General features: G+C 27.3%; 157 protein-coding genes, 1 tRNA gene, 7 riboswitches and 1 other annotated feature. Of the genes, 112 read left to right on the top strand and 46 right to left on the bottom strand.

The genetic code is table 11. The features are described 5' to 3' along the window. Positions 1-200 precede the first annotated feature (200 nt). The gene (locus IC214_RS09230; protein WP_227831096.1) at positions 201-1,745 is read left to right on the top strand and encodes a putative bifunctional diguanylate cyclase/phosphodiesterase; all 1,545 of its coding nucleotides are present in this window, start codon (positions 201-203) and stop codon (positions 1,743-1,745) included. A gap of 192 nt (positions 1,746-1,937) precedes the next feature. Here the strand turns inward: IC214_RS09230 and IC214_RS09225 are convergent, their stop codons facing one another. After that, complete coding sequence (locus IC214_RS09225; RefSeq protein ID WP_227482401.1) at positions 1,938-2,897, bottom strand: helix-turn-helix transcriptional regulator; 960 nt, start codon at positions 2,895-2,897, stop codon at positions 1,938-1,940. Positions 2,898-3,005: 108 nt separating this feature from the next. Between IC214_RS09225 and IC214_RS09220 the strand changes: the two genes are divergently transcribed. From IC214_RS09220 to IC214_RS09180, 9 genes are all read left to right on the top strand, one after another. Continuing rightward, positions 3,006-3,458: a DUF6194 family protein gene (locus IC214_RS09220; protein ID WP_227866517.1), complete on the top strand. Its 453-nt coding sequence runs from the start codon at positions 3,006-3,008 to the stop codon at positions 3,456-3,458. A gap of 392 nt (positions 3,459-3,850) precedes the next feature. Then, a complete protein-coding gene (locus IC214_RS09215) occupies positions 3,851-4,219 on the top strand; it encodes a GntR family transcriptional regulator (protein WP_227433073.1) in 369 nt (122 codons plus the stop codon). A gap of 1 nt (position 4,220) precedes the next feature. Beyond that, positions 4,221-4,946 (top strand): ABC transporter ATP-binding protein, encoded by a 726-nt coding sequence (locus IC214_RS09210; protein WP_227433074.1) that lies wholly within the window; start codon positions 4,221-4,223, stop codon positions 4,944-4,946. Next, on the top strand, positions 4,940-5,704 hold the full coding sequence (locus tag IC214_RS09205) for an ABC transporter permease (protein ID WP_227433076.1): 765 nt from the start codon (positions 4,940-4,942) through the stop codon (positions 5,702-5,704). The genes IC214_RS09210 and IC214_RS09205 overlap by 7 nt, the downstream gene beginning before the upstream one ends. A gap of 254 nt (positions 5,705-5,958) precedes the next feature. Continuing rightward, complete coding sequence (locus IC214_RS09200) at positions 5,959-7,209, top strand: MFS transporter (protein ID WP_227482403.1); 1,251 nt, start codon at positions 5,959-5,961, stop codon at positions 7,207-7,209. 184 nt (positions 7,210-7,393) lie between these two features. Beyond that, positions 7,394-8,278: a mechanosensitive ion channel family protein gene (locus tag IC214_RS09195; RefSeq protein ID WP_227433080.1), complete on the top strand. Its 885-nt coding sequence runs from the start codon at positions 7,394-7,396 to the stop codon at positions 8,276-8,278. Between the two features lie 563 nt (positions 8,279-8,841). Further along, the gene (locus IC214_RS09190; RefSeq protein ID WP_227433082.1) at positions 8,842-9,459 is read left to right on the top strand and encodes a PepSY domain-containing protein; all 618 of its coding nucleotides are present in this window, start codon (positions 8,842-8,844) and stop codon (positions 9,457-9,459) included. Positions 9,460-9,566: 107 nt separating this feature from the next. Then, positions 9,567-12,098: an FAD-dependent oxidoreductase gene (locus IC214_RS09185; RefSeq protein ID WP_227433083.1), complete on the top strand. Its 2,532-nt coding sequence runs from the start codon at positions 9,567-9,569 to the stop codon at positions 12,096-12,098. A gap of 216 nt (positions 12,099-12,314) precedes the next feature. Further along, a complete protein-coding gene (locus tag IC214_RS09180; RefSeq protein WP_227433084.1) occupies positions 12,315-12,935 on the top strand; it encodes a TVP38/TMEM64 family protein in 621 nt (206 codons plus the stop codon). A 129-nt stretch (positions 12,936-13,064) separates the two neighbouring features. Here IC214_RS09180 and IC214_RS09175 read toward each other — a convergent pair whose 3' ends face one another. Both IC214_RS09175 and IC214_RS09170 read right to left on the bottom strand, forming a co-directional pair. Further along, positions 13,065-13,601, bottom strand: a complete 537-nt coding sequence (locus tag IC214_RS09175; protein WP_227433086.1) for a metal-dependent hydrolase — start codon at positions 13,599-13,601, stop codon at positions 13,065-13,067. 112 nt (positions 13,602-13,713) lie between these two features. After that, complete coding sequence (locus IC214_RS09170; protein WP_285891625.1) at positions 13,714-14,418, bottom strand: superoxide dismutase; 705 nt, start codon at positions 14,416-14,418, stop codon at positions 13,714-13,716. Positions 14,419-14,588: 170 nt separating this feature from the next. Between IC214_RS09170 and asnB the strand changes: the two genes are divergently transcribed. Next, on the top strand, positions 14,589-16,472 hold the full coding sequence (asnB, locus tag IC214_RS09165) for an asparagine synthase (glutamine-hydrolyzing) (protein WP_227866516.1): 1,884 nt from the start codon (positions 14,589-14,591) through the stop codon (positions 16,470-16,472). 73 nt (positions 16,473-16,545) lie between these two features. Here the strand turns inward: asnB and IC214_RS09160 are convergent, their stop codons facing one another. Further along, complete coding sequence (locus IC214_RS09160; RefSeq protein ID WP_227482406.1) at positions 16,546-17,982, bottom strand: trypsin-like peptidase domain-containing protein; 1,437 nt, start codon at positions 17,980-17,982, stop codon at positions 16,546-16,548. 329 nt (positions 17,983-18,311) lie between these two features. On the opposite strand from IC214_RS09160, the gene IC214_RS09155 reads away from it, so the two are divergent. The 10 genes from IC214_RS09155 to IC214_RS09110 all read left to right on the top strand — a co-directional run bounded on the left by IC214_RS09155 (position 18,312) and on the right by IC214_RS09110 (position 30,065). Then, positions 18,312-18,890: a TerD family protein gene (locus IC214_RS09155; RefSeq protein ID WP_227433090.1), complete on the top strand. Its 579-nt coding sequence runs from the start codon at positions 18,312-18,314 to the stop codon at positions 18,888-18,890. Positions 18,891-18,924: 34 nt separating this feature from the next. Beyond that, on the top strand, positions 18,925-19,503 hold the full coding sequence (locus IC214_RS09150; protein ID WP_227433091.1) for a TerD family protein: 579 nt from the start codon (positions 18,925-18,927) through the stop codon (positions 19,501-19,503). Between the two features lie 85 nt (positions 19,504-19,588). Beyond that, positions 19,589-20,218, top strand: a complete 630-nt coding sequence (locus IC214_RS09145; RefSeq protein ID WP_227433092.1) for a TerD family protein — start codon at positions 19,589-19,591, stop codon at positions 20,216-20,218. Further along, a complete protein-coding gene (locus IC214_RS09140) occupies positions 20,208-22,967 on the top strand; it encodes a calcium-translocating P-type ATPase, PMCA-type (RefSeq protein WP_227823788.1) in 2,760 nt (919 codons plus the stop codon). The genes IC214_RS09145 and IC214_RS09140 overlap by 11 nt, the downstream gene beginning before the upstream one ends. An 84-nt stretch (positions 22,968-23,051) precedes the next feature. After that, positions 23,052-24,614, top strand: a complete 1,563-nt coding sequence (locus IC214_RS09135) for a YceG family protein (RefSeq protein ID WP_227433095.1) — start codon at positions 23,052-23,054, stop codon at positions 24,612-24,614. Then, on the top strand, positions 24,615-25,751 hold the full coding sequence (locus IC214_RS09130) for a toxic anion resistance protein (protein WP_227433096.1): 1,137 nt from the start codon (positions 24,615-24,617) through the stop codon (positions 25,749-25,751). A 60-nt stretch (positions 25,752-25,811) separates the two neighbouring features. Next, positions 25,812-26,888 (top strand): HpcH/HpaI aldolase/citrate lyase family protein, encoded by a 1,077-nt coding sequence (locus tag IC214_RS09125; RefSeq protein WP_227836085.1) that lies wholly within the window; start codon positions 25,812-25,814, stop codon positions 26,886-26,888. Next, positions 26,866-28,104 carry a phosphoribosyltransferase family protein gene (locus IC214_RS09120; protein ID WP_227831092.1) on the top strand — a complete coding sequence of 413 codons (1,239 nt, stop codon included), beginning with the start codon at positions 26,866-26,868 and terminating at the stop codon, positions 28,102-28,104. Before IC214_RS09125 ends, IC214_RS09120 begins: the two co-directional genes overlap by 23 nt. 53 nt (positions 28,105-28,157) lie before the next feature. After that, the gene (locus IC214_RS09115; RefSeq protein WP_227866515.1) at positions 28,158-29,246 is read left to right on the top strand and encodes a cysteine protease StiP family protein; all 1,089 of its coding nucleotides are present in this window, start codon (positions 28,158-28,160) and stop codon (positions 29,244-29,246) included. Positions 29,247-29,273: 27 nt separating this feature from the next. After that, positions 29,274-30,065, top strand: a complete 792-nt coding sequence (locus IC214_RS09110) for an HAD hydrolase family protein (RefSeq protein ID WP_227866514.1) — start codon at positions 29,274-29,276, stop codon at positions 30,063-30,065. A 100-nt stretch (positions 30,066-30,165) separates the two neighbouring features. Here the strand turns inward: IC214_RS09110 and IC214_RS09105 are convergent, their stop codons facing one another. Then, complete coding sequence (locus IC214_RS09105) at positions 30,166-30,720, bottom strand: cupin domain-containing protein (RefSeq protein ID WP_227866513.1); 555 nt, start codon at positions 30,718-30,720, stop codon at positions 30,166-30,168. A gap of 196 nt (positions 30,721-30,916) precedes the next feature. On the opposite strand from IC214_RS09105, the gene IC214_RS09100 reads away from it, so the two are divergent. From IC214_RS09100 to IC214_RS09075, 6 genes are all read left to right on the top strand, one after another. After that, on the top strand, positions 30,917-32,119 hold the full coding sequence (locus IC214_RS09100; RefSeq protein ID WP_227433106.1) for a DUF819 domain-containing protein: 1,203 nt from the start codon (positions 30,917-30,919) through the stop codon (positions 32,117-32,119). A 59-nt stretch (positions 32,120-32,178) separates the two neighbouring features. Continuing rightward, on the top strand, positions 32,179-33,162 hold the full coding sequence (locus IC214_RS09095) for a dipeptidase (protein WP_227433108.1): 984 nt from the start codon (positions 32,179-32,181) through the stop codon (positions 33,160-33,162). 242 nt (positions 33,163-33,404) lie between these two features. Beyond that, positions 33,405-34,358 carry an ABC transporter permease gene (locus tag IC214_RS09090; protein WP_227823793.1) on the top strand — a complete coding sequence of 318 codons (954 nt, stop codon included), beginning with the start codon at positions 33,405-33,407 and terminating at the stop codon, positions 34,356-34,358. Then, positions 34,348-35,304, top strand: coding sequence for an iron chelate uptake ABC transporter family permease subunit (locus IC214_RS09085; protein WP_227855802.1), 957 nt, complete (start codon positions 34,348-34,350; stop codon positions 35,302-35,304). The genes IC214_RS09090 and IC214_RS09085 overlap by 11 nt, the downstream gene beginning before the upstream one ends. Further along, positions 35,301-36,056 carry an ABC transporter ATP-binding protein gene (locus IC214_RS09080; protein ID WP_227433112.1) on the top strand — a complete coding sequence of 252 codons (756 nt, stop codon included), beginning with the start codon at positions 35,301-35,303 and terminating at the stop codon, positions 36,054-36,056. The genes IC214_RS09085 and IC214_RS09080 overlap by 4 nt, the downstream gene beginning before the upstream one ends. Before the next feature lie 84 nt (positions 36,057-36,140). Beyond that, positions 36,141-37,109 carry a siderophore ABC transporter substrate-binding protein gene (locus tag IC214_RS09075; protein ID WP_227834546.1) on the top strand — a complete coding sequence of 323 codons (969 nt, stop codon included), beginning with the start codon at positions 36,141-36,143 and terminating at the stop codon, positions 37,107-37,109. 133 nt (positions 37,110-37,242) lie between these two features. Here IC214_RS09075 and IC214_RS21165 read toward each other — a convergent pair whose 3' ends face one another. After that, a complete protein-coding gene (locus IC214_RS21165; RefSeq protein WP_227824258.1) occupies positions 37,243-37,458 on the bottom strand; it encodes a GntR family transcriptional regulator in 216 nt (71 codons plus the stop codon). Between the two features lie 984 nt (positions 37,459-38,442). On the opposite strand from IC214_RS21165, the gene IC214_RS09065 reads away from it, so the two are divergent. Continuing rightward, a complete protein-coding gene (locus tag IC214_RS09065) occupies positions 38,443-40,302 on the top strand; it encodes a GGDEF domain-containing phosphodiesterase (RefSeq protein WP_227866512.1) in 1,860 nt (619 codons plus the stop codon). Positions 40,303-40,600: 298 nt separating this feature from the next. On the opposite strand, the gene IC214_RS09060 is transcribed toward IC214_RS09065, so the two are convergent. The 3 genes from IC214_RS09060 to IC214_RS09050 all read right to left on the bottom strand — a co-directional run bounded on the left by IC214_RS09060 (position 40,601) and on the right by IC214_RS09050 (position 43,398). After that, positions 40,601-41,200, bottom strand: a complete 600-nt coding sequence (locus tag IC214_RS09060) for a TerD family protein (protein ID WP_227433117.1) — start codon at positions 41,198-41,200, stop codon at positions 40,601-40,603. Positions 41,201-41,302: 102 nt separating this feature from the next. Then, positions 41,303-42,100 (bottom strand): MetQ/NlpA family ABC transporter substrate-binding protein, encoded by a 798-nt coding sequence (locus IC214_RS09055; protein WP_227831088.1) that lies wholly within the window; start codon positions 42,098-42,100, stop codon positions 41,303-41,305. A 113-nt stretch (positions 42,101-42,213) separates the two neighbouring features. Beyond that, a riboswitch (SAM riboswitch) is annotated at positions 42,214-42,321 on the bottom strand. Positions 42,322-42,411: 90 nt separating this feature from the next. Next, on the bottom strand, positions 42,412-43,398 hold the full coding sequence (locus IC214_RS09050; protein ID WP_227866511.1) for a lipoate--protein ligase: 987 nt from the start codon (positions 43,396-43,398) through the stop codon (positions 42,412-42,414). A 168-nt stretch (positions 43,399-43,566) separates the two neighbouring features. Further along, positions 43,567-43,743: riboswitch (Lysine riboswitch) on the top strand. Positions 43,744-43,887: 144 nt separating this feature from the next. Here IC214_RS09050 and IC214_RS09045 point away from each other — a divergent pair. The 6 genes from IC214_RS09045 to IC214_RS09015 all read left to right on the top strand — a co-directional run bounded on the left by IC214_RS09045 (position 43,888) and on the right by IC214_RS09015 (position 53,890). Further along, the gene (locus IC214_RS09045; protein WP_227482416.1) at positions 43,888-45,618 is read left to right on the top strand and encodes a Na+/H+ antiporter NhaC family protein; all 1,731 of its coding nucleotides are present in this window, start codon (positions 43,888-43,890) and stop codon (positions 45,616-45,618) included. A gap of 111 nt (positions 45,619-45,729) precedes the next feature. After that, positions 45,730-45,810: transfer RNA gene (locus IC214_RS09040), tRNA-Leu, on the top strand. A 658-nt stretch (positions 45,811-46,468) separates the two neighbouring features. Beyond that, positions 46,469-46,573: riboswitch (glycine riboswitch) on the top strand. Between the two features lie 207 nt (positions 46,574-46,780). Further along, on the top strand, positions 46,781-49,255 hold the full coding sequence (gene gcvPA, locus IC214_RS20855) for an aminomethyl-transferring glycine dehydrogenase subunit GcvPA (RefSeq protein WP_255613147.1): 2,475 nt from the start codon (positions 46,781-46,783) through the stop codon (positions 49,253-49,255). Next, the gene (gene gcvPB, locus IC214_RS09025) at positions 49,255-50,712 is read left to right on the top strand and encodes an aminomethyl-transferring glycine dehydrogenase subunit GcvPB (RefSeq protein WP_227433125.1); all 1,458 of its coding nucleotides are present in this window, start codon (positions 49,255-49,257) and stop codon (positions 50,710-50,712) included. Before gcvPA ends, gcvPB begins: the two co-directional genes overlap by 1 nt. Before the next feature lie 182 nt (positions 50,713-50,894). Then, on the top strand, positions 50,895-51,299 hold the full coding sequence (locus tag IC214_RS09020) for a hypothetical protein (protein WP_227866510.1): 405 nt from the start codon (positions 50,895-50,897) through the stop codon (positions 51,297-51,299). Positions 51,300-51,532: 233 nt separating this feature from the next. Further along, on the top strand, positions 51,533-53,890 hold the full coding sequence (locus IC214_RS09015; RefSeq protein WP_227866509.1) for an HAD-IC family P-type ATPase: 2,358 nt from the start codon (positions 51,533-51,535) through the stop codon (positions 53,888-53,890). Between the two features lie 96 nt (positions 53,891-53,986). Here the strand turns inward: IC214_RS09015 and IC214_RS09010 are convergent, their stop codons facing one another. Beyond that, positions 53,987-54,304, bottom strand: coding sequence for a pyrimidine/purine nucleoside phosphorylase (locus IC214_RS09010; RefSeq protein ID WP_227433130.1), 318 nt, complete (start codon positions 54,302-54,304; stop codon positions 53,987-53,989). A gap of 284 nt (positions 54,305-54,588) precedes the next feature. Between IC214_RS09010 and IC214_RS21160 the strand changes: the two genes are divergently transcribed. The 6 genes from IC214_RS21160 to IC214_RS08985 all read left to right on the top strand — a co-directional run bounded on the left by IC214_RS21160 (position 54,589) and on the right by IC214_RS08985 (position 60,794). Then, the gene (locus tag IC214_RS21160) at positions 54,589-54,780 is read left to right on the top strand and encodes a response regulator (protein WP_413926654.1); all 192 of its coding nucleotides are present in this window, start codon (positions 54,589-54,591) and stop codon (positions 54,778-54,780) included. Next, positions 54,749-55,264 carry a response regulator transcription factor gene (locus IC214_RS09005; protein WP_413926653.1) on the top strand — a complete coding sequence of 172 codons (516 nt, stop codon included), beginning with the start codon at positions 54,749-54,751 and terminating at the stop codon, positions 55,262-55,264. The genes IC214_RS21160 and IC214_RS09005 overlap by 32 nt, the downstream gene beginning before the upstream one ends. A gap of 82 nt (positions 55,265-55,346) precedes the next feature. After that, on the top strand, positions 55,347-56,741 hold the full coding sequence (locus tag IC214_RS09000; protein WP_227866508.1) for a sensor histidine kinase: 1,395 nt from the start codon (positions 55,347-55,349) through the stop codon (positions 56,739-56,741). Between the two features lie 204 nt (positions 56,742-56,945). Then, entirely contained in the window at positions 56,946-57,821 is an 876-nt protein-coding gene (locus IC214_RS08995) for an ATP-binding cassette domain-containing protein (RefSeq protein ID WP_227845199.1), read from the top strand. Further along, positions 57,821-60,067, top strand: coding sequence for a M1 family aminopeptidase (locus IC214_RS08990; protein ID WP_227866507.1), 2,247 nt, complete (start codon positions 57,821-57,823; stop codon positions 60,065-60,067). Before IC214_RS08995 ends, IC214_RS08990 begins: the two co-directional genes overlap by 1 nt. Further along, on the top strand, positions 60,060-60,794 hold the full coding sequence (locus IC214_RS08985) for a hypothetical protein (RefSeq protein WP_227866506.1): 735 nt from the start codon (positions 60,060-60,062) through the stop codon (positions 60,792-60,794). Before IC214_RS08990 ends, IC214_RS08985 begins: the two co-directional genes overlap by 8 nt. Before the next feature lie 269 nt (positions 60,795-61,063). Here IC214_RS08985 and IC214_RS08980 read toward each other — a convergent pair whose 3' ends face one another. Then, positions 61,064-62,341, bottom strand: coding sequence for an amidohydrolase family protein (locus IC214_RS08980; RefSeq protein WP_227851072.1), 1,278 nt, complete (start codon positions 62,339-62,341; stop codon positions 61,064-61,066). 155 nt (positions 62,342-62,496) lie between these two features. On the opposite strand from IC214_RS08980, the gene IC214_RS08975 reads away from it, so the two are divergent. After that, entirely contained in the window at positions 62,497-62,694 is a 198-nt protein-coding gene (locus IC214_RS08975; protein WP_227823805.1) for a hypothetical protein, read from the top strand. 261 nt (positions 62,695-62,955) lie between these two features. Here the strand turns inward: IC214_RS08975 and IC214_RS08970 are convergent, their stop codons facing one another. After that, positions 62,956-63,294 carry a TIGR04076 family protein gene (locus IC214_RS08970; RefSeq protein WP_227433146.1) on the bottom strand — a complete coding sequence of 113 codons (339 nt, stop codon included), beginning with the start codon at positions 63,292-63,294 and terminating at the stop codon, positions 62,956-62,958. 133 nt (positions 63,295-63,427) lie between these two features. Here IC214_RS08970 and IC214_RS08965 point away from each other — a divergent pair, with 133 nt between their 5' ends. After that, positions 63,428-63,775 carry a helix-turn-helix domain-containing protein gene (locus tag IC214_RS08965; protein WP_285894657.1) on the top strand — a complete coding sequence of 116 codons (348 nt, stop codon included), beginning with the start codon at positions 63,428-63,430 and terminating at the stop codon, positions 63,773-63,775. A gap of 632 nt (positions 63,776-64,407) precedes the next feature. On the opposite strand, the gene IC214_RS08960 is transcribed toward IC214_RS08965, so the two are convergent. Both IC214_RS08960 and IC214_RS08955 read right to left on the bottom strand, forming a co-directional pair. Continuing rightward, positions 64,408-64,584: a hypothetical protein gene (locus IC214_RS08960; protein ID WP_227433148.1), complete on the bottom strand. Its 177-nt coding sequence runs from the start codon at positions 64,582-64,584 to the stop codon at positions 64,408-64,410. A gap of 750 nt (positions 64,585-65,334) precedes the next feature. Next, the gene (locus tag IC214_RS08955) at positions 65,335-65,583 is read right to left on the bottom strand and encodes a hypothetical protein (RefSeq protein ID WP_227433149.1); all 249 of its coding nucleotides are present in this window, start codon (positions 65,581-65,583) and stop codon (positions 65,335-65,337) included. 220 nt (positions 65,584-65,803) lie between these two features. On the opposite strand from IC214_RS08955, the gene IC214_RS08950 reads away from it, so the two are divergent. The 7 genes from IC214_RS08950 to IC214_RS08920 all read left to right on the top strand — a co-directional run bounded on the left by IC214_RS08950 (position 65,804) and on the right by IC214_RS08920 (position 72,186). After that, a complete protein-coding gene (locus IC214_RS08950) occupies positions 65,804-66,826 on the top strand; it encodes a hypothetical protein (RefSeq protein WP_227433150.1) in 1,023 nt (340 codons plus the stop codon). A 13-nt stretch (positions 66,827-66,839) separates the two neighbouring features. After that, entirely contained in the window at positions 66,840-67,727 is an 888-nt protein-coding gene (locus tag IC214_RS08945) for an ABC transporter ATP-binding protein (RefSeq protein ID WP_227834495.1), read from the top strand. Positions 67,728-67,732: 5 nt separating this feature from the next. After that, positions 67,733-68,506: an ABC transporter permease gene (locus IC214_RS08940; RefSeq protein WP_227483255.1), complete on the top strand. Its 774-nt coding sequence runs from the start codon at positions 67,733-67,735 to the stop codon at positions 68,504-68,506. 118 nt (positions 68,507-68,624) lie between these two features. Then, positions 68,625-69,347: a response regulator transcription factor gene (locus IC214_RS08935; protein ID WP_227433156.1), complete on the top strand. Its 723-nt coding sequence runs from the start codon at positions 68,625-68,627 to the stop codon at positions 69,345-69,347. A 3-nt stretch (positions 69,348-69,350) separates the two neighbouring features. Next, positions 69,351-70,754 carry a sensor histidine kinase gene (locus tag IC214_RS08930; protein ID WP_227851071.1) on the top strand — a complete coding sequence of 468 codons (1,404 nt, stop codon included), beginning with the start codon at positions 69,351-69,353 and terminating at the stop codon, positions 70,752-70,754. Between the two features lie 10 nt (positions 70,755-70,764). Further along, positions 70,765-71,586, top strand: a complete 822-nt coding sequence (locus IC214_RS08925; RefSeq protein WP_227433159.1) for a TraX family protein — start codon at positions 70,765-70,767, stop codon at positions 71,584-71,586. 159 nt (positions 71,587-71,745) lie between these two features. Next, a complete protein-coding gene (locus IC214_RS08920) occupies positions 71,746-72,186 on the top strand; it encodes a hypothetical protein (protein ID WP_227866505.1) in 441 nt (146 codons plus the stop codon). A gap of 149 nt (positions 72,187-72,335) precedes the next feature. Here the strand turns inward: IC214_RS08920 and IC214_RS08915 are convergent, their stop codons facing one another. Further along, positions 72,336-72,956: a flavodoxin family protein gene (locus IC214_RS08915; RefSeq protein WP_227483251.1), complete on the bottom strand. Its 621-nt coding sequence runs from the start codon at positions 72,954-72,956 to the stop codon at positions 72,336-72,338. A 371-nt stretch (positions 72,957-73,327) separates the two neighbouring features. On the opposite strand from IC214_RS08915, the gene IC214_RS08910 reads away from it, so the two are divergent. Next, on the top strand, positions 73,328-73,660 hold the full coding sequence (locus IC214_RS08910) for a winged helix-turn-helix transcriptional regulator (RefSeq protein ID WP_227433162.1): 333 nt from the start codon (positions 73,328-73,330) through the stop codon (positions 73,658-73,660). Between the two features lie 133 nt (positions 73,661-73,793). Here the strand turns inward: IC214_RS08910 and pcp are convergent, their stop codons facing one another. The 7 genes from pcp to IC214_RS08875 all read right to left on the bottom strand — a co-directional run bounded on the left by pcp (position 73,794) and on the right by IC214_RS08875 (position 78,590). Beyond that, positions 73,794-74,435 carry a pyroglutamyl-peptidase I gene (pcp, locus tag IC214_RS08905; protein WP_227433163.1) on the bottom strand — a complete coding sequence of 214 codons (642 nt, stop codon included), beginning with the start codon at positions 74,433-74,435 and terminating at the stop codon, positions 73,794-73,796. Positions 74,436-74,455: 20 nt separating this feature from the next. Beyond that, on the bottom strand, positions 74,456-75,388 hold the full coding sequence (locus tag IC214_RS08900) for a DUF979 domain-containing protein (protein ID WP_227433164.1): 933 nt from the start codon (positions 75,386-75,388) through the stop codon (positions 74,456-74,458). Between the two features lie 21 nt (positions 75,389-75,409). Next, positions 75,410-76,075, bottom strand: a complete 666-nt coding sequence (locus tag IC214_RS08895) for a DUF969 domain-containing protein (RefSeq protein WP_227433165.1) — start codon at positions 76,073-76,075, stop codon at positions 75,410-75,412. 191 nt (positions 76,076-76,266) lie between these two features. Beyond that, a complete protein-coding gene (locus IC214_RS08890) occupies positions 76,267-76,866 on the bottom strand; it encodes a GNAT family N-acetyltransferase (protein WP_227433166.1) in 600 nt (199 codons plus the stop codon). Between the two features lie 226 nt (positions 76,867-77,092). Then, a complete protein-coding gene (locus IC214_RS08885) occupies positions 77,093-77,569 on the bottom strand; it encodes a flavodoxin domain-containing protein (RefSeq protein ID WP_227433167.1) in 477 nt (158 codons plus the stop codon). Between the two features lie 3 nt (positions 77,570-77,572). Then, the gene (locus IC214_RS08880) at positions 77,573-77,986 is read right to left on the bottom strand and encodes an FMN-binding protein (RefSeq protein ID WP_227433168.1); all 414 of its coding nucleotides are present in this window, start codon (positions 77,984-77,986) and stop codon (positions 77,573-77,575) included. Beyond that, on the bottom strand, positions 77,961-78,590 hold the full coding sequence (locus IC214_RS08875; protein ID WP_227433169.1) for a TetR/AcrR family transcriptional regulator: 630 nt from the start codon (positions 78,588-78,590) through the stop codon (positions 77,961-77,963). The genes IC214_RS08880 and IC214_RS08875 overlap by 26 nt, the downstream gene beginning before the upstream one ends. A gap of 1,055 nt (positions 78,591-79,645) precedes the next feature. On the opposite strand from IC214_RS08875, the gene IC214_RS08870 reads away from it, so the two are divergent. After that, positions 79,646-80,473 carry an N-acetylmuramoyl-L-alanine amidase gene (locus tag IC214_RS08870; RefSeq protein ID WP_227433170.1) on the top strand — a complete coding sequence of 276 codons (828 nt, stop codon included), beginning with the start codon at positions 79,646-79,648 and terminating at the stop codon, positions 80,471-80,473. Positions 80,474-80,554: 81 nt separating this feature from the next. Here IC214_RS08870 and IC214_RS08865 read toward each other — a convergent pair whose 3' ends face one another. The 3 genes from IC214_RS08865 to IC214_RS08855 form a co-directional block, all read right to left on the bottom strand. After that, positions 80,555-80,737, bottom strand: a complete 183-nt coding sequence (locus IC214_RS08865) for a hypothetical protein (RefSeq protein ID WP_227433171.1) — start codon at positions 80,735-80,737, stop codon at positions 80,555-80,557. 329 nt (positions 80,738-81,066) lie between these two features. After that, a complete protein-coding gene (locus tag IC214_RS08860; protein ID WP_227433172.1) occupies positions 81,067-81,267 on the bottom strand; it encodes a helix-turn-helix transcriptional regulator in 201 nt (66 codons plus the stop codon). A 2-nt stretch (positions 81,268-81,269) separates the two neighbouring features. Then, positions 81,270-81,626, bottom strand: coding sequence for a DUF3796 domain-containing protein (locus tag IC214_RS08855; RefSeq protein ID WP_227433173.1), 357 nt, complete (start codon positions 81,624-81,626; stop codon positions 81,270-81,272). Between the two features lie 360 nt (positions 81,627-81,986). Beyond that, positions 81,987-82,030: riboswitch (PreQ1 riboswitch) on the top strand. A gap of 101 nt (positions 82,031-82,131) precedes the next feature. Between IC214_RS08855 and IC214_RS08850 the strand changes: the two genes are divergently transcribed. The 12 genes from IC214_RS08850 to IC214_RS08795 all read left to right on the top strand — a co-directional run bounded on the left by IC214_RS08850 (position 82,132) and on the right by IC214_RS08795 (position 91,072). Beyond that, positions 82,132-83,100 (top strand): nucleoside hydrolase, encoded by a 969-nt coding sequence (locus IC214_RS08850; RefSeq protein ID WP_227433174.1) that lies wholly within the window; start codon positions 82,132-82,134, stop codon positions 83,098-83,100. A gap of 1 nt (position 83,101) precedes the next feature. Next, positions 83,102-83,665 (top strand): ECF transporter S component, encoded by a 564-nt coding sequence (locus IC214_RS08845; protein WP_227433175.1) that lies wholly within the window; start codon positions 83,102-83,104, stop codon positions 83,663-83,665. An 8-nt stretch (positions 83,666-83,673) separates the two neighbouring features. Further along, a complete protein-coding gene (locus IC214_RS08840) occupies positions 83,674-84,363 on the top strand; it encodes a radical SAM protein (protein WP_227433176.1) in 690 nt (229 codons plus the stop codon). 162 nt (positions 84,364-84,525) lie between these two features. Further along, entirely contained in the window at positions 84,526-85,254 is a 729-nt protein-coding gene (locus IC214_RS08835; protein ID WP_227823811.1) for a DNA alkylation repair protein, read from the top strand. A 13-nt stretch (positions 85,255-85,267) separates the two neighbouring features. Beyond that, a complete protein-coding gene (locus tag IC214_RS08830; RefSeq protein ID WP_227433178.1) occupies positions 85,268-85,906 on the top strand; it encodes a DNA-binding protein in 639 nt (212 codons plus the stop codon). Positions 85,907-85,931: 25 nt separating this feature from the next. Then, positions 85,932-86,771 carry a hypothetical protein gene (locus IC214_RS08825; protein WP_227433179.1) on the top strand — a complete coding sequence of 280 codons (840 nt, stop codon included), beginning with the start codon at positions 85,932-85,934 and terminating at the stop codon, positions 86,769-86,771. A 15-nt stretch (positions 86,772-86,786) separates the two neighbouring features. Next, positions 86,787-87,458 (top strand): response regulator transcription factor, encoded by a 672-nt coding sequence (locus tag IC214_RS08820; protein WP_227433180.1) that lies wholly within the window; start codon positions 86,787-86,789, stop codon positions 87,456-87,458. Then, the gene (locus IC214_RS08815) at positions 87,448-88,680 is read left to right on the top strand and encodes a sensor histidine kinase (RefSeq protein ID WP_227433181.1); all 1,233 of its coding nucleotides are present in this window, start codon (positions 87,448-87,450) and stop codon (positions 88,678-88,680) included. The genes IC214_RS08820 and IC214_RS08815 overlap by 11 nt, the downstream gene beginning before the upstream one ends. Before the next feature lie 149 nt (positions 88,681-88,829). Beyond that, positions 88,830-89,147 (top strand): thioredoxin, encoded by a 318-nt coding sequence (trxA, locus tag IC214_RS08810; protein ID WP_227433182.1) that lies wholly within the window; start codon positions 88,830-88,832, stop codon positions 89,145-89,147. Between the two features lie 15 nt (positions 89,148-89,162). Next, a complete protein-coding gene (locus IC214_RS08805; RefSeq protein WP_227433183.1) occupies positions 89,163-90,041 on the top strand; it encodes an NAD(P)/FAD-dependent oxidoreductase in 879 nt (292 codons plus the stop codon). A 288-nt stretch (positions 90,042-90,329) separates the two neighbouring features. Next, a complete protein-coding gene (locus IC214_RS08800; protein ID WP_227433184.1) occupies positions 90,330-90,698 on the top strand; it encodes an ArsR/SmtB family transcription factor in 369 nt (122 codons plus the stop codon). A gap of 2 nt (positions 90,699-90,700) precedes the next feature. Beyond that, positions 90,701-91,072, top strand: a complete 372-nt coding sequence (locus IC214_RS08795) for a NifB/NifX family molybdenum-iron cluster-binding protein (RefSeq protein WP_227433185.1) — start codon at positions 90,701-90,703, stop codon at positions 91,070-91,072. Positions 91,073-91,209: 137 nt separating this feature from the next. Here the strand turns inward: IC214_RS08795 and IC214_RS08790 are convergent, their stop codons facing one another. Then, the gene (locus tag IC214_RS08790; protein ID WP_227433186.1) at positions 91,210-91,665 is read right to left on the bottom strand and encodes a hypothetical protein; all 456 of its coding nucleotides are present in this window, start codon (positions 91,663-91,665) and stop codon (positions 91,210-91,212) included. A gap of 38 nt (positions 91,666-91,703) precedes the next feature. After that, positions 91,704-92,969, bottom strand: coding sequence for an ArsB/NhaD family transporter (locus tag IC214_RS08785; protein WP_227433187.1), 1,266 nt, complete (start codon positions 92,967-92,969; stop codon positions 91,704-91,706). Positions 92,970-93,435: 466 nt separating this feature from the next. On the opposite strand from IC214_RS08785, the gene IC214_RS08780 reads away from it, so the two are divergent. After that, complete coding sequence (locus IC214_RS08780) at positions 93,436-94,887, top strand: alanine/glycine:cation symporter family protein (protein ID WP_227823814.1); 1,452 nt, start codon at positions 93,436-93,438, stop codon at positions 94,885-94,887. 211 nt (positions 94,888-95,098) lie between these two features. Here IC214_RS08780 and IC214_RS08775 read toward each other — a convergent pair whose 3' ends face one another. The 5 genes from IC214_RS08775 to ribD form a co-directional block, all read right to left on the bottom strand. Further along, the gene (locus tag IC214_RS08775; protein ID WP_227433189.1) at positions 95,099-95,527 is read right to left on the bottom strand and encodes a hypothetical protein; all 429 of its coding nucleotides are present in this window, start codon (positions 95,525-95,527) and stop codon (positions 95,099-95,101) included. Positions 95,528-96,052: 525 nt separating this feature from the next. Beyond that, on the bottom strand, positions 96,053-96,514 hold the full coding sequence (gene ribE / locus IC214_RS08770) for a 6,7-dimethyl-8-ribityllumazine synthase (RefSeq protein ID WP_227433190.1): 462 nt from the start codon (positions 96,512-96,514) through the stop codon (positions 96,053-96,055). A gap of 106 nt (positions 96,515-96,620) precedes the next feature. Further along, positions 96,621-97,814 carry a bifunctional 3,4-dihydroxy-2-butanone-4-phosphate synthase/GTP cyclohydrolase II gene (locus tag IC214_RS08765; RefSeq protein ID WP_227433191.1) on the bottom strand — a complete coding sequence of 398 codons (1,194 nt, stop codon included), beginning with the start codon at positions 97,812-97,814 and terminating at the stop codon, positions 96,621-96,623. 23 nt (positions 97,815-97,837) lie between these two features. Then, positions 97,838-98,503, bottom strand: a complete 666-nt coding sequence (locus tag IC214_RS08760) for a riboflavin synthase (RefSeq protein ID WP_227483245.1) — start codon at positions 98,501-98,503, stop codon at positions 97,838-97,840. A 31-nt stretch (positions 98,504-98,534) separates the two neighbouring features. Further along, positions 98,535-99,647 (bottom strand): bifunctional diaminohydroxyphosphoribosylaminopyrimidine deaminase/5-amino-6-(5-phosphoribosylamino)uracil reductase RibD, encoded by a 1,113-nt coding sequence (ribD, locus tag IC214_RS08755; protein WP_227433193.1) that lies wholly within the window; start codon positions 99,645-99,647, stop codon positions 98,535-98,537. 137 nt (positions 99,648-99,784) lie between these two features. Then, positions 99,785-99,906, bottom strand: a riboswitch (FMN riboswitch). A 187-nt stretch (positions 99,907-100,093) separates the two neighbouring features. Here ribD and recQ point away from each other — a divergent pair. The 8 genes from recQ to IC214_RS08715 all read left to right on the top strand — a co-directional run bounded on the left by recQ (position 100,094) and on the right by IC214_RS08715 (position 109,486). Further along, the gene (gene recQ, locus IC214_RS08750) at positions 100,094-102,577 is read left to right on the top strand and encodes a DNA helicase RecQ (protein WP_227866504.1); all 2,484 of its coding nucleotides are present in this window, start codon (positions 100,094-100,096) and stop codon (positions 102,575-102,577) included. A gap of 88 nt (positions 102,578-102,665) precedes the next feature. Beyond that, positions 102,666-102,777: riboswitch (TPP riboswitch) on the top strand. A 142-nt stretch (positions 102,778-102,919) separates the two neighbouring features. Then, positions 102,920-104,221: a phosphomethylpyrimidine synthase ThiC gene (thiC, locus tag IC214_RS08745; RefSeq protein WP_227433195.1), complete on the top strand. Its 1,302-nt coding sequence runs from the start codon at positions 102,920-102,922 to the stop codon at positions 104,219-104,221. 48 nt (positions 104,222-104,269) lie between these two features. Continuing rightward, a complete protein-coding gene (thiS, locus tag IC214_RS08740; RefSeq protein ID WP_227433196.1) occupies positions 104,270-104,464 on the top strand; it encodes a sulfur carrier protein ThiS in 195 nt (64 codons plus the stop codon). Continuing rightward, positions 104,457-105,260: a thiamine biosynthesis protein ThiF gene (gene thiF / locus IC214_RS08735; protein ID WP_227433197.1), complete on the top strand. Its 804-nt coding sequence runs from the start codon at positions 104,457-104,459 to the stop codon at positions 105,258-105,260. Before thiS ends, thiF begins: the two co-directional genes overlap by 8 nt. Positions 105,261-105,322: 62 nt before the next feature. Next, positions 105,323-106,093: a thiazole synthase gene (locus tag IC214_RS08730; protein ID WP_227433198.1), complete on the top strand. Its 771-nt coding sequence runs from the start codon at positions 105,323-105,325 to the stop codon at positions 106,091-106,093. A gap of 16 nt (positions 106,094-106,109) precedes the next feature. After that, on the top strand, positions 106,110-107,213 hold the full coding sequence (gene thiH / locus IC214_RS08725; protein WP_227433199.1) for a 2-iminoacetate synthase ThiH: 1,104 nt from the start codon (positions 106,110-106,112) through the stop codon (positions 107,211-107,213). Then, complete coding sequence (locus tag IC214_RS08720) at positions 107,214-107,912, top strand: thiamine phosphate synthase (protein ID WP_227433200.1); 699 nt, start codon at positions 107,214-107,216, stop codon at positions 107,910-107,912. Positions 107,913-108,091: 179 nt separating this feature from the next. After that, positions 108,092-109,486 carry a YfcC family protein gene (locus IC214_RS08715; protein WP_227433201.1) on the top strand — a complete coding sequence of 465 codons (1,395 nt, stop codon included), beginning with the start codon at positions 108,092-108,094 and terminating at the stop codon, positions 109,484-109,486. A 179-nt stretch (positions 109,487-109,665) separates the two neighbouring features. Here IC214_RS08715 and IC214_RS08710 read toward each other — a convergent pair whose 3' ends face one another. Together IC214_RS08710 and IC214_RS08705 are read right to left on the bottom strand one after the other, a co-directional pair. Then, the gene (locus tag IC214_RS08710) at positions 109,666-110,175 is read right to left on the bottom strand and encodes an SdpI family protein (RefSeq protein WP_227433202.1); all 510 of its coding nucleotides are present in this window, start codon (positions 110,173-110,175) and stop codon (positions 109,666-109,668) included. 9 nt (positions 110,176-110,184) lie between these two features. After that, positions 110,185-110,445, bottom strand: coding sequence for an autorepressor SdpR family transcription factor (locus IC214_RS08705; protein ID WP_227433203.1), 261 nt, complete (start codon positions 110,443-110,445; stop codon positions 110,185-110,187). 277 nt (positions 110,446-110,722) lie between these two features. Here IC214_RS08705 and IC214_RS08700 point away from each other — a divergent pair, with 277 nt between their 5' ends. The 12 genes from IC214_RS08700 to IC214_RS08640 all read left to right on the top strand — a co-directional run bounded on the left by IC214_RS08700 (position 110,723) and on the right by IC214_RS08640 (position 122,181). After that, complete coding sequence (locus IC214_RS08700; RefSeq protein ID WP_227433204.1) at positions 110,723-112,090, top strand: GTP pyrophosphokinase family protein; 1,368 nt, start codon at positions 110,723-110,725, stop codon at positions 112,088-112,090. 42 nt (positions 112,091-112,132) lie between these two features. Further along, on the top strand, positions 112,133-112,714 hold the full coding sequence (locus IC214_RS08695) for a molybdenum cofactor guanylyltransferase (RefSeq protein WP_227483266.1): 582 nt from the start codon (positions 112,133-112,135) through the stop codon (positions 112,712-112,714). Between the two features lie 47 nt (positions 112,715-112,761). Next, a complete protein-coding gene (locus tag IC214_RS08690) occupies positions 112,762-113,133 on the top strand; it encodes a CoA-binding protein (protein ID WP_227433205.1) in 372 nt (123 codons plus the stop codon). A 163-nt stretch (positions 113,134-113,296) separates the two neighbouring features. Then, the gene (locus IC214_RS08685; RefSeq protein ID WP_227433206.1) at positions 113,297-113,635 is read left to right on the top strand and encodes a heavy metal-binding domain-containing protein; all 339 of its coding nucleotides are present in this window, start codon (positions 113,297-113,299) and stop codon (positions 113,633-113,635) included. 188 nt (positions 113,636-113,823) lie between these two features. After that, a complete protein-coding gene (gene yqeB, locus IC214_RS08680; protein WP_227823822.1) occupies positions 113,824-114,639 on the top strand; it encodes a selenium-dependent molybdenum cofactor biosynthesis protein YqeB in 816 nt (271 codons plus the stop codon). A 62-nt stretch (positions 114,640-114,701) separates the two neighbouring features. After that, positions 114,702-115,205, top strand: a complete 504-nt coding sequence (locus IC214_RS08675; RefSeq protein WP_227483237.1) for a molybdenum cofactor biosynthesis protein B — start codon at positions 114,702-114,704, stop codon at positions 115,203-115,205. 46 nt (positions 115,206-115,251) lie between these two features. After that, the gene (gene moaA, locus IC214_RS08670; protein ID WP_227433209.1) at positions 115,252-116,211 is read left to right on the top strand and encodes a GTP 3',8-cyclase MoaA; all 960 of its coding nucleotides are present in this window, start codon (positions 115,252-115,254) and stop codon (positions 116,209-116,211) included. A gap of 3 nt (positions 116,212-116,214) precedes the next feature. After that, a complete protein-coding gene (gene moaC, locus IC214_RS08665) occupies positions 116,215-116,685 on the top strand; it encodes a cyclic pyranopterin monophosphate synthase MoaC (RefSeq protein WP_227433210.1) in 471 nt (156 codons plus the stop codon). 34 nt (positions 116,686-116,719) lie between these two features. After that, entirely contained in the window at positions 116,720-117,154 is a 435-nt protein-coding gene (locus IC214_RS08660; RefSeq protein WP_227433211.1) for an MOSC domain-containing protein, read from the top strand. 665 nt (positions 117,155-117,819) lie between these two features. Then, positions 117,820-118,031 (top strand) — a binding site (T-box leader). Positions 118,032-118,193: 162 nt separating this feature from the next. Then, positions 118,194-119,483: a cytosine permease gene (locus IC214_RS08650; RefSeq protein ID WP_227433212.1), complete on the top strand. Its 1,290-nt coding sequence runs from the start codon at positions 118,194-118,196 to the stop codon at positions 119,481-119,483. Positions 119,484-119,536: 53 nt separating this feature from the next. After that, on the top strand, positions 119,537-120,616 hold the full coding sequence (locus tag IC214_RS08645) for a DUF917 domain-containing protein (protein WP_227433213.1): 1,080 nt from the start codon (positions 119,537-119,539) through the stop codon (positions 120,614-120,616). Between the two features lie 20 nt (positions 120,617-120,636). Next, complete coding sequence (locus IC214_RS08640) at positions 120,637-122,181, top strand: hydantoinase/oxoprolinase family protein (protein WP_227433214.1); 1,545 nt, start codon at positions 120,637-120,639, stop codon at positions 122,179-122,181. Positions 122,182-122,263: 82 nt separating this feature from the next. On the opposite strand, the gene IC214_RS08635 is transcribed toward IC214_RS08640, so the two are convergent. Beyond that, positions 122,264-122,548, bottom strand: a complete 285-nt coding sequence (locus IC214_RS08635) for a transcriptional regulator (protein WP_227433215.1) — start codon at positions 122,546-122,548, stop codon at positions 122,264-122,266. 71 nt (positions 122,549-122,619) lie between these two features. Then, on the bottom strand, positions 122,620-123,375 hold the full coding sequence (locus tag IC214_RS08630; RefSeq protein ID WP_227433216.1) for a lysophospholipid acyltransferase family protein: 756 nt from the start codon (positions 123,373-123,375) through the stop codon (positions 122,620-122,622). A 293-nt stretch (positions 123,376-123,668) separates the two neighbouring features. Further along, positions 123,669-123,763: riboswitch (guanidine-I (ykkC/yxkD leader) on the top strand. A gap of 63 nt (positions 123,764-123,826) precedes the next feature. Here IC214_RS08630 and IC214_RS08625 point away from each other — a divergent pair. Then, a complete protein-coding gene (locus tag IC214_RS08625) occupies positions 123,827-124,534 on the top strand; it encodes a B3/4 domain-containing protein (RefSeq protein WP_227866503.1) in 708 nt (235 codons plus the stop codon). Between the two features lie 18 nt (positions 124,535-124,552). Continuing rightward, entirely contained in the window at positions 124,553-125,221 is a 669-nt protein-coding gene (locus IC214_RS08620; RefSeq protein ID WP_227866502.1) for a radical SAM protein, read from the top strand. A 246-nt stretch (positions 125,222-125,467) separates the two neighbouring features. Here IC214_RS08620 and IC214_RS08615 read toward each other — a convergent pair whose 3' ends face one another. From IC214_RS08615 to IC214_RS08605, 3 genes are all read right to left on the bottom strand, one after another. Beyond that, positions 125,468-125,668, bottom strand: coding sequence for a cold-shock protein (locus IC214_RS08615; RefSeq protein ID WP_227433218.1), 201 nt, complete (start codon positions 125,666-125,668; stop codon positions 125,468-125,470). 392 nt (positions 125,669-126,060) lie between these two features. Further along, positions 126,061-126,327, bottom strand: a complete 267-nt coding sequence (locus IC214_RS08610; RefSeq protein ID WP_227866501.1) for a DUF3795 domain-containing protein — start codon at positions 126,325-126,327, stop codon at positions 126,061-126,063. A gap of 41 nt (positions 126,328-126,368) precedes the next feature. Further along, positions 126,369-127,178 (bottom strand): helix-turn-helix transcriptional regulator, encoded by an 810-nt coding sequence (locus IC214_RS08605; RefSeq protein ID WP_227866500.1) that lies wholly within the window; start codon positions 127,176-127,178, stop codon positions 126,369-126,371. Between the two features lie 311 nt (positions 127,179-127,489). Between IC214_RS08605 and IC214_RS08600 the strand changes: the two genes are divergently transcribed. Together IC214_RS08600 and IC214_RS08595 are read left to right on the top strand one after the other, a co-directional pair. Beyond that, the gene (locus IC214_RS08600; protein ID WP_227866499.1) at positions 127,490-127,771 is read left to right on the top strand and encodes a hypothetical protein; all 282 of its coding nucleotides are present in this window, start codon (positions 127,490-127,492) and stop codon (positions 127,769-127,771) included. Positions 127,772-128,073: 302 nt separating this feature from the next. Beyond that, positions 128,074-130,980: an EAL domain-containing protein gene (locus IC214_RS08595; protein ID WP_227866498.1), complete on the top strand. Its 2,907-nt coding sequence runs from the start codon at positions 128,074-128,076 to the stop codon at positions 130,978-130,980. A 149-nt stretch (positions 130,981-131,129) separates the two neighbouring features. Here IC214_RS08595 and IC214_RS08590 read toward each other — a convergent pair whose 3' ends face one another. Together IC214_RS08590 and IC214_RS08585 are read right to left on the bottom strand one after the other, a co-directional pair. Further along, on the bottom strand, positions 131,130-132,749 hold the full coding sequence (locus tag IC214_RS08590) for a Na/Pi cotransporter family protein (protein WP_227433222.1): 1,620 nt from the start codon (positions 132,747-132,749) through the stop codon (positions 131,130-131,132). Between the two features lie 313 nt (positions 132,750-133,062). Beyond that, on the bottom strand, positions 133,063-133,803 hold the full coding sequence (locus IC214_RS08585; RefSeq protein WP_227433223.1) for a helix-turn-helix transcriptional regulator: 741 nt from the start codon (positions 133,801-133,803) through the stop codon (positions 133,063-133,065). A 148-nt stretch (positions 133,804-133,951) separates the two neighbouring features. On the opposite strand from IC214_RS08585, the gene IC214_RS08580 reads away from it, so the two are divergent. From IC214_RS08580 to IC214_RS08550, 7 genes are all read left to right on the top strand, one after another. Continuing rightward, the gene (locus IC214_RS08580) at positions 133,952-134,701 is read left to right on the top strand and encodes an AAA family ATPase (protein WP_227433224.1); all 750 of its coding nucleotides are present in this window, start codon (positions 133,952-133,954) and stop codon (positions 134,699-134,701) included. Positions 134,702-134,765: 64 nt separating this feature from the next. Continuing rightward, positions 134,766-135,662 carry an ABC transporter substrate-binding protein gene (locus IC214_RS08575; RefSeq protein WP_227433225.1) on the top strand — a complete coding sequence of 299 codons (897 nt, stop codon included), beginning with the start codon at positions 134,766-134,768 and terminating at the stop codon, positions 135,660-135,662. Between the two features lie 16 nt (positions 135,663-135,678). Then, on the top strand, positions 135,679-136,659 hold the full coding sequence (locus IC214_RS08570; protein ID WP_227433226.1) for a FecCD family ABC transporter permease: 981 nt from the start codon (positions 135,679-135,681) through the stop codon (positions 136,657-136,659). After that, positions 136,659-137,453 carry an ABC transporter ATP-binding protein gene (locus IC214_RS08565; RefSeq protein ID WP_227831060.1) on the top strand — a complete coding sequence of 265 codons (795 nt, stop codon included), beginning with the start codon at positions 136,659-136,661 and terminating at the stop codon, positions 137,451-137,453. The genes IC214_RS08570 and IC214_RS08565 overlap by 1 nt, the downstream gene beginning before the upstream one ends. Positions 137,454-137,559: 106 nt before the next feature. Then, positions 137,560-138,837 carry a nitrogenase component 1 gene (locus IC214_RS08560; RefSeq protein WP_227433228.1) on the top strand — a complete coding sequence of 426 codons (1,278 nt, stop codon included), beginning with the start codon at positions 137,560-137,562 and terminating at the stop codon, positions 138,835-138,837. Position 138,838: 1 nt separating this feature from the next. Then, a complete protein-coding gene (locus IC214_RS08555; RefSeq protein WP_227866497.1) occupies positions 138,839-140,050 on the top strand; it encodes a nitrogenase component 1 in 1,212 nt (403 codons plus the stop codon). 159 nt (positions 140,051-140,209) lie between these two features. Then, positions 140,210-140,401 (top strand): hypothetical protein, encoded by a 192-nt coding sequence (locus tag IC214_RS08550; RefSeq protein WP_227433230.1) that lies wholly within the window; start codon positions 140,210-140,212, stop codon positions 140,399-140,401. 96 nt (positions 140,402-140,497) lie between these two features. Here IC214_RS08550 and IC214_RS08545 read toward each other — a convergent pair whose 3' ends face one another. Next, a complete protein-coding gene (locus tag IC214_RS08545) occupies positions 140,498-141,310 on the bottom strand; it encodes an Mrp/NBP35 family ATP-binding protein (protein ID WP_227433231.1) in 813 nt (270 codons plus the stop codon). Between the two features lie 440 nt (positions 141,311-141,750). Between IC214_RS08545 and IC214_RS08540 the strand changes: the two genes are divergently transcribed. The 4 genes from IC214_RS08540 (at position 141,751) to IC214_RS08525 (ending at position 145,369) form a co-directional block, all read left to right on the top strand. After that, on the top strand, positions 141,751-142,902 hold the full coding sequence (locus IC214_RS08540; protein ID WP_227483228.1) for a GNAT family N-acetyltransferase: 1,152 nt from the start codon (positions 141,751-141,753) through the stop codon (positions 142,900-142,902). Positions 142,903-143,096: 194 nt separating this feature from the next. Continuing rightward, on the top strand, positions 143,097-143,735 hold the full coding sequence (locus tag IC214_RS08535) for a cobalamin-dependent protein (RefSeq protein WP_227483227.1): 639 nt from the start codon (positions 143,097-143,099) through the stop codon (positions 143,733-143,735). Position 143,736: 1 nt separating this feature from the next. After that, entirely contained in the window at positions 143,737-144,762 is a 1,026-nt protein-coding gene (locus tag IC214_RS08530; protein ID WP_227866496.1) for a uroporphyrinogen decarboxylase family protein, read from the top strand. Then, on the top strand, positions 144,749-145,369 hold the full coding sequence (locus tag IC214_RS08525) for a hypothetical protein (protein ID WP_227483225.1): 621 nt from the start codon (positions 144,749-144,751) through the stop codon (positions 145,367-145,369). The genes IC214_RS08530 and IC214_RS08525 overlap by 14 nt, the downstream gene beginning before the upstream one ends. 109 nt (positions 145,370-145,478) lie before the next feature. Here the strand turns inward: IC214_RS08525 and IC214_RS08520 are convergent, their stop codons facing one another. Together IC214_RS08520 and IC214_RS08515 are read right to left on the bottom strand one after the other, a co-directional pair. Then, positions 145,479-146,165, bottom strand: coding sequence for a YjjG family noncanonical pyrimidine nucleotidase (locus IC214_RS08520; RefSeq protein WP_227433236.1), 687 nt, complete (start codon positions 146,163-146,165; stop codon positions 145,479-145,481). Between the two features lie 12 nt (positions 146,166-146,177). After that, positions 146,178-146,723, bottom strand: a complete 546-nt coding sequence (locus tag IC214_RS08515) for a helix-turn-helix domain-containing protein (RefSeq protein ID WP_227433237.1) — start codon at positions 146,721-146,723, stop codon at positions 146,178-146,180. Between the two features lie 237 nt (positions 146,724-146,960). On the opposite strand from IC214_RS08515, the gene IC214_RS08510 reads away from it, so the two are divergent. The 9 genes from IC214_RS08510 to IC214_RS08470 all read left to right on the top strand — a co-directional run bounded on the left by IC214_RS08510 (position 146,961) and on the right by IC214_RS08470 (position 157,502). Continuing rightward, positions 146,961-148,208 carry a GntP family permease gene (locus IC214_RS08510; RefSeq protein WP_227433238.1) on the top strand — a complete coding sequence of 416 codons (1,248 nt, stop codon included), beginning with the start codon at positions 146,961-146,963 and terminating at the stop codon, positions 148,206-148,208. Positions 148,209-148,291: 83 nt separating this feature from the next. Then, positions 148,292-150,286, top strand: coding sequence for an ATP-binding protein (locus IC214_RS08505; protein WP_227433239.1), 1,995 nt, complete (start codon positions 148,292-148,294; stop codon positions 150,284-150,286). Next, positions 150,283-151,608 carry a sigma-54-dependent transcriptional regulator gene (locus IC214_RS08500; RefSeq protein ID WP_227823835.1) on the top strand — a complete coding sequence of 442 codons (1,326 nt, stop codon included), beginning with the start codon at positions 150,283-150,285 and terminating at the stop codon, positions 151,606-151,608. Before IC214_RS08505 ends, IC214_RS08500 begins: the two co-directional genes overlap by 4 nt. A gap of 279 nt (positions 151,609-151,887) precedes the next feature. Then, positions 151,888-153,174: a sarcosine reductase complex component B subunit alpha gene (gene grdG, locus IC214_RS08495; protein WP_227851054.1), complete on the top strand. Its 1,287-nt coding sequence runs from the start codon at positions 151,888-151,890 to the stop codon at positions 153,172-153,174. 85 nt (positions 153,175-153,259) lie between these two features. Then, entirely contained in the window at positions 153,260-154,567 is a 1,308-nt protein-coding gene (grdF, locus tag IC214_RS08490; protein ID WP_227866495.1) for a sarcosine reductase complex component B subunit beta, read from the top strand. 309 nt (positions 154,568-154,876) lie between these two features. Further along, positions 154,877-155,584 (top strand): LytR/AlgR family response regulator transcription factor, encoded by a 708-nt coding sequence (locus IC214_RS08485; protein ID WP_227845221.1) that lies wholly within the window; start codon positions 154,877-154,879, stop codon positions 155,582-155,584. 1 nt (position 155,585) lies between these two features. After that, positions 155,586-156,971: a sensor histidine kinase gene (locus IC214_RS08480; RefSeq protein WP_227866494.1), complete on the top strand. Its 1,386-nt coding sequence runs from the start codon at positions 155,586-155,588 to the stop codon at positions 156,969-156,971. 87 nt (positions 156,972-157,058) lie between these two features. Then, positions 157,059-157,241: a DUF5320 domain-containing protein gene (locus tag IC214_RS08475; RefSeq protein WP_227866493.1), complete on the top strand. Its 183-nt coding sequence runs from the start codon at positions 157,059-157,061 to the stop codon at positions 157,239-157,241. A gap of 93 nt (positions 157,242-157,334) precedes the next feature. Then, a complete protein-coding gene (locus tag IC214_RS08470) occupies positions 157,335-157,502 on the top strand; it encodes a hypothetical protein (protein ID WP_227866492.1) in 168 nt (55 codons plus the stop codon). A 276-nt stretch (positions 157,503-157,778) separates the two neighbouring features. On the opposite strand, the gene IC214_RS08465 is transcribed toward IC214_RS08470, so the two are convergent. Both IC214_RS08465 and IC214_RS08460 read right to left on the bottom strand, forming a co-directional pair. Further along, a complete protein-coding gene (locus IC214_RS08465) occupies positions 157,779-158,003 on the bottom strand; it encodes a FeoA family protein (RefSeq protein WP_003423664.1) in 225 nt (74 codons plus the stop codon). 96 nt (positions 158,004-158,099) lie between these two features. Beyond that, positions 158,100-159,353 (bottom strand): sodium/glutamate symporter, encoded by a 1,254-nt coding sequence (locus IC214_RS08460; RefSeq protein ID WP_227433248.1) that lies wholly within the window; start codon positions 159,351-159,353, stop codon positions 158,100-158,102. Between the two features lie 270 nt (positions 159,354-159,623). Between IC214_RS08460 and add the strand changes: the two genes are divergently transcribed. From add to IC214_RS08440, 4 genes are all read left to right on the top strand, one after another. Further along, complete coding sequence (add, locus tag IC214_RS08455; RefSeq protein WP_227866491.1) at positions 159,624-160,613, top strand: adenosine deaminase; 990 nt, start codon at positions 159,624-159,626, stop codon at positions 160,611-160,613. A gap of 74 nt (positions 160,614-160,687) precedes the next feature. Further along, positions 160,688-161,425, top strand: coding sequence for an EcsC family protein (locus IC214_RS08450; protein WP_227866490.1), 738 nt, complete (start codon positions 160,688-160,690; stop codon positions 161,423-161,425). Positions 161,426-161,623: 198 nt separating this feature from the next. Continuing rightward, on the top strand, positions 161,624-162,775 hold the full coding sequence (locus IC214_RS08445; protein WP_227866489.1) for a double-cubane-cluster-containing anaerobic reductase: 1,152 nt from the start codon (positions 161,624-161,626) through the stop codon (positions 162,773-162,775). A gap of 21 nt (positions 162,776-162,796) precedes the next feature. After that, the gene (locus IC214_RS08440; protein WP_227433252.1) at positions 162,797-163,552 is read left to right on the top strand and encodes an acyl-CoA dehydratase activase; all 756 of its coding nucleotides are present in this window, start codon (positions 162,797-162,799) and stop codon (positions 163,550-163,552) included. Positions 163,553-163,737 lie beyond the last annotated feature (185 nt).

The raw sequence follows: 163,737 nt of genomic DNA, 5'->3' as shown, positions 1-163,737 counted from the left end.
TATTATACCGATATGAAATGTATAAATCAATAGGAAAGACAACTAATATAACATATTCTATATATATAGTATAGCAAAATTTTACAAATTTTAAAATAAATATAAACTATCCATTTTACAAGAAATGGAAACTTTTGGAATGTGTTTGTTTGCTAGTGATTTATAATCAAATAGAGGTGCTTTAATGGGAGGAAATTTTTATGAGGAAATTACAAAAAAAATTAATGGTTTTTTTATTTATTTGTATAATTTTACAAGTTAAATATACAACACCAGTCTATTCTTTACATAAGCTTTATAAAAATAACTCCATAAATAACCTTGAATTCAGCTTATTTAATAAACAATTTATTAGCTACTATGCATTGCAGATAATATTTATTATGACGATAATATGTCTAGTACTTATTTTTTATATAATATATGATAAATTAAGTTTAAGAGTTAAATTGCAAAAGATAGTATATACAGATGGTCTTACAGGAGCAAGTACTATGGATAAATTTGTAATTGATGCTAAAAAAATATTAAGCAAAAACACTCAAGAGAAATATGCGTTATTATATATAGATATTGATAAATTTAAGTATATAAATGATTTGTTTGGATATGAAGTGGGAAATAAAATTTTATGTAGTTTAACAAATATTATTAAACATAATATATTTGAAGAAGAAATATTTGCAAGGATATCTGCTGATAATTTCACAATAATCATGAAATATAGAGAAGAAGAAGATATAATAAATAGATTAGAATCTATATTTAAAGAATTGGATTTATTTAATAATAATCAGGAAGAAAAATATAAATTAGTTTTAAGTTGTGGAATATACTTTATACTTCCAGAAGATAAAGATATCAACCCAATAATAGATAGAGCTAATATACCTCATAAAATGGCAAAGGGAGGACATAAAAGTTCATATGCATTTTATGACAACAAGATTCATGATCAAGAAATAAAAGAAAAAGAGATGGAAAATACAATGTTCTCAAGCTTAGAAAATAAAGAGTTCATAGTATACTTGCAACCTAAAATAGAACTAAATACAGGAGAAATACAAGGTTCGGAAGCACTTGTACGATGGAAAAGTCGTGATAAGGGATTAATTCCTCCAAATGAGTTTATACCATTTTTTGAGAAAAATGGTTTTATAATAAATTTAGATTTATATGTACTAGAAGAAGTTTGTATACAACTTAGAAAATGGATTGACACAGGTATAAACCCATTAACTATTTCAGTTAATGTATCAAGAATACATTTATATTGTAATAATTTTATAGAAACCTATAAAAATATAATTGACAAGTACAATATACCTGCAAAATATATAGAACTTGAATTAACTGAGAGTATTATATTTGATAATTTTGATATTTTAATTGATATAATGAATAGTTTAAAAGAGATAGGTTTTTTAATATCTATGGATGATTTTGGTTCAGGGTATTCATCATTAAATATGTTAAAAGAAATTCCTATGGATATTTTAAAACTTGACCAAAAATTTATCATGGAAACATATAATAGTAAGAGAAGTAAAATAATTGTTACTAAAGTTGTAGAGATGGCAAAGGAATTGGGGATGAAAGTAATATCTGAAGGTGTAGAGACAGAAGCACAGTTTAAACTATTGAAGGAAGTCAAATGTGATATGGCACAAGGATATCTATTTGGAAAACCAATGCCAATTGAAGAATTTGAAAAATTGATTGCATACACTTCAGCAAAAGAATAATCAGTTTACTTTATAAAAAATGAATAAGTTATATTAAAAATGAACTTTAAGCTAGAGTTCATTTTTTTATGTGGATTTTTATACATTTATTTATTAAAATATGTAAACATTAACAAATATAAATATAGTCTTATCTTATATAGATTAGACAAAACACTAGAATGTAGTATATATTGATAGCATCCATTGACATTACACTCCAGTGTTTATTTTGCAGTAATGATTGTACAACTCCTGAACTTTTGATTTTATCAATGTTTTAAGCTCAATTGGTTCTAGTACTGTGGCCTCTTTTCCAAATGACAAGAAATATTCAGCTACCCAGTTTAGTGTTGTTTTTGAGATATACATATCTATGTAACCGCCATTAGGAAAAACAGTCAATCCTTTTGCTAATAGAAATTCTGCCTCACAGCGTTTTACTCCTATATCTGTTAGTTGAATTTTAATATGATAATCTTTAGCAACTTCTAAATTTTCAAGATATTCATGTATTGAATTTGGAATACTGTATTTTGAACTTGTTATATTTTCTATACTTACAATCTTTTCAATTCTGTCTACACGAAATTCACGGATAGATTTTGACTTTAAGCAATACGCTGGACAGTACCAAAGACCATTCATTGCATATAAACCAACAGGTATAATAGTTCTGATACTTTGGTTTTTATTTGATGAATATTGAACTGTAAGAGCAGAATTATTTGTAATTATGTTAAATAGTTCTTTTAGCAAGGGAGAAGAGCAATGTCTATCTGGTGTCCAGAATACAATTTTATTTTGTATTTGAGTAATATTATGTTGTACATCTGCTGGTAGACAATTTAAAAACTTTTTTAATACAGAGACTCTCTCTTGTTCAAATGGCAAATCACGATAAAAAGCTAACGATTGATAGGCAAAAAATATTGCTTTTGCTTCACTTTCTGAAAAGGTAATTGGTGGTAGTATACGTTCTTTTAACATATGATAACCACCTGTTGCTCCTGTTTTTGAATATAGAGGGAATCCCATGCTTTCTAAAGCTTGTAAATCTCTAAGTATTGTTCGTTTTGATACACAAAATTCTTCAGCCAATTCTCTTAGAGTAAAATTTCTTTTTGCATTTATAGTTATCATCAATTCAATTAAGCGCTCAGCCTTTGACATTTTTCTACTCCTTTTTTTACAATAGTGACAATTATTGTCACTATTATATGATAGGATATTATCGTGTTGAAAGCAATATAAATATTATAGAAAGGATGGATATTTAATATGAAAGCTGACGATATATTCAATTACTGTGTATCAAATTTAGATGATGTTGTTTTAACAGAAAATTGGGGGGAAAGAGGGATATTTTATAATCCTAATGGTATTTTAAAGAAAGGAGTATATGTTCTTACTATCAAAGAAAAAGATGGTGAAAATGACAAAAGTTCATCACTAAACCGAAGTAATGTTTATCGTGTAAATGTATGCTTGAAAAAGGAAACATTTATTAAAAGGTTTGATAATATCCCAAAACGGCCAGATGCTGGGCAAATTGTGAAAATGGACTTTGATTTTACAAAACTGGATACAATTATGCCTCATCCTGTTTATGCATGGATGGGATGGGTGTGTGTCTTAAATCCTTCAGAAAAAACATTTAAAGAATTAAAAGTAATGATACAAGAGTCATACGATTTTGCTAAGAAAAAATTTGCTAAAAGGATAAAAAAGTAATAGCATGTGAACATAATTATAATAAAGGCTACTGAGACCTGAAAATGTAATTCTATTTTTTCACTTCATATATTCTTATAGATTCGTATAAAATTTGGTAGCCTTGAATGTAAATCTCTAACTCAGACAAGAGAAAAATAAATACCAAATGAAATATCAAAAAACATAGTGATTAAGGAAATTTCTTGTATTATACCTATTTAGACCTGAAGATTTTGAGATTTAATAGTAGGTTTTAAAATGCTATTTTTTATAAAAACTATCTTTAAATGAAAAAGCTTGTAGATATTCATAATTTTATTTAAAAATAGTTGACATATGAGCTGTGTTATTATATTATTGTATTAAGTTATTAATACAATAATATAATAACACAATGAGGAGGCATGAATATGGAATGGGAACTTGATAATAACAAACCTATATATATACAATTAGTAGAACATCTAAAGTTAAAAATAGTTTCAGGGGAAATAAAAATAGGTTCTAAATTAGAAACAGTAAGAGCACTTGCTGAGGATGCTGAAGTTAATCCAAATACGATGCAAAAAGCTTTAACAGAACTGGAAAGACAAGGATTGGTTTATAGCCAAAGAACAAAAGGAAGATTTGTAACAGATGATAAGGAAAAAATAAAAGCTATGAAAGAGGAAATAGCCAATGTTGAAATAAATACATTAAAAGAGACTTTAGTAAAACTTGGATATGACGAAGATGAAATGTTAAAACTTATAACAGAAAATTTGAAAGGAGAATTATAAAATGGATAAAAATATAAATGATGTTTCTCAAAATGACATAGTTGAATTTAAAGGTGTAAATAAAAGCTATGGAACTAAAAAGGTTTTAAAGAATGTTGAATTGAATATACCAAAAGGAAAAATAGTTGGCTTGTTAGGTCCTAATGGAAGTGGTAAAAGTACAATGATTAAATTGATGAATGGATTATTACAACCTGATGATGGTGAAATTATGATAAATGGAATGAAGCCATCTATAGAAACAAAGAAAATAGTATCATACCTACCAGAAAGAACTTATTTAAACGACTGGATGAAAGTATCAGATTTACTTAAATTTTTCTATGATTTTTATAGTGATTTTGATGTTAGAAGGGCAAATGAAATGATTAAGAGTTTAGATATTGATGTAGATGAAAAATTAAAAACAATGTCTAAAGGAACTAAAGAAAAAGTACAACTTATTCTGGTTATGTCAAGAAAAGCAAATATATATATTTTAGATGAGCCTATTGGAGGTGTTGACCCAGCTGCAAGGTCATATATACTTAAGACTATACTAAAAAACTATTATGAGGATAGTACTTTGCTGATTGCAACTCATTTAATAAGTGAGATAGAAAATATATGTGATGAAGTAATATTTATATCTAAAGGTGAGATAGTACTACAAGGAGATGTTGAATCAATAAGAGAGGAAAAAGGTAAATCTATAGATGCATTATTTAGGGAGGAATTCAAATGTTAGGAAAACTATTAAAATATGAGTTAAAGGCAAGTGGAAGAACGTTTATACCATTATATATAGCTATAATAGTAGTGGCTATATTAAATGGAATATTTATGAAGATTGATATATTCCAAATACAAGGAATAGGAATACTTGTACTTACAAGTCTTTTTATGGCACTGGGTGTTTTAACTATTGTAGTTACAATTCAAAGATTTAGAAAAAATCTTTTGGGAGATGAAGGCTATTTAATGTTTACTCTTCCTGTTAGTACTAGTTCACTTATATTATCCAAATGTATAACAGCACTTATATATGCGGTACTTAGTTTTATAGTTGCAGTAGGTACATTTGCAGTACTAATGTTTTTTAGTGCTTCTGGAATTGCATTTGCTGAGATTTTAGATTTTTTTAATAATGTTTTCAGATTGGGGTTTGAAAATTTTTTAGATATGTTCTTGCTATTATTAACAATGCTTATTTCATATACTTCATTTATTTTATTGCTATATACAGCAATTTCAATGGGGCAATTACCAAAGTTTAATAAACATAGAAATGTATCTGCATTTGTTTCTTTTATAATTATAAATATGATAATATCAACTGTTGGTAGTACAATTGAAAGATTTTTACCAGGAGAAAATACTAACATGATTTATCATTTATATCAAAGTTCTCATTTTATGTTTGCTATACTTGGTAGTATTATAATTTTAGTAATATTATTTATTGCTACAAAATATATACTAGATAGAAATTTAAATTTAGAATAGATATTTTTATAAAGAGCCATCTTTTAGAGTTACTTTAAAAGATGGCTCTTGTTTACTTTAAGAATTAATTAAGTATTATATAAACAGGAATAAATTCTTATATATGGTTAAATGTGTATGTGTATTGTATAATAGAAATGCATATTAAAAATTTTGATAAATAATTACAAAATTCTTATAAACACATACTGTAAATAGAAAGTCTACAAACAGAGTAATAAAAGTTAAAATTACATAGATTTGAGGGAGAAAATATGAAAAGTTATACAAAGACTAAATGGAGTGTTTGGGGCATAATTACATTTTCATTTATTTTAGTCTTATTTTTAAGGATGTCAACTGCTGTTGTCTCAGATAATTTAGCAAAAGAGTTAGGGTTTAATTCTATACAAATATCAAATATAGCATCATTTTGCCTTTACTCATATGCACTTATGCAAATACCAGCAGGTATATTAATTGATAAATATGGAGCAAGAAAGATTAGTAGTATTGGAATAATAACGGCTAGTATAGGTTCGATACTATTTGGATTAATACAAAATATAGAATTAGCATATCTTTCTCGTATAGTTGTAGGAGCAGGAACATCAGTAATATTACTCTGTATCTTAAAAATTCAAGGTAGATGGTTTGATAAATCGGAGTTTGCTTCTGCAACAGCTAAGTTCTCATTTGTTGGAAATGTGGGAGGAGTTCTTGCTACTTTTCCGCTAGTATTTTTGTCCGAATTTATTGGTTGGAGAAATTCATTTTTATTAATAGGTATAATAGGTATTTTAATTGGATGTTGTATGTATATTATTGTTAGAGATACACCAAGAGAATATGGATTTAATGTAAATGTTGATATTTATGAAGAATCAGAAAAAATTAGTATTATTGAAGGGATTAAGTCCGTTATAATTAATAAGTCAACATGGTATAATTCAATAATAATGTTTTCTTTTGTAGGTTTAACAAGTGCATTTACAAGTCTTTGGGGAGTAAGATACATAATGGATGTTTATGGAGTTAGTAAGAGTTTTTCTGCGTTTATAGTATCATTTTTTACATATGGATTTATATTTGGTTCAATAATCATGGATTTTGTGTTTGCAAAAATAAAGTCTAGCAAGTTTAACATAATAAAATATGGTGCAATGATAGACTTATTTATATGGATAATAATTGTAATTGTTTTTAAAGTAAAACCACCAATAATGTTTTTACCAGTAGCATTTTTTATAATGGGGTGTATAGTCATGTCACATCTACAAGTATTTAATGATGCTAAATATAAAAATAAAGAGATTTATTCTGGATTGGCAACTAGTGTTATTAATACCTTTGAATTTATAGGAAGTGGTATTATTAATTTAATCATAGCTATATCTTTACAAATAAATTTCTATAATACAGTTGATGGATATAAAAGAGGATTTATTGTATTTATAGTATTAAGTATTATAACTATAATAGCATCTCATATTGGTGTAAAAAATGATGATTTTAAAACTCAATAGCATTTTCATAGTGGCTTAGCATAAAGTTCTACAAATAATAGAAGGTTTGGATTTAGAAAAAAGAGCTAACTGGAATATAAATCTTGTTTACTATGATTAAATGATATTGTATCATATTAAATAGAAAAATAAGAACTTTAAACTATAATATTGGTTCTAAAATATAAAGTAAGGAGTTTTTTCTATGGATACAACAAAAATAGATGATATAAGTAAGTTAGATTTAAATAATCTAGATATTAATAAAATGGACATGGGTGGTTTGATGGAAAGCCTTTTGGAATGGGCAACTACAAGTGGAGTAAAACTTATAATAGGTTTACTCATACTTTCAATTGGATTTAAAATAATAAAAAAAATTGTAAACCATGTCATGACAGTTCTTGGCAAAAGAGATGTCGATTTAACTTTAAGAAGGTTTTTGAAATCTCTTCTTTTAAGTGTACTTAAAGTTGCTGTTATAATAGTTGTTCTTGAATACTGGGGGATGAGTTTATCTAGTTTTGCTGCTGTAATAGCTTCAGCAGGGGTAGCGATAGGTTTAGCGCTGCAAGGTAGTTTATCAAATTTTGCTGGAGGATTTATTATACTTTTGATTAGACCTTTTAAAGTAGGAGATTACATAGAAGCAGCAGGTCATGGAGGAACAGTTGAGCAAATAGGACTTTTTTATACTCAATTAGCTACTCCAGATAATAAGCAGATACTTATACCAAATGGCTCTGTATCAAATGATAGTCTGATAAATTATTCTGCAAAAAATACTAGAAGGGTTGATTTAGTTTTTAGTGTAGGATATGAAGATGATATATTACATGTTAGAAGAGTCTTAAAAGAAATTGTAAATAGACATAAATTAATAATAAATGAACCAGAACCATTTATAGGAGTAGTAGAACATGGAGATAATGCCATTAAATTTGCAATTAGGGCTTGGTGTAAGACAGAAGACTATTGGACAATTTACCTTGATTTATTAGAAGATGTTAAAATTAGATTTGATGAAGAAGGAATTACAATACCTTATCCTAAAATGGATTTAACAGTTAGGGAACTAAATAAAATTTAAGTTTTTAATTATATAAAAGGGATGCTATTTAAAGCATCTCTTTTAGTTGTTTTTATTTTATGTAGATTTTTTATTTTCATATTTAATTAATGATAATTTTTACTATTTTATAGATTTAAATTTTAAAATTCTGGTATAATAAATTATATTATATAGATTTTAAAAATATTTCATCTTTGAGCGATACACGTATAGTTAAATATTATTTTACGATAGACAGAAAATCATCTTATCTCAGTATTTTAAAATAATAAGAAGTTGTATAACTTTGGATATTTGTGTATCATCCAATTTCATCTCAGTTTATCTCAACATTTCTATTTTTAAGAATAATTATGATTTATAAACAGGTATTATATTAGAAATTTAAAAATTTGTACTCATATCTTATTATTTAGGTTAATTTTCATATAAGTAATATTAAAATAGATTTTTAGCTTTTGATTATAAAGCTTTGAAAATAATTAAAATAAAGTAAGGAAAATATGCAATATAAAAGGGTAAATGAAGGGTTTAAAGGGCATAATATAGAATAAATTAATTATTATTTAAGGAGGATTTTTATGTGTAAAAAATTATATTTATTAGTAGCAAGTATACTTATTGCAGGTTTATTAACTGCATGTAGTGGAAATTCAAATTCAGGACAAGCACCTCAAAATAGCAATACAAAAAAAGAAGCAAATGCTTCAAATAGTGATTTAAAAGATGGCAAAATTGATGAAAGTTTAATGGAACAAGACTTCAAAGTACCTTATACAGATGCAATAAATATGTTTAAAGACAAATATAAGGATGCTGATATAGTAGATTTAAGTCTTGAAAGCGATTTAAATAAATATGTTTATACTGTTGAAGGTGTAGATGATAATAATGAGTATAAGATGAAAATAGATGCTAATACAAAGGATGTATTGCAAGATAAAACTGAAAAATTGGATTCAGAAGATTTAAATGGTAAAGCTAGAAAAGAAAAATTAGATTTAAATGATATAATAACACCTCAAAAAGCTATGGAAATTGCATTGAAAGAACAAGATGGAATAGTAAAAGAATGGAGTTTAGATAAAGATTTAGATGTTACTTTTTATAAAATAAGAATAGATAAAGATAAAAATGAATATGACATAAAGGTAGATTCTAAAAAAGGAACTATACTGGAGGTAGAAAAAGAAGATTAAGAGTTTCAAGTTGCTTTTAAAATAAATTCTTTTTTGAATAAAATTTGTTTAAAATATAACAAATAGGGTATAAAAAGGTTAAATAACTATTTTAGGAGGAGTACGGTATGTCATTAAAATCATTGAAAATAAAAGAAAATTTATATTGGGTAGGTTCACTTGACCCTGATTTAAGAGTATTTGACATAATTATGTATACACCTTATGGAACAACTTATAATTCATATGTCTTAAAAGGCACAGAAAAAACAGTTTTATTTGAAACAGTTAAAGATAAACATTTTGAGAAATATATTGAAAGATTAAATGATTTAAATATAGACTTTGAAAAAATTGACTATATTGTGGTAAGTCATACTGAACCAGACCATGCAGGAAGCGTTGAAAAGCTATTAGATTTAGCAAAAAATGCAAAAGTAGTAGCTTCAGAAACTGCTATTAAGTATCTAAAGGAAATCGTAAACAAAGACTTTGAATATATTGCAGTTGCAGATGGAGATGTGCTATCAATAGGCGATAAGACTTTAGAATTCTTCTCTGTACCTATGCTTCATTGGCCAGATACTATATACACATATATAAAAGAAGATAAAACTCTTGTAACATGTGATTCATTTGGAAGTCATTATAGTAATGACAAGATAGTAAACACTCTTAATGAAGATGAAGAAAAGGATTACTTAGATGCCTTAAGATATTATTATGATTGTATAATGGGGCCATTTAAACCATCTATGGTAACTGCTATAGAAAAGATAAAAGATTTAGATATAGACACAGTGTGCCCAGGTCATGGACCAGTATTGACTGAAAATCCTAGAAAAATTATAGACCTTTATTATAAATGGAGTGTAAATGAACAAGTAAAATTAGAAAAAGAAGTTACAATTTGTTATGTTTCTGCACATGGATATACAAAAATCATGGCAGAGGCTATAAAATCATATATTGAAAAAAATAGCAATTATAAAGTAAATTTATTTGATGTAATAGAGCATAAGCAAGAAGAAATTCTAGATAAAATAGCAGTATCGCAAGGTGTATTATTTGGAACACCAACAATATTAGGGGATGCATTAAAACCTATATGGGATATATTAGTATCTTTAAATCCAGTTCTTCATGGTGGAAAAGTTGCATCAGTATTTGGTTCATATGGATGGAGTGGAGAAGGTATAGAAAATGCTATGGAGAGAATCAATCAGCTTAGAATGACAACAGTGAAACCATTTGCTGTTAATTTTAAACCATCAGGGGAAGAAGTTGACAAATTATATGCTTATACAGGAAAATTCTTAGATAAGTTAAACTCTACTTTTGGAAGTAAAAAGAAGACTAAAAAGTTTAAATGTGTAATTTGTAATGAAGTATTTGAAGGAGATAGTGCTCCTAGTATATGCCCTGTATGTGGAGCCAAAGAGGACCAATTTATAGAAGTTGAAGAAGATGAGGTTACTTTTAGAAAAGATACTGACGAATATTTTGTTATAGTAGGAAATGGTGCAGCTGGTTTCTATGCAGCAGATGCTATAAGAAAAAGAAATAAGACTTGTAAGATAACTATGATTTCTAATGAGGAAGAGTTAACTTACTATAGACCTGCACTTTCTGATGGTATAAATGAAGAACTTAATTCTGATTTCTATATGGAAGATAAAGCTTGGTATGACGAAAACAACATAGTAGTAATATTAGGAACAAATGTAGATAAATTAGATGAAGCAAATAAAACTATTGTAGTAAATGATGGAGCTATTAAATTTGATAAGCTTGTAATAGCCACAGGAAGTAGAAATTTCATACCACCAATTAAAGGTCATGATTTAGAAAATGTATTTACACTTAGAAATATAAAAGACTTATATAATGTAAAAGAAGCATTAGAAAAGTCTAAGAAAGTTGTAGTAATTGGTGGAGGACTATTAGGTCTTGAAGCAGCATGGGAATTTAAATTAAAAGGCTTAGAAGTAGTAGTGGTTGAAGCAATGGATGGTATATTATCAAAACAACTTGATAAAGAAGGCAGTAAAATACTAGAGCAATGTGTAAGAGATACAGGCATAGATGTAAGATTAGGTGTGGCAGTTGATGGTATTGATGGCAATGGAAGGGCTCAAAAAGTTGTATTTAAAGATGGCAATAGTGTTGACTGTGATATGGTAGTCTTTTCAATTGGAGTGAGAGCAAATACTCAGATGGTTCAAGATACATCTGTAAAAATTGATAGAGGTATTGTTGTAGATAATACATTACAGACAAATGTTAAAGATATATACGCTTGTGGAGATGTTGCACAAGTAGGAAACACTAGTCTAGCAATATGGCCATCTTCAGTAGAAATGGGAAAAATAGCAGGAGCAAATGCAAGTGGAGATAGTTTGAAATTTGAAAGTGATGTATATCCAGTTTCATTAGATGCTATGAATGTTAAAGTATTTAGTATTGGTAATATACAAGATTTTGATAAAGAAATTTCATCAAAAGATGAAGGTAAAAGAGTATATAAAAAATTATTTATGAAAGATGGTTCATTAGTAGGAGCTATACTTATAAATGATTTAAGTTGCACTGTTAAATTGATAAGATTAATATCTGAAAAAGGGGATTTTGAAGATGTTATGAAGTCAGATATACTATAGTTTAAATATATCTAGATAAAAAGAAAAAGTCTTGAAATATGATAGATTCATATTTTAAGACTTTTTTGTTATAATATATAATAAAATAAAGATACCTTAACTGTAAATTTACATAAATTATTTACTTTTGAATATTAGATTCCTTTTTGAAATTGGTATGTAATAGCAATATAGAGTATATAATAATAGTTAAAGTTAAAAAAGGGGAAAAGCAATATGCAGTATATACAAGAATTACTTGATTTAACTCAAAACTATTGGGTGTTAGCCACAATAATTGGTTTATTAAGTGCATTTATAGAAAGCTTTATACCAGCCTTACCACTTGTGGCGATAGTTACAGCAAATGCTGCTATACAAGGGTTATTACTTGGGTGTTTGCTATCATGGATTGGCTCAGGGCTTGGGACAACCTCATTATTTTTATTAATAAGTAGATTTACTGATAGTAGACTTTTTAATAAGTTGAGAAATAGTAAAACTGAAAGAGCAATAAGTTGGATGGACAAACAGGGATTTAAACTGCTATTTATAGCATATGCTTGTCCATTTATGCCTGGGTGTTTAGTTACTGTTGCATCAGCTTTTTGTAAAAAAGATATAAAAGATTTTGTTCCAGCAATGTTGGCAGGAAAATTTGTAATGTTTATAGTAATAAGTTATGTGGCAAGTGATATAGAAGGATTTATAACAAGTCCACTAAAGATAGCATCATTTATACTATTAGTATTTTTATCATGGAAGATTGGAAGTAAAGTTAATAAAAACCTTGAAAATCATAACTATGAATTTCATCATAAAAAACACGATAATGATAGAGATAACAAAAGAATTTAACTTGTCAAAAAATTAAAATTGTCTTAAAAGAATTAGATTTAAATAAAAATTAAATTTAAAAGTATTCTTTTAAGACAATTTTTTTTAATTTATTTAATTAATTTATAAATATGTAGCTATAAAAATACATTAAAATAAAATGTAAAATTGATATCCGATTAAAAAAATAACTATGAAGTTTAAAAGTTTAGATATGAATTTTTCTGTTTTTGAACTAGTTTTTATAGGGAGTAAGGAAATGTTTATAGTAATGGGAAAAAACAATTCGATACCTTCTTTGGTAATAAGGTCAAGACACATGTGAGAAAAATATCCTATTATAAATCCACTAGACAGACATGAAAAAACTATATTGTTGTTGGTAAAGATTGTTAGAGACTTAAAAAAACTACTAATGAGTAATAATGCAAGAAGACTATGGGTAAACCCTCTGTGTCTAAACCTACTTCCAAATAATTTGTAAATTAATATGAATTTTTTACTTATGTAAGAACCTCTCATATCTATATCTGGAAACAATGAACCTAAATATGCAAAATAGATATAGATTATAATTAATACTATTTTATATGTAGTATCGTATTTGACTAAATATATATTATTTATAAAGGGGAGTATCAAAAGCGCTAATATATATCCTCCCCTTTCATGTGTTTCTTTTATCATATAAAAATCCTCCTGAATCGTCACTATAAACACAATATTGGTAAATTTAGACTATCTTTTATTATATTATATAGCAAACATAAGTTTTTTTCAAAAGGATTTTAATATTTAATTACTCTTGAGATTTTAAATTTTTGTAATTTTCTAAAGCTCCATTCCAATTAACTACATTAAACCAGTTGTTAATATATTCATTTCTTCTGTTTTGATATTTTAAATAGTAAGCATGTTCCCAAACATCAAGACCTATGATAGGAGTCAAGTTTTTACTTACAGGGCTATCTTGGTTTGGAGTAGTTATAATGGACAATTTACCATCTTTAGTGGCTACCAGCCAAGCCCAACCAGAACCAAAAACATCTAAAGCTGCTTTTTGGAATTCTTCTTTGAATTTTTCAAAAGAACCAAAATCTCTGTCGATAGCTGCTTTTAAAGATTCAGAAGGTATAGTTTTCTCAGGAGTCATTATATCAAAAAAGAATTTATGATTGTAAGCACCACCTGCATTATTTCTTACTGTTGTAGCAATGTCTTTAGGCAAAGAATCTAAGTTTTGTAATAATTCACATAAAGAATAATTATAAAGCTCAGGATATTTTTCAAGAGCTGCATTTAACTTATCAACATAAGCCTGATAATGTTTATCATGATGTAAAATCATAGTTTCTTTATCTATATATGGCTCAAGTGCATCATAAGCATAAGGTAATGGTTTAACCTTAAACTTGTTATTTTCGGGTGTAAAAGCAAATAAAGTTATACACTGTGAAAGTATAAATAAAGACATAATAACTGGTATTAACATTTTTTTCTTCATAAAAATCACCTCCTAATATAGTATTTCTAGAAATTAAAAAATTATGAAAGATTAGCAGATAATTTATAAAAATTTGATAGTAATTTTTTTAAAATTGAATAAGTTTTGAAGGCAAAGACAAAACTATGAAATAAGGATAACACTAAAAATTAGGAAGGAAATTTGATAATATGTGTGGCAATATTTCAATTTATTATAAAGGAGATATATCTAAAAAAGAAGATATTAAATTTAAAATAAAAGAATCTGTAAATAATATAAATCATATAAGTCTTGATAGTAGAGGATACTTAAAAGGTGAGGAAAAAGAGTTTGATTTTAATAGATTTGATGTAATAGATGTTATACATGGAGTTAAACCATTTGAAAAAGATGGAAAGGTTATAGTTTTAAATGGTGAAATATATAATAGTTGCGAGATAAAAGAAGAATTGATTAAAAAAGGGTACAGCTTTGCTACAGATAGTGATATTGAAATCTTATTAACATCTTATATAGCATTTGGAAAAAATTGTGTACATAAGATAAAAGGTATGTTTAGCTTTATAATATATGATAAAGAAAATGAAAGCATATTTGGGGCAAGAGATTTATTTGGAATAAAACCACTTTACTATATAAATAAAGAAAAAGTGATAATCTTTGCATCAGAATATAAATTTATACTCGAGTATGTTAAAAAACTAAACATAAATGAACGAAGTTTACAGAGTTATTTTTCGTTTCAATATGTTCTTCCTGAAGATACTATGATACAAGGAATAAGATTGATACCAGCAGGACATTTTTTTAGAGTGGAAAACGGAATACTATCTTTAAAGAAATACAATAAACTTGAATTTAGAAGTAGTACAAAATTTTTTTACAGTAAGAATCATTTAGGGAATAGAGATATAGGCGAAGAAGAAATAAGAAATGTAGTAATAGATTCGGTAAGAAGACAGGTAGCAGAAAATAAACAAATTGGGACATTTTTGTCTGGTGGTATAGATTCATCAATTATAACCTCTATAGCTTCACAAATTAATCCAAATATAAAGTCTTTTTCGCTAGGTTTTAATGTTAAAGGGTATAGTGAATTGGAAATAGCTAAAAAAACAGCTGATAAATTGGGTATAGAAAACATTCCACTCAACATAACACAAGATGACTATATAAAAGCATTACCGAGTGTAATTTATTTTTTGGATGACCCTGTGGCAGACCCATCAGGAGTAGGTCTTTATTTTTTAATTAAAGAAGCTAGTAAATATGTTAAAATAGCTTTGTCTGGAGAAGGTGCTGATGAATTATTCGGGGGATATAATGTATACAAGGAATATAATAATGTGAAATCAGTTATAAATTCACCAGTGTATATTAGAGGCGTATTAAATAGAGTTTCAGAGCTTATGCCTAATATAAAAGGCAAAAATTATCTTTACAGAGCTACAACACCTTTAGAAAAGAGATATATAGGAAATGCGAAGATTTTTGAAAATAATGAAGTAAAAAGATTCTTTTTTAAATATAAGGAAAAGAATATACATGAGTATTTATTATCAAATTTGTACAGAGAAGCGCAGAAAAATAATTACGATTATATAAGTAAAATGCAACATATAGATGTAAATACATGGCTTCAAGGTGATATACTTCAAAAAGTTGATAAATTTTCTGTAGCTGAGCATCTAGAACTTAGAGTACCTTTTTTAGATAAAGATGTATTTGATGTAGCAAAAAATTTAAGAGTTGAACAAAAAATAACAAAAAATAACACAAAAGTGCTACTTAGAGAATCTTTTAAAGATATAGTACCAGAGCATGTTATTCAGAGAAAAAAATTAGGATTTCCAACGCCAATAAGAGTTTGGTTAAAAGATGATTTAGGAGTTGTTGTAAGAGAAACTATTTCCAATGCAAATGTAGACGAGTTTATTGATAAAAAATATATAATAAAACTTTTAGATGAACATCTAAAAGGTCACAAAGATAATTCAAGGAAAATATGGACTATATTTACATTTTGTCTATGGCATCAATTGTTTATAGAGCATAAAAACATCAAGTATTAATTTTTTCATGATATGGAGAGGGCGAACATATATAATGTTCTCACCCTCTCTATTGGTATGAAGAAAGAGTAAATTAGTTTATTATTTCGATAAAATTATTGGCAAATATTTTGACAAGATGACTTTCCACTGCTAGATTTAAGTTTTGTCCATCATCATATCCAGCAGAAATTAATCCCAGTAAATTGCCAAACATATCTAAAAGAGCCCCTCCAGAACTACCACTAGAGATTGGAGCTGTAAATTGTATCATTTGAACTGTTTCAAAGTCACGAAAAGCAGAGATAATTCCATCTGAAACTGTATTGAAAAGACCTAAAGGGCTTCCAATTGCAACTATTTTTTGGCCTCTTACAGGTTTTTTACTAACCTTGACTGGTATTGATTTACATTCTCTATCAACTTTTATTACAGCCAAATCATAATCTGAGTGGTATTTTATGATTTGATGTGATGTATAAACTTTATCATCATTTTCAAATCTAACTAAAAATGAATAGCCTTCATTAACTACATGGAGATTTGTAAGTATGTAACCTTCACTATTTATGACTACTCCAGAACCGCTCTTGAATGGTTTGTTTTCATTATCACACACAACAATCATAACAACGGAAGTTGATAATTTTGCGAGTTCTTCATATGTAAGTTCTATTTCTTTATCTTTTTTATTTTTTGTAGATGTAAAGTTTGTGTCAACAGAAGTTTGTTCAGATTGAGGTTTATTTATAGGAGTATAAGTTTTGTTATTATTGATGTTCTTATTTATATCTGTATTTAATTTTTCCAAAGGTATATCTAGCATAGTTGGACTTTTTTTAGAAAATTCAACTAAAGTAGAAAATCTAGAACATTCAGGATACAAATCAAGGATATCCTTATGAGGATTTATATATAAAATATCACATCCAAGCTGTGATAAAAAATATAAGAAAAAAAGTTCCTGTCTCTTAATATTTCCAAAATACACTACCTTGGGTGAAACAGTAATTTTAATTTTATTATAAAATAATTTAGGTAGAAAATAATCTATCCAACATAAAAGTTTAACAGCAAAATTTTTAACAATAGAAGGTGTTGAATGTGGTGTGTTTTTAGAAAACAAATCTAATGTATTTTTAAATGCAATTTTTTTTGTCCAATCTAATGTATCATTTTCTATCTTACAAGGAAATTCAATATTGTATAAATTCCAACTGTTAAATTTAGCATCATTATAAGTATTGAAAGTATTGAGCATCTTATCTGTTTGTGATTTATCAAAATTTATATTTAAGTTGTTTAGCCTAATATAGGGAACTGTTATATTGTTAAAAAAATGAGCATCTATATTTTTGATGTTTTTTATGTATTTATCAATCGAATTATCAATACCTATATATCGTGTAAAGTAGACTTCTTTAATATAAGAAGAACTCTTATTTGTATAAGACTTACTAGACATAAATTCATTTAAAGGCTCTTTTGAGTTCTTTATTACAACTTTTAATGGTTTAATAGTACAAATCATATTTTTTCTCCTCTAATAAGATGATATAATCTATTATAAAACATCTTAAAACAATATAGTACAAAGAATTTTGTAGTTTCAAAATAAAATGTATACTTGTATATATAAATGATATATAATTACATATTAAACATAGATTTTATCTATTTAAAAAAATATGTAAAATCTATGTAAAAAGTAAGAAATATAAACATTTTTTTAATTATATTTTAAAAATATCAAGTAAGTTTTATTCACAAATGAATAAAAAATGTTATAATATGATTAAAGAAAAAGATAAATAATTAGCAAGATTTGTTTAGCTAAAATTAACAAGGGAGCGATAAATTATGGGTATAACATTATCAAAAGGCCAAAAGGTTGATTTAACTAAGGGAAACCCAGGGCTTAAAAATATTTTAGTAGGGTTAGGATGGGACACTAACAAGTATGATGGTGGATTTGACTTTGACTTAGATACAGCAGCATTTTTAACAGGAGCAAGTGGAAGTGTTACTAATGATGGAGATTTTGTATTTTACAACAATTTAAAGCATACTTCTGGAGCAGTTGAACATTTAGGTGATAATAGAACTGGTGAAGGTGATGGAGATGATGAGCAAATAGTTGTTGATTTATCTAAGATTCCTGGAGAAATAAGCAAAATTTCTTTTACAGTTACAATTCATGATGCTACAGAAAGAACACAAAATTTTGGGCAAGTAAGTAATTCTTATATAAGAATAGTAGATAAAGATACAAATGAAGAGCTAATAAAGTATGAATTAGGTGAAGATTTTAGTATAGAGACAGCTATAGTAGTAGCTGAAATATATAAACACAATGGAGAATGGAAATTTAACGCACTAGGTTCTGGTTTTGAAGGTGGACTTGCTGCGTTATGTGGAAACTTTGGAATAAACTTATAATTTTAAATATAATAAACTAGAGGGGGTATTTTCCATGGCTATAGTATTAAAAAAAGGACAAAAAATTGATTTAACTAAGGGAAATCCAGGACTTAAAAATATTAGACTTGGACTAGGATGGGATACAAATTCATTTGATAGTGGATATGATTACGATTTAGATGTCAGTGTTTTTATGGTAGGAGAATCTCAAAGAGTTGAAAGAGATGAAGATTTTATATTCTATAATAATTTAAAACATCCATCTGGAGCAGTTGAGCATTTAGGTGATAATAGAACTGGTGAAGGTGATGGAGATGACGAAGAAATATTAGTAAACTTAGATACAATGCCAAAGCATATACAAAAAATAGCTGTAACAGTTACAATATATGAAGCTGCTGAAAGAAAACAAAACTTTGGACAAGTAAGCAACTCATATATAAGAGTTTTAAACTCTGAAAATGACCAAGAAATATTAAGATATGACTTAGGCGAAGAATTTAGTATAGAGACTGCAATTACAGTATGTGAGATATATAAATATAATGGAGAATGGAAGTTTAGTGCAGTTGGAGCAGGATTTGAAGGTGGCTTAGAAGCACTTTGCAGAAACTATGGATTAAGTGTTTAGTATGAGTAACACAGTATATTAAATATAAGTAGCCTATACAAATAATGTATAGGTTATATTATATAAAATTTTATGGAGGTTTAGTATGTCAATTAATTTATCAAAGGGTGATAAAATAGATTTAAAAAAATCCAACCCAGGATTGAGTAATATACTTGTGGGCCTAGGATGGGACCCTGTGCAACAGGCAGGTGGAGGATTCCTTAAGTCTTTATTTGGTGGAGGACAAGCTGATATAGATTGCGATGCATCTGTATTTATGCTAAATCAGGAAGGAAAATTAAGTGGTATAAAAGACTTAATTTATTTTGGAAATTTAAAGAGTGCCTGTAAGTCAGTTTTACATACAGGAGATAACTTAACTGGTGAAGGTGTGGGTGATGATGAACAAATTCTAGTTAATTTAGATAAAGTTCCATCAAATATTCACAGATTATTATTTGTAGTAAATATATACAATTGTATAGACAGAAAACAACACTTTGGGATGATAAAAAATGCCTATATAAGAGTTGAGGACCAAAGCAATAAAAAGGAAATAGCAAAGTATAATTTATCTGATAATTATTCAGAAAAAACTACTCTTATAGTAGGGGTTATATATAGAAAAGATGGAAGTTGGCAGTTTAAAGCAATAGGTGAAGGAACAAAAGATGCGGGTCTTAAAGAAGTAATGCAAAATTTAGACAGGATTGAGTGTGTATATGGAATTTAATAACGATATCAAATATTATAATGTTGACAAAGAAGACGTAACTAAAGACTTATCTGTTAACCCTGATAGAGGTCTATCAGAATCAGAAGTCAAGACTAGAAGAGAAAAGTATGGTTTAAATGAATTTACACCAAAAGAGGAAGGAAGCTTTTGGGATGATTTAAAAGACAGTTTAAGTGAACCAATGATAGTTATTTTAATTATTGCAGCAGTAGTAAGTGCAGTAATTGGAGAAACTCATGATGCAATAGGGATTGTAGGAGCTATAGCAATAGGTATAGCAATAGGTATGATTACAGAAGGTCGTTCTAAGAAAGCAGCAGATGCTCTTTCTAAGATGACTGAAAATATTGAAGTTAAAGTACTAAGAGATGGAGAAATACATCAAATTTCTAAGAATGAACTAGTACCAGGAGATATAGTATATATTGAAACTGGTGATATGGTACCTGCTGATGGTAGACTTATAGAAACTATAAATCTTAAAATTAGAGAAGATATGTTAACAGGAGAATCAGATGATGTATCTAAAAAATGTGATGTAGTAGTTCCAATGGAAGAAATAGAATCTAAAGGAGCACTAGTGGTACAAGAACCAATTCCTGCAAAACAAATAAATATGGTATTTGGTGGTACACTTGTTGCTTATGGTAGAGGAATATTAGTTGTAACTTCAATTGGAGATAGCAGTGAAATGGGTAAAATCGCTCAAAACTTATCAGATGCAGATGAGCAAACTCCACTTCAGATAAAGCTTGGAAATTTAGGCGGATTGATAGCTAAAGTTTCCAGTGCAGTAGCAGGACTATTATTTATATTCATGGTTTTCCAAATGGTAAGTAAGAATGTATTAAATGTTGATATGTCTGGAATTTTACCATTTTTAGAATCAATAGACCCTGTTAAAACAGCCTTTACAGTATGTGTTGCATTGATAGTTGCAGCAGTTCCAGAAGGTCTGCCAACTATGATAAATATGACACTTGCAATAACAATGCAAAAAATGGCTAAAATAAATGCCTTAGTTACCAAAAAAGAAGCTTGTGAAACTATAGGTTCTGTTTCTGTAATATGTTCAGATAAAACTGGTACATTAACAGAAAATAGAATGACAGTAGAAGTTGCATATATTGATGGAAGATATATTGAGAGCTCAGAAGAAGAAATAAATAGTTATTTTGAAGAAAACTGTATGATAAACTCTACAGCTGATGTAGAGCATAATGATAATGATGTTAAGTACCTAGGAAGTGCTACAGAATGTGCATTACTTCTATATTATAAAAATGTAGATTACAGACAAGTTAGAAAAGAATCTAATATAGTAGCTCAAAATCCGTTTACTTCTGATTCAAAGAGAATGACATCTGTCATAGGTCAAGATAATAATCATGTGTTGTTATCAAAAGGAGCACCAGAAGTATTGCTTGAGCTATGTTCACACATTCAAAGAGGTAAAGACATAGTTCCAATAACTGAAGGTATAAAACATGAGATTTTAGAAGAAATAAAAAAATTACAAGTAAAATCAATGAGAACCTTAGGTTTTGCATATAAAGAAATTTCCCAAGCTGAAGAAGAAGCAGCAGTAACTGCTGAAAGTGATTCTATGAATGTAAGTGCAATGGAAAGTAATTTAGTATTTAGTGGATTTGTTGGTATAAGAGACCCACTTAGAAAAGATGTTATAGAATCAGTGAATACAGCAAATAAAGCTGGTGTTTCTGTAAAAATGCTTACAGGAGACAATATAAATACAGCAAGAGCTATAGGTGAAGAGTTAGGTCTATTAAAAGGAAATATGAGAGCAGTTGAAGCTTCATATATAGATACTTTAGATGATGAAGAATTAAAACAAGAAATACAAACTATTTCGATTGTTGCAAGAAGTAAGCCAGATAGTAAAATGAGAATAGTTTCAGCTCTTCAAAAGAGTGGAGATGTTGTTGCTGTAACAGGTGATGGGATAAATGATGCCCCAGCGCTTTCAAAGGCAGATGTTGGTATAGCAATGGGTATATCTGGTACAGAAGTATCAAAAAGTGCAGCAGATATAATTTTAACTGATGATAGTTTTAGCACTATTGTAAAAGGTATTAAATGGGGTAGAGGAATTTATGATAACTTCCAAAGATTTGTTCAATTCCAATTAACAGTAAATGTAATTGCATTTTTAGTGGCTATAATATCTCAGGTTATGGGGCAAGAAATGCCATTTACAACAATACAATTGTTGTGGGTAAATATAATTATGGATGGGCCACCAGCACTAGCATTAGGTTTAGAGCCTGTTAGAGACCACGTATTAAATAGAAAACCTGTTGATAGAAAAGCAAATATAATTTCTAAGTCAATGGTATATACAATAGTATTAAATGCATTCTATATAACAGCAATACTAATGTTACAATCTACATTTAACTTCTTAGGTGTTGATGAAGCTCATAAGGGAACTGTAATGTTTGCGTTATTTGCTTTTAGTGCATTATTTAATGCATTTAACTGTAGAGAATTTAGTGCAGATAGTATTTTTCCAAACTTTACACATAATAAACTAGCATTACAAATAATAGTTTTAACAGGTATTGCACAAGTAATATTTACTCAGTTATTCCAAGATTTCTTTAATTCTGTAGCTATGGATGTTATGACATGGGTAAAAGTTTTATGTGTTGCAGCAAGTGTAGTTGTAGTCAATGAAGTTGTAAAGTGTGTAATAAGATTAGTAAAACCAAAGAAAACAGCTTAAAACAAATTTTATAAAAAAACAAACTGGCTCAAAATATATATTTTGAGTCAGTTATCAATAAACAATTAAATTGGGAGGATAATTATGGGTGACTCAAAGGTATTTGAAAAAATATTCTCCAGCCAATCAGATAGAGGAAATTACACTCCTTCAAAGGGATATCTAAGTTATTTTATTTCATATATTGGTTTAGAAGATGAGATTTTGTATAATCTTGAAATATTTAAGGCGAAGCAAAATATTGATAGTAGAAAAGATATTGCCTTATTTACTGATGCTATAGCAAATCCTAGTGATTTTGACATTATTAATTATTTTAAAAATGGGCTTAAAAATTATAAAAACAGTACAGAAGATGTAGACATAAGTATTTTAGGGTTTGAAGAAATAGATTATAAAATAAAGCAAGCAATAGATAAAGTATTAAAAGAGGAAGAAAAAGATTTTACTAATGATAGAGTTAAACAAAATTTTATAGTGAAAATAATGGCATGGATAAAGACTTATATTGGTGCCTTAGATATAAATAAAAATGATGCTCCAAAAATAATATTTTATGGAGACATAAAAAAGCATGAAGTCTATCTACTTTTAATATTGTACTTAGCAGGATTTGATATATTATACCTTAATCCAAACTCAAAGAGTAATATAAGTATCTTAAATTTAGAGAAATATAAGATAGAATTAGAAGAGGCTAATATAATAGAAGAAAATGTTTCTTTTGAAGATAGAGTTGTTTCAGGTGAAAAGATAGATAAAGGCTCTGTAAAAAAAGCTTTTACTGTTGGAGCAGAAGCATCAAAAAGAATAAGTGAAGAATTGTTAAATGATGCTGGATTTATAAAACCCTGGCAACTTCAAGATAGAAAAATAAAAAGCTTGCTTTTAAGTTCAACTATTGATGAAATATCAATATATTGGAATCAGCCATTAAAATTGAGACCAGGATTTAAGTTTAATGATACTATAGTAGAAACTCCAGTTTTCTTTTCTAAAATCAATGGAATATATAATGATAAAAATGAATACATTAAGTTTTTAGATTTATTAAGAGATTCAGAAAGTTCAACATTTATTGAATTTAATGGAGAGATAGATAGATTTTCAAAAGAATTTACAAGAGAAGCTTTTAGCCTATCATTTGTATTAAATTCAAAAGGTATTATAGATAAAAATTCTGTTTTAAATAATAAAGAATATTCTATTTCAACATTAGCATTAAATCAACAAATTATGATTTTAGAAAAAGTGGAAGAACTTATAGAAGGCAACATGTTTTTAAATGGACTAAGTGGAGAGGATAAAATAAAAGGCTTATTCACAGTACTTCATATGGATAAAAAGCTTGTTCATATGATGAATAATTTCGATTACTCTCTCATAAATCCAAAGTTGGTTATATATATGTATAAGAGCATTGTGTTTGATAAAGAAGTTGTATTCCTAATGCTTTTACTTAGTAAAATTGGATTTGATATTATTATATTATCTCCAGGCGGAGAAAATAATATAGAAAATGTTATAAATAACCAATTGATTGATATACACAGATTGGATAAAATGGTATATGACCTTAAATTGAACTTACTTGAAGATGGAATACCTTTACTTAAAAAAATTTTTGGCAAGAGGAGACGATTTTAAATGGGGATAAATATAAATAATTTTTCAAAAGATAATAATTCTGTAGAGACTGTTGAAAATTTACCTACGACTATACAAGAAGAAAATTTTGATATAATGGAATATACAAATAATAAAAAAAATGAACTTAGAAAGTCTAAAGAGGTGGAGGCTTTAACTTCTCTTATAGAAGTAGAAAATCCAGATACAATTTTACAATTTGGTAGAAAAGCATCTGAAGGAGTAGCTAGAGTTTCTGATAGCCTATTAAACACAATAAAATTAAATAGAAATGAAGAAAATTCTAAGATGCTTGTTCACTTAACTAAAATAATGGATAAGTTTGATTTAGATGATTTTCAAGAAACTAAGGAACCAAATTTTGTTCAAAAACTTTTCAAAAAAGCTAATAATGCTATTGAAATGATGTTTCAAAAGTATGAAACACTGGGAGGAGAAGTTGAAAAGATTCAAATTGAACTTGAACAATATGAAAGAGATATAGCTCTTTCTAACAAGCAAATTGGTGCTATGCTAAATGAAAATTTTGACTTTTATAATGAACTTCAAAAATATATTGTTGCTGGAGAAATGGCAGTAGAAGAAATGGATAATGAAATACTACCATATTTCAAACAAAAATCAGAGACTAGTGGAGACCAAATGGATATTGTCAACTATCAAGAACTATTAAAAGTCTATGATATGTTAAATCAAAGAGTCTATGATTTAAGGATAGCAGAAAATATAGCTATTCAGACTATACCTATGCTGAGAGGTATGCAACATAATAACTATGGTTTAATTAGAAAAATCAATAGTGCCTTTGTTGTAACTCTACCAGTATTTAAACAATGTTTATCTCAAGCTATATTACTTAAAAAGCAAGAATTACAAGCAAAGTCTTTAAAAGCTCTTGATGATAAAACTAATGAATTACTGCTTAGAAATGCACAAAATGTAAGTTCTCAAAGTGCACAAATAGCTAGAATGGCTGGAACAAGCTCTGTGCAAATAGAGACATTAGAAAAAATGTACAATACCATTAAATCTGGTATAGATGAAACTATGAGAATAGAAGAAAATAATAGAGTTACAATTAAGGATAATACAAAGAGATTAGAAGAATTAAATACAGCTATAATTTATAATAAGTAGTATATTAAGGGCTAATTTTGATAAAGTTGGCCCTTTCTATGTATATGAGGAGGCCACACATTGAAATATTTCGATTATATCTGCAAAGAGGATTTAGAGAAAATTTTTTTGAAAGTGCCAGAAGACTTTAATGCCAATACTGAAAAAGATGTACTGAAATATGCACTAGGTGCTTTTTTATACGTTCCAGCGACTCAATATAACATGATTTATAAAAGTATTATAGGTGATGTTAAGGGAGTTAGACCATTAGCTATTTGTTTAGAAGATGCTGTTGGGGCAAATGGAGAATCTGAGGCTATAGAAAATCTTAAATTGATTTTGAAAAATATTAGCAATGAAAATATAACTAATAAAGATGGTATACCATTAATTTTTGTGAGAATAAAAGATGTAGAGCAATTGCTAAGAATTAAAGATATTATAATTAAAAACAATAATACAATAACAGGAATATTGATTCCTAAAGCAAATTCTGAGTTAATTGAAAACTGTATAGAAGTTTTGAATTCTATAGGTCTTCAAAATATGTATGTTATTCCAATAATAGAAACAAGAGAATTCATATATAAAGAAAACAAAGAATTAAGCTTCAGTAGTTTATATAATACTATTTTAAGATATAAATCAAGAATACTCAGTATTAGAATAGGTCTAACTGACATATTAGGTATGTATGGTATAAGAAGAAATAAAAATTTTTCTATATATAATAATTTAATTTGTTCTTCTTTTATATTAGATATAATTACATATCTTCAAAGACCAGAGATAGATATACCAATAAGTGGAGGTGTATCGGAATTTTTTGATATGACAAATGAAGAGATAAGAAATAAGTATATAGAAGAAATACTATTGGATAAATTTCATGGATTAGTTGGAAAGACAGTAATTCATCCAATGCAAATTCAAATTGTACAAGCTTTGTCTGCAGTATCATATGAAGATTTTACTGATGCTTTAGAGATACTTGATAGTACAAATAGTAAATATGGTGTGAGTAAAGGCATATTAGGTGAGAGAATGAATGAAACTAATCCTCATTTTTTATGGGCTAAAAAAACATTGATTTTATCTAAAATATATGGTGTATTAAATAAAGGAGTAGACTATGAAGAATTGCTTAAATTTTAATTGTGAGATTGACATTGTTGATAATCCATTGAACTTAGATTTAAATGATTTTTTAGATATAGGAATAAGAAATAACAGCAAAAGACGTTTTTTATTTATATCAAAAAAACTTGGAAAACATTTAGCTTGTAAGCCAAGTGAAATGGATAATTTAGGAAAACTAATGGCTACGATTTATAATAAAAAAAATAAGGTGGCATCAAATGGAACTGTAATAGCTTTTGCAGAAACTGGGACAGCCGTTGGGCATAGCTTTTTTGATTACTTATCTGGAAATTATGAATTTATTCATACCACTAGAGAGCAATTTGATGAGCTAGAAAATTTAGACTTTTTAGAAGAACATTCTCATGCAACAGACCAAAATTTATATTTTGAAATGCTAGACAACTTTAAATTTGGCGATGAAGTAATTTTGGTAGATGATGAAATTACTACAGCTAATACATGTATGAATATAATCAGAAAGATTCAAAGTATCTATCCTAAAAAAATATATACTATATGTTCTATACTTAATTGGGTAAGTGATGAAAATTTAAGAAGAATTAGTAGTCTAGAAATAGAACTTGGATGTAAAATAGAATTTGTGTATTTATTTAAAGGAGACTTTAATTTTGATATAAATGAAGATATTGTTGCAAATTACAATGATAATTACAATATTAGTAAATTGAGTATTATGAAGGATGATAAAATAAATTTAATAGTAAATCATATCAATGTTGATTTAGAAGATTATATTGGAAATAAAAAATATATAAGATATACAGGTAGGTTTGGAATTAACAAAAGAGAACAAATTAAATTAAAAGAAATTATAAAAAGAGAAAGTAAAAAAATAGTTATAGAAAGTAAAGAATCTTTAAAAAAGAAAGCAGAAAAGGTTCTATTTTTAGGCACTGAAGAATTTATGTATATACCTATGTTATTTGCAAAAGAAAAAGAAAATCAATGTGATATATACTATCATTCAACAACTAGAAGTCCAATAATTAATATTGATAAAAATAATTATCCTATTAGAAGTAAGTTTAAATTAAAGAGTTTTTATAATTTAGATGTTCAAAATTACATTTACAACATAGACAGACATAATTTTTCTGAGTGTTATTTATTTGTTGAGTTAGATAAAAGTGAGAATTCTTATCTGGAATTTATTGATATAATTAAAAATACAAGTATAAAAAAATTGACTATAGTATGTTGTAGCTAAAATGTTTTATTGCGATAAAATATATCACAGTTTTAAGATAGGAGTTGAGTCATATGAGAGAATTTAGCACATATTCTAAAGATGATGTTATCTTTTTATTAAAAGATATATCAAATTTAATTGAAGAAGAAGGAAACAAAGAGAGAGAGTTAAAAATACAAAATGGTAGACATTATTCGGAAATGATACCAATAGAGTATGAGGTTAGCGAAGATTATCTGAAATTATATCATGATAAACTAGAAGAAAATAAGAATAAACTTGCATTTTCTATAGGTGTTATGTGTGAAAAGATAATTAAAAAAAATGGAAATGATGTTGTACTAGTTTCGCTTGCTAGAGCAGGAACACCAATTGGTATTTTAGCAAAAAGATATCTAAAAAATAAGTATAGTTTAAATTTACCTCACTATACAATATCTATAATAAGAGATAAAGGAATAGATATGAATGCAGTTGAATATATAATAAGTAGTCATCCAAATTCAAACATACAATTTTTAGATGGATGGACTGGCAAGGGAACAATATCAAGGGAGCTAGAAAAAGCATGTGATGAGCTTAAAATTAAATTTAAAAAGAATTTTGATTCAACACTTGCTGTATTAGCTGACCCTGCTGGATATTCTGGACTTTATGGAATTAGAGAAGACTTTTTAATACCAAGTGCATGTTTAAACTCAACTGTTTCTGGATTAGTGAGTAGAACTGTGCTAAGAGAAGATTTGATTGGTAAGGATGATTTTCATGGTGCTAAGTTTTATAGCCATTTAAAGGATAAAGATGAGTCTATAAATTATATAGAAACTATAGAAGCATGTTTCAAAAACCAATTTGAAAATATATCTGATGAAGTTGAAAAATGGAAAAGTGATATTATAACTAAAGATGGTTATTTTGATGTTTTAAATATAAAGGAAAAGTACAATATAAAAGATATCAACTTTATCAAGCCAGGGGTAGGAGAAACAACAAGAGTTTTACTTAGGAGAGTTCCATATAAGATACTTGTTAAAGACTTAAATGATAAATCTTTAGAGCATATATTTATTTTGGCAAAAGAAAAAAATGTTGAAGTTGAGAAAATAGATTTAAAAGCTTACAAGTGTTGTGGCATAATAAAGAATATGAAAGATGTTTAGAAAATATATTTGACAGGAGAATGCTGAATGATTGTTTTTTCAGACTTAGACAGGAGTATTATTTACTCTGATAAATTTTTAAATACTAATAAGAGATATACCAATATAGAAATCTATAAAGAGAAAGAAATCTCTTATATATCTTTAAATACTATAAATTTAATAAAACAAATACAGTACTATGGTATGTTTGTACCAACTACTACTAGAACAATAGAGCAGTTTAAGCGTATAGAATTTAATAAATATGGTATTTACTTTCCATGGAGTATAACTTCAAATGGAGGAGTTATACTTAAAGATAATGAAATATTGAAATCATGGAGTGAAAAGATAGACAAATTAAAATCTGACTATGAGCCTATTGAAAGCATGGTAGATAAATTTAAAATTTATTTGAATGTAGAAGGAATAACTAATTTTAAAGTTGCAGAGGATACATTTTTTTATATAGTTGTAGATTTTAAAAAATTTAATTTAGATTCAATTAGGGAGTATATAAATATATTAGAATCAAAAAATTGGAGATTGTATGTGAGTGGTAGAAAAATTTATTTTATACCAAAAAAAATCTCAAAAGAAAATGCCATAGAATATTTAACCAAAGAATTAGGAATAGAAAGTTTTTATGCAATTGGGGATTCTATTATGGATTATGGGATGCTCGATATTTCAAATAAAGCTTATGTATTGAAGCATGGTGATATAAATAAAAATGAAATAAAAAACACATTTATATCAAGTAAATTTGATGGAATGAGTGGAACTGAGGAAATATTATCTGAAATTTTAGATGAAAGTTGTCTACTCAATATATAACCAATAAACTAGAAAAGTCTGAAATAAATTAGGATAAAATTTATCATACTAATTTATTTCAGATTTTTATTAATTTATATTTAAACAAGAGCTGCATATATTAAAATGAAGGTGGAGTCATTGCCCAGACGGAAATACATTCATCAGCATCACAGTTTTCATATATATGTGGTATAGTGCTGTTAAAATAAAAACTGTCACCCTCCTCTAATATATACTCTTTATTACCAAGTGTTATTTTCATTTTTCCTTTTATTATGTATCCGCATTCCTCTCCTTCATGTGTAACAAATTCATTACTTTTTTTTGTATGTCCATTTAATGTAACAAGTATAAATTCTATTTTTTTTCCAATTAAATTAGGAACAAGAAGCTCGTAAAATTTTGTAGAATCGTTAGTTACTATTTTCTTTCGATTGTTTTTCTTTACTACTATATTAGAATTATCCTTCCCAATATCATCAAAAAAATAACCTATGTTTACATCAAGCGTTTTTGATATTTTCCACATTGCTATAATTGATGGAACAACCATATTACGTTCAATTTGACTTATTAAACCTGTACTTAAACCAGACTCTTTTGCTAAGGTAGCTATACTTATATTTTTAGATTTTCTAAGAGCTCTAATTTTGCTTCCAACATCTATGTCCATTAGATAAAAACCCCCTCAAACATGATTATAACATATATAGTTTTCAAAATTAATAAAATAAAATAAAAGTTATATAATGCATGTATTTACATCGTTATATTGAATTTTCTGAAAAGATGAATTATAATAGTATTAATATTCAATATATTGAATATTAATACTGATATTTTAATTTAATGAAATGGAGGCGGTTGAGATGAGGAGTTTTGTAAGTCCTGATAATATTTGGGTATTGTGGGCAATTGTAACTGGATGGGCAGCATTTAGTATTTATTTAGAGCAAAAGTATAGTTGGGCATCAAAAATATCAGGAGCAATAATAGCTCTTGTAGGAGCAATGTTATTATCAAATCTAAATATTATACCAGTAGAGTCTGTTGTATATGACCAAGTCTGGGGTTATGTTGTCCCTTTAGCCATAGCTTTGTTGTTATATCAATGTAATATCAAAAAGATATGGAAAGAAAGTGGAAGATTACTTGTAATATTTCTTGTAGGTTCTATAGGAACTGTACTTGGAGCTATGATTGGATTCTTGGCATTAAAAAATGCAGTACCAGATTTAAATATTGTTGCAGCTATGATGACAGGTTCTTATATAGGTGGAAATGTAAACTTTGCAGCTATGTCAGGAGCATTTGATGCACCTGGAGAATTGGTATCAGCAACTGTTGTAGCAGATAATCTTTTAATGGCATTATATTTCTTTGTTTTAATAGCTATCCCATCTATTGGATTTTTTAGAAAACATTTTAAACATCCACATGTAGATGAGATGGAAAGCATAGGTGTAAATGAAGGCGAAACAATAGCAGCAAATTATTGGGGAAGAAAAGAAATATCTTTAAAAGATATAGCAATAGCCATTGGTAGTGCTTTTATAATAGTTGCAGTATCAGTAGAATTGTCAGGTTGGTTTAAAGCTATAATACCAACATCAAATCCATTTTTAGCAATGTTAAATACTTTATTTGGCAATCAATATCTAATAATAACTACTTTAACTATGATGTTTGCTACCTTTATGCCTAATTTCTTTAGTGATATAAAAGGAGCGCAAGAGCTGGGTACATTTTTAATCTACATTTTCTTTGTCGTAGTAGGTGTTCCTGCTTCAATCCCATTAATAATTCAAAAATCACCATTATTACTTTTATATTGTGGAATAATGGTACTTATAAACATGCTAGTTACATTTACAGTTGCCAAAATATTTAAGTTTAGCTTGGAAGAAGCTATTCTTGCATCTAATGCAAATATTGGTGGACCTACAACAGCAGCAGCTATGGCAATATCAAAAGGGTGGTCTAAGTTAGTAGGGCCAATACTTATAGTTGGAACATTTGGTTATATAGTTGGTAATTATTTTGGTCTTTTGGTAGGAAATATTTTAATATAAGTTTTGTAAAGAGTGAAAAACAAACGTTTGAAAAAGATTTTATTTAATTGGAGGTTGTCATGATTTTTGATGGACATTCAGATACTTGGTCAGATGTAACGATAAGAAGAATTAATGGAGAGAAAGATGTATTTAGAAGAATCCATCTTGAAAATTTTAAAAAAGCAAATATTGAAGGGGCTATTTTTGTAATATGGATAGACCCACCATATGATAAAAAGCCTGAAAAGAGAGTTAAGCAGATAATAGAATGTGTAAAAGAAGAAATTGAAGATATGAAGGATATTGTAAACATAGTAAAAAAATATTCTGATATAAATAAAGGTCTAAATGAGAATAAAATAAATATTTTAATTGGTCTTGAAGGTTTAAGCCATGTTGGAAAAAATTTAGACTTAATCGAATATTATTATAAAGAAGTTGGAGCTAGACATGCATCATTAACTTGGAATGAGCAGAATGAACTTGCTACAGGGTGTTTAGGAGATGAAAACAGAGGCTTAACTGCAATAGGAAAAAAAGCAGTAGATAAGTTAGAACAATTAGGTATGCTAATAGATGTATCACATCTAAATGAAAAATCATTTTGGGATTTGATGTCTGTTGTAAGTAAACCAGTTATAGCATCTCATTCTAATGTTAAGAATCTATGTGATGTAAAAAGAAATCTTACAGATAATCAATTAAAAGAAATTTCAAAAACAGGTGGATTAGTGGGAATAAATAGCTTTAGAGCATTTACCAATATTAATCCTAAGAAGCAAGATTTAATACATTTAGTTGACCATATAGATTATATGGTGAATCTTATAGGTATAGAGCATGTATCTTTTGGTTTTGATTTTAGCGATTATCTAGGAGAAGAGACTATAGGTTCTTTTACTGAAGAAAATTCCAAAAATCCAAGTGTAGATGGGCTTAAAAGTACATATGAAGCTAAAAATATAATAGTAGAGCTTGAAAAAAGAGGATATAAAAAAAGTGATATAAATCTAATATCGAGTGGAAACTTTTATAGAGTGTTTAAAGAGATACTAAAGTAAGATAGTAATTAAATTAGGTGTAGAAAATACTATATTTAATAAGAAGCATTCATATATATAGATTTATATATGAGATATGGTTTAGATTAAATTTAAATGTTACTAGAATTTTTAATTCTAGTAACATTTTTTATATAAAAAAACAAATATATATACATATTGACAATGATAATTATTATTGATAAAATGTAAAAAGAAATGATAATAATTATCATTTTTAGTAAAAAAATTAAGGAGGGAGAATGAAAAAGAGATATTTAATTATAGGAATAATAATTTTATCTTATTTTTCCTTATTTATAGGAGCAGAAGATATAAACATAATGCATATATTTGCAAAAAATCAGCATAAACTTATGATATTTGTCATGAGTAGAATACCAAGATTAATAAGTATATTAATTGCAGGTATAGGAATGAGTATAGCAGGCCTTATAATGCAACAGATAAGTAAAAATAAATTTGTATCGCCTACTACAGGAGCAACAATAGATGCGGCTCAATTTGGTATAGTAATTTGTATGCTTTTAATACCAAGTGCATCGATTTTCACGAAGACCATAATAGCATTTATATTTTCTCTTATAGGAACATTTATGTTCATGAAAATAATAAGGAAGTTACAGTTTAAAAGTATAATATTCGTGCCATTAGTAGGTATAATGTTTGGAAATATAATAGGTTCTATGACTGATTTTATTTCATATAAATATGATTTGAGTCAAAATGTAAGTTCTTGGATGCAAGGTGACTTTTCTATGATACTTAAAGGAAATTATGAAATATTATACATAACAATACCTCTCATAATAGTAGCATATATTTATGCAAATAGATTTACTGTTGTTGGGATGGGGATGGATTTTGCAACTAACCTAGGTCTAAGTTATAAAAAAGTCGTTAATGTAGGTTTAATAATAGTAGCTCTTGTTACAGTATGTGTAGTTGTTACTGCTGGTAATATACCTTTTATAGGTCTAATAGTTCCTAATATTGTATCTTTGTATATGGGTGACAATATAAGAGATAGTATATGGCATACGGGATTATTTGGGGCACTATTTGTACTTATATGTGATATTTTTGGAAGGCTTATCATTTATCCATATGAAATATCTATAGGGCTTACAGTTGGTGTTATAGGAAGTATACTATTCCTTTACTTAATACTAAGGAGGAATATAAATGAAGCTTAGTCTTAATAAAAAAATTTACTTAGTGACTGCATTACTCTTGATATCAATGGCACTTTTTTTAACCTATGGAATAGATATGAATAATCTAGATTATGCATTATCACAAAGAATACCAAAAATACTTGCAATGATACTTGGAGGAGGATGTATAGCATTTACTACAGTAGTATTTCAAACAATTACTAACAATCAGATATTAACACCAAGTGTGCTAGGATTAGATTCCTTATATGTAATGATTCAAACTATAATAGTATTTATATTTGGAGCAAGCAGTAATCTCATTACAAATGAAAATTATAATTTTATCATTAATGTGACTATAATGATTGTAGCTTCAATGTTATTGTATAGGGCATTGTTTGAAAGAAAAGAAAATAATATTTTCTTTTTAATCCTAGTAGGAATGGTATTTGGAACTCTATTTAAAAGTGCAACAACATTTATTCAAGTAATGATAGACCCTAATGAATTTCTAGCACTACAAACTAGCATAATGGCTAGTCTAAATAATATAAATACAAATGTATTGTTAATTGCATTTATAATAGTTATTGCAACAATACCTTTTATATATGATGATATAAAATATTTAGATGTACTATCATTAGGTAGAGAGCAAGCAATTAATTTAGGTGTAGATTTTGATAAAGTAGTAAAAAAAATGATAATCCTAATAGCAATTTTAGTTTCAGTATCAACAGCACTTATTGGACCTATGACATTTTTAGGTCTTTTACTAGCCAACATAGCTAGAGAAGTTTTTAAAACATATAAACATACCTATTTAATTTTAGGTTCTATATTGCTAGGAATGATTACGTTAATAATAGGTCAATTTTTTATACAACATATATTCAAATTTGATACAACATTAAGTGTAGTAATAAATTTTATAGGAGGAATTTACTTTATCCAATTATTATTAAAGGGGGCAAATAGATGATAGAAATAAAAAATATATTTAAAAAATATAAAAATAAAAATGTTGTAGATAATGTTTCTTTTAATATAGAAAAAGGAAAAATAACATCTTTTATAGGTCCAAATGGGGCTGGTAAAAGCACTGTGTTATCAATAGTAACAAGACTTATAGGAGGTGATAGTGGAGAAGTATTGATAGAAGGAAAAAGCTTGAGTTCTTACAACAATAAAGAACTTGCAAAAAAAATAGCTATACTTAAACAATCTAATAATATAACTTTAAAACTCACAATAAGAGAATTAGTTGGCTTTGGAAGATTTCCATACAGTGAAGGAAATTTAACTCAAGAGGATGAAAAATATATTAATGAAGCAATAGAGTATATGAAATTAACTGATATACAAGACAAATATTTGGATGAATTAAGTGGAGGTCAAAGACAAAGAGCTTATATAGCAATGGTAATAGCCCAAAATACGGAGTACATATTACTTGATGAACCACTTAACAATTTGGATATGAATCATTCAGTACAAATGATGAAGGTACTTAGAAGTCTTTGTGATGAGTTAGGTAAGACTATAGTGTTGGTCATGCATGATATAAATTTTGCTTCATGCTATTCAGATAATATAGTTGCACTTAAAAATGGAAAAATTGAAAAGGTAGGTCGTACAGATGAAATAGTTAATGAAAAAGTTTTAGGAGATATTTACGAAATGAACTTTGACATTAAGCATATAAATGGAAATAGAATATGTGTTTATTTTTAAAACACTATAGATAAAAATCTATGAATTTTCTAATCAAAATTTAAACTAAGACAAGTATTAATAAAAAATGAGGGAGACATTAAGATGAATAAAAAAGCAGCAATAATAGCAACCGTGGCTATAGTAGGATTAGTAGCAGTATTTGCATTAGGTGGGAGTAAAAAAAGTGATAAGAAAACATTAGATGCTTCAAATGCTACTATAAAAATAACTCATAGCTTAGGAGAAACAGATGTAAAGTTGAAGCCTAAAAAAGTAGTAGTATTTGATTATTCAGCACTAGATACAATGGATGCACTAGGTGTAAGTGAGAGTTTAGTAGGACTTCCAAAATCAAGCTTACCAGTATCTTTAGAAAAGTATAAAGATGAAAAATATGCAGATTTAGGTGGATTAAAAGAACCAGATTTAGAAAGTATAAAATCAACAAATCCAGATTTAATCATAATAAATGGAAGACAAGAAGATTTTTATGAGCAATTATCTAAGATTGCACCAACAATAAGTACAAGTAAAGATGATAAGAAGTATTTAGAATCTGTCAAAAATAATATAAATAAAATAGCTAAAATATTTGGAGTAGAAGAGAAGGCTAATCAAGAATTTGTTAAAATTGAAAAGAAAATAGAAGTTTTAAATAAAAAAGTAACAGAAAAAGACTTAAATGCTTTAACTCTTATGGTAAATGAGGGGAATTTAAGTGTATTTGGTGAAGAGTCTAGATTTAGCATATTATATAATAGTTTTGGATTTAAGAATAAAGATAAAAATATAAAGGAATCAAGTCATGGTCAAAATATTACTTTTGAATATGTAGCTAAACAAAATCCAGATATTATGTTTGTTATAGATAGAGGTATAGCTACTGGTAGTGATGTGAAAGCTGGTTTAACAGCTAAATCTGTTCTAAACAATGACGTAATAAAGTCTATGGATGCTTATAAAAATGATAATATAATATACTTAGATGCACCAACATGGTATGTAAATGATGGTGGTCTTACATCTTTAAATAAGATGATAGATGATGCTTCAAAAGCAGTTAATAAGTAAGTCTATTTTTTATGGCAAATGTGTTTTATATAATGATTATGTAATCAGCCACCTTAAAGTGGCTGATTTTTTTTGATTTAAATACTTCTGTGGACGAGTTTTGTAGACTTGTATAAATCTATAACAGTTTCCTTTATTGCTGAAAAGTAATTAATTGAATACTTTTTTGAATTTCTTCATCTTGTTCAGAGATGATAATAGAAGTTAGTTTAACTCTAATTGAAATATAGCCAGCATCTTGTATTTTTGATAGAGCAGTACGAGCTGTTTGTGGTGCAACTCTAAATTGCTTGCAAATTGTTTCAATAGATGGTAGAGTTTGCCCTTTTTTATAATGTCCAAATAATATACTCTATACATAGTATTCATAAATTAAATAATACAAGCCATATTCGTGTTTCAAAGTATTTACACTTCCTATTATTATACAACTTATTTGATGAATCTTATTTTATCATTCTATGTTTAAGGTTTAAGAAAACTAGCTAGAACTTGCGGTTTATTAGTTATTTTGATACAATTAATCTAATACATACATGAACAAGGTTATGTTATTATATTAATAATTCAATGGATATATATTTATTATATAATCTCTCAGGAGTGGTTTAAATATTAAAATAAAATCTTCTAAAAAAACGTTTTTCTATTTTTGTTACTAATTATTGATTTTATCCGTATAAAACCTCCAGCATATGCACTAAAGAAAGAATGTAGAAATTGATTAAACAGACCCTTATTTCTCAACTAGTTTACATAAAAAATACTTTGCACAACAAAACTTGAAAAACATTTACAAGTGTATGGACTTATGAGTGATTATTTTATTAAGTATGATTATAAAAAACACATTGATATTTTCAATACCACCTACAAAGGAGAATGAACAACCTAGATTAATAACAATGAAAAAAAGGAAAAAGGTCACGATAGATTTTAGATTGCAGATTTTGAATAAAAATAAACAAACATTAAACTTGCAATAGCTATTATGATTATAGTATTTATATAGGTTCTAAAGTTTGTTAACAGAAACTAAACCTAGACCTATTGGAAAATTTGAAAAAATGATGATTTACAAAAATATGCAATGTCAAAAATAAACTATGTAGAATAAAATCTTCTATATTTTAAGTAATAAGAGAGTTTTATTAAGGTTTAATACACGTTATTTGAGAAAATGATTATACAATATTTTACTAAGTTGGTTATTAAAAATGTTTAGAAAATTTATTGAAGAAATCATATTAATTATTTATAACATATAAAAACCTAGTTAGCATAATTGTAGAATATCTGATAAACGTGAAAACATAGGGGATAGAGGTATTTTATGAAGAGATTTTTAAAGATAACTATCTTAGTTTTATTTGTTTTATTAATTTCTATAAGTTACATTTCTGTTCAATTAATTCACAACATTGGAGATTATGGAAAGTTGATTAATTATGTTGGTATTGTTCGTGGAGCGAGTCAACGTCTAACTAAATTAGAAATGAATTTTCAACCAAATGATGAACTAGTAGAATATATCGATGAAATTTTACATGAATTAAATACAGGACATGGAAAATATGGTCTAGTAGTCACTGATTGTAAAAAATATAACGAGTATTTATCTTTATTAGAAAGAAAATGGGAAAATTTAAATATTGAAATTAAAAAAGTAAGGATGGAAGAAGATAGTAGTCAGTTACTACAAACAAGTGAAGAATTTTTTAAGATTGCAAATGACACAGTATTTGAGATAGAACATTATTCGAAAGAAAAAAGCGATTACTTAATGACTTTAATAATTATAATATCAATTGTAGGTATAGTAGCATGGATTATATTGATTATGCAGTACAATAGAAGATTAATTAGACTTGAAAAATTAAATGTAGATTTAAAAAATATTGCATATAAAGATGAACTTACAGGAGCAAATACTATAGACAAGTTTAAGTTGGATGCAGAACAGTATATTTATAAACATAAAGACAAGAAATTTGCTATATTTTATATCGATTTTGAAAATTTTAAGTATATCAATGATATATTTGGATACGATTATGGGGACATGATATTAAAACGCTATTCTAATTTCATGATGGATGATATTGGAAAATATGAAACATTTGCAAGAGAGATTGCAGATAGATTTGTTGCATTAAGATGTTATGTAGATAAGGAAGCTTTACTAAGAAGACAACAAATTGTAGATGATAAGTTGATTAACATTACAGATGAAATTAAAAATAAATATAGTATTACTATTGTCAGTGGAATTTGTTGTATTGAAGATGTGAATGAAAAATTAAATATAGATGACTTGATAAATCGTGCAAATTTTGCACAAAAGACTGTCAAGAATAAACCTGGTACTAAGTATGCTTTCTATAATGAAAATATTCGCAAAAAAATGATTGAAGAAAATACCATTAAGAGTAGAATACATGAAGCACTCGATAGAAGAGAATTTGTTGTTTATTTTCAACCTAAAGTTAATTTACATAATCAAAAAATAGATTGTGCAGAAGCTTTAGTACGTTGGATGACACCAAACAAATGTGTGATATCTCCAGCGATATTTATTCCAATATTAGAAAAGGAATTTTTTATTAGCTTAGTAGACCAATATGTATTTGAAGAGGTATGCAGATGGATTAGAAAGAGATTAGATGAAAATGAACAAGTTGTTCCCATCTCAGTTAATGTTTCTAAGATTCAATTTTATAATGCTAAGTTTGTAGAAACTTATTCGCGTATACAAAATAAATATAATATACCTAAAAATACTATAGAAATTGAATTTACAGAAAGTGTTGCTTTTGAAAATCAAGAGCATCTTTTAGAAATTGTACATGACCTACATGAAAGTGGCTTTACTTGTTCTTTGGATGATTTTGGAAAAGGATACTCGTCTCTAAGTGTTTTGAAGGATTTACCATTTGATGTTTTAAAGCTTGACTCAATGTTTTTTAAAGAAAGTTTAAATAAAGAAAAAGAGAAGATAGTAATAAAAAATATTATACATATGATAAAAGAGTTAAATATTATAACTGTTGCTGAAGGTATTGAATATAAAGAACAGGTTGAGTTTCTTAAAGAGATTGGGTGTGATTTGGTTCAAGGGTTTGTCTTTTATAAACCAATGCCAATATTAGACTTTGAAAAAATATTAGATGAAGAAACTGTTTATAGTTTATAATAGTTAAAGTATATTTTAATATATACTAATCTAATAAAGTGCTTATAATATAAGTGCTTTATTAATTTTGTTAACTATCTAAAATGTACAGTGATACAAATATTGAGAATAACATCAATACATAATATACAACTTTATTTAAATAATTACATGAAAACTATAAATTCTTATAAGGTTTTATGTGAGGTGTAAATAATATAGAGTTATGTTTTAGAGAAGATGAACTTATTGATAGTGTTGATGGCGAATACATAAATAAAGACTATAAGTAGATTTACTTATAGTCTCTTAAACATTGTTATTTTTTCCCTGCAACCCATTTTAAGCCCCAGTTAAATTCATTATCCATTTCTCTATGTCCTTTAAAGTATTTAACTACCTTTTCAACACTAAATGTTTCATCGTTTACATTTTCTATTAATGCTATTGAACACATATTATAGCCATTTTTATGCTCATCAAGCTTAACCACTAAATCAGAATCTTGTTTTTGTTTAATAGTTACAACTCCGTCAGCTTCTGACCAATTAGCCACACCTTCATAAATAAAAGCATAAATCAATATTCTTTTTATTTCTTTTATCTTGTTACCATTGATTCTTATATTTTCGCCTTGTGTATTGCTTCCTGTTCGGTCATCTCCATCTAGTTGAGCAAAAGGAGGATGTTCTAAATTGCCAAAAGAATTGCCTAACGCTTGAACAGCACCTTTTACACCATTTTTCATTTCAAACAAGCAACCTAAATCTAAATCTATATTACTATTTCTTAGAGCTCCAAAAAAGCCCTTTTTTTGTACTTTTTGATTCCAATTTAAATTAACTAAAATCTCACCTAAATCGGTATTTTCTTTTTTTGTAAGATTTATTTTTTGTCCTTTTTTCAATTCTATAGCCATAGTAATCTTCCTCCACAAACATAGATTTACTTAAATGGTAGCACTTAACAAGTCAATATTCAACAAGATTACAATAATAATATTAAAATTATACTAATTCTACTAAAAAACAGGAATTACAATTCCTTTGTATTTTTCTTTAATTAAGTTTCTTGCTTTATCTGATGTAAGAACTTCTTGTAGAACTTTAATTTTTTCACTATCTTTATCTTCACTTCTAAATGCTAAAAGATTAGCATATTCATCATTTACCGGTGCTGTGTAGATTCCATTTTTCTTAGCATCAAGATCAGCAGGTACTGCGTAAGTAGTGTCTATAAATGCAGCAGTTACATCTGGAAGAGAAGATGGTATTTGAGCAATATCTAATTCTTTGAATTGTATGCCCTTTGGATTTTCAATTATATCTTTAGGACTAACTAAATTATTTTCTTTAGGTAAAGTTAAAAGTCCTATACTTTCAAGATATCTAAGGTCTTTAGAACAAGAAGATGGATTGTTGCTTATTGCAATTGTATCTCCCTTTTTAAATTCATCAACAGATTTTATTTTGTAAGAGTAAAGTATCGCTGGGCATACATATAGTTTAGTTCCTGCCATTATTTTATAACCTTTAGCTTTAACAGCTTCTTTTAGATAAGGTTCATGTTGAAATAGATTTGCATCAATTTCGCCATTATTTAAAGCTTCATTTGGAAGTATGTAATCGTCAAAGTTCTTAACTTCTAAAGTATAACCTTTTTCTTCAATCAGTGGTTTTAGTTCCTCTAACAACTCTCCACCTGGAACTAAAGTAGCACCAACAACAATTTTTTTATCGTCTTTAGATTTTGAACATCCAACTACAGATAAAGTAAATACTAGACATAATAACAAACTTAATAATTTTTTGAATTTCATAAAAATTCCCTCCTGAATATAATTGATTAGTTAAAAATAAAATACCCTCTTTTTATCACATTGTGAAAATAAAATAAGCCTGAGTGTAAACTCAGGCTTTAAAAGCTAATTTAAACTCATCTTTCAGTACAATACTGCAGGATTTAGCACCAATGTATATTAAAAAATATACTGGTTGCTGGGTTTCACAGGGCCAGTCCCTTCACCACTCTGGATAAGAAGTATTAATTTTTAATTATGTTATACATATTAGCATGATTTTTTGTATCTGTAAACATAATTTTATAAATATTTTAAAGTTTTTGTTATTTCTATTTAACACCCAAAATTCCAGAAACTAAAATATTAGTATCAGCACCCAAGAAATAGTCATTTATTTCAATAGCATCTAAAATAGCTCTCAATGAATTCTCCTCATGCTTTGTACCAATAAGTTTATCTTCTACAAAAGATACATCACACTTCCCAAAGAAATCTCCAAAAAACTTTATACTAGTTATTATACCTTTATCAACATTTAAATTAAATTCTACATTTCCACCAGCATATTTTAATTCATTTGAAAGAGAGTATTTTGGTGAATTACCAAAATTCCAATCCCAAGTTTCATATTTTGATTTAGTAAGTTTTTCTATTTCTTCTATGTCATATTTACTTAGAGAGTAATTTGTATTACCAGTATTTGTTGAAAAAAGATAATTCATTATAGCATCTTTAAACTCAAGTATATCCATATCAGACTGTAAATGTTCGCTTATATTGGTTACACGAGACTTTACAGATTTTATGCCTTTACCTTCAAACTTTATGGGTTTTACTTTTAGTGCATTTGAAAGGTCATTTATTTCAGATGAAAATAAAAGTGTCCCATGATGCATCACTTTATTTTTATAGTTATGTTGAGCATTTCCAGAGAATTTTTTACCTTCTATAAGAAGGTCATTTCTTCCAGAAAACTCAGCATTGACATCTAAGGTTTTAAGCAAGTCTATTATTGGTTGAGTGAATCTTCTGAAATCACTAAAGCTATTATTATTACAAGCTATAAATGTAAAGTTTATATTTCCTAAATCATGAAATACAGCTCCTCCGCCAGATTGTCTTCTAACAACTGGTATTGAATGTTCTTTTATATATTCTAAGTTTATTTCAGAAAGTGTATTTTGATTTTTTCCAACGATTATAGAAGGTTCGTTCCTCCATAAAATAAATAAATCTTCGTCAAAGTTTTTAAGTAGATATTCTTCCATTGCTAAATTAAAATAAGGGTTTGTTTTTTCATTGTAAATTAATAACATTAAAGTAATTCCTCCATATAATTGATAAAATTTTTTTAGCTGATTTTAGTACAATTATTTTTATAATTCGACAATAATATAAAAAATCCTTTAAAGTAAAATTTTTAAAACTTCCTTGCAAATTTTAAATAAATAATATATACTCAAAATATATTTAATAAAAGTGAATAAAAGGGTAGAGGCGCAATAATCTATCAGTACCAATAAGGAGTTAAGCACAAAGAATTATTGGGAAAGGGGATATTGCCGAAGTTTTATAATCGATGCTTTAAGATTATATTGCTGGGGGTACATAAAATATATGTACAACTGTCACAGGTTTATTTGTGGTGAGCTATCATTTAAGGAATTATATTATATTTGTTTTTAGTATTATCAATGTATTGTAATGTTTAAGCCTTGAGTGTTTACCACTCAAGGCTTTTTTATTTTATCATAACCCATAATACCCTATATAATTCACAAAATTAAAAAGAGAGGGAGATTTATATGAGAAATAAAAAATTTAACATTATTTTTCTGACGACAATTATGTTTATAATGTCAACTGTAATGGTATTTGCAGAGGAAGATATAGATACAATTGCACTGGCTAACGCAGAAAAATTTGGAATTTTAACTTTAATACCACCATTAGTTGCTATAATACTTGCATTTATAACTAAAAATGTAATAATTTCTTTATTGCTAGGAATTCTTTCTGGAAGTTTTATAATTCAAGTCAGTGGAGTTAATGTATTTGCTGCATTTATACAAGCGTTTTTAGACTTAGTAGATAGAGCTTTAGTATCTCTGTCAGACCCATGGAATGCAGGGATAATACTACAAGTCTTAGCAATTGGGGGAGTAATAAATCTTGTTGCCAAGATGGGTGGTGCTAAGGCTATAGCTGAAGCACTTGCAAAGAGAGCAAAATCAGCTAAAGGTACACAGATTATAACTTGGTTTTTAGGTCTTTTAGTTTTCTTTGATGATTATGCTAATTCATTAATTGTAGGACCTATGATGAGACCAGTTGCAGATAAAATGAAAATATCAAGAGAAAAATTAGCATTTATAATAGATGCTACAGCAGCACCAGTTGCTGGGCTTGCTATAATATCTACATGGATAGGTCTTGAAGTTGGTTTGATACATGATGCTTTTGAAAGTATAAGTGTAGATGTTGATGCATTTGGCATATTTTTAAATACAATACCATTTAGATTTTATAACATATTAATATTAGCATTTATTGTAATTTCAGCGTTATTATTAAAAGAATTTGGACCAATGAGAAAAGCTGAAATAAAATCTAGAAGTAGAAAAATTGGTACAGACCTTGATGAAGGTGTTGAAGAGTTGGATGATTTAGCTCCAAAAGATGGAGTGAAATTAAGTGTATGGAATGCTATAATTCCAATAGGTACATTAATAGTAGTTGCACTAGCATCATTCTATTATAGTGGATATACATCTATAATGGGAGGAGAAGATAAGACTTTAATACAATTATTTACAAATTCGCCATATTCTTTTGAAGCAATCAAAGAAGCGTTTAGTGCATCTGATGCATCTAGAGCATTATTCCAATCTGCATTAGTTGCAAGTCTAGTTGCTATTATAATGGCTGTAGTTAAGAAGATTTTTACAGTATCAGAAGCAATTGATGTTTGGATAGATGGTATGAAAAGTTTAGTAATCACTGGTGTAATATTAATACTTGCTTGGTCATTAAGTTCAGTAATAAAAGAGTTAGGTACAGCTAAATTCTTGATACATTTATTATCAGGTTCACTGCCTCCATTCTTACTACCAAGTTTAATATTTGGATTAGGAGCAATAATATCTTTTGCTACTGGAACTGCTTATGGAACAATGGGTATACTTATGCCACTTGCGATACCACTTGCATATTCACTAAATCCTGACATGTCTTATGTAATAGTAAGCACAAGTGCAGTTTTAACAGGTGCAATATTTGGAGACCATTGTTCTCCAATTTCAGATACAACAATACTTTCTTCAATGGGAGCTGGATGTAATCATATAGACCATGTTAATACTCAAATGCCATATGCTATATTTACAGCAGTAATTACTATTGTATTTGGATATATACCAGCTGGATTTGGATTGCCAATATATATAGTATTGCCAGTTGCTATAGCAGCTGTATTTGTAGGTCTTCAAGTTATAGGTAAGAGAGTTGATGAAGCAGAAATAGAACTTGCAGAATAAGGCTGTAAATGAATTTTACCTTTTATTATCATTATTTTGTTTATTTTTAGATAATTTAAAAAAGTTATTGAAAATAATAGCGAAATATAGTAAAATAAAAGAGTAATATAAGCGGATGTGGCGGAATTGGCAGACGCACTAGACTTAGGATCTAGCGCCATTGGCGTGGGGGTTCGACTCCCTTCATCCGCACTTTACAGTACTTAGTTGTGCTGAAAAAAAACTGGGGTTGCTGGCTTTCGGAGTGGGCTATCCCGTTTTTATTTTTTGATAAATAACTATATTAAATTAATAGGGATACCTAATGATAGGAATTTGCTATATTGTTATTTTTAGAAAACTTGTAAAAAAACTCAATAAGTTCTTTTTGTTATACAAAAATAAAATTACATATACAACATTTAAAATGTATGTAAATAAAGGTATAAAATTTTATAGCAATGTATTTTAAAAGTATAAAATGATTAAAATTTTAAGAAATATTCAAATCACATAACCATTCAATAGTTGTAATTCTATTAAAAATATTCTATTTTAAAAATCTTATTTTTCACAAGTTTAAAATTGTAAACGATTTCATCAAGTGTATGAATATACTTTTAACATGTTATAGTAAATCTCGATACAAATTTACATTTGGTTCTTTGTGTGTTATTTTAATAATAAATTAAGTGAAAATGTTATTTTGCATTAATATATAATATGTTTGCAGAAGAGTGAATAATATAAAAGAGAAATAATTGATAATAAAAACTTAACAAAAAAATTAATACATAAAAAAAAATAAATATAATGTGTTGACATTTGATTTAAATATTCATAAAATAAAATTGAAAATAAATATTTCCAAGTGAGATTAGCGAGAGAGACCTTTATACAAAAAGGCGCCGAAGAAGAAATTTAAGAAATGCCAATTCTTAGAGAAGCTTTCAGGCAAAGATATCGCTAATTGATGGGACTCTGGAGAGACTTAAGTTAAATACTATAAGTCACCGAAGAAGCAGAATAATATTAAATTATTAAATCTTTCAGGTATACAAACAGGGATATATAGGCTAGGATTATTTCCTATGCTTATATATTTTTTTTTATGGGAAAATACAGGACATAATGGCGAAGTTGCTTAAATAGAATAAGTTTAGTTTTATAGGGAGGGTTATATATGAATGAATTAAAAAGAGTACCTTTGTATAATACACACAAAGAGCTTGGTGCAAAGCTTGTTGAATTTGCTGGTTGGGAAATGCCTTTAGAATATGAAGGAATAAACAAAGAGCATGAAATGGTTAGAAAAAGTGCAGGTATATTTGATGTATCTCACATGGGAGAGATAGAAGTAAAAGGAGTAGAATCAGAAAAATTTATACAAAATCTAGTTACGAATGATATAAGTGTATTAAAAGTCAATGACATCATATATACACCTATGTGCTATGAAAATGGTGGAGTAGTTGATGATTTATTAATATATAAGTTTGGGGAAGAAGATTATTTGTTAGTAATAAATGCAGGAAATATAGACAAAGATGTTGCATGGATAATGAAGCAAAGTGAAGGGTATAAAGTAAATATAAAAAATATATCTAATGAAGTTTGTCAATTAGCAGTTCAAGGACCTAAAGCAGAAAAAATTCTTCAAAAAATCACGGACATAAATTTAGAATCAATAAAATTTTATAAGTCAATGCCAAAAATAAAAGTATCTGGATACTCTTGTTTAGTTTCAAGAACAGGATATACTGGAGAAGATGGTTTTGAAATATATTGCAAAAATGAACATATAAAAGCAATTTGGGATGAAGTCCTGAAAGTTGGAGGAGAAGATATATGTCCAGCTGGTCTAGGTTGTAGAGATACTTTAAGATTTGAAGCAACTCTACCTCTATATGGACATGAGATAAATGAACACATATCTCCACTTGAAGGAGGATTATCTATTTTTGTAAAAGTAAATAAGGAATCATTTATTGGCAAATCAATCTTAGCAGAAGAAAAAGAAAATGGGATTAAAAGAAAATTAGTAGGATTTGAAATGCAAGGTAAAGGGATGCCTAGAAATGGATATGATATAAAAGTTGGAGATAAAACAGTTGGTTTTGTAACTACTGGGTGTGCATCTCCAACAACAGGAAAAATCTTAGGAATGGGAATTATAGATGCTGAATATGCAAAAGCAGGAAATGAAATAGGTATAGCAATTAGAAAAAAAGTTGTTCCTGCTATAACAGTTAAGAAGCCTTTTTATAAAAAACAATATAAAAAAGATAATGTTGTAGTAAATAAAGAAAATAAATTTTCATATATACCTGCCACAAATGAAGATAAGGAAAAAATGTTAAAAGTAGTTGGATTAAACTCAGTTGATGAATTATTTTCAGATATACCAGATGAACTAAAATTAAAAAGAGATTTAAATCTAGATAGTGGAAAATCTGAATTGGAAGTTAGTAAAATAGTAAAAAGATTGTCAGAGGAAAATTTAAGTCTAGAAGATTTAACTTGTTTTCTTGGAGCTGGTGCATACGACCATTATATACCATCAATTATAAAGCATATAACTTCAAGGTCCGAATTTTATACAGCATATACTCCATATCAAGCAGAAATAAGTCAAGGAACTTTGCAAGTAGTGTTTGAGTTCCAATCTATGATTGCAGAAATTACTGGTATGGAAATTGCAAATGCATCAATGTATGATGGAGCGACTGCTGCAATAGAAGCATGTATAATGGCAATGAATCAAACTAGAAAAAGTAAAATAGTAGTATCAAAAACTACACATCCAGAAACTTTATCAGTACTAAAAACTTATTTACAATATAAAGATTGTGAAATAGTAGAAATTGATTTTTGTAATGAATATGGAACTACAGATATAGAAAAATTAAGAACTTCTGTAGATAAAGATACAGCATGTGTCCTTATACAAACTCCTAACTTCTTTGGGATTATTGAAGAGATGGAAGAAATAGAAAAAATAACTCATGAAAATAAAGCCATGTTAATTATGAGTGTTGACCCAATATCATTAGGTGTTTTAAAAACACCAGGTGAAATAGGAGCAGATATTGTTGTTGGAGAAGCTCAATCACTAGGAAATCCTCTTAATTTTGGAGGTCCTTATGTAGGATTTTTGGCTAGTAAATCTAAATATACAAGAAAAATGCCTGGAAGAATAGTTGGGCAAAGTTTAGATACAGAAGGGAAAATTGCATATGTATTAACTTTACAAACTAGAGAGCAACATGTAAGAAGAGAAAAAGCAACTTCTAATATATGTTCAAATCAAGCTCTAAATGCTCTTGTAGCATCAATATACATGTCTACTATGGGTAAAGAAGGATTTAAAGAAGTTGGTATGCAATCAATGAAAAAAGCACACTATGCTTATAATAAACTTGTGCAAACAGGAAAATACAGACCTATATTTAAAGGCAGATTTTTTAAAGAATTTGCAGTACAAGGAAATTATAATATAGACACTATAAACGATAAACTTTTAGAAGAAAATATATTAGGTGGTTATAATTTAGAACACAATTATCCAGAATTAAAAAATTCAACTTTACTTTGTGTAACTGAAAAAAGAAGTAAAAATGAAATAGATAAGTTAGTTGGAATAATGGAGGGGTTATAATGAAAGAATATAATAGTTTGTTGATAGATATATCTAAAAAAGGTAGAAAAGCATACTCACTTCCAGAATTAGATATAGATGATATAAAAATAGAAGATATGATTGACCCAACTATGGCTAGACAAAATGAATTAAACTTACCAGAAGTTGGTGAATTAGAATTAGTTAGACATTATACTTTATTGTCAAATAAGAATTTTGGTGTTGATACTGGTTTTTATCCTTTAGGTTCTTGTACAATGAAATATAACCCTAAAATTAATGAAGATATGGCAGCACTTCCAAACTTTACTGGAATGCATCCATATCAATCTTCAGATACAGCACAAGGGTCTCTTGCTCTTATGTATGATTTATCAAATAAACTTGCAGAAATTACAGGTATGGATGAAGTGACACTTCAACCTTCAGCAGGTTCACATGGTGAATTTACAGGTCTTATGCTTATAAAAGCGTATCATGAAAATAGAGGAGACTATAAAAGAACTAAAGTAATAATTCCAGATTCTGCACACGGAACAAATCCAGCAAGTGCAGCTATGGCGAATTTTGATGTAATTCAAATAACGTCTGATAAAAATGGTGCTGTAGATATAGATGTATTAAAAGAAGTTTTAAATGATGAAGTAGCAGCCCTTATGCTTACTAATCCGAGTACTCTTGGGCTATTTGAAAAAAATATAAAAGAAATAGCTGACCTTGTACATGAAGCAGGTGGCCTTTTGTATTATGATGGTGCAAACATGAATGCTATTATGGGAATAACAAGACCAGGAGATATGGGATTTGATGTAGTCCATCTTAATCTTCATAAGACATTTTCAACTCCTCATGGTGGCGGTGGTCCAGGGGCTGGACCTGTTGGAGCAAAAAAAGAGTTAGTGTCTTTTTTACCAATTCCAATAATCGAAAAACAAGAAGATAAATATGTATTAAACTATGATAGACCAAAGTCTATTGGAAAAATTAAAAATTTCTATGGAAACTTTGGAGTCCTTGTAAGAGCTTACACATATATATTGACAATGGGAAGAGATGGACTTAAAGAAGCTAGTGAAATGGCAGTTCTAAATGCTAATTATATAAAAGAAAGTATAAAAGATGATTATATTTTACCAATAGACACTTTATGTAAACATGAGTTTGTATTAGGTGGATTACCAAGAGGAGAAGCAAATATAAAAACTATTGATATAGCAAAGAGATTGTTGGATTATGGATATCATCCTCCAACAATGTATTTCCCTCTTATTATAAATGAAGCACTTATGATAGAGCCTACAGAAAGTGAGAGTATAGAAACATTAGATAGTTTTATTGAAGCTATGAAGAATGTCGCCAAAGAAGCTAAGGAAGAGCCAGAATTACTAAAAACTGCTCCACATAATACTTTAGTTAAAAGAGTTGATGATGCAAGAGCAGTGAAAAAGCCTATATTAACATGGTCACAAAGATAAGTAATTAAAATAATAAATAATTTAAATATACAAAAACTTTGTATTTGTATTAAAAAGCTATCTAAACTATTTTAAATTAGATAGCTTTTTTGTATATATGTTGACATACATGGTATGTACTGTTAAAGTTTTTTATATATTACTAGAAAATGTAAGGATTTAAATCCCTCTTGATTTTATGTATGTTTCAACCATTTCTATATTTTATGCTTGAGACATTTGGAGTTATAATAATAAATTTACAAAATACAGGTAATCAAACAAGTAGTATACTTGGAAGAATAATGATACTTGTGGCAGTAATTTGTGCAGGTGCATATGGTGTATATGTAAGAAAATTATCTAAAAGTGAATTTACACCAATTGAAATAACAGCAGCAGTGCAACTAATTGGAACAATATCATTTACATCAATATTATCAAATATCGCTATGGTAGTATCTATATTTGCAGGAGTATTTTTACTGAATGAAAAGTTCAATTTTTATAGTATTGTAGGAAGTATGCTTATAATAATTTCAGTTATAGGAATGGTTATATATGGTAAAGGAAAACATGAAGATTTGGAAATTGAATATATAAACTAGTTTTATTTTATAGGGAATAAACCTATTTGTTCTTTTAACTTAATTTAAACTTAATAAGAATATATCGAAATTCATAAAAAATTTAGGAAATCTTAAGAATTATGATATTTAAATCTTTAGATTTATGTTTTATTATATAAACTACAATAAGATATATTAAACTAAATTAGAATTTTACAATATATTTATAGATATTACTATTAAAGAAAAAGTTAAGTTGAAAGGAGTATAATATGGATAAAGTTAACTTAAAAAGATATAATTGTGATATAAATGTTGGATTAAACCGTGAACAACTTAAAAGTAGAAGAGAAGACAATTTAATTAATGTATTTGACAATGGAAAAACTAAAACATACAAGCAAATTTTTAAAGATAATATATTTACACTTTTTAATCTTATAAATATTGTTTTAGTTTGTTTGCTAGTTTCAGTTGGCTCTTTTAAAAATACCTTATTTATATTTATTGCTGTAATTAATACTATTATTGGTGTGATTCAAGAAATAAGAGCAAAAAGATTGTTGGACAATCTATCTGTTATAGTATCAAGCAAAGTATCTGTTATAAGAGAAAAAGAGAAAATAGAGATTGATGTTCAAGAATTAGTGCTAGACGATATTATGATTTTAAAAACAGGAAATCAAATTTGTGCTGATTCAAAAGTTTTAGAAGGAAAGTTAGAGGTAAATGAATCTCTAATCACAGGAGAATCTGATATTATTGTAAAAAGCAAAGGTGATTTTTTATATTCTGGTAGTTTTGTAGTTTCTGGAGATGCATTTGTAAAAGTTGAAAACATAGGAAAAGATAACTATGCAAATAAGATAGCTAGTGACGCTAAAATTTCCAAGAAACACAATTCTCAACTCAGAAATTCATTAAATGCAATATTAAAAGTTGTTGGTGTAATAATTATTCCTTTAGGAATTATATTGTTTGTAAAACAACATTTTGGAAATGGAGATTCTATAGTAACATCTGTAGTAGGTACTGTGGCAGCTGTAAATGGAATGATACCAGAAGGATTAACTCTGCTTACAAGTATTGCCTTAGCTGTTGGGACAATAAAACTTGCAAGCCACAAGACTTTAGTTCAAGAATTATATTGTGTAGAGACTCTTGCTAGAGTTGACACATTATGTCTTGATAAAACAGGTACAATTACAGAAGGTAAAATGCAAGTTGATGATGTAGTAATGCTTGAAAAAGTTGATGTAAATGAGATTATGGGAAATTTGTGTAATTCTCTTAAAGATGATAATGCGACATTAAATGCTATAAGAGATAAATATGATATTTCAGATACGTATAAAGTTAAAAATTTGATTCCATTCTCATCAGCAAGAAAATACAGTGGTGTTGTTTTTGAAAATGAAGGTACATACTTAATAGGAGCCTTTGAGTTTATTTTTAAAGATAGATATAAAGACTTAAAAATAGAAATTGAAAAATATTCTAAAGCAGGAAATAGAGTAATAGCTTTAGCTCATAGTAACTCTTACATGGAAGATAATAAGATACCTGAAGATATAAAACCGCTTGCTTTTATATTGATATTAGATAAAATTAGGAATGAGGCTAAGGAAACTTTAGAATTTTTTTATAATGAAGGTGTAGATATAAAAATTATATCTGGAGATAATCCAATAACAGTAAGTGAAGTAGCAAGAAAAGCAGGTCTTAAAACAGCTAATAGATTTATTGATGCAACAACACTTAAAAATGATAAAGACATATACGATGCTGTTGATAAATATAGTGTTTTTGGAAGAGTAAGCCCACAACAAAAGAAACAAATGATTGTAGCATTAAAACAACAAAATCGTACAGTAGCAATGACAGGAGATGGTGTAAATGATGTGTTAGCACTTAAAGAAGCTGACTGTAGTATTGCAATGGCATCTGGAAGTGATGCTACCAAAAATGTTTCTAATTTAGTTTTATTAGATTCAAATTTTGCATCCATGCCAAAGGTTGTTATGGAGGGGAGAAAGGTAATCAATAATATTCAAAGAGCATCTTCTTTGTTTTTAGTAAAAACAATCTTTTCATTCTTCTTATCACTATTAACATTATTTTTCTTTAGTAGACAGTATCCATTTGTGCCAATTCAATTATCATTGATTGGAGCTGTAACAGTAGGTATACCATCATTCTTTTTAGCTCTTGAGGCAAATAGAAGTAGAATTTCAGGAAATTTTTTACTTAATATATTAAAAAATGCTTTACCAGGAGCATTATGTGTAACATTAAATGTAATTATTGTTTACAATATAGTCGAATATTTAGGTTATAGTTCAAGTGTATTTTCCACAATGTGTGCTATATTAACTGGTATATGTGGTCTTTTAATACTAAGACAGCAATGCTTGCCATTTAATAAAGAAAGATTATTTTTAATTGTAAGCATGACCATAGCATTTGTTATTGGGATTCTATTTTTAGGTGGATTATTCTCATTTGTAGCTCTAAGTAAAGAGCTAATCCTTATAACTATGGTATTAGCAGTGTTAATGCCGATTATGATAAAAGTTATGTTATTTGTATTAGATGAGATACTAGACACAATAGTTCCAGATTTAAACTAATTTGAGCAATATAAAAAAAAGAGCAACTTAATATTAAATATAGTTGTTCTTTTTTTATTTACATTAAATTTTATATAAGAATATCATATATATTTATTAATCAGCTATGTATGAACAGCAATAGTCAACAACTTCATTAACTTTTAAATCAAAACTTGAATCAGAAGGAACATTAAATTTTTGACCTTCTTTATATGTCACAAATTCATTGCTTCCAGGTAGTTTTACATCCATGCTTCCAGCAAGCATTTCCATTATTTCTTCTTCTCTAGTAGAAAAAGTATACTCTCCAGGTAACATCAATCCTAAAGTTTTTCTTTCTCCATTAGGAAATATTATTACTCTACTACTTACTTTACCATCAAAATAAACGTTTGCTTTTTTTACTGCAGTAACATCTTTAAATTCACTCATTAGACAAATCCTCCAAAATTATTTACTCATATATATTATATAGAAATAATATAAAAATTGCTATATATTTACAAATAAAATTTAGTATTTATAAAAAAAATTAATAAAGATAAAATAAGAAAAAATTCATATTTTTATTATATTGACTTCGCAATTTTATAAATATAATATGAAAAGTACTTAGGAGAAGTACCATATGCTACACATCAAAAACATAAAGATAGTGTATAATCTAAATATGTTATACAATCTAAAGTTTATAATTATAGAAAGAGGGGATAAGCTTGTCAAAGAGAATATTGGTCATAGAAGACGATATAGATATCCAAAATATAATAAAAACATTTTTAGAAAATGCAGATTATACTATGATAACAGCAAATAATGGTCTTGATGGAATTGAAAAGTTTAAAAAGCAACAATTTGATTTTATTAGACATACTGATGCCAAAAATAGATGGCTTTGTAGTTTGTGAAATAATAAGAAATGAATCTAATATTCCAATTATTATACTTACAGCATTGGATGAAGAAACAGACCAAGTAAAAGGATTTGAATTAAAAGTGGATGATTATATTACAAAACCATTTTCTACAATTGTTCTTCTAAAAAGAGTAGAGGCAGTATTAAGAAGAACTGGGGATAAGGAAGAAAATCATGAAGATAGAGAATTTTTATCATATAGAGATATCAATGTTGATGTTGAAGGATATAAAGTTTTTATTAATGGTAAACAGATTGAATTGACTGCTAGAGAATTTGAAGTTCTAAAGGAACTAATAGAACACAAGGGGCGTGTACTTACTAGAGAAAATTTAATAAATAGCCTGTGGAAATATGATTTTTTAGGAGATGAAAGGGTTGTAGATACACATATAAAAAATCTTAGAAAAAAGCTTGATGTGAATTACATAGAAACAATAAGAGGGGTAGGATATAGGATTGATGTATTGGATTAAGAAAAGTCTAAATAGAAAAGTTTTTTTAAGTACAACTTTGATACTTATTTTATCCTGTACACTAATTTACATATTTATCATGATGTCAATGCCCAAAACATATAAATCATACTTAACAGATGATATCAAAAAAAATCTGAATGAATTTGTTAAAGTTATTGAGAAGACTAAATATGAGGATTCTACACTTAAATTTTATGATTTTATAATTGAAAATAATGTGTCTATTAATTTAATGAAAAATGGAAAATCAGTAGAAATACCATCTAATATAAAGTATGGGAAATTAGGTGATGAAAATATTATATTAAATAAGAAGCAAAGAACCATATTCAATGAAGATAATTTTTTATATAATTACCTAAATAATAATCAAATTTCGGGAAGTAGTTATGTAAGTGCCATATCCACTGATATTACATTTAAAAATAGTTCAGATAAATATATTCTCTCTGTTATGCCAAAATTGATGGTAGTTGATGAAGCTTCTATGGTTTTATTAAAATTGATACCAGTAGTTGCAATAATGATTTTGATAATATCACTAGTTACTTCATTTATTTATTCTAGAGTAATTACAAAACCTGTTGTCAAGATAAGTAATACTTCAAAAAAAATTGCACAGATGAATTTAGATGTTAGATGTGATGTAGAAAGTGATGATGAAATAGGCTCTCTTGCTTTAAGTTTAAATGAGCTAGCACATAATTTATCAAGCACACTTAATAATCTTGAGCATGCAAATTTAAAGCTTCAAGAAGACATTGAAAAGGAAAGAAAGAATGAAATAAGTAGAAGGACTTTTTTTGCAGCAGTATCTCATGAGTTAAAAACACCAATTACGATTATAAAAGGTCAACTTGAAGGCATGATATACAATGTTGGCATGTATAAAGATAGAGATGCTTATTTAATACATTCACTTAAGGTAATGGAAAGTATGGAAGAAATGGTACGTGAAATTCTCGATATTTCTCGTATGGAGTCATCTGGATTTAAATTAAATACAGTAGAAATTAATATGAGTTCATTAGTACAGAAATCAATACAAAATTACTTAATATTAGCAGAAAATAAGAATATAGATGTTATTACTGATATAGAAAAAAATTTATACTCTTTTGTAGATATAAAATTGATGAAAAAAGCTATTTCTAATATTATTAACAATTCAATTAAGCACTCAAAAAATGGTGTTTTGGTAAGTATAAAATTGTATAAGAATAATGAATGTGGAGTTTTTGAAGTTGAGAATTCAAATACATTTATAGAAGAATCTGAGATAGAAAATATTTTTAATCCTTTTTATCGTGTAGATAAGTCACGAAGTAGACAATCTGGTGGAAGTGGTCTAGGATTGTATATTATTAAAGTTATATTTGATATGCACAAGGTCAAATATAAAATTGAAAATACATCAGTAGGTGTAAAATTTACAGCTATATTTCCTATCGCATTAAAAAATACATTGCAGTAAATATTTTATAAATAAAATAACCCTATACTAAAATTTTAAGGTTAAATTTAAATTTTAGTATAGGGTTATTTTGAGTATAAGAATGTATTTAAAAAGTATTTAGCTACCATATAAAAAACAAGATAAGAACATATTAACTACATACTTCATTTATATAATAAAAAATGTAATAAGAAACTAAAAAACGTGAAAGGTGAGTGAAACATGAAAATTGATGTTAAAAATTTAAATATGACTTATAGAGCAGGGAAGGAAGCACTAAAAGATATAAATATAAGTCTTGAAAGTCCAAATTTGATAGGCTTACTTGGTCCTAATGGAGCAGGTAAAAGTACTTTAATGAAACTTTTGACTTCAAGAATACTTCAAACTTCAGGTAAGATTTTAGTAAATGGTAAACCCCTTAAACAGAATGAAACAGATTTAAAAAGTAAATTAGGATATTTACCACAAGAATTTGGTTTGTATGATGAGTTGACAGTGTATCAATTTCTTGAGTACATGTCAGTTTTAAAAGGTATTAATAAGAACACAAAAAAGATAATAGAAGAAGTTATTAGCCAAACTAATTTATTAGAAAAGAGAGATTCAAAGATTAAGACCCTATCAGGTGGTCAAAAACAGAGAGTTGGAATAGCTCAAGCAATAATGGGAAATCCAGAGTTATTAATACTAGATGAACCTACAGTCGGACTAGACCCTGAGGAGAGAATAAACTTCCGTAATTTATTTTCAAAAAACTCAAGAGATAAGATTGTAATATTGTCCACACATATTATAGAAGATGTTCAGTCTGTATGTAATAGATTAATAGTAATAAATAAAGGAAATGTGCTCTTTGATGGAAGTTCTGAAGAGTTAATTAAAAAAGCGGAGGGACATGTTGGAGTTTATGAAGATAAAAATGGAAAAATACATAGCAATAAAACAAGCAAATTTAAAGTTACATCAAGTATTCTTACTACAACAGGGACTTCATATCGTATTGTAAGTCATAAGCTTCCAGAATTTGCGATACCTGTAGAACCATCATTAGAGGATGCGTATATGTTTTTAATATCTGAGGAGGAGATAAAGTAATGCAATCAATTAAATTTATCAAAGATGAGATAAAGAGGATTTTTAGCTCAAAGATTACATGGACTTTCATAGTAGTAATAGCACTGATACCAGGTCTATCAATAATAATGTATGAAAATCCTGGATTATTGCCCCAAGGTAGTTCAGGACAATCACTTAGTTTGAGTATACCTGTTTTACTTAATCCAGCAAAGTTAGGGGCTTTAATAGGTACAGTTTTATTCTCAATGTTTACAATATATGAGATGGATAGTATTTATAGAAACAAAACCAATGGTATCATAGAAACTATTATGGATGCTAAAAGTTTAAATTTAGCTAGAGTGATTTCTATTCTTGTATCAACTATAGTATCTGTAATAATTTCGATGATTATATGTTTTCCATATTCTATCATTAAGATGGGTGATAATTTTAGTTTAAGTACTTATCTTATAAACTATTTAGTTTTAATGTTACCAGCCTTATTATTTGGTATTTTACTTTCAGCAGGATTTTATTCTATAACAAGACGTATTGATTTAAGTATGATTATACTCCTTGTTCTAGTATTTTTATCTATAAATATAAAAGATAGTTATCTTATTGATTGGGTACAGACAAAAGTTACTATTTATTCTGATAGCTTTGGGAATACTTTGCAATTAAAAGCTTTATGTTGGAATAGACTACTTTGGAGTTTTATATCAATATCAACGTATTTATTAGGTGTGATATGCACAAGAAAATATGAAAAAAATGTTTTTTCATCTATACTAATTAATATGAAAAAGGTATTACTATCAATTTTAACTATAGTATTAATTGCAGGTTCTTATAGTGTATATGCATTTGAACCATATTATGATGATACTCCTCCACCTAAAATGGAAAAGGTATCAGATAAGAAGTCTGGCTCAGGTGCTGTTATGTCTACTGGTGCTGATGAAAAGCTAAATAAGAATATAAAATTACTTGATTCAGATCTTGATATAAAAATAAATCCTAAAAAGGCAAGATTAGATGGCAAAATACAATACACTATGGAAAATACTAGTGGAGAAAATCAAAACTTGGAATTTGATTTAAATCCTGGATACGATATTAAAGATATTAAGATAAATGGTAAGAAAGCTAAATATGATATTTCTAAGAAGAAACAAGCAGAAGGAAGACTTAGTTTGAATATACCTAAAGAAAAAAATCTTAAAATTGAAATTGAGTATGGAGGGAAATTAATAAACAATCAACTATTTGAAACTATTCTTGCAGGAGATACAATAAGTAAAGATAAGGTTGAGTTACGTAGTAAAGGTTCAATATTTCCAAAACCTAAAGTTGATGCTATGAATACAATGGAATCGATGATTAATGGTAATATAACTCTACCTACTGGAATAACACCTGTAGTAAGTGGAATCAGTACAGAAAAGGTAAAAGGTGATAAAAAGGATAATGAATGTACATGGAAATTTAGCACAAGAGGAATAATGTTGACTATAATAGCTGCAGACTATGTAAAAAAAGATATAAAAGCAGGTGGGATTGATGTGCAATTTTACTATAATAGAAAGCATGGAGATAAAATAAATAAAATGAATGCAGAGAAAATTATAAAAGATTCTATCAATTTCTATACAAAACAATATGGAGAACTAGAACGTTATAAAGTTATTCCGCTTAAGCTAGTAGAAGGAGGAGCCTCATCAGGACAGGTAACTGGAGGAAAAGCACATGAGAATATAAGTTATATGGATGAAAGTATTTTCAACCCAGATGTATTTGATACTCACATAGGAGAGGGAGAAAATGGATCTGAAGTTTTGGCTCATGAAATATGCCACCAGTGGTGGGGGATTATAGTACAAGTTGACCAAATGACACCTCCTTGGTCACCAGAAGGAATAACAAATTATGCAACTAATAAGTTCATGGAATACGAGTATGGAAAAGAGTATAGTAAAAAAACTATAGATAATTGGAAAGAAGAAAATGATAAGCTTAAGAGAAATTTCTATATGAATAATCCGCAGTATTTGGAAAAATTGCCTGAAAATTATGTATTCAATATTTTATCACCTAATTCTATGAGACTTCTATATAACAAAATGCCATTACAAATTTTGAAGGCAGAAGAGATTTTAGGACAAGATAAGTTTGAAGCTATTCTTAAAGACTTATATAACAAATATAAGTACAATATATTAAAATATGATGATTTCTTAAAGGCTTGTAATCTTACAGGGGAGGAATTGAATTTTGAATAATTTAAAAATAATAAAATATGAAATGAAGAGATTGTTATTCTCTAAGGTATATTTGGTTTTAATATTAATAACAGGATGGTTCTCCTACAATGTCCTTAAGACAAAGACAATCTATGGTTTAAACGACACAGCACCATTTTCAGAGTGGAGCTATTCTGGTTTTTTACTTGATGTAAATCCATTTTTACTAGTTATAGTTCTTGTGTTTTGCACGTACATCTTTTCAAAGAGAGAAGAAGCTGTAAGGACAATTACTATGACCACTAAGATAAAACCTACAACATATTTTTGCTTAAAAAGTGTTACAATAGCAGTTGCGTATCTTCTAACAGTTGCAGTTGTAATTGCAATAAGTTTCATTTTTTACAATAGATTATTTCAATTTAATGATTTTAGTCAATTTATAAAACCTATAATTCTAATTTTAATACCATCTGTGTTATTTGTATCAGGTATGGGCATGTTTATTGGTAATATAAATGGAAACTTTCTATATATTTTTATTCCAATAATATTTCTTATAACAAATTCTGGTACACTATCTATTATATCTGGTAAAAATCTAGTGAACTCTATACTAGAGAGTAAAGTTGCAGACACGATGGGTAATCTTGCATTTGATATTCCACAGAGATTTGTAATAAGTAGAATAGCTTTGGTGATTATAGGTATAAGCTTAATAGTTATTGTATGCAAAGTATACAATAAAACTAAAATTAAAGCTTAGAAGGGTATTACAAAGAGTAATTTAGTTAAACTTCATAAAAATTGTAGCATTCTTATTTAAGGACTAAGAGTAATGTGTACAAATTAAAGTTTAGAAAGAAAACTGACTATGAAAAAACACAATATAATTATTAAAATTAAATACAACTAGAAATAAATCAAAGATAATCTAAAAGAGTATGTTTTAATCTATGATTTCATGGATTTTAGTACATACTCTTTTTATTGAGTATATGAATTAAGTAAGGTATGTACAATAAAAAATTTTTATTATAATTCTACAGAAGGTTCCTCAATTAATTTTCCACATACATATCTATGAATAATATTTCTGTCATCACCAACATAGATAAATCTTTCAAGTCTTTCAAGTATAGAGTAACTGTCATGATTTAAATCTGAATCATCAATAATTAATGCATCAAAATCATAATTTTCTTCAAAGCTACCAACTTTTCCAAAAAAACTTCCTCCACTTTTAGTTGCAATATAAAAAGCCTCAGATAACGATAGGAAATTACATTTCTTATTAGAATTTACCCAGTATAATTTAGATAGCTGGATTGCAGATACTATTGCTTTAAATATTGACAATGTATGACCACCACTTATATCTGAACCAAGAGCTAGTTTTATATTATTATCAAGTAATTTTCTAATAGGCATGGCTCCACTACCAACATTAAAATTAGAAGCAGGACAATGAACAGCCATAACCTCATTTTCTTTCATTAAATCTATTTCTTCTTGAGAGCAGTGAATACAATGAGCCATTAATGTAGCTGTTTGACCAAATAAATTGTATCTATTGTAGGCATCTCCGTAAAATTTAGATTCAGGTTCTAAACTTTTAACCCATTCAATTTCATCATGGTTTTCAGATAAATGTGATTGTATAGGAACATTATACTTTAAACATAAATCTCCTAATTCCCTTAAGAGATTACTTGTACAACTAGGTATAAATCTAGGAGTTATAATTGGTTTTACAATAGAATTTATGTCACTGTATTTGTTTATTATTTCTTCTGTATCGTTGATAGAATCCTCAGTATTTTCTAGTAGAGTGTCAGGACAATTCATGTTCATATTTACTTTACCAACATATGCTCCAAGACCAGCTTCTTTAAAAATATCCATAAGTTTCATAGATGCTTCTTTATGTACTGTTGCAAATACAGCTATTCTAGTAGTACCTGATTTCCATACTTCTTTTACAAATTTTTTATACATCTTTGTAGCATATTCTATATCTATATACTTTGATTCTTCTGGGAATGTATAAGTTTCAAGCCATGGTATAAGTTCCTTGTCCATAGCCATGCCTAAATTTCTAAACTGAGGTGCATGGCAATGAAGGTCGTTCATACCAGGTATTATAAGTTTATCAGTATAGTCTACGATTTCTGAGTTTTTATATTCTTTAGGTATATCTTTAAAGACACCTTTTACTTTGCCTTTGTTTAGTATAATGTAGCTATTTTCAAATACTGTGAAAGTATCTGAAGTCTTTGTAAAAATTATATTTCCTTTTATTGCTTTTAACATATAGCTCTCCTTAGTTTTAAATTTGTTAGCTTTAATATATAAGTAAATATATAGGGTTTATTAATTAAAATTTTACCCTATGTATTATATCAAATCTGAGTTATAAATACTATTAAATAATAATAAATATTATTGAATTTGAGAGGATGAAAATAATGAAACAATACAAATGTATTGGTAAAGGAAATACATCTAAAATTTATGATTATGGAGAGAATAAAATAATAAAATTATATAAAAGTGAAATTTCAAAGGATTCTTACATTAGGAAATTTTGTATTACAAAAAATATATTAGGAATTAATAAGATTATAATATATGGCAAAATGAACAAGATTTATCATATATTATAATCATGTTAGAGACATCTATTGGTAGGAGTATTCTCTTTATAAGTGGATTAAAAAAATATTAGGTACATTACTTAACAGTTTTTAAAATCGATTTAAATGAATCTTTTTTATGACATAAATTGTACAATATACAATTTCCTTTTATTGTATTTCATTAATTTAATTTTGGTACTATATTTCACTATAAGCATTAAATTTTAAGGAATAAATTGGAATAATGCATTTAAAATATGATTAGTAAAATTAGTTTAAGACTATTATCTATCTTATGGGTTTATATTCCATTTTAGATTCTTCATCAGTTCTCTCAATTTTAAAAATGACAGGACGAATTCCATCATTACAGGAGCATATAGCCACTCCTTCTTTATCTATCCAATCTCCATAGTAAAATTTTTCACTACCATGAGATAAAGCAAATACATATTGATACATTGCTTTCCATGCTTCGTCACATAATTTTTCAGGTTTAGCAAAATCTCCAAAAAATACTTCTCCTACTTTATGCATAGGGCATTTTCCAATACCTTTACATCCATACTCATCTGCTAAATCTTTATGGAATGTTGTTTTTATTACTTCTATTTTACATTTTTTCATGAAAGTCATCTCCTCGTAATTTGTAACTTTTATTTATATAAGTATATGTGCTATCTTATATTTAAACAAGTATTTACTTTTAAGTAAGGTACTAACATTTAGGATAGTATCTTTATTATAGGATGGTGATTAAATGAGTATGAAAAACTATAATACATCTGATTTAACTAATATAACTTCTACACCATTTGGATATACTCTTTCAATTATTGGAGGAAAATGGAAGATGATTATAATGTTTTGGTTAGTCGAGTATGATGTATTACGTTATGGAGAACTTAAAAGATGTATTGGTTCAATAACTGATAAGATTCTCAATAATCAGTTAAAAGAATTGGAACGAGATGGTATTATCATACGCAAAGAATATCCTCAAATTCTTCCTAAAGTTGAATATTCACTTTCCAAAAGGGGATTGTCATTAATGCCTATTTTAGAAGAAATGTGTAAATGGGGTGAAAATAATAAACTCAATTTGTAAAATAAAAGCCCAGTAAAGATTTTGCTGGGCTTTTATTTTATAAATTAGAAATGCTAAAGTTAATTTACAGGTATATAATTTTCTGTGATTAATACTTTGAAAATCACTAATTAAAATCTTTATTAGTGATATTTTTTAATATAAATTAAATAAAAAAATAAAAAATATATCTAAATAAAATGATTATTTTTCTTGAATTTTTTATATAAATATGGAAATTTGTCTAGTTATACATTTTTATTGACCAGTTATGCAATTGATATTGAATATTCTAAATATTGATGTTACTTTATATATGATTTAAGTACAATAGGGGGATATTTTATAAATATGATTTGCGTTATAGATAGATAAAATTTGGAGTAGTAAAAACTTAGATTCATATTTGATGAAATTGTAGAATATGTGTATAGAATGATTCTTGTGTTTCAAGAGAATATAAAGGATGTAATTTGTATAGTTGTTTTATTTTATAGTATATACTTTTAGATTATATAGTGAAAAAGTAAAGATGTACTCCCAATACATCTTTACTTTAAAATAAGTTATAGTTACTTGAAAAGTATAAAAAATTATATAGTTATTTAAGGTAGAAAATCTAAAAAGGTTTTTCTAGAAAATGAAACTTAATTTTAATTATATCTACTTACTAACAATAAAACTTGATATAAACAAGATTCAACTACAGTTTCTCCATATTCTGATATAAAATCATCTAATTGTGTATCTATAAAATTACAATAATCATATGAACTACTTATATAAGCAGTTAATATATGTGTACATCTGTCTATTTCTCCAATAAACATATTATCCATCCCCCTAAAAACTTTAGTAAAAATAAAAAAATTATATATGTGCTAACTTGCTAACGTAACTTACAAAGAATTTTTTAGTACTTATCACTATAACTTTATTACTAAATTTTTCTAGTTTTACCAATTTAGCTTTTATTCTACAAGTTAATAATACTAGAATATGATTTATTATTCAACATGCTTGTTTTAGATTAAAAAATATTATAAAATTATATTTATTTTTTGAAGAATAAACTCTGACAATAAGCTGATAAGGTTTACATGAATAGATTGAATTAAAGGTTTATATATTTGAATTAATTAGATTCAAAGTAGAGGATAAACTAAAAAAGTATTCAGGATATATTATTAAAATGAATGTAAGAATAAATAAAGTGAGATGCTAGAATATTAAAATTAACAATAATATAAAAAATAAAATTTATTGTTAGTAAGAACTTTAAGATAGATATTTTAAAACGGATATAAAAACTAATTGATTTACTTATAGATATTTAAAAGATATAAAGAGCTTGTAGATAGCTCTTTATATCTTTTTTGTTATGCTAAAAAATTTTAAGAGACAACAAAAAAGATAAGAGCATATCTATAACACATATATATGTTCTTTTATAAAAATAAATAAAACAATGTAATTAAATTTAGTTAAACTGTATTATTTATATGTAATATCTTGATTATTAATAATAAAGTTTTTATATTAAAAAAATTCCTTTTAAATATAGAATGCAATTTAAGTCACTATTTGATAATTTTTCCACAATATGGGCAATAAGTACTATTCTTTACAAGTTCCATTCTTGAATCTAAATAATGATTACAATTTGGGCAACGATAAAATTTCCAATCAATAAAAATACCAACAAGTACAAAAATAATTGATACTATATAATTTTCTATAAAAAAGATAAATGCTGCTCCAATAATAAACATAGCCATAGATGTTAAGAAGATTATTTTTAATTTTGTATAAATATCTATACTTTTCATACAATCACCAACTTATCTTAGATTTAATCCTATTAATAAAAGTATAGCAAGTTTATTATAAAAAATGTAAACTAAAAAATTACAATAAAAATAAGTAGTGAATAAAACTAAACACATAATTTAAGTTTTATTTAAGGTTAGAATTATATTGATATAAGATTTAAGTTTTATTATGTATATAAATAAAAAGCAATTAAAAAGACTTAGGAGGAAATGTATATTGATAAGTTGGGAAATAAAGAAATTGATTAAATCTAAGAGCATGTTGATATCTTTAGGGATATTAATATTCATATTATTAATCAGTATATTTGTTAAACCTGTTTTAGAAACAGAAGATTATTATATTGATGAGAAAAAAGGTCATATAGAATATACAAGTAATAGAACAGATATAGCTAATGATAAATTTCAAAAAAAACTTGATATTTTAAAACAACTTTCAAATCAAACATATAGTGATAAATTTTCTAAAAAGATTAAATCCATGTCAAAAGAAAAACTTGATAATCTAAATGTTGATGAATATAAAAATGTTGACTTTTGGAAGGTATTTAATTATAGAGCCACAAATTCACTTATAAATATAGGGATGTTGATTGTCATAATCATAACTGTATCAAATCTTTATACAGATGAAGTAACTTCTTCAGTAAAAGATATTATACTATCATCAAAAGAGAAGGAAAAGGCATTAAAATCTAAAATAGTTATTGCTATATTTATACCATTAGTAATTTATTTTGTTTATTTAATCTGGATATTTATTATGACCTGCATACAACAAGGATTACCAATTAATGGTGACTTAGAATCGTTTAGGATAGTAGACAATATAGCTACATTAAAAGCAAATTCAAATATAACCAATTATGTAATATCAAATATAGCTATAGATATTTTAATGTTTGAAGGATGGGCAATGATAGCTATGTTAGGTTCTTTTATTAGCAAATCTTCAATATCATCAGTAGGTTTTCTTATTTTAAGTATAGCTGTAGCTAAAGTGATGTCAGTAGTTCACATATTACCTAAAGGATTGCTTTCGATTATTTCAACGGTAAATTACTATGATTTAATATTTGGATTTAATAAAATAATAGGAAATTATTTAGGTGATATTAGAATATTTAAAATGAATATAGATATTGTCAATCTATCAATAGGACTTTTAGTAGTAATATTTTTAGGTATAATGACTTTGTGTTTCTCAGTAATAAAGTCAAAGTATATAAATAGATAAAAGGGGAATTAAAATGAATAAATTAGAAGTTAAAAATATTTCAAAGATATATGGAAAAAAAGTAGTAAATGATAAAATTACAGTTACATTAGAAAATGGAGTTTATGGTCTTTTAGGACCAAATGGAGCAGGAAAATCCACTCTAATGAAACAAATAACCACACTAATAAAACCTGAGAGTGGGCAAATACTTTACAATGGTAAGGATATATTTAATATGGATGATGATTATAGAAATATTTTAGGATATTTACCACAAGAATTTGGAGTATATAAAAACTTTACAGCTAGACAATTTTTACAATATATAGGAGCGTTGAAAGGTCTAAAAGGTAGAAATTTAAATTGTAGGATAGATGAATTGTTAGAGCTAGTAGGTCTTTATGATGTCAGAAATAAGGCTATAGGAAAATTCTCTGGAGGTATGAAAAGAAGAGTTGGCATAGCACAAGTTTTATTAAACAATCCTAAAATAATAGTACTTGATGAACCAACAGCAGGCCTTGACCCACAAGAAAGAGCGAGGTTTAGAAATCTAATAGCAAAAATATCAAGGGATAAGATAATAATTCTTTCTACTCATATAATTTCAGATATAGAATCAGTTGCAAAAGAAACAATAATGATTAAAAATGGTAAACTTCTTATGAAAGGAACACATAAAGAAATATTAAATCATATGCAAGATAAAGTTTATAATATTCAAGTTGAAGATGAGTGTGATATTGATGAGATTCAATCTAAATATAAAGTTATAAGTATTCAAAGTGATGTTAATTCAATAGTAATTAGAGTTGTGTCAGAAAATACTCCAACTGAAGCTAATGCACAACTAGTTCAAGCAAAATTTGAGGATGTATATATGCTTTACTTTGATTTAGAAGATGCAAAGGAGATATAACAGATATGATAAATTTAGTTAAAGCAGAAATAATAAAAGCCTTAAAATTAAAAAGTGTTTGGATGCTTTGGATATTTTTACTATTATTTGGGTTTGTATTGATTAGAAAATTTAATGTTTTTGACACATATTCAGATATATTTTATAAGATAGAGGGTTCTATACCTTTAATAGGGTTGATAATGTTTATAATAACTTCTGGAAACTATACAAAAGAATATGATTCTAATATGACAAGTCTAATAAATACAACTAAAAATGGGAAAAAGTCAGTAGTAGTATCAAAAATAATAGCTAATGGATTGACTTTGTCCATGATTAACATTTCTTTTGTATTATTGGTTGGGATTAGAGGATTTAGTTTTTTTGAATTTAAAAATTTGAATGAACCAATTAAGAACTTATGGTATTTTAGTAATAGTAATTTAAATCTTACCGTAATACAAATGTACTTGATTGTTATAGTATCAGTCATTTTTGGTTCTTTCATATTTGCACAAATAGGACTAGCACTTTCTTCAATATTTAAATCAGCTGTAATGCCTTTCATATTAGGAGGCTTAATTATGGCTGTTCCATACTTTATTACAGGCTTTATACCAGATAATGCTATAAAATTTGTTTCTATTACTCCAAACTGGATTATGATGAGTCAACAAATTGTTAAGTATAATGTACCAAATACTTTAATAGGTTTATCTATATTAATCTCAATCATATTGATAATAATATTAACTAAAATAACATATAAAAATTTTACATCAAGTAAAAGGTTTTAATTAAGAATAAAAAAGAACAATGATTTTGTTTATATATTGACTTGATTTAAAATAATATAAATGAAGCTTAGAGAAGATATATGTTAATATATAGATAAATTATCATAGGAGGTTATTTATGGAAAATAGCATTTTAGTAATAGATGATGAGGTAGAAATTTTAAAACTCTTAGAAACTGTATTTAAGAAAGAAGGTCTTAACAATGTGTATACTGCAAAAACAAGAAAGGAAGGATTGGAAGTATTTAAAAAATATAATCCCAACTTAATCATTCTGGACATTATGTTGCCAGATGGTGAAGGGTACGATATTTGTAAAGAAATAAGAAAAAACTCTAATGTACCAATCATATTTTTATCAGCTAAGACGGAAGAGTTAGATAAATTACTTGGACTAGCAATTGGAGGCGATGATTATGTTACAAAGCCTTTTAGTCCTAAAGAAGTCGCTTTTAGGGCAAAAGCTCATCTAAGAAGACTAAATTATTTTAATGAAGAACAAAATGAAAGCATAAACTCAGATAATAAAGAAAAGATTATATCATTTGGTCCATATAAATTAAATGAAAGTAGAGCAGAACTCATAAAAGATGGTAAGTCTATTGCATTATCTGCAAAAGAATTAAAAATATTGTCTTTATTTGCACACAATCAAAATCAAATTATAAGTAAAGAAAAGTTATGGGATAAAGTATGGGGTGAAGATTATATTGGATTTGATAATACTATAATGGTTCATATTAGAAAGATTAGAGAAAAATTAGAAGATAATCCTTCAAAGCCAGAATATATCCTTACGATAAAAGGACTTGGATATAAATTAGCAGTAAAGGAAGATTAGAATATGAAGTGGAAGATTACTAGAAACTTTATGTTTACAATCGTATTTGTAGTTATATCAGTGGTTATTATAAATATTGCGTCTATTTTATATGTGATTTCGACTAATAATTTTTTTAATGTTGTAGGTTCTAAAAACAGTCCTGAAGAGTTTGCTCGTTCTTTTGAAAAAGATCTATATGAAAAAAATGGAGAGTTCAAGTTATCAAAAGCTGGCATTGACAAATTAAAAAAATCACATTCTTGGGTACAAGTTTTAAATGACTCAGGAGAAGAATTGTATGGAGTAAATGTGCCAACGAATACTCCAAAAAAATATACTCCTTTTCAAATGGTTAATAACTACAAATATATAGAAACAGAGTATACTAATTTTGTTTTAGAAAAATATTTAGGCAACAAACATCTAAATATAATAATAGGTATGCCTAGTAGAGATGTATCGAGAATAATTTTAACTTATTCTCAAGATAATGCTAAAGCAATTTTAAATAAAATTATCACTTTGACATTGGTAATTGATGGGATGGTAGCTTTAAGCATAGGATACTTATTTAGTAGAAAACTTACAAAGCCAATATCCAATGTAATATGGAGTATTGAAACTATGGCTAACGGAAATTATAGTTTATATCTTAAAAACAGGGGAATATATGAAGAAGTTTTTGAAAATATCAATATGTTGGCTGATACATTGAAGGTAAACGAAGCAGAGAGAAAAGAAAATGAAGAGATGCGAGAGGAATGGTTAGCTAATATAACACATGATATAAATACACCACTGGCTTCTATACAAGGATATGCAGAGATAATCAATGATAAAGATTATGAATTTGTGGAAGAGGAATTACGAGAATATACAGAGATTATATACAATAAGTCCAAGTATATAAAAAATTTGGTTGATGATTTAAATTTATCAACTCGATTAAAAAATAATAGCTTAGTTTTGAACAAGAAGAAAATAAATTTAGTTAGTTTGGTTAGAAATATAATAATAGATATTCTAAATGACAATAGATATAAAAATAGAAATATTGAGTTTGTAAGTTATGAAGATTTAATTGAAGTATATGTAGATTCAATTTTATTTAGAAGAGCTATAACAAATCTCATATTTAATTCAATAGTGCATAATAAAGAAGAAACTCTGATAAAAATAGAAATAGTAAAAAAAGATACTATAGAAATTATAATAAAAGATAGTGGAGTAGGAATAAGTAAAAATGATTTAAAGCATATTTTTGAAAAATATTATAGAGGTACTAATACAGGTGAATTACATAAAGGCTCTGGTCTTGGAATGGCTATTTCTAAAGAGATAATAGAGATTCATAAAGGTAGTATTTATGTGAATAGTGAAATAGGAATAGGAACAGAAGTCGTCATAAAAATAAATCAGAAGTAGGAGATATGATATGGATTTTCTTAAAAAAGGTTTCAATGGATTTACTATTAAAATATTAGCACTGGTATTTATGACATTTGACCATATAGCAGCTTTTATGCCACAAACAATGCATATACCAGTTTGGTTTCATTGGTTAGGTAGAATATCAGCACCATTGTTTACGTTTATGGTAGTAGAAGGGTTTTGTCATACAAGCAACAAAAAAAAGTATATTGCTAGATTATATGTAGGGGCTATCATTATGGCAATAGGGAATCAAATAATTAATACTGCTTTCCAAAATCCAGAAGGTTCAATTATTATGAATAATATTTTTGCAACATTATTTTTGGTAGTAATTTATTTACAGGCTATAGAATTTATAAAGAAATTTAGAACAGAAAAAGAAAAAAAGTATCTTGTGAGAGGGCTTTTGATGATAAGTGTTCCTATAATTTTAGGAATCGTTATATTAACTTTACTTTTTAGCTCAGCGGATAAAGTACTTATGTTTATTATGATTTTTGTACCAGTACCATTTTTGGTAGAAGGGGGACCAATTTTGATTGCACTGGGGATTATTTTTTATTTATGTAGAGGAAAGAAGTTTAGTTTAAGTATTTGTTATTTTTTGATGTGTATATTTATATTTGTAGCCATAGCAGGAGGAGATTATAGCTTGAAAAAATCTCTTCTAGAAAATTACCAATGGATGATGATTGCGTCACTTCCTTTTATGTTGCTTTATAATGGAGAAAAAGGTAAGAGTATGAAATATTTGTTTTATTTATACTATCCAATACATATATATATATTGTATATTTTAGGAGTGTATTTGATAAAAATCTAAGAATATAGAAGACATTGATAAGTATGGTTATTAATAACTTTCTATATTTCATACAAATGTCTATGGTCAATATATTCTACTTATTAATGACTGGCATGTTAAATAATTATGGAGTTGCTGTCTCAGCAGTATCTGGAATTGGATTGAAGATAAATACTTTTGCAGGGATGCTATGTTGGGCAGTTGGTCAAGCTGTCATTATTAAGCTTGGTTGTAACATTTATTTCCATTGTTTTTGTACAAATATTTGCAGAACCAATAGTTGTATTTTGGGGGTCTAAAAATCAAGCAGTTATTAGAGAGGGAATTGTGTATCTTAGAATTTATTGTTTAATTAACAGTTTGATTTATGCAGTAATGCATATTTATGATTCATTTGTAACTGGTATAGGTTTTACTAGTCTAGCTATGTTTAATGCATTGTTAGATTCTGTAGTTATTAGACTATCCCTTAGTTATACACTAGGAACTATTTTAGAATATGGATTTATAGGCGTTTATTTTGCTCAATCTTTATCACCAATACTCCCAGCTATTATTGGGTTAATCTATTTTTATAAAAGAAAATGGAAGGGTATAACTGAGCATGTCAGAAATTAATCGTTTTAAACAGATTAAATAATAAAATAGTGGTTTTGATATAAATAGAATCAAAACCACTATTTAGGTATTATACTGCTTTCTATGCGCTATTCCATTTATTAAGTATCACTTTAATTTTAAATTAACAATTAATAAAACCAAATTATTTATTGTATAAAATTAGTCATAATTTTTTCTTCATATTGAGGGTCTTTGACTCCTGTTTTTTGCCCAGCTGAAATACACTTAAGAAGCCATGCCATGTTTTCACCTAAAGTTCTCATAGTTTGTAATCCCTCTTTATCTTTCATAACATCCTCTGGTGTAAAACCATGAACCTGATTCCAGTACTGTGATGATACAATAGGCATATTACTGATTGAGAAATATTTATTTAGTTGGTCAAATGTTGCAGTTGCTCCACCACGTCGACATGATACAACTGATGCACCAAGTTTCTTTGCCATTTTACTTCCAGCTGAAAAAAATAAGCGGTCAAGAAATGAAGTTAGTTGTCCACTTGCACCAGAATAATATACAGGTGAGCCAACAATAATACCATCAATATTATCTAGTTCTTTCGCTAACTCATTGACCTTATCATTCCAAGTACATTTGCCGGTTTGAAAGCATGATGAGCAAGCAATACAACCTGGTATTGGTTTTTTACCTAAATATAATATTTCGGTTTCAATGTCGTGCTTATTTAATGTTTTAGCAACTTCATTTAATGCTGTATAAGTACACCCGTATTGGTTTGGGCTACCATTTATTAATAAAACTTTCATTAGAAATTCCTCCAGTAAAATTTATTTAATCGATATTCAAGGGTATTTGCTTTTTCTAAAATAGGTTTTCTATGAATCTATAAGTACAGGTATATTCCATTTGTTCTTAGATTTACATTTAAAACACCTCCTATTACTAAATTTATCAGTGATATGAAACTACATTATGTTAGAAGTTTTTTATAACTTGAATTAAAGAGTAAATAAATTAAAATTTGACAATATGCTAAAGTACTAGTATTAAGTAGAATTTATATGTATTATAGCAAATTGACTTTTAATTGTTCTTACACTATAATTTTATTATAAATTAGCTAAAAGACAAGTACGCACATTTTTGTTCAATACTAACCTAAAGGAGAGTGTAGCACATGGATATGGATTGTATCTCACAAGCAGATTTAAGTGAAACAGGGTTTAGTTATACACTTTCACTGATTAATGGAAAATACAAGATGGTAATTCTCTATTGCCTTGCTGAATTTAAAGTTGTTAGATATAATGAACTAAAACGTTATATAAAGACTATTTCTTATAAGACTCTGAGTTTATCTTTAAAGGAATTAGAAGCAGATGATTTGATTATTCGTACTGAATATCCTCAAATACCACCTAAAGTAGAATACAGTTTATCAAAGAGAGGGAAGTCTTTGATTAAGATTTTAGATGCAATGTGTGAGTGGGGAGAACAGAATAGAATTTAATTTTACATTTGAAGATTGTACATATTGTAAAAGACTGTAGGTAAATTTGAATTTAAACAAATATACTTACAGTCTATATTTAAAAAAATGTCTATTTTCATTTATAATTTAAAAAATTTATTTTAGATATTTTTTATGAAATTTCACCACCAATTTCTTTTATATCATCTTTGTAGATTACACAAGCTTCTATGGCTAATTCCAAACCTTTAACTATTTCTTCTAAAGACATAAATGGTGTATTCTTTTTATCTATTATTTGAGAAGTCATGTATGGTATGTGTATGAAGCCTCCTTTTATATTAGGATATTTTTTATCTATCATGTAAAGAATTCCATACATTACATGATTGCAAACAAATGTACCTGCAGTATTTGAAACACTAGCTGGAATTTTATTTTCATTCATATGTTTTACCATAGCTTTTACAGGTAATTTTGAAAAATATGCAGGTTGACCATCTTCTTTTATAACCGTGTCTATAACCTGATTTCCTTCATTATCTTTTATTCTAAAATCATCTACATTTATAGCAACTCTCTCAGGTGTAATATCAAATCTACCTCCTGCTTGTCCGACTGATATTACTATATCAGGGTTGTGTTTTTGAATAGCTTTATCTATTGCTTCAACAGATTTTGTCATAACTGTTGGTATAGTTATTTTTATAATTTCTGAGCCATTTATATTATCTTTGACCCTTTCGACAGCTTCTTGAGCGGGATTAATTGGTTCTCCACCAAATGGGTCAAACCCTGTTAATAAAACTTTCATTATTTTACCTCCTATTTATATCAAAATCCTAAAAAATACATTACTAATATGTGTGCTACAATTAATATTAAAGCAACTGGTGCTTGATACTTTATAACAACATAATCATTTTTACATTCAAGTAAAGCTGCTGGAACTATATTAAAATTGGCTGCCATTGGAGTAAGTAGAGTTCCACAATATCCTGCTGTTAATGCTAATGCTCCAATTATAGCAGGATTTCCACCTTGAGACAATACAAAAGGAATTCCAATTCCTGCCGTTATGACTGAAAATGCAGCAAATGCATTTCCCATTATCATAGTAAATATAACCATACCCAATACATAAGCTATAACGCCAAATAATCTATTGTCAGTAGGAACTACTCCTGATATCATACCTGAGATAACTTCGCCAACTCCAGCTTGAGTAAACAAAGCACCTAATGCAACCAAAAGTTGTGGTAGCATGCTAGCTGGTCCCATTTGTTGCAATAATCTTGAACCATCATGAACTGAGGTAGATGATTTTGATTTGGTTATTATAAGAGCAGATATTAGTGCAATTATTGAACCTACACCTATTGCAAACTGTGAAGAATTATCGAAATTAGAAAGACTCATAGCTACAATTACTGCTGCAAAAGCTAATATTAATGATGGTATGAATATTTTATTTTTAAGTTTGTCTGCCTGTTCTTTCCCAAAATTTTCATTTGGCTCTTCGTATTTTGCAAATATGACTTGTTTAGTAAGTGTTAATAAACTAGATAATATTAGTATGATTCCTATTATATTAGCTGGAATTAATCTTCCAAATATAAATGGTAGTGATATTAGTATCCAAAATAATGATGTACCGTATTTTTTATTATTGTCTATTGTAGTAAAAGACCTGTATGCTATGACAATCATTAAAAGCCCCATTAATGCATAAAAAATTTCTAATGATATGTTTATAAAATTTTGCACTTTTATACCTCCTAAATAGATCTATCTCTTATGACTTTTATTTAATTTTTTATCATATAGAGTAAATTGGATTGTGGCAGCTATAAATGCTATTACGGCCATAATGATATTAGCTTTTACAATCTCAATTCCAGTTACATTATATCCAAATTGAGTAAGAGTAGATGCTATAAGTAAAACTCCACTGCTACCTGCAAATAAGTTTTGACCATAGAAGTTACCATAGTTTTCTGATGCAGCAGATAATGCTTTTATAGCTTCTTCGTCTGATTCTTTTAATTCATCACTATTGCTTAATCCAGCAGCTTGTGCCATGGGGTTAACAAGTGGTCTTACAAATTGAGGATGTCCACTCATTCTTATTGATAAGGCTCCAGCTATTTGTCTAGCAAACATATATATACTCAGTACTTTTCCTGTTGTGAGTCTTTGTAATTTTTCTATTAGAGAAACTGCTCTTTGTTTTAATCCATATCTTTCTAAAACACCAATTACAGGTAATGTTAGTATAAACAATGACACACCTCTATTTGAGACAAAAGAATCTCCTAGAGTTGTAAAGATTTGGTTAAAATCTAATCCTGCTACAAGTCCTGTTGCTATTCCTGCTAATAATACAGTAAATAATGTATCAATTTTAAGTATAAATCCAATCACAACTATTAATATACCAATCAGTTTTATCATCAATTATTCTCCTTCCATTTTTTCTATTTTGATTTAATTTTACTAAATAAATAAATTTAAACTCTTTTTATAGTATTTACGTTAATATGACTATTATTATAAAATTTAATAAAAAATAAGAAAGTAACTTTAAAATACTTATTTTAAAGTCACTTTCTTATTTTTATTTTGGTTTATTTAAAGTTTTTATTTTAAAGTAATTTGACAAGAAGACTGCTTTTTTTTAAAATAGTGTCGATTTCTTTCGTATCAATTTGTTTGATTGTTTTTATGTAGTCTGGTTTTATAGGATGAGTACCTATGTATTTTTCAAATAACATAACATCATGCCAACTACCAAACTTATATCCTGTATTATGATAAATTCCACATGGTTTGAAACCAAAGTGTTGGTGAAGTCTTTCGCTTTTAATATTAGGCGATGCAATGCTAACATATAAGTTTTGAATATTTTGTAATTTTAATATATCTATTATTGAATTATAAAGAGCTATGCCTATTTTACAACTTACAAACCTTTCATCAATATAAATTGATAATCCAGCATTCCATTGATAAGCAGTTCTTTCATTATGTTCATGAGCATAAGTATATCCAACAATTTTTTCATCAATTAAACATACTAGATATGGATATTTTGAACAAATTGTTTTTATTCTATTTTTAAAATCACTAATATTTGGTATATCATATTCAAAAGTAATTGCTGTATTAGTGATATATGGTGTATATATTTCTAATATTTCTTCAGCATCTGTTTCCTTTGCTAGTCTGATTTTAACTTTTCCCATAAGTATCATCTCCAATGTAGTAAATATAATAGTTTTTGTTTTATAATGTTCAAGTTTAAATGTGAAAACATATTGTATACTTTATTATATTTTATATCAAAAGTTATATAAGGGAAAGTTATGTAACTTTTGATATAAAAATATATGGTAAAACATTCCATGACTTTTGAGCTCTTTGCCATAAAGTAGGGGTAGATGGGGTTGTTAACGAAGAGTATAGCTTATTTTAGTCATTAAAATTTCTTAAAAAATTATCTATATTATCCTGTGATATTTTCAAACCATTGTAATCATTTTTTGTAACTGACTTCATAATCAATTTATCAAAAAATTTCATTTTCTCTAATCTAGCTTCACCACCAAATACACTTATTGATTTTGCACTCTTTAATAATGATGATGGGAAATTACTTGATAGATATTTATCCGTCTGTTCAGAGAATGCGCAACAAAGAAAAATTCCAACTTTCTTTTGGTTTAATGACTCTATATTATCATTACAGAATGTACGAATTTCTTTTGAAACTGAACCCACATATATTGAACTTCCAATAATAACTGTATCAAATTTTGATAATTCAATTTTACTGTTTTTATCCTTAATATCAACAATAGTCACATTATTTGATAGTTTACTTTTTAATATATTTGCACAGTCTGTTGTACAACCATATTTACTTGAATATACAATAATAGTATCCATATTTTACTCTCCTTTTTGTAAAGCATTTTCTATAGCTTTTCGTATAGTATCACTGCTGTAAGTTGCAGAAGTTATAGCATCCACTTCTAAAGATTGTTGCTTAATAATATTATTTACAATCTTTTCAGCTGGTTTACCTAAAAGAGTGTCATGTTTCAATATATGAATATCTTTTATTACTCCATTGTTAACTTTGACAGATACAGTAGCTTTTACTAGACCATTATCAGCATTTCCAAGATAAGTACCATTTTTTATTTTAGTAGGATTTATATTTTGTACTACTAATTTTTCTGGTTTCAAATTAACTACAGCTACAATAATAATACATATAAATATAAAAAATAAAACTATTAATACTTTTAGAATTCTTAAAAATTTATTTTTCTTATTAAGATTTTTGATGTGAATGCTCATTGTAAATTCCTCCAAGTAAAATATCCACGAAATTGTCTATAAATTGTGGGAAGTTATGTAAAGAATACAAGTGATTTTCAACAGCACATAAAACAAAACCTAATAATGCACTTATAAGCATCCAAGAAGCATTATCTATGTTTGATTTAAATATTTTTTGCTTAATTCCAATAGCAAGAAGTTTATCAAACATCTCTATACCATTATTAGCAGGAGTACTAGCAGTATTTTGAGATGCAAATATAATATTCATTCCACTATACATTATGGCTTTTGTCATTTCTGGATTGCTAGAAAGAATTTTGATAAAAGTAAGCATAATTTCTCTGATTTGTTTATCTACTGAAAATGAGGAGTACTTATCCATAACAGTAATAGAATCATTTTCTATTTTATTATAAAGTTCATTAGCCATATCATTAATAATCTGTGCCTTATCTTTGTAGTAAAGATAAATAGTAGTTGGAGAATATTCTATTTTTGTAGCAATTTTTCTAATTGATAAATTTTCATATCCTTCTTGATTGATAATTTCAATGGCAGCATCCATAATTTTTTTCTTCATTTCTATTTTTTCCTTTTTACGTCTTTCTTTGACACTCATATAATCACCTCTTTAACTTAACAGTGTTAATTTAATTTACAATGTTATTGTATGTTTTATTTTTAAGTTTGTCAACAATCTAGATTTCTATACTTTCTATATTGGTACAGTACTTACACATTTTAATTGAATTACTATTAAATCAAATTAATTTGGTTTTGCAAAATAATTTAGGATACTAAAATTGATTAGAATCTTCTTATGTGATATTAAGAAGATACATTGGATTTATTATGTGCTGATTTGGATAATATTAAGATAAAAAAGATAGTATTTATCTAATGATTGATTCTTATATAAAATTGAAAAATGAAGGTTTATTACATGGTATCTGAATATTTCACATAATTATAAAAAACAAAAAAGAGTGCCATAGCACTCCTATTGTGAGAAATATATATGAAATTCATTTTTGCATTAATGCAAAATGTACATATAACAAAGTTTATTTTTTATATTTACTTTATATAATAGCATATTAGTATTAACTAAATATTTATCATAATTAGTAAAAAGAAAAGGGAGTGATTTTACACTCCAGTTGTCAAAAATCTAAAACTGTCATCGCAATATTCTCATTATAACATAATTTATGAGAATGTGTGAATATATTTAAGATTTTTAAAATATTTTTGATATAACTAAAGTTATACTAAAAAATGTAATCATTAGATATTAACATAAAAAAATTAAAACAGAGTATTTATAAAATATATAAATGATAAAAAAGTGTTATAGTTAAAAAAAGTATTATCAATTAATAATTTTACGAATTTTTAAATAAAAATAGACAATAGAGATTATATAGTAGAATCACATAAAAGTTTATCAAATCAGATGAAAATAAATGAAAATAAAAATGTTTTTGTCTAGTTATGCGTTTTAGATTACCACTTATGTATTATATATTGAATATTAAGAATATTTGTGATATTTTTATAAAAAATAAAATGATAATTATTTTTTTTATGAAGATGAATGATTTATATAAATTTAGATTTTCATTATTATGGGACATATACATGGATAAAATTTAATTAAAGGAGTAAAATGTTATGAAAATATGTATTACAGTAGGACACAGTATTCTAAAAAATGGTGCATGTACTTCTGCTGATGGATTAGTTAATGAATATCAGTATAACAAATTATTGGCACCAATATTAGCAGATATATTTAGGAAAAAAGGGCATACAGTAAGCGTAATAATATGCCCTGAAAAACAGTTTAGTTCTAAAAATGAGGAAAAGTCTTATAAAATACCTAAAGTTAATAATGGAGAATATGATTTACTTATAGAGTTACATTTAAATGCAAGTGATGGTCAAGGAAAAGGCTCAGAAGTGTTATATTATAGTAATAAAGGTTTAGAATATGCAACTAGAATATGTAATAAATTAGGTATGGTATTTAAAAATAGAGGAGCCAAATTAGATAAAGGATTGTATATTCTAAATAGTTCAAAACCTACTGCTATATTAATAGAAAGTTTTTTTTGTGACAATAAAGAGGATTATGAGAAAGCAGAAAAACTTGGATATGAGGGTGTGGCTAAGTTAATCGTAGAAGGCGTATTAAATAATAATATAAATGGTGGAGATATCAAGCAGATTAAACATACAATAGTTTATAGTGGAGATGATAGAGTTTCAGCAGAAATAATAGGGTTATATTATAAAAGAAAAGATGAAAGCTGTTTAGTAACAGATATAAAAGATTATAAGCCATATAAAACAGAAAATTTGTATGTTATTGGCGGAGGTGCTTGTAGCAAGATGGAAGAAATGAGTAAGAGCACAGGAGAAAAATTTACACAAATATATGATAGTGATGTGTGGTCAACAATGGATAAAGTAAGAGCATTTATAAAAGAAAAAGCGTAATTTAAAATCTTTATTAAATTAAATATTTAGATAAGAAGAATTTATATAAAATTCTTCTTATTCTTTTTGATGAATTAAATTTTATGCCAAACCACATTCACATAATAAAATCATAATTCTATGAAGACAAGACTCTACAATATCTTCTCCATATCTTTTAATAAAATCATCAATCTGAGTTTCTATAAATGAATAGTATTCTTTTAAACTAACAATGTATGCAGTCATTATATGAACACATTCATCAATTTTGTCTTTAAACACAATACATCCCCCTAAAAAATAAAAATATTCAGTAAATAAAATAAATTATTTTATTTGAAAATATATATGTATAATACTTCGCTTTAATATATTTTACAAGTGTATATGCAAAACTGGATATTACAACTGTAAAACTGGTTGAATTATTATTCCTATCATAGTATCTAGTACTAATTTTTTTAATATAAAAGCCACTAAAAAGAATATGAACAAACCAAATATATCCAAAAAAGCGTGTTGAAAGTTTTCTTTTCATATAATCACCAAATTGTATTAGTTTTAATCTATTTAAGAAAAGTATAGCAAAAATTTTAAGAAGAGAATAGTTACTAATCCTTTATATATTCAAAAACTTCTTCTATACTTACATTGAATACGTTAGCAATGTCAAATGCTAATTTTAATGAAGGGTTATATTTTCCATTTTCAAGATTTCCTATAGTTTCTCTTCTTACTCCTACTAATGATGCCAGTTCATCTTGTTTCATATTATATTTTGCTCTATATTCTTTAGTTCTTGAACGAATCATCATTACTCTAGTCCTTTTCCTTCTTTATACTGTAAGTATGCAAAAACTGCAACAAAGCTAATCATTGATATAGAAAAACTTATTCCTAGACCATTTTCAATAGTAGAAATATTATCTGAGATGATGGATAAAACCATAGCTACTGATAGCGATGAAAGTGTAAAGAAAAATGCTGGCACAGCTGCTTTTCTCAGGTTTTCTCTAAATAATTCATCTGGCATAATATTAAAGTATCTAAAAAAAACAAAGAATGCACAAAAACTAATAGTTCGTATTTCACCAGCATATATTCCAGCTAGTCCTAAAAAACCTAAGAAACCTAAAAATCCTAGTTTATTTAATTCCCTAAAACTTTTCATTATTAACAACTCCTTTAGTAAATGTTATATATTTTTAACTTCTTGTTAAAAATATATAACATTTGATGCTTATTTGCAACATAAAAATTAAATTTAGTATAAATTTTATATGTAAATTTAATTAAAGGTATTAATTGTAATATTTATAATATTGTTGTATAATAATAATCGGTTTAAACGTGCCACATTTTATTAAAGTTTGTTTATTATTTAAGCATGCTTTAATGAGACACATAAAAATATAATAAATTCTTTTAAACTACAAACAGTGTTTTTGTAGTTAGTAAATCAGGTGTTTGAAAGGTTTTAGTTGATTGACAGGTTATAATAAATGACTTAAAATCATAACTAAACTTAACATCTGTACTTGTTCGAGAACTCCAAGTATAAAAAACTAAGGAATTATATAGTGGCAGTATATAATTAATACCCTTAGACACACCTTTTTGAAAGTGGAAAAAAGATGTGTAGTTCTCCTCGACCACAAATCAAGGAGGATAGTAATATGGAAAAAAGAAAAGTAATAATTGATTGTGACCCAGGAATTGATGATTCTTTGGCAATCCTTTTGGCTTTAAACTCACCAGAGCTAGAAGTAATTGGAATTACCACATGTTGTGGTAACGTACCAGCAAATGTAGGTGCAGAAAATGCACTAAAAACACTTCAAATGTGTTCTTCACTAAATATTCCAGTATATATAGGAGAAGAAGCACCACTAAAAAGAACACTTGTAACAGCTCAAGATACACATGGAGAAGATGGTATAGGAGAAAATTTTTATCAAAAAGTGACAGAAGTTAAAGCAAAAAATGGAGCAGTAGATTTTATAATAAATACTTTACATAATCGTGAAAAAGTATCTATAATAGCACTTGCACCACTTACAAACATAGCTAAAGCACTTATGAAAGATAAAAAAGCCTTTGAAAATCTTGATGAATTTGTATCTATGGGAGGAGCTTTTAAAATTCATGGAAATTGTTCTCCAGTAGCAGAATTTAACTATTGGGTAGACCCACATGGAGCAGATTATGTTTACAAGAATTTATCTAAAAAAATTCACATGGTAGGTTTAGATGTAACTAGAAAAATTGTACTTACTCCTAATATTATTGAGTTTATAAATAGACTTGATGAAAAAATGGCAAAATATATAACTGAAATCACTAGATTTTATATTGATTTTCATTGGGAGCAAGAAGGAATAATAGGTTGTGTAATAAATGACCCTCTAGCAGTGGCATATTTTATAGACAGAAGTATATGTAAAGGATTTGAATCATATGTAGAAATTGTGGAAGATGGAATAGCTATGGGGCAATCCATAGTAGACTCATTTAATTTCTACAAAAAACATGCTAATGCGATTATTTTAAATGAGGTTGATGAAAAGAAATTTATGTATATGTTTTTAAAAAGACTTTTTAAAGGATATGAAAACATTATAGACTCTGTGGAAGGAGTGATATAGTGTGAAAAGAAAAATATGTGTCAAAACTATTACACTTATAGCCTTTGGGATTTCTATAAATATAGTAGGTGCGTTTATAGCTATGGGGCTGAGGCTACCTATATATTTAGATTCAATAGGAACTATAATGATAGCTTCACTTTTGGGGCCTAAATATGCTGTTATTACAGGTGTGTTTGGAAGTTTAATAAGTGGAGTTACATTTGATGTATATTCTCTTTATTTTGCACCAGTTCAGATATCAACAGGATTACTTGCTGGTATTGCTTTTAAAAAGAAATTCTTAACTGGTTTAAAAACTCCATTAGGAGTATTGTTGTTTGCCATACCAACATCTATAGTAAGCTCAGTAATTTCAGCTTTTTTGTTTGGCGGGGTGACATCATCGGGTTCTTCTTATATAGTTCAAATTTTAAAAGTACTAGGGCTTGGAGATGTATTTAGTGTGTTTATAACTCAAGTGTTCACAGATTATACAGATAAATTAATTGCTGTTGTTTTGGTAAATTTGGGATTAAATGCAGTTCCAAAGACTTTAAAAGTATCATTAACTGGAGAAAGATAGGAGAGAATATGGATAGATATAGTGAGATAATAAATAAAAATCAAAGAGAAATAGTTTTACTTAAAAGCTTTCCATGTATATGGGGAAGATGTTCTTTTTGTGATTATATAGATGATAATTCTAATTTGGAAGAAGAAATGAACAAAGTAAACTTTGAAGTTTTAAAAAATATAACTGGAAAATATGGAGTTCTTGAAGTCATAAATTCTGGTAGCTGTTTTGAAATACCTAAAGATACTTTAGAGAGAATAAAGAAGATTATAAAAGAAAAAAATATAAAAAAACTATTCTTAGAAAGTCATTGGTCCTACAAAAATAGACTAAAGGAAATGAGAGATTATTTTGAAATTCCTATAATATTTAAAATTGGGGTTGAAACATTTGATTATGATTTTAGAAATAATTTTTTAAATAAGAATGCAAGATTTAAAACTCCAGAAGATGTAAAAGAATATTTTGATTCGCCTTGTATTATGGTTGGAATAAAAGGACAGACTAAAGAAATGATAGATAATGACATGGATATTATTCTAAATACTTTTGAAAAAGCAACTGTGAATGTTTTTATAAACAATTCTTCTAAAATAAAAAGAGATGAAGAGTTGGTTAAATGGTTTATTAATAAGTATGAATTTTTAAATGAAAATCCAAATATAGAAGTTTTATACAATAATACAGACTTCGGTGTGGGAGATTAGTAAGATTTTCTAAAGAGATATTATGCTGTAGTAAAGATTAATTTAATTTAAATTTTAAATTGAAAAATTTAGTACATTTTTGAAAAAGCTTCTGATATGTAGAAGCTTTTTTTTATATAATTTTATGTTACAATAAGAAAAAAGGAACTAAGGAGTAAATAAATGATGCTTAGTAGGGAAAAATGGGATAAATTGGAATATATCGAATTTTTAGAGTATATGAAATCTATGCAAGATGTTAAGTATAGAGATTTTAATAAGAAACTTATACCAGGAACAGAAAATATAATAGGTATTAGAATTCCTAATTTAAGAAAGTTGTCAAAAGAAATAAGTAAAGGCAACTGGAAAGAATTTTTAGAAGTAGCAGAAGATACTTATTATGAAGAAGTTATGTTACAGGGTATGGTGATTGGCAATATAAATAGTAATTTTGAAGAGATTTTATATTACATAAAAAAATTTGTACCTAAAATTAGTAATTGGGCAATTTGTGATGGATTTTGTTCTGGACTAAAATGTACAAATAATTATAAAGAATACATGTATGATATATTAAAAAAATATGTTTGTTCAGAAAATCCGTGGGAGATTAGATTTGCATTAGTTATGTTTTTAATATATTATGTTGATGATGAACATATTAAAGATATTTTTGAATACTGTAACAATATACAAAGTGAAGAATATTATGTTAAAATGGGTATGGCATGGCTATTGTCAATTTGTTTTGTTAAGTATGAAGAAGAAACACTTCTTTATATAAAAAATAATAATTTAGATGATTTTACTTATAATAAAATGTTACAAAAAATAGTTGAATCAAACAGAGTAGATTTAGAAAAGAAGAATATAATAAGAAGTATGAAAAGAAAGACAAGAAGATATTGACGGAGGAGTATTAATGAATAATGAGGAAAGAATTGATAAATTTTTAGAATTTCAAAGTAAAGGAATCAAATTTACAGAGATAGCTCAAAATCTAAAAATTAGTCAAAGTACTTTAAGAACTTTTTTAAATAAAAAAGGATATAAGTCAGAAAAAGGTAAATACATATTAAAAGACGAATTAAAGAATAAAGAAGATTTGGATAAAGAAAAAACTAAGGAAGATAACACTAATAATGTAAAAAAGGTAAGCACCAAAAAGAAGAAATCTAATGAAAAGGTTTTAAATAAGAGTATTGAACAAATTGAGTTTAACGACACAGATTTAAAAAATATAAAATCAAGAAAAAATATTAAACCTAAAAAAGACAGAAAAATAAATATAACTCAAGAAGATTTAGATAAGCTTTGTGAAGTGTATGATTGGTATTTAGAAGTGAAGGATTATAATATAAAACCTAAAAAAATATCTAATAAAAAAGATGTACATATAGATAATGAATCTTTAAGTGAATTAAAAACAACAAGAGTACGTATAGATAAAGAAACTTGGAGTGACTTTGAAAGATTATGTAGCAACTCAAATTTTGAAAAACACCAAATACTTACACAAGCATTGAAGGAATTTATGAAAAAGTATAAAAATCTACTATAAAATACTACTATATGAGGTGCTTAATATGAATAAAATAGTAAAAAAATTAATTTTTTTAATGATTATATTAACAATATTTATTTTTACACTGACTGCATGTAAAAGGGAAGAAGAACAATCTGATTCAGTTGAGATTCAAGCAGAAGACAATAATGAAGTGACAATAGATAAGGACAATGCAAAAGTATTGAATATAGGAGCAACAGAGATTATAACTGTAGATGAAGGTGGAAAAATAGATACATCCACAAAGATAGAAAATAATTCAACATTTAATATATCGAATGTTGAACTAATATATAATGAATACGATGATAATAAAAAAATTACTTCATCTGATAGTAAATCTCTGTTAGATATGACTTTAATGCCTGGGAAAGTTGCTTATGTAGAATGTGGACATAAAACTTTTGCCAAAAGTGTAGAAGTCTATGCATATGAATATGAAGCAGAGGGTAAAATTGTATATGTTAATTTAAAAGAAAATACTATTGATATAAGAAACAATAAAATTAAGCTAGAAAATAGTAGTCAGTATGAAGTATTATCTACTTCAGAACTTAAAAAAGTAAATGAGTCAAAAGAGGGAATCACATATCAAATAAAAGTAAAGAATTCATCATCAAAAGACTTAGGAAATATTATCCTTAAGACGGCAGAAGTTAATGATAATGGGGAATACTTGACAGTAAGTCGTGTACCATCATACAAAGTTTTGAAGGCTTCAGAAGAAACAGATATAGATATAACATGTTCAACAAAAGCAAAGAATGTTGAAATAGTAGGATATACTTATGATGATATAAAAGAAAAAGCAAATGTAGATATTGATTTGAAATCTCATAAAGTCAAGATAGACAAGTAAAGGTAGGGGATATTTATGAAGGTTTTGATAGTTGAAGATAATAGGGTGCTTTTAGAAAGTGTAGTAGAAGAACTTAGTAATCATTTTGAAACTGAAAAATGTGAAGATGGAGAAGAAGCATTATATTTAATAAATCAAAATATATATGATTTAGTTATTTTAGATTTAATGCTTCCTAATATAAATGGAATTGATATTTTGAAGAAAATGAGAATCAATAATATAGATACACCTGTACTTATATTGACTGCTAAAGAAGCATTAGATGATAAAGTAGAAGCATTTACTATAGGAGCTAATGATTATTTAACAAAACCTTTTTATATGGAGGAACTAGTAGCAAGAGTATATGCCATATTGAGGACTAATGGAAAAATAAAAGAAAGAAATGGATTAGAATTTAAATCTTTATATCTAGATACATTAGAAAAAAGAGTGTATATTGAAGAAGAAGAAATAAAACTTCAAAATAAACAGTTTAACTTATTGGAATATTTTGTTTTAAATAAAGGTTCAATTTTATTAAAAGAACAGATTTATGATAGAATATGGGGAATTGATTCAGATGCAACTATTGAAATAGTAGAGGTATATGTAAGTAATCTGAGAAAAAAACTAAGTAAATATGGATATGATAAATATATTAAAACTAAGCGTAAGGTAGGATACATATTCGATGATAAATAAGAATGTATTTACCAGCACTAAAAACCATTTGATAAAAATGTACATTGTTGTAGTGGGTAGTTTTTTAATAATATTTTCTATATTTATATATTCATATTTTAGAGGTCTTACATATAGTGGAATTGATAGTGAAATCAATGATGAACTGGAGTATATAGTTTCTCAATTTAAGAGAACCTCATTTTTAAACCCAATAAGACTTAAAGACCCTAAAGATATGGTATATGTTTATGAGAATGACAGAATAAGTTACTATACTCAAAATGAATATTTTGATGAATTACTTCCAGACAGAAGACTAGATAAGAAAAATACATTTTTTAAATATACAGAAAATGGTTATACATTTAGAGAATTAAATGTGGATGTGGGCAGATATCAGATACAAATAATCAGAAACATTGACTCAGAGATGAATTCTTTAAAACAGTTGACATCTGTACTTATAATTGGAATACTAATTTCTGTTATAATAACATACTTTGTAGCTGTATATCTTACTCGAAAAGCATTAATTCCAATAGAGACTGCTTGGAGGAACCAAGCTAAATTTATACAAGATGCTTCACATGAGTTAAGGACTCCAATAACAATAGTTTCATCAAAATTAGAAAGTATGTTAAAATCTCCAGAAAATACAGTAAATGATGAAGTTGAAACAATAGCTACTGCAATGAAAGAAACTAGAAGACTTAAAAAGATGATAACGGATTTACTATCTCTTACTAAGGAAGATTCTATTGTTAAAGTTAACTTGGAGGAAATTGATTTAGAAAAATTACTAGAAGAAATATCAGAAGATTATGTGGATATTGCTGAGTTTCAAGAAAAAAAATTTACATTTAACTCTGAATTAAAGAATAAAGTTATAATAACAGATAAAAATAAATTGAGACAACTTATATTAATTTTTATTGATAATGCTTTTAAATATACTAAACTAGGTGATGAGATAGTATTAGAATTAAAAGAAGATGTGGAAGATGAAGTAACATTACTTATAAGAGATACTGGTATAGGTATAAAAAAAGAAGAAATGCCTTTTATATTTGACAGATTTTTTAGAAGTGAAAATGTGAGAAATAAAGATTTAGAAGGTTCTGGAATAGGTCTTTCAATAGCACATATGATTAGCTTGAATTTATCTATCGAAATAGATGTAACTTCTGATATAGGTATTGGAACTACATTTGAAATATCAATACCAAAAAAATTAAAATAATAAAAATATAAAAATCTGTTTTTACAAATAAAGAATGGGTATACTAATAGTATAAAATAAAATATAAAAGAATTTATAAAAGTAAAATTATATTTATAAATTTCATAGTATAATTATAAGGATAATAAATTTTTAGGAGGATTAAAAAAATGGCAAAAATTATAAATACATCTGAATTTAGAAGTAGTGTTGAAGGTAGTAAAGGAGTAGTTGTAGTAGATTTCTTTGCAACTTGGTGTGGACCTTGTAATATGTTAGGACCTGTATTTGCAGAATTAGGCGAAGAGATGAAAGACGAAGCTAGATTTGTAAAAGTTGATATAGATGAAAGCTTAGAAATAGCTCAACAATTTAGTGTATCTACAGTACCAACTATGATTATATTTAAAGATGGAGAGCCAGTTGAAACTCTAATTGGATTTATGCCTAAGAACAAAATTGAGATGAAAGTAAAATCATATTTATAAAAATGGGTGAATATTATGAGATATGACATAGCTATAATAGGTAGTGGTCCAGCAGGATTATCTGCTGCTATAAATGCAAAAATAAGAAATAAAACAATGATTATGTTTGGCAATGATAATTTAAGCAATAAGCTTGTTAAAGCTCCTTCAATAGATAATTATTTAGGTTTTTATGATATAAGTGGAGATGAATTAAAAGACAAATTTAAATCCCATATAGATAACATGGATATTTCAATTGAAAATAAAAGAATAAATAATATTTATGCTATGGGAGAATACTTTGCAATAATGTCTGGAAATGATATGTATGAAGCTACTACTGTAATCCTTGCAACTGGTGTAGAATATACTAGACCAATAAAAGGTGAAGAAGAATTTCTAGGAAGAGGAGTAGGATATTGTGCTACATGCGATGCACCACTTTATAGAAATAAAAAAGTAGCAGTTATAGGATATAATGAAGAATCTAAAGAAGAGGCAAATTTCTTAAGTGAACTTACTTCAAAAACTTATTTTATACCTATGTATAAAAAAGAAAACCTTATGAGAAGTTCAGATAATTTAGATGATTCTATTGAGATTATACATGATAGACCAGTGCAAATAGATGGAGATAAACTTGTAAATAAGATATCTTTTAAAGAAAATCATATTGAAGTTGATGGAGTATTCGTTATAAAAGATAGTACAGCTCCAAGTACATTGATTCCTGGAATAGAAATTGATGGTATCCATATTAAGGTTGACAATAATATGAAAACTAATATAGAAGGATGTTTTGCCGCAGGAGACTGTGTAGGTAAACCCTATTCTTATATCAAAGCAGCTGGGCAAGGACAAATAGCAGCATTAAATGCTGTTTATTATCTAGATAAATTAAAAAGAGCTTAGTATAATTAGTAAGTAAATTTTTAAATATACAAATAAAAAACTGTCTTAAAATAATATAATTATTTTAGACAGTTTTTTATTTGTATATTATTATTTTACTTCAAGATACATTAGAGATGTATCTCTAGGTATATTTATTTTGATAGATTTAAATTGACAATTGAAATATATATAGAAACAATTAGAATTATTTATAATAAGTTCCAAAATTTCAAAATAATAGTTGAAAAATCTAATTAAGAGTACTATAATTTAATTAAGTAATTACTTAATCAAAAAGAGGTCTTTATGGAAAATTTGGTTAAAATATTTAAAGCATTGAGTGATGAAACTAGACTTAACATACTTATATTAGTATCTAAAAGAAATATCTGCCAAAAAGGAATTTCTAAATATTTAGGAATTTCAGATTCTGCTGTTTCACAACATATAAAAATATTAAAAGAAGTTGGCATAATAACAGGATATAAAGAAGGATACTATGTTTTATATCATATTAACAAAGAAGTGTTTAACATATGTATGGATTTTATAAATTCTATGTTAAGTAATTCTAGTGAAAGCTTTATAGATGTATTTGATATAAATACAATACATCTAGGATGCAGTAAAGAATGTAAATCTATGAAAAAATGTTGCAAGAGAAGGGAGAAATAATAATGAAAGTATGTATACCAGTAGAAGAAAATAAAGGATTAGATAGTAAACCATATGGTCATTTTGGTTCTGCACCAATCTTTGTTGTGTGTGACTTAGAAAGTGGAGAAGTTAAATCTTTAGACAATGGAGATTTAGGTCATGAACATGGGAAATGCCAACCAATAAAAGCATTATCAGGTACAGTTGTAGATGCAGTAGTAGTTGGAGGAATAGGGCAAGGTGCCATAGTTAAATTAAATAGTATGGGAATAAAAGTTTATAGAGCTGAAGCTGATACTATCAGTGGTAATTTGGACTTACTTAAAGATGGAAAATTAGTAGAATTTCCATCAAATCATACTTGTTCACATGATGGATGTGGGCATCATTAAAAACAAGATAGCTGATGAAGCATATGCTTCATCAGCTATTTTATCATTTTAACAAATAAGATTCTTTATATTTAGTATTAAATTTTGAGGTTGTACAAAGTTTTTATATATAACCTTAAATTTATAAGTATCTTACTTTAGATTTTCTTTGTATGCTTTTCTATATAGTTAATATCATTTAATATATCGTTAAGTTCTTTATTGAGTGTTTTTAAATCATCTCCATCTACATTATAGTTTAAAAATAACTCTTCTACATTATCAATAATAGAATTGACTTTTCTAGTAACTTCAACAAAAGTTTTAAAGTTACTACTATTTTTAGCATTTAGAAATTTGTTTAAATCCTTTGATATAAATGATATTATTTCATATTCATCATTAAAAAGACCTCTACCAATAGGATATGGTTCAATTCTTTGTAAAAAATATTGATCTTTAGCATTAATATTATAAGTATAAGATATTTCCCAGTTGTCTCCTAAATCAAACTTAATAAAATATAATGTACTACTTACTTTTGATATTTTTGTAGCTCCAAGTTGTCTTAAAAGAACTTCAATTGAATCTCCTTGAACAGTATTAATATTCATATATACACATCCCCTTTAATACTATTATACTATATTTTCTAAAATTTTATAATTAAATAAACAGTAGATATAATAATAGATATAATCATAAGTGGAAAACCTATCTTAAAATACTCTTTAAAAGATATAGGATGACCATGCTTATTGCCTATACCTGCTAGTACAACATTGGCAGAGGCTCCAATAAGTGTCCCATTACCTCCAAGACAAGCTCCAAGGGATGTTGCCCACCATAGTGGCATTACATCAATTCCTTCAGCTTGCATAGTCAAAATAAGTGGAATTAATGTTGCAACAAACGGAATATTATCTAAGAATGAAGAAACTATTGCTGATAACCATAATATTAATAACATTGTAAATACAATATGGCCCTCTGTAAGTCCAATCAATGCTTGAGCTAATTTATTTATTATACCCACTTCTACTAATCCACCAACTACTACAAATAATCCCATAAAGAATAAGATTGTAGACCATTCAATACCTGCCATAATTTCATCTACATCTTGTTTTCCTATAAGAAGCATTATAGATGCACCAGTTAATGCTACAACAGAAGAATCTATATGGATTGTGCTATGAAACATAAAACCAAAGAGTATAAATGCTATTAAAAGAAGACTTTTTATAAGTAAGGGTTTATCTTTAATAGATTTTTTTTCATCAAGCTTTAATATTACTTCTTTGGCTTTATCATCTACAACAAGTTCTTTTCCATAAATAAATTTAAAACATATTATTGTTATAATAAGTATTACTATAACAGCAGGTCCTAAATTTATTACAAAATCCATGAAACTAAGATTGGCAGCACTACCAATCATAATATTTGGAGGGTCACCTATAAGAGTAGATGTACCTCCGATATTTGAAGCTAAAATTTGTGTTATTAAAAATGGAACTGGATTAAGTCCTAGAATTTGTGTAATAACTATAGTCATTGGACCTATAAGTAAAACAGTAGTAACATTATCTAATACAGCAGATAAAATAGCTGTTATAATAGCAAAACAAATCATTATTCTCCATGGATCACCTTTAGCTTTTTTTGCAGTCCAAATAGCTATATATTCAAATAGTCCTGAGTTTTTAACAACAGCAACAAATAGCATCATACCAACCAATACTCCAATAGTATTGAAGTCTATATGGCTTAATCCTTCATCAAGTGTAAGTATATTGAATATTATCATTAATAGTGCACCACCAACCGCTGCTACAGATCTGTTTACCTTTTCTGTAATAATAGCTGCCATAACTATTAAAAATATACATATAGCTATTATTTGTTGAAATTCCATAATATAAGTACCTCCATTTGTATTCTTTTGTGTCTAATGCTAGTACTATATATAGTATTACTTTTTTCTAGTTTTTTCAATGGATGTATAAAAGTATATTATTTAACAAAGTTTTTAAAAAATTAACAGAATTTAGAGAAAATTTTTGTTATTTAAATAAATTTTAAAATCATATCATTACTTATAATATTAAACGACAAACGAAAAAATATACTTCAAAAGTATAATTTATTGTATTTGATAAGCAATATAAAGTATTAATTACATCTAAGTTATAAAATTAATAAAATAAAGTTGAATTTAAAGATAAAACTGCAATTTATTAAAGAAATTATTCATTTTAAACCTTGTAATTTAATTTTATAAATATTATAATTAAATTAATGAATTTTTCACAAGGAATTATGCATTTTTTTGATTTTAAGATTTATTGAGAAAACAATATTAACAGGGGGTAATTAATAAAATGGATTTTTTAAATGGTATTTTAACAGGCATTAACAATGCAGTAGTATTTGTAAACAATTACTTATGGTCTTATATTCTAATTATAATGTTAGTTGTAATTGGTATTTACTTTACTATTAAAACAAATTTTGTACAATTCAGATATTTTATAGAAATGTTTAGGCTTTTAGGTGATGGTGCAGCAAATAAAAATGCAAAAAAAGAAGGAAAAATATCTTCATTTCAAGCCTTTTGTATAAGTACATCTTCAAGAGTTGGTACTGGAAATATAGCAGGGATAGCAATTGCAGTAGTAGCAGGAGGTCCTGGTGCTGTATTTTGGATGTGGCTTATAGCTTTAATTGGTTCTGCTTCAAGTTTTGTGGAGAGTACATTGGCTCAAATTTATAAAGTTAAGAATGGACCAGCTTTTAGGGGTGGACCAGCTTATTATATGGAACAAGGTTTAAATAAAAGATGGATGGGTGTTTTATTTTCAATACTTATAACTATCTGTTATGGATTTGTATTCAATGCAGTTCAAGCAAATACTGTTTCATTGGCGTTTAATAATGCATTTGGTATAAGTAAAATGGCTATGGGAATAGGTCTTGGAATTTTAACAGCAATAGTTATTTTTGGTGGTGTTCATAGAATAGCAAAAGTTTCAGAAATAATAGTTCCTGTATTTGCAGGATTATACATATTAGTTGCTTTAGCTATAGTTGTAATGAATATAACAGAAATACCAGGAGTTATATCATTAATAGTAGAAAGCGCATTTGATTTTAGAGGAATGGCAATTGGTACATTTATGGGAGTTGTAATGACTGGAGTAAAAAGAGGTTTATTTTCTAATGAAGCAGGAATGGGTAGTGCACCTAATGCTGCTGCAACAGCACATGTAACTCACCCTGTAAAACAAGGTTTAATCCAATCTCTAGGTGTTTTTACAGATACTATAATTATATGTAGTTGTACAGCATTCATGGTATTATTATATTCAGATTATGCTAGTAGTGGAGCAACAGGAATTGAATTAGCTCAAGAAGCTTTAACTCACCATATAGGTCCAATAGGAAATATTTTTATAGCAGTTTGTATATTCTTATTTGCATTTAGTTCTATAGTAGGAAATTATTACTATGGAGAATCAAATATGGAGTTTATGAGTGGAAGTAAAATTAAACTTAATGTATTTAGAGTTTTCGTTGTAGGTATGGTTTTATTTGGTTCTCTTACTCAAGTAGAAGTAGTCTGGAATTTAGCAGATTTATTTATGGCACTGATGGCTATAATAAACTTAATAGCAATAACTCTTTTAGGTAAGTACGCATTTATTGCTTTAAAAGACTATACAAGCCAAAAAAAATCTGGAATAAAAGACCCTGTATTTATTGCAGATGAAATAGAAGGACTAGAAAATGTATCAGAGTGGCATGCTGAATTATCTGATGAACGTTTAGGATAAAAAGTAGTATAAAAATTATAGAGTAATTTTGATAGATTAGAATGTATTTAATTTATGTGAATATAGTATTTTAGTTAACTTATATTACTGGAATTTTTAATTCCAGTAATATTTTTTTATATCAAGTATATTATATTTTATTAAGAGTTTTTAGTATTTTAATATAATTTAGTTATCATAAATAATATATTAAAACCTCTCTTTTTAAATACTACACAATTAAATCTTGTAAGTTATCTTCAAAGCTTTCTAAGTAATCACAAAATAATCTAAACTCTTCTATATTTTTGATTTCTTGTAAATTTCTTAAGTCTATCATCATGTTGCTATATTTATGCAACATAAAACTCATATCATATATTTCACATTTAACAAATCCTTCTTGATAGTTGTATTTATAAGGTTCATATTTTGAAAAATTTGATTCAAAGTATTTTATTTTAGCATAACATAATCTGTGTATATTGAATAAAAGAGCAAATATAGATTCTTTAACTGCAAACTTGTGTGTGAAGTATTTTACAGTGTGGTATTTATCGTGTTTAAATTCCCAAATTAAATCTTCATTCAAAGTAAGAGAATATTTTTTTATAAGGTTACGTTTTTCTAGTGTTAAATCTTGTATTGAACTTGTTTTCATAATTCAGTCCCCCATAAATATTCAATAAACAACCATTAAATTATGGTGTTCATTTATAGTTTATTATTGCTTACTTAATTATATTGTATAATTAATCGAGAAAATAATAAAATAGATAATTAATATAACATTAATATATGCTATAAATAAAAACGATAGCTTTGATAGTAATATGTACAAATTTATGGTATTTTATATTTAGATTTATATTTGTAGTTATTTTAAGCTTTTAAAAGTATTTTTTATTATTAACTTATATTTCCTAGATTACAGGGAATTTAACACTAAAAATCTATCTTGTGTCCTTAAAAATTTACATAATGATTGTATATATTCTAATTTCAAAATATACGTGAATAGTGTTGGTATTTCTAATGAATATGAAGATATGGGTAAGGTTGTTCAAATAGATAATTATCTTTAAAATTATTAAGTACCAAAAGACAAGTATGCTTTGCCATATTGGTACTTAATAGTATTTTATAGTCTCTATTTTAATTTCCACTATTTAATCAATAAAGGTATTTAATCTAGAACCTTAAATAGGTTTGCCATTTCTAGTGCATTCATAGCACAATCATATCCTTTATTTCCAGCTTTTGTGCCAGCTCTTTCAATAGCTTGTTCAATATTTTCTGTTGTTACTATTCCAAATATAACAGGTAATTCATTATCCAAAGATACTTTTGCAATGCCTTTAGATACTTCGCTACATACATAATCATAATGAGAAGTAGCACCTCTTATAACACATCCTAAACATATTATAGCATCATACTTACCACTCTTAGACATTTTTTGAGCAACGAGAGGAATCTCAAAAGCTCCAGGTACCCAAACCACTTCTATATTTTCCTGAGTAACATCGTGTCTTAAAAGGCAATCTTGAGCACCAGATAAAAGTTTTGATGTTATAAATTCATTAAAACGAGAGTTTATTATACCTATTTTTAAATCTTTTCCAATAAGTTTTCCTTCATATATCATTTTTATTTCCTCCAATTTTATTTAGGTTATAAATCTATATTTTTAGTATATATGCATATTATTGTAATAAAAATTACTTAGTAGAATAAAAATTAAATACCATTAGCTATATAATATCTAATAGATGTCCCATTTTATCCTTCTTAGTTTTCAGATATAATTTATTAAAATCATTAATTTCTTCATTAATAGGAACTCTATGTTCAATTTTTATTCCATATTTTTCTAATTGATTTATTTTGTCAGGATTATTACTTAAAAGGTTTATACTTTTTATATGTAAATTTTTTAATATCTGAGCAGCGATATAAAAATCCCTCATATCTTCTTCAAATCCAAGCATTAAATTTGCTTCAACAGTATCATAACCTTCTTCTTGAAGTTTATAAGCTTTAATTTTATTTAAAAGCCCAATACCTCTGCCTTCCTGTTTCATATAAATTAAAACACCACTTCCATTTTCTACAATTTTTTTCATAGAAGTTTCTAACTGTAGCCCACAATCACATTTTAAAGAATGAAATACATCACCTGTTAAACATTCAGAATGAAGTCTGACTAGTGTATTTTCTTCATTTACATTTCCATAAGTAAGGGCAATGTGTTCTTCATTTGAGTAAATATCTTTATATCCTATTATTTCAAAATTTCCATATTTTGTTGGAAGAAAAGCACTAGAAATTTTTTCTATAGTGGTTTCATTTCTTTTTCGATATTCTATCAAGTCTTTTATAGTAATTATTTTTAAATTATGTTTTTCTTTAAATATCATTAAATCATCAACTCTTGCCATTGTACCATCATCTTTCATTATTTCGCAGATAAGACCAATTTCTTTAAATCCTGCAAGTCTAGCAAGGTCTACAGAAGCTTCTGTGTGACCATCTCTAACTAGGACACCTCCAGTTTTTGCTATTAATGGAAATACATGTCCAGGTGTTTTAAAATCTTTACTTGTGGAACTTTCATTACAGAATAGTTTGACAGTTTCAGCTCTCTCATATGCAGATATACCTGTTAAAGTATCTATTCCATCTATAGTGACAGTAAATGCAGTTTGAAATGTGTCTGTATTTTCTTTAACCATAAGAGGTATATTTAGACTTTTAAATTTTTCTTCAGTAGCAGGAAGACAAATAAGGCCCCTACCATATGTAGCCATAAAGTTTATTGTCTCAGGTGTAGCCATTTCAGCTGCCATCAATAAATCTCCTTCATTTTCTCTGCTTTCATCATCAACTACGATTACCATTTTTCCATTTTTGATATCATTAATAGCTTCTTTAATAGTGTTAAACATGTAATTCACTCCTTTTATTATTTTTAAAAACCATTTTTAAATAAAAATTCTTTATCTATATTTGATTTATAGTTACTACTATTAGAATTTAATTCCTTGTAGTTTTTTACAAGAAAATTATTAACATACTTTCCAATTACATCACTTTCTAAATTGACAAAGTCTCCAATATTCTTTGTCAAGAGAGTAGTGTTAAATTTAGTATGAGGTATAACCGAAACCTTAAATATCTCATCATCTAAATAAGCTATAGTTAGACTTACACCATCAATAGCAACAGAACCTTTGTGTATCATTGTTGATAAAAGTTCTTTGGACGGTTGTATGCTTATTAAAACTGCATTTTCATCTTTTTCAAATTTACAAATAGTACCTTTACTATCAACATGACCTGTTACTAGGTGTCCACCAAATCTAGAAGAAAGGCTCATAGCTCTTTCAAGATTTACTTCATCACTTGGATTTAATGAACTTAAATTTGTGGAACGGACTGTTTCCATCATGACATCAGCAGTAAATTCATTTTTACCTAAACTTGAAACAGTTAAGCAAACTCCATTTACAGCAATACTATCTCCAAGATTTGTACCATCTAGTATTTTATTTGATTGTATGGTGACTTTTCCACTTTTGCCATTAGCAGTAATTTTTCTAAGTATTCCAACTTCTTCTACTATGCCAGTAAACATTTTAACCTCCTAGACGTGTATATTTATAAATTTAATTTAAAACATCAGACTCTACCAAAATATCGCCATCTATTAAAGTTACATTCTTAATTTCTAATTGTATAGCATCTGATAAGTAATCTATTCCATCTCCAGAAACGAAAGTAGGAGCATCTTTTCCACCTATAATTTTAGGTGATAAAAACAATTTGACTTTGTCAACTAAATTGTTTCTAAATAGACTGTCATTAAGTGTAGCACCACCTTCAACTAAAACAGAATCAATTTTTAATTCTCCTAATTTATACATTACAAATTCTAAATCTACCATATTATTTTTTTTAGGAGAAAGTACTACTTCAATATTATTTTTTCTTAGAACTAATGATTTTTCACTATCTTCACAACACGTAAAAACTATAGTTTTATTGTTTTTATCTTTAACTAATTTGCTATCAACTGGCAATTTTAAGTTTGTGTCTATTATTATTCTTACAGGGTGAGATACATTTTCTTGGTTAAGTCTGCAAGTTAGCAATGGATTATCATTTAAAACTGTGTTTATCCCAACCATTATACCTTGATATTTATTTCTATACTTATGAGTTAGATATCTTGATGATTCATTAGATATCCATTTTGATTCTAGCGATTTTGTGGCAATCTTGCCATCTAAACTTACTGCTGATTTTACAATACAAAGAGGTTTTTTTGTTTTTATATAGTAAAAAAATATTTCATTTAATTGTTTTGCTTCTTTTTCTAATATACCTACAGTAACATCAATGTTATTGTCTCTTAGTTTTTTTACTCCATTACCACAAACGATTGGATTTGGGTCTAATGTAGATATTACGACTCTCTTAATCTTATTTTGAATAATTTTATCTACACAAGGAGGTGTTTTGCCATAATGAGAACAGGGTTCTAAATTTACATAAAGGGTAGTGTCTTTTAAACTTTGATTAGCACTATTTATAGCATTTATTTCAGCGTGATTAGAGCCAAATCTCTCATGATATCCTTTACCTATTATGTCATCATCTTTAACGATTACACATCCCACTAATGGATTTGGATTTACAAAACCTTCTCCATTTTTGGCTAATTCAATAGCTTTTTTCATATAATAAATATCTTTCTCTTTTTGACTTATAAATTTCACAATATTTACACCTCCTATTTAAACTTAGATAATTTTCAAACAAAAAACCCCGAGAATTAACTCGGGGTTTAGAATAATCTACAATAAATATTGTATAAATGTATAGCAAAACGGCTCTACAAAAACACTTATTTAGTATATATCTTCTTCCATCCAGACTTTACTGTCGGCTTTGGAATTTAACCAAATCAACCAAGTTTTAACTCAGCTCGCGGGCTATACCGCCGATTGGGAATTTCACCCTACCCCGAAGATTAAGTATTAAATTTATATTTAGAATGTATCATAAATTATTTTACTTTGCAAACTATTTTTTTAAAAATATATGTTAATATATAATATATAACAGCTAGAAACTTTGGAATAATGCGATTGTGAATATAAAAATAAAAATTTGAACATAATCAGAAAAGAAGTTTAATTAATTTGAATTGGGAGAGAAATATATGAATAAAAAACCTTTAGAAATATTATCAAAATACTATGGATATACAAGTTTTAGAAAAGGCCAAGAGTCCATAATAAATTCTATTTTGAATAAAAAAGATGTATTAGCTATAATGCCAACTGGAGGAGGAAAATCTATATGTTATCAACTTCCAGCATTGATATTAGATGGGATGACAGTAGTGATTTCACCACTTATATCTCTTATGAAAGACCAAGTAGATGCTTTAAAAGCCATGGGAATCAATGCTGCTTTTATAAATAGTTCATTGGGAAACAAAGAATTTAATGAAATATTAAGTAATATTAGAAAAAATACTTATAAAATACTTTATATTGCTCCAGAAAGATTAGATACCCAAGAATTTCTTGAACTAATAAATAATAATGACATAAGTCAAATTGCAATAGATGAAGCACATTGTGTATCTCAATGGGGACATGATTTTAGACTGAGTTATAGAAGGATTTCTACGTTTATCAATAGTTTGTCTAAAAGACCTATAGTCACAGCCTTTACAGCTACTGCATCAGAAGAGGTAAGAGCTGATATAATAAATTTATTGTGTTTAGAGAGTCCAGATTGTTACATAACAGGGTTTGATAGAGAAAATCTAGCAATAAATATAGTGAAATCATCTAGTAAAAATAAATATATTTTAGACTATATTCAAAATCATAAAAATGAGTCTGGAATTATATATACAGCTACTAGAAAAGAAGTTGAAAATATTTATAATGGTTTGGCAAAGAGAAATATATCTGTATCAAAATACCATGCAGGTTTATCTAAAAATGAAAGAAATAAGAATCAAGAAGATTTTATAAATGATAATATAGATATAATGATAGCAACAAATGCATTTGGGATGGGTATTGATAAGCCCAATATAAGATGGGTTATACACTACAATATGCCTCAAAGTGTAGAAAATTACTACCAAGAAATAGGGAGAGCTGGTAGGGATGGAGAAAAAAGTGAATGTATACTTTTATTTTCTCCAGGAGATGTACATATACAAAAATATTTAATAGATATTGGTGTTGAAAATCCTGAAAGAAAATTATTTCAACATAAAAAACTTCAGCATATGATTGATTTAGTTTATAGTAATTCATGCTATAGGAGGACAATATTAAATTACTTTGGAGAAAATTATATAGAAAACTGTAATAACTGTAGTAATTGTTTAGTTGAAGGAGAAATAGTGGATAAAACTATAGATGCTCAAAAAGTTATTTCATGTGTAGCTAGAATGAAAAGAAGTTATGGTGTTACTACTATTGTAGATGTACTTAGAGGGTCTAAAAACAAAAAAATTTTACAACTTGGTTTAGATACTTTGTCTACATATAATATTATGAGAGATTATTCAAGTGAAGACTTGAAGAATTTTATAAATACATTAGTTTCTCATGGTTTTTTAGATTTAGTCGAAACTTTAGGTAGCGGAAACAGAGGAAGTTACCCAACTATAAGATTAAATGATATGTCTATGAAAGTTTTGAAGGGCGAGGTAAAGGTAGAATTTAAGGAAATTGTAATGACAAAATCTCTAGAAATAGAAGATGAATTATATAGTGCTTTAAGAGAATTAAGACACTTAATTGCAAGTGAAGAAAGAATAGCTCCATATATGGTTTTTGGAGATGGAACACTTAGAGCTATGTCTAGTAGTTATCCAGTCAATAAAGAAGAAATGCTAAATATATCTGGAGTAGGAGAAATTAAATATCAAAAATATGGTGAAGATTTTGAAACACTAATCAAAGAATATGTCGAAAAAAACAATATAGATAAAAAAGACAAAGAAAAAAATGTCGATTTAATAAATGTCAATAGTGAATTTCTTGAAGTTAATACAGATAAAGCTTTATATGAAAGGCTAATAAATATTAGAGAAGAATATGCTAAAAAAGAAAAATTACTTCCATACATGATTTTAACTAATAAGGCTTTGAAAGAAATAAGTGGAAGATATCCTATTGATAAAGAACAATTAAAGGATATTTCTGGTATAGGTGAAGTAAAAATTGAAAAGTATGGGGCTAGTATTTTAGATGAAGTTAAACATTATGTAAAAGAAAATAGTATTGATGTTACTTGGGAGAAAAAGAAAAAAAGAAAATTGATACTAGATGGAGAAAGCAGAAAAAACAATGAAATAGCACTAGATTTGTTAAATCAAGGTAAGGATATACAAAGTGTAAGTCAAGAAATAGAAGTCTCCCTATCTACAGTTATTGGATATGTATATGATTATTTAAAAGATGGGCAAAGTATATCATTTACATTAGATTTAGAAAATTTTTATAGTGAAGATGAAAGGAAGATGATTTTAGAAGTATGTGAAGAAGTAGGTTATGAAAATTTAAATAACATAAAAAGAAAACTTCCAGATTCAATAAAGTATGAAAATATAAGGGCTGTTATACTTAAATCTTATCTTGAAAATTCGAAAAAAGGTGCATCATGGGAGTAAAGTTAGCTGAATTAAAATATAAAATTTGTATTATTATGTTGAACTAATATTTTTGCTGTGTTATACTGAATTTGTAAAAATGATAAAAATTTAGAGCTAGGGGCGCTAGAATTGGCTAGCTGAGAGATAAAGCCGTAACTTACAAACCCTAATAACCTGATCAAGATAATGCTTGCGAAGGGAAGCTTTGTAATATAATTTTGTTATATAAATAGATAAATTATTCTGCATAGTGAGAAATTTGTCTAAGTGTATATATGATTATAAGAGTGCTTTCCAAAACAAGGAAAAGCACTTTTTTTATTGTTAAAAACTATAACTTTAATCTTGGAGGAATGTAATATGAATTATACAACGCAAATGGATGCTGCTAGAAAAGGCATAATAACTAAAGAAATGGAAATCGTTTCTCAAAAGGAACAAGTAGATGTAAATGAATTAAGAGAATTAATAGCAAAGGGACAAGTTGTTATACCTGCTAACAAAAATCATAAATCCTTAAGTGCAGAAGGTGTAGGTAAAAATTTAAGAACAAAGATAAATGTAAACTTAGGAATTTCAAGAGATTGTAAGAATATAGAAAATGAACTTGAAAAAGTTAAAGTGGCAATAGACATGAAAGCTGAAGCAATAATGGATTTGAGTAACTATGGAAAAACTAGAGAATTTAGAGAAAAAGTTGTTGAAATGTCACCTGCAATGATAGGTTCGGTTCCTATGTATGATGCAGTAGGGTATTTAGAAAAAGAACTAAAGGATATAACAGAAGAAGAATTTTTAAATGTAATAAGACAACATGCTATTGACGGAGTTGATTTTATTACTATACATGCTGGTCTTACTAGAAGTGTTTGTCAAAAGATAAAAAATCATGAAAGATTAACTCATATAGTATCTCGTGGAGGTTCACTATTATTTGCTTGGATGGAGTTAAATAATAAAGAAAATCCTATTTATACTAATTTTGATAAGATTTTAGATATATGTGAAGAGTATGATGTTACATTAAGTTTGGGGGATGCATGTAGACCTGGTTGTATAAAAGATTCTACAGATGGAGTTCAGATTCAAGAACTTGTAGTATTAGGAGAGCTTACTAAAAGAGCATGGGAAAGAAATGTACAAGTCATGATAGAAGGACCTGGTCATATGGCTATTGATGAAATAGAAGCAAATGTAGTGTTAGAAAAAAGACTATGTCATGGAGCACCTTTTTATGTTCTTGGTCCATTGGTTACAGATATAGCCCCAGGTTATGACCATATAACTAGTGCAATAGGAGGAGCATTAGCATGTGCTAAAGGAGTAGACTTCTTATGCTATGTAACTCCAGCAGAACATTTAAGATTACCTAATTTAGATGATATGAAAGAAGGGATAATAGCTGCTAAAATAGCTGCTCATGCAGGAGATATAGCTAAGAATGTTAAAGGAGCTCGTGAATGGGATAACAAAATGAGTAAAGCTAGAGCAGATTTAGATTGGTGTGAAATGTTTAGACTTGCAATAGACCCTGAAAAAGCTAAAAGATATAGAGATGAGTCAACTCCGACTCATGAAGATAGTTGTACTATGTGTGGAAAAATGTGTTCAATGAGAACAGTTAAAAAAATATTAAACAATGAGGAACTTAATTTAATATAATTTGTGCAGAGCATTAGTTGAATAAAGTCAAAATGAGGAGGTGATTTAGTGAAGGTTAATGGAAAGAATGTTGAATTCAAAGAAAACTTAACTGTTATAGATTTGTTGAATAAATATAATTTGAAGAGCGATAGAGTTGTAGTTGAGATAAATCTAGAAATAATTGAAGAATCCAATTACAATACATATATATTAAAGGATGAAGATGTTGTAGAACTTATTAGCTTTATTGGAGGTGGTTAAAATAAAAATATTTGTAAATGAAGTATTAACAGATGTTGAAAAAAATACAACTGCCTATAAAGTTAGAGATAAATATAATCATAAATGTGATGTATTGGTGTTGAATGGATATCCAATTAAAGCTGACATTCCACTTTCTGAAAATGATAAATTAACACTTATACAAAAAGGGGTTAAACCTTCTTTTGATGAGTTAGAAAGCTTGTTGATAGCTAGACATACTCCAAATGTGCATAATAAATTAAAAAAAGGAAGAGTTGCTATATTGGGACTAGGTGGACTTGGGTCCAATATAGCTATCTCTTTAGCTCGAATTGGAGTTGGAGAACTTCTACTTATAGATTATGATGTTGTGGAGCCATCTAACTTAAATAGACAGCAATACTTTATAGATGATATAGGAAAACTAAAAACAGATGCTATGGTTGAAAATATAACAAAAATTAATCCATTTATAAAATTAAAAAAGCAAAATATTTTTTTAAATAAATATAATATGGATATACTTAAAGAGGCAGATTTGATAATTGAAGCTTTTGATGATGCTTCATGTAAAGCACAAGTTTGTAATTATATCTTAATAAATTTGAAAGATAAATATTTGATAGCATCATCAGGTATGGCAGGTTACTATGATTCAAATATAATAACTACTAAGAAAATAAGAGATAGATTTTATATATGTGGAGATTTTGTAAATGAAGCTAAAATTGGAGAGGGACTTATGGCTCCAAGAGTTGCTATTTGTGCAAATCATATGGCAAATTTGGCAACAAAAATACTTATAGATATGTAAATACGTGAATCAGAAAATAAAAAGATTGAAAATTGAAAAAAATAAGATGGGGAGGAAAGAAAATGGATAAATTAGTACTTGGGGGACATGAATTCAATAGCAGATTATTGGTTGGAACAGGTAAATATGGGTCAAATGATATATTGCCTAAAGTAATCAAAGAAAGTGGAAGCGAAATAATAACAATGGCACTTAGAAGAGTAGATTTAGATAATAAACAAGAAAATATCTTAACATATATTCCAAAAGAAATGACTATACTTCCAAACACGTCAGGAGCTACTAATGCAGAAGAAGCTGTAAGAATAGCTAGAATATCTAGAAAAATGGGTTGTGGAGACTTTATAAAAATAGAAGTAATATCAGATACTAGATACTTACTTCCTGATAATGAAGAAACTATAAAAGCTACAAAAATACTTGCTGATGAAGGATTTATAGTACTTCCATATATGACACCAGACCTTTATGCTGGAAGAAGACTTATAGAAGCTAAAGCAGCAGCAGTTATGCCTCTTGGTGCTCCAATTGGTTCAAATAGAGGTCTTCAAATGAAAGAAATGATAAAAATAATGATAGATGAATTAGATATACCAATAATAGTTGATGCAGGTATTGGTAAACCATCTCAAGCTATGGAAGCTATGGAAATGGGAGCTGATGCAGTGCTTGTTAATACTGCTATAGCTTCAGCAGGTGACCCTGTGCAAATGGCTAGAGCATTTAAGTTAGCTGTAGAAGGTGGACGAGAAGCTTATATAGCAAAAACAGGAAGTGTATCAGAATTTGCAAATGCATCTTCTCCTTTAACAGGTTTTTTAGGCAATTTATAGAAAGTGGTGATTGATGATGAGTTTTTATGAGGTAATAGAAAAATATAGGGATTTTGATTTTGATGGATATTTAAATAATGTTACAGACAATGATGTTTTAAGAAGTTTATCAAAAGACAAACTTGAGGATTTTGATATATTAAATTTACTTTCTAAAACTGCTGTAAAACATTTAGAAGCTATGGCACAAAAAGCACATAAATTAAGTGTTCAATATTTTGGAAAGACAGTCTGCCTATATACACCAATGTACATAGCAAATTACTGTGTAAATCAATGTGTTTATTGTAGTTACAATATAAAAAGTGGAATAAAAAGAAAAAAACTAACTATGGATGAAATTAGAGAGGAAGGAAATGAAATTTCAAAAGAGGGTTTCAAACATCTACTTGTTTTAACTGGTGAAAGTAGTTTTCATTCAAGTGTAGAATATATAGGTGAAGCTATAGAAATATTAAGAGATAAATTTCCATCTATAGGAATTGAAGTATATCCAATGGAAATAGATGAATATAAGTATATTGTAAACAAAGGTGTTGAAGGTCTAACTGTATACCAAGAAACTTATGATGAGAAAATATATAAAAGAGTTCATTTAAAAGGGCCAAAATCAAATTATAAATTTAGATTAGATGCTCCTGAAAGAGGAGCAAAGGCAGGTATGAGAACTCTATCAATAGGAGCACTTTTAGGATTAAATGATTTTAGAAAAGAGACCTTCTTTACAATATTGCATGGGAAATATCTAAAAACAAAATATCCTCATATTGAGCTTTCATATTCAACACCAAGAATGAGACCATTCAAAGGTTGTTTTGAAGAATTAGTAGATATAAGCGACACTGATTTAGTTCAAGCGATGGTTTGTATGAGGCTGTTTGACCCTCATGCAGCTTTAAATATATCTACTAGAGAAAATTTGGAAATGAGAAGTCATATAGTACCTTTAGGAGTAACTAAATTAAGTGCAGGTGTATCTACAGATGTAGGAGGGCATTCTCAAGATGAACATGATACTGCTCAATTCAAAATAAATGATGAAAGTACTGTTGAAGATATAGAGAAAATGCTAAATTCAATTGGTTATCAACATGTATTTAAAGATTGGGAAAGATTTTAGATGTATTTGATAACAAATAGAAATTTATGTAGCGAGGAACGATACTTAGAGGTTATTAAAGAATCTATATTGAGTGGTGTAGAAAATATTATAATAAGAGAAAAAGATTTAGAATATGAAGCATTAAAAGATTTATATATAAAGATAAAAAATAAAATTAAGTATATTAATTTTCAGGAAAAAATATTGGATGAAAGCTTGAAGAATAGTATAAAAAAGAAAGAGAATAATGATGGATTTAAAGTAAACTTTATAATAAATAGCAATATAGAATTTTTTGAAAAGACAGATTGTCAAGGTATTCATCTTCCATTTAAATTGTTTTTGAATTTACTGGGAAATAGATATAATTTCAATAAAAATAAGATACTGGGATTGTCATTACATAAAGTAGAAGAAGTAAAGTGTCTAGAAGAAATAATAAGAAAACTAAATATAAAAATAGATTACATAACATTATCACATATATATGAAACTAAGTGTAAAGAAAATTTATTGCCAAAAGGAATTGAACTTTTGAAGGAAGCTAAGAAAATTACTGATATTAAGACCGTTGCACTTGGAGGAATCCTACCATCTAATGTCAAAGAAACATTAAAATACTGTGATGATTTTGCTGTAATGTCAACTATAATGAAATCTAAAAATATTGAAGAAACAATATCAAATTATAATGAAAAAATTCAATTAGTAAAATAGAAAGTAAAGTATTTAAATTGAATAAAAATAAAAAAAGCTATCTTTTAAAATCTAAAAGAGAGCTTTTTTATTTTGTATCTTTGCTAATAAAAAATTGTAAAAAGGGAAAACTTTAGTCAGAGAGATTAAAAAGTATCCTATATAGATTCAAAATTTAGTAAAGTATGGAGGACATTATAATGATTGACAGTAAGAAGAAACGATTTATTATACCACACACTTTTACAATTATATTCTTGCTAATAGTATTAATGGCAATATTAACTTGGATAGTACCAAGTGGTGAATTTAGTAGAGAAGATGTAGAAGGTAGGATGGTTGTTGTACCAGGGACTTATCAAAGTGTAGAAAGTAATCCTCAAGGATTTACGGATGTTTTTAAAGCACCCATAGAAGGTTTTATTGATTCAGCAGAAGTTGTAGGATTTGTTTTAATAGTTGGAGGTGCTTTTGGTATTGTAAATAGAACTGGAGCTATAGAAGCAGGAATAGCATCAGTTATATCGAAGTTTAAAGGAAAAGAACTACTTATAATTCCAATATCAATGATTTTATTTGGTCTTGGAGGTACTACCTTTGGGATGGCAGAAGAAACATTACCATTTTATATGATATTTGTTCCACTTATGACATCCTTAGGATATGATTCTCTAACCGCCATTGCGATTGTATTTATAGGAGCAGCGGCAGGAGCAGCTGCATCGACAATAAATCCATTCTCAGTTGGTATTGCACAAGCACTAGCTCAACTTGCTCCTGGTTCAGGAGTAGCATATAGAGTAGTGATTTTTATAGCATATATATTAATCAGTATAGCATTTGTTATGTATTATGCTAAAAAAGTTAAAGAAAACCCTGAAAGTTCAATAGTGTATGAGATAGATAAAAATAATAAATCAATACTTAATCATACTTCAACTGAAATAAAAGAGTTTACTTTTAAAGAAGTATCTGTTCTTGCTATATTTGGAATAGGAATGGCAATAATGATTTGGGGTGTTTTAAGTCAAGGATGGTATATTCCAGAGATATCAATGTGTTTTGCTGCGATAGGTGTACTTTCTGGATTAGTTGGTAGATTGTCACAAAGTGAAATTTCCGATAGTTTCATAGATGGAGCAAAAGATTTAGCATCAGCTGCCCTTGCAATAGCTTTAGCTCGTGGAATTGTAATAATTGCTCAAAATGGATTTATAATAGATACTATATTAAATTCTGCAGCAAGCTTTTTAGGTGGACTTCCAAAGGTTATATTTGTATATCTATCATTTTTCCTGGAAGCTGCGTTGGCATTTTTGATTCCATCATCTTCAGGACTTGCTTCACTTACAGTGCCTGTCCTTGCTCCTCTTGGTGATTTAGTTAATATATCAGCTCAAGTTATAGTAACTGCTTATCAATTTGGGGTAGGTCTTACAAACTTTATAACTCCAACATCTGGAGTACTAATGGGAGCACTTGCAGTAGCTCATATTCCTTTTTCAAAATGGGTAAAATTTATAATGCCTATATTACTGATTTTAACAGCTGTATCTTTAGTTTTTTTAACAATAGGTATATATATAGGTTTTTAATTGAAGAAAATTTAATTTAATATATTTAGAAATTATATAAAATACTAAAAATATGATTATTAATAAATTGCCACCATAAATGTCTTGGTGGCAATTTATTTTATAAACACTTCATTTCAATATTAAAATAAAGTATAGCTTTTTTTAAGAAGAGGTGGCTTTATTTTATTTACAACTATTTATTTAGGACTAGGAGCTCTAAATTTGTTTCTATAATGAAGTAATAAATATAATAATGGTATTGCAAACCATATGAACTGGCATGCTGTTGTGACTGTATCTGAATCAAAATAAAAACTCAATATAATCATTCCAATAGATATAACAAATGATAAATACGCAAAAATCTTACTTGCCTTTTTCCATATTTTTTCATCTCCAATGGCCCAAGCACATTTAGTATCTATGTTCTTATAAATTTGTAGCTTAGGTAATAAATTACCAAAATACATAATTATAATGGCATTTATTATAACTGATACTTTGTCGTTAATTTCATAAGAAAATATCTCATCTATACCTAGTAAAGGAATGATAAACCTTCCAACTGCGACTATTAAAAATAACATTTGTAACCTTCTTGCAGTTTTAACTTTAGGGTTATCTTTTGAAAAACCTAAAATTTCTGGTGCATTTACATAGTTTATAATTAATAATGCTATAAGTAATATTAAACCTATATTTTCCATAATAGCCTCCTATATCTTTTTAAAAATATCCAAGAAGTTTCCAAGTACTTCTTGAAGGACCGATAAATTAATAGAATAAATCAAAAATTGCCCCATTTTTTCTGAACTAATAAGTTCTGCATCTTTTAAAATATCTAAATGTTTAGATATTGCTGGTTTAGACATATTAAAATGACCTGCTATTTCTCCTGCATTCATATCTCTTTCATTAAGCAATTTTAAAATTTCTCTTCTAGTTTCATCACTTAATGCTTTAAATACTTTTACCATAATATCCTCCCTACTATAGATGTAAATATTTAACTAATTAGTTAAATATTTACATCTATAGTATACTCGTATTAGGAAAAAAAATCCACTATTTTTATAACTTTATTATCACAAAATCTTTTAATTTTATCTGATATTTTAATTCTAATTTGAAATATATATGAAGGTTTTTGGAGAATACTTACTTATAATAGGAAAAAATGTTAAAATAAGAATGTAGTTAAATATAAAGAACTGAAATAGCTAACAGTTATTAAACATAGGAGTGTAAAAATTTATGGGATTAAAAGAATTTGATTTTATTGAAGAGTCTATAGAAATGTTGAGGGTAATGTCTCCAACTTTAGAAACTATATCAGATGAAATAGAAGAGTACTTTGAAAATATCTTGGACGAAAAAAATCAAGAGTATATAAATGTAACCTCTAGAATAAAATCAGAATCAAGTTTGAGGGAAAAGATAATTAGAAATAGATATTTAAAAAAATATGGGGAGGCAAGTAATCTTATTCATAATGTATCTGATTTAATAGGACTAAGAATTGAGTGTAGATTTATTGAGGATGAAAATAAGATATATAGGCTTTTAAGAAGATATTTTAATAAAACAGATGATAAAATAAACTATTATAATAAAGAAAATAAAAATATTAAATTAAAATTGTCTGAAAGACAACCTAATAAGCAAAAAAATGGATTTGAAATATATAAGATAGATGGAGTTTTTGCATATTTAGATAGAGAAGTAAAATTTGAACTTCAAATTAAATCTCTTGTAAATGTGTTTTGGAGTGAGATTGAACATAAAATAATTTATAAAAATAACACATATTTACTTGCTGATAAATTTATAAAGGATATGATGGACTCTATAAAGAATAATCTTACTATGATAGATAATCAGCTTTTGAGTATTTATAAAAACTTTCATTCAGGAAAGTCTTTTAACATGAAAGTAAGTAAAAAAGAAATTGAAAAACTCTTTGCAAAATTAGTGTATGATGCTTTTTCAGAAAAGATGAATAAAAGTATAGGTTTTGTTGTGGATTTTAAAAAGCCATGTGAAACTATATTAAGTTATTCTTTTAATAAACAAGATATAAGTGATGAAGTTTTAGGCAATTTTATGCTTGATGAGTTTGCAAGATTAAATGAAATTGTAAATAAAGATATAGATTTTAATGACCAAATAGAGTTTGAAAGAGAACCTACATTTGATGATAAGTTCTGTAATGATTTAGGAAATCATTTTAGAAGTAGACTAAATACAGAGTTTCCATGGAATTTATTTTTTAGGATACTATTTGAAATAGAACCATGTAATAACACTGAAGATTTTGAAAACTTTGTAGAATTTATAAAGGAAAATGTATTGCTTGAAGAAAATAGAGAACAACTTTTAGGTCAATTTGAAGAAGATAGTAATTTTATAATTGAAGATATATATGATTGTATTTTTAATAGCATAAGTGAGGTTGATAGTGTTGAAATTTTATATAACTATAATCTTGAAAAAATCAATTTTACATCAAGTGAAATTATAAATTGTATATGTAGAGAATATGAGTGTTATAGTGAATATTTAGAAGAAAAAGAAAAACTTATGAATGCATTTAAAGAAAAAATTATTCAGATTTTTGAGTAGTCAATCAATGTTGAAATGGCGCAATAGCGCCATTTTTCAAATATAAATAAAAGTATTTTAAAGGAGGCGATTTGTATAGAAAAAACAGGTGTAATTTTAGCAGGAGGGAAAAGTTCTAGAATGGGTAAAGATAAAGCTTTTCTAGAATTACATGAAAAGCCTTTTATTGAAATTGCAATAGAAGTATTTAAAAATTTTGATGAGGTAATAATAGTATCTAACAATGAAGAATTATACTCAAAATATAACATTAAAGTTTATAATGATATAATAAAAAATGTTGGTCCAATAGGAGGAATATATACTGCTCTTAAACATGCAAAGTATGATATAGTTACAGTTGCATGTGATATGCCATATCTAAATAATGAAGTAGTCGAAAAAATAGCTGATGAAATGGATGATAAAAGTGTAATTTCAGTAACAAATGGAAAGTTACAACCATTGTGTTCTGGATACAAAAAGAGTATAATAAATAAAGTATCTTTATGTATAGGGAAAAATGATTTGAAGCTTAGAACTCTTATAGAAAAAATAGATAAAAGCTATATATACTTTGATAACGAAGATTTATTTTTAAATGTAAATACTATTGATGAGTATAAAAAATTGACTGAAGTTTAATTAGCTACGGTTGTAAAATAGAGTAGGATTTATATGGAGGAGAATTTATGAATTTACTTAAATGTGATTCTTGGGCAGTGATATTAAATAATAGTGACGAAGAAAGCAAAGCATATAAAATATTAGATGAACTTAAAAAGAATATGTACAAAGTTGTTGCTATAGATGAAGAGAAAAAGAATATTGAAGGTATAGATGTATATGAGTGCCTAAAAGACGTACCACACAATATTGATGTTGTAGCTATTATAGATAAGCAGTCTAAGATGGAGGCCATTTTAGAAGAGATAGAACTTTTAGACATACAAAATATCTGGTTTGAAAAAGGAAGCTTTAGTGAAATGATTATTAAAAAAATTAAGGATTTAAAATTGAATGTAGAATACAATTTAAGTTTATATGATGAGTTAACTAAGTAAATTTATATATAGAAAATTGATTAGGAACATAATTGGTTAACGAAATATCTTATTTTATAGTATAGATTTCCTAGATAAAGTATTAAATTACAAGATTTATTAAGAAGATTGCTATTTACATGATATAATATATTAAACAGGAATATAAAGGAGTTGATATATTATGTTAATAGTAACTACAGAAAAAGTAGAAGGAAAAAAAATAGCAGAAGTTTTAGGGCTAGTTAGAGGAAGTACGATAAGAGCAAAACATGTTGGAAAAGATATAGGAGCAAGCTTTAAGAATCTTGTTGGAGGAGAACTTACAGGATATAATGAAATGCTTACAGAAGCAAGACAAATTGCAATTGGTAGAATGGTTGAAGATGCAGAATCTAAAGGTGCAAATGCAATAATAGCATTTAGATTGTCTTCAGCTTCAGTTATGCAAGGAGCGGCAGAAATGCTTGCTTATGGAACAGCAGTTATTTTAGAAGATAACAATGATATATCTGAAAAATAAAATATAAGGAATTAGAAAGAGACATCTTTTATAAATTTTATGGATGTCTCTTTTTGTTTGAAAAATATCAGGTAAAAGTAATTTTTAACCATTATAATAATAAAATAAGATGATATTATATAAATAAGTAAAATTATATTATATAATATAAAGTATAGACTTTAAAATTTTTATTAGTAGGAGAAAATATGAACAATGTTATAATAGTTAGAGGGGCTGGAGATTTAGCAACAGCAGTTATACATAAGTTACATAACTGTGGTTTTAAAATAATCGCTTTAGAAGTTGAGACTCCTCTTGCAATAAGAAGGAAAGTTTCTTTTAGTGAGGCTATCTATGAAAAGAAAGTTTCTGTGGAAGGTGTTTATTGTGTGTATTGCAAAGATAAAGCAGAAATAAAAAAAGCTTTAAATAAAAGAAACGTGGCACTAATAATAGACCCAAAAGGTAAATATATAGGTGAAATACGTCCTGTAGCGGTTATAGATTGTATACTTGCAAAAAAAAATATTGGAACAAATAAAGCGATGGCAGCACTTACAATAGCTTTAGGTCCAGGATTTTGTGCAGGTAAAGATGTAGACATAGTTATTGAAACTATGAGAGGACATAATTTAGGAAAAGTGATAAGAAAAGGATATGCTTTAAAAAATACAGGAATACCAGGTGCTATATTGGGTATAACCAAAGAACGAGTTTTTTATTCTGAGAACGTTGGAATAATAGAAAATGTATGTAATATAGGGGATGTAGTTAAAAAAGGAGATATAATATGTTATATCACTGAAAAAAATGGAAATAAAATAGAAGTGAAAGCTTCTATAGATGGTGTTTTGAGAGGCTTATTGAGAAATGGTTCACAAATAGAAAAAGGATTAAAGATATTGGATATAGACCCTCGAATGGAAGAAGTAAAAAATTCATTTACGATATCAGATAAAGGACGTTGTATAGCAGGAGCAGTTTTAGAAGCATTATTATCAGAAGGAATATTACCAGAATAGGTTCTATTAAATAGATTTTTTATTTATAAAAGTTTAATTAATATATAAAGGGGTGAAACCATATGTTTAATGTAGCAATTATAACGCTTAGTGATAAGGGCTATGAAGGGAAAAGAGAAGACATAACAGGAAAAAAATTAACTGAATTTGTTGAAAATACAGGGAATTATAAAGTTACTGAATACGTGTTGATAAAAGATGATAAGGAAATGTTAAAGGAAAATATTATAAAAATTTGTAACAGTAATAAAGTAGATTTAATTCTTACTAATGGAGGTACTGGATTTTCAAAGAGAGATATAACTCCAGAGGCTACTAAAGATGTTTTAGAAAGAGAGATACCAGGTCTCAGTGAATACATGAGAATGAAATCTACAGAAATTACTAAAAAAGCTATACTAAGTAGGGGTGTAAGTGGAATAAGGAATAATTCTATAATAATAAATTTACCTGGAAGTCCTAAAGGTGCAGTTGAAAATCTAAGTTTCATTATTGATGTCTTAGACCATGGCATAGAAATTTTAAGAGGAGAAGCCACAGAATGTGCCACTAATAACAAAAAATAGTATATAATTCAGATAGATAAAAAATAGACAAAGAGGTAGATAGAGTATGATTGATAAGTATGGAAGAAAAATAGACTACCTTCGTATTTCACTTACAGATAAGTGTAATTTAAGGTGTGTTTATTGTATGCCACCAGATGTTAAATTTGAAAAAAATTATATAAACGATAATCTAAGTTTTGAAGACTATAAATTCATTATAAAGGCTATGTCAGAACAAGGTATAAAAAAGGTTAGATTTACTGGAGGAGAACCTCTTTTATATCCCAATTTAAATGAACTTATAAGGTTTACAAGAGAAGAATGTGGAATAGAAAATATAGGAATGACAACTAATGCTCTTGGACTTTCTGATAGAATCTTTGAGCTTAAAGAATGTGGTCTGAATAAAGTAAATATAAGCTTAGATTCTTTAAAGGAATATAAATATAAATCTGTGACAAGAGGTGGCAATTTAAAAGAAGTATTAAAATCGATTGAGTCATGTTTAAATTTAGGTATAAAAGTAAAGGTAAATTGTGTTGCCATAAATGGATTTAATGATGATGAGCTTAAAGACTTTATGTTTTTAACAGTTAAATCACCAATTGATGTAAGATTTATTGAACTTATGCCATTAGGTGAAGCTAATAGAGTCTACAAAAAAGGATATTTTAATGTAAAAGAAATGGTTGAAAAAATATATGGTTTATATAAAGTTAAAAATGATGAAAAAAGTACAGCAGAATATTATAAGTTTAAAGGAGCAAAAGGAAGAATAGGAATTATAACTCCATTAAGTTGTTCATTTTGCAACACTTGTAATCGTATTAGACTTACCTCTAGTGGTGCAATAAAACTGTGTCTACATTCAAAAGAGGAAATAGATATAAAACCACTTTTACATAAACCATTGTTATTTAGAGAAACTATGAAAGATATAATAAAAGAAAAGCCAGAAAAACATCATTTAATAGAAAATAAATGTAGTGATACAAATAGACGTATGTATGAAATTGGAGGATAGGTAATGTTAACGCACATAAATGAAAAAGGGTATGCTAAAATGGTAGATATAAGTGAAAAAGATGATACAAAGAGAACTGCTATAGCAACAGCTACGATTACTCTTGGTAAAGAAGCTTTAGAAAAGGTAAAAAATGGACAAATAAAAAAGGGAGATGTATTATCTGTAGCTCAAGTTGCAGGGATAATGGGAGCTAAAAATACATCTTCAAATATACCAATGTGCCATCAAATTAAATTGGTTGGATGTGATTTGGAATTTGAGATAGATGATTCTATATCTGCTATTAGAATATATGCAACCTGTAAATCACTTGGTAAAACTGGTGTAGAAATGGAAGCATTAAATGCTTGTTCTTTAGCAGCACTTACAATTTATGATATGTGTAAAGCAGTTGATAAAAAGATGGTTATAAGCAATATACATCTTGTGGAGAAAACTGGTGGAAAATCAGGTGATTTTAAGTTTGAATAATTTAAGAATATATGGGTGAAAATTTGGAGGAAATATGGCTAAAGTAGTGTCAATAAATATAAGTGACAAAAAGGGTGTAATTAAGGTTCCTGTGCAATGTGCAGAACTAAAAATAAATTATGGAATAGTTGGAGATGCACATGCGGGAAACTGGCATCGTCAAATAAGTTTACTTGGAAAAGAAAGTATAGATAAAATGAAGATGAGAGGTTTTGACCAATTAAAATTTGGAGACTTTGCTGAGAATATAACTACAGAAGGAATAGAAGTGTTTTCATTACCTGTTGGTACAAAATTAAAGATAGGCAAATGTGAAGTTGAAGTAACTCAAATAGGTAAAAAGTGTCATAATGGATGTGAAATTAAAAAATTAACAGGGGACTGTGTAATGCCACGTGAAGGAATTTTTGTTAAGGTTTTAAAGGAAGGAATTATAAGTATTGGAGATTCAATAGATATAATTCAATAAAAATTTGATTGAACTTAAAATAAATTTCTGATTATATTTTAAAATTTTATTAAATGTTCGTATAGCCTTGTTTTATAGGCTGTTCGGACATTTTTACTGTCAGTAGATACTTTACAATATTTCAGAATGTGCAGTGTGAAGTATTTTAAATAGATAGATTTAACAATATAACATACTGTTGTATAATGTGAGATATGATTATTTGCTGTACGTTCATGTTGTCGTCCATAGTTGCCTTGGGGTTAAGCACTAACTAAATTTAAAAAAGACCCTACACCTATTCTACCTATATTGGAACAATTAAAAACCGACTCATCACTGTATGTGCGAAAGAGTGTTGCTAATAATTTAAATGACATTTCTAAAACACACCCAGATTTAGTTGTAAAGCTTGCGAAGGATTGGTATAGTGTAAATGAATATACTAACTGAATTGTAAAATATGGTTGTAGAACTTTACAAAAAAATGAAAATAATTTGTAAAATTATATTCAATTGTATATAAAAATAATATAAATTTTTATTAAATTTAAAAAATACAAAATATAAATACAGTAATAATATAAAAAATTACATATAAAACTAAAAAATACAAGTAATTTACTTTTTAAGTTGACAAAATATTGCATATATATTATGATATAAATCATAAATAAATAAATAACGTAGATTCGCAGAAGAAGAAAGTAGCATAAAGGAATTTTACAGAGAGTTAGATTTGGCTGAGAACTAATATTGAAATTTGTGTGAAAAGAGCTTTGGAGAATACTATTACAGTTCTATTGTAGTAGTGGTTTAATTCGCCTTAAGAAAATGAGTGAGTAAAATAAATTTTTACTAATAAGAGTGGTAACACGGATTGGTATTCGTCTCTTGGATTTTTTCCAAGAGGCGTTTTTTATTATAAAATTATTTCAGAAAATTTAAAACTATATATTAAATGAAAATTATAAATATATAGTTGTTAATAAATTTATAAATTAGAAAATTGTAAAACAAACAAATTAAATGGTTTTACAATTTTAATGGAGGGATGAAAATGGAAGAAGAAAAAATTAATTATGCCCTGGAACAGGTTCCAGAGAATCAAAAACGTGGTTGGGTAGCTATGTTTTCAGTGCTAGTAGCAATAGGTGTGGATTTATCATCTGTTATTTTAGGAGCTGAGTTAGCTCAAAGTATGCCAATGAAACAAGCAATATTATCAGTAATTGTAGGTTCATTTTTTTCTGCTATTTTGTATACTATATGCTCTTTAGTTGGTTCATCTACAAGCTTATCTACATCTATGATAACAAAATATGTGTTTGGAGAAGCTGGAGCAAAAATATTTTCTCTAGTTATAGGAGTTTCTTTATTAGGATGGTTTGGAGTTCAAGTAGGCTTTTTTGCTCAAAATGCTCAAATAATAATAAAAGATATATTTAATCTAGATGTGAGCATGCAAATTTTAAGCCTCATAGGTGGTCTTTTGATGATGAGTACAGCTATTTATGGATATAAAGCAATGGAAAAATTAAGTGTGTATTCAGTACCATTCTTATTAATTCTTATGATGTTAACTATATTCTTAGCTTTTAAAGCAAATGGAATTCCAGTTGATGATAATATGAAATCGACTATGACATTTGCAGGTGGAGTTTCTCTATCAATGAGTATAATAATAGTTGGAGCAATAGTATCACCTGACATAAGTCGCTGGGCTAAAAGTAGAAGAGATTGTGCACTTTCAAGTTTTCTAGGGATACAATTTGGAAATGCTTTTATGATAGTAGTATCAATAATATTAGTAAAATGTATGGGTACTTCAGATATTATGAGAATTTTTATTACATTAGGAATTGCTATACCAGGTATAATTGTACTTACATTAGCTCAATGGACTACAAATACAAGCAATGTATATTCTGCATCACTAAGTATAGCTCTTGTACTAAAAAAAGCTCCTGAAAAAGTATTAACTATAGTTCTTGGTGTTGTAGCAACTTTATTAGCTGTATTTGGAATATATGAAGGATTTATAGGATTTTTAAATTTACTTGGAATTGTTATTGCACCTGTTGGTGGTGTGTATACAGCAGAATATTATATAGTAAAACAAGAACTTAAAGGATTTGATAAGGGGATAGCATACAAACCAATAGTTAAACATTCAATAATATCTTGGATAATTGGTATATTAATAACATACCTTTCTACATATGGATTTATAACTCTTACTACTATAGCACCTTTAGATGGATTTATAGCAGGATTTATAATACAATCAATTATTGGAAAAGTGATTTGTTCATCAAAAAACAAACAAGAAGCAGAAAAAGCAGTTTAATGAAATATGCTTGTAAAGTATAAAATAAATTTGGAATATGAGGAGAAAGTAACATGAGATTTTTAACAGAAGAAAGCGTGGATAAAATAGCAGTTGGCGCAGCAGTGCTTGGAACAGGAGGAGGAGGAGACCCATACATAGGTAAATTAGTTGCAAAACAAGCAATTAAAAAGTATGGGCCTGTAAAAGTGATTAGTTTAGATGAGCTAGAGGATGATGCTTTAGTAGTACCAGTATCTGGTATGGGTTCCCCTGTAATTACAATAGAAAAATTACTTTCTGAAGTGGAATTAACTACTCCTTTAGAGATAATGGAAAAATTATTGAATAGAAAAGTTGATGTTATAATTCCTATAGAAATAGGAGGAATAAATTCACTTATGCCAATAGCAGTTGCTGCAAAAAAAGGGCTTCCTATTTTGGATGCAGATTCTATGGGTAGAGCGTTTCCGGAAGCTCAAATGGTAACTTTTTATCTTGAAGGATATGAAGCATCACCTGCTGTAATGGCTGATGAAAAGGGTAATTCAGCCATCCTTTATCCTGTTGATGGAATTTGGTCAGAAAGATTGGCTAGAACTTTAACAGTAGAAATGGGAGGAAGTTCTTCTATTAGTGACTATAATTTAAGTGGAGCTCAAGTTAAAAAAGCTGCGATAGGAAATACCTTGACTATAGCTGAAACTATAGGAGGATTTTTACTTGAGAATAAGTCAGACTCAAAAGGTGCTATTGAAAATATATTGAAAGAATTAAAAGGGTATAAATTATTTGAAGGAAAAGTAGTTGATATTAAAAGAGAGTTAAAAGGTGGTTTTACTAGAGGGCATGCATTCTTCGCTGGAATTAATGGATATGATGGAGAATACTCTGTACTATTTCAAAATGAAAATCTAATTGCAAAAAAAGGTAGTACACCACTTTGTATTACGCCAGATTTAATAGCAATATTAGATTTAGAAACTGGATTCCCAATAACTACAGAAAGAATAAAATATGGTTCTCGTGTGATGGTAGTAGCTTTTCCTTGTAATGAAAAATGGAGAACTAAAAAAGGAATTGAGACAGTTGGACCTGAATACTTTGGATATGATGTAGAGTATAAAACAGTAGAAGAATTACAAGGAAAATAAAAATTTAGGGGGAAATTTTGATGTATCGTGTAGGAATTGACGTTGGAGGAACAAATACAGATGCTTGTATACTGGATAAGGAATTAAAAGTAATCCATTCAGTTAAAGTAGCAACTACAAAAGATGTTGAAACTGGTGTTTATAATGCCTTAAAAAAAGTTATAGATGAAAGTAAAATTGACCATTCATTAATAAAATATGCTATGCTTGGTACAACTCACTGTACAAATGCAATAGTAGAAAGAAAAAGACTTAATAATGTAGCAATGATAAGAATTGGAAAACCAGCAACCACTGCTATTTTACCATTTATAGATTGGCCAGAAGATTTAAGAGAAAAAATAGAATTAGATTCAATATTGATATCTGGTGGTTATGAGTTTGATGGAAGAAAGATAAATGAACTTTGTAAAGATGAAGTTGTAGATTTTTGCAATAAGATAAAAGGCAAGGTAGAAAGTGTTGCAATAAGTGGAGTATTTGCTCCTGTAAATAAGCAACAAGAAGAAGAAGTTGCAAAATGGGTTAGAGAGATTCTTGGTGATATTCCAATATCCTTATCAAATGAAATAGGTAATATAGGTATACTGGAAAGAGAAAACGGAGCAATTTTAAACTCTGCATTGTCTAGAGTAGGTAAGGCTGTTTCTTTAGGATTTGAAAAAGCATTGAAAGATTTAGGAATAGATGCAGAAATATATTTTAGTCAAAATGATGGAACATTAATGAATTTGGAGTACACAATGAAGTATCCTATTTTCACAATTGGATGTGGAATAACAAATTCTATAAGGGGAGCGTCTTTCTTGTCAAAAGTAAAAAATGCAATAGTACTAGATGTTGGAGGAACTACGAGTGATTTAGGTGTATTATACAATGGATTTCCTAGAGAATCTTCAATTCCTGTTACAATTGGAGGAGTACATACGAACTTTAGAATGCCCGATGTTTTAACTATTGGACTTGCTGGGGGAACTTGTGTAAAAGGCGAAAAAGACAATATAAAAATAGGTCCTGAGAGTGTAGGGTATAGAATAACTGAAGATGCAATAATATTTGGTGGTGATACTTTAACTTTATCAGATGTTGTTACAAAGTTAGGCATGGCATTTGAGGATAGAAAAAATAATGTTGAAAATTTAGATAAAGATTATTGTGATGAGGTATATAAAAAAGTAATTTTAAAACTAGAAGATGCTGTAGACCAAATGAAGACTAGCCAAAATGATGTTGAATTAGTTTTAACTGGTGGAGGAAGTATAATTGTTCCAGAAAAACTAAAAGGTATAAGTGATGTTATAAGACCTCCTCATTATACTGCAGCAAATGCTATTGGTGCAGCTTTAGGGCAAATAAGTGGGGATGTAGAAAAAGTGTACAGCTTAGATAAAATGTCTAGAGAAGATGCTATAGAAGACGCAAAACAAGAAGCCATAAACAAAGCTTTAAAAGCAGGTGCTAAAAAGGATACTATAGAAGTATTAAATATAGAAGATGTTCCACTTGCATATCTTCCAGGTAATGCACTCCTGATAAAAGTGAAAGTTGTTGGAGATTTGATATAATTTAAAGAAAATTTAAGTCTTTTTGAATATGTTTTAGATATAAAAAAATCGGTGCATAGTTTGTACCGATTTTTTATATTTATTAGTAGAGAACTCGTTTTTTTGCTTCTGCTATAGCTCTAGCAGCACTTTTTGCCTCAACTCTTTTTTCTTCCTCTCTTTTAAAAGCATTTATTGTATCATTTAAATTTTTATCGTGTTCATTTTTTTCTTTGTCTTCGTTTTCTCTGTAAACTAATACATAATCTATTATTGATTCATTTATTATTTGAGATATACTTTTATTTTCATTAATTCCTATTCTTTTAACTTCTTTAAGTAATGTTTCATCAATGTGAACTGTTGTTTGTTTTGTATTTTTTGCCATCTTAATCACCTCTTAAAAAAATTTTAACATTAAAATTTTTTCTAGTCAATAAATTTTAATGTTAAAATTCTTTAAAAGTTTTTATTTGTTTTTCTAAAACTTTCTATTTTGTTTATCATATTTTTTTTAATATTTTCTCCTAATACAGAAGATTTTAGTCTAGGATTTTCAATATGGTCATAAATTGGTTCTAGGAATTCAACTTCAACAGGAACAGAGTTAATTTTACCAATAGGTTGATATCCTTCATAAGTATCTTTTGAATTTTTTATGACTAATGGAACAATAGGACACTTTGCTTTATATGCTATTTTTAAGGCTCCACTTCTAAAATCTGATACTAGAGAATTTGGTTCTTTAATCCAGGTTAAATCTCCTTCTGGAAACACTGCCATACTCTGACCTGTAAGTATATTTTGTGAGGCTTCAGCAATACTTTTAATCCCTTCTCTATTATTTTTTCTGTTTACATATACACATCGTAACAACTTCGCCCATTCTTTAAATATAGGTATATTTCTCCAAACTGGCTCATCTGCAATTACACACCCAATTGGTCTTTCTACACTTGCTGCTAGGATAAAACTATCAAGCATACTTGAATGATTTACAACAAATAAGATTGGTTCTTTTGGTAATGTTTCTTTGCCAAGTATATTAAGGTCTATATTTACTATATCTAAAGATTTTTTAGCTTGTTTTTGCATAAATTCAAATTTTTCTTTTAAGCTAAATTTATCTGGATTTTTTTTGATTTTTATAAGTTTAGGTATAGAAGATGTAAAGCCTATGAGCTGATATGTAGCAAATTTTAAGTAATTATTCATAAAATTATCTCCTTAAAATAAAATTGTTTATTACTGTAAAGATTTTAACATAAAATGAAATTTAAGTCTATTTTAATTGGGATTTATAACTTACATTTAAAATAGACTTATTCTGAAGTTTTTATACTTATAATTTTATTAATAAAATTATATCAATAATGTAGTATTCTATTAGATTAGCTAAATAACCTTTAAATATTATTTTGTACAAATATAAGAATCCAATATAGTATTGTTTTAAATCTTATATTATGCTAAAATTTATTTGTATTTTATAAATTACAAAAATATATAGTTTAGTTTTCTAGGGTTCCGCATTTTATAATGGTCAGGTCCAAGAGAAAACGCACAGTTATTGTGTACACGGAAGGATAAAAGCCTGGGAGATATTTAATAATATTTCTGTAGGCTTTTTTATTTTTATATATTTTAAAGTTGAGGAGGTATTCTAATGAAAAAATTTGTTGTTGAGGATGAGTTTTGGAACCTATTTCCTAGTTCAAAGATTGGAGTTGTTATTTGTAAGGACATAGACAACTCTATAAAGGATAAAGAAGAATACAAGGAAATGATTTTGCAGGGAGAAAAAGATGCATTAAAACACTTGAAGGATTTAGAATTTAGCAATAACCAAGTAATTAAAGTATGGAGAGAAGCATTCAAAAAATTTAAAACGAAAAAAGGAGCAAGGTCATCTATTGAGGCATTGCTAAAAAGAGTTCATAATGGAAATCATATAGCAACTATTAACCCCTTAGTGGATATTTACAATTCTATTTCGCTAAAATATGCATTGCCTTGTGGTGGAGAAGACATAGACAAATTTATGGGAGATATTAGGTTGACTAGAGCAGTTGGAAATGAAGAATTTATACCATTAGGAACAGAAGAAAACTCATCTCCATATGAAGGTGAGATAGTCTATAAAGATAATGAAGGTGCAATTTGTAGATGTTGGAATTGGCGTGAAGCAGTGAGGACAATGCTTACTGAAAATACAAATAATGCATTTTTATGTATTGAATTAGTAGATGAAAGTAGATTTGAAGAATTTGAGAATGCCTTGAATTATTTGGCGAAAACAGTTCAAGAAAATTTAGGTGGAACATGTAAAATTTCAATTTTAGATATTAATAATAACGAAGTATCAATAAATTAATTTTGAGAGGATAGAGTAATGAGTGGTTTTAGTTATAAAGATATTTATATTGAGGATGGAAAAAGAGTATTAGAAGTAAATATACTTCCTGAAAAGTATTGTAACTTTGATTGTATATTCTGTCCTATTGGAAGGTCATATAATAAAGTGGATACACTTCAATCATTTGACAAGATGGATGAATCATTTAGAGAATTAGAAAGTATAATAGAAAAGCATAAGGCAGAACTAGTTTTCATTAATTCAAAAGGAGAATCACTATTGAATGATAAAATTTGTGATGTAATTGAGTTAGTAAAGCGCAAAAGAGTGCCTGTACGATTACTTTCTAATGGATATTTATTAGGTAAAGACGAATATATAGAAGTAGCCAATATGTGTGATGAAGTTATTGGAGAGATAAAAACAATATCGGAAAAAGATTTTCAAAAAATTCAGAGACCAATTATAGGATATACTCTAGAAGAATATATTTCAAATATGATTTTATTTAATAAACAGTATAAAGGAAAATTTATTTTAGAAGTAACAATTATAAAGGAATATAATGATAATGAGGAATCTATTAATAAGATAAAAAGTATTATTTATGAATTATCTCCAGATAAAGTAATTGTTGAAAGAATGAACGATGAAAAATTTAAGCAAAAATTTGATAAAATTTCAAAAACGTTATTAAACTTTTGAAAACATTAATGAAAAATATTTATATATGAAATAAAAATCTAATAGAGCTAATCTATTGGATTTTTTATATATAATATACTATATATCTTTACTGAAATAACCCTTATTTATGAAGAGTATTTTATATTTAGGAGAGGGATTTTTTTATTTGTCCAAATAATATTATTTACTTAATTAATAATTATATTGTATATTACCAATAAAAAAAGACTCTTAAAAGAGTCTTTTCCGAAAAAATCTATATAATTATAATATAGTTATGTTTTCTGCTTGCTGACCTCTAGCACCTTTAACTATATCAAAGCTTACTTTTTGACCTTCTTCTAATGATTTAAATCCTGAAGTTTGTATAGCTGAGAAATGAGCAAATACATCATCTCCACCTTCTACTGTTATAAAACCAAATCCTTTTTCGTTGTTAAACCATTTCACTATTCCATTATTCATTAAAAATACTCCTATTAACCTATATCAAGATATACTTGATTTAATTGTGTATTACCACAAATACTATTATATCATAGATTAATACAAATGTCTACTTAATTGTAATTTTTAGTTAACATTTTTTGCTTATGCTTAACCATAAAAAATTGAAAAGCTTTGTGTTACTATATATTGGTGTAAATGCAGATAAAATACTTTACTAACATTTAATTGACATAAATATTAAAATATAAAATTAAGAGATTTAAAAATCAATGTTTATTTGTGAAAAAAATAGATAGCTATTATTTTATATTGAATAATAGCTATCTATCTTAGAGAATATACAATTATGTATTAAGGTATTAATATTTTAATTTATATACAATATAAAATATATAAATATGATACTATTATAAAGCTAGAGAAGCCCATTTTTCACATTGAGAAATTCTTTTTCCATCATCACCTTGTTTTTTATCATATGCAAATTGAGTTAATATTTCACATGGAAATGTGTCACATAGGCCACAATGTGTAAGATTTTTATTCTCACAACATGATTTTACAGGACATTCTTCAGACCAAAAAGGTTTATCAATATTTGTACATCCAGCGCAATTTACATCTTCCTTATACTTACATTCACAACACAAAATTCCACATCTTGATTCTAGCATTTTAAATCCTCCTCAAATATAAACTTTAATATAATCATATGTTAAAATTTATATTTCTCATTGTAAAAATCAGACAAATTTTTTATATAGGTTGTTGGATTAACACCACAAATAGATTTAAAATCATTTATAAAGTGAGATTGGTCATAATAACCTATATTTTGAGCTAAAGTTGTAAATGATATATTATTACTTTGTATTTCTTGTAGTACTGTATTTATACGTAATAATCTAAGGTATGTCTTAACACTCATACCAAGAGAATTATTAAAAATCCTATTTAAATGGCGTTCACTATAACAACTAATTTGAGCAATATTTTTAACAGACATAATAGAGTTTTGTTTCCTAGCATCTATAAGAATTGGTATTGTTAAATCTTTTATATTAGATTTAAATAAGTACGATAAAAATAACCTATCGAATTGTTCAATGAGTTCTTTAAGAGTATTGGACTTTTCAAAGATAGAATTAGTTTCGAAATCAAGTTGAGTGTTAAAGTCTTTAACAGGGATTATTAAATCGGCTGATTCTATCTGAGGAAAACCTGTTAAATAGTATACTCCACATGGAAGAAATTCAACAAATACTCTAGATAGTACATTTTCTATATCATTTTTTACAATAATAGTTTTTGTTGTAGCACCCCAAAATTTGCTAGTTATACCTTTTTTACTAAATTCAAATACGATACATCCACTGGCATCAGGTATCAATGTCAGGTTTTCTATAGAATTTTTATCTGGAAAAGTTATTGTATAGTGAGCTATATATGGTCTTAATAATTTGTGTGGTGAAATATATATATCATGATTGTGATTTTTTAGCATGTTTTTAATTTTTTCTATCATAAGTATATCCCCCTGATACTATTTAGTGATAAATAGATTAGTTTAATTTTAGTATTTTATGTAATAAAATATTCTGATAAAAAAGTTTCATTGAGAGTATAAAGTATATAGAATAATTATAAAATAAAGTCTAAAAATGTACAATTATTAAAAAAAATATATGCACTCATGAAACTTGTATATTAGATAGAGTTAGGTATAAACTAAACACAGAAAATAATGGTGTTACTTTTATAATAGATACATATAAAGATATTTTTAAGAATAAAATTTATTATTAAATAAAAAATAAGGGAGAGTGATTTAATAGAATGGCATCAAAACAAATACCAAGAAATAATTTAGAAAAGTTTTTAAGAATAAGAGTTCTATCACATACAGGCGACAAAATACATATAAAATTACCTGTAAATTTTGCAAAGAGAATGATTGAAAACAATGCTTTAGATTTATTTAATGGAAAAGATGATGTAGTTGATGGTAAAAAAGTTACTGAAATACTAGTTAAGGCATTTGACTATGATTTAACTGGAGAAGTGGTTCATCTAGAAAGAAAAAATGGGGATATTGTTAAAGTATCAATTGTGCAATAAAATTAATTTATAGGAATTTCAATTTGATGTAATTATAAAAAGATTATATAAAAAATGAATTATTTTACCATGTTAAAAGCTATATAAATTTGTTATTTTGCAAATTTATATAGCTTTTTAAGTATTCTTATTATGTGTGATAGATATAAAAAAATAGTATGTTTATATAAGTTAAGTTTTCTGTATTCTCACTAGTAATATATATTTTAGAAGTATTTTGAAAGTTAAACAATTGGCAGTATATTCTATTTTTCTATTGAAAATGATATAATATAGCTACTAAGAGGGAGGAGGACAAAATTTTGAAGTTAAAAACCTATCAATTGATTCTGATTGTTTGTATGATTTTTCTTTCTTTTCCAATAAAAATTAACTCTGCTTCAGATAGGGTTCCAGTTAAAGTCGGGTATTATGATGATGGCGATTATATGAGTCGAAATGAAAATGGAGAGTATATAGGATTTAATTTTGAATACTTACAAGAAATTACTAAGTACACTAACTGGAAATATGAAATAGTAGATTGTAAAAGTTGGGAAAATGCTCTTGAAATGTTAAAATCAGGTGAGATAGATGTTCTTCCTAGTGTCTATTATACAAAAGAACGTACAAAAGAAATGCTTTTTCCAACACTACCAATGTGTAATATCTATACAACTTTAAATGTAAAAGTGGATGATACTCGTTATGATTATGAGGATTTTGATTCATTTCAGGATATGAAAGTAGGTGTTATTAGTAATAGTAAGGATGCTGAAAACTTTAAAGAATATTGTAAAACAAATGATTTTGAAGTTAAAATTATATCTTATAAAGAAACAGATGATTTATTAAGAGATTTAAAAAATGGAAATCTTGATGGTGTTGCTATAACACATCTTGGTCGGACTAGTACATTTAAAAGTGTAGCACAATTTTCTCCAGAGCCACTCTATACTGTGGTTTCAAATAAGAAACTGGATTTATTATCTCAACTGAATTCTGCTTTGAATACATTGACACTTAGGAATTCAAGTTATGAAACAAAATTATATAATAAATATTTTTCTATAAGTACTGCTCAGAAGCCAGTATTTACAAAAGATGAGCAAGAATATATACAACAATCTGGTGAAATTTCAGCTGTTTATGATTCTACAAAGATACCACTAGAATATGGTGATTCAAAAACAGGTGAGTTTTCTGGTGTGGTTGCTGATTTATTTAAGGAAATTACAAATAACACTGGTTTAAAATTTAGATTTGTTTCTGCAAAAAGTTATAGTGAAGCACTTCAAGTATCAAAAGATTCTAGAATATCTATAGTTTGTGGTATGGAAAACGATTATATTAACAACCAAAAAAACAATATAAGAACAACGCAGTATTATTTACGTGCTCCAGTAGTTTTAGTTAGTGGAGAAAAAGAAAATGAAATTAAAAAAGTGGCAGCTGTAAATGGTTCTTTAATTGGACAAAATATTACTGAAGATGGGAAACTAGATAGAACTATAGAGTATTATAATTCTCCAAAAGAATGTTTTGAGGCTGTATTAAAGGATAAAGTGGATGCTGTTTATGTAAATACATATATTGCAGATTATCTATTGTCCAATCCTCGTTATGAAAAATTTTCTGTTTCGACCTTGACAAACTATGCAGAAGAAATAAGTATTGGTATTTCTGATTCTGCAGATTCGAGGTTATTTTCTATACTAGATAAATGTATTCAATATATGTCAACAGAACAAATGGACAGAATAATTTTAAAAAATACGATAATTCAATATGATATAACTTGGCAAGATATTATCCACCAGCATCCAATGGCAATTATTGGAGGCGTTATTATAGTATCAGCTATTATTATTATACTTTTGAGTTTTCTACTTTTATTAAAGTCAAAAAATAATAAACGTATTGAGAGTTTGTTATACCGAGATAGTCTTACAGGAATTTGGAATTTAAATAAATTTTGTAAAGAAGCTATTAAGAGTTTAAGAAGTGCAGAAAGTGGTTCATATGTGATTGTTTATTTAGATATAAAACAATTTCGAATGATTAATGACACTTTAGGTTTTTCAGAAGGAGATGAAATACTTTGTGCACTAGCTAAAGCTTTACAAGATTCTGTATCTTTTGAAGAATCTTGTGCTCGCGTTTCTGCAGACCAATTTGTTATGTTATTAAAATACGATAGTTGGGAGTGCTTAGAAGAACGTCTCTTCAAGATTGATAATCAATTAAATGGTTGGGTAGAAAAAATGAGAAAAACTTACCAACTTATTCTTGTATTTGGTGTATATATGGTAGATGAAGTTGAAAAACATGATATATCTCTCATGCTTGACCTAGCAAATTATGCAAGAAGAAATACAGAAATAACTCACAAAAGTTGTGTTGTACTTTATGATATGACTATGAGAGATGAAGGGTTACATCAAAGAAACTTAACAGATAGAATGCAAATAGCCTTAGAACATGGAGAGTTTGTTCCATACTTTCAACCAAAAGTAGATATGAATACAAATAAATTGGTAGGAAGTGAAGCATTGGTAAGATGGAATTATCCACATAAAGGTATAATAAGTCCTGCAAAATTCATTCCTTATTTTGAAAAAAATGGATTTGTGGTAGAAATTGACTTTTATATCTATGAAGAAGTCTGCAAAATGTTAAAGAGATGGATGGATTTGGGATTAAATATTAGTCCAGTATCCTGTAATTTTTCCAGAATTCATTTTAATAATGAAAGCTTCTCAGAAAAATTGATAGAAATAGCGGATTCCTATAAAATACCTCACAAATACCTTGAAATAGAAGTCACAGAAAGTATTTTTGTTGAAAATCTCAATCAGATTTTGAGTCATTTTAATCAACTAAGAGAATCAGAATTTCCTATTTCTATAGATGATTTTGGTTCTGGATATTCCTCTCTTGGCTTATTACAACAATTTTCTGTTGATATAATTAAGTTGGACCGTACATTTATACAAAAAGGAATGCATGGTAGTCGTGAACAAGCTGTCGTGCGTGGAGTGGTAAATATGGCAAAAGAATTAAATATGAAAGTTATATGTGAAGGGGTAGAAAGTATAGAACAAGTGAGAATACTAAAAAAAATTGGATGTTATTTGGCACAAGGATATTTTTATGCAAAGCCAATGCCACAAGATGATTTTGAGCAATTATTAAAAAATCCTGTGCTTAAAATTAAATCAAATGTTTAAGGTACTCGTTTATTATATAAGAGAAAAAGAAAAATACCTATTCTAAATTTATATTAACTAAATTGAAAAAGCTATAAATAATAGAATTATTATTTATAGCTTTTTATTATATTAAGTAGTTAATTAAAATTAAATACAAATTGTAGTCATTATATTTTCTGTTTAAGTTTTAAAACTTGTTTTACTATATTTGTTGAATGGTCAGAAATTCTTTCTAAGTTAGTAAGTAAGTCAAGGTAAAGTACACCAGCATCAATTGTACAACTACCATTATTTAATCTAATCATATGAGAATTTCTAAAAGTTTTTTCTAAGTAATTTACTTCATTTTCAACTTCTAAAACTTTGTTTGCTAATTCAAAATCTTTTACATCTAAAACTACTAAAGCATCCTTAAAGTTAGTCATAGTTTTATTGTATATTTCATAGATTTCTTTTATTGCACTATCAGAAAAGTTAACATTCATTTCTTTAACAGTCATAGCCAACTCAGCTATATTTTCAGCATGGTCAGATACTCTTTCGATATCATTTACTGTATTGAAAAGTAAATCTGTTCTAAATCGTTCATCATCTCTGAGTGGTTCTTTAGAAAGTTTTAACAAGTAATTTAATATATCTTTTTGCAATTTATTAACAACTTTTTCAGACTCAAAAGTTTTCTTAATATCCTCACTACTTTTATTTAAAAAACCTGCAATTGAATGTTCTAAAGAGTTTGTAGCTTTATGGCCCATTCTAACAACTTCTTGTACAGTATTACCAAGTGCTATAGATGGAGTACTAAACATTCTTTCATCTAAGTACTTAGTATTGTTTACAATTTCTGACTCAGTTTCCTTAATAGGTATAAGTTTATTTGCTAATTTAACTATGTATTTAGAAAATGGCAATAATATTATAACATTTGTAAGATTAAATAAAGTATGTGCATTTGCTATTTGTCTAGCTGTGTCAGTTGGGTCAAAATGAGTAACTATTGCTGATATAGGTTTATTTAAGACAAGCATAAATATTATTGTACCAATGACATTAAAGCTTAAATGCATTACAGCTGCACGTCTAGCATTTCTATTTGCACCAACACTTGATAAAAGTGAAGTAACACAAGTACCAATATTATCTCCATAAAGTATAGGTAAAGCAGCTGATAGAGGAAGTATTCCTTGAGAAGCTAAAGCTATTAGCATACCCATAGAAGCACTTGAACTTTGTATGATACCAGTGATTGCAAATCCTGCTAATATACCAAGGATAGGATTTTTACTAAAATATAAGAGTGTATCAGTAAATCCCTTATACTCAGCAAGTGGAGCTACTGCATCTTTCATAAATTCCATACCTGTAAATAATATACCAAAACCAATAAGTATTTCAGCTAAGTGTTTTGTTTTTTGATTTGATGTAAATAAATAAAATACTATACCTATACCTAATGCAATTGGGGCTATTCCTTCAAGATTAAATGAAACTAATTGGGCAGTAACAGTAGTACCTATATTTGCACCCATTATTACACCAATGGCTTGACTTAGATTCATTATTCCTGCATTTACAAACCCTACAACCATTACAGTAGTAGCACTTGAACTTTGTATGATACCTGTAACAACTGTACCCACCAATACACCCATAACAACATTACTTGTTAAGAGTTCGATGATTTTCTTTAATTTGTCTCCTGCCGATTTTTGTAAACCTTCTCCCATTAAACTCATTCCATAAAGAAAAAGTCCAAGTCCACCGATAAGACTAACTGCTATATTCACGATATTTCCTCCCTTAAGAAATTAATAAATTTTTTATATGAATTATAAACTTTATTAACTAAAATTTATCGTTTCCATAATATAGAATAACAAATTTTGTCAATTTAAATATTAACGTTTTGTTAAGTATAGGTTAAGAGAATGTTAAATCTTTAAGTTGTTGTTAATTTGAGAAAACTTATATCATATAGTAATTTAAATACTTAAGGTGATATTTAGCATATTTTGGATAAAGTCAACTTAACAAAGAATTAACTGTTTTCGTCAAAATATTTATAATTAAAAAATATCATCCTTTGCAGAATGATATTTTTTAATTATAAATATTTTTATATTCAATTGGTGTAAGGTTGTTGAACTTTTTAAAAACCATACTATAATAATTTTGGCTATTGAACCCAACAAATACAGCAACATCTAAAATAGACATGTCTTCTCGAAGCAAATATTTTTTACTTTTTTCGACTCGAACCTTATTGAGAAAGTTAGTAAATGTATATCCACTTTCTTTTTTAAATAGGGAGCAAAAATAACTTTTATTAAGTTGTAAATCATTACATATATCACTTACTGTTATATCCTCTGAGTAGTTTTTATGAATATAATCGATAGTTTTTTTTACATAAAAACTAAGAGCTGGTTTGTGTTTCATTTTATCATTACATATTTCTGATAAAAGATTTGATATATAATCTACACATGATAGAGGCTTAAATGGTATATCAGAAAACTCAATATCATTATTAATGCATGATTTAAAAGGCCCTATAACAAAATAGCCACTAGAAATATCAAATTTATGTATTGGCATAATTAAAAATTGTATGTCATTGCAAAAACTTAACATTATATAGGATAAGTTTTTATTAGATATAAAATCTGTGCTTTTTATATTATTGAATATGTTTAAACTTGAAAAGTATATTTCTAGTTTATCACTGTAGCCAACACTACAAAGTTCTTTTAAATCCTTATTAATCACTTTTGTTGGGATATTACAACAGTCAAAAAAATCATTAATGATAAGTTCTATATCATCTTTAAAACATTTCAAAAAATCACCTCATTTAAATTTATACAAATATTTTTATAAAAAAACAAATATAGTTAAGAATTTAAAAAACATATCGCGTAAAATAGTTATTGCGAATGATAATTAATTTCGTTAAATAATATTATGATGTAAGAGAGGTAAAAAGTCAATGAAAAAAATAGCTATTTATGGGAAGGGAGGAATTGGAAAATCAACAACAACTTCCAATTTATCTGCATCACTTTCTCATTTAGGATATAAGGTTATGCAAATAGGATGTGACCCTAAATCAGATTCTACTAAAAATTTAATGAAAGGAAAATTTATACCAACAGTTCTCAATGTAATGAAAGAGAAGAAAGATGATTTAAAACTTGAAGACATAGTATTTGAAGGATATGGTGGAGTATTATGTATTGAAGCAGGAGGCCCAACTCCAGGAGTAGGTTGCGCTGGAAGAGGCATAATAGCGGCCTTTGAAAAATTAGAAGAATTAAAGGCGTTTGAAATATATAATCCAGATGTAGTAATTTACGATGTACTTGGAGACGTTGTTTGTGGAGGATTTTCAATGCCAATAAGAAATGGATTTGCAAATGAAGTGTATATAGTAACTTCTGGAGAAATGATGTCAATGTATGCTGCTAGTAATATATCTTTAGCTGTAGAGCAATTTAAAAATAGAGGATATGCTTCTTTAAAAGGACTCATATTAAACGCTAAAAATGTTGAGAATGAAATAGAATTAGTTGAAAAATTGGCTGATGAAATAAAAAGTAAAGTTTTTCACTATATCCCAAGAAATAAAATCATGCAACAGTCTGAGAATAATGGAAGAACCGTTATAGAAGAAGATAAAGATGATGAAATGTCACAAGTATATATAGAACTTGCAAATAAGATTATGCAAAGTAACTAGATAAATATAAGATTAAAATAGAAAATACAGATTTAAAATAAAGTTTATTATGGAGGAAATTTTTATGAAATTTAAAAAGATATGTTCAGTATTTTTACTTAGTGCATTAATATTAACAGGATGCTCAAAACCATCAAATGATGAGTCTGCAAATAAGGAGTCAAATAACAACGTAAAAGTTGTTTCAGCCACAGTAGCAGCAACACAAGTACTAGATAAATTAGATGCTACTTTAGTAGGTATTCCAACGACTAAATCTGAATTGCCAGAAAAATATAAAAATCTACCAGAAGTAGGACAAGCTATGAATCCTGACTTAGAAATTGTAGCATCTCTTGAGCCAGATGTATTTATAGTTGATAGTATGTTTAAAGAAAATGTTGAGAAGAGTATGAAAGAATATAACCTAGATACATTCTATTTTGAAACTGGAACATACACAAAGTTTCTTAAAAGTATAGAAAATTTAGGTAATAAAATAAATAAACAAGATGAAGCAGAAAAACTTATAAAAGAGCTAAAAGGAGTAGAAGAATTGGTCGTAGAAAAATCAAAAAAACAGGATAAAAAACCAAGAGTAGCTATTTTATTTGGTGGTGGAAATAGTTTTATGCTAGCTACAAAGAGCTCATATCTTGGTGATTTGGTTAAAACAGTAGGTGCTGAAAATATAGCTGATAACTTAACAGATAGTGTGGATTCAGATTATATACAATTTAGCTTAGAACAAATTATAAAAGAAAATCCAGATTACATACTTAGATTTGCACATGGGAATATAGAAGAGACTAAAAAAGCATTTGATGATTCTTTTGATAAAAATCCTGCATGGGCTACATTGAATGCAGTGAAAAATGGAAAAGTTATAGATTTAGACTCAAGTATATTTAATGTATCAGCAAATATACATGTCAAAGATTCAATAAATAAACTGGGAGATATCTTATATGGAGATAAATAGATTTTAGGTGAATAATATGGATAATAAAAAAGTCTTATTGATATTTACAGGGTTGATAACTGTAATTATTTTATTAATTGTTTTTTCTACTGTAGGGAGTGTAAATTTAAGTATTGGGGAAATATTTGATGCATTGATAAATGAAAATAATACAATGGTTACTACAATAGTTTATAAAATGAGGTTGCCTAGAAATATTTTAGCAGCGTTAGTTGGTGCAAATCTAGCAGTTTCAGGATTATTGTTACAAGCTGTTATGAAAAATCCATTAGCAGACCCTGGTATAACAGGTATATCTACAGGAGCAAGTGTAGCTGCTATTATAATATTGCTTTTATTTCCACAATATACAAGTATGTTACCAATAGTTGCTTTTATAGGAGGACTCATATCTTGTGGAGTAGTATATTTGATGGCGTATAAAAATGGGCTTAGACCAGAGCGAATTATACTAGCTGGAGTCGCTGTAAACACTATATTAGGTGGTGTTATATCGTATTTATCAACTATGTATAGTGAAAGAATTCAAAGTGCAATGTTGTGGTTAAACGGAAGTTTAGCCACAAAGACTTGGTTAGATGTAAATATGCTAATATGGTATTCTGTTATAGGATTGATAGGAGCAATTTTACTTATCAGAAGTACAAATGTACTGCAACTAGGAGATGACGCAGCTACAAATCTTGGCTTCAATGTAAATAAAAGTAGGTTTCTAATCTCATTAGTAGCTATATTTTTAGCAGGTGTTTCTACCTCCATAGTTGGTGTCATCAGCTTTGTGGGCCTTATAGTACCACATATAACTCGTATGTTGCTTGGTAGTGACCATAAATATACGATACCATTTAGTATAGTACTAGGGAGTATAGTATTATTAATTGCAGATACATTAGCAAGAACAATAGGAGGCTCTATAGAGATTCCAGTAGGCGTTATTATGTCTATAATAGGGGGTCCATTCTTCTTATATTTATTAAGAAAGAGAGGCGGTTATTAATGTTCAATGTAAAAAATGTCAAAATAGGTTATGAAGATAAGATTATCATAGACAATCTGAGTGTGAGCATTAAGGAAAAAGAAGTAGTTTCTATATTAGGTCCAAATGGTTCAGGAAAATCTACGCTACTTAAATCCTTATCTAGAATTTTGAAAATTAAACAGGGTGACATATATATTGGTAAGAAAAATATGAAAGTCATGAGTAATAAAGAAATTTCGAGGAAAGTGGCATTATTAGCTCAACATAATGCCTCCTTAAAGGATATAAAAGTAAAGGATTTAATATATTATGGAAGAGTACCACATAAAGGTTTTTTTGAAAGTAAAAATAAAAATGATGAAGAGATAGTAAATTGGGCAATGAGAAATACAGGTCTTGAAGCATATAAAGATAAATTGGTAAGCAATTTATCTGGAGGAGAAAGACAAAGAGTATGGTTAGCGATGGCACTTTGTCAAAAGCCAGATATACTTTTATTAGATGAACCTACAACATATTTAGATATATCTCATCAATTAGAACTAATGGAACTTGTAAAAGATATAAATAAAAAATTTGGAATGACTATAATTATGGTTCTACATGATATAAATCAAGCGAGCAAATACAGTGACAGACTTATTATTATGAATAATGGTGCTATAGTAGCGGATGGCCATCCTAATAACGTAATAAGTGAAGAAATAATAAAAGATGTTTATAAGGTAAAATGTGATATAGATATAGACCCAATTAGCAAAAAGCCTAGGATTCATCCAATAATGTTATGTAGAAGAACTAGTAGTATATAAAGTTTTAACATTTGAAATGACCACAGTTTAAAAATATAAAAAGTAATATAAGTGTAACTTTAAATTTATAAAGTTGTATAAGTAATAGGATTGGAAAGGAAAAAATATGTATACTTTAAATGTATTAAATAGATTAAAAGATATAGCATATGATAAAGATATAAAATCTTTATCATATGCTGTGTTTCCAGGGACTCATTGTCCATTGTTTGGAGTTGTATTAACTGCATCATATATAAAAAACATGGCTCTTGTGATAGTAGGAACAAATGAATGTACTTATTATAGTAAAAACTTTGCATATCATAGACAGTCTGGTCAAGATAGTGTTTATTCAGTAGTTCTAAAAGATAAAGATATAGTTTTTGGTGCAGAAAAAAAAGTAATAGAAGCTGTAAAGTATATTTCAGAAGTTGAAAAGTTTGATGCAATAATGATAGTAACTACATGTGTACCAGAGTTAATAGGTGAGGATTATAATGCTTTATCTGAGGAATTGGAAGAACTGATAGGTATCCCTGTTTTAGCAGTTAATACCGAACATTATACTTGTAATTCTCATATAATTGGAATGACTAGAGCTTTAAAGAGTTTATCATCAGTTATGGAGAATCATACAAATAAAAAAGGTGTTAATATTTTAGGGCATAGACAAGAGAATGTAGAAGATACAGAGCTTGTAAAGTTACTTTTTAAAGAAGGCGTAAAAATAAATTGTGTAATACCATCTAAATGTACTATAAGAGATATAAAAAGTGCATCTAGTGCTAAATTAAATATAGTAACAGACATGATAGCATTGGATTTAGCTGAAGATATGAAAAATAAATTTGGAATAGAATACATATATTTTGATAAAAACATGAAAGAGTCAATTATAATGGAAAACTATAATAAACTTTGTAACATTTTAGATATAGATGTACAAGATGAATTATTAGAACAAAGACAAAAATACAATTTGTTATTGAATAAATGTAGACTTCTAATGGAAGGTAAAAAGCTAATTTATGGGAATACACCAATGATGGCGTTTGAAACAGTGGATTTCTTAACAGAATTAGGGTTAGTGCCAGAATTTATACAAGTGCGTGAACTATATGAACAAGATGGTTTATTTAAAGACAACATAATAAAAAAAGGACACAATCCATATATAAGCAGAATTGCGAATATAGCTCCACTTAGAAGTTTGTATGATACTATAAATGCAGATATTTATATAGGCCATGAAAATCCAATGTTATTAAAAGAAAAAGGACTTATGCAAATAACGTTAGACGAACATGCACAAAAAATAGGGTTTGAGCTTCCAATAGGCATAATGGAAACTTTAATTAAATTGTTTGATGTGGAGAAAGTTACAAGAAAGGAAGTGATTTAATATGGAAGTATATAAATATTTTCCAAATCCTTCTGATAGAATGGGAATAATATTTACAGTATCATCAATAAGTGAAGCCTGTGTCATAGAATTTGGCCCATCAGGAACAACTCACTATGCGATAGAAGCAATTGGAAGTTTAAATGGAGAAGACAAAGCAAAGATTTATTCAACTCATATGAGTGAAAGTGATGTTACGTTTGGAAATTATGATAGATTAGAAAAGGCTATAATTGAAATAGATAATAATATTAACCCAAAATATATATTTGTAATGGCTTCATCTGTATCTTCTATTATAGGTGTGGATATAGTAGGAATTTGCAATATCATAAGTGATTCTGTAAACTGTAAGTTAATCCCAATTACAACAGGTGGATTAAGAGAAGATTATAATCAAGGAGTTGAAGATTTTCTTTATATATTAGCAAAGGATGTAGTAAAAGAGAGCAATGAAAAAATTGATAGTTTTAATATAATTGGATGTAATATAGACCAATATAACTTTTTATCAGATTGTGAAGAAATTAAAAGGATGATAAAGACTTTTTTCAAAAAAGAAGTAAATGTAACCTTTACATCATACACATCAATAGATGAAATAGAAAATGCATCTAAATCTAGTTTAAATATAGTACTTAGGAAAGAAGGTATTAAAGCAGCCACTTTTATGAAGGATAAGTACAATATACCTTATGTGTATAAAAAGCCTTATGGAATAAAAAATACTGAAGAATTTATTAAAGACATACAAAAAGTAACTATGTGGGATTTGGATAAAAGTGCTTATGAAGATGAAGTATCTAACATAAAAAGACAAGTATTTAATATAAAAAGGAAGTTTTATTTTTATAAGGAAAGCAAAAAATGTGCTGTATTTGGAGATTATGACACTGCTTTAGGATTTAAAGATTTATTGAATGAATTAGGTCTTGAAGTTGATAGAGTTAATATATTGCATAATACAGATTGTAATGACGAATCTGTATATATTGGAAATAATGAGTTAGAAAGAAATAAATATTTAAAAGAAAATGAGTTATTGGTTTTATTTGGAGATGGTACTAGTATTGATATGAGTCACAATTCAAAGTTAGATATACAGATAAGTAATCCAAACCTAAAAAGTGTAAATATATATCCATATACACCATTTATTGGATTAAGAGGAGTGCTTTACATAATTGAAAGAATACTTAATATATCACTATAAGATAGATTTATTAAAAGGTTAATACATATTTTCTCACAATAATTTATGAATTCTGTTAGGATTTGTAAGATATGGGATATAATATAAATAAGTAAATTTTATAAATAGATAATTTACTTGCTTTATTTTAATTATGTTGGAGAAGTGGGGGAATAGGTTATGGAAAGACTAATGGAGCTTTTAGAAAGAAAATTTTTAAAAGATGTAGAACTCTTAGAATTGGAAGATATAGAAAATGTAGTAGAGTGTAAAATGACACAGCCATACAATGCTCACTATAATGAATACTTAGTAAAAGTGAAAAATGGAGATATAATAGAAGAATATTTTGTGTATTTAAAACATAGATAGATGTAAAAGAGGTGTGTATTTTATTTGTAATATTACAAAATAAATACACACCTCTTTTAGTATTAGAGTGTAAAACTATAAAATTTTAATTTATATCTATTTTATAGTTTCAACAATATCAGTTAATATTGAGTCTAAATCATTGCTAATGTCTGTAACACCATTATGAGTAATATCTATGATTTCTTTAGTCATAGGAAGTTCACCTAGAAGTTTTAAATCTAAATCATTTAAAAACTTTTCAGTAGATTCACCATCAAATAGTTTGATTTTTTTAGAACAATCAGGACATTGAATATAACTCATATTTTCAATAACTCCAAGAACATTTATGTTCATTTTTTTAGCCATATTAACAGCTTTTGATACAATCATAGATACCAAATCTTGAGGAACTGAAACCATAACTATTCCACTTATAGGTATAGATTGCATAACTGTTAATGCAACATCTCCAGTGCCTGGGGGCATGTCTATAAGTAAATAGTCTAGTTCTTCCCAAAGTACATCAGTATAAAATTGTTTTACAACTCCTCCAACTAGAGGTCCTCTCCAAACAACAGGTTCATTTTCGTCATCTATCATAAGATTTATAGACATTACTTTTATGTTATTTGAATTTTCTACAGGATAAATATAAGAACCATCAGAATAAGCTTTTACATTTTTTAGACCCATAAGTCTAGGAATACTTGGTCCTGTTATATCAGAGTCTAATATACCAACTTTATATCCCATTTTATTTAGTTTATTAGCAAGTAAAGCAGTTACAGTCGATTTACCAACTCCACCTTTCCCACTCATAACACCAATTATTTTTCCAAATTTATTGTTAGGGTTATTTTCAATAGAACAATTTGATTGACTATTACAATTTCCCTTTGATGGACATGAATTACAATCTGCCATATCTATTACCTCCAATGTTTAGTATTTATTAGATTATTTGTAACCTACATATACTATTTTAGTACAATTAAACAATAAAGTCATTATTTAAAAGGAACTTAGAATATTTTCTATTAATCAAATAGTAATTTATTATAAAAAAAAGAAGGTAATAAAAAAATATAACCTTCTCAATAAAATGGTTGTTTCAATTGACCTATAGAGTTTAATCATATAAACATATAGGAAATATTTCAATATATTATACATAAATGGTCATTTTATAAGTATAACTGGGAATTATATATATTTTTTATAGAAGTTTGTTGAAAAACAATTAAAAATCATGAAGAAAAAAGATATAATTAGAAATGTAGTGATAAATTTAAAAATGTGGTAATAAATATTTTACTAAAAATGATAGCATTGAAATATTTTAAATAACATCAGGAGGTATATAGATGGAAATAAAACCAAGAAGTGCAAAAGTAGAAGAGTTTGATAAAGTAACAGGATTAATAAACTATGTGTTTAGAATATCAAGAAACTATAAGCCAACTATGGTGGAAGAGTTTCCCCTTTTATTGAATAAAGATAACATAGAAAATATGATTATAATATCAGAAAATGAAAAAGTAGTTTCAGATGTAAACTATTTGGTACAAGATGTATCTATTCAAGGAAATAAACTAAAGGTTGCAGCTATAGGTGGAGTATGCACACATCCAGATTATGAGAAGAAGGGATATTCATCTAAAATACTAGATAAAGCAGAAGAAAAAATGTTTTCTGATGGTGTAGATGTTTTAATTATTTCAGGGACAAGAAGTTTATATAGTAGAAGAAACTGTAGTGTAGTGAAGAGTTTCTATAAATATACAATAAAGCCAGAAAATATTGAAATACCATATGAAATAGTTGAATTTGATGAAACTAATTTTGAAAAAGATGCTGATTTAGATAAAATGATTGAATTATATAATCAAAATAGTACTAGATTTATAAGAACGAGAGATGAATTTAAAAAATTATTACATGCAGCTACTATTGCTTGGGGGCCAATTGATTATAAGAAAGTATTTATAAAAGAAAATAGTAACATAATAGGATATTTAATAATAAGAACAATAAAAAAAGAAGGTTCTATTATAGGAGAAGTAGTTGAAATAGGAGTGAATAATATAAATGTTGAAAATGTATTAAAATATGTTACGAATAAATTTGGTTTAGAGTATTTAGACTATAAGGTACATGTAAGAAATCTAAAGGACCAATTAGAATGTAATGAACTAAAGTCTTTGGATTATCAACAAGGAACAATTAAAATAATAAATTACAGTAAATTATGTGATAATTTAAAAGGTTATTTTAATCAATATGTAGATTCTGAACTATTAGAGCATATTGAATTTAAACAAGTTGAAAATAAATATATCATCAAATATAAGGAAGAGGAGCTTATGATAGAAAGTTTAGATAAACTTAATAAGCTATTTTTCGAAAGAAATGAAGAACAATACAATGAATTTAAACATTTAAAAAAAATATATGAATTTACTACAAAAGTATTTCCTATAGATTTTCCATGGACTGCAAATTTAAACTACCAATAATTATTATACTTTTTACCTAAGATTTAAAAGAAATGTTCTTAAAGATGGTTTAAAGAAGTTGATTCAATTAGCCAATCAAAGAAGAGATTACCTACATCAAGTAACTTGAGTATAAAGTTATTTAGTATGGAAGATTAGTTCAATGAGTGTTGGAAAAGTACTTTTATGAAGGAATTTGAAAGGATGAGTATTATATGGACATACTTGAAAAAATAGCAGAATGTATATTAAATATGGGTGTAAATAATATAGAAGAGTTAGTAAAAGACGCTATAGAGGAAAATATTAATGTAGAGGATATATATGAATATGGGTTAAACAAGGGTATGATAGGTGCTTTAGATAAATTTGAGAGTAAAGAATACTATCTTTCAGAAGTGATAGTATGTACAGATGCATTAAACAAAGGTATTAGCATCTTAAAGGGCACTGGAAAGATAAAGAAAAAATCAAAGGGAGTAATTTTAATGTCTGTAGTAGAAGGTGACACCCACGAGATTGGAAAAAATATTGTAAAAGTAATGGTTGAAGCTACTGGATATAAAGTAATTGATTTAGGTGTAAATAGAAAAAGCGAAGATATAATAGAAGAAGCTATAAAAAACAATGTAGATATAATAGGTTTATCTTCAATGATGACAACGACAATGGAAAACATGAAATCAGTAATAAATAAGCTTAATAGACTTAATTTAAGTAAAAGGCCAAAGGTAATAATTGGTGGAGGTCCTGTAAGTATGGATTTTGCAGAAGAGATAGGTGCAGATGGATATAGTCCAAATGCTCCAAAAGCAGTTAAATTAATAGACAAACTTATAGGAGGAGAAATTTAGAATGTTTTCAGATATGACTTTATTGCAATATATAAATAGTGAAGATAGAGGATTTTTCCTGCCTGATATGGGTACAAATGGTTTATTTTTAATAAATAAAAAAGCATATGAAGTATATGATAGTGTAGATTTACAATTGGAATTAGCAAGAACTATGGACAAATATTTTGAATCAGATTTTATATATTCATTTTGTGATGGAATTACATTTTGTGAGACTCTGGGCTTAGAGACACTAAGACCAGATTACGATTTTCCAAGTGTATTGACACATACAATAACAGATAGTGAAAAGTTAAGAAAATTAGATGTACCAGACCCTTATACAAGTGGACGTATGCCACTCAATCTAGAAAGCTTGTCACTAATATCAAAAACTATAAAAAAACCATTATATGAATCAATACAAGGTCCATTTACTCTTGCAGGTCAATTAGCTGGGGCTACACAACTTTTAAGGTGTATAATAACTGATAAAAAATTTGTGGAGGAGTTATTAGAATTCACTACTGAGTTAGTAAGGCGATATGCTGTGGCTGCAAATAAAGCAGGTGCAAAATATATTTCAATAGCAGAGCCAACATCAGTAACTTTAAACAAAGCTAGATTTGATGAATATATAGTAAAAAATTTAAATGAGATATATGATGAACTTGATTGTTGGAAAGGTATGCATATATGTGGAGACACAAGAGAGTTGTTAGATAATATGTTGAGTTGCAATATAGATGCAGTAAGTTTAGACCAAATTCTAGACTATGAAGAGATTGCACCAAGAATTCCAAAAGATATAGTTTTAATTGGAAATTTAGACCCAATAAAACTTCTTGGACGTTCTACACCTGATAAAATCACAAAGGAAACACTAAAGTTGTTAAAAAAGATGAGAAAGTATGATAATTTCCTATGCGATTTTGGTTGTAACTGTTTAAATACAACACCAGTAGAAAATTTACAAGCAGCCATAAAAGCAGGCAGAATTAGTTATAAAGAATTAGATAGGATTGATATGAATGAGTTGGAATAACAGTAAAAATATGCCTTATTTAGAATTTATAGATTTAGAAAATATTTATATAAATAAAGATACAGTGCTAAAGTTTTTGGGATATTCTAATAGAAAAGTTCCAGAAATGATTAATGAAATAGTTGAAGAAGAAATAAAAAGTATAAAAAGCATATTGAATATTAAAGTTTATATAAGTGAAATTGATACTGATAAAATGCCTAAAGAGTGTAAAAAGGCATTTGCTATTTTATATACTATAGGAGATAAAATTGATATTAAGATGAACGACTACATGAAAAATTGTAATATGATGGCAGGTCTAGCACTAGACAAAATAGGTGTAGTATGTTTAGATTACATTAATGAAAAAATAAAAATGTATTTAAAGGAAACCTATAGTAATCTCAATATATCATACGAGATATATCCAGGAGATAAAGATTTTAAAGTTGAAAATCAAAAAGACATTTATGAATATATAAAAAATAAATACAATAATTTGGAAATAAAAATCAATGATTATCATCAATTGGCTCCTATAAAAAGTGTCGCGATGCTCATATTAATGGGTGATAAGGAAAATACTGAATCAAGATGCAGTAAATGTATTAGAAAGTGTTTTTAGAAATTTTTACAAGATTAAAGTTGATATTGGCAAGTTGCAATAATTTTTTTAGCTTAAAGATACGCTAGCTAAAAAAATTATTGCAAAATAATAAGATTCTACTTATAAATTATAATAAATTTTTTAATTCAATGAGAGTGTTTATTTCATAAGTTGGTATAGAACTAGTATAATTTATACTGTTATTGGAGTTTAACCAACAAGTATCTATTCCTGAATTTATTCCTCCTAATATATCTGAAGTTAAACTATCACCAATCATCAAAGCCGAAGTTTTATCATAACACTTAAACTTTTTAAATGCATATTTAAATATTTCTGGATTCGGTTTTGATACTTTTACTTCTTCTGATACAATCATTCCATCAATATATTTTTTTATTTCTGAGTTTTTAAGCCTATTATTTTGGACTTTAGAAATTCCGTTTGTTATTATGATAATTTTATATTTACTTTTAAGGTATGGCAATACATCAAGTGTACCTGGCATTAAAAAAGTACATTCTGACAAAAGATTTAAGTACATTTTACTAAGAATTATAGGGTCAACATTTAATTTCATTTCCTTTGCAAAAAGTTCAAATCTAAGTAGCTTAAGCTCATCTAAAGTTATAGTGTTTTTTTCAAGGTCAAGCCAAAGCTTATCACTTATATTTCTATATATTTTTATACATTTTTCAAAGTTAAAATCCAATCCAAATTTAGATAAAAGTTTCTTGAAAGCATAAGATTCACTCTTTTTAAAATCAAATAAAGTATCATCTGCATCAAAAAATATAAATTTATATCTCTTCATAAGGTATACCCTTTATAGTATAACTGCAAAAACTACTTTACTTTCACTATTAGAATCATTTTGCCATTTGTGCTTTGTTCCTAGAGGAATCTTAACACTATCACCTTTGAATAGAGTAAATTCATCATCATCCATAAATAGTTTGACTTCTCCTTCTAAAATGTATGCAATTTCATCTCCATTATGAGTAATTCTATCAACACAAGAAGATGTATTTGGAGCCAAATCCATAATAGCAAATTCTAAGTTACCACTAGAATCTGGAATTAAAACTTCATATACAACATCATTACTTCCAGGTAAAATAACTTTCTTTCTACTATCGCGTCTCACTATTAAACTTTTTTTATCTACTTCAGATACAAAAAATGTAAATAGAGGAACATTTAGAGAAGAGGCTATAGATTTTAATGAGTTTACAGATGGATTAGCAAGACCTCGTTCTATTTGACTCAATAATGATGGTGTAACATCTGCTAGTTTTGCTAAATCTCGAATACTTAGATTTTGTTTTTTTCGAACTTCAGCTATTTTTTCTCCTAAATTTAAATCATTCATATAAATATCCTCTCTTTTTCGTTTTAAAAATATTACTTTAAAATAACCTAAATAAAAAGATTATATAGTATGAAATCATTATAACATATAAGATATAATTTTGAATAAATAATGTTAAATCTAATTGAATAAATTAAAATATAATTGACAAGTGGATACAGAATACTTAAAATATATTTAAATAAAATTAAATTAAGTAAAAAATAATTAACTTACTTTAAGATAGGAGGGAATAGTGTGCAAATAACAACTTTTGGAGCTATATTTGGCTTATTAGTAGCAATTATTTTAATTATAAAGAAATTTCAAGCTGTATATAGTTTAATGTTAGGGGCATTTGTTGGGGGAATAATTGGAGGAGCGAGTATAACAGAAACTGTAGATTTTATGGCAACTGGAGCTATGAATATCTCACCATCAATTCTTAGAGCTTTAGCATCAGGTGTATTGGCTGGAAGTCTAATAAAAACAGGAGCAGTTGATAAAATATCAGAACAAATCGTAAAGATATTAGGAGAAAAGAGAGCCTTACTTTCTATAGCTGCTTCAACAATGGTACTTGCAGGAGTAGGTGTAAATTTGGATGTATCTGTAATAACTGTAGCACCAATAGGCTTATACATAGGAAGAAAATTAAACTACTCTAAATTAGCAATACTTTTAGCTATGTTAGGTGGAGGTAAAGCAGGTAATATAATATCACCAAATCCAAATACCATTGCGGTAGCAGGAAATTTTTCTGTAAATCTATCTAGTGTTATGATAGCAAACGTAATTCCAGCAATTGTTGGTATTGTGATTACAGTTGTTTTGGCAAGTTTATTAATAAATAAAGGAAACAAGGTGGAATCATATGAACTCTTGGAGCAAAGAGAGGACTTACCAAGTTTGTTTAAGTCATTCTGTGGTCCAATTGTAGCTATATTTTTATTGTTTTTAGGAAATATATCACCTATAGTAATAGACCCTATGGTTGCACTTCCTATAGGAGGAGTAGCGACCTTAATAGCTACAGGAAATTTGAAGAATACAAGAGAGTATTTATCTTTTGGATTATCTAAGATGCAAGGTGTATGCATATTATTACTCGGAACAGGGACTATTGCAGGTATTATACAAATGTCTGAATTACAACAGAGTACAATAGGTATACTACAATATTTAAATATGTCACAATTTTTATTAGCACCAATTTCAGGTATACTTATGTCACTGGCAACAGCATCATCAACAGCTGGAGCTACTATAGCATCATCAACTTTTTCTGATGCTATATTAAGTGGTGGATTATCGCCAATTTCAGGTGCATCAATTGTTAATGCAGGTTCTAGTGTATTTGAACAATTACCACATGGTTCATTATTTCATACTAGTGCAGGTAGTATAAATATGGATATAGGTGAAAGATTTAAATTGATTCCGTATGAAGCACTAATAGGAATAGTAATGACTATAGTTTCAACATCTATACAATTAATCTTATAATAAATATAAATATTTAATGAAAAAAGTAGGATTTTGTTATTAAATATTGAATTTATATAAAAAAGAAAGATTGGAGTTTTAAGGTGAATAAAAAAAAGATAGTAATTATAGGGATTATTTATTCATTTTTAGTTGTAGTTTTACTCGCAAATATGTATGTAGGTATGGAGTATAATTTGAATATATTTGAATATGTTAAGAAATCACTTCCATTTACAGAAGAGGAAAAACAATGGCTAAAAAAACATGAAAATTTAGTTTATAGTTCTGACCAGAGCTCTCCTCCTCTTAGATATAAAGGTCAAGAAGATGGTCAATACAAAGGAATTGTTGTTGATTTAATTAATTCCCTATCAATCCAAATAGGGAGAGATTTCTATTTTAAACCAAATACATGGTGGAAAGAATCCTTTGTAAATCCAGTGGATGATAGTATAAGATTTTTTGACTTAATTCCATCAAAAGAAAGAGCAAATAAGTTTGTATTTACTGACCCAATTTATACGTTAAGCGCAAATATATTGAAAGATAAAAAATCACAGAATATAAATAGTTATAGAGATTTAAAAGGAAAAACAATAGCAATACCAGAGGGTGACTATTCTATAAACTTTTTGAAACAAAGAGTTGATAATATAGATATTGTGTTGACTCCAGATATAAAGACTGGAGTCAATTATTTAATGTCAGGTAAAGTAGATGTAGTTGTTGGTGATGAACCAGTACTACAATACTATGTAATAAACTATGAACTTTCAGATAAATATAGTATTTTAAATACTCCTATTTATACCAAAAAGGCAGTTCTCGCTGTTCCTAAACAATATGAAGAATTAGTTGGTATTTTAAATAAGGGAATTTTTAAACTTCAGAAAAATGGTGTATATAAAGATTTAAATAAAAAATGGTATTCTATATATAATGAAGTTGATGATGTATTATATGATAGAGGAGTCATACCAATCATTTATATTTTTATAGGCATAATTTTGATATCTATTTATATTTTTTATAGTTATACATATTTATTAAAAATAGAAATAAAAAGGAAAACAGAAGAAGTAATAGAAAATAAGAAGGCTTTAGAGGCTACATTTAATAGTATCACAGACATAATAATGCTTATAGATGACAATTACAATATAGTTGAATCAAATAAAGTATTCTATGATTTTATCAATGAGACACAATATAAAAAAGAAGAATTAATTGATATAATAAAAAATATTATTGAGAATACATTTTCTGAAAATACACATGAAACAAGTGAAATAGAATTGAGTAATAAAATTTTGAAAATAAGTACTTTCCCTGTAGAATATAAAAAAAATAATGTTGAATATATAGTAGCTTTAATTAAAGACATAACTAATGATAAAATAATAGAAGCAAAGTTGTTGAGAGATAATAAAATGATATCTATAGGGCAACTAGCTTCTGGAGTAGCACATGAGATAAGAAACCCTCTAGGAATAATAAGAAATAATTGTTATCTTTTAAAAGATAATGTCACTATAGAAGAGGTAAATGATTGTGTAAAATCAATAGAAAGTAATGTAGATAGAGCAAGTAATATAATAACGAACTTATTAAATTTTGCAAGAATATCAGATGATAGTTTAGAAAATATAAATATAAGAAATTTTATTGAAAATATAGTCAAGCTTCAGTATAAAGTTTTACAGTTAAAAGATGTTGAAATAAATATAAACTGCAATAAGGATTTAGTGTGTTACATAAATGGAGAGTCTTTAAAACATGTATTTATAAATTTAATATCTAATTCAGTAGATGCAGTACATAAAGGCGGTAAAATTATTATAAATTGCTATGTGAAAGAGCGCTGTTTATTTATAGATTTTAAAGACAATGGTGATGGTATAAAAGAAAACGTTTTAAAGGATATATTTAATCCTTTTTATACTACAAAGCCGATTGGTGAAGGAACTGGATTAGGATTGTATATTACATATAATGAGATTAAAAAGAATAACGGAGATATAAGTGTCAAAAGTCAATTGGGAGTTGGTACTTGTTTTTATATAAAAATTCCACTAAATAAAGAGGTGACTATATGATGAAGATACTAGTAGTTGATGATGAATTAGAGTATGGGACAATAATGAAAAAAATTTTGCAAAAGAATGGATATGTGGTAGATATAGCACTAAGTGGAGAAGAAGCTGTGAGTATTATCAAAAAAAATAAAAATTATGATTTGATTTTGTCTGATGTTATGATGAAAAACATGGATGGAGTACAACTTTTAGATAAAATTAAATCTATTAATAAAAATATAGAAGTTATATTAGTTACTGGATATGGAAGTATTGAAAATGCAGTTGAAGCCATGAAAAGAGGAGCTTTATCTTATTTTATAAAAAGCAATCCTATTGAAACTTTATTAGAAGAAATTGAGAAAGTAAAAACAGAAAAAGAAGTAGTTTGTACACAAAAAAATAATTTGGACTTTACTTTAGAATCTAAAAATAAGGATTTTAATAATATAATAAAAATCGCAGAAAAGGCTGCTTGTAAAGATGTAAATATACTAATTCTTGGAGAATCTGGTGTAGGAAAAGATGTTTTAGCTAGATATATACATAGTCTAAGTCCAAGAAGAGATGAAATATTTGTACCTGTAAACTGTTGTTCTTTTTCTGAAAACTTATTAGAATCTGAGTTATTTGGACATGAAAAAGGTTCTTTTACTGGAGCAGTAGATAATAGAAAAGGCAGATTTGAACTTTCAAATAAGGGCACTTTATTTTTAGATGAAATAGGAGATATACCTCTAAATGTACAAGTAAAATTGTTAAGGACACTTGAAGATAAATCTATAGAGAGAATAGGAAGCAACAAGTCTATTAAAGTTGATTTTAGATTAATTTGTGCAATGAATAAAGAACCTAAAATAGAAATACTAAATGGTAATATAAGAGAAGATTTTTTTTATAGAATAAGTACAATAACAATAACTATACCACCTTTAAGAAATAGAAGAGAGGATTTAAATACACTTATAGACTTTTTCTTAAATAAATACCAGATTGAACATGATAAAAAAATATCCTCAATTGATAAAGAAGTAGTTGATTTTTTAATAAATTATGATTATCCAGGTAATATAAGAGAATTAAAAAATATAATCAATAGATTAGTAGTTTTAAGTGAAGGAAGTAAGTTATCAAAAGATAATTTAAACTTAATATCAAATAATATAAACATAGATGATAAAATAAGTATTAGACCTCTAAGAGAAATAAGAAAAGAATTTGAGTGTGAATATATTGAAAAGGTTCTATCTCTATGTGGAAATAATATTTCAAATACAGCAAAAAAATTGGAGATTAGCAGAAGACAATTAACTAATAAAATATCAGAGTACAATATTAAGTGAGAAAAAAACTTCTCATATACTGAGCAAAAAATTTCTCACAATTATTAAAAGATAAGTAGAAAAATTCTACTTATTTTTTTTATTATAATTTTTAAATTTAAGACTTACAATAATTATAGGTAAATTCAATGTTTATATAAGTAAAAAATGAAAATATCTATAGCATTAACATAAAAAAGCTATATTTTAAATAATTGGCATATAAAATGCTTTGTATATAAATAAACGTAATAATAGATATTTTTAATTGCGATTAAATGTATTAAGGGGGATTTTCATATGAAGTTAGAGCTAGGGAATATATTTATAAAAAACGTTGAATTTGGCGAGAAAACAGAAGTAAAAGATGGCATATTATACGTGAATGGTAAAGAAATAGAACAGATAGCTTTAGAAGATGAAAGAATTGTAAGTGTAAATGTTGAACTTGCAAGACCTGGTGAATCAATAAGAATAGCACCAGTTAAAGATGTTATAGAACCTAGAGTTAAAATTGGAGATGAAAGCAAAATATTTCCTGGAATTATTAACAAAGTAAAGACTGTAGGAAGTGGAAGAACTCATGTCCTTTCAGGAACTTGTGTTATAACTTGTGGAAATATAGTCGGGTTTCAGGAAGGTGTAATTGATATGAGTGGTCCTACTGCTAAATATACACCTTTTTCAAAAACAAATAATGTATGTATTGTTATAAAAGCAAAAGAGGGAATAGAAACTCATGATTATGAAGAAGCAGCTAGAATAGTTGGATTAAAGATAGGCGCCTATATAGGAGAAGCAGGCAAGGAAATTGAACCAGATGAAATAATAGTATATGAAACAAAACCACTATTAAAACAAGTGAAAGAATATCCAGACCTACCAACAGTAGCATATGTTCATATGTTGCAATCACAGGGACTTTTACATGATACTTATTATTATGGAGTTGATGCTAAACAAATAGTTCCAACATTTATGTATCCAACTGAAATAATGGATGGAGCCATAATATCTGGTAATTGTGTTGCACCATGTGATAAAGTGACTACTTTCCACCATTTAAATAATCCAGTTATACATGACTTATATAAAAGACATGGAAAAGACTTAAATTTTATAGGTGTAATTTTAACTAATGAAAATGTATTTTTAGTTGACAAAGAAAGAAGTTCTGATATGGTTGCAAAGTTAGTAGAATTTTTAGGGGTTGATGGAGTATTAGTAACAGAAGAAGGATACGGAAATCCAGACACTGACCTTATGATGAATTGTAGAAAATGTAGTGAAGTTGGAGCAAGTGTAGTTTTAATAACTGATGAGTTTCCTGGAAAAGATGGAAAGAGTCAATCTATAGCAGATGCTACTAAAGAGGCAGATGCACTTGTTTCTTGTGGTCAGGGAAACTTAGTAGTCCATTTTCCTGCTATGAAAAAAGTTATAGGAACTTTGGATTATGTTGAAATGATGATTGGTGGGTATAAAGGATGCTTAAATGACGATGGAAGTATGGATGCAGAATTACAGATTATAATAGCATCAACTATAGCAAATGGTTACAATCATTTGACAGCAAGATATTATTAAATAGATATTTGAGTATAGGTTATTGTTAATACCATTATTAATTTAATTGATGTAATAACTATAAAGTGATTTGGAGGATTAAGATATGAGTAAAATCAGAGTTGTTCACTATATAAATAATTTCTTTGCTGGTATAGGAGGAGAAGAAAAAGCAGATATTCCACCAGAAAAAAGAAAGGGAGTAGTAGGACCTGGAATGGCATTTCAAAGTCAATTCAAAGATGAAGCAGAGATAGTTTCAACTGTAATTTGTGGAGACACATATTTTGGAGAAAATATTGAAAATGCTACTAGAGAACTTTTAAAAATGATAAAAGAAGAAAAACCTGATTTATTTATTGCAGGGCCAGCATTTAATGCAGGGAGATATGGAGTAGCCTGTGGAACTATTTGTAAAGCTGTTGAAGAAGAATTAAATATTCCTGTAGTTACAGGAATGTATAAAGAAAATCCAGGTGTAGATATGTTTAAACTAGATTTACACATAATAGCTACAGGAAATTCAGCAGCTAGTCTTAGAAAGGTAGTTCCAATAATGTCAAGACTAGGGATTAAATTAGTTAAGGGTGAAGAAGTAGGACCTCCCGAAGTAGAAGGATATATAATGAGGGGAATAAGAAAAAATTTCTTCCATGAATTTAGAGGTTCTGAAAGAGCAATTGAAATGCTGGTTAAGAAAATGAATGGAGAACAATTTGAAACTGAATATCCAATGCCAGAATTCGATAGAGTTACACCTGTAAAGGCTATCAAAGACTTATCTAAAATAAAACTTGCATTAGTAACTTCTGGGGGGATAGTTCCAACTGATAATCCAGATAAAATCGAATCTTCAAGTGCTACTAAGTATGGTATTTATGATTTAACAGGTATGAATTCTATGTCAAATAAATATTTTACAACTATACATGGAGGTTATGATAGAGCATATGTACTTGAAAATCCAAACTTAGTTGTGCCATTAGATGTGGTTAGAGAATTTGAAAAAGATGGTGTGATTGGAGAGTTGGCAAATTACTTTATAACCACTACAGGTACTGGAACAAGTGTGGGTAATTCTAAGAGATTTGGAGAAGAATTTTCTAAAAAATTGGTAGAAGATAAAGTAGAGGCTGTAATTTTAACATCTACATGAGGCACTTGTACTCGTTGTGGAGCAACGATGGTAAAAGAGATTGAAAGAGCAGGTATAGCAGTTGTCCATGTTTGTACTGTAGTACCAATATCACTTACAATAGGAGCAAATAGAATTGTTCCAGCAGTAGGTATACCATACCCACTTGGGAATCCAAAGCTAGGAGAAGAAGAAAGTAAAAAAATTAGAAAGAACATAGTTTTAAAAGCCTTAAATTCATTAAAAGAAGATGTAGAAGACCAAACAGTATTTGAATAATAAAAATATAGCACAACACTTAAATTAAAATAGATGTCATGAAATAGTTTTTAAAAATTATTTTATGATATCTTTTTTTATTAAGTAATTTTAAGTAATTTAAAAATATTAAATATATTTGTTTGTTTTTAAATTTACTAGAATGGAAAATTAAATTTAGAGTATTGATACATAAATTTAAATTAGATATACTATGAAACGTAAAGTTATTCACTTTGGAACATATATTAAGCATACTAGAACAGATTAATTGAAAGAAAGAAGTTAACTTTATATAATAAAATAATATGAGAAAGAAGGTGTTACATATTGATTTCAATTGCTATTTGTGATGATGAATCGTATATGCTAAATGATTTAAAAGAAAATATAGAGCTATATATGAATAAAAATAATTTATTATATAATATAGAGCTTTTTGATAAAGCTGAGACTCTATTATATAATCATGAATTATTTGATATTATCTTTTTAGATATACAGATGGAAGGTATTAATGGAATGCAAGCAGCTAAAAAACTAAGGTCATATGATAATGATTGTTTTATAATTTTTGTGACAGTTTTAAAGGAATTTGTATATGATGCTTTTGAAGTAGATGCTATAAATTACTTGCTCAAACCATTATCTAATGAAAAACTATCTAAGACAATGGATAGAATAATTATAAAGCTGGATAGTAATGAAAAAAATTATATAACAATACAAAAAGGGCACTCATATTGGAGGTTAAAAATAGCAGATATTTTATATTGTGAAGTTATAAAAAGAAAGATTTATATCCATTTAAAAAAAGAAATTATTGATTATTATGAAACTATTGATAGTCTAGAAAGAAGTTTACCAATAAATTTTTTTAGATGTCATCGTAGTTATATAATTAATTTACAAGCTGTATATAGCTATGAAAATGGTAATGTAGTTATGGAAAATGGAGATATGATACCTGTTTCTAGGTTACGTCAACAAGAATTTTCTGAAGCTATGCTTGAAAATATGAAAAATAGGAGGAGATAGCATGGCTAATTTATCTTCTTCTAATGTATTATTAGAATATAGTATTTTGTTCGTTTTTGCAGTAGATAGAAGTCTAATGGCAGTATTGCAATATTACTTTCTAATTAGTTTTACAAATACTAAGTCGAAATTTGGGGACTGTAGTTTATACTTGTTAGTATCAGTTTTGTCAATTAGTATAAATACATATTTTAATTTATATAATTTATTTTATTCACGGCTTATATTTTTTCTACTGACTTTTTTGTTTGTAAAGTATGTAATAAAAAAATCTACAGTTTTATCTATAGTATTATCTCTATTAGTATATATAATTGAGCAGTTAGCATATGGATTTATAGCTCCATTTAATTACTTACTATTTATAAATAATAAAGATATAAATATTTATAAATTTGTTATAAATACAGAGATTTCATTTTTTATTACGATTATAATAGTTGGATTTATATATTGGTATAGTGCTAAAAAATTTAATATTAAAACTGTAAAATTTGATAGATATTCAATAATTTTGATAATGCCATTGTTACTCATAATATTATTTTGGCAATCATTTGAGCATACTGGTTATTCAAGTTCAATGATAAATATCGATACAAAACTTCAAACTGTAAAATTATTAATGAATACATCTCTTACTAAAGAAATTCAAGCTTTCCTTTTTTCTTCAATTGGAATTATATGTGTTTTTTTCTCTTTATTTGAGTTTAAGAAATTGATGCAATATTTAAAAGAAGAGAAAAATAAGGCGATTTTAAACCAACAAATTCATTCTCAAAAAAATTACATTGAAGAAGCAAAATCTCGATTGTCACAAACGATGTCTTTTAGGCATGATTTTAATAATCATTTAGCTATTGTAAATGGATTGCTAAAAAAAGGCGAAATTTTAAAAGCACAAGAGTACCTAAATAAACTCGAAAAAATAACCAGTGACCTATCATTTTCTTGTAATACAGGAAATGTTGTAATTGATGCCCTTTTCAACAATAAATTAAGCATAGCAAAACAATTAGGAATACAGGTGGATTGTGACGTAATTATACCAAGTAATACTAGTATAAATGATGTTGACCTCTGTATAGTATTTGCCAATGCTATTGACAATGCAATTAAAGCTTGTAAATTTGTAGATAAACGAAATAGATATTTAAAACTATCAACTAAACTAGATGGTGGATTTTTTATGATAGAAATAAGGAATAGTTATAATGCAGCAAATAATTACACAAGTGGTTCAGGTATCGGAATTTCAAATATAAGAGAGGTTGCTAAGAAATACCAGGGAGCTATAAGTATAGAGAATACATCAGATTATTTTCAAATAAATATATTACTAATTATTTCATTACACTATACTGACATTTCAGAACAATTAACTTGAAAATAGAATTTGTAACCAATATTATATATGTAAATAAAAGTATATATAAATGAAAAATTTAACATATAGAAATAGGAGGTTACTAAAATGAAAATTGAAAGTATAAGTGGTCAGACACCAAGGATGTCTAATATAGACAGTTCAGGTAATAACCAAAGTGAAATACAAAGTTTAGAACAGCAAAAAAAAGTATTGCAAGAAGAATTGGAGAAAGTTAAAAACGATAAAAGTATTGATAATGAAATGGCTAAGTCAAAAATAGAAAATTAAAAAAAAGAAATAAAAGAAATCGAAAGTAAAATTCAAGAATTAAAAGAAAAGAAAGCACAAGAGTCAGAGGGAGGACAAAATACTGTTTCTGAAGTGAAGAATAGTACATTAGATAGAAAAGAAGAAAATTCTAATAATAAAAATGCAAAAACACCATATGATATTTTTGAAAAAAGCAATGAAGAAGAACAATGGGACAATACTTATAGTCTTGTTCAAGACGATAAAAATTTAAAAGTAAAATTTAATAGACCTATATAGTGTATCTAGAAAATCAACTTGTTGAAATATTAATTAGTATTTTATATTCTTAAGGAATAATTATATAAATATATTAAATGTAAATAAATATACTATATTTATACAAATTTAAATATAGCTTTATAACTACTATTTATGAATTTCTATTTTAAATTTTATACCAAATATAAATGTCAGTGGCTATCTTCTTAAGATTACTTATGGTTCTAATACAAATGTTTTTAATGCAAATAAAAAAAGAGATTTTAAAATCTCTTTTCTTATTTTTATTTTATATTAATTATTTTTTAAATTTATATTTTTTGCATCAGATTTTCTAATAGCTAAATCAAATCCTCTAAATCTAATCACTATAGGATCATTAAGAGGGGCTATTTTTTTTACTTCAACTTCAGTGCCATCTATTAATCCTAAAGCAAGAAGTCTCTTCATAAGTTTTTCATTCCCAGCTATATTATCTATAATTCCCTTTTGTCCAAGTTTTAAGTTGTAAACAGTCATTATTAACACCTCCTAATGAAAATCATTATCAAGTTCTATACTTATAATATATAATAAAAAAGCTAAATTGTCAATATATAACAAAAAATAAACATACTAGCTTAGTATGTTTATAAAAAATAGTATACAAGGGATACTAATGGCATCTAGTAAAAAACCACTTACTAAGGGAACAACCAAAAACGCTTTTGGAGAATCTCCGTATTTTTGTGTTAAAGAGCTCATATTGGCTAAAGCATTTGGAGTAGCACCTATTCCATGTCCAATTAAGCCACTTATTATGATGGCAGAATCAAAATCTTTTCCAAGTATCTTAAAACAAATAAAGATTGAAAATAAAATTATAAAGATTACTTGAAAAGTTACTATTAGAAGAATTGGAGGCAATAATGTTGATAATTCAAATAAATCTATATTCATAAGTGATAATGTTAGAAAAATTCCTAATGAAAGTTCTTTTAGAAACTCTATAAGTTTAAAATTTAACTCCAGTATATTTATTTTGTCATTTAAATTTCTAAAAATAACTGCTGAAAACATACAAGTCACAACAGAAGGTAAAAGAATGTTACATGTCATATAAAATATTCTGCTTATAATTTCTCCTGTATTTATACAAATAAATATAAGAAGAACTTGCTCCAAAAATATAGTAGGAGTTATCTTTTGGGACGAGTTATTTTGGATTATTTTATTCCTGTTTCTAAAAAATTTATTCATTACTCTCATTGAATCTTTTTTATATTTAAGGCTTGATAAATCTGCTTTTGTTGAAGGTTGCAATTTATACTTTTCTATTAGAAATCTAGCAACAGGGCATCCCAATATCCCGCCTATAATAAGACCTATTGTTGCAGCCGATAAGCCAACTCCAACTGCACCATTTATACCAAGACTTTCTATTGTAAGCCCAAATGCAGCCGAGTAACCATGACCACCTTCCATAGATACATTACCGCACATAAGTCCTAAAAGTGGTTCAAGTTTTATAATTTTTGATATTGATATGGCTATGATATTTTGACAAAATGCTAATATTCCACATAAAATCCAATATCTAAATAATACACTACCACCTTTTTTTATAAGGTTTATGCTTATTTCAAGTCCAATAGTTGTAAAAAAGAAAGTTATGAAATTTGGCATTAAGTTTCCACTCACAGAGATGTCTGCTATATGAAAGTATTTAAGAAATAAATTTAAAAAACAAAATAATAGACCTCCTATTACTGGTGCAGGTATACAGAAGTTATTTAAAAATTTAATCTTATTCTTTAACAGATTACCAATTAAAAAGAATAGCATAGATAAGGTTAAAGTTTGTATAGTATTAAAAGTTAAAGTAATCAAAATAAGTCCTCCTTTGTAATTTAAAAATTTAAAATTGCCTTTATATAATTTAAATTATTATGTAATGGAATTTTTACTATCAAATGTATATTAATAAATGTATATTAAAAAAAATCAATGGATATAATTAGATAATTATAAATTAAATGAGAATATTTTACTAATACACAGCTTTTAACATGAAAAATTTTAGTATATTGTTATAATAGAAATAAGACTTAAAAACTTATCAATAGAATATATTATTTATAAGTATAAAAGGAGGATAAAATGTTTGAAAATTTACCTAAGATAGAATTACATTGCCATTTAGATGGAAGTGTTAGAGTAGAAACTATATTTGATATAGCACTTAAAGAGAAAATAGACTTACCATCAGATAATATTGATGAAATAAAAAAATTATCAAAAGTTCCACATGATTGTACTTCACTTGATGAATATTTAAAAAAATTTGATTTACCTCTAAAAGTTATGCAATCTAAAGAAAGTTTAAAAAGAATTACTTTTGAACTTTTGGAGGATGTAAGTAAAGAAAATATTAAATATATAGAAATTAGATTTGCCCCATTACTTCATACTCAAAATGGGTTGAGCGCTAAAAGTATAATTGAAAGTGTGGTTGAAGGAATTAGAGATGCTGAAAGTGTTTATGATGTAAAAGGGAATTTAATATTAGGTTGTATGAGAACAATGACCTCAGAAGAGGCATTGTTGGTGATTGAAGCAGGTAAATCTTTTATAAATAGAGGTGTTGTAGCAGTAGATTTATGTGGTCCAGAGAAGGACGGATTTTGCAGTGAATATGAAGAAGCTTTTAAATTGGCAAGAGATTATGGATATAAAGTTACAGTACATGCAGGAGAAGCTGCAAGTGGAAAAAATGTACTAGATGCTATAAATATTTTAAAGGCAGATAGAATTGGCCATGGTATAAAAATTAATGGAGAAAAAGATGCATATGATTTAGTTAAAAATAAAAAAGTATTACTGGAAATATGTCCAACCAGTAATGTACAAACTAAGACAGTAGATTCTTATAAAAGTCATCCATTTTACGATTTTTATAAAGATAATTTGAATGTAAGCATAAATACTGATAATAGAACTGTGTCAGATATAAGTTTAAATTCAGAACTAAATCTAATATTTGATATATTTAATCTAAATTTAGAAGACTATAAAATAATTTATAAAAACACAGTAGAAGCAAGTTTTGCAGATAAGGAGACTAAAAAATATTTATACAGTCTAATTTAGTAGGTTAAATGAACTATAACTTTAAATCAATTAAGTAAGTTAATTAAATTTGTATTTTAGAGTAGGAGATAAATTTGAAAAATTATAAAGAGATTTCTTATAATGAATTAGCAAAAAAAGAATTAGAACAATGGAAGAAAGATATATTAAAAAAACCGTCTATATTTGATAAGGCGTCAAAAAATATACAAAATAAATTCAATGGAGTCTTGCCAGATAAATACCATGAAATAATGACTTCTTCAATAAAAGGAATGACAAAAACTGTATTGTTTGGATATAAATATGCGACAAAGACACCAATTAGAAATATATCTTTAGAGGAAAGGGAAAAGCTAGTTGATGAAAAGTCTAAAAATTATAAAACTACAGCAATGATTGAAGGAGCAGGTACAGGAGCTGGAGGGATTTTTTTAGGGCTTTCTGATTTTCCTCTACTTTTAGGTATTAAGATAAAATTTTTATACGATGTTGCTTCAATATATGGATATGATGTCAAAGACTATAGAGAAAGAATTTATATACTAAATATATTGCAGTTGGCCTTTTCTAGCCAATCTCATATAAATACAACATTTAAATTGATGGATAATTGGGATGAGTATATAAAAAATTTACCAAATGATATCAATGATTTTGATTGGAGAACATTTCAGCAAGAATACAGGGACTATTTAGATTTAGCCAAATTTTTGCAACTAATGCCTGGAATAGGAGCATTTGTAGGATTTTATGTGAATGGAAAATTAATTGATAAATTACATGAAACAGCAGTATTTGCTTATAGATTGAGGATTAGAGAGTTTAATTAATAAGTGTTAAAATTTTAAAAGTGACTATAAAATATATCTATATATATATTGATTTGCATTGATAAAAACAATGATGAGTGAAAGGTAAAGCATGATAAAATCTAATGTAGAGGTTTGTATTTTAATGGAAATATTTAAGTTTTACTGTTTAAAATACAAAATGAATTATAAAGAGAAGTAATTGGGAGGAATGTTTTCATGGCAAATTTACCAAAACAATTTGATAGTTTTAATGAAGCTAGACAAAAAGGATTTATAAATGCAAAGGAACTTAAAGAAAGTGGGAAAAAAATGGTTGGAGTGTTCTGTACATTTACTCCAGTTGAAATTCCAATGGCAGCAGGAGCAACAGTAGTAGGTGTTTGTGGAGTTAGTGAAGAACCAATTCCAGATGCAGAAAAAGTGTTACCAAGAAATCTTTGTCCTTTAATAAAATCAAGTTATGGACATGCAATAACAGATACATGTCCATATTTCTATTTTTCTGATTTATTAATAGGAGAAACTACCTGTGATGGCAAGAAAAAAATGTATGAAGAACTTGCAAAGGTTAAACTAACATATGTAATGCATTTACCAAATACTGCAAAAGGTGAGTTTGCTTATAAGCTTTGGAAAGATGAAATGATAAAATTAAAAGATGAAGTTGAAAAGTCTTTAGGAGTGACTATAACAGAAGATGATATAAGAGCTGCTATAAAAGATAAGAATGAAGAAAGAGAACTTCTAAAAGAGTTTTATGCACTTGGTAAATTACAGCCATCTGCACTTACAGGTCTTGAACTTCATAATGTTCTATATCAAGCAGGTTTTAAATTTGACCGTGCTGAACTTAAACAATCTTTAAGAAAAGTTATAGATGATATGAAAGAAAGATATGAAAAAGGAGAATGTCCAATTACAAAAGATAAACCAAGAATTCTTATAACAGGTTCTCCAATTGGTGGAATAAGTGAAAAAATAGTTAAAACTTTAGAAGATGCTGGAGCATCAGTTGTTGCATATGAACTTTGTGGAGCTATAAGATCAAATGATTTATTAGTTGATGAAGAAAATGAAGATGTGTATGATGCTTTAACACAAAAATACATAAATATAGGTTGCTCTTGTATGATGAACAATGACCATAGAATTGAACTATTAGATAGAATAATAGATGAATATAATGTAGATGGTGTAATAGATGTAGTTTTACAAGCCTGTCATACATTTAATATAGAAAGTTACAGAGTAAGAGAATTTGTTACAAAAGAAAAAAATAAGCCATTTATGTCTCTTGAAACTGATTATTCAAAATCAGACACTGAACAATTAAGAACTAGATTTGAAGCGTTTGTGGAGATGTTATAGGAGTAAATAATAGGAGGGTTTATGTTTAGTATAGGAGTGGACTCAGGGTCAGTAGCAACAAAAGGTGTGTTATTTGATGGTCAAAAAATTGTCAAAAAAATAATTATACCAACTGGATGGAGCCCTAAAAGTACATCTAAACAAGTTTATGAGTTGTTAAGCGATGGAATTGATAAAAAAGATATAAAAAAAGTAGTAGGCACAGGTTATGGCAGAGGAGTAATGGACTTTGCTGATAAGAAAGTAACCGAAATAACGTGTCACACTAGAGGAGTTTACTTTTTAAATGAGAATGTAAGGACTATTTTAGATGTAGGTGGCCAAGATAGTAAAGTTATAAATTTAGATAGAGATGGAAATGTATTTAATTTTATAATGAATGATAAGTGTGCTGCTGGTACTGGTAGGTTTTTAGAAATTACTTCTAATCTTTTGGGGAGTGATATAGAAAGTATTGATACACTAGCTCAAGGAAATGAACCAGTTAATATATCTAGTATGTGTACAGTTTTTGCAGAGTCAGAAATAGTAAGTCTCTTAGCTCAAAATATTTCTACTGGAGATGTAGCAGCAGGAATACTTAAATCTATTGCAAATAAGTCAACATCAATGCTAGCAAGAGGAGAAATAGTAGATGAAATTGCATTTACTGGAGGCCTTGCAAAGAGTAAAGTGTTAGTAAAAATGATAGAAGAAATATTAGATAAAAAAATATTTATTGCAGAAGATACTCAGATAATGGGGGCTCTAGGAGCTGCAGTAATTGGATTTAAATAAAAATATCTCAAATAATAAAATAAAAAGTTGAAGTTATCCAAGATAATTTCAGCTTTTTATTTTATTCTATTTATTTTTAAAGGAAAACTTTGGTATAATTGATTTAAATGATTATATATTTAGAAATAATCAATATTTAGTCATATATAGTATTAAATCTTTAAAAATTAGCTCGAAGTTAGGGG

Origin of the sequence: Clostridioides sp. ES-S-0190-01, from assembly GCF_020658275.1 — a bacterium.
Lineage (GTDB): Bacteria > Bacillota > Clostridia > Peptostreptococcales > Peptostreptococcaceae > Clostridioides.
Note: the sequence above shows the minus strand (reverse complement) of the source record. Positions and strands in the feature narration are given on the sequence as shown.

What these genes read in the sequence shown, in the direction of transcription:
- IC214_RS09230 (WP_227831096.1), top strand. Translation starts at nt 201, where the DNA reads ATGAGGAAATTACAAAAAAAATTAATGGTTTTTTTATTTATTTGTATA.
- IC214_RS09225 (WP_227482401.1), bottom strand. Translation starts at nt 2,897, where the DNA reads ATGTCAAAGGCTGAGCGCTTAATTGAATTGATGATAACTATAAATGCA.
- IC214_RS09220 (WP_227866517.1), top strand. Translation starts at nt 3,006, where the DNA reads ATGAAAGCTGACGATATATTCAATTACTGTGTATCAAATTTAGATGAT.
- IC214_RS09215 (WP_227433073.1), top strand. Translation starts at nt 3,851, where the DNA reads ATGGAATGGGAACTTGATAATAACAAACCTATATATATACAATTAGTA.
- IC214_RS09210 (WP_227433074.1), top strand. Translation starts at nt 4,221, where the DNA reads ATGGATAAAAATATAAATGATGTTTCTCAAAATGACATAGTTGAATTT.
- IC214_RS09205 (WP_227433076.1), top strand. Translation starts at nt 4,940, where the DNA reads ATGTTAGGAAAACTATTAAAATATGAGTTAAAGGCAAGTGGAAGAACG.
- IC214_RS09200 (WP_227482403.1), top strand. Translation starts at nt 5,959, where the DNA reads ATGAAAAGTTATACAAAGACTAAATGGAGTGTTTGGGGCATAATTACA.
- IC214_RS09195 (WP_227433080.1), top strand. Translation starts at nt 7,394, where the DNA reads ATGGATACAACAAAAATAGATGATATAAGTAAGTTAGATTTAAATAAT.
- IC214_RS09190 (WP_227433082.1), top strand. Translation starts at nt 8,842, where the DNA reads ATGTGTAAAAAATTATATTTATTAGTAGCAAGTATACTTATTGCAGGT.
- IC214_RS09185 (WP_227433083.1), top strand. Translation starts at nt 9,567, where the DNA reads ATGTCATTAAAATCATTGAAAATAAAAGAAAATTTATATTGGGTAGGT.
- IC214_RS09180 (WP_227433084.1), top strand. Translation starts at nt 12,315, where the DNA reads ATGCAGTATATACAAGAATTACTTGATTTAACTCAAAACTATTGGGTG.
- IC214_RS09175 (WP_227433086.1), bottom strand. Translation starts at nt 13,601, where the DNA reads ATGATAAAAGAAACACATGAAAGGGGAGGATATATATTAGCGCTTTTG.
- IC214_RS09170 (WP_285891625.1), bottom strand. Translation starts at nt 14,418, where the DNA reads ATGAAGAAAAAAATGTTAATACCAGTTATTATGTCTTTATTTATACTT.
- asnB (WP_227866516.1), top strand. Translation starts at nt 14,589, where the DNA reads ATGTGTGGCAATATTTCAATTTATTATAAAGGAGATATATCTAAAAAA.
- IC214_RS09160 (WP_227482406.1), bottom strand. Translation starts at nt 17,982, where the DNA reads ATGATTTGTACTATTAAACCATTAAAAGTTGTAATAAAGAACTCAAAA.
- IC214_RS09155 (WP_227433090.1), top strand. Translation starts at nt 18,312, where the DNA reads ATGGGTATAACATTATCAAAAGGCCAAAAGGTTGATTTAACTAAGGGA.
- IC214_RS09150 (WP_227433091.1), top strand. Translation starts at nt 18,925, where the DNA reads ATGGCTATAGTATTAAAAAAAGGACAAAAAATTGATTTAACTAAGGGA.
- IC214_RS09145 (WP_227433092.1), top strand. Translation starts at nt 19,589, where the DNA reads ATGTCAATTAATTTATCAAAGGGTGATAAAATAGATTTAAAAAAATCC.
- IC214_RS09140 (WP_227823788.1), top strand. Translation starts at nt 20,208, where the DNA reads ATGGAATTTAATAACGATATCAAATATTATAATGTTGACAAAGAAGAC.
- IC214_RS09135 (WP_227433095.1), top strand. Translation starts at nt 23,052, where the DNA reads ATGGGTGACTCAAAGGTATTTGAAAAAATATTCTCCAGCCAATCAGAT.
- IC214_RS09130 (WP_227433096.1), top strand. Translation starts at nt 24,615, where the DNA reads ATGGGGATAAATATAAATAATTTTTCAAAAGATAATAATTCTGTAGAG.
- IC214_RS09120 (WP_227831092.1), top strand. Translation starts at nt 26,866, where the DNA reads ATGAAGAATTGCTTAAATTTTAATTGTGAGATTGACATTGTTGATAAT.
- IC214_RS09115 (WP_227866515.1), top strand. Translation starts at nt 28,158, where the DNA reads ATGAGAGAATTTAGCACATATTCTAAAGATGATGTTATCTTTTTATTA.
- IC214_RS09110 (WP_227866514.1), top strand. Translation starts at nt 29,274, where the DNA reads ATGATTGTTTTTTCAGACTTAGACAGGAGTATTATTTACTCTGATAAA.
- IC214_RS09105 (WP_227866513.1), bottom strand. Translation starts at nt 30,720, where the DNA reads ATGGACATAGATGTTGGAAGCAAAATTAGAGCTCTTAGAAAATCTAAA.
- IC214_RS09100 (WP_227433106.1), top strand. Translation starts at nt 30,917, where the DNA reads ATGAGGAGTTTTGTAAGTCCTGATAATATTTGGGTATTGTGGGCAATT.
- IC214_RS09095 (WP_227433108.1), top strand. Translation starts at nt 32,179, where the DNA reads ATGATTTTTGATGGACATTCAGATACTTGGTCAGATGTAACGATAAGA.
- IC214_RS09090 (WP_227823793.1), top strand. Translation starts at nt 33,405, where the DNA reads ATGAAAAAGAGATATTTAATTATAGGAATAATAATTTTATCTTATTTT.
- IC214_RS09085 (WP_227855802.1), top strand. Translation starts at nt 34,348, where the DNA reads ATGAAGCTTAGTCTTAATAAAAAAATTTACTTAGTGACTGCATTACTC.
- IC214_RS09080 (WP_227433112.1), top strand. Translation starts at nt 35,301, where the DNA reads ATGATAGAAATAAAAAATATATTTAAAAAATATAAAAATAAAAATGTT.
- IC214_RS09075 (WP_227834546.1), top strand. Translation starts at nt 36,141, where the DNA reads ATGAATAAAAAAGCAGCAATAATAGCAACCGTGGCTATAGTAGGATTA.
- IC214_RS09065 (WP_227866512.1), top strand. Translation starts at nt 38,443, where the DNA reads ATGAAGAGATTTTTAAAGATAACTATCTTAGTTTTATTTGTTTTATTA.
- IC214_RS09060 (WP_227433117.1), bottom strand. Translation starts at nt 41,200, where the DNA reads ATGGCTATAGAATTGAAAAAAGGACAAAAAATAAATCTTACAAAAAAA.
- IC214_RS09055 (WP_227831088.1), bottom strand. Translation starts at nt 42,100, where the DNA reads ATGAAATTCAAAAAATTATTAAGTTTGTTATTATGTCTAGTATTTACT.
- IC214_RS09050 (WP_227866511.1), bottom strand. Translation starts at nt 43,398, where the DNA reads ATGTTATTAATTTACAATGAAAAAACAAACCCTTATTTTAATTTAGCA.
- IC214_RS09045 (WP_227482416.1), top strand. Translation starts at nt 43,888, where the DNA reads ATGAGAAATAAAAAATTTAACATTATTTTTCTGACGACAATTATGTTT.
- gcvPA (WP_255613147.1), top strand. Translation starts at nt 46,781, where the DNA reads ATGAATGAATTAAAAAGAGTACCTTTGTATAATACACACAAAGAGCTT.
- gcvPB (WP_227433125.1), top strand. Translation starts at nt 49,255, where the DNA reads ATGAAAGAATATAATAGTTTGTTGATAGATATATCTAAAAAAGGTAGA.
- IC214_RS09020 (WP_227866510.1), top strand. Translation starts at nt 50,895, where the DNA reads ATGTTTCAACCATTTCTATATTTTATGCTTGAGACATTTGGAGTTATA.
- IC214_RS09015 (WP_227866509.1), top strand. Translation starts at nt 51,533, where the DNA reads ATGGATAAAGTTAACTTAAAAAGATATAATTGTGATATAAATGTTGGA.
- IC214_RS09010 (WP_227433130.1), bottom strand. Translation starts at nt 54,304, where the DNA reads ATGAGTGAATTTAAAGATGTTACTGCAGTAAAAAAAGCAAACGTTTAT.
- IC214_RS09005 (WP_413926653.1), top strand. Translation starts at nt 54,749, where the DNA reads ATGCCAAAAATAGATGGCTTTGTAGTTTGTGAAATAATAAGAAATGAA.
- IC214_RS09000 (WP_227866508.1), top strand. Translation starts at nt 55,347, where the DNA reads ATGTCAATGCCCAAAACATATAAATCATACTTAACAGATGATATCAAA.
- IC214_RS08995 (WP_227845199.1), top strand. Translation starts at nt 56,946, where the DNA reads ATGAAAATTGATGTTAAAAATTTAAATATGACTTATAGAGCAGGGAAG.
- IC214_RS08990 (WP_227866507.1), top strand. Translation starts at nt 57,821, where the DNA reads ATGCAATCAATTAAATTTATCAAAGATGAGATAAAGAGGATTTTTAGC.
- IC214_RS08980 (WP_227851072.1), bottom strand. Translation starts at nt 62,341, where the DNA reads ATGTTAAAAGCAATAAAAGGAAATATAATTTTTACAAAGACTTCAGAT.
- IC214_RS08975 (WP_227823805.1), top strand. Translation starts at nt 62,497, where the DNA reads ATGAAACAATACAAATGTATTGGTAAAGGAAATACATCTAAAATTTAT.
- IC214_RS08970 (WP_227433146.1), bottom strand. Translation starts at nt 63,294, where the DNA reads ATGAAAAAATGTAAAATAGAAGTAATAAAAACAACATTCCATAAAGAT.
- IC214_RS08965 (WP_285894657.1), top strand. Translation starts at nt 63,428, where the DNA reads ATGAGTATGAAAAACTATAATACATCTGATTTAACTAATATAACTTCT.
- IC214_RS08960 (WP_227433148.1), bottom strand. Translation starts at nt 64,584, where the DNA reads ATGTTTATTGGAGAAATAGACAGATGTACACATATATTAACTGCTTAT.
- IC214_RS08955 (WP_227433149.1), bottom strand. Translation starts at nt 65,583, where the DNA reads ATGAAAAGTATAGATATTTATACAAAATTAAAAATAATCTTCTTAACA.
- IC214_RS08945 (WP_227834495.1), top strand. Translation starts at nt 66,840, where the DNA reads ATGAATAAATTAGAAGTTAAAAATATTTCAAAGATATATGGAAAAAAA.
- IC214_RS08940 (WP_227483255.1), top strand. Translation starts at nt 67,733, where the DNA reads ATGATAAATTTAGTTAAAGCAGAAATAATAAAAGCCTTAAAATTAAAA.
- IC214_RS08935 (WP_227433156.1), top strand. Translation starts at nt 68,625, where the DNA reads ATGGAAAATAGCATTTTAGTAATAGATGATGAGGTAGAAATTTTAAAA.
- IC214_RS08930 (WP_227851071.1), top strand. Translation starts at nt 69,351, where the DNA reads ATGAAGTGGAAGATTACTAGAAACTTTATGTTTACAATCGTATTTGTA.
- IC214_RS08925 (WP_227433159.1), top strand. Translation starts at nt 70,765, where the DNA reads ATGGATTTTCTTAAAAAAGGTTTCAATGGATTTACTATTAAAATATTA.
- IC214_RS08915 (WP_227483251.1), bottom strand. Translation starts at nt 72,956, where the DNA reads ATGAAAGTTTTATTAATAAATGGTAGCCCAAACCAATACGGGTGTACT.
- IC214_RS08910 (WP_227433162.1), top strand. Translation starts at nt 73,328, where the DNA reads ATGGATATGGATTGTATCTCACAAGCAGATTTAAGTGAAACAGGGTTT.
- pcp (WP_227433163.1), bottom strand. Translation starts at nt 74,435, where the DNA reads ATGAAAGTTTTATTAACAGGGTTTGACCCATTTGGTGGAGAACCAATT.
- IC214_RS08895 (WP_227433165.1), bottom strand. Translation starts at nt 76,075, where the DNA reads ATGATAAAACTGATTGGTATATTAATAGTTGTGATTGGATTTATACTT.
- IC214_RS08890 (WP_227433166.1), bottom strand. Translation starts at nt 76,866, where the DNA reads ATGGGAAAAGTTAAAATCAGACTAGCAAAGGAAACAGATGCTGAAGAA.
- IC214_RS08885 (WP_227433167.1), bottom strand. Translation starts at nt 77,569, where the DNA reads ATGGATACTATTATTGTATATTCAAGTAAATATGGTTGTACAACAGAC.
- IC214_RS08880 (WP_227433168.1), bottom strand. Translation starts at nt 77,986, where the DNA reads ATGAGCATTCACATCAAAAATCTTAATAAGAAAAATAAATTTTTAAGA.
- IC214_RS08875 (WP_227433169.1), bottom strand. Translation starts at nt 78,590, where the DNA reads ATGAGTGTCAAAGAAAGACGTAAAAAGGAAAAAATAGAAATGAAGAAA.
- IC214_RS08870 (WP_227433170.1), top strand. Translation starts at nt 79,646, where the DNA reads ATGAAAATATGTATTACAGTAGGACACAGTATTCTAAAAAATGGTGCA.
- IC214_RS08860 (WP_227433172.1), bottom strand. Translation starts at nt 81,267, where the DNA reads ATGATTCGTTCAAGAACTAAAGAATATAGAGCAAAATATAATATGAAA.
- IC214_RS08855 (WP_227433173.1), bottom strand. Translation starts at nt 81,626, where the DNA reads ATGAAAAGTTTTAGGGAATTAAATAAACTAGGATTTTTAGGTTTCTTA.
- IC214_RS08850 (WP_227433174.1), top strand. Translation starts at nt 82,132, where the DNA reads ATGGAAAAAAGAAAAGTAATAATTGATTGTGACCCAGGAATTGATGAT.
- IC214_RS08840 (WP_227433176.1), top strand. Translation starts at nt 83,674, where the DNA reads ATGGATAGATATAGTGAGATAATAAATAAAAATCAAAGAGAAATAGTT.
- IC214_RS08835 (WP_227823811.1), top strand. Translation starts at nt 84,526, where the DNA reads ATGATGCTTAGTAGGGAAAAATGGGATAAATTGGAATATATCGAATTT.
- IC214_RS08830 (WP_227433178.1), top strand. Translation starts at nt 85,268, where the DNA reads ATGAATAATGAGGAAAGAATTGATAAATTTTTAGAATTTCAAAGTAAA.
- IC214_RS08825 (WP_227433179.1), top strand. Translation starts at nt 85,932, where the DNA reads ATGAATAAAATAGTAAAAAAATTAATTTTTTTAATGATTATATTAACA.
- IC214_RS08820 (WP_227433180.1), top strand. Translation starts at nt 86,787, where the DNA reads ATGAAGGTTTTGATAGTTGAAGATAATAGGGTGCTTTTAGAAAGTGTA.
- IC214_RS08815 (WP_227433181.1), top strand. Translation starts at nt 87,448, where the DNA reads ATGATAAATAAGAATGTATTTACCAGCACTAAAAACCATTTGATAAAA.
- trxA (WP_227433182.1), top strand. Translation starts at nt 88,830, where the DNA reads ATGGCAAAAATTATAAATACATCTGAATTTAGAAGTAGTGTTGAAGGT.
- IC214_RS08805 (WP_227433183.1), top strand. Translation starts at nt 89,163, where the DNA reads ATGAGATATGACATAGCTATAATAGGTAGTGGTCCAGCAGGATTATCT.
- IC214_RS08800 (WP_227433184.1), top strand. Translation starts at nt 90,330, where the DNA reads ATGGAAAATTTGGTTAAAATATTTAAAGCATTGAGTGATGAAACTAGA.
- IC214_RS08795 (WP_227433185.1), top strand. Translation starts at nt 90,701, where the DNA reads ATGAAAGTATGTATACCAGTAGAAGAAAATAAAGGATTAGATAGTAAA.
- IC214_RS08790 (WP_227433186.1), bottom strand. Translation starts at nt 91,665, where the DNA reads ATGAATATTAATACTGTTCAAGGAGATTCAATTGAAGTTCTTTTAAGA.
- IC214_RS08785 (WP_227433187.1), bottom strand. Translation starts at nt 92,969, where the DNA reads ATGGAATTTCAACAAATAATAGCTATATGTATATTTTTAATAGTTATG.
- IC214_RS08780 (WP_227823814.1), top strand. Translation starts at nt 93,436, where the DNA reads ATGGATTTTTTAAATGGTATTTTAACAGGCATTAACAATGCAGTAGTA.
- IC214_RS08775 (WP_227433189.1), bottom strand. Translation starts at nt 95,527, where the DNA reads ATGAAAACAAGTTCAATACAAGATTTAACACTAGAAAAACGTAACCTT.
- ribE (WP_227433190.1), bottom strand. Translation starts at nt 96,514, where the DNA reads ATGATATATGAAGGAAAACTTATTGGAAAAGATTTAAAAATAGGTATA.
- IC214_RS08765 (WP_227433191.1), bottom strand. Translation starts at nt 97,814, where the DNA reads ATGTTTAACACTATTAAAGAAGCTATTAATGATATCAAAAATGGAAAA.
- IC214_RS08760 (WP_227483245.1), bottom strand. Translation starts at nt 98,503, where the DNA reads ATGTTTACTGGCATAGTAGAAGAAGTTGGAATACTTAGAAAAATTACT.
- recQ (WP_227866504.1), top strand. Translation starts at nt 100,094, where the DNA reads ATGAATAAAAAACCTTTAGAAATATTATCAAAATACTATGGATATACA.
- thiC (WP_227433195.1), top strand. Translation starts at nt 102,920, where the DNA reads ATGAATTATACAACGCAAATGGATGCTGCTAGAAAAGGCATAATAACT.
- IC214_RS08730 (WP_227433198.1), top strand. Translation starts at nt 105,323, where the DNA reads ATGGATAAATTAGTACTTGGGGGACATGAATTCAATAGCAGATTATTG.
- thiH (WP_227433199.1), top strand. Translation starts at nt 106,110, where the DNA reads ATGAGTTTTTATGAGGTAATAGAAAAATATAGGGATTTTGATTTTGAT.
- IC214_RS08720 (WP_227433200.1), top strand. Translation starts at nt 107,214, where the DNA reads ATGTATTTGATAACAAATAGAAATTTATGTAGCGAGGAACGATACTTA.
- IC214_RS08715 (WP_227433201.1), top strand. Translation starts at nt 108,092, where the DNA reads ATGATTGACAGTAAGAAGAAACGATTTATTATACCACACACTTTTACA.
- IC214_RS08710 (WP_227433202.1), bottom strand. Translation starts at nt 110,175, where the DNA reads ATGGAAAATATAGGTTTAATATTACTTATAGCATTATTAATTATAAAC.
- IC214_RS08705 (WP_227433203.1), bottom strand. Translation starts at nt 110,445, where the DNA reads ATGGTAAAAGTATTTAAAGCATTAAGTGATGAAACTAGAAGAGAAATT.
- IC214_RS08700 (WP_227433204.1), top strand. Translation starts at nt 110,723, where the DNA reads ATGGGATTAAAAGAATTTGATTTTATTGAAGAGTCTATAGAAATGTTG.
- IC214_RS08690 (WP_227433205.1), top strand. Translation starts at nt 112,762, where the DNA reads ATGAATTTACTTAAATGTGATTCTTGGGCAGTGATATTAAATAATAGT.
- IC214_RS08685 (WP_227433206.1), top strand. Translation starts at nt 113,297, where the DNA reads ATGTTAATAGTAACTACAGAAAAAGTAGAAGGAAAAAAAATAGCAGAA.
- yqeB (WP_227823822.1), top strand. Translation starts at nt 113,824, where the DNA reads ATGAACAATGTTATAATAGTTAGAGGGGCTGGAGATTTAGCAACAGCA.
- IC214_RS08675 (WP_227483237.1), top strand. Translation starts at nt 114,702, where the DNA reads ATGTTTAATGTAGCAATTATAACGCTTAGTGATAAGGGCTATGAAGGG.
- moaA (WP_227433209.1), top strand. Translation starts at nt 115,252, where the DNA reads ATGATTGATAAGTATGGAAGAAAAATAGACTACCTTCGTATTTCACTT.
- moaC (WP_227433210.1), top strand. Translation starts at nt 116,215, where the DNA reads ATGTTAACGCACATAAATGAAAAAGGGTATGCTAAAATGGTAGATATA.
- IC214_RS08660 (WP_227433211.1), top strand. Translation starts at nt 116,720, where the DNA reads ATGGCTAAAGTAGTGTCAATAAATATAAGTGACAAAAAGGGTGTAATT.
- IC214_RS08650 (WP_227433212.1), top strand. Translation starts at nt 118,194, where the DNA reads ATGGAAGAAGAAAAAATTAATTATGCCCTGGAACAGGTTCCAGAGAAT.
- IC214_RS08645 (WP_227433213.1), top strand. Translation starts at nt 119,537, where the DNA reads ATGAGATTTTTAACAGAAGAAAGCGTGGATAAAATAGCAGTTGGCGCA.
- IC214_RS08640 (WP_227433214.1), top strand. Translation starts at nt 120,637, where the DNA reads ATGTATCGTGTAGGAATTGACGTTGGAGGAACAAATACAGATGCTTGT.
- IC214_RS08635 (WP_227433215.1), bottom strand. Translation starts at nt 122,548, where the DNA reads ATGGCAAAAAATACAAAACAAACAACAGTTCACATTGATGAAACATTA.
- IC214_RS08630 (WP_227433216.1), bottom strand. Translation starts at nt 123,375, where the DNA reads ATGAATAATTACTTAAAATTTGCTACATATCAGCTCATAGGCTTTACA.
- IC214_RS08625 (WP_227866503.1), top strand. Translation starts at nt 123,827, where the DNA reads ATGAAAAAATTTGTTGTTGAGGATGAGTTTTGGAACCTATTTCCTAGT.
- IC214_RS08620 (WP_227866502.1), top strand. Translation starts at nt 124,553, where the DNA reads ATGAGTGGTTTTAGTTATAAAGATATTTATATTGAGGATGGAAAAAGA.
- IC214_RS08615 (WP_227433218.1), bottom strand. Translation starts at nt 125,668, where the DNA reads ATGAATAATGGAATAGTGAAATGGTTTAACAACGAAAAAGGATTTGGT.
- IC214_RS08610 (WP_227866501.1), bottom strand. Translation starts at nt 126,327, where the DNA reads ATGCTAGAATCAAGATGTGGAATTTTGTGTTGTGAATGTAAGTATAAG.
- IC214_RS08605 (WP_227866500.1), bottom strand. Translation starts at nt 127,178, where the DNA reads ATGATAGAAAAAATTAAAAACATGCTAAAAAATCACAATCATGATATA.
- IC214_RS08600 (WP_227866499.1), top strand. Translation starts at nt 127,490, where the DNA reads ATGGCATCAAAACAAATACCAAGAAATAATTTAGAAAAGTTTTTAAGA.
- IC214_RS08580 (WP_227433224.1), top strand. Translation starts at nt 133,952, where the DNA reads ATGAAAAAAATAGCTATTTATGGGAAGGGAGGAATTGGAAAATCAACA.
- IC214_RS08575 (WP_227433225.1), top strand. Translation starts at nt 134,766, where the DNA reads ATGAAATTTAAAAAGATATGTTCAGTATTTTTACTTAGTGCATTAATA.
- IC214_RS08570 (WP_227433226.1), top strand. Translation starts at nt 135,679, where the DNA reads ATGGATAATAAAAAAGTCTTATTGATATTTACAGGGTTGATAACTGTA.
- IC214_RS08565 (WP_227831060.1), top strand. Translation starts at nt 136,659, where the DNA reads ATGTTCAATGTAAAAAATGTCAAAATAGGTTATGAAGATAAGATTATC.
- IC214_RS08560 (WP_227433228.1), top strand. Translation starts at nt 137,560, where the DNA reads ATGTATACTTTAAATGTATTAAATAGATTAAAAGATATAGCATATGAT.
- IC214_RS08555 (WP_227866497.1), top strand. Translation starts at nt 138,839, where the DNA reads ATGGAAGTATATAAATATTTTCCAAATCCTTCTGATAGAATGGGAATA.
- IC214_RS08550 (WP_227433230.1), top strand. Translation starts at nt 140,210, where the DNA reads ATGGAAAGACTAATGGAGCTTTTAGAAAGAAAATTTTTAAAAGATGTA.
- IC214_RS08545 (WP_227433231.1), bottom strand. Translation starts at nt 141,310, where the DNA reads ATGGCAGATTGTAATTCATGTCCATCAAAGGGAAATTGTAATAGTCAA.
- IC214_RS08540 (WP_227483228.1), top strand. Translation starts at nt 141,751, where the DNA reads ATGGAAATAAAACCAAGAAGTGCAAAAGTAGAAGAGTTTGATAAAGTA.
- IC214_RS08535 (WP_227483227.1), top strand. Translation starts at nt 143,097, where the DNA reads ATGGACATACTTGAAAAAATAGCAGAATGTATATTAAATATGGGTGTA.
- IC214_RS08530 (WP_227866496.1), top strand. Translation starts at nt 143,737, where the DNA reads ATGTTTTCAGATATGACTTTATTGCAATATATAAATAGTGAAGATAGA.
- IC214_RS08525 (WP_227483225.1), top strand. Translation starts at nt 144,749, where the DNA reads ATGAGTTGGAATAACAGTAAAAATATGCCTTATTTAGAATTTATAGAT.
- IC214_RS08520 (WP_227433236.1), bottom strand. Translation starts at nt 146,165, where the DNA reads ATGAAGAGATATAAATTTATATTTTTTGATGCAGATGATACTTTATTT.
- IC214_RS08515 (WP_227433237.1), bottom strand. Translation starts at nt 146,723, where the DNA reads ATGAATGATTTAAATTTAGGAGAAAAAATAGCTGAAGTTCGAAAAAAA.
- IC214_RS08500 (WP_227823835.1), top strand. Translation starts at nt 150,283, where the DNA reads ATGATGAAGATACTAGTAGTTGATGATGAATTAGAGTATGGGACAATA.
- grdG (WP_227851054.1), top strand. Translation starts at nt 151,888, where the DNA reads ATGAAGTTAGAGCTAGGGAATATATTTATAAAAAACGTTGAATTTGGC.
- IC214_RS08480 (WP_227866494.1), top strand. Translation starts at nt 155,586, where the DNA reads ATGGCTAATTTATCTTCTTCTAATGTATTATTAGAATATAGTATTTTG.
- IC214_RS08475 (WP_227866493.1), top strand. Translation starts at nt 157,059, where the DNA reads ATGAAAATTGAAAGTATAAGTGGTCAGACACCAAGGATGTCTAATATA.
- IC214_RS08465 (WP_003423664.1), bottom strand. Translation starts at nt 158,003, where the DNA reads ATGACTGTTTACAACTTAAAACTTGGACAAAAGGGAATTATAGATAAT.
- add (WP_227866491.1), top strand. Translation starts at nt 159,624, where the DNA reads ATGTTTGAAAATTTACCTAAGATAGAATTACATTGCCATTTAGATGGA.
- IC214_RS08445 (WP_227866489.1), top strand. Translation starts at nt 161,624, where the DNA reads ATGGCAAATTTACCAAAACAATTTGATAGTTTTAATGAAGCTAGACAA.
- IC214_RS08440 (WP_227433252.1), top strand. Translation starts at nt 162,797, where the DNA reads ATGTTTAGTATAGGAGTGGACTCAGGGTCAGTAGCAACAAAAGGTGTG.